Source organism: Pseudomonas sp. CBC3 (genome assembly GCF_037967085.1).
Classification (GTDB): Bacteria; Pseudomonadota; Gammaproteobacteria; order Pseudomonadales; family Pseudomonadaceae; genus Stutzerimonas.
Window position 1 is genome coordinate 1,144,984 of record NZ_JBANEO010000001.1, and the last position, 223,885, is coordinate 1,368,868.

Consider the following 223,885-nt stretch of genomic DNA (forward strand, 5'->3'; position numbering starts at 1 on the left):
TCGGCGATGGGAATCAGTGCCTCTTCCGGCAGATGCCCCGGCATCGAAGGGCTCCAGAGCCACTCGCCGGCCAGCTTGCCGTAGGTGTAGCGATGGATGGCGTCCAGCTCGGCCAGGGTCTGTTGCGGATCGGTTGCGGTGCCGGTGATGAACTCCAGCAGCGCCTCGGAATAATCGGTGGTGATCTTCGGATGCGTCAGCGCCGAACCCAGCGCGCGCGGGTGTGGCGTCAGGGCCAGCTCGCCGTGGCTGTCGATGCGCAGGCATTCGCGCTCGATCCCATGCAGGCATTGCGATAGCAGCGGAAGGTGGGAGGGCTCGGCCAGCAATGCCAGGCGGTGGGAGAGGAGGTCGCTCAAGTTCTGGTTCCTTCACGCATCAGTCGGCCCAATATGGGGCTGCGAGGGGCAAGCTTCAAGCCACAGCTGCAAGAGAAAGCAGGCGCGCCCTTGCAGCCTGAAGCTTGCCGCTTCTTACAAACAGGCGAAGGTCGATTGTGCCTTGGCGATCAGTTTGCCGCCTTGATGAACCTCGGCTTCGAGAACCTGGGTACGACGCCCGGCATGCACCACCCAGGCGCGGCAGGTCAGTTCGCCTTCGGTCACCGGGCGGATGTAGTTGAGCTTGCATTCCAGCGTCACGCTGTTCGGCACCCCGTCGTTGAGGCTGTGGCTGGCCTGACCCATGGCGGTGTCGATCAGCGAGAACAGCGCACCGCCATGCAGCTTGCCGTGGAGGTTGCGCAAGCCGTCGTGCATGCTCAGCCCGAGTACGGCCTCGCCATTTTCAGCCTTGTGAATCTCCAGGCCGAGCAGGCGGCCGAAGGCGCTGGAACTGCCCACCGCCTCGACTTGAATGCTCATATTATTTCCTCAGCTGCTTGGCATTGGCGAACAGCGACGCCATGGCCGCGTTAGCCGGCGCCGGCTTGTCCTGCTTGGTGTGGCGCTCGGTGCGCGGCGCGTTGCCGCGAGGCTTGCCGCCTCCACGTAGCCCCTCGGTTTTCTCGCCGGGGGTGTCGCTCATGCGCATGGACAGGCCGACGCGGTTGCGCGGAATGTCCACCTCCATGACCTTGACCTTGACGATGTCACCGGCTTTGACCACTTCGTAGGGGTCTTTGACGAATTTCTCCGACAGCGCGCTGATGTGCACCAAGCCATCCTGATGCACGCCGATGTCGACGAAGGCACCGAAGTTGGTCACGTTGGTCACCACGCCTTCGAGCACCATGCCGGGCGTCAGGTCGCTGAGCTTCTCGACGCCTTCCTGGAATTCGGCGGTCTTGAACTCGGGACGCGGGTCGCGGCCAGGCTTTTCGAGTTCCTGGAGGATGTCGCCGATGGTCACCAGGCCGAAGGTCTCATCGGTGAATTTCGCCGGGTCGAGCTTCTTGAGGAAGGTCGAGTCGCCGACGAGCGAGCGGATATCGCGGCCGGTATCGGCGGCGATGCGTTTGACCAGCGGATAGGTCTCCGGGTGAACTGCGGAGGCGTCCAGCGGATTATCGCCATTCATCACGCGGAGGAAGCCGGCGGCCTGTTCGAAGGTCTTGTCGCCCAGGCGCGGCACCTTCTTCAGCTCGCTGCGGGATTTGAACGCGCCGTTGGCGTCGCGATAGGCGACGATGTTCTGCGCCAGGGTGCCGTTGAGGCCGGAAATGCGTGCCAGCAGGGCGGCGGAGGCGGTGTTCACATCCACGCCGACAGCGTTCACGCAGTCCTCGACCACCGCATCCAGCGAGCGCGCCAGTTTCAGCTGTGAAACGTCGTGCTGGTACTGGCCAACGCCGATGGCCTTGGGCTCGATCTTCACCAGTTCGGCCAGCGGGTCCTGCAGACGACGGGCGATGGACACCGCCCCACGGATCGAAACGTCCAGATCGGGAAATTCCTTCGCTGCCAGCTCCGAGGCCGAATACACCGAGGCACCGGCTTCGCTGACCATGATCTTGGTGAGCTTCAGGCCTGGCACCTGCTTGATCAGCTCGCCGGCCAGCTTGTCGGTTTCGCGGCTGGCGGTGCCGTTGCCGATGGCGATCAGATCGACGCCGTGCTTGGCGCACAGCTTGGCCAGGATCGCAAGGGTGCCGTCCCAATCGTTGCGCGGTGCGTGCGGGTAGACGGTGGCGGTATCCAGCAGCTTGCCGGTGGCATCGACCACCGCGACCTTGCAGCCGGTGCGCAGGCCCGGATCGAGGCCCAGGGTCGCACGCGGGCCGGCGGGCGCGGCGAGCAGCAGGTCGTGCATGTTGCGGGCGAAGACGCCGATGGCGTCGTCCTCGGCCTTGTCGCGCAGCTCGCCGAGCAGGTCGGTTTCCAGGCTGGTGTAGAGCTTGACCTTCCAGGTCCAGCGCACCACCTCGGCCAGCCACTTGTCGGCGGCGCGGCCTTGGTTGGTGATACCGAAGCGCTCACCGATCATGCCTTCGCCCGGATGCATGGAGCCGGGGGCTTCGTCGCCGACCTTGAGCGTAATGCTGAGGATGCCTTCGTTGCGGCCGCGGAAGATCGCCAGGGCACGGTGCGACGGGGTGTTCTTCAGCACTTCGTCATGCTCGAAGTAGTCGCTGAACTTGGCGCCTTCGCTCTCCTTGCCGGGTACGACGCGGGCGCTGAGGGTGGCGTTGTGCTTGAGAAAATCACGGAGTTTCGCCAGCAGATCGGCGTCCTCGGCGAAGCGCTCCATGAGGATGTACTTGGCGCCTTCGAGTACGGCCTTGGTGTCGGCGAAGCCTTTTTCGGCATCGATGAAACGCTCGGCTTCGCTCTCCGGGGACAGGCTCGGGTCGGCGAACAGTGCGTCGGCCAGTTCGCCGAGGCCAGCTTCCAAGGCGATCTGGCCCTTGGTGCGACGCTTCTGCTTGTAGGGCAGGTAGAGGTCTTCGAGGCGGGTCTTGGTGTCGGCCAGGTTGATCTCGCGGGCCAGCTCGGGCGTCAGCTTGCCCTGTTCCTCGATGCTGGCGAGGATCGAGGCGCGTCGCTCGTCCAGCTCACGCATGTAGCGCAGGCGCTCTTCCAGATTGCGCAGCTGGGTGTCGTCGAGGCTGCCGGTGACTTCCTTGCGGTAACGGGCGATGAAGGGCACGGTGGAACCTTCGTCGAGCAGCGCCACGGCGGCGGCTACCTGTTGCGGGCGCACGCCCAGCTCGTTGGCGATGCGGGAATTGATGCTGTCCATGAACCTACCTGGGTCAGTCAAACCATGCAGGCCGTGCCTGCGCGAAAGGGCGGGATTATAAAGGCAGCGGGGAGCTTGAGGCTGGAAGCTGGAAGAAAAAGCATCGGGCGTTGTCCCTGGTAGTGGCGCATGGAGCGGGTTGCATCGCCCTGCGATTTTGGCCACTTCCAACTGCTTCTCTCGCAAAATCTGCTAACAATGGCTGTCAATTGCCTTGTCATCCGTAGGCGCATAATGCGCCGTCGATAAATTCAGGAGTTTCCATGAGCAGCACTGCGTCAGCCAGCGAAGGTGAAAAAATCCTGATCGTCGATGACGATGCCCGTCTGCGGCGTCTGCTCGAGCGGTTTCTCGACGAGCAGGGCTATCGCGTCCGTACCGTTGAAAGCGCCGAGCAGATGGACCGTCTGCTCAGCCGCGAACTGTTCCATCTGGTGGTTCTGGACCTGATGATGCCCGGCGAGGATGGCCTGTCGGCGTGCCATCGCCTGCGTGAAAGCGGCAATGGAATTCCGATCATCATGCTCACGGCCAAGGGTGACGAAGCCAGTCGCATCCAGGGTCTGGAGCAGGGTGCCGACGATTATCTGGCCAAACCCTTCAACCCGCGCGAACTGCTGGCACGGATTCGCGCCGTGCTGCGGCGCCAAGCACCCCAGGTGCCGGGTGCGCCGGGCAGCGAAGACGAGACGGTGACCTTCGGCGACTACGAGCTGTTTCTCGGCACACGCGAGCTGAAGAAGGGCGACCAGATACACATGCTCACCACCGGCGAGTTTGCCGTGCTCAAGGCGTTGGTCCAGCACGCCCGCGAGCCGTTGACCCGCGACAAGTTGATGAACCTCGCCCGTGGCCGCGAATGGGACGCCCTGGAGCGCTCCATCGACGTGCAGATCTCACGCCTGCGTCGCCTCATTGAGCCCGACCCGTCCAAGCCGCGCTATATCCAGACGGTCTGGGGCGTGGGTTACGTGTTCGTACCTGATGGCAACAAGGGCTGAAAAGCGCTAGAAGTGCCTAGCGCTGGAGGCTGGAGGCTGGAGAAGGGTCGCTTTATTCGTCCGGCCTACAGTGTCGTAGGGTGGGCTTCAGCCCACCACGCCCGGTCGATTTGGTGGTGAGCCCATAGCGCTGTGCATTTTCGTACCGCTTTCCAGCCTCCAGCGCTCTTATTCGGCTATTGATTTTATGAAGACTCCACTCTGGTTCCCGCAAAGCTTCTTCGCTCGCACCCTGTGGATGGTGCTGATCGTCGTGCTGTTCTCCAAGGTACTGATGCTGGTGTACCTGATGATGAACGACGACATGCTCGTCGATCGTCAGTACAGCCACGGCGCGGCCTTGACGCTGCGCGCCTATTGGGTCGCCGACGAGGCCAATCGCGAGCGCATCGGCGAGGCCGCAGGGGTGCACCGGGTGGCGGAGGCGGACGTGCCGCCGAGTGAATACCATTGGCCCTACACCGAAATCTTCCAGCAGCAGATGCGCGCCGAGCTGGGCCCCGAAACCGAGGTGCGGGTGCGCATCCAGCCGGAAACGGCGCTCTGGGTGCGCGCTCCGAGTCTGGGGCCGGATTGGCTGCAGGTGCCGCTCTATGCCTATCCATTGCGCGGGCAGCGGATCTGGAGCGTGCTGGGCTGGTTCCTCGGCATCGGGCTGCTTTCCACCGCCGCCGCGTGGGTTTTCGTCGGTCAGCTCAACCTGCCGCTCAAGCGCCTGGTCTACGCCGCCCGGCAGATCGGCAAGGGGCGCAGCGTGCGTTTGCCGATCAGCGACACGCCGAGCGAGATGACCGAGGTCTATCGCGCCTTTAATCAGATGGCGGAGGACGTCGAGCAGGCCGGGCGCGAGCGCGAGCTGATGCTCGCCGGGGTTTCACACGACCTGCGTACACCGCTGACTCGCCTACGTCTGTCGCTGGAGCTCATGTCCAGCGAGGCCGAGCTGACCGAGGACATGGTCCGCGACGTCGAAGACATGAACGCGATCCTCGATCAGTTCCTCGCTTTTGTCCGCGACGGCAGCGACGAACCGGTGGAAAGTATCGATCTGGGCGAGCTGGTGCGTGAAGTGGTGGCGCCCTACAACCAGTACGGCGAAACCGTGCGGCTGTGCGTCGAACCGATGCCACAGCTGACCCTGCGACGCGTGTCGATCAAACGTCTGTTGGTCAATCTCATCGAGAATGCCTTGCGCTACGGCGGCCACGGCGTCGAAGTTGCCGCCCATGTTTCTGGAGATGGCAGCGCGCCTTACGTGGTGCTCAGCGTGCTAGATCGAGGCGCTGGCATCGATCCGAAAGAGCTCGGCGAAATCTTCAATCCCTTCATCCGCGGCGACCGCGCGCGCGGCGGTCAGGGAGCCGGGCTGGGGTTGGCGATCGTCAAACGCATCGCTTCGCAGCACGGCGGTGTGGTCGAGTTGCGTAATCGCGAAGGCGGCGGGCTGGAAGCACGGGTCAGCCTGCCGTTGGGGTTGCTGCTGCCGAGGGATGCGATAAAGCACTGAGGCAGCTGCAAGCCTTAAGCGGCAAGAAAGAGCAGGGAATGCCCTGCCGTCGCGCTTTTACTTGCAGTTGCCTTTTAGCCCTTGCCCTTCGTCCTCGTCAGGTGCGGGCCGGCGTTCTTTTCCAGGTACTGGATGATCAGCCCGGCGACATCCTTGCCGGTGGTTTCCTCGATGCCGGCCAGGCCCGGCGAGGAGTTCACCTCCATCACCAGCGGACCATGATTGGAGCGCAGGATGTCGACGCCGGCGACGCTCAGACCCATGACCTTGGCCGCGCGGATGGCGGTCATGCGTTCCTCGGGAGTGATCTTGATCAGGCTGGCGGTACCGCCGCGGTGCAGGTTGGAGCGGAATTCGCCGGGTTTGGCCTGGCGCTTCATGGCAGCGATCACCTTGTCGCCGACGACGAAGCAGCGGATGTCGGCGCCGCCGGCTTCCTTGATGTATTCCTGCACCATGATGTCCTGCTTGAGGCTCATGAAAGCTTCGATCACCGATTCGGCGGCCTTTTCGGTCTCGCACAGCACCACGCCGATACCCTGGGTGCCTTCCAGGACCTTGATCACCAATGGCGCGCCGCCGACCATCTGAATCAGGTCGGCGATGTCGTCTGGGGAGTGGGCGAAACCGGTGACGGGCAGGCCGATCCCACGTCTGGCCAGCAATTGCAGCGAACGTAGCTTGTCGCGTGAACGGGCGATGGCCACCGACTCGTTGAGGGGGAACACGCCCTGCATCTCGAACTGGCGCAGCACCGCGCAGCCATAGAAGGTAACGGAGGCACCGATACGCGGAATTACCGCGTCGAAGCCTTCCAACGGGCGCCCGCGATAATGGATCTGCGGCTTGTGGCTGGCGATGTTCATGTACGCGCGCAGGGTGTCGATCACCACCACTTCATGGCCACGTTGCTGGCCGGCTTCTACCAGGCGGCGGGTCGAATACAAGCGTGGATTGCGCGACAGCACGGCGATTTTCATTGGGCACCGGAAGTAGTGAGAGTCTGGGGTTTTTCCTGCACATAGGTGCGCGCAGGATCGACCAGCCATTTGCCGTCCATCAGGGCTTTTGACCCCAACAGCAGGCGATAGCGCATGGTCTTGCGACAAGTCAGGGTGAATTCCACCGGCCACAGGTGATCGCCCAGCGCCAGCAACGTGCGCACCACGTAACGGGTTTGGGTATGGCCGTTGGAGCTCTTGATCAGCTTGCGGGTCACCAACGGCGCTTCGCAACGATGCCGGCGTTGCACCAACGTGCCCAGATGGGCAGTGAAGCGCACCCAGCGAGTGCCGTCACGTTCGAATTCGCTGATGTCCGTGGCGTGCAGTGCCGAGGTGCTCGCGCCTGTGTCGATCTTCGCGCGCAGGCCGACCACGCCGAGCTCGGGCAGGGCGATCCATTCGCGCAAACCGATGACTATCTGAGGGTCGGGATTGTTCAAGAAAGCGTATCCACTGGATTTCCGCGCATTCTAGTCGGGGTGCATGACAACCGCATCCACCTGTACGACTCTATGACAACACGACGATTGACCGAGTTGAGCGATGAGCGAAAAAGACGACGGTAAAGTCCGCCTGGATAAATGGTTATGGGCCGCGCGTTTCTACAAGACGCGCGCCTTGGCGAAGGCCGCCATCGAAGGCGGCAAGGTGCATTGCCGCGGCGAGCGCTGCAAGCCGAGCAAGGAGCCGAAAGTGGGCGAGGAACTGGTGATCCGCGCAGGCTTCGATGAACGCACCGTGGTGATCCGTGCACTTTCCGCTGTGCGTCGGGGCGCGCCGGAAGCACAGCTGCTCTATGAGGAAACGGCCGACAGTCTGGCCAAACGCGAAAATGCCGCGGCCATGCGCAAGGCAGGTGCCTTGGGTGTGGAAACCGATGGCAAGCCGAGCAAGAAACAGCGCCGTGCCTTGCAGCGCTTCCGCTCGGATGCCGAATGACTCGCCGGTTGGACGGTCGCCACTTTCGCCCTAGAATGCGGCCCTTCTCGCAGGGGCCATGCAGATTCCGAGATTCGATGAGTCGCGGTATCCCAGCCAACGGCCCCGGCCTTCAACCTGCTCTGGTCATGCCCATGCTCGATTCCGATTACACCCAGCGTTTCCTTTTCGATAACACCGACGTGCGGGGCGAGTGGGTCGGGCTCGAGCGCAGCTATGCCGAGGTGCTGGCCAAACACGCCTACCCGGAGCCGGTCGCCCAGCTGCTCGGCGAGCTGCTCGCGGCAGCCGCACTGCTGGTCGGTACGCTGAAATTTGACGGGCTGATGGTATTGCAGGCCCGTTCGGCCGGCGCGGTTCCGCTGCTGATGGTCGAATGCTCCAGCGATCGCGAGGTGCGCGGCATTGCCCGTTATCACGAAGAACAGCTGACGCCCGGTGCGACCCTGTCCGAGCTGATGCCCGAAGGCGTGCTGGCGATGACCATCGATCCGGCCAATGGGCAGCGTTATCAGGGGATCGTCGCCTTGGATGGTGTGACCTTGGCGGAAAGCCTGTCGAGCTATTTCGCGTCGTCCGAGCAGTTGCCGACGCGCTTCTGGCTTGCCGCCGATGGCCGCCGTGCATGCGGCATGTTGCTGCAACAGCTGCCGGTCGATCGGATCCGTAACGGTGAAGAACGCGAAGCCAGCTGGCAGCATTTGCGCACCCTGGCCGATACGCTGTCCGCCGAAGAGTTGCTCGGTCTCGACACCCAGACCGTGCTGCACCGGCTCTACCATGAAGAGCAGGTCCGCCTGTTCGAGCCCCGGCCGATTACCTTCCGCTGCAGCTGCTCGCGCGAGCGCTCGGCCAACGCGGTGATCAGCCTCGGCCAGCACGATGCCGAGCAGCTGCTCAGCGAGCAGGGCGGTGCGATCACCATCGATTGCCAGTTCTGCAATCACAGCTATCGCTTCGACGCAGCCGACATCGCCCAGCTGTTCGCAGGTGCGGGAACCGAGGGCCCTTCCGGCACGCGGCATTAAAAGGCGTGGGGCGTAGAACCTTTTGGCCATTACGCCCTCATACCCAGCGCAGCGTCATTTCTGTCATAATCGCGCGCACTTTTTTTCGATGTAGTTCGCTGTCTGGTGGGCTACAACAGCATGGAGGATTCGGCCCAGGGCCGACGGGAAACTCATGACGCAAGCTATTAACGCCGTGTACGTTGATATCAGCACCGCTCGATTGATCGAAGAAGCCGTCAAGCGTGGTGAAGGTGAATTGGCCGCCAATGGCGCGCTCGTTGTCAAAACTGGTCACCGCACCGGTCGTTCGCCAGCCGACCGCTATATCGTCGAAGAGCCGAGCACCAAGGATTCCATCGCCTGGGGCCCGATCAATCGTCCCTTCCCTGCCGACAAGTTCGATGCCCTGTGGGATCGCGTCGAGACCTTCAACAAGGCTCAGGAGCATTTCGTTTCCCACGTCCACGTAGGTTCCTCCGAAGCTCACTACCTGCCGGTCAAGATGACCACCGCGACGGCCTGGCAGAACCTCTTCGGTCGTCAACTGTTCATCAACCCGGCTCAGTACAACCCAGCAGGGAAGGACGAGTGGCAGGTTCTCAACGTTGCCAATTTCGAGTGCTCTCCTGAGCGCGACGGCACCAACTCCGACGGCTGCGTGATCATCAATTTTGCCGCGAAAAAGGTGCTGATTGCCGGCATGCGCTACGCCGGTGAGATGAAGAAGGCGATGTTCTCCGTGCAGAACTATCTGCTGCCGGAAGCCGATGTTCTGCCGATGCATTGCGCCGCCAACATCGGCGAAGAGGGTGACGTCACCCTGTTCTTCGGTCTGTCCGGTACCGGCAAGACCACCCTGTCCGCCGACGAATCGCGTTACCTGATCGGTGACGACGAGCACGGCTGGGGCACCGGCGTGGTGTTCAACATCGAAGGCGGCTGCTACGCCAAGTGCATCGACCTGTCCGAGAAGAACGAGCCGGTGATCTGGAAAGCCATCCAGTTCGGTACCGTGCTGGAAAACGTGGTGCTCGATGACGAGCGCGTCGCCGATTACACCGACGACAGCCTGACCCAGAACAGCCGCGCCGCCTACCCGCTGGAATACGTCGAGAAGCGTTCCGAGAAGAACCTCGGCGGCGAGCCGAACGCGGTGATCTTCCTGACCTGCGACCTGACCGGCGTGCTGCCGCCCGTGTCGATCCTGAACAACGAACAGGCCGCCTACCACTTCCTCTCCGGCTACACCGCACTGGTCGGTTCCACCGAGATGGGTTCGGGCAGCGGCATCAAGTCCACATTCTCCACCTGCTTCGGCGCGCCGTTCTTCCCGCGTCCGGCCGGCGTTTACGCCGAGCTGCTGATCAAGCGCATCCAAGCGTTCGGTTCCAAGGTCTACCTGGTCAACACCGGCTGGACCGGTGGCGGCTACGGCGTTGGCAAACGCTTCAATATTCCGACCACCCGTGCGGTGATCGCAGCGATCCAGAGCGGCGCGTTGATCGGTACGGAAACCGAGCACCTGCCGATCATCAACCTGGACGTGCCGACGGCCGTTCCGGGTGTCGAAACCCAACTGCTCAACCCACGCAACACCTGGGCTGACCAGAATGCCTACGACGAAGCGGCCAAAGAACTGGCGAACAAGTTCATCGACAACTTCAAGAAGTTCGAGGTCTCAGACGCCATCAAGGCCGCCGGCCCGCAGCTCTAAGCTGTAAGCCGTCGCGTCAGAACTAGCCGCCTTCGGGCGGCTTTTTCGTGGCTGGTCACCAGAAGATTTGTGTGAGGCTTTTTGTAGGGTGGGCCGGGCGGCGCTCCGCTTCAGCCCACCCTACGGCAGCATGTACTGAGCATGCGTCTAAAGGCCAACTGCATCGGATCGTAGGGTGGGCTTCAGCCCACCAATGGCGCAAGCGATCACCGTATGGTGTATTCAGCGCTATGCATCTCAAGCCACCTGCAGCGACTTTGCAGGGCTGACATATCGGTCCCGCTGATAAATACCATCAACCAAGGCGGATGGATTCGATGGTTTCCGGGGCATAGCATTAGCGGCCACGTTTACAGCCTAATGGAGCCATGCCATGCATATCGAAGAAGCCATCCAGACTCGTCGCGCCGTCAAGGTCTACGACAGCAACTTTCAATTGAGCCGCGAAGAAAAGGACGAATTGCTGCGACTGGCACTGCTCGCGCCATCGGCCTTTAACCTGCAGCATGTGCGTTTCGTCGAGGTCAGCGACCCGGCGCAGCGCGCGCAGATTCGTGAGGTGGGCTGGAACCAGGCGCAGATGACCGACGCCTCGATGCTGGTAGTGGTTTGCGCGCAGGTGGACAGTTGGGAAAAGAATGTCCGCCGCGTCTGGGAAGGTACACCGCCCGAGGTGCAGGACTACATGGCTGGCGCCATCGACAACTACTACCGCGACAAGCCGCAGGTACAGCGTGACGAAGCCATGCGCAGCTGCGGCCTGATGGCGCAGACGCTGATGCTCGCCGCGCGCGGCAAGGGCCTGGATTCCTGCCCTATGGACGGCTTCGACTTCGATGCAGTGGGCAAGTTGATCAACCTGCCGGATAACCACGTCATCGCCATGATGGTCGCGGTGGGCAAGCGTGTCGTGGAGCCCAAACCGCGTGTCGGCAAGCTGCCGTTCGACGAAGTGATCATTCGCGATCGGTTCTGACCGATCGTTTGCGTGCCGCATCCCTGGTGAACATGGAGCGTGGCTTCGATCAGTAATGGTCTTTCGGCCCGCTCCATGGGACGAGCTCTCGTAGGGTGGGGCGGGCGTCGCTCCGCTTCAGCCCACCGAATGGCAAAGTGCGCTACCTGTGGGCTGAAGCGGAACCCGCCGACCTATCTCCGGACGGCATCTTGCCTGCCGCAGGTAGGGAGATGGTGACGCCTCGCTCATCCACCCTGGTGCCGCTCGATAGATCGCAGAAGCGTTGATCCTACGAACGGCAGGCGTGTCGATGTCGCGATTAACGAGCGACAGGCTCAGTTCTGGTTCTTGCAGCTTTCGGCCAGGGTCCGATAGGAGAGCTTGCGGATCTCACCAGACGAATCCCGGTAAGTCATCACCGCATCGGTGACTTCGCAGTAGGGCGTCGGCTCGACTTTGATCGACAGGACCGAGGCGATATCGATCTTGGTGCCGTAGGTATAGGCCTCGGCTTCGGCGCCGTTGGCATGGGCGAGCGAGGCGGCGGATAGCAAAAGGGCAGTGGCAAATGCAAAGGTAGTGCGCATGGCAGGGCATCCTGTTTCTGGTTCGTGGATTCCTCCTGTTGGCAAGCCGCATCACCCGATCCGGCTTCGCTTGTGATTTTTCTCAGGAGCCCGGCGATGATGAGTTAGTAAGCTCACTAACGATAATTGCGGATTCCGATGAACGTGATTGAGCGAAATGCGTGGCCGCCTCGCTAGTTACTGGTTCAGGGCATCGATGAGCTACTTTCGCGTTCTTGCCGACCGCTGACCGCGCCTCGTGGACCGCTTTGCTTTACCGTCTCCCTCCTTTTGCTACTCTCCGGCTCCCAGTCAAAGGAGTGACTAAGATGATCGAACAAACTCTCGCCCAGACCTTCGGCTACGACGGCTTTCGCCCCGGCCAGGAACAAACCATCCGCGCTGTGGTGGCGGGCCGTTCGGCGGCGGCGATCTTTCCCACCGGTTCCGGCAAGTCGCTGTGCTACCAGCTGTCGGCGTTGCATTTGCCGCATCTGACGCTCGTGGTCTCGCCGCTGCTGGCGCTGATGCAGGATCAGCTGGCCTTTCTGCATCGGCACGGCATCGCCGCAGCCAGCATCGATTCGGCACAGGGTCGCGAGCAAATCAGCGACACCATGAGCCGCGCCAAATCCAGCGAACTGAAGATCCTGATGATCTCGGTGGAGCGCCTGAAGAACGAGCGCTTTCGCCATTTCATCAGCCAGGTGCCGATCTCGGTGTTGGTGGTGGACGAGGCGCATTGCATCTCCGAGTGGGGCCACAACTTCCGACCGGACTACCTCAAGCTCCCCGACTACCAGCGTCAGTTCAATATCCCTCAGGTGCTGCTGCTGACCGCGACGGCGACGCCGCCAGTGATCGCCGACATGCAGGCGAAATTCGCTATTGCCGCCGAGGATGTGGTGACCACCGGCTTCTACCGCGCCAACCTCAACCTGCTGGTCGAGCCGGTCGCGGGCGCCAACAAGCAGCGCCGGCTAGTGGAATGGCTGGCCGGAAAAGCCGCGCAGCCAACAATCGTCTACGTGACCCAGCAGAAGACTGCCGAGCAGGTTGCCGAACATTTGACGCAGCGTGGTTTCCCGGCCAGCGCCTATCACGCCGGGATGGCTCACGAACTGCGCGAGACCATCCAGCGGCGTTTCATGGCCGGCGAATTGAACTGCATCGTCGCCACCATCGCCTTCGGTATGGGCATCGACAAGTCCGACATCCGCAACGTGGTGCACTACGACCTGCCGAAATCGGTGGAGAACTACAGCCAGGAAATCGGTCGGGCCGGGCGCGACGGGCAACCGTCCAACTGTCTGGTATTGGCCAACCGCGACAGCCTCAACGTGCTACAGAATTTCGTTTACGGCGACACGCCGGAACGCGAGGGCATCCGCCATGTGCTCGATGAGCTGGCGAGCGTCGGTCCGGATGGCCAATGGGAGCTGATGCTCAATCGGCTTTCTGAACAGAGCAACATCCGCCAGCTGCCGTTGAAAACCCTGCTGGTACAGCTTGAGCTCAAAGGCATCATCGCGCCACGTTTCGCTTATTTCGCCGAGTATCGCTACAAATATTTGCTGGAACCCGAGGCATTGGTCGCCCGTTTCGAGGGTGAGCGTCGGCAGTTCGTCGAAGCCATCGTGCAAACCTCGGCGCGAGCGCGAACCTGGTGCACGCTGGACTTCGATGCGCTCTACCAACAGCACGGCGCCGACCGGGCGCGAGTGGTCAAGGCGCTGGATTACTTTCAGGAAAAGGGCTGGATCGAGCTAGAGAGCAAGCAGATGACCGAGGTCTATGCGCTGCTCGATCCGCACTTCGATGCCGCCGCGCTGAGTGCCGAGCTGCACGCCTACTTCAAACAGCACGAAACCAGTGAAATCACCCGTATCGACAGGATGCTCGCACTATTCGAGTCGCGCGAGTGCCTCAGCTGGCGGCTGGCCGATTATTTCGGTGATCGTCAGGCGCCGCAGCGTTGTGGCCATTGTTCGGTCTGCCAGGGCCGCACCGCGCAGCTGCCCGAGCCGCCCTCATTGCCGCCGGTGGCGCAGATCGACCTTGCTGCCCGCTGCGCCGATTTCAGCCAGCGCTATCGGCAGTTGAAAAACAGCGAGCCCAGTGCCGAGTGCCTGACGCGTTTTCTCTGCGGCATCAGCGTACCGCTTTTCACCAAGTTGAAAGCGCGTGGCATCCCGGGATTCGCCTCGCTGGAGGCTTACCCTTACGCAGATGTGCGCGAGCAGGTGGTGCGTTCGTAACTTACGCATAGAGAGCCGGACTCGAATGTGCTCAGGTGATCAATCACCGCGTGGAGCGAGACTCGGCATCCAGCTCCACAGCAGCTTGCCCAGGCCCGTATCGTCGGGCAGCAGCAAGAGACTGAGCGCAAACACCAGTAGCAGGCCCAGCCCATAAGCAAGATTGATCAGCCGATGATGTCGATGCCGCTGCGCCTTGATCTGCTGGGTCGGTTTCTCTGGCCTATCAGGCAGGGCGGCCGATGGTTGGCCAGGCGGTATGGGCGGGTGGCGGGGCATGGGCGTCTCGATTGTTGCGAGCCGGTGCGTGCAACGGCGGGCGCGGCGCAAGGAACAATAGCCATCAGGCGCGGCGAAGTAGAACCGAAATAAAGGCATATTGCCAGCATAGCGGTGCCTTATACCAGTTCAGCGGTGCTCGGTCAGCGGGCACCGGCGCGGCGTCGCGCCCCGTTGAAACAAACTGAAAAGCTCCCGTGCGTCGGCCCGATGATGCGCCCGCTGGTGTCGACCATACTCAAGCGTCGAAGCCGCTACCGACACGGAGAACCCACCGATGCAGACGCGCCGCCAGCTCCTCCACCGCTCCGCCGTGCTGACGGCTATCGCCGCACTGGGGCCGTTGCTGCCGTTCGTGGCACATGCCGCCGAACCACTACGGATGCGCCCGATTCCATCCACCGGCGAGAAGCTACCGGTGATCGGGCTCGGCACCTCGCGCACCCATGACGTGGGTCTCGATGATTCGCAGATGGACGCGCTGCTGGAGGTGTTGCGGATTTTCGTCGACGGCGGCGCTCGGCTGATCGATACCGCGCCGAGCTATGGCAACGCCGATCGTGTGGTTGGTGAGCTGGTGCAGCGGCAGAGCGCGCGTGAGCGCGTGTTTCTCGCCAGCAAGGTCTCCGCCACTGGCCGCGAGCGCGGGTTGGCGCAGATCGAGGCCAGTTTCGAGGCGCTGCAGAGCGACAGCATCGACCTGCTCCAAGTGCACAACCTGCAGGACACAAGCACCCAGCTCGGTCTGCTGCGCGAGCTGAAGGAGCAGGGCCGCATCCGTTATATCGGCGTGACGCACTATGTGGAGTGGGCCCACGACCGCCTGCTGGACGTGCTCAAGCAGGAAAAGGTCGATTTCGTCCAGTTCAACTACTCGGTCGGCGAGCGCAATGCCGAGAAGCGGCTGCTGCCGTACTGCGCCGACAACGGCATCGCCACGCTGATCAACCGGCCCTTTACTCGCGGCAACCTGCTCGGGCGCGTCAAGGACCGGCCGCTGCCAGACTGGGCGGCTGAACTCGATGCGACGTCCTGGGCGCAGCTTGCGCTTAAGTTCATCCTCGCCGAGCCGGCAGTGACCACGGTGATTCCGGCGACCTCGACCCCGCGCTATATGGCCGACAATCTGCTGGCCGGGCAGGGCCGCCTTCCGGATGCCAGCCAGCGGCAGATGATCGTCGATGCCTTTGGTTGATCCTGGCTGATGTCCATGGGCTCGAACCGGTTGCGCCTGGCCGGGCTGATCAACGCCCGGCCCGCTGAATTGCGCGCGGCGCTGGCCGGCTTCGGGCTGTTCTTCTGCCTGTTCAGCGGCTACTTCATGCTGCGACCGATCCGCGAGTCCATGGGCATCCAGGGCGGCGTGGAGAATCTGCAGTGGCTTTTCACCGCGACCTTCTGCGCCATGCTGGTGGCGGTGCCGCTGTTCGCCTGGCTCAACTCGCGGGTGGCGCGCGTCCATTACATCGACTGGGTGTACGGCTTCTTCTGCGTGAATCTGCTGGCGTTCGCCGGGCTGTTCTTCGTCGTGGACGAGAGCATCTGGCTGGCGCGAGTGTTCTACGTGTGGATCTCTGTCTACAACCTGTTCGTGGTGTCGGTGGCCTGGAGCCTGATGGCCGATGTGTTCGATGCGCCCCAGGCTCGCCGCCTGTTCGCCTTCATCGCCGCCGGTGCCAGCGTCGGCGGCCTGTTCGGCCCGGCCGCCAGTGCGCTGCTGGTGGGCGTGCTCGGGCAGTTCGGGCTGATGCTGCTGGCGGCGCTGCTGCTGGCGTTGGCAGTGGTGCTCAAGCATTACCTGATGGCGTGGCGCGAAGTGGCAGGCGCCGGGCGCCCCGGTGCTGAACAGGCGGAGAACCCGCGCCGTCCGGTGGCGGGCAACCCGTTCAGCGGGCTGACGCGGGTGCTGGGTTCGAGCTATCTGCTGGGAGTTGCCGCCTTCGTGCTGTTGCTGACCACGGCCAGCACCTTCCTGTATTTCGAGCAGGCGCGGCTGGTGGCCGAGCTGTTTCCTGATCGCGCCGAGCAGGTGCGAGTCTTCGGCGCCATCGACTTCGTGGTGCAGGCCGGCGCCTTGCTGTCGCAGCTGTTCATCACCGGGCGCGTTGCCCAGCGCCTTGGTGTGCGGGTGCTGCTGGCGGTGGTGCCGGCGCTGGTCTGCCTGGGTTTCATCGGGCTGGCGCTGGCGCCGGCCTTCGCCGTGCTGGCGGCGGTGATGATCGTGCGGCGCATCGGTGAGTACGCCTTCGTCCGTCCGGGCCGCGAAATGCTCTTTGCGCCGCTGGATGCGGAGAGCAAGTACAAGGCGAAGAACTTCATCGATACCGTGGTTTACCGCGGCGGTGACGCCTTGAGCGGCTGGGCCAAAACGCTGATGGATATGCTTGGCCAGGGCACGCTGCTGATTGCGCTGGTGGGCGCCGGCTGCGCAGCGGTCTGGGGCGTGCTGGGCTGGTACTTGGGCGGCCAGGCGGATCGGAAGGCGAGCGGGCGGGAGGCGGAATAAACGCACCTCTGCGCAAGCGAGTGGTGGCAAAATGCCTGTCTACTTTCAGACACGGAGGTCGCCATGCGCGCCGCATCGCTTTTTACGCTCATCGCTACCGTTGCCATCAGCGGCTGCAGCATCAAACAGAACGTTACTCCTGCGACCCTGTCCGCCGAACTGGCACCGGAGATCTGCATGATCCCGGCGTTGAACTTGCGTGCTGGCTTCACCAGTGCCTACCAGACCTCGTTGATGGAAAAAGGCTTCAGGACCCGCCTGATGGCGCCCGGCAGCAGCCCTGGCCGTTGTGCGCTTGCTACTACCTTCATTGGTCGTTGGGGCTGGGATCTGGCGTTGTACATGAAATATGCCGATATCCGCGTCTACGAGAATGGCCGTCAGGTCGGCCAGGCGGAATATGACGCACGCTGGGGCGGTGGGCGGCTGGACAAGTTCATCAGCGCCGAGGAGAAGATTGCCGAGCTGACCCATCAGCTGTTTCCCAACGGGTCGGTCGGTCTGGGCCGTGCTCCCGCTCCGGTGGTGGCTGGTGATAGGGCGCCGCTGAGCAGGGAGGCCTACCGGCAACAGCAATTGCAACGCTTGATGAATGAGGGCTTGTCCTACGACGAATACCAGCATCGCTATCGGCAGTTGATGGACGAGTAAGGTTGCTTGGCGATCAGTTTGTGGCAACAGCCCCTCACCCTAGCCCTCTCCCCGAAGGGAGAGGGGACTGGATGGTGCGGGGTTTACGCTTTGGGGAGTGCTCTTAAGACCAATCCTCAGCCTTCTGTTTCCCCACATCCGCCAGCTAGTAAGGCGGCAACGTAGTCAACATTCCGGGCCAACCGCCTCCCTCGTCTCTCTGGGTGAGGCTGGGGTTAAGTCAATCCACGCAAAAATCTCCAGCCCATCCGCCATCCTGTTGCACCACCTATCTACCCCATCATCACGCCCGGTCCGCCCCTTCAGAACGAATCCACCAGACGAAGCCGCTGAACCTCGGCGGTGTGGGCCCCTCGAACCTAACAGGTACGTCATCAAGAGGAGTTCTCTATGCAGGTCCAGGTGAGAAGCAACCATATCGAAGGCAGTGCCGAGCTCCACGAATGGGTCGGTGCCGCAGTACAGGAGCGGCTCGAGCGTTTCGAGGATTTTCTGATGCGAGTGGAAATCCACGTCGGCGACGAGAACGCGCAGAAGGCGGGGGCCGCCGACAAACGTTGCCAGATCGAGGTACGGCCCAAGGGCCACCAGCCGCTGTCCGTCACCCACAAGGCCGAGTCGCTGCAGCTGGCAGTTGACGGAGCCGCCGAGAAAATGCACAACGCCATCGGTCATCTGATGGGCAAGCTTGATTCGAAGGTGGTCGCCAGCGGCCATCTCGATGATCCGCTGTTGGATGAAGAACCGCAGCAGGTCACCGATGCCTTGTTACAGGAAGAATTCCTCGCCAAGCAGGAGGAACGAGGCAAGGATTAGTACGTCCGAAGCCCTTCACGGCCGCTCCGTTTCCGGGCGGCCTTTACTAGCGGGACGCGCCACTGGAACCCTTAGCGATGCGAAATCGATGGCAGCGGTTGATCGAGCCGCTGAAAGAACAGCTGCGCCTGTTGCTGACCATCAACCCCAGCGACCGGCGTTGGCAGATGCCCTTCGCCGCGGCGCTGGCCACCGGCCTGCCGCTGTTCGTCGGTGCCTGGTTCGACCGTCTCGATTACGGCCTGGTGTCATCACTGGGCGGACTGGTCTTTCTCTATCTGCCCGCCACGCCGCTGTCGCATCGCATGGTCACGTTGATGGCCTGCGCCTTCGGCATGATCGCCTGCTACACCCTGGGCCTGATGAGCCATTTCTTTCCCTGGACCATGGTGCCGGTGCTGGTATTCATCTCGGTGCTGGTGACCATGGTTTGCCGCTTCTACCGGATCGGCATGCCGAGCAGTCTGTTCATCATCATGGCCGCCGCCATCGGCATGTACACCCCGCTGGAGGTGCTGCAGGTGCCGCTGATGGTCGGCTTGATCAGCATGGGCACGCTGCTGGCAGCGTTGATCGCCTTCTTCTACAGCCTGTACGTGTTGCGGTTGCAGGCGCCTAAACCGGTGGAGCCGCTGCCGCCGGCAAGCTTCGATTACGTGGTATTCGACTCGGTGCTGATCGGCGTTTTTGTCGGCATCTCGCTGGCGCTCGCCCAGGCTCTGCAACTGGAAAAGGCCTACTGGGTGCCGGTCAGTTGCCTGGCGGTGATTCAGGGCGTCTCGCTGCGCGCGGTGTGGAACAAGCAGTTGCAGCGCATCCTCGGCACCGGGATCGGCCTGCTGGTCGCCTGGGGCATGCTGTTGTTGCCGCTGGACAAGTGGACCATCCCGCTGATGATGATGGTGCTGTGTTTCGTGGTGGAGACTGCGGTGGTCCGGCATTACGCCTTCGCGGCGATCTTCATCACGCCAATGACCATCCTGCTGGCCGAGGCGGCGACGCTGGGCCACGGCTCGGCCTCTACGCTGATCGAAGCACGCTTCTACGACACCGTATTGGGTTGCCTGGTCGGGCTGGTGGGTGCCGTCTGCCTGCATAGCCCACGCTTTCGCCAGATGTTTGGCGATCCGATGCGCCGTCTGATTCCGGCGCGTTTCGAACGGCGGTCGAACGCGACTAGCGAGGAATGATCGAAATCTTCCCGTCCTTTTCCAGGATCGCGAATTTGATCTGATCGATCCGTTCGAGGCCCTGCGAATGCCGGGCCGCTTCGAGAATGTCGTTTTCGTCGATCCGCGCCTTGCGCACCCGGCGTTCGAGCAGCTGACCATACTCGACGATGATCATCGGCTCCCCATCGATCAACTTGGCGAACCATTGCGACTTGTTCTTCAGCAGTGACAGGGCGATGTCGAAGGTCACCAGCGAAACGATCACCAGCGTTGCATTGGCGATCGAAAAATCGTCGCCCAACAAGGCCTGCTGCGTGGCCTCGCCGATGATTAGCAACAGCACGAAATCGAAGGTGGTCAGTTCCGAAAGCGTGCGCCGTCCGGCCAACCGAAACACCACCAGCACCACCAGATAAATCGCTGCGGCGCGAAGCACGGAGTCCATGGCATGTTCCTATGGGTAGATGAACTGTGTCAGCGTTACGGATTGTCCGTTCAGCTGGGCCACGCTTCGCGCCAGGCCTATCCCGTCGGGGCGTAGCGAGAGATAGACGATTGCCCAGCCTTGCGCATCGGGCTGAAGTTGCACTCGCATGCCGTTGCCGAAACTCTCCGCAGTGATCGGTTGCGGATGAATGCCCTCGATGGTGAAGCGCTCCAGGAGCGCACCGTCAACGCTCAGCCAGACTTGGCCGTCGGAGCCTGCTCTGGCTTCGATCTGCAATTGGCTGGCCGCTCCGTTGCGCTCGAAACGCTCGTACGTGATCAGCAGGTCGCCGTTGGCCGTTCGAGCTTCGGTCTGGCTCAACGGCCCGGCGCCGAACACGCCGAGCAGAGTGATCGCGACGAGGCCGCACAGGGCTATCCAGCCAAACCGCTCCAGCGTCCACAGCCGCGTCTGCAGGCGCATGTCTTCCTTGATGGGGTAGTCCCGATTGTGAAACTCATCTTGCTCAGACAATTCGGAAGACATAGGTGTATGCCTTGGATGGCGGGCGCTGAACGGTAGAGCCGGGCCCCACGGCGAAGTTCATCAGGCACGTTGCGAGCACGGCACCGCATTCGCCGAATAGGCGACATCTTGCGATGACGAGGTATTAATCGGGACTGGCTAGATCACGCGTAATACCCAGCTATAGCGAAAGGCTTACAAGCTGTCGCGCTTATTTCCGCTTCAGCCGACGCCCTGGTGGGCTTAATCTACGCACACCTCTGAAGCGCAGGACGCGCTCAGGATCAAGGATGATCGACCACGCTAGGAAGGCACTTCAAAGGATTTGAAATGGTCAGGAAAAACCCGCTTCGGCGGGTTTTTCGTTTGTCTGGCAGAAAATTTCGTAGCGTTATCCAACAGCAAAAAGCGTCGTGGCTGAATTCGCCATTTCCCCGTAGACGGAATCGCCCAGGCGCTTCCGTCATTTACCGCGAACCCGAATCAGCGATAAACATCACTGACGCGCCACCGCCACGATCTGCTCGATCAACCATTGCAACGCTGCATCCCGCTCCCGCTGGGCGACGCTGACGATGTCCAGCTGAAAGATGCCGAGATCGAACGGTAGGGCGAACAGTTGCAGCGGCAGCAGCTTGACGAAATGCCGTGCGAGCTGGGTCGGTAGCACTGCAGCCAGGTCGCTGCTGGCGACGATATGCGCGGCCTGCAGGTAGTTCGGCGTGGTGTACACCACTTCGCGGCTCAAACCCTGTTCTTCCAGCCACTGTTCGACCATGCCGCGCGTCTGCCCGCCATGCACCCAGAGATGGCGCAGGCGCAGGAAACTGTCCAGATCCAGCCCTTCACCCACTAGCGGATGATCCTTGCGCAGCGCGACCTGCAATGTCTCGCTGGCCCAGCGGCGGCGGTGAAAACGCGTCGGCACTTCGAGAAAACGGCCCAGCGCCAGATCCAATTCGCCGTTATCCAGCGCCTCGGCCGGCAGCGTCGGGCTCAGGTGCTCGATCGCCAGCTGAATTCCCGGCGCCACCCTGGCCAGATGAGCCATCAGTGGCGGCATGCAGATCAGCTCTACGTAGTCGGTGACGGCGATGGCGAAGCGTTGCTGGCTGGTCGCAGGGTCGAAGAAATCGCCGGCATTGAGTGTGTGCTCGATCTGCTGCAGCGCATCGCGGATCGGCGCTTCCAGGCTCAGCGCGCGTGGCGTGGGTTGCATGGCGCGTCCGACGCGTACCAGCAGCGGGTCGTCCAGCAGCTCGCGCAGACGATTGAGGGCATTGCTGACCGCCGGCTGGCTGAGCGACAGCCGCTGGGCGGCGCGGGAGACGTTGCGTTCGCGTAGCAGGGCGTCCAGCACGCGAAGCAGGTTGAGATCGAAGTTGTAGATATTCATCTGATGAATCTGAATCATCACAAGACTAAATTTCAAAAATAGTACCTTCTTCATCTAAGGTAGGTCTTCTGATTTTTCTGCTTGCGACGAGGACTGCTGCAATGAGCCAAACCCGCTTCGATATCCAAACCGCCGCGGTAATCGGTGCTGGCACCATGGGCCGTGGCATCGTCATGAGCCTGGCCAATGCCTGCGTGCAGGTGCTGTGGCTAGACAACAATCCCGAGATGCTCGAGCAGGCGCTAAGCGTGGTGGCCGACACCTACGCGCACAACGTGCGCCAGGGGCGTATCGACGAAGCTCAGGCCGCTGCCCGCCGTGCCTGCATCAGTAAGGCGGCCGACTATCAGGCACTGGCCGAGGTGGATCTGGTGATCGAGGCGGTCTACGAGAACCTCGAACTCAAGCAGAACATTTTCCGCGAGCTGGACGGCATCGTTAAGCCGAGCGGCATCCTCGCCAGCAACACCTCGGCGCTGGATATCGATGCCATCGCCGCCGTCACCGGGCGCCCCGAGCAAATCGTGGGCCTGCACTTTTTCAGCCCGGCGCACATCATGAAGTTGCTGGAAATCGTTCGCGGTGCCAAAACCAGCCAGGCGGTGCTGGAGGCTTCCACCGAGCTCGGTAAGCGCATGGGCAAGATCAGCGTGATCGCCGGCAACTGCCCGGGCTTCATCGGTAATCGCATGCTTAAGACCTATGTGCGCGAGGCGCGGGCGATGCTGCTCGAAGGCGCCTACCCGCACCAGGTGGACGGTGCGCTGCAGGGCTTCGGTTTTGCCATGGGTCCGTTCCGCATGTACGACGTGGTGGGCATTGACCTGGAATGGCGTGCACGCGAGCTGTCCGGCAAGGGCCAGGATGAGCCCGAGGTGCAGGTCGACAACCGCCTCTGCGAGCTGGGCCGCTTCGGCCAGAAGTCGCGGATGGGCTACTACCGCTACGCCGAAGGCAGCCGTCAGGCCGAGCATGATCCCGAAGTGGATGCGCTGGTGCAGCGCGAAGCCGAGCGTCTTGGCTATCAGCGGCGCGAGATTGGCGAGGCGGAAATCCTCGAGCGCTGCCTGCTGGCACTGGTCAACGAGGGAGCGAAGATCCTTCAGGAAGGCATGGCCGAATCCAGCACCGATATCGACACGGTTTACCTCAATGGCTACGGCTTCCCGGCGGCAGTCGGCGGGCCTATGACCTGGGCCGACCGCGAGGGCCTGCCAGCCATTCGTGATCGCCTCAACGCCCTGGCCGAGCGTCACGGCTCGCATTGGCAGCCGGCCGAACTGATCGATAGCCTGGCCACCCTCGGCGGCCGTTTCGTCGACTACAAGAAGGAGGCCTGAGCATGGAGTACAAGGCACCCCTGCGTGACATGCGCTTCGTACTGCATGAGCTATTCGACGCCACTGGCCATTGCGAACTGCTCGGCAACGGGCTGGATCGCGAACTGATCGACGGCGTGCTGGAAGAGGCGGCGCGCTACACCGGCGGCGAGATCGCCCCGCTCAATCGCAACAGCGATGAAGAAGGCGTGACCCTGGAAAACGGTGAAGTCAGGACGCCGCAAGGCTTTGTCGAGGCCTATCAGCAATACGTCGACAACGGCTGGGCGAGCATGACCGGGCCCACCGAGTATGGTGGCCAGGGCTTTCCGCAGCTGGTCGCCAGCAACTTCCACGAGATGTTGATGGGCGCTTCGCTGTCGTTTCGCATTTACTCGGGGCTGACCGAAGGCGCGGTGCTGGCGCTGTACAAGCACGGCAGCGAGGAGCTGAAGAACGCCTATCTGGAGAAATTGGTCAGCGGCCGCTGGAGCGGCACCATGTGCCTGACCGAGCCCCAGGCCGGGACCGACCTGGCGTTGCTGCGCACCCGCGCCGAGCCCCAGGCGGACGGCAGCTACAAGGTCAGCGGTAGCAAGATATTCATCTCCGGCGGCGAGCACGACATGAGCGAGAACATCGTGCACCTGGTGCTGGCGCGCCTGCCGGATGCGCCGGCCGGCGTGAAGGGCATCAGCCTGCTGCTGGTGCCCAAGTTCATCGCCAAGGCCGACGGTACGCCGGGCGAGCGCAACGCGCTGTCTTGCGGCGCAATCGAGCACAAGATGGGCATCAAGGGCGCAGCCACCTGCGTGATGAACTTCGACGGTGCCACCGGCTGGATCGTCGGTGAGCCGAATCAGGGGCTGGCATGCATGTTCACCATGATGAACGACGCGCGTTTCCAGGTCGGGCTGCAGGGCCTGGGCATTGCTGAGCAGGCGTATCAGGGCTCGCTGGCCTACGCCCGCGAACGTTTGCAGTCGCGTGGGCTGACTGGCGCGCAGTACCCGGACAAACCGGCCGATCCGATCATCGTTCACCCGGACGTGCGGCGCATGCTGCTGACGCAGAAGACCCTGGTCGAGGGCAGCCGCATGCTGGCGGCCTACTGTGCGCGGCAGCTGGATATGGAGCACGGCCATCCCGAGCCGAGCTACCGCAAGGCGGCCAGCAAGCGCGCGGCGCTGCTGATTCCCATCGTCAAGGCGTTCTTCACCGACATGGGCCAGGAAGTGGCCAGCCTCGGCGTGCAGATCTACGGCGGCCACGGCTATATCCGCGAATGGGGTATGGAGCAGCTGATGCGCGACAGCCGCATTACTCAGCTGTACGAAGGCACCAACGGTATCCAGGCGCTGGATTACATTCGCCGCAAGTTGCTGGGTGATGGCGGTGCGGAGCTGTCAGCATTGCAGGCCGAATTCAGCGAGATGTGCGATGGCCAGATTGATCGGCCGGCGTTGCACGAACTGGCGAGCAAGATTCAGGCGCGTATCGGCGAGTGGCGCGAGCTGACCGCCGAAGTGATTGCCGCGACCCAGCGTGATCCGCAGGAGATCGGCGCGGTCTCGGTGGATTTCCTCCAGTATTCGGCCTATGTATTGCTGGCCGGGCTCTGGTTGCAGGCGGCGGCGCGGGCGAAGGATGCGCTGGAGCAAGGCAGAGGTGAAGAGGCGTTCTATCAGGCCAAGCTGATTAGTGCGGATTTCTATACGCGGCGTGTATTGCCGCGTGCCAGTGCGCACCGTGAAGCGATCCAGGGCGGCGCGGATTGTTTGATGGCGTTGTCGGAGAGCGATTTCGCGTTTTGAGCGGGGCCTGTTGGCGATCGAGCGGGCGCCGCTGCCCCTCACCCCAGCCCTCTCCCCAGAGTGGAGAGGGGGCGGGACGGAGTGGGGTTGAGCTCGGGTTGGTAATCAGTGGCGCAGATGCGTTGAGTAGGTCGCCTGGATAGTTACCAACCATGATCAAGCGGGTTCCGAGTGCCTTCTCCCATAGTAAATGTTGATAGGGCGGAGTGGGGTTGAGCTTCGGCGCTCGGACATTGCACGGACATACCCCCTCTCCCCTTCGGGGAGAGGGTTGGGGTGAGGGGGCTTTTGATTTGCTCTCGCCGAACCCGAACCATAACGAAACCAGGAGGCACCGATGCATCCATTCAGCTTCTCCACAACCGCCCAGTTGATCTGCGAACCCGGCTCGTCGCGCCGCCTGGCCGGTCTCTGCAAGGAGCGCGGGGCGCGCTCGGTGCTGGTGGTGACCGATCCGGGCATCACCCGTTTCGGCCTGCTCGATGACGTGCTGCCAGGCTTCGAGAATGAAAGCTTGCAGGTCGCCGTCTACGACCAGGTGCTGGCCGACCCACCGGAAAATATCGTGCTGGCGGCTGTGGAGCAGGCGAAGTCGGCGAAGGCGGATCTGGTGATCGGCTTTGGCGGCGGCAGCTCGATGGACGTAGCCAAACTGGTGGCGTTGCTAGCGCACCCGGATTGCGCGCAATCGCTGGCGGACATCTACGGTGTGGGTAACGCCAGGGGGCAGCGGCTGCCGCTGATCCAGGTGCCGACCACCGCCGGCACCGGTTCAGAGGTGACGCAGATCGCCATCGTCACCACCGGCGAAACCACCAAGATGGGCGTGGTTTCGCCGTTGCTGCTGCCTGATCTGGCACTGCTCGACGCCGATCTCACCCTCGGCCTGCCGCCAGCGGTGACCGCCGCCACTGGCATCGACGCCATGGTGCACGCCATCGAGGCCTACACCAGCGCGCTAAAGAAAAACCCGCTGTCCGACCTGCTGGCCCGCGAGGCGCTGCGCCTTCTTTCGGCCAACCTGCACGAGGCGGTACACAACGGTGGCAACCGCGAGGCGCGCCAGGCGATGCTGCTCGGTGCCTGCCTCGCCGGCCAGGCCTTCGCCAACGCGCCGGTGGCCGCCGTGCATGCGCTGGCCTATCCCCTGGGCGGCAATTTCCATATTCCCCACGGATTGTCCAATGCGCTGGTGCTGCCGCACGTGCTGCGCTTCAACGTCAGCGCGGCGACCACTCATTACGGTGAGCTGGCGCCCATTGTGCTGGGCGACAGACTGCGCAGCGACGATCCGGCAACCTTCGCCGAGCAACTGATCGAGGAGCTCGGTGTGCTGAGTGGGCGCATGGGCCTGCCGACCCGTCTGCGCGACGCTGGCGTACCGGAAGACATGCTGCCGCAACTGGCGAAGGAGGCGATGCTCCAGCAGCGATTGCTGGTGAACAACCCGCGCGAAATCACCGAAGCCGATGCGCTGGCTATCTACCGAGCCGCCTACTGATCTTAATGGCGCACCGCGCTTACCGCGCCGCGTCGACTTGCCTTCAAGGAATGCCGAATGGCCGAACAACCGCAGCACCTGCGCGACGACTACCACCACTTCCAGCCGATCACCACGCGCTGGCACGACAACGATATCTACGGTCACGTAAATAACGTCGTTTACTACAGCTATTTCGACAGCGCGGTGAACGCTTACCTGATCGAGCGAGGCGGGTTGGACATCCACGAAGGCGAGGTAGTGGGTTTCGTGGTCAGCTCATCCTGTGATTACTTTGCATCCATTGCTTTTCCCGATGCTCTGGAAGTTGGCTTGCGGGTCAGCAAGCTCGGCAACAGTTCGGTGCAGTATGAGTTGGCGATCTTCAAGGCAGGGGAGGCACCGGCCTGTGCGGCAGGGCGCTTCGTCCATGTATTCGTGGACCGCGCCAGCAATCGGCCGACGCCAATCCCGAATGGCTTGCGCCAGGCACTGGAAGCGCTGTTGGTGGTGGCCGAATAATTTGGCCCTACGGCAATCTCTGCGGTTACTGTAGGGCCGAGCCTGTTCGGCCTCGGATCGCTGTACTGGGGTCGAATAAATTCGACGATACAACTTCCGACTGATGCGATTAGTCGTGATGTTTGTGTTTATGTTTGTGCTTGTAATGCCCTTTGGCTTTACCCGGATGGCTACGATATCGGCGGTCGTCACGGTAGCGGCGATCACTTCGATAGTCGTCATCATCATCGCCGTAGGCATTGCCGACCGCACCGCCAGCACCACCACCAACGGCCGCACCGATGAGTCCGCCCGTGCTGCCACCGACGCGTTGACCGATGACATTGCCACCTGCGGCACCCAGGCCACCACCTATGGCCGCTTCGGTACGGCTGCGTTTGTCAGCGCCGACCATGCCGCCTGCCGCGCCGCCCACACCAGCGCCGATAGCGGCGCCTGTCGAACCACCGAGGTGCTCGCCGACCACCGAACCCAGCGCTCCACCCAGGGCGCCACCAACAGCGGCTTCGGTGTTGCTACCCGCATAGGCCGCGCTGCTAAGCAGGCTCGCGGACAAGAGCAGAATCGAGGAATACTTCATGGTGAAACCTCTCAATGAATGGCGTCGCGATCCTCACGTCCTAGCCCCGCCCTTCGCAAGCTCTCACCGATGAAAGGTGTGATGCATGTCTATTTTTATAAGTATTTGATTTATAGGCGGAACTACCAACAAGCGAAACGGTCGAGAATCGTTTCGACAGGCGCCTCCAGGCGCTTTTTCTCTGCCTGAGTCATGCAGCAGCTTCTCAGTGACGGAGCGAATGGATTCGCCCCATGCGCGCGAACGGCTATGTCTGGGCGTTTGCCTGGAGTGGGCTAAATACCCGCGGTGGGCTGCGATGGGGAATGTGGATGAGGTTAAGGTTGTGGCGCTGCGCCCATTGTGCCGCCAGGCCGGTTGGCGAGGAAAAGCTGACTAGCGTGGGGATGCCCGCACGCTGCACCTTATGAATCAGCTCGAGACTACAGCGGCTGGTGACCACGGCAACGCCCCCGGAGACGTTCTGTTTCATGCGGCTCAATGCCCCGATCAGCTTGTCCAGCGCGTTGTGTCGGCCGATGTCTTCGCGTCCCAGGCGGATTTCACCCTGCGCGTCGATGAACAGAGCGGCGTGCACCGCGCCGCAGGTTTGAGCCAAAGGCTGAAATTCGGCGATGCGCTGACGCAGGTCATGCAGCCAATGCGCCGGCGGCAGGGGCGCGACCGGCATCACCGGTAGGTGTGGCAGCGCCTGTTCCAGTGCTTCGACGCCGCACAACCCGCAGCTGGCGTTGCCGGGTAGCTGTCGACGCTGCTCCTTGAGTTTCCAGAAGGCGCGACTGGCGATCTCGACATCGGCCTGGCGACCGCTGCCGGCGCCGCTGATTTGAATGTCGTAGATATCGCTGACGTCCTCGACGATACCGCTGCCAAGGCTGAAACCCATCACGAAATCCTCGAGGTCGGCCGGCGAGACCATCATCACCGCCTGGCTGATGCCGTTATAGGCGATCGCCAGGGCACACTCTTCGGCCAGATCCACAGGTTCGCGCTGGGTCTCTCCAAGCGCCTGAAAGTAATAGCGCTGGCTGGCCTCGGTTGGCGTGTTGCTATCCGAGGCGATGTTGAGGTGGCGTGGAGTGCTCATGGCAGGCTCGATATTGACTGCAGGTGTGTGCCGACCGGTCGACTGTGAAGGGCCTCGGGCGGATTTTCAATGCGTGCTGCGCCCGAGGCATGATGACCGCTATCCGCCGTATGCCAGCATGCCGCGAACCCGTGCTGCCAGATGGTCGATCTGGAACGGCTTGCTGATCATGTCCATGCCCGCTTCGAGAAAGCCGCTGCTGGCCGCCTGCTCGGCATAGCCGGTCATGAATAGTACGCTCAGGCCGGGGCGATGCTGGCGGGCGATGTCTGCCAATTGCCGGCCATTCATTCCCGGCAGACCGACGTCCGAAACCAGCAAATCGATGCGTTCGCCGCTTTCCAGAAATTCAATGGCGGCGTTGGCCTCAGCGGCCTCCAGCGCGCGGTAGCCGAGCATGCCCAACACATCCAGCACCAGTTGACGCACGGCCGGATCATCTTCGACCACCAGCACGGTTTCGCCTTGCAGCGCCTGCGGTGGCTGCTCCTTCGGGCTGCTGATCGTCGTTGGCATCGGCAGCGCGTGGTGCGCGGGAAGATACAGCGTGACCTCGGTGCCATTACCGGGCTCGCTGCGGATCTGCACGTGACCGCCGGCCTGACGGGCGAAGCCGTAGATCATCGACAGCCCGAGGCCGGTGCCTTGGCCGATCGGTTTGGTGGTGAAGAACGGTTCGAACGCGGCGGCCAACACCTTGGGCGTCATGCCGCAGCCGCTGTCGATCACGCTGAGGGTGACGTAGCGGCCCGGAGCCAGTTCACCCACTTCCGATTGGCTCGACAACTGCACGTTAGCGGTGGCGATATACAGGCTGCCTCCGTCGGGCATCGCATCGCGGGCGTTGATGACCAGATTGAGCAGGGCGCTCTCCAGTTGGTTCTCGTCGCTGTTGGCGGCCCACAGGTCCGGTTGCAACTGGGCATCGACCAGAATATGACCGCCCAGGGTGCGCACCATCAGGTCGCGCATCGATTCGACCATTGCATTCAGGTCGACGCGCTTGAGGTTCAGCGGTTGACGCCGGGCAAACGCGAGCAGGCGATGAGTGAGGGCCGCGGCGCGGTTGGCCGAGGTGACCGCGGCATCGATGAAGCGCTGGGTTTCGGCGTGACGGCCGGTCTGGTTGTAACGCTGGATCAGGTCCAGCCCGCCGATGATGCCGGTGAGCATGTTGTTGAAGTCGTGGGCGATGCCGCCGGTGAGCTGGCCGACCGCTTCCATCTTCTGCGCCTGGCGCAGGGCTTCCTGTGCCTGTTCGCGGCTGGCCATTTCCTTGAGCAGTCGCTCATAGACTTCGGCCAACGCGGTGGTGCGCTCCTGCACGCGGCTTTCCAGGGTTTCGTTGAGCTCGCGTAGCGCCTGTTCCGCCTGCCAGCGCTCGGTAACGTCCTGGCAGAGGACGAAGAAGCCCTGCACCTGCCCTTCGGCATCGCGGCGTGGCAGGTAGTGCATCAGCGCATGGCGCGGCTTGCCGTCGTGGTGCGGCATGTAGGCTTCGAAGACCATCGGCTCGCCGGCCAGCGCGGCGCTGATCTGCTCGCGCCGCTCGTTGTACGCGCGTTCGCCGACGACCTCTATCAGGCGCTTGCCGTACAACCACTCGGGCGACTGGCCGAACCAGTTCTGGTAGTGGCGGTTGTTGAAGCGATAGCGCTCGTCCTGGTCCACGTAACCGATGAGCACCGGCAACGCGTCGGTGATTGTCATGATTTCCGCTTCGCTGCGGCGCAGCGTTTCCTCCTCGCTGTGGCGCAGGCAAAGCAGACGACCGGCAACTTGCCGTCCATCGCGGACAGGGCTGAGGGCCAGATCGACCCAGACGCCACGTTGCGCGACTCCTTCCGGCAACCGGTAGTTGCGCAGCAGGCACGCCTGGCTGCGGTCGCCGCCGTTGCACGTGTCGATCAGTGCTGGCCATATTTCAGCCCAGGTTGAAGCGACCGGCGCACCGAGCGCGGCCGGATGGCAACCGCCAATCAGCGCCGCATGCGCGTCGTTGTATAGCTGCACGTCGCTGTCACCCCAGAGCACGCACATGGGCAATGGCGCTTCGAGCAAGGTGTCGAGCAGAACGCGCAGCGAGGCCGGCCAGTTATCGATCGGGCCCAGCGGCGTTGCGCTCCAGTCGTGGTTGCGGATGCGCCTGCTCATTTCGCTGTTACCGGCCGGCCAGGCTCCAGGATCTATTGGCATGGGTCTCCCATCGGATGTGCGGCGGGCCATTCGGCATCTTTCATTACAGGTAGGCGGCGTGGTCTGGCACCCACAGCATAGTTACCGAAGGCGCCGCCGTCCTCGGCATCTCCCTGACACGCGCCGTGGAAGAAAAGGCCGGCGGCGCGCACGCGTTCAGTCCGCATAACCCTGCAGGCTGCGAATCAGCTCCAGATAGTCATCGACGGCGGTGAATTCTTCGGTATCTTTCTGCCCGCGCCGGCTGTCCGGCTCACGGATGGCCAGCAGATGAGCGACGCCGTAGTCGCGGGCGCTGCGCAATACCGGCAGGCTGTCGTCGATGAACAGCGAAGTGGCCGGATCGAAATCCAGATCCGCTTTCAGCGCATCCCAGAACTGGGCCTGCTCCTTGGGAAAGCCATAGTCGTGGGAGCTGATCAGCCGGTCGAACCAGGGCGCCAGCTCGATGCGTTCGAGCTTCAGCGACAGGGAGTCGCGGTGCGCATTGGTGATTAGCACCACCCGCTTGCCGGCATCGCGCAGGGCCGCGAGAAATTCGTCCGCGGCCGGACGCAGGGCGATCAAGTCGGCGATCTCGCGCTTCATTTCGCGTATCGGCAGGTTCAGCTCGCGGGTCCAGAAATCCAGGCAGTACCAGGTGAGCTTGCCCTCGTGCTCATTGAACAACGGCGCCAGTTCCAGTTCGGCCATGGCCTGACTAATGCCGTGCAGCTGGGCGTAACGTTGGGGCAGGAATTCGAGCCAGAAGTGGTTATCGAAGTGCAAATCCAGCAGGGTACCGTCCATGTCCAGCAGGACGGTGTCGATTTCAGACCAGGGCAGCGAAGCGATCATGGCGGGCTCTTTTCGGCAATTGGCGCAATGGTGCGACAGCGGTCGGTTCGATGCAAAGTGGTCGGCACGGAAAGCCGGGTTACAGGCCGCATAACCGAGCGCAGTAGTTTCCACACTGCCTGTTATGATTGCGGTTCGCGTTTCAAAGGATCCTCCCATGCGCCAGAAACCTACAGTGCTTGCCCGTGAGATCGTCGCTACCAGCCGTCTGTTCCGTGTCGAGGAGCTGCAGTTGCGGTTTTCCAACGGCGTCGAGCGCACCTACGAACGGCTGGTCGGCAAGGGCGCCGGTTATGGTGCGGTGATGATCGTCGCGCTGGAAGACGACGGCAAGGCGCTGTTGGTCGAAGAGTACTGCGGTGGCACCGACACCTATGAGCTGTCTCTGCCCAAGGGGCTGATCGAGCCGGGTGAAGATGTGCTGGACGCCGCCAACCGCGAACTCAAGGAGGAAGCCGGCTTTGGCGCGCGCACGCTCGAATGGCTGACCGAGCTCTCGCTCTCGCCCGGTTACATGAGCCAAAAAATCCAGGTGGTGCTGGCCAGCGATCTCTATCCCGAACAACTGCCAGGCGACGAACCGGAGCCGATGCGCGTCGATCGGATCGACCTGCGTGAGCTGTCGAGCCTGATCCAGAATCCGCAATTCAGTGAAGGCCGTGCGTTGGCGGCGCTGTATCTGGCGCGTGATCTTTTGAGCCAGCGTGGGGAGTTCAACGAATGAGCCATCCGTATCTGGCACCTGTCATCGACCTGGTACGCGCTGCGGGCCAAGCCATCCTGCCGCATTGGCGCAGCGGCGTGCAGGTCCATGAAAAGGCTGATGCCTCGCCGGTTACCGCGGCCGACATGGCCGCTCATCATCTGCTGGCCGACGGCCTGCGCGCATTGGATCCCGACATCCCGGTGCTTTCGGAAGAGGATTGCAACCTGAGCCTGGCCGAACGGGCGGGTTGGACGCGCTGGTGGTTGGTCGATCCACTGGACGGCACCAAGGAATTCATCGCCGGCAGCGAGGAGTTCACCGTCAACGTGGCGCTGATAGAACAGGGGAAGGTGCTGTTCGGCGTGGTGGGCATTCCGGCCAATGGCCGCTGTTATTACGGCGGTGCCGAGTACGGTGCTTGGCGCGCTGAAGCCGACGGCGCGGCGCAGCCGTTGCAGGTGCGCCACGAGCCGGCCGAGAGTTTCACGGTGGTCGCCAGCCGCCGTCATTCGAGCCCGGCGCAGGAGCATTTGCTTGACGGGTTGCGCCAGCGCTTCGGGGAGCTGGTGCTGGCCAATGTCGGCAGCTCGCTGAAGCTGTGCCTGCTGGCCGAAGGCGCTGCGGATTGTTATCCGCGCCTGGCACCGACCTCGCAGTGGGACACTGCCGCTGCTCAGGGCGTGCTCGAGGGCGCGGGCGGAGAGGTGCTGGATGTCACGGGCGCGACGCTGACTTACGAAGCGCGGGAGAGCTATCTCAATCCATCCTTTCTGGCGTTGCCGCGCGCTGTGACGTGGCGTGCCGCGCTCATCGAACTGGCGAATCGCTGAATCGCTGAATCGTAGCCATCGGCGCAAGCCGTGTCCGGGCTGTTAGTGCTAACCCTTTACTTGAAGGCGACCACCATGACCAGCCAGGCGCTTGAGGGGAACGCTGGAGCCGTGTCGTGTCATTGAAAACGCCCATCGGGATACGTCAATGGATCTGGCGCGCCTTCGTCCGGAGTGCGTTGATTCCGCTAGTACTGGTCGAAGTGGTGCTGATCGCCGCCTACTTGCTGACCAACAATGCGATCCGGGACGCGCAGACAGAACATCTGCGCGAAACCGCGCTCGCTGAACTGCAGACCGCGGTTGCCCGCGAGGCACGGATCATCAGCCAGCAGCTGCAGCAGGTGGCCAGCGCCACCACCCTGTTCCGCAACTTCACCGCTCGGGCGTTGGAAGACGAAAGCACCGAACCGCTGCCGCAGCTGCGGCTCGACCCTCGAGGGGTGCGCTACAGCCCGCACGACGACGGCGGCGCGGCAAGCTTCTATTCCGCGGCCACCGCGCCCGAGCAGCAGGATCTGGAGAAAGTGGCGCGCCTACGCCGCCTCGATCCGCTGATGAAAGAGCTGCATGCCGGCAACCCACTGATCGCCAGCCTCTATTTCAATAGCTGGGACAGCTACAACCACATCTACCCTTGGTTCAACACGGCGGAGCAGTATCCGCCGGACATGGATATCCCCAGCTACAACTTTTATTACCTGGCCGGCTCCTGGCATAACCCGGCGCGTCGGGTGGTCTGGACGGATGTATATCTGGACCCGGCCGGGCACGGCTGGATGATGTCGGCCATCGCGCCGGTGTACCGCGACGATTATCTGGAAGGGGTCACCGGCATCGATATCACCGTCAACGGCATCCTGCAGCAGATCGCCGGCTTGCGGGTGCCTTGGGGCGGTTATGCGATGTTGATCAGCCGCGACCTCAACATCATGGCGCTGCCCGAAGCCGGCGAGCACCAGTTTGGCCTCGATGAGCTGACCGAACATTCCTACGAGGAAGCGATTCGCCGGGAAATATTCAAGCCTGAAGATTTCCACCTCGGGCGCCGCCCCGAAACCCGGCAGTTGGCACATGCCATCGCGGCACAGCCCGATGGCGTGCAGCGTGTGAGCCTCGATGGCCAGCAGCAGCTGGTGGCCTGGGGGACGGTGGAGCAGACCGGCTGGCACCTGCTGACGGTGGTGGACGAGGCCGAGGTGTTCAGCCAGACCAATACGCTCGCCAGCCACTATCGGCAGATCGGCTATCTGTTGATCGCTGGCCTGCTGCTGTTCTACGTGCTGTTTTTCGCCTACATGTGGCTGCGTGCGCGGCAACTCAGCCAGTCGCTGCTAGCGCCTATCGCCAGCATTTCGCAGATGATGGGGCAGATCGGGCAACGTCAGTGGCGATCGCAGCCGGTCGCCTCCGACATTCGTGAACTCGACGATCTGGCGCAGCATACCCATGCCATCGGTGGTCAGCTGGAGCTCAGCGAGGCGCAGCGCTCGCAGGCGCAGGAACGCCTCGAATTGGTGCTCGAAAGCGCGACCGAGAGCCTCTGGGAAAGCGATACGCGCAACGGCACGCTGCACGTTCGCGGGCGTCTGCCGGCCCGCTTCGGGCTCCCTTCGTCGCAGCTCAGCCAGGCGCAGTTTCTGCAACGCATTCATCCGCGCGACGTGCCCCGCGTGCGTGCCGAGATGACGCGCATGCTCATGGGGCACGCGCTGCACTACGAATGCGAGTTCCGCCTCGCCGACGCGCTCGGCGAGTATCACTGGTTGTTGAGTCGCGGCAGGGTGCTCGAGCGCGACCCGCAGACCGGTGAAGCCACGCTGCTGGCCGGCACTCATGTCGACATCGATGCGCTCAAGCGAGTCGAGGAAGACTTGCGCCACGCCACGCAGCAGGCCCTGGCGGCCAACGAGGCCAAGACCCATCTGATTTCCAGCATCAGCCACGAATTGCGTACGCCGCTGAACGCGATCCTCGGCTTCGCGCAGCTGATGCGCATGGACTGCTCGCCCGAAACCAGTCCGGAGGCGGCCGACTACCTCGATGAAATCCTGCTGGCCAGCCGCCATCTGAACCAGCTGCTCGGCGACATTCTCGATTGGTCGAGCCTTCAGGCCGAGCGCCCGCGACTGGCGCTCGAACGGGTCGAGGTCACCGCACTGATGCGCGAATGCGCCGAGCTAGTGGCGCTCGACGTCAAGCGCCACGGTTTGCAGTTGGCGTTCGATCTGCCGGCGGGGCCCATCGAGGTGCTGGCCGAACCGCGGCGTCTGCGTCAGGTAGTGCTTAACCTGCTGTCCAACGCGATCAAATACAACAGGCCGTCCGGGCAGATTCTGCTCAGCATCGAAACGGTGGCTGGCCAGGTGCGCCTGTTGGTCGAAGATACGGGTCTCGGAATAGACGAGGCGCTGCAGGCGCGAATGTTCGAGCCGTTCCAGCGCCTGGGTCGCGAGAACTCGAACATTCAGGGCGCCGGTATCGGGCTGTCCCTGTGCCTGGAATACGCCAAGTTGATGGGCGGCAGCATCGGTGTGAAGAGCGAGTTGGGTACCGGTAGCCTGTTCTGGATTGCACTGCCGATCATCGAGCCGCCGCCAAGTTTGCCGACTCATGAGCGGCCGCGGATCGTCTATGTCGAGGACGATCCGGCCAGCCAACTGCTGGTGCGCAAGGCGCTGGAAGACCTCGGTGAGGTCAGCGTGGTTAGCAATGGTCGGACGGCGTTGGAGCAGGTGCTGAGCGATCCACCGGACCTGCTGTTGCTGGACCTGAATCTTCCCGAACTGACGGGAGATGAGTTGCTGAGGCTGCTGCGCAAGGCTCCGGCCACACGGGAATTGCCGATTATCGTGCTCAGTGCGGCCATTGAAGAGGCGGGTGGTATCGATTGCCAGGGATGGCTGGGCAAGCCGCTGGACCTCGACGAGCTGCGCCGGCTGGTAAGTGGATCGCTCCAGTCCGTAGGGCCGAATTCATTCGGCCGCAGATTGTGAAAGCCGAACAAGTTCGGCCCTACGGGCTCTTTAAACCCTCCCGCCAGCCGGAAGGCCGGCTCCGTCGCGCCGCGACGGAGCGGTAACAGACTCTAGTCGGCGCGCTCGCCGCAGAGATCGAGCGCGAACCAGTGTTCGACCTCCGCTTGCGACAGCCCGGCGCCGAGCAACGCAAACAGCTTGCCCAGCGCTGCTTCGCGAGTCATCCCGCCGCCGGAAACCAGACCGCTGGCGGCCAGCTTGCTGCCGGCCGCGTAGATGCCGAACTCGACGTGACCCTGCGGGCACTGGCTGATCGCCGCGAGCACCACGCCACGCGCATGGGCTTCCTTCAATGCGGTCAGCAGCTCCTCATCATCCGAAGGCCCCGTGCCGCTGCCGTAGCATTCGAGCACTAGGCCCTGCACTTCACTTGCGAGTACCGCGCGCACCTGCGTGGCCTGGATGCCCGGATACAGCGGCAGCACAGCCAGGTTGACCGGCTGGCGCGGCTGACGGTAATCCAGCGCCGATTCGACGTCCGATGCGCCTTGACCCATGCGCGGGCGTGGCAGTACGGCGAAGGCATCGAACTCGGTGGCGCTCAGCTTGGTGAGCCGCGCGCCGTGCATCAGTTTGCCGTGAAAATAGACCTGCACACCGGGCCGGATGCCGTCGCGCAGCGCCTGTATCGCGCCGAACAGGTTCGCCCAGGCGTCGCTGTTCGGCGCGCCGGCCGGCAGCATCGAGCCCGTCAACACCACCGGCACGGGCAAGCCGAGCAGCAGGAAGCTCAGGGCGGCTGCGCTGTAGGCAAGCGTGTCGGTGCCGTGCAGCAGCAGGACGCCGTCGCAGTGCCCGGCGTCCACTTCCTCGGCAATGGTGGCGGCCATCACCAGCCAGTTGCGCTGGGTCATGGACGCGCTGTCGATGGGCGGCAGCAGCTCGCGGAAATACCAGTCCGGCCAGCCCTGGCCATCCGTGGTTTGCCGGTCGCGCAAACGTGCTTCGAAGCCGCTCGAGGGCGTCAGCCCTTGGTCGCTCATCTGCATGCCGATGGTCCCGCCGGTATAAAGAACCAACAGGCGTTTTTCGGGTCTGGTCACGGTGATTTTCCTGCCGGTTGCTTATCTGGCGTGATCGCTTCTGTACGTTCGGACTGTGCTGTTCGGCCGTCCGATCCGGACTGTCTCAAGGTTTTGCTGGCCTGGGCCAGCGCTCTCTCAATCTGCTGCGGTGATTCATGCAAAGCCTGCTCGAAGAAATTCTCGATGAAGTGCGTCCTCTGCTCGGCCAGGGCGCGGTGGCCAATTACATTCCGGCGCTGGCGGAGGTCGACCCGGTGCAATTGGGCATTGCCGTCTACGGTGTCAGCGGCAAGACCTGGCAGGCGGGCGACGCGCAGACGCCGTTCTCGATCCAGAGCATCTCCAAGGTTTTCAGTCTGGTCCAGGCGATCCAGCATTCCGGTGAGGGAATCTGGTCACGCCTGGGTTATGAGCCCTCCGGGCAACCGTTCAATTCGCTGGTGCAGCTGGAGTTCGAGGCTGGTCGGCCGCGCAATCCCTTCATCAACGCCGGGGCGCTGGTGATCTGCGATATCAATCAGTCGCGCTTCGCCGCGCCGACGCTTTCGTTGCGAGATTTCGCCCGGCGGCTTTGTGGTAATCCGTTGATCGTCTCCGATGCCAAGGTCGCCGCGTCCGAATACCAGCACCGTGCCCGCAATGCGGCCATGGCCTATCTGATGCAGGCGTTCGGCAATTTCCACAACGATGTCGAGGCGGTGCTGCACAGCTATTTCCATCATTGTGCGCTGCGCATGAGCTGCGTGGACCTGGCGCGCGCCTTCGCTTTTCTGGCACGTGAAGGGCACTGCCTGCACAGTGACGAGCAGGTGCTCAGCGCGCGTCAGGCCAAGCAGGTCAATTCGATCATGGCAACCAGCGGTCTCTACGACGAAGCGGGCAATTTCGCCTATCGGGTCGGCCTGCCGGGCAAGAGCGGCGTAGGCGGCGGCATCGTTGCGGTAGTGCCGGGGCGCTTCAGCGTCTGCGTCTGGTCACCCGAGCTGAACGCCGCCGGCAACTCACTGGCTGGCATCGCGGCGCTGGAAAAGCTCACCGAACGGATCGGCTGGTCGATCTTCTGACAGGTCTGTTGACGTTTCGTCGCCGCGAACGAAGCGTCAACAAACCCTGGCCGTGCATCGCGGCGCTACCGGCTCAACGTTGCAGCACGGTTCCGGCTACGGGCGCTTCGCTGGTTGGCGCGGGTGTGGCCGGCCAGGCGCTGTGGTCGATGTCCAAGTCAGCGTAATCCTTCGCATTGAGCACCGGCTGCTCGATGCCGGCGCGTACCTGCGCATCGTAGTCGTGCATCAGGCGCAGGCCGGTCTTGAACAGCAGTGCCACGGCGATCAGGTTGACGATCGCCAGCAGGCCCATGGTCAGGTCGGCGAAGGCGAACACGGTGCCCAGATCCTGCAGCGAACCCCAGAGCACCAGGGCAATCACCAGCGCACGGTAGCCCTGGATCAGGGCACGCTTGTCGCTGAAGAAGCCCAGTGCGTTCTCGCCCAGGTAGTAGTTGTAGATCAGGGTGGTGAACACGAAGAGCAGCAGCGCGATGCTGATGAATACCCGGCCCCACTCGCCGACGACCGCAGCCAACGCCGTTTGCGTCATGACTACGCCCGCGACGTCTGCGGTCTCGGGGCTGTAAACGCCCGACAGCAGGATGATCAGCGCCGTGCTGGTGCACACCAGCAGGGTGTCGATGAACACGCTGAGCGACTGCACGATGCCTTGCGTCGCCGGGTGCTTCACTTCGGCCACTGCCGCGACGTTCGGTGCGCTGCCCAGGCCGGCCTCGTTGGAGAACAGCCCCCGCTTGACACCCATGATGATCGCCGCGCCGATGCCTCCGGCGAATGCCGGTTCGAGACCGAATGCGCTGCGCACGATGAGCGTCAGTGCTTCGGGCACCATTTCGGCGTTCAGGCCGATCACCACCAGCGCCATGCCGATATAGGCGAAGGCCATGATCGGCACGAGAACGTCTGCGATGCTGGCGATACGACGGATGCCGCCGAAGATGATCATCGCCATGATGATCGCCAGCACTACGCCGCTGATGTAGGTCGGCACGCCGAAGGTGTCGTGCATCGAGCTGGCCACGGTGTAGGACTGCAGTGCGTTGAAACCGAAGCCGAAGGTAACCAGCAGCAAGACCGAGAACAGTACCGCCATCCAGCGCTGGCGCAGCCCGTGCAGCATGTAGAACGCCGGGCCGCCACGGTAGCTGCCGTCCGCCTGGCGGCGCTTGTAGAGTTGCGCCAGCAAGCATTCGAAATAACTGGTGGCCATACCGACCAGCGCCACCATCCACATCCAGAACACCGCACCCGGCCCGCCGAGCATGATGGCGACCGCGACGCCGGCGATGTTGCCCGCGCCGACACGACCGGCGACGCTGAGCATCAGCGCCTGGAACGAACTGAGCTGGCCGGGCTTGCGCTTGAAGGCCTCGCCGAAGATACGGAACATGCTGCCGAAGTAGCGGAACTGGACGAAGCCGGAGCGGATCGTGAAATACAGACCCAGGCCGACCAGCATGACGATCAGGAGCTTGCTCCAGATGAGGTCGTTGAGAATATCGAGCATGGCGTAGTGATCTCTTGTTGTTTTGGAAGTCAGGAACGCAGGGCGGAATGGTTGGCCAGACGCATTGGTCACACAATTACGCAGGTCGCGGCGAGTTGGCGCGAGTTGATGCTAGTATTGCGCCGCTCGCATCATCGGAACAGATCATGCACGACCATCTCGGCGCCAACCTCAAACTGCTTTGCAGTCACTACCGCTCGATCGCCGAGGTGTGCCGGAAGCTGTCCATCAACCGCGCCCAGTTCAACAAATACCTGAACGGCCAGAGCCGCCCGACCGCGCACAACCTCAAACGCATCTGTGATTTTTTCGGCGTCGAAGGCTATGAACTGGCCCTGCCCAGCGACCAGTTCGCCCAGCTGATTGGCATGCGCAGCCATGATCACGAACGCATCGCCGCCAGCGACCCGCTGCTCGAGCTGTTTCAGCCGCTACGCGACAACGCCAGCAGCCTTTCACGCTACTGCGGGTATTACTTCGAGTACGCCAACTGCATGTCAGTGCCGGGGAAGATCCTGCTCTCGCTGGTGCACCTGCGCGAGGATCGCGGCAGCTTCGTTTTCGAACGGCAGGAGCGACAGGAACAGTCGCGCGCTGACAATCCCAAGGCCGAGGATTGGGTAGTGCGTTGCCGTTATCTGGGCGCGGCGTTCTATCTGCAGGATCGCCTGTTCCTCATCGACTACGAGTCGCTGACGAGCAACGAGATGAGCCAGACCATTCTTATCCCCAGCTTCAAGAGCCGCATCAAACGTCTGAACGGACTCAAGACCGGCGTCTCCAGTGGCGATCGACGAACCCCGTTATGCACGCGCGTGGTGTGGGAATACCTGGGCAGCGAGATCAACCGGGTCAACGCCTATCGCCAGGTCATGCTCTACGACCTGGACGATCCGCGCATCGACCCGGAAATCCGTGAGCGGCTGGCATCGGCGTCCATGCGTGATGGCTTGTTCGAGATCGAGTAGCGGCGGGCTCGCGTTCGCCTTGGCTGGGGCCCGCGGTTGAGGTCAGGCGCCAATAGCGCCTTGCGCTCCATTGGCGTAGTGGGAGGTTCAGCAGAGCTCGGGATGTTTGACGCAGCTGCCGTAGCCTTCGGTCTTCATCTCATCCAGCGCCTTCTGCAGGCGCGTGACGACTTCATCGGGCGTGTCCTTGTTCAGGGCCAGGTACAGCGGGGCGGAGTTGAACACCAGCACGGTGTTGAAATCGCTCACGCCTTCCTGCCTGGCGTAGTGGCGCCAGACCGGGTCCGAGGTGGCCCAGAGATCAATCGTGCCACTGAGCAGTTTTTGCAGATTTTCCTGATCGCGCAGCGCATTGATCGGCGCCAGGCCCTGGGCTTCGACGCGCTGGCTGACGGCGCTGCTCTTGTACGCTCCAATCCGATAGCCTCTGGCCTGCTCGAGGCTGGTCAGCTTGAGGTCCGTACCCGGCGCCGAAAGCAGCACGCTTTCGTACTGGGCTATGGGGCCGACCCATTTGAATAGTGGTCGGCGCTCATCGGTCATGGACGTGGAGAACAGGCCGTGGTCGGGCAGATCGAGCGTCGACTGATAGATGCGATCCCAAGGAAAGCGCAGCGTCATCGAGTAGGCGATGCCGGCGCGCTTGAACATTTCCCGAACGGTGGTCGCGCTTATGCCTTGGATGTTCTGCTCGCGCGCGAAGTTTTTGCCGTCGTCGGCCATGTTGAAAGGCGGGAAGTTCTCGGTTTGCAGCACTACTTCGTAGCCCTGCGGAAGCTCCGCTTGAGCGAGCGGCGCGGCAACGAAAGAGCTGAGCAACATGGTAACGGCGAGTAGTTTGCGCATGGGGCCTCCGAAGAATCGGCGGATTCTACGCAAGGCCTGTAAGCGGTGATTTGTGCCGTATCACGGTTCTGGCTGTGGTTGGTGCATGATCATCTCTGCCGCTATGGGCAGAGCAAAAAAAGCCCGCGCTTTGAGTCAGCGCGGGCGTTATAGCCTTCATCCGATCCGGCATACCCGCTCGCGGAAGCCGTGGCGCAAGCAGCACGTAGGCGGTATGCCGTCAGCCCTTTAGCGGCACCAGCCGCGGCGCAATCATATTTTCCGGGCGCAGGATGTCGTCCAGGGTGGCGTCGTCCAGCAGTTGTTCCTCGCGCACCAGCTCCAGCACGCCGCGACCGCTGAGCAGCGCCTGGCCGGCGATGCGGGTGGCATTCTCGTAGCCGATGTAGGGGTTCAGCGCGGTGATCAGGCCGATGGAGTTCTCCATCAGCTCGCGGCAGCGATCCTCGTTCGCCGTGATGCCGACGATGCAATGCTCGCGCAGCATGTCCATGGCGCGCTGCAGCAGGCGGATCGAATCGAACAGTTTGAAGGCGATCAGCGGCTCCATGACGTTGAGCTGCAGCTGGCCGGCTTCGGCGGCGATGGTCAGCGACAGATCGTTGCCGATCACCTCGAAGGCGACTTGGTTGACCGCCTCCGGGATCACTGGGTTGACCTTGCCCGGCATGATCGAACTGCCCGGCTGGCGTGGCGGCAGGTTGATCTCGTTGATGCCGGTACGCGGGCCGCTGGAGAGCAAGCGCAGGTCGTTGCAGATCTTCGACAGCTTGACCGCCAGACGCTTGAGCATGCTCGAGAAGGTGACGAAGGCGCCCATGTCTGAGGTGGCTTCGATGAGGTCGGCAGCGGGTTTCAGCGGATGCCCACTGATGGTCGCCAGGCGTTGCACGGCCAGGGCCTGATAGTTCGGGTCAGCGTTGATGCCGGTACCGATGGCGGTGCCGCCGAGGTTCACTTCGACCAGCAGCTGCGGCGCGATCAGGCGCAGGTGCTCAAGGTCTTCACCAAGCGTGGTGGCGAAGGCGCGGAATTCCTGGCCGAGGGTCATCGGCACCGCGTCCTGCAGCTGGGTGCGGCCCATCTTGAGCACGTGGGCGAATTCCGCACCCTTGTCGGCGAAGGCTCCGACCAGGCTGTCGAGGCTGGCCAGCAGGGTGTCGTGGCCGAGCAGCAGGCCCAGGCGAATGGCCGTGGGGTAGGCGTCGTTGGTGGACTGCGCCATGTTCACGTCGTTGTTCGGGTGCAGGTGGCGGTACTCGCCCTTGGCATGGCCCATGTATTCCAGCGCCAGGTTGGCGATCACCTCGTTGGCGTTCATGTTGGTCGAGGTGCCGGCGCCGCCCTGGATCATGTCGACGACGAACTGGTCGTGAAAATCGCCGCGAATCAGCTGCGCGCAGGCCTGGCTGATGGCCAAGTGCTTAGCGTCGCTCAGATGGCCCAGCTCACGGTTGGCGTCCGCTGCCGCCTGCTTGACCATCGCCAGCGCGACCACCAATTTCGGGTAATGCGCCAGCGGCACGCCGGAGAGGCGGAAGTTATGAACGGCGCGCAGGGTCTGGATGCCGTAGTAGGCGTCAGCGGGTACTTCGAGGGAGCCGAGCAGGTCTTTTTCGAGGCGGAATGATGCAGCGGAGGACATGAGGGTTCTCATCCGAGAGAAAGCGGCAGTTGCCGCGAAGGCCGCCACCATAGGGCTTGAGGCCTGTTTCCGGCCAATGCCGTTAATCGCTGGGTCATGCATGATCGGCATAACGATGATGTGACGTCGTTTCGCTCTGGAGCGTTATTGCGAAGCACGATCGGAACTTTCCCACGCCTGCCAGGAGCCGGCATGAACATCGAAACGAAATGGCTGGAAGACTTCGTCACCCTGGCTGCGACCCGTAGCTTTTCCCAAGCGGCCGAGCGGCGCTTCGTCACCCAACCGGCGTTCAGTCGTCGCATTCGCAGCCTGGAAAACAGTCTCGGGATTACGCTGGTGAACCGCACGCGAACGCCGATCGAGTTGACCGAGGCCGGTCAGCTGTTTCTGATCACCGCACGTAGCCTGGTCGAACAGCTCGGCGAGGTGCTGCGTCATCTGCATCACCTGGAAGGCCAGCAGGGCGAGGTGCTGCAGGTTTCGGCGGCACACTCGCTGGCGCTTGGGTTTTTTCCACAATGGATTGCCGGCCTGCGTGAGCTGGGCCTGAGCCCCAGCACCCGCCTGATGGCGACAAATGTGGGCGAAGCGGTGCACGCCCTGCGCGAAGGCGCCTGTGACCTGATGCTGGCTTATCACGATCCCGACGCCGCGCTGCAGCTGGATGCGGACATCTTCCCCTCCCAGCACTTAGCCAACAGCGAAATGTTGCCGGTCTGCGCCGTCGATAAGCAGGGCAGCCCGCTATTCGACTTGAACAGCGGCCAGAGCGTCCCGCTACTGGCCTACAGTGCCGGCGCTTTTCTCGGCCGTTCGGTCAACGGCCTGCTGCGCCAACGCCGGCTGCGCTGCACCACGGTGTACGAAACCGCCATGGCCGACAGCCTGAAAAGCATGGCCTTGCAAGGCCTCGGCGTAGCCTGGGTGCCGCGCCTGAGCATCACCGCCGAACTGCAGCGCGGCGAACTGGTGGAGTGCGCCGACGAAACCTGGCGCCTGCCGCTGGAAATCCGCCTGTATCGCTGCGCGCTGGTGCGCAAGGCGGCGGTGCGGCTGCTGTGGCGCCGGCTGGAGGGTGGCGGGTAGCGACGAGATTTGTGTCGCAGTTCTGTCAGCGACCATTCATGCGGCATTGGCGAGCGCCTGGAGCGTGCAGTCAGGCCCGCCGCCATAGGCGTCGTTTTGGTAGCTCGGGCCAGTTCACCGACTTGTTCACACAGCGTACGATGCCCCCGGCACCCAGGCGCAGCGTCCAGCGCTGTGCCACGGTAGCTTCCTGTCCCGGCTGTCGATGCACCAGTAGCAGGTTGTAGTCGTGCTGCTTTTCGATGGTGTGCGCCTGGATGGCCACCGGCTGGTCCTCTGCTTCCTTCCACTCGAACAGCTGCTGATGGCTGGCCTGGATCATTGCGCACAGCGGCTCGCAATCGAGGATCAGGCGTTCCTGGAGCTCGTCCTGTACCAGCGCCGCCTTTTCCAGGTGCAGCCATGAGCGGTAGCAGACGATCTGCCGCTCCTCGTTGGTGGCCCACTTGCCGGAATGCTCGCGCACGGCCTTGCTCAGCTCGGACAGCTTGCGGTAGTCGAGCCAGACCAGCTGCTGGGCCATGGACGCCTGGGTATAGGGCATTAGCAGACGGATCTTCCAGCGCGGCTTGCCCTTGCGCAGCCAGCGCGTGACGGTGTCGATCAGGTCGTCGCGCAGCAGGTCGCGCACCGCGTAAACCAGCGCGATACCGACCAGCAGCGCCAGGGACATTTTCTGACTGGCGTCGCGCACGTTGAACAGGAAGTATGTGAACAGCGACATGATCAGCATGGTAGAGGCCGCCTTCACCAGCTTGCGGGTGCCGGCGCCCAGTGCGGTGAGCTTCTGGCGCAGCACCACCGGGTATTCCAGCAATCGTAGATAAAGGCTCATGCGGTTCCAGACGCGGGTCGGCGCCCCCTGGAAGTCGCTGAGATAGTCGCGTTCGGTGCGGTAGCGGCGTTCTTGGTGCAGGAATTCGTGCACCGCCTGTTGCAGCTCTTCGTCGAGGTCCGCGAAGCCTTCCAGGGTCATGCTTTCCAGCAGGAACTGCTCCGCAAGCCAGGAAAAATAGATATCCACCTGGCGAAAGTAGCGCGATTGCTTGCTTTGCTTCGGCTCGGCCTTGCGCAGGCGCTGGGCGTAGTTCTGGCTGAGCCGCAGGGCACGTGCCAGCGGCTCGGCTGTCGCCTTGCCCTGCAACTGCTGACGCAGGCGATCCAAAGACGCCTGGAACTGGAAGAACGAGGCCCCATGCATGATTTCGTAGTGCGGCGACAGCAGCGAATAGGAGGTATCCAGCTTGCTGGCCCGGTCCTGGGCCGGCAGGCCCAGCAGCCGAAAGCGGTGGGTCAGGGCGCTGTGAAAGAACTGCTCTTCGGTCAGGGCGCGGGTGGAAAAGGTGGTCTCATGGGGGGTGAACAGGTACAGCTCGACCTGATGACGCCCCGGCTTGGTCAGCGTACGGCTCAATTGCAGGCGAAAATCGCCCTGGCGCTTCAATGAGAACACGGCACCTCCGATACGATACGCGAGGAGCATACCAAGCCTGGCCGAAAGCAGCGCTGGCCGTCATGAGGGCTTGCCTGCCAGCGTTCGGAGCGGGGCTCGTCATTGTCGTGGCAGGCGTGCGGTGTTCCGCTTAGTGGCATTCGTTACGGCATCGAAGATGAGCGGCCTTCATGCAGCCGTCCGGCTGTCAAGCCGCAGGCGCGACATGCGCGGCTTTCCGGTATAATGCCGCGCCTTCGAACCAGCACCTTCGCTGGTTTGCCCTGCATGCAAGCCACGCCCCCAGTGCGTGGCTTGTCGTTTTTGTAGCGCTGCGCAGCGCACGACGAGAGGCACGACGATGACCGCACTGGTAGGCGTGATCATGGGCTCCAAGTCCGATTGGTCCACCCTCAGCCACACCGCCGAGATGCTGGAAAAACTCGGCATTCCGCATGAAGTCACCGTGGTGTCCGCACACCGCACGCCCGATCTACTGTTCCAGTACGCCGAGAAGGCGGAAGAACGGGGGCTACGGGTGATCATTGCCGGTGCCGGCGGCGCGGCGCATCTACCAGGCATGTGCGCGGCCAAGACTCATCTGCCGGTGCTGGGCGTACCGGTGCAGTCGTCGATGCTCTCGGGTGTCGACTCGCTGCTGTCCATCGTGCAGATGCCCGCGGGCGTGCCGGTCGCGACCCTGGCCATCGGCAAGGCGGGCGCGGTCAACGCCGCTTTATTGTCGGCCAGCATCATCGGTCACGAATTCCCTGAATATCACGTTGCGTTGAAGAAATTCCGCGACGAACAAACCCAGACCGTGCTCGATAATCCGGATCCGAGGAACGCATAAATGAAGATCGGCGTGATCGGTGGCGGCCAGCTCGGCCGCATGCTCGCCCTGGCAGGAACGCCGCTGGGCATGAACTTCGCCTTTCTCGATCCGGCGCCGGACGCCTGCGCCGCGGTGCTCGGCGAGCACCTGCGTGCCGACTATGGCGATCAGGATCACCTGCGGCAGCTGGCCGATGAAGTGGATCTGGTGACCTTCGAGTTCGAGAGCGTGCCCGCCGAGACCGTGGCCTTCCTCTCGCAGTTCGTGCCGGTCTATCCGAGCGCCGATGCGCTGCGTATCGCCCGTGATCGCTGGTTCGAGAAGTCGATGTTCAAGGACCTTGGCATCCCTACGCCGGCCTTCGCCGATATCCAGTCCCAAGCCGATCTCGATGCCGCCGTGGCCAGCATCGGCCTGCCGGCCGTGCTCAAGACGCGCACCCTGGGCTATGACGGCAAGGGCCAGAAGGTGCTGCGCAAGCAGTCCGACGTCAGCAGTGCTTTTGCCGAGCTGGGCAGCGTGCCGTGCATTCTGGAAGGCTTCGTGCCGTTCAGCGGTGAGGTGTCGTTGATTGCCGTGCGCGCTCGCGACGGCGAGACCTGTTTCTATCCGCTGGTCCACAACACTCACGAAGACGGCATCCTGCGGTTGTCGGTGGCCAGCAGCAATCATCCACTGCAGTCGCTGGCCGAGGATTACGTCGGGCGGGTGCTGACAGAGCTGGATTATGTCGGCGTGCTGGCCTTCGAGTTCTTCGAGGTGGACGGCGGCCTCAAGGCCAACGAGATCGCGCCGCGCGTGCACAACTCCGGTCACTGGACCATCGAAGGCGCCGAGTGCAGCCAGTTCGAGAATCACCTGCGTGCGGTGGCCGGCTTGCCGCTGGGCTCGACGGCGAAACTGGGCGAAAGCGCCATGCTCAACTTTATCGGCGAAGTGCCGCCAGTGGCTAAGGTCATCGCGGTCGAGGACTGCCACCTGCATCACTATGGCAAGGCGTTCAAGGTCGGACGCAAAGTCGGTCACGCAACGTTGCGCTGCCCGGACCGCGCCACGCTTGATCGGCAGATCACCGCGGTCGAGTCGCTGATCGACCGCGACTGATCACCGGCCGTCTGGCCTGGGGTATTCAGTGGCGAACTGCCTAGCCCCTCTCCGGTCCGAAGATACGTAACGCGTATTTTTCGGACCTGAGGGAGACTGCCAATGGGCATCATCGGAACCATCATCATCGGCCTGATCGTGGGCCTCATCGCACGCTTCCTGAAGCCCGGCAACGACAGCATGGGCTGGATCATGACCATCCTGCTGGGTATCGGCGGTTCGCTGCTCGCCACCTATGGCGGCCAAGCGCTCGGCCTGTACGAGGCTGGCGAAGGTGCCGGCTTTATCGGCGCGGTGGTCGGTGCGATCATCCTGCTGGTGATCTATGGCATGGTGACCAGCCGTAAACACTGATCCGTCCGGGGCCGCGCTTCGGGCGGCCCCGATCTCACTACCCCTCGGTTCTCATGCGCTCGATCATCCTGCCTCTTTTGCTGTGCGTCTCAACCCTCGTTCAAGCGGCTCCGGACGAACTCGACTGGCTCGAGTTGATGCCCGCCGAGGACCGCAAGGCATTGGAGGAGATGCCAGAGATCGAGCACGACTCTCCTGAGACCGATGGCTTCAGCGATCAGGGTGGGCTCAAGCAAGGGCGCGGCTTACCCGAGGTAATGTATTCAGCTAAGACAGTGCCATCACTGAACGGCCAGCAGATCCGCCTCGGCGGTTATCCAGTGCCGCTGGAAACCGACAGCAGGGGCCGCAGCACCGAGTTCTTTCTGGTGCCTTATCCGGGTGCATGCATTCACGTTCCGCCGCCGCCACCCAATCAGATCGTGTTGGTTCGCTATCCGGCCGGCATCATGCTGGAAGACATCTATGCGCCCCTTTGGGTGGACGGCATGCTGCAGATCGAGCCGGTCAGCAATGATCTGGCCGATGCGGCATACGCGCTGACTGCCGCAAACGTGGCGTTGGTGGACGAGAGCGACTTTTGAACGAGGCCAATGCCAGTGACTGTGAATCAGGGGCAACGCCAGGCTTTTCGCGAACTCGCCGCAGATACCGAGGGTATTGATGTCGAGGTGTACCAGCGCTTCGGTAAAGACCCGCTCGAACCCATCATCGGCCTGGGCGACGCCGATGCGCCGATCGCCTTCTTCGGTCGTGATCCGGGACGGGAGGAAGTTCGCCATGGTGAGCCGTTCATCGGTAGCGGCGGGCAACTGGTGCGCAAGGTGCTCTACCGGCATCTGCATGGTGAAGACATGCCGGACTTCGAAGCCGGGCGTACGCTTAGTGAAAAGTTCTTTTGGATCAACACCGTGCCGTACAAGCCGATCGGCAACAAGGCGTGGTCGATGAAGGTCAAGCGCCGCTTTCTTCCGCAGATGCGCCAGTTGCTCATCGAAAGCTGGCACGGCGAAGCGATCATCACGCTGGGCCGCGAGGCCTTCCTCTGGTTCGGTATCGATCAGCCCGCCGAGGTACGCCAGCGTATCGAGCAGTTCTGGCAGAGCGAGGACCGTTTCAGCGCCTCCATCGAGGTCGAGCTGCAGGCGGCGGACGGTGCGAAGCGCGCCTTCAGGCTCTATCCCTTGCCGCATCCGTCGCCGCTGAACCAGACGTGGTTCAAGCGGTTTCCTGCATTGCTCGAAGAGCGGCTGGTACTGCTGGATCCCGACCCGCGGCAGACGTAGGGTGCGCGCTCTGCGCACCGAGATATTGAGATCAAGAACGCGTTAGCTGAGCGGGGTTACCACTGAGCTCAGCTTTCGGTGCGCGGAGCGCACCCTACGAAGAGCGCCGGTAGTGAGCGCATCCAATGCTAAAGAAACGATAGAGCCTAGAGTGATTCGCTGCTGATGGTGACTGCGAGGGTGTGGCTGTCGCCTGCTTCGAGGCGTACCCGGTCGTCCATCGCATTGGCGGTTTCGATGCAGGCCATCCGCTGCCAGGCATCGTCGGCGAACTGTGACAGGCGCTGCGCCTTGGCGATCCAGGGATTCCACAGCACGGCCGAGCGCGAACCTTGGGTTTGTAGAGTAATCCGGCGATTCAGCAGCGGGTCGCCCAGGCTCAGCGTAGGCGGTAGGTCCAGGTAGATGCGGTCGGTCTCGCCCTTGTAGCGCAGCTCGCCCTGCTGCTGGCGCTGCTGCCAGTTGTCCAGGGTGTCGATATAGCGACAGCCATCCAGGCCTTCCACTGAGACCTGATGGATATCGCCGATGGCGAAGTAGGTGTGCAGCGCTTGGCTGAGGGCGACGGGCCGATCGCCCAGGTTGCGGCTGATCAGCGCGATGTGCAGGCGTTCGTCGAGGCGGATCTGCAGCGTCAGTTCTACCCTGTGGGGCCAGCCGGGCAGCGCTCCCTGGGCTTGCGGGCAAACGAATTCGAGGACGGCGGTGCCGCCTTCGCAGCGCTGTTGCTCCAGCTGCCAGTCCAGGTCGCGAACCAGTCCGTGGAAGGGTGCTTCGGCTTCGCCCTGATACATCGCTTGCACATCTTCGGGGTTGCGCCCCAGATCGCCGAACCAGGGCCAGCATATCGGCACGCCGCCGCGTACCGACTGGCCTTGCTGGAAGGCCGCTTCCTCGCTGAGCCAGATGATGGGCGGCGCATCGCCCTGGCGGTAGCTGAGTATCTGCGCGCCCTGTTCGGCGATCAGCAGTTCGTCGTCGCCACGGCGGATGCGCCAGCAGGCGAGCTGGTCCTTTTCGATGCGTTGAATATCGACTGACATGGGCGATCTCGTGGTTGGTTCAGGTGTCCGTCTGACCGCACGGATAGGGCAGGATTCAGCTGCGAAAGCCTCTTCGCTCCGTAGGCGAAGAGGCATGTATCGAGATCAGCGCCCCTGGCAGGCATCCACCCGCAGCCAGCGCTCGAGCAGCTTGAAGCCCTGCATCAGCACGAAGGCGATGACCAGATAGATCAGGCCGGCGGTGAGGAACATTTCCTCATGCATATAGGTGCGTGCGGCGATCTTGCGTGCCATGCCGGTCAGTTCCAGCAAGGTGATGGTGCTGGCCAGGGCGCTGGCCTTGAGCATCAGAATCACCTCGTTGCTGTAGGCCGGCAGGCCAATGCGTGCGGCGCGGGGCAGAATGATGTGCCAAAGGGCCTGGGGGCGAGACATGCCCAGCGCCCGCGCGGCTTCGACCTCGCCTGCCGGCACGTTCTGGATCGCGCCCCGCAGGATTTCGGCGATATAGGCGGCGGTATGCAGCGTCATGGTGATGATCGCGCACCAGTAAGGATCACGCAGATACGGCCAGAGCACACTCTGGCGCACGGCCTCGAACTGCGCCATGCCGTAATAGACGAGAAACAGCTGCACCAGCAACGGCGTGCCACGGAAGAAGAAGATGTACCCGTAAGGCAGTGCCCGCACCGCAAGCATGCGCGAGGACCGTGCGATGCCCAGCGGCAACGCGAGAATCAGCCCGGCGATGACCGAAACGCCGACCAGCTGCAGAGTAAGCCAGGCGCCTTCGAGAAAGTCTGGCAGCCACTTGATGAATAATTCCCAGCTCATGCCGCGCTCCTGACAAAGCCGCGTCCGGCACGTTTTTCGAGAAAGTACATGCCGGTCATGGCGATGACAGTCAAGCCGAGGTAGATGAAGGCGGCGACCACGAAGAAGGTAAAGGGCTCCTTGCTGGCGGTCACGGCGATCTGGGAGCTACGCATGATCTCTTCCAGGCCGATCACCGATACCAGCGCAGTGTCTTTCATCAGGATCATGAACAGGTTACCCAGGCCGGGCAGGGCCAGGCGCCACATCTGCGGCAGAATCAAGCGCATGAAGATCCGCCGCTTGCCCAGGCCCAGCGCCAGTCCCGCTTCGCGATGACCCTTGGGAATGGCCAGCAATGCGCCACGGAAGACCTCGGTGGCATAAGCGCCAAAGCAAAGGCCGAGGGCGATGGTGCCGGCGACGAAGGGACTGAGTGCGAGATTTTCGATACCAAAGATCTCACCGATGCCGCGTACCAAGCCGATGGTGCCGAAATAGATCAGCAGTACCCAGAGCAGTTCGGGGATGCCGCGTACGATGGTGGAGTAAGTGCCGCCAATCCAGCGCAGCGTCGCGAACGGAGAGGTCTTGGCGAGTGCACCAAGCAGCCCTAGCACAAGGCCGAGGGCCAGCGCCGCGAGGGCCAGCTGAATGGTCATCCAGGTGCCAGCGATCAGCGCCGGACCGAATCCATGAAGGTCGGGAATCATATGGGCTCAAACACCAAAGCCCGACCTACCAGATCTGGCGGTCGGGCTTCGGTTCAGACGGATCAGTAAATGTTGAAGGGGAAGTACTTGGCGTTGAGTTTCTCGTAAGTGCCGTCAGCGATGATTTCCGCCAGCGCCTTGTTCAGCTTCTCACGCAGTTCATCGTTGCCCTTGCGCACGGCCATGGCGATCTTGTCGTCATCGAATACCGGCTCGCCCTTGAATTCGAAGTCCTTGCCGGCATCGCTCTTGAGCCATTCCCACTGCACGAACGAGTCGGCGAGGATGCCGTCGACGCGGCCGGAAGCCAGATCGAGGTAGGCATTTTCCTGGGTGTCGTAGAGTTTGATGTCGACCACGTCGTCCATGTTGTCTTCGAGCCAAGTGCCGGCGATGGTGGCCCGCTGAGCGCCGATGGTCTTGCCTTCCAGATAGCTTTCGTCGGTCTTGAAGTCCACCGACTTGGGCGCCACGAACTGCAGCTTGTTGGTGTAGTAGTGGTCGGTGAAATCGACAGCGTTCTTGCGTTCCTCGGTGACCGACATGGAGGCGGCGAGGAAGTCGAATTTGCCGGCGTTCAGCGCGGGAATGATGCCATCCCAATCGGAGGTCACCACTTCGCACTCGACTTCCATCTTGGCGCAGAGCGCGTGGGCGATGTCCAGATCGAAGCCGACCACCTGGCCGCTGGCGTCGATCAGGTTGAAGGGCGGGTAGGCGCCTTCGGTGCCGATGCGTAGCTTGTCGGCGGCAAAGGCATTGGCGCCGAGCATCAGGGTGGCGGCGGCAGTCAGCAGAATCTTCTTATAGCTTTTCATGCGGTGTTGCTCCATTAGCGATGACTGGACATGAACTGTTTACAGCGTGCCGATTGGGGGTTGTCGAACACCTGCTCCGGCGTTCCTTGCTCTTCGACCAGGCCCTGATGGAGGAAGACCACCTCACTGGATACCTGTTTGGCGAAGTTCATTTCATGGGTGACCAGCAGCATGGTGCGACCCTCTTCGGCCAGCGACCGAATCACTGCAAGCACTTCTTGTACCATTTCCGGATCGAGTGCCGAGGTCGGCTCGTCGAATAGGATCACCTGCGGCTGCATCGCCAGGGTGCGCGCAATCGCAGCCCGCTGCTGCTGGCCGCCGGAAAGCTGGTTCGGATAAACGTGGCGTTTGTCGGCGATGCCGACCTTGGCCAGCAGCGCCTCAGCCACTTCGGTGGCTTCGGCCTTGCTCTGACCGAGCACCCGGCGCGGTGCCTCGATGATGTTGTCGAGCACGCTCATGTGCGGCCAGAGATTGAAGTTCTGGAACACGAAACCGAGTTTGCTGCGCATCCGGTTGATCTGTTTGGCGTCTGCCGCAACCAGGTCGCCGTCTTTGGCGCGCTTGAGGTGCAGCTGTTCCCCGGCGACGAGAATTTCGCCTTCGTTGGGGTTTTCCAGCAGGTTGATGCAGCGCAAGAACGTCGACTTTCCGGAGCCGGATGAGCCGAGGATAGAAATCACATCGCCGTCGCGCGCAGTCAACGAGATGCCCTTGAGTACTTCCAGATCGCCGTAACGCTTGTGCAGGTTGCGAATTTCCAGGGCGGGTATGGCCTCGGCCATTGAGCTTCCTCTTCTCGGACCAGCGCTGTGCCTGGTCTTTTCTGTGTAAATTGCGCTCCGGCCGACTGCTCGCCCTCCTGGCGAGGCGCAAACCTAGCATGGGCCGGGTCATGCGCCAAGCGTGGCGCCGTCGCCGGAACGGTGACCGTTTGGTCACCGTTCGGTCGCAGCCTTCCGGATGGCAAGGCGAATCGCCCTGTATCTATATAGATGAACTTCCCCTGTTTTGCCGCGTCACGGGGTGGGTTTCGGCGCGTCGGGCTCGTTGCTGAGCATCTCGTCGTGTTCGCCCATCTTCCAGGGCAGGCTGCCGGGCGAGATATGCAGGAAGTTCAGGTACTTCTCGAACTGGTCGAGGATGTCGCTGATGATGTCCTGCTGGTCGTAGCCGTAGATGTCGTAGGACTGACCGCCGCGACGCAAGAAGACCTCGGCGCGGTAGTACTGCTCGTCGGTGTCTGGATCCTCGGTGAGCACGAAGGACGGCATGGCATAGCCCACCAGGCGAATCTCATAGATGAAATCGACCTGATCCTCCTTGATGACCTCCAGATAGACCCGCGAATTGTGCTCGTCGGTATGTACCTCGGCGGGCCAGTCCTGTTCGGCCAGCGCGCGCTGCACCCGGCGCATACCCTTGAGCACGCTGGTGGCGATGAAGTTTTCCGCTTCCTCGCGGCTGGGGAAGTTGACCAGCCCGGCCAGACGCTTTTTCCACAAGCCCGGGCCGGCATTGCTAGCCAGCCGGCTGCCGTGCATGTGGTTTTGCAGGCTGACTTCGTGGTGGCCTTCGATTACCAGGGCGCGCCACATGCCCAGCGCCGCGATGATCATGATGATGGCGAACGGCAGCGCGCTGGTGATCGCCATGGTCTGCAAGGCGCTCAGACCACCGGCCATCAGTAGCGCGATGGCGACGAAGCCCGCCGTGGTCGCCCAGAACACCCTTTGCCAGACCGGCGTTTGCCCTACGCCGCCAGCGGCCAGCGAGTCGATCACCAGCGCGCCAGAGTCGGCCGAAGTGACGAAGAAGGTGGCAATCAGCACCACAGCGATGAACGAGGTGATGGCGCTTAGCGGCAGGCGTTCGAAGAGCTGGAACAAGGCGATAGAGTGGTCGCTCTGCACCTGGCCGATCAGCTCGGTGTAGCCTTCGACCATGATCAGGTGCAGCGCGGTGTCGCCGAAAATCGAGAACCAAAGGAAGGTAAAGATCGTCGGCACGAACATCACGCCGAAGACGAACTGGCGGATGGTCCGGCCGCGGCTGATCTTGGCGATGAACAGGCCTACGAACGGCGACCAGGCGATGGTCCAGCCGAAGATGAACAGTGTCCAGTTGCCGATCCAGTCGCTACGGCTGTAGGCCTGTAGGTTGAAGGTGCGCTCGATGATGTTGTTCAGGTAGCTGCCAGTGTTCTGCAGGAAGGTTTCCAGAATGAAGATGGTCGGACCCACGGCAAACACGAACAGCATCAGCGTGATCGCCAGGATCATGTTCAGCAGCGAGAGATTCTTGATGCCCTTGTCCATCCCAGCCACTACCGAGCAGGTGGCGAGCGCCGTGATCAACACGATGGCAATGACCTGCACCGTGGTACTGACAGGGATTTGTGGCCACAGGTAGTTCAGACCGGCATTGATCTGGGTGACCGACAGGCCGAGGGTGGTGGCGATGCCGAACAACGTGCCGAGAATTGCGAATACATCCACAACGTGCCCGATGGGGCCATGAATGCGTTCGCCGATGATCGGATACAGCGCCGATCGCATCGACAGCGGCAGGCCGTGGCGGAACGAGAAATAGGCCAGCACCAGCCCCGTCAGGCCGTAGATCGCCCAGATGTGAAAGCCCCAGTGAAAAAAAGCGATCTGCATCGCCTGCTTAGCGGCGTCCACCGTCTCCGGTGCGCCGGCCGGTGGCGTGGAAAAGTGCAGCACCGGCTCGGCGACGCCGAAGAACAGCAGTGCGATACCGTAGCCGGCGGAGAACAGCATGGCGAACCAGGCCGGGAAGCTGTACTGCGGCTCGGCATGATCCGGCCCAAGCTTGATGTTGCCCCATTTCGTCAGCGCGATGCCGACGACGAAGACCAGAAAGAAGGCCACCGCCAACATGTAGAACCAGCCGAACGAGCGGGTGATGAAGGCCAGCGTCGAGCTAAATACCTCACTTGCCAGTTCGGGGTTGCTGATCGTGCCGATCACCAGCAGCAGCGTTACGACAACGGCTGGGATGAACACCGGGAAAAGGATGACGGCTTTGGGAAGTTTCTTCTCTGCTTCCATATGTCCTTCTGTTCTTGGCTGATCGAGGGGAACGGAAACGCGCCGTGGCTCCGAAATGAAACTGCTGACTGAAGGGTAGACGGTGTTCGGCGGAGGATTGCTCACGCAAAAAACGAGATCGAGCCGAGTTTGTCCGGACGTATAACGTCCTGTGGCTACTCAGGCATCGTCAGGAGGCGGTTGCCGTCCGGGTTGTTTGAGCGCGTCGGGCGGCTCAGTAAGCCGGTTCCAGTTGATGGCGGCGCAGGATTTCCGACACGGTGCCGTCGGCAATAAGCGCGTCCAAGGCTCGCTCGAAGATTTGGAACTGCGCCTCGCTGATCCGCTTGCGCGACAGGCCAATGCCGTAGGAGACCGACGTCAGCTCGCCGGCTTCACGGAGCTCATCGAGCTGCTCCTCTTCGATCAGATGCCAGGCCACATCCTGGTTGAGAACAGCCAGGCCGCCTTCACCGAAGCGGCCTGACTTCAGCATGCGCAGCAGACGACGGTTACTGGCAGTCAGATGCACCTGCGCTCCGGCAACCGGTTCGAGGTGTTGAGAGAGGACATAAGACGTGCCGGATGGGCCGTAGACGCCGATCAACCGACCGGCTAGATCACCCGGCTGGCTGTATACGAAACCACTGTCCTTGCGAGCGAATACGGCGTAGCGCGAAGTGACCAGCATGCGGGTGATATGAAACGCGCGCTCGCGCTGGGGTGAACGAACCACGGTGAAAATACCTTCGACTTCCCCGTCTTCGGCCAAGTGCAGGGCGCGCTGCCATGGATGGAGCACGATCGGGCAATCCAGGTCCAGGCGCGCGCAGACCACCTGCACGATTTCCGCCAGCGGGCCGCCCGCTATTTGTACTTCATCGTTGGTCTGGGCCGAGGAACCCGCAGCGCGGCTGAAAGGCGGGAAATCCTCGGTGACGAATCGCCACTCTTCGGCGCTCGTCTGGGTGGCGAGTGTGCACAACCCTATCAGTAGAATCGAAGGAAACATCCGCACTGCTTATGCTCCTGCCTGGTCGGCCATCCATAGCGTTTCAACCTGCGTAGTCGAGAGTATCCGTAGTTCCGCTGGTTCGCCAGTTCACCCGGGCTCACGACGACAACGCGGGGTGCAACGGCTCGATGCCGGTTCGGTTGTTTCGGCGGGTGCATGTGAAATAGGGAAGCGGCGTCGGACAGGCGCAGAGCCACGCGCGCTTGCGCGAACATATGGAAACTCATATATTCGAACATCCATATATTCAGGTGATTCTTCCGTGACGCCTCCTGCGCTGTTCAAATGTCTGTCCGATGAAACCCGCGTGCGGGCCGCTTTGCTTGTTATTCAAGAGGGTGAGCTTTGCGTTTGCGAGCTGGTCTGCGCCCTAAATGACAGCCAGCCCAAAGTATCCCGGCATCTCGCACAGCTTCGCGCTTGCGGCCTGCTGGTGGATCGGCGCAAAGGGCAGTGGGTTTATTACAGTCTCAATCCGGACCTGCCGTCCTGGGTCCACAAAATTCTCCAGACGACCCTGCAAGCCAACACCGAGTGGCTGCAGCAGGATCAAGCTCGTCTCGACCAAATGGGCGATCGCCCAGTTCGTGTCGCTTCTTGTTGCTGAGCCGGGAGCGCCAGTCGTCATGCTTATCGCAGCCGCCATCTTCATCGTCACCATCGTTCTGGTCATCTGGCAGCCCCGTGGGCTCGGGGTCGGCTGGAGCGCGTCCCTGGGTGCGCTCGCCGCGCTGCTGGCCGGCGTCGTCACGCTGGCTGACATCCCCACCGTGTGGGGCATCGTCTGGAACGCCACGGCAACTTTCATCGCGATCATCGTCATCTGCCTGCTTCTCGATGAAGCCGGATTCTTCGAGTGGGCCGCGCTCCATGTCGCGCGCTGGGCCAAGGGGCAGGGGAGCCGCTTGTTTGCCTTTACGGTCCTTCTCGGCGCCGCCGTCTCGGCCGTATTCGCGAACGATGGCGCGGCGCTCATCCTGACGCCCATCGTGGTCTCGATGTTGGTCGCCTTGCGCTTTTCGGCGGCGTCCACGCTGGCCTTCGTCATGGCGGCCGGCTTCATCGCCGATACCGCCAGTTTGCCGCTGGTCGTCTCCAATCTGGTGAACATCGTGACGGCTGATTATTTCAATCTGGGCTTCAGCGAGTACGCGGCCGTCATGGTTCCCATCAATGCAGTCAGCGTGGCGGCGACGCTGGCCGTCCTCTGGTTGTTCTTTCGGCGTGATGTTCCGGTGACCTACGACCTGGCGCTGCTGAAGGCTCCCGACATGGCCATTCGTGACCGGGCTGCTTTCCGGGTCGGTTGGTGCGTGCTCGTCGCGCTTTTGGTCGGTCTGTTCGCGCTCGAGCCGCTGGGCATACCCATCAGTGCCGTTGCGGCGGCCTGCGCGGCCGTACTGTTTGTCGTCGCTGCCCGTGGACACGTGATTTCGACCCGACGGGTGCTGCGAGAGGCTCCTTGGCAGGTGGTCATTTTCTCGCTGGGCATGTACCTCGTCGTCTACGGACTGAAGAACGAAGGCCTTACCGACTACCTGACGGCCGCGCTGAATCATCTCGCCGGCTACGGCGTCTGGGGTGCTGCGCTGGGCACCGGATTCCTGACGGCGGGCCTGTCTTCGGTCATGAACAACATGCCCACCGTGCTGGTCGGCGCCCTGTCGATCCAGGCGACGGATACGAGCGGCGTGGTGCGTGAGGCGATGATCTACGCCAATGTCATAGGCTGCGATCTGGGGCCGAAAATCACCCCCATTGGCAGCCTGGCGACGCTCCTGTGGCTGCATGTTCTGAGTCGCAAAGGCATCCGCGTGACCTGGGGTTATTACTTCAAGGTCGGTGTCGTTCTGACCCTGCCGGTGCTGTTTATCACCCTGTCCGCCTTGGCCATCAGGCTGAGCATCTGAAACCGCCGCAGCGCGGAGGAGAAGTCGTGAAAGTTCTGTTCATGTGTACGGCCAATAGCTGCCGAAGCATCCTGTCCGAGGCCATGTTCAACCACCTCGCACCGAGCGGGTTCGAGGCGGTGAGCGCCGGGAGTATCCCCAGGGGGCAGGTTCTGCCACGCACATTGGTAACACTCCGCGAGGCCGGTCTCTCGACCGAGGGGCTGAGCAGCAAGGGCAACGACGCGTTCGAGGACAGCCCTCCGGACATCGTCGTCACCGTTTGCGACAAGGCCGCAGGCGAGCCTTGCCCGGTCTACTTCGGTCCGGCCCTGAAAGCCCATTGGGGTCTGGAAGATCCGTCCGACGTAAAGGGCGATGAAGCGGAAATCAGCGCAGCCTTTCATGCCACCCTGGCGCGTATCGAGGCCCGATGCCGCGCATTCCTGGCGCTGCCCTTCGAGCAGTTGGGCCGGGACGAGCTGAAGCAAGAACTCGACCGCATCGGCAATCTGCAGCCTGGAGAAGCGCCATGACCCATGACCTCCCTAATCTCGACGATGTTCTGGTGCGCAACGACGACACCGGAACACACAAGCCGCGCATTCTTCTCCTTTACGGATCGACCCGTCCCCGTTCCTTCAGTCGTTTGCTGGTCGAGGAAGCCGCCCGGCTGCTGGAGCGTTTCGGCGCCGAGACGCGCATCTTCAATCCGTCCGGGCTGCCGCTACCCGACGACGCACCGGTAGACCATCCCAAGGTGCAGGAGCTGTTGCAGCTCATGCTGTGGTCGGAAGGGCAGGTCTGGTGTTCGCCGGAGCGACACGGCGCGATGTCAGCGGTCTTCAAGGCGCAGATCGATTGGGTTCCGCTGGCGATGGGAGCGGTACGCCCTACGCAGGGCAAGACCCTGGCGGTCATGCAGGTCTGCGGCGGCTCGCAATCGTTCAATGCGGTCAACCAGCTCCGTGTTCTGGGGCGGTGGATGCGGATGTTCACCATCCCCAACCAGTCGTCCGTCGCCAAGGCTTATCTGGAATTCGACGGCCAGGACCGGATGAAGGCATCGCCCTACTACGATCGAGTCGTGGATGTGATGGAGGAGCTGATGAAATTCACCATCCTGCTGCGGGACCGACCGGATCTTGTCGATCGGTATTCGGAGCGAAAGGAATCGGCCGAACAGCTCTCCAAGCGGGTCAATCAGCGATCCATCTGAATATGAGTGCCCACCGGCAGCAAGCTCGCCCGGCTCAGGGAAGCATTGTCTTACGTCCTTTGGGGTCCGGTGGTAGATGTAATGGCGCTTCGTGGCGCCATAAACGCCGTCGTGAACCCGCACGTGTACTCAGTCGGGGCGGAAAGCCACTCCAAAACGACAAAACCCCTGAGACCTCGCGGAATCAGGGGTTTACAAGTCATGGTGCCCAGGGACGGAATCGAACCGCCGACACGGGGATTTTCAATCCCCTGCTCTACCGACTGAGCTACCTGGGCAACGGGGCGCTATTAGACGGATTTGGCTTTTGCCTGTCAAGCGCGACTGAGAAAATATTTAGTCAGAACGGGCGTTTAGCGTTGTGACTGAATTTTGAAGCAAGTTCCGATTGCGATCGAAGACTGCGGGCAGCAGGCCAACGGAGCGCGCTTCCCGCTAAGGTGATCACTGACTCGGCGGTACGTAGCCTTCGGCCTGGGCGTAATCCTCGCCGGAAAAGAACTTGTCCATTTCGGCCTGCAGGAACTTACGATCTTCGGTGTTCATCATGTTCAGCCGACGCTCGTTGATCAGCATGGTCTGGTGCTTCTGCCAATCGTCCCAGGCCTTCTTCGACACGTTGTTGTAGATGTCTTCGCCCTTCGGGCCTGGGTACGGCGGGCGGTCGAGACCTGGAAGTTCTTCTTTGTACTTGCGGCAGTTCACGGTGCGGGTCATGACATCTCTCCTGCGTTCAATTCTGCGGCGGCGCGCTTGAGCAGCGTCTTCACCGGGGCGGCGAGCCCCAGTCGCGGCGGGGTCGCGAGGTTATACCAGAGCCAGTCCGCCTCGGCCACGGCGTTGGCCTCGGGCTTGACTCTGATCAGCCAAGGTTCGATGGCAAGCTGAAAATGGCTGAAGGTGTGGGTCAGGCCGGGCAGTTCTTGGTGCTGTTGCAACTGCAGTGCATGACGTTCGGCGAGCGGACCGAGCGCGGCCAGGTCTTCCAGTTCCGGCAAACTCCACAGCCCGCCCCAAAGGCCGGTCGACGGGCGGCGATAGAGCAGGATGGCCCCTTCATGGTTGGCCAGTAACGGCATCAAGGTGCGCTTTTGTGGCAGCGCCTTGCGCGGCTTGGGCGCCGGAAAATCTGTTTCGCGGCCGAGCAGATGGGCGCGGCAGCCAGGTTTCAGCGGGCAAAGCAGGCAACTGGGTTTGCTGCGCGTGCAGAGCGTCGCGCCCAGATCCATCATCGCCTGGGTGTAATGGTTGACGCGGGCGTGCGGCGTCAGGCGCTCGGCCACGTCCCAGAGTTTTCTGGCCACTTTCGGCTCGCCCGGATAGCCATCCTGCGCGACGTAGCGGGCCAGTACGCGCTTGACGTTACCGTCGAGTATCGGCGCTCGCAGCCCCATGCTCAGGCTGGCGATGGCGCCGGCGGTCGATCGCCCGATACCGGGAAGTTCGGCGAGCTGATCAACCGACTTTGGAAACTCGCCGCCATGCTCGGCGACGATCAGCTTGGCGGTCTTGTGCAGGTTGCGTGCGCGGCTGTAGTAGCCGAGCCCGGTCCACAGGTGCAGCACTTCGTCTTCCGCTGCACTGGCCAGGGCCTGCACCGTCGGCAGCGCGTCCATGAATCGATCGAAATAGCCGAGCACGGTGCTGACCTGGGTCTGTTGCAGCATGATCTCCGACACCCAGACCCGGTACGGCGTGATGCTCTGTTGCCAGGGCAGATCCTTGCGGCCGTGGCGGTCGTACCAGTCGAGCACGGCCGCGCCGAAGTGTTCGTCACTCAACACGTGCGGGTTCATCGGTTGAACAGGCCTTTCAGTGCGTCTTTCAACTCAGGGCTGACCTTGTCACCGAGCCTCTCTTCGATGGTCTCGTTGAGTTTTTCTCCAGCGAGGCGGGCGGCGATCTTGCCGAGGCCGTCCTTGTCGAAGCGGCAGGCCTTGGCGCCAAGCTCCAGCGGCCCGCGGCAACGAAGCGGCCATTCGATACCGACGTAACGTTCGTTGACCGCGCAGGCCGGATCGGGCATGGCGCCCTTGTCACCCTCTATGATGATGCCGACGCGATAGTCCATGCCCAGAACGCGCAGGTCGACATCGCCGTTGCCGTTTACCGTCAGGCCGGGAATGCTGGCCTTCAGGTCCGGGTTACTGGCCACGCCGTTGCGCAGGGTCAGGTTGCCCTTGAGTTGGCGGAACGGCGTGTCCTTGCTGCGCGGGTCGCTGGTCAGAGGCTTGCGATTCAACGTGGAGATGGCGCGACAGAGTTGCTGTTCGAGATTGGCGTCGACCAGGATGCCATTATCGATGATGAAGCCGATCTTGCCGTTGAGGTTGTCGATCCAGGCCTTCTGGCTGTTGCCCTGACTGCGAATGTCGCTGTCCAGATTGAGCAGGCCCTTGACTACCACTTTTTCGCCTTGGCTTTCGAGCAGGCGCTCGACCGGGACGCGAGCGAAGCGGGTCTGAGCGGTTATCAACGGTATTTGTGGGCGTACATCGAGGCTGGCCGAGGCTTCCACGCGACCGTTGTAATAACCGCCGCGCATGTCTTCCAGGGTCAGCAAGCCGCCTGCGCTGCGTGCCCGGAGCGCGAAGCTGTCGAGTGGCAGTTTCATTGCGGTGAGGCTGCCGATATTCAGATTGATTCGGGCATCCAGACGGCGCAGCGTGGCAATCGGCAGGACCGAGGCTTCGCTCCAGGCTTGCTGGGTGGGCTTGTCCGGCAACGGTGTGGTGCCGCTGCCGATCACGGCGGCCTCGGTGGCCTCTACCTCGCTCTTGCGGGCGGCGCCGGATGCATCTTCCTGGCTTGGCGGTGGCAGATAGCGGTCCAGATTCAGCTGGTCGCCCTTGAGGTCGACGCGCAGCGCCTGTTTGGCGAAATCACTGATGCCGATCTGCCCGGTAAAGGTGCTGCCGTCCAGTTTCAGGTCGAGTTCTTCGAGGGTCAGGCTGGTCGGCGTCCCGGTCAGGCGGGTGACCAGTTCGGCCTTGCCCAAAGCCGTGTTGTCGGCCATGGGCGGGAGTTGTTGGCCGATGCCGTCGAGGAATTCGCGCAGATTGAACTCGGCGATGGACAGCGTACCGGCGAGCTTCGGCTGCTCCTGCAGATCGCGCACCTTCAATTCGCCAAGGCCGCGCAATTGGTTGGCGGTGAACTTGAGGCTGGTCCACTCGGCGATATCCGCCGCCCGGTCGACGAGCAATTGACCCTGTGCGCTGAAAGACAGCGTCTTGCCTTCCAGAGGTTCGCCCGAGGCTTCGCCGCTCAGGCGCAGGTTCTCGAACTGATAACGCTGCAGTTCGTTATCGAAGCGCAGGTCACCCTGCAGTTCGGTACGCGCCCGCATCACCGGCTGGTTGCTGCCGAAGAAGGCGTTGAGCTTGACCGGGATCGGGGTGGCTTCGCGGATGGCGCCCGTGCTGAGCTCGATACCTTCGGCGCTGAATTGCTGGCCGCTTTGAGCGTCGTGGTAGCTCACCCGGGCATCGCTGATGGTCAGGCTATCGATATCCAGCTGCAGCGGACGCCTTGGTTTTCCGGCTTGCGGCTCTTCATTCGCTGTCTCGGCCTGTTCCGCTGGGGCGGGTTCGCCGGGTTGCGCTTCGCCGCCGGCTGGCTGGCCTACGCCTTCCCAGTTGCTGCTGCCGTTTTCGTCGCGAGCCAGGGTCAGGTTGAGGCCATTGAGGGCGATGTCACTCATCTCCACTTCGCGGCTGAACAGCGGCAGCACCCGGACCGAGAGGCCGAGCATGCGCAGATCGGCGAACGGCTGCTCTGGCGTGCGCACGCTGGCCAGGGTGGTTTCGTGCAGTTCCAGGCCGAGCCACGGGAACAGGCTCCAGCCGATATCGCCGGCAATGTTCAGTTCCAGGCCGGCCTTGTCACGGGCAAGCGCGCGGATTTCATCCTTGTAATCGTTGGGGTCGAACAGATGAGTCAGGGCGAAGCCCAGTGCGACGAGGAGCAGCAGCAACCCGAGGATTACCAGGCCCAGGATCTTGCCGAGCGCTTTCATGACAGGTCCTTTGTTTTGGTATTTCAAAAGCAGCGAGTATAGCGCCACGAACGTCGGCTTTCGCCGCAGATGGCGTTGGAGTGGCTGTCTGCGCCTGGGTTCCTGTTATGGGGCGGAGCTAGATGGGATCCAGCGGCAGATGCGTCCTGGCGGCCAACGCCTGAGCTTCCAGATGCTCTCTCGGTGCGGCCAGGCGCAGGTCCGTTCCGGCTTCCAGGGCCAGACGCAGGCTTTCCTCGAGTATCCGTTTGCCGACGCCGCGGCGGCGGGTGATCTTGCGCACACAGAGATGCGACAAGCGCCAATGCGACGTGCCGCGCTGCAGCAGGGCGGCTCCGAGCAGGCGATCGTTGAAACGACCGGCGATCAGGCTGCGATCGGCCAGCCCTGCCTCGATCAGAGCCGTGGCATCCGCGTAGGGCGCCAACAGCCAGTCCGGGGCGTCGGCAAAGATCTTCGCAAGATCGATGCGATCCTGCGGGCTGGGCTCGGTGAGGGTTTCGACGAATACGGGCATGCTGACCTGACGCGCTGAATGGATGCCGGCAAGCATAACCGTGCCGGCTTTTCAGCGCACGACGGCTCGCGGTTCTGGCGATGGGCTGCTTCGTTGAGCGGTTGCGGGCGGTTTGCCGGGCGCGCGTGGTCGCTCCCCTGAACGCAAGACAGAGGCGCAGACCCGTTGGCGGCCGCCGAGCCGCCGCTCGCGTATCCCCGTAGGTTGGTTTGAGCCTATAATGCGGACCTTTTTAGCCCCACGATCAGCGGAGCTGTCGATGTCCGAACGTACGGCATGCGTAGAGCGCAACACCCTGGAAACACAGGTCAAGGCCACCATCAATCTGGACGGCACCGGCAAGAGCCGCTTCGCCATTGGCGTGCCCTTTCTCGAGCACATGCTCGATCAGATCGCCCGCCATGGCCTGATCGACCTGGACATCGAGTGCCAGGGCGATCTGCATATCGACGACCACCACACCGTAGAAGATGTCGGCATCACCCTCGGCCAGGCGTTTGCCAAGGCAGTTGGCGACAAGAAGGGCATGACCCGTTACGGGCATTCCTACGTGCCGCTGGACGAAGCGCTGTCGCGCGTGGTGATCGATTTTTCCGGTCGCCCGGGCCTGACCATGAACGTGCCCTATACCCGCGCCACCGTGGGCGGTTTCGACGTCGACCTGTTCCAGGAGTTCTTCCAAGGCTTCGTCAACCACGCGCTGGTCACCTTGCACATCGACACCCTGCGCGGCACCAATACTCATCACCAGATCGAAACCGTGTTCAAGGCCTTCGGCCGCGCGCTGCGTATGGCGCTGACGCTGGATGAGCGCATGGCTGGCCAGATGCCGTCGACCAAGGGTTGCCTGTAATGCAGACCGTAGCTGTCATCGATTACGGCATGGGCAACCTGCATTCGGTCGCTAAGGCGCTGGAGCACGTCGGCGCCGGCAAGGTGCTGGTGACCAGCGATGCGCAGGTCATCCGGGAAGCCGACCGCGTGGTATTTCCCGGCGTCGGCGCGATCCGTGATTGCATGGCCGAGATCCGCCGTCTGGGTTTCGACGAGCTGGTGCGCGAAGTCAGCGTCGACCGTCCCTTTCTTGGCATCTGTGTCGGCATGCAGGCGCTGATGGAGCGTAGCGAGGAGAATGGGGGAGTCGATTGCATCGGGCTGTTCCCGGGCCAGGTGCGCTTCTTCGGCAAGGATCTGCAGGAAGACGGCGGGCGCCTTAAAGTGCCGCATATGGGCTGGAACGAGGTCAAGCAGGCGGTCGATCACCCTCTCTGGCACAACATTCCGGACCAAGGCCGCTTCTATTTCGTGCACAGCTACTACATCGAGGCCAGTAACCCGCGCCACGTCGTCGGTCGCGGTCACTACGGCAAGGACTTTGCCGCGGCGCTGGCCGATGGCTCGCGCTTCGCCGTGCAGTTCCATCCCGAGAAGAGCCACACCCATGGCCTGCAGTTGCTGCAGAATTTCGCCGCCTGGGATGGCCGCTGGTAATGAGCCGGGCCAAGACGAAGGCACCGGTGCTGACGCTGGACCCCGCTCAGGAGCAGGCTGCGCAGCAGACCATCAAGCGTTTTCTCGAAGATCGTTTCGAGCTGGAGCTTGGCTCCTTCGAGGCGCAGGAAGTGCTTGATCTGTTTGCGCGTGAAATTGCTCCGCTCTACTACAACAAGGCGATTTTCGATGTGCAGACACACCTGAAAGACAGGTTCGAAAGCATCGAAAGCGACTTGTGGGCGCTCGAAAAGAGCTGACCTTTAACCGATTCCCGATTTGAACAGGTTCGAGCCATGCTGATTATCCCCGCAATCGATCTGAAAGACGGCGCCTGCGTGCGTCTGCGTCAGGGCCTGATGGACGACGCCACAGTGTTCTCCGACGACCCGGTGGCGATGGCTGCCAAGTGGGTCGAGGCCGGTTGCCGCCGTCTGCATCTGGTCGATCTCAACGGTGCTTTCGAGGGCCAGCCGGTCAATGGCGAGGTGGTCACGGCCATCGCCAAGCGCTACCCGAACCTGCCGATCCAGATCGGCGGTGGCATCCGCTCGCTGGAAACCATCGAGCATTACGTGCGCGCCGGCGTCAGCTACGTGATCATCGGTACCAAGGCGGTCAAGCAGCCGGAATTCGTCGGAGAGGCCTGCCGCGCCTTTCCGGGCAAGGTCATCGTCGGCCTGGATGCCAAAGACGGCTTCGTCGCCACCGATGGCTGGGCCGAAGTATCCAGCGTGCAGGCTGTGGATCTGGCGCGCCGCTTCGAGGCCGATGGCGTCTCGGCGATCGTCTACACCGACATCGCCAAGGACGGCATGATGCAGGGCTGCAACGTCGAAGCGACGGTGGCATTGGCTAATGCCAGCAAGATTCCAGTGATCGCCTCCGGCGGCATCCACAACATCGGCGACATCCAGAAGCTGCTCGACACCAATACCCCCGGCATCATCGGCGCCATCACTGGCCGCGCGATCTACGAGGGCACCCTCGACGTGGCCGAGGCGCAGGCGCTTTGTGATCTGAAGTTCAAGGACGAATAAACGTAGCGTGGGCGTAGCCCACCGTAATCGACGCACTCTTTGCACCCACCCTACGGGAACTCCGCTATGGCTTTGGCAAAACGCATCATCCCCTGCCTCGACGTGGACAATGGTCGAGTGGTCAAGGGCGTCCAGTTCGAGAACATCCGCGATGCCGGCGATCCGGTGGAGATCGCCCGCCGCTATGACGAGCAGGGCGCTGACGAGATCACGTTCCTCGACATCACCGCCAGCGTCGATAACCGCGACACCACGCTGCACACCGTCGAACGCATGGCCAGCCAGGTGTTCATTCCGCTGACCGTTGGTGGTGGCGTGCGCACCGTGCAAGACATCCGCAACCTGCTCAACGCCGGGGCCGACAAGGTCTCGATCAACACCGCCGCCGTCTTCACGCCCGAATTCGTTGGCGAGGGCGCTGATCGCTTCGGCTCGCAGTGCATCGTGGTCGCCATCGATGCGAAGAAAGTGTCCAAGCCGGGCGAAACGCCGCGCTGGGAAATCTTCACCCATGGTGGACGCAAGCCCACGGGGCTGGACGCGGTGCTCTGGGCGCAGAAGATGGAGGCGCTGGGTGCCGGTGAAATCCTGCTGACCAGCATGGATCAGGATGGCGTCAAGAACGGCTACGACCTCGGTGTCACCCGCGCCATCAGCGAGGCGCTGAGTATCCCGGTGATCGCCTCCGGTGGTGTAGGCAATCTGCAGCATCTGGCCGACGGCATCATCGAGGGCAAGGCCGACGCGGTATTAGCGGCCAGCATTTTTCACTTCGGCGAATACACCGTGCCGGAAGCAAAAGCCTATATGGCCAGTTGCGGCATTGTGATGCGTTGAGTCTGCTACCGATTCGATCGAGCAAACAACACTTAAAGGAACGCAACGGGCCATCCGTGCGGGAATAAAGGAATTAATGCCATGTTCAAATCCACGCTTCTTGCTTTAGCGACCTGTTTGATCTTGGGCACCACCGCCCAGGCCGCACCGGAGCAGATCGATCTGCTCACCGAAAATTTCCCGCCTTACAACATGGCCGTCGACGGCAAGAATTTCGCCCGTGACGAGAACATCAGGGGCATCGCTGCCGACATCATCCGCGAGATGTTCCAGCGCGCCGGCATCGATTACACCCTGACCTTGCGCTTCCCTTGGGAGCGGATCTACAAGATGGCTCTGGAAACGCCTGGCTATGGGGTGTTCGTGACAGCTCGGTTGCCCGAGCGCGAGGAGCTGTTCAAATGGGTAGGTCCTATCGGGCCGGATGACTGGGTGCTGCTGGCGCGCGGCGACAGCACCATCGAGGTCGACAGCCTCGAGCAGGCCCGGCAGTACCGGATCGGCGCTTACAAGGGCGATGCCATTGCCGAGCATCTCGTTGCACAGGGGCTGCAGCCGACCTTGGCGCTACGCGACCAGATCAACGTCGAGAAGCTGCAAAGCGGCGCGATCGACCTGTGGGCGACGGGCGATCCAGCGGGGCGCTTCCTGGCGAAGCAGCAGGGCGTGTCCGGTCTCAAGCGGGTGCTGCGCTTCGACAGCGCTGAGCTTTTCCTGGCGCTAAACCGGCAGGTTTCCGATGAGACGGTCGAGAAGCTACAGGCCGCTCTGGATCAAATGCGCGCCGACGGCACGATCAATACCATCACTGGCCGGTATTTCTGATCGGCGCCTCGCTAGCTGCGTGCATGCATCGCAGACCGGTGGGGCGCTCCAGAGGTGAGCGCCACGCCGTTTCCCCGCGACTGAACATCTCCTTCACTCCTTATTAAGCAAACCTCGTGCAGGTTGGCACCGCGGATGCGAATGATGGCCAAATGATATCTCAACTTGTGCGGTTCGTCCCAGTTCGGTGACAGTCTCCGTGCGTCCGGTTCTTTCGTTGCTACACATAAAAGGTGGCACGCATGACATCTGTTAGTAGGTGTCGGTGCGCCGCCTGGTATTAGCAGACGTAGGGGGAGGATCGATGAAACGAATTCTAGTGGCCGGCCTGCTGTTGCTCGTGGCCGCCTCGGCCAAAGCAGCGCTGCCGGACGACTACAGGGTGGTGATGCTGACGGAGAATTTCCCGCCGTTCAATATGGCGGCCGACGGCAAGAACTACGCAGCGGATCGCAACGTCAGCGGCATCAACGCCGACATCGTGCGCGAAATGTTCAAGCGTGCCGATATCGATTACAGCCTGACGTTGCGCTTCCCCTGGGAGCGCATCTATAACCAAGTACTGGAAAAGCCGGACCAAGGGTTGTTCTCCACCACCTATACGCCGGAGCGCGAGCCGTTATTCAAGTGGGTCGGACCGCTCGCCAGCACCGGCTGGGTGCTTCTCGCTCCGCCCGGCAGTCCGTTACGCCTGAGTTCGCTCGACCAGGCCCGGCAGTATCGGATTGGCGCCTATCAGGATGACGCGGTCAGCCAGCATCTTGAGAGCAATGGGTTCGAGCCGATCAACTCGCTGCGTGACCAGGCAAACATCGGAAAACTGCTCAAAGGACATATCGATCTGTGGGCGACCACCGATCCGGTCGGCCCTTATCTGGCCAAACAGGAAGGGGTAAACGGGCTGGTGACTGCGTTGCGGTTCAACGATGCGCAGCTGTTTCTCGCGCTGAACAAGCAGACGCCGGACGATGTCGTGGCGCGGCTGCAAAAGGCCTTGGACGAGATGCGGGGCGACGGTTCCATTGACGCCATCATGCGTCGTTATCTCTGATCCTGGACTGAGCGATAGATGCCGCCTGAGCCATGGGCAACCATCGCGCGGTTGCCACGGGTAGCGATCATCTGTCCGATGTCCACCCAATCGATCCCCTGAGCCTGCAGACGTGGCAATTCCCGCTCCAGAAGCGCCAGCGTGCTGGGGTGGGGGTGGCCGATGATCACCACTGAACCCTGCTTGCGCGCAAGCTTCAGGGCTGTGCGGAACTGCGCCGCAACGGCGTGAGGGCTGGGGTCGTCGTCGAGAAAAATATCCCGCGACAGGCTGGCCAATCCGATCCGTTGAGCGGCGGCGGCTGCAACCGTTCCGGCATGGGTGCGGCTGTCGAGAAAAAACAGATGGCGCTGCTGCAGCTCGTGCATCAAGGCCGCCATCGGCTGCGCTCGAGCGGTCATCAGGCTGCCCATGTGGTTGTTTACACCGCTGGCATGGGGAACCTTTGCCAGTGCGCTGTCCAGTCGGTTTGTCAGCTCCGTCGGCCCCAGCTGCGGCTGCCAGGCGTAAGGCCCATCGGCCGGAGCCATGGGCAGATGCAGTATGACCGTCTTGCCTGCCGCGTTGGCCCGTTCGGCCAGCGGCGTGGCGTGGCGGCTGTCCGGCAGGATCGCCATGGCCACCGGGCCGGGCAGTGCCAGAACACGACCGTCACGAGCATCGTTCTGACCGAGGTCATCCATTACCAGCGCTAACTTCGGCATTCGCGAAAGGGTAGTCAGGCGCTCCGAGTCGCCTGTTGCCTCCGCGCCCGGAGCGCCGATTACCAGCAGCGGTGTTAAGAGTCCTAGCAGCAGGACGGCAAGTCGGGACATCCTACTGGCCGCGGGTGAGGTTCAACCCCTTGAGCAGATTCAGTGCCTGGCCGAGCTGGAAGTCTTCGTCCTGCGGGCGTGGTGAGTCGCTGACGACCTGGGTGCTGGTGGGGCGTTCCGGGCCGCCGTTACCGTTGCCCAGATGTCCGGCCAGATCCGCCTCGCGTACGCCTTCGACCGCTTGCTCACGGGTAAACTTGGCGCGGGCCACCTGGATATCTGGCTCGATGCCCTGGGCCTGGATGGAGCGGCCGTTGGGGGTGTAATAAAGCGCCGTGGTGAGCTTCAGCGCGCGGTCGTTGTTCAGCGGTAGGACGGTCTGCACCGATCCTTTGCCAAAGCTGTCGGTACCCATTACGACGCCACGCTTCTGGTCCTGCAGGGCGCCGGCGACGATCTCCGAGGCCGAGGCGCTGCCGCCGTTGATCAGCACCACCAGCGAAACGCCTTCACTGGCATCGGCCGGATCGGCACTGAAACGCAGCTCGGAATTGGCGATGCGGCCTTTGGTGTAGACGATCAGGCCATCGGTGAGGAAGTGATCGGATACTTCCACCGCGGCCTGCAGCACGCCGCCCGGGTTGTTGCGCAGATCGAGCACCAAGCCGTTGAGCTTCTTGCCGTTTTCCTTGCGCAGGCGCGCCAGAGCCTTGCCAACTTCCTCGCCGGTATTGATCTGGAACTGGGTGACGCGCAGATAACCGTAGCCGGGCTCGAGCATCTGGCTCTTCACACTGGTGACCTTGATCACCGCGCGGGTGAGTTTGACCGTGAAGGGTTGGCCGCCCTCGCGTACCAGCGACAGCGAAATATCGCTGCCCGGCTTGCCGCGCATCATGCCAACGGCGTCCATCATCGACATGCCCTTGGTTGGCTTGTTATCGATCTTGACGATCAGATCGCCCGCCTCGATACCGGCCTTGGATGCCGGGGTGTCATCGATTGGCGATACCACCTTGATGAAACCGTCCTCCATCCCGACCTCGATCCCGAGACCACCGAACTCGCCGCTGGTGCTTTCCTGCAGCTCGGCAAAAGCTTCGGGTTCCAGATAGGCCGAATGCGGATCGAGGTTGCTGAGCATGCCTTTGATGGCGTTTTCCAACAGGGTCTTGTCGTCGACAGGCTCGACATAGGCGGCCTTGATCCGGTCCAGCACCTCGGCGAAGGTTCGCAACTCGTCCAGTGGCAGCGGCGCCTTGCTGGTCGAGCTTCCCAGTGAAATGGGTTCCGCCAGCTCCGCGGGCGGTTGCTGGGCCCAGGCGCTTCCGTAAGTCGCCAGCAGGAGGGCCAGGGACAGGGCGGATGGTTGGGCGAAACGGCGCAGGTGCAGCATGTCTGACTCCAGTGTGAGGGCGCGCTAGCCGGCTTATCCTTGCGCGCGGCACCATTGTGCCGGATCGCTTGGGCGACCCTGTTGACGAATGGCGAAATACAGTGCGGCAGATTCCTGCCCGCCACTGGTTCCTACGGTGGCGATCGGATCGCCGGCCTTGACGATTTCTCCGGCGTCGCGCAGCAGGCTCTGATTGTGACCGTACAGGGTCAGATAGCCGTTGCCGTGATCCAGAATCACCAGTAGGCCCGCGCCGCGCAGCCAATCGGCAAATACCACTCGGCCGCCATGCACGGCGCGCACTTGGCTACCCAGGCCTGCACCGATCAGCACGCCGTCCCACTTGGTTCGAGCGTCGCCGCCGCGTGGAGTGCCGTAGCGAGCGACCAATCTTCCATCCACCGGCCAGGGCAGCTTGCCCTTGGCGCTGGCGAAGGGTCCGCCAAAATTGCCGCCGGCACTTGAAACGGTGGGGCCGGTTGCTGCCGGAGCGGCGCTCCCGGCCTGCTGGCGTCGTGATTGTTCCTCGCGAGCCAGCGCAAGGGCGCGCTGACGCGCCTGTTCGGCTTCACGCGCCTGGCGCGCCAGGGTTTCCTCGATGGTCTTGAGTACGCGTTCGAGCTGCGCCTGCTCCTGTTTACGGGCCTTGAGCTTTTTATCACGGCTGGAATAGTCGCGGTCGAGTTTGGCCAGCGCCAGCTGACGCTCTTTGCTCACTTCGGCGAGTTGGGCGCGTCGTTCCTTTAGCCCGTCCTGCTGCTCGGCGAGGGTCGCCTGCTGCGCCTCGATGCCGGCTTCGACGTTGGCCAGCTGGCTGAGTGTTTCGTTGAAATTGGCGACCTGCTCGAAACGAGCTTTGCTGAGGTAGTCGTAATACGTCAGGGTGCGGCTGAATTTTTCCGGGTTCTGTTGGTTGAGCAGCAGCTTCAGGTATTCCTGACGACCGCTCTGATATGCAGCGCGCGCCTGAATGCCAATCAGGCGCTGCTGCTCGATGCGAGCGCCTTCGAGCGTGGCCTTCTCTTCGTTGAGCCGTTCCAGCTCCGCTTCGCTGCGGTCGATTTCCTGTTGCAGCGAGTCGACCTCCTTTTCCAGCTGGCCCATCTCGCTTTCGGTGGTTTGCAGCTGCTTCTGGACAGTGGATTTCTCCTGCTCGATCTGCTTGAGCAGCTTTTGCAGTTCGGCTACGTCCTCGCGGGCCGCTTCGATCTGTTTGCGAGCGTCGGCGCGCTCGTCCGCCATGGCCGAGCCGAGCAGGCAAAAAAACGCGAATGCGAGAAGAATACGAGGCATGAGAGGGTGTAACCGAGCGATCGACGACCGCCGTAGTATGCCTAAAAAAGCAGCCGGAAGCTTGAAGCCTAAGCTGGAAGCAAGAGCTTGGCTTCCAGCTTCCAGCCCTTCAGTCTTTCAGTTCGACGATCGAGCGCCCGGTCATCTCCGCTGGCACTGGCAGGCCGAGCAGCGTCAGCATGGTCGGGGCCACATCGGCGAGCACGCCGCCTTCGCGGATCGTCAGGTTGCGCTTGCCGTAATAAATGAACGGTACCGGTTCGCAGGTGTGGGCGGTGTGAGCCTGGCCGGTCATGGCGTCTTCCATCTGCTCGACGTTGCCGTGATCGGCCGTGATCAGCGCCTCGCCGCCCACCTTGTCCAGTGCTTCGACGATGCGTCCGATGCACTTGTCCAAACATTCGACAGCCTTCACCGCGGCATCGAACACGCCGGTATGGCCGACCATGTCGCCGTTGGCGTAGTTGACGATGATCACGTCGTGGCGCTGGTTCTCGATGGCATCAACGATGCGATCGGTCACCTCAGGTGCGCTCATTTCCGGTTGCAGGTCATAGGTGGCGACCTGTGGCGATGGAATGAGAATACGTTCTTCGCCGGAAAAGGGCTCTTCGCGGCCGCCGGAGAAGAAGAAGGTGACGTGCGCGTATTTCTCGGTCTCGGCGATGCGCAGCTGGGTCTTGCCGTTGTTCGCCAGGTATTCACCCAGCACATTGGTCAGCGCTTCCGGCGCGAAGGCAGCCGGTGCGGGAATGCTTGCGGCGTACTGGGTGAGCATGACGAAACCGGCCAGCTGCGGGGCTCGGGCACGCTGGAACTCGTCGAAGCCGGGCTCGACGAAGCAGCGGGTCAGTTCGCGGGCACGGTCGGCACGGAAGTTCATGAACACCACGGCATCGCCGTCTTCCACGCGTACCGGCTCGCCGATGCCGGTGGCTTTGACGAACTCGTCGCTTTCGCCGCGCTCGTAGGCGGCGATCAGGCCGTCCACCGCGTAATTGGAGCGATAAGCGGCGGCGCCCTCGACGATCAGGTTGTAGGCCTGCTCGACGCGATCCCAGCGGTTGTCCCGATCCATCGCGAAATAGCGGCCAATCAGGCTGGCGATGCGGCCTTTGCCCAGGCGGGTGAAGGTGCCCTGTAACAGTTCGATCGAGTGCTGTGCGCTTTTTGGCGGGGTGTCGCGACCGTCGAGGAACGCGTGCAGGTAGATATTCTCGGCGCCGCGCTTGGCCGCCAGCTCGGCCATGGCGACCAGATGATCCTGATGGCTATGGACGCCGCCGTCGGAGAGCAGGCCGAGGATATGCACCGCCTTGTTGGCGGCCACGGCCTTGTCGACCGCTGCGCAGATGTTCGGGTTTTCGAAGAAATCGCCATCGCGGATGGATTTGGTGACGCGGGTGAAATCCTGATACACCACGCGGCCCGCGCCCAGATTCATGTGGCCTACCTCGGAGTTGCCCATCTGGCCGTCCGGCAGACCGACGTCCATGCCGCTGCCAGAGATCAATCCGTGCGGCTGCGTCGCGCGCAAGCGGTCATAGACGGGCTTGTTAGCAGCGTGGATAGCGTTGAATTCCGGGCTGTCGCTATGTCCGAAGCCGTCGAGAATCATCAATACGAGAGGTTTGGGCGCGGCGGGCATCTACTTGGCTCCTTGTACGAGGGCGCAAAAATGGTGGCCAGTCTACTGATTGGCCGGTTTATGGTCACGATTGGCAGGCCGTTAAAGGATCACTGCGCTCGGCTACGCAGCGTCGAGTGAGCTCCGAACGCTCATGGCGACACTGCGCGTTTGACTCTCTACTCGCTAAAGCCAGCCCTTCGGGCCAGCCGGGAGCTGTCATTCAACGGTCGTTTCGCCCGGTCTAGCCACCGATTGCGACATTTTTCAGCGGCTTGCAGCAGGGTTCAGCCTGGGAGAGGGGCTGTGTATACTGGCCCGCATTTTATCCTCCGGGTACCCTTTTGATGGTCGCTAACCTGATTGAATTTGTCTCTAACCACTATGTTCTAGTCAGCATCTTTCTGGTGCTGCTGGTTCTCTTAGCTGTCACCGAAGCGCGTAAAGGCGGCAAAAGTCTGAGCAATCGCGAGCTGACCGCTCTGGTCAACCGCGACGAAGGCGTGGTGTTGGACGTGCGCGCTAAGAAGGAGTTCGATGCCGGCCACATCGTCGATTCATTGAACATTCCCTACGAGAAGCTGGTCAGCCGAGTAGGCGAGCTGGAAAAGCACAAGGCCAAGACGATCGTCGTCGTCGATGCCATGGGTCAGCACGCCGGAACGGCCTGCCGTGAGCTGCAGAAGGCAGGCTTCAATGCCGCCAAGCTGTCCGGAGGGATTTCCAGCTGGCGCGGCGAGAATCTGCCAGTGGTCAAGTAACTATGCCTAAAGTCGTCATCTATACCACCGCCTGGTGCCCGTTCTGCATTCGAGCCAAGGGTCTGCTCGATCGCAAGGGCGTCAGTTACGAGGAAATTGCCGTCGACGGCAAACCCGCATTGCGCTCGGAAATGGCAAGCAAGGCCGGACGTACCTCTGTACCGCAGATATGGATAGGCGATGCGCATGTCGGCGGCTGCGATGAACTGCACGCGCTGGAGCGGGCAGGGCGGCTGGATGCGATGCTGCAGGCATGATCCGATTTCAGGCCTGTCGGACGGCCGACGAGCGTCGGTGCTGACAGGGCGATTACCACACGACATGCACAACAAGAAGGTTTCACATGACTGAACAAGCAAACAACGGCGCGGCTGCTGGTCAGGAAGAGCAGGGCGCGCAGTTTTCCCTGCAGCGGATCTATGTCCGTGACCTCTCCTTCGAGGCGCCCAAAAGCCCGGAGATCTTCCGTCAGGAGTGGAATCCGAGCGTTGCGCTGGATCTGAACACCAAGCAGAAGTCGCTCGAAAACGACTTCCATGAGGTTGTGCTGACGCTGTCAGTGACCGTCAAGACCGGTGAGGAGGTGGCCTTCATCGCCGAGGTTCAGCAGGCCGGCATCTTCCTGATCAAGGGCCTCGAAGCCCAGGCCATGAGCCACACCTTGGGCGCCTTCTGCCCGAACATCCTGTTCCCCTATGCCCGCGAAGCAATGGACAGCCTGGTGACGCGTGGCTCGTTCCCGGCGCTGATGTTGGCACCGGTGAACTTCGACGCGCTCTACGCTCAGGAAATGGCTCGCATGCAACAGGGCGGTGACGCTCCGGTTACTGCCCACTGATAGCTCCCTCGCTTCACTCTGCAGCAGCCCGGGTGGATGTACACGACATCCACCCTACGCTTGTTTCCAATTCGCGTTAACGCACCTTCACGACCAGTTTGCCAACAGCTCGGCGCTGGGCCAGGGTATTGATCGCGTCAGCGGTTTGCTCCAGCGCGAAAGTCTGCGAGACCAGAGGCTTGAGCTTGCCTTCGGCATGCCAGGCGAACAGTTGACGGAAGTTGGCCGCGTTGTCATGCGGCTGGCGCTGCGCGAAGCTGCCCCAGAACACGCCTATCAGCGAAGCACCCTTGAGCAGCGGTAGATTCGCTGGCAGCGAGGGGATATCTCCTGCGGCAAAACCGACCACCAGCATGCGGCCGTTCCAGGCAATGCTGCGGAAAGCCTCTTCGAACAGCTTGCCGCCTACCGGGTCGTAGATCACGTCCACGCCCTGGCCGCCGGTGAGTTCTTTCAGACGATCCTTGAGGCTGGTCTCGGTGTAATTGATCAGCTCGTCGGCGCCTGCCTTTTTTGCGATTTCGAGTTTCTCGGCAGTGGAAGCGGCGGCGATGACCTTCGCCCCCATCGCCTTGCCGATCTCCACAGCCGCCAATCCGACGCCGCCCGATGCGCCCAGCACCAGAAGCGTCTCTCCGGGTTGCAGGTTGGCGCGCTGAGTCAGTGCGTGCATCGAGGTGCCGTAGGTCATGCTGAAGGCTGCCGCCGTCTCGAAATTCATCTCTGGAGGAATCGGCAATACGTTGTTACCCGGCACGGCAACCTGCTCGGCAAAGCTGCCCCAGCCTGTCAGGCCCATGACGCGGTCACCGACCTTCAGATGGGTGACCTTCTCGCCGACGGCGGCGACGACACCCGCAGCCTCGCCACCCGGTGAAAACGGAAACGGCGGCTTGAACTGATATTTGCCTTCGATCATCAGCGTGTCCGGGAAGTTGACGCCGGCGGCATGCACGTCGAGCAGTACCTCGCCTTTTTTGATCTGCGGGCTGGCGGCTTCTTCGATGACGAGGTTTTCGGCCGGGCCGAACTCTTTGCACAGGACAGCTTTCATCAGGTTTCCTTTTGTCGTTTGGATGAGCGTGGCCGTTTAGATGTGGGATCAGTCTAGAAGTCTGCACGCGTGGTGCAATGAGCATGGTCCGCCCTGATGGCGATACATAAGGCCAGGCTTGGGTCTGTGCCGGGCACTGGTTATGCTGGCGGCGTATCCCTTGGAGTAACCCCCGTGACGCGCATTCTTTCTGTAGTTCTCGCTCTTTGCATGGCGCTGCCGGCGCTTGCGGAAACATCCGAAGCCGACGCCGATGCGGCGGCGGTGAAAACCATTTATTACGCGCTGGTGCCTGCGTTGGTGGGTAACTACGGCTCTGATGGCAGGCTGAAGTATTACAAGGCCGATATTGCGTTGCGCGTCAGCGGCGCTGAGGCGGAAGCCAAGGTCAAGCATCACGAGCCATTGATCCGCAACCAGTTGGTGACGCTGTTTTCGCAGCAGACCGATGCCAGCCTCTCGACGGTCGAGGCCAAGGAGGCCCTTCGGCAGGAAGCGCTCAAGCAGGTGCAGGCGGTCCTCACGCAGGAAGAAGGCAAGCCGCTGGTGGACGATCTGCTGTTCAACAACCTGATCGTTCAATAGCCGCCGCAACGGGCCGTCTGGCTCAGCGCATCGCCAGGATGGTTTGCCACTCGCTCTCGCTGACGGGCATCACCGAGAGCCGACTGCCCTTCTGCACCAGCGGCATTTGCGCGAGCGCCGGTACCGCCTTCAGCCGAGGCAGCGTAAGCGTGGCGGCGAAGCATTCGACGAAGCCGACATCGACTGCGTTCCAGGGGTTCTTCGCCTCGTTGGCCTTGGCGTCGAAGTAAGGGCTTTGCGCGTCGAGCGCGGTCGGGTCTGGGTAGGCCGCGCGCGTGATGCTGCCGATTCCAGCGATGCCTGGCGTTGCGCAACTCGAGTGATAGAAGAAGAAACAGTCACCTTCGGCCATCTGGCGCAGGAAGTTGCGGGCCTGGTAGTTGCGAACGCCATCCCAGCGCCCCGTCCCTAGTTGCTGCAGATCCTGAATTGAAAACTCATCGGGTTCGGACTTCATCAGCCAGTACGGCATGGTCTTTGCTCATGTCAATTTCGTTCGGAAGGGTTCTTGACGCCATTCCCCGACAACCGGTCGCAGGGCTGTTTGCGCTGCGCCGGGGCTTGGCGGAGAATGCCGCGCTTGAGATGGGCATTGTCGAGTCTGGAAAACGAAAACGATACTGACTCGACGGCAACTATTCGCCTGGCAGGGGGAGGCGAAATACTATGAAACGCAAACCAGATATTCTTTGGGTCCTGGTGCTGATTTTCGGTCTCGGCGTCGTAACTACGGGCTATACCCAGGGATTATGGGAACGACCGGATGACAGTTCTTCGATGGTGCCGATCAGCCACTCGCAACAACTCCAGCGCTGATTCGATGGGCCGCATGGATGCGGCCGTTGCCCCAGTTTCAATGCCTTCCGTTTCACTTCGCATACCAGCCCTGGTCCGTCACTGTCGCTTGCAGCGGCACATCCCAGCGAGCAAGAGGAAGTCGGTCGACTTTCTGGCAATCATGGGCGAGCCCCAATAGTGTCGGTTTGTGACCATTTTTGCGCCTGCTGCGATACGCCAGGCTGCGATCGTAAAAACCGCCCCCCATCCCCAGGCGACCGCCGTGCTCGTCGAATCCCACCAATGGCATCAGAACCAGATCGAGCGTCCAGATCGGTCGCTGCCGTGCGGGCCGAAAACCCGGCTCGGCAATGCCGAAACGGTTCGGCTTCAGATGCTCGTTCGGCTTGATGCGCTGGAAGGCCATGCGGGTGCGCGGCCAGGCGTTCAGTACGGGTAGATAAGTCGCTTTGCCGCGGCGCTGCGCTTCCAGCAAAAGCGCACGAGGATCGATTTCGCCGTCGTTGGGCAAATAAAGCGCGATGTGGCGGGCGCGACGAAACAGTGGGTGCTGGGCCAGCTGCCGATAGAGATTCTTCGCAGCCTGGCGTTGTTGGATGGGAGAAAGCTTACGGCGCGCTTGCCGCAGTTGGCGTCGCAGCGCCGGGCGTGAAAGGCCGGCGGCTACGATCATGAAATAAGGCTCCCCAGCATGCCGCTGCCCGCGTAGGCCCTTGAACCCGAGAGTTCAAGGTGGCGACTACAGAGTACCTTAAGGCTTTCCGTCAGGCGGACATGCACACCGGCACTACATGTAGCCTCCATGGTGTTGCTTATCGGGAGAGGGTCATCGCCGACTGGCGAACATGCCAGGGAGTTGCCGGGATTATAACTCAATCTGCCTGCCGTTCATCGGTTACCGGAAGGGTTTGGATCGGCGGCCAATGCGCTGTCGACCCGCTCCAGCAAAACACGCACATGCTCACGCGCACTATTGGCTTCCGCATCGAGGCGATCGTGTTTGTGTAGCAGCTCGTGTGTGATGTTGAGCGCAGCCATTACGGCGACGCGGTCGGCGCCTATGACTTTGCCGCTGCTACGGATTTCACGCATCTTGCGGTCCAGGTAGTGGGCGGCGCCTTCGAGATTGCTGCGTTCTTCGGGCGGGCAGGAAATGCAATATTCCTTGTCCATGATGTGCACGGTAACGGTGTTCGGCTGGGTCATGAGTCCTGCTCCAGGGCTTTCAGGCGCGAAATCATCGCTTCGACCTTCACCCGCGCCATTTCGTTCTTCTCGATCAGATGAGCGCGCTCTTCGCGCCATGTCTGCTCGCTGTGAAGCAGCAAGCGATTCTGCGCCTTGAGTTGCTCGATGTGCTGAATCAGCTGTTCCAACTTGGCGGTCAGCAATTTCAGGTCGGCGTCTTCCATGGGATTCCCGGGGTAAATGGCGCGAGCGTTGGGCAGTCCGGCTTCGATGGTCTTGGCTCGCGTGCCGATGCTAGGATACGAGGCCTTCATTCTAGACATTAGCGCCGCCGCGCGCCTAGCCGCCATGCCCATTCAGAACTCGCCGTACGCTGCTTTCGCCACCTTGCTGGCCAGTAGTGCTCAATCTGTCACACCTGCCGAACTGCACGGCTTTCTGCTTGGGCGCAGCTGCGCCGGGGCTGGTTTCGATTCCGAATCCTGGCTGGCCGATGCCGCCGAGTTGCTCGGCTCCGCTCCCGAAGAATCGGTGCGCCAAGCGCTCATTGGCCTGCAGGAGATGGTCAAGGGTGAGCTCGCCGGCGATGACATCGCTATCGTTTTGCTGTTGCCGTCGGACGATGCGCCGCTCGCCGAGCGCGCGCTTGCCCTGGGCCAGTGGTGCCAGAGTTTCCTGGCTGGCTTCGGCCTGGTCGCCGGTGATCGCGCGCTGAGCGGCGAGGCCATGGAAGTCCTGCAGGATCTGGCCGCTATCGCGCAGATCCAGGATTCGCTGGACGAGTCCGAAGATGGTGAGAGCGATTACATGGAGGTCATGGAATACCTGCGCGTCGCGCCGTTGCTGTTGTTCACCGAGTGCGCCAAGCCAGTGCCGCCGGCACCCAAGCCTTCCCTGCATTGAGGACCGTCCGCCCATGACCCGCATCCCGAAATCGGAATACGCCCGCCGGCGCAAGGTGCTGATGGCGGAGATGGAACCCAACAGCATCGCGATCCTGCCGGCCGCGCCGATGTACATCCGCAACCGCGATGTCGAGCACATCTACCGCCAGGACAGTGATTTTCAGTACCTTTCCGGCTTTCCCGAGCCGGAAGCGGTGATTGCGCTGATTCCCGGTCGCGAGCATGGCGAGTACGTGTTGTTCTGTCGCGAGCGCGACCCGGCTCGCGAGTTGTGGGACGGTTTGCGGGCCGGCCAGGATGGCGCCATCGCCGAATACGGCGCGGACGATGCCTTCCCCATCGGCGATATCGACGAGATTCTGCCGGGCCTGATTGAGGGTCGTTCGCGCGTCTATTACGCCATTGGCAGCAACCAGGAGTTCGATCACCGCTTGATGGAGTGGATCAACACCATCCGTTCCAAGGCTCGCCAGGGTGCACAGCCGCCGAACGAGTTCGTCGCCCTCGATCATCTGTTGCACGACTTGCGTCTGTACAAGTCGGCCAACGAAGTGAAAGTGATGAAGCACGCCGCTGAAATCTCCGCCCGTGCCCATATCCGCGCCATGCAGGCCAGCCGTGCCGGCCTCTACGAATACCACCTGGAAGCGGAGCTGGATTACGAGTTCCGCAAGGGTGGGGCGAAGATGCCAGCGTACGGCTCGATCGTCGCGGCCGGAAAGAACGCCTGCATCCTGCATTATCGCGAGAACGATGCCGCGCTCAAGGATGGCGATCTGGTGCTGATCGATGCCGGCTGCGAAATCGATTGTTACGCCAGCGATATCACCCGGACGTTTCCAGTCAATGGCCGCTTCTCGCCCGAACAGAAGGCCATTTATGAGCTGGTACTGGCCGCCAACGAAGAAGCCTTCAAGCACATCGCGCCCGGCAAGCACTGGAACGAGGCGCACGAGGCGACCGTTCAAGTCATCACCGCCGGGCTGGTCGAGTTGGGGCTGCTGGAAGGTGATGTCGACGAGTTGATTGCTGCCGAAGCCTACAAGCCGTTCTACATGCACCGCGCCGGTCACTGGCTGGGCATGGACGTACACGATGTCGGCGACTACAAGGTCGGTGGCGAGTGGCGCGTGCTCGAACCCGGCATGGCGATGACCGTCGAGCCTGGCATCTATATCGCCGCCGACAATCAGGACGTGGCGAAGAAATGGCGCGGTATCGGCGTACGCATCGAAGATGATGTGGTGGTGACTCGCACCGGTTGCGAAATCCTCACCGGCGGCGTGCCCAAGGCCGTCGCCGAGATCGAGCAATTGATGGCGGCTGCCGCCGAGGTCGTGTGAGCATGAGCGCGCTGGCGATCATTGGCGGTGGACTGGTCGGTGCCAGCCTGGCGCTGGCGCTGCAGAAAGGTGCGAAGGCGCGTGGCTGGACGATTGAGCTGATCGAGCCGTTCGAACCGGGCAGCGAATATCAGCCGAGCTACGATGCGCGCTCGACTGCGCTGTCCTATGGCACCCGGCTGATCTACCAGCGTCTGGGCGTCTGGGAGCAGATTGCCCAGCGGGCCGAGCCCATCACCCAAATCCAGGTTTCCGATCGCGGCCGCGCTGGCGCTGCCCGGCTCGATGCCAAAACGGAGCATGTACCGGCGCTGGGATACGTAGTGGAAAACGCTTGGATCGGCCATTGCCTGTGGCAGGTGCTGGACGACGAGGTCGTGGTTCGCCGCTGCCCGGCCGAGGTCGAGCGCATGCAAGCGGTGGTCGATGGTTTTCGCCTGACTCTGACCGACGGCAAGCAGCTCGATTGCAACTTGGCCGTGTTGGCCGATGGCGGCCGCTCGGCGTTGCGCGAACAGCTCGGTATCGATATTAAGCGCACGCCCTATGGCCAGACCGCGCTGATCGCCAACGTGACGCCGGGCAAACCCCACGGCGGAAATGCATTCGAGCGCTTTACCGACGAAGGTCCGATGGCGCTGTTACCGTTGCCGGACAATCGCTGCGCCCTAGTCTGGACGCGCCCGGAACAGGACGCGGCACGCCTGGTTGCGCTCTCCGAAGCGGAATTTCTTGGCGAATTGCAGCAGGCGTTCGGCTATCGTCTGGGCAGCTTTCAGCAGGTTGGAGCGCGGCATCTCTACCCACTGGAATTGATCGAGGCCGAGGAGCAGGTTCGCTCCAGTTTGGTCGTATTAGGTAACGCCGCTCACAGCTTGCACCCGATCGCCGGGCAGGGTTACAACCTCTCGCTGCGGGACACCGAAGCGTTGGCGGCCGCGTTGTTGGCTAGCCCGGCACGTCTGGGCGATTTGGCCGTGCTGCAGGCTTATCACCGGCAGCAGCGTTCGGATCAGTGGCTAACCGTGGGCTTTTCCGATCGGGTGACCCAGTTGTTCGGTGATTCGGGAAATTTATCCGTTGCCGGGCGCAATCTCGGTCTGCTGGGGCTGGATCTGCTGCCGCCGGCCAAGACGTGGTTCGCGCGGCAGGCAATGGGATTGGGCGTGCGCGAACGCTGAGACTTGGCGAAGCCGCCAACGTCGGCAGGACGGACCCTTGCGAACCAGACGCCAGCGATGTGCGCGAACCGGCAAGCAGACCCACTAGACATGCCGCAAGCCACAGGCTCGGCGCGCAGGAGAGCAGTAATGCAAGCGGACATCATCATCGTTGGCGCTGGGATGATCGGCAGCACCCTGGCGCTGGCACTGCAAGACGCCGGTCTCACTATCAAGCTGGTCGATGCCGGTCCGCTGGACGTTCAGCCGTTCATTCCAACCGATCCCTTCGAGCCGCGTGTCAGTGCGCTGTCCGCCGCGAGCCAGCGGATCCTCGAACGCGTCGGTGCCTGGCCCGGAATTGTCGAGCGCCGCGTCAGCCCCTACCGCGACATGCATGTCTGGGATGGCTCTGGTACTGGCCAGATCCACTTTTCCGCGGCGTCGGTGCATGCCGAGGTGCTCGGCCACATCGTCGAGAATCGCGTGGTCCAGGATGCGTTGCTGGATGCCTTGAAAGGCTGCGATTCGATCGAACTGATTTCCGCACGTCTGGAGCAGCTGCGCCAGACCGAAAGCGGCTGGACCCTGACCCTCGATGATGGGCAGCAACTCAGCGCCGGCCTCGTGGTTGCGGCCGATGGCGCCAATTCAGCGGTTCGCCGTCTGGCTGGGTGCGAGACCCGTGAATGGGATTACCTGCATCACGCCATCGTGACCAGCGTGCGCTGTGTCGAGCCGAATCAGCAGACCGCCTGGCAGCGTTTCACCGACGACGGCCCGCTGGCATTCCTGCCGCTGCAGCGTGAAGGCGACGAGCATTGGTGCTCGATCGTCTGGTCGGTCACCGAAGGCGAGGCGCAGCGCCTGATGGCGCTGGATGACGAAGGGTTCCGTCAGGCGCTCGGGCGGGCTTTCGAATATCGCCTGGGCGAAGTGCTGGAAGTCGATCCACGGTTGTGCATTCCGCTGCGTCAGCGGCACGCTAAGCGGTATGCACAGCCTGGTCTGGCACTGATCGGCGACGCCGCGCACACCATCCACCCGCTGGCGGGGCAGGGCGTCAATCTCGGTTTGCTTGACGCGGCGGTGCTGGCTGAAGTGCTGCTCTCAGCAATCGGGCGCGGCGCGCCGCTGGGCGATCCGCGTGTACTGGCCCGTTTCGAGCGGCGCCGGATGCCGCACAACCTGAGCATGATGGCGGCGATGGAGGGCTTCGAACGACTCTTCCAAGCCGACAATCTGCCGCTGCGCTGGTTACGCAACGCGGGGTTGAAAGGCATTGAGGCGCTTCCTGAAGCGAAGGCGATGTTCGTGCGTCAGGCCCTGGGTTTGAGCGGTGATCTGCCGGACCTGGCGCGGTTGTGATCGACGGATCGCCTTGATCCCAAGTGAATGACGCGAATTGTCGCGTTGAGAAAGTAAATGACATTCACTACTATTTGGCCTCTTTCACGGATACAAGAGGCATGACCCATGCAGGCAAGCAAAGGTTTACTCGCCGCTCTGACGCTCACCGCGCTGTCAGGCGCTGTGCAAGCTGCCGATGAAGTAGTGGTTTACTCCTCGCGGATTGACGAGCTGATCAAGCCTGTTTTCGATGCGTACACGGCGAAAACAGGCGTCAACGTCAAATTCATCACCGACAAGGAAGCTCCGCTGATGGCCCGTATCAAGGCCGAAGGCGAGAATACTCCGGCAGATCTGCTGCTGACGGTGGACGGCGGCAACCTGTGGCAGGCCGAAGAAATGGGCATCCTGCAACCGCTCGATTCGCAGGTTATTAAAGACAATATTCCCGCTCAGTACCGCTCCTCTACCGATGCCTGGACAGGCCTGTCGCTGCGCGCGCGGACCATCGTCTATTCGCCGGAGCGGGTCGAAGAGGGCGAGCTGACCACTTACGAAGCGCTGGCGGACGAGCGCTGGGAAGGCCGTCTGTGCCTACGCACCAGCAAGAAGGTCTATAACCAGTCGTTGACGGCTACCCTGATCGAAACCCACGGTGCCGAGAAGACCGAAGAGATCATCAAGGGTTGGGTGAACAATCTCGCAACTGACGTCTTTGCCGATGACAACGCTGTGATTCAAGCGGTCGACGCGGGGCAGTGCGATGTGGGTATCGTCAATAGCTACTATTACGGCCGGCTGCATGCGCAGGATCCGAATCTGAAAGCCAAGCTGTTCTGGCCGAATCAGGAGGGCCGTGGCGTTCACGTCAATCTCTCCGGCATCGGGCTGACCAAGCACGCGCCTAACCCGGAAGCCGCGCAAAAGCTGGTGGAGTGGATGACGACCCCCGAGGCGCAGAGCATCTTTGCCGGCACTAACATGGAATTCCCGGCCAACCCGAATGTAGAGCCGTCGGCGGAAGTGGCCGCGTGGGGCGATTTCAAGGCAGACACCATCCCGGTCGAAGTCGCTGGCAAGCGTCAGGCTGAAGCCATCATGCTGATGGATCGTGCGGGCTGGAGATAAGCAGCCATAAGCCACAGGCTGCAAGTAGAAGAGCCTCTGGCTTTCGGCACCAGCCGCTAGCCTGATTCGCTTGCAGCTTGCAGCTTGCAGCTTGCAGCTTGCAGCTTGCAGCTTGCAGCTTGCAGCTTGCAGCTTGCAGCTTGCAGCTTGCAGCTTGCAGTCCCGATATACTCGACGCCCCCGCTTGCCGAGGGCGTTGTTTTTCTGCTTCCGAGGTCTGCGTGTCCCACCCCGTCGAGCGCCGTTGGTATCCCATTTCCTTTGCAGTCGCGGCACTGGTGCTGTTGCCGCTGAGTGTGCTGCTGTTCAGTTGGGGCGATATCGACACCAGTATCTGGTCGCATCTCTGGGAGACCCAGATACCGCGGCTGTTGAGCAACACGCTGACGCTGGTGCTGGGCGTCGGAATCGGGGTGACGGTGCTCGGGGTCAGTCTGGCCTGGTTGACATCGTTGTGTGAGTTCCCGGGGCGGCGCTGGTTGGATTGGGCGTTGATGCTGCCTTTCGCGATTCCCGCCTACGTGCTGGCATTTGTCTTCATCGGCTTGCTGGATTTCTCCGGCCCGGTGCAGACGCTGGCCCGCGAATGGTTCGGCACCGGGGTGCGGTTTCCTCGGGTCCGTTCCACGGGCGGTGTGATCATCGTGCTGGTGCTGGTGTTCTACCCTTACGTCTATCTGCTCGCCCGTTCGGCATTCCTCGCCCAAGGCAAAGGATTGATGGAGGCGGCGCGGGTGCTCGGACAGTCGCCCTGGAAAGCGTTCTGGAGTGTCGCGTTGCCCATGGCGCGACCGGCGATCGGCGCCGGCTTGGCACTGGCGCTGATGGAGACGCTGGCCGATTTCGGCGCTGTCGCGGTGTTCAACTTCGACACTTTCACCACCGCCATCTACAAGACCTGGTATGGCTTTTTCAGCCTCACCAGCGCGACTCAGCTGGCCAGCCTTTTGTTGTTGGCGGTGATGCTGGTGCTCTATGGCGAACGCCGCGCGCGCGGCGCAGCCCGGCCTGCCAACGACCGGGCCCGGTCTGCCGTGCTGTATCGCCTTCGCGGTTTCAAGGCCTTTGCAGCCTGCGCCTGGTGTGGCCTGGTGTTCCTCTGCGCGTTCGTCATTCCGGTGCTGCAATTGCTGGTCTGGCTCTGGCAGCGCGGGCGTTTCGACTTCGATGAGCGTTATACCGCGCTGATTCTGCACACGCTCTACCTAGGCGCGTTGGCCGCGTTCCTCACTGTCGCGGTGGCGCTGCTCCTGGCTTTCGCCAGGCGCCAGGCGCCGGTGCGCTCGGTTAAAGCAGCGGTCGGCCTGTCGAATCTGGGTTATGCGCTGCCCGGATCGGTGCTGGCCGTCTCGATCATGCTCGCGTTCAGCTATCTCGACCGTGAGCTGGTCATCCCGCTATCCGGTTGGCTTGGCGGTGCTGGAAAACCGATTCTGCTCGGCAGTCTCGGCGCCTTGCTGCTGGCCTATCTGATCCGCTTCATGGCGGTGGCGTTCGGGCCGCTGGAAAGCGCACTGGCCCGGATTCGACCTTCGCTGCCGCAGGCATCGCGCAGCCTCGGCGTGGGTGGGGCGGGGCTGTTTGTCCGGGTTTACCTGCCGTTGTTACTACCCGGCACGCTGAGTGCCGCGTTGCTGGTGTTCGTCGACGTACTGAAAGAAATGCCGGCTACGCTGTTGATGCGGCCGTTCGGCTGGGACACGCTGTCGGTAAGGATCTTCGAGATGACCAGCGAGGGTGAATGGGCGCGTGCTGCGCTGCCGGCATTGACGCTGGTGTTGGTCGGGCTGCTGCCGGTGATCCTGTTGATTCGCCGTTCGGCCCGCCGGATCGGCTGAGTTCGTTCCATCGCCTCACCGTGACCTGTCTCAACCTTGAAGCTACAATGCGCCATCCAAAAATCGTCGGGCTTGTCTGTCCGGCTCTAATGAGCTTCACCCACGCCGCTTCGGCGACCTGCCCGGAAGGAGAAACCCATGGGTCAGCGTACTCCCCTCTACGATCAGCACCTCGCACTTGGCGCCAAAATGGTTGATTTCGGCGGCTGGGATATGCCGCTGCATTACGGCTCCCAAGTGGAAGAACATCATCAGGTGCGGCGTGATTGTGGAGTGTTCGACGTCTCCCACATGACGGTCGTCGATGTCGCTGGTACTGACGCCAAGGCCTATCTCCAGCATCTGCTGGCCAACGATGTGAACCGCCTGGGGCAGGTGGGCAAAGCGCTGTATACGGCGATGCTCAATGAGCGCGGCGGGGTGATCGACGATCTGATCGTCTACCTAACCGATTGGGGCTATCGCCTGGTCGTCAACGCCAGCACTCGCGACAAGGATCTGGGCTGGATGCAGGCGCAGGCCGAGGGCTACTCGGTCGAGGTAAGCGAACGCCCGGAGCTGGCGATGCTGGCCATTCAGGGGCCCAATGCGCGAGCCAAAACAGCCGAGCTGGTCAGCCAACCTCGCGCTGCGCTGATTAACGAACTCAAACCTTTCCACGGCCGGGCCGTTGGTGAATGGTTCATCGGTCGCACCGGCTATACCGGTGAGGACGGTCTGGAAATCATCCTGCCGGCCGAACAGGCTCCGGATTTCCTGAGTGAACTGGTCGGAGCTGGCATTTCCCCGATTGGCCTGGGCGCGCGTGACACGCTGCGTCTGGAGGCCGGACTGAACCTCTACGGCCAGGACATGACCGAAGACGTGTCGCCGCTACAGGCCAATATGGGTTGGACCGTAGCCTGGGAGCCAGCCGAGCGCGAATTCGTCGGACGCGCAGCGCTGGAGGCGCAGAAAACCCAAAGCGACCTGCAGAAGCTGGTGGGACTGGTGCTCGAGGAGCGCGGCGTCCTGCGTGCGCACCAGACCGTGCGGGTCAATGGCTCTGGCGAAGGCGAGATTACCAGCGGCAGTTTTTCGCCTACGCTTGGCAAAGCCATCGCGCTGGCGCGTGTCCCTGCCGCAGCTCGCGACCGCGCCGAGGTAGAAATCCGCGGTAAATGGTATCCCGTGCGCGTGGTGCAGCCGACTTTCGTGCGTCACGGCAAAGTACTGGTGTAAATTCGGCCGACTGCTTCATTGCAGCGGGCCGTTAGAGCCTGCTTCGTGCCCGCAAACCGACAGTTTCTCGAGGACATAAGAATGAGCGACATCCCCAGCGATCTGCGTTACGCCGCCAGCCACGAGTGGGCCCGCCATGAAGCCGACGGCAGTGTGACTGTCGGAATCTCCGATCACGCCCAGGAAGCGCTGGGCGACGTCGTGTTTGTGGAGCTGCCGGAAGTCGGCCAGCAGCTCGCAGCCGGCCAGCAGGCGGGCGTGGTGGAATCGGTGAAGGCCGCTTCCGATATCTACGCTCCGGTTTCCGGGGAAGTGGTGGCCGTCAACGACCAGCTCACCGACTCGCCTGAAATGGTCAACAGCGAACCCTACGGTAGCTGGTTCTTCAGGCTCAAGCCGAACGATGCCGCGGAGCTGGACAAGTTGCTCGATGCAGAAGGTTACAAGGCCTCCTGCGACGCTGACGCTTAAGCGTTCCCTATCACGAAGCCCCGCTATGTCGGGGCTTTCCTTTTTTCGAGAGTAGCTGTCATGTCGCAAATGCCGCGCCTTTCCCAACTCCAGCAACCTGACGCCTTTCTGCGTCGTCATCTCGGTCCCGATGCGGCTGAGCAGCAAGCCATGCTCGACCTGCTCGGGCTGTCCAGCCGTGAGCAGTTGGTCGAGCAGACAGTGCCGCCGGCGATTCGTTTGAAGGGCGAGCTGGCGCTGCCACCGGCGCTGGACGAGCAGGGCGCGCTGGCACGGCTGCGTAGCTATGCCGAAAAGAACGAGCTCTGGACCAGCCTGATCGGTATGGGCTACCACGGCACCATCACGCCGCCGGTCATTCTGCGTAACGTGCTTGAGAATCCGGGCTGGTACACCGCCTATACGCCTTATCAGCCGGAAATCGCCCAGGGCCGTTTGGAGGCCCTGCTGAATTTCCAGCAGCTGACCATCGACCTTACTGGGCTGGACCTGGCCAACGCATCGCTGCTCGATGAGGCGACTGCCGCGGCCGAGGCGATGACCTTGGCGCGGCGCATGGCCAAGAGCAAGAGCAACCGCTTCTTCGTCGACGAGAATTGCCATCCGCAAACGCTATCGGTCATGCAGACTCGCGCCGAGGCTTTCGGCTTCGAGCTGGTAATCGGCGCGGTCGAAGAAATCGACGGGCAGGATCTGTTCGGCGGGCTGCTGCAGTATCCGGATACCCACGGCGAGATTCGCGATCTGCGTCCGGCCATCGAGCAACTGCACGCCAAGCAGGCGCTGGCGTGCGTCGCGGCCGATCTGCTCAGCCTGTTGCTCTTGACCCCGCCGGGTGAGCTTGGCGCAGACGTGGTGCTCGGCTCGACTCAGCGCTTCGGTGTGCCGATGGGCTATGGCGGTCCGCATGCGGCCTACTTCGCCACGCGTGATGCGTTCAAGCGGGCGATGCCGGGGCGGATCATCGGTGTGTCCAAGGATGCCCGCGGCAACACGGCGCTGCGCATGGCGCTGCAGACGCGCGAGCAACACATCCGGCGCGAGAAGGCCAACTCCAACATCTGTACTGCGCAGGTACTGCTGGCCAATATCGCCAGCTGCTACGCCGTGTATCACGGACCCGAGGGGCTCAAACGCATCGCCCAGCGTACCCATCGGCTGACCTCGATCCTGGCCAGCGCGCTGGAGAAGAACGGCATCAAGCGCGTCAATCAGCATTTCTTCGACACCCTGACCCTGGAAGTCGGCGGCGCGCAGACGGCGATTCTCGAAAGCGCGCGAGCGGCACGGATCAACCTGCGCATTCTTGGGCGTGGCAAGCTCGGCGTCAGTCTTGACGAGACCTGCAGCGAGGCGACGGTCGAGCAGTTGCTCGCTGTCTTTCTCGGCGCCGATCACGGGCTGGAAATCGCCAAGCTGGATGAGGGTGACATCCCCAGCGGCATCCCGTCCGAGCTGCAGCGCAGCAGCGCCTACCTGACGCACCCGGTCTTCAATACCCATCACAGCGAAACCGAGCTGCTGCGCTATCTCAAGCAGCTGGAGAACAAGGATCTGGCGCTGAACCAGGCGATGATCCCGCTCGGTTCCTGCACCATGAAGTTGAACGCCACCAGCGAGATGATCCCCATCACCTGGCCGGAGTTCGCCAACCTGCACCCCTTCGCGCCACGCGAGCAGGCGCAGGGTTACAAGTTGATGATCGACGAGCTGGAAGCCTGGCTCTGCGTTATTACCGGCTTCGATGCGATCTCGATGCAGCCGAACTCCGGTGCGCAGGGCGAGTACGCCGGACTGGTGGCGATCCGCAAATACCACGAGAGTCGTGGTGAAGGACAGCGCGATATCTGCCTGATCCCATCCTCCGCTCACGGCACCAACCCGGCCTCGGCGCAGATGGTCAGCATGCGCGTCGTCATCGTCGAGTGCGACAAGGCGGGCAACGTCGATCTCGAAGACCTCAAGCGCAAGGCTGCCGAGGCGGGTGACAAGCTCTCCTGCCTGATGATCACCTATCCGTCGACTCATGGCGTCTACGAAGAGGGCATCCGCGAGATCTGCGAAGCGATTCATGCCCAGGGCGGCCAGGTTTACATGGACGGCGCCAACCTCAACGCCCAGGTCGGTCTGGCGCGGCCAGCGGACATCGGTGCCGACGTCTCGCACATGAACCTGCACAAGACGTTCTGCATTCCGCATGGCGGTGGTGGCCCCGGCATGGGACCGATCGGCATCAAGGCGCATCTGCTGCCCTTCGTTTCCAACCATCCGGTGATCGAACTGCAAGGGCCGAATCCGGAGAATGGCGCGGTCAGCGCGGCGCCATGGGGCAGCGCGAGCATTTTGCCGATCAGTTGGATGTACATCGCGATGATGGGCCCGCAGCTGCGTGACGCCACGGAAATTGCGATCCTCAGCGCGAACTATCTAGCGGTGCGTCTCGATGAGGCATTCCCGGTGCTTTACAGCGGACGTAACGGTCGCGTGGCGCATGAGTGCATCATCGATTTGCGGCCGTTGAAAGCGCAAACCGGCATTACCGAAGAAGATGTCGCCAAGCGCCTCATCGACTATGGCTTCCACGCACCGACCATGTCCTTCCCCGTGCCCGGCACCTTGATGATCGAGCCTACCGAGAGCGAATCGAAGGTGGAGCTGGATCGCTTCGTCGAGGCGATGCTGAGCATTCGCGCCGAAATCGCCAAGGTCGAGAGCGGTGACTGGCCGGCTGAGGACAATCCGCTGGTGCATGCGCCGCACACCCTGGCAGATGTGACTGGCGTCTGGGGTCGTCCTTACAGCATCGCCGAGGGCGTGACGCCAAGCGCGCACGCTCAGGCGCACAAGTATTGGCCAGCGGTGAATCGTGTCGACAACGTCTTCGGCGATCGCAACCTGTTCTGCGCGTGCGTGCCGGTGGATGACTATCGGGAATGAGGCAGGGCTGATACCAGCACAAGCGTAGGGTGCGCTGCTCCGCGCACCAATGGGCGTATACGAGGCCTGCCGTGCGCGGAGCGCACCCTACGGCGCGTCGGCGGCCTGCCTCGACAGCGCCAGGTAGATCGGCGCTGTCGAGGCGCCGCGGCGTAGCGGTGGATGTCGCTATTCACGTCTTCCGTGGCTCACCCGCGGATCGGTAAAGTGTGTTTCGAGCCTGCGGTCTATTCCGCTTCGAGCATGCCCAGCAGCTCGGCCAGTTTGAGCTGTGCTTCTTCTACGCCCTGACGTTTCGGCGCCGAGAAAAGCTGCACGCTGACGCCGTCTCCCCAACCCTTGCGAATGTCTCGCTGGATTGCCAGCAAAGCATTCTTCGCCGCACCGAAGGCCAGCTTGTCGGACTTGGTCAGCAGGATGTGAAGCGGCATTTCGCTGGCGGTGGACCAGTCGAGCATCATTCGGTCGAATTCAGTCAGCGGATGGCGGATGTCCATCATCAGGAACACGCCGGCGAGACTCTCGCGACTGCTCAGATAGGCTTCCAGATGGCGCTGCCAGTGCTGTTTCAATGGAATCGGCACCTTGGCGTAACCGTAGCCAGGGAGATCGACCAGTCGGCGATCGTCATCGAGGCGGAAGAAATTGAGCAGCTGGGTGCGGCCCGGCGTCTTCGACGTACGGGCGAGGCTGGCGTGGGTGAGGGTGTTCAGCGCACTGGACTTACCCGCATTCGACCGGCCGGCGAAAGCGACTTCAAGGCCCTCGTCAGCCGGGCATTGGTCGACCTTGGCGGCGCTGGTCATGAACGTGGCTTGCTGGCAGAGGCCGAGAATCGGGTTTTTTGGGAGCATGGGCTTTCCGGTGGGCGCGCGGGGTGCGGCAATGGTTCATTTCCGTTTCAGGACCGCCAGTATATAATGCCGCAGATTTTGTGTGCGCTTTGGTCTCGAAAGAGCCTATACAACGGCTCGCTGGCTGCGGCGGGAGTTATCGCTAACGCGCTCGGTGCGAGACCGGATGCCACCTTCAAACGAGCATGCCATGGCTCAATAGCTGGCCTGCCGAATAAGATTCCTTTTTAACCCTTAGCCGTAGTTGGATGAGCTGATGAACAAAGTACTCGTGAGTCTGCTGTTGACCCTTGGCATCACCGGTATCGCCCACGCGGCTGGAAATGCCGAAGCCGGTCAGGAAAAGATTGCCGTCTGTGGCGCCTGCCACGGTGCCGATGGCAACAGTCCCGCACCGAACTTCCCCAAACTTGCAGGCCAGGGCGAGAGTTATCTGCTCAAGCAGCTACACGACATCAAGGCCGGCAGCAGTCCTACCGCCGAGCCAGGTGTGGGGCGCAAGGTGCTGGAAATGACCGGCATGCTCGACCCCTACAACGATCAGGATCTTGCCGACATCGCCGCTTATTTCGCCAGCCAGAAGATGACCGTTGGCATGGCCGATCCGGCGCTGGTCGAGCAAGGTGAACAACTGTTCCGCGGTGGTAAGCTGGACCTGGGCATGCCGGCCTGCACTGGCTGTCACGCGCCGAACGGCGTCGGTAACGACCTGGCGGGCTTCCCGCAGCTGGGTGGTCAGCACGCTGCTTACACGGCCAAGCAGCTGACCGATTTCCGCGAAGGCAACCGCACCAATGACGGTGACACCATGATCATGCGGACCATCGCTGCCAAGCTGAGCAACAAGGACATCGAAGCGCTGTCCAGCTACATCCAGGGTCTGCACTGATAGCATCAGCGCAACCGATACGGAGGGCGTTCAGGTGAGAGCCTGAGCGCCCTTTTTGTTTTGCGCCGCTACAATGATTGTCAAGATATTGAAAAGCGGCGAAAAGCGCTGGCGAGCACGAATGATTTGCTGCAGCCTGTGGCGCTATCGGTCAGCCGTCCAAGCCAAGGGAGTCACCATGCGTAAACTCGTTCTCAGTGCCGTTCTCGTAACCGCCAGCCTGTTCGGCTTGCCGGCCCACGCGACGGAATTCCAGGCGGGCAAGGAATATGTCGAACTCAAGACTCCGGTACCGGTAGCCGAACCGGACAAGATCGAGGTCGTCGAGCTGTTCTGGTACGGCTGCCCGCATTGCTACCAGTTCGAGCCGATCATCAACCCGTGGGTCGCAGAGCTGCCGGATGACGTGGATTTCAAGCGCATTCCGGCCATGTTCGGTGGGGTTTGGAACGTCCATGGCCAGATGTTCCTAGCGCTGGAATCCATGAACGTCGAGCAGAAGATTCACGACGCGGTATTCAATGCCTATCACCGCGACGGCAAGAAGCTGGACACGCCGGAAAAGATGGCCGAATTCCTTGCCGGGGAAGGCGTCGATCAGGAGGCGTTCCTTAAGGCCTATAACTCCTTCGGTGTGAAAAGCCGCGCCGAGCAGGCCAAAAAGCAGGCCATGGCTTATCAGATCACTGGCGTACCGGTCATGATCGTCAACGGTAAGTACCGTTTCGATATCGGCTCCGCAGGCGGCCCGGAGCGCGCGCTGAAAGTCGCCGACTTCCTGATCGAAAAAGAACGGGCAGCTCGGTAAGCGCCAAATGTTGCGCCGTTGGAGTTCACCACGCCTGGCCGGACCCTGTCAGGCGCGGGTCAACCCACTCTGCCTGGACTCCAGCGGGCTACCGTGCAATGGCCGGTTACGCCTGCTCAGCTTCAACATCCAGGTCGGCATCAGTACCGAGCGCTACCATCATTATCTGACTCGCAGCTGGCAGCACCTGCTGCCGCATCCGGGGCGAACCGGAAATCTACAGCGCATCGGCGAATTGCTCGGCAACTACGATCTGGTGGCGTTGCAGGAAGCAGACGGCGGCAGTATGCGCTCCGGCTATATCAATCAAGTGGAACACCTCGCGCAGCTCGGGTCCTTTCCTTACTGGTATCAGCAGCTGAACCGCAACCTGGGTCGTTTTGCCCAGCACAGTAACGGCGTGCTCAGCCGTCTTGAGCCGCAGGGCTTGGAAGATCACCCGTTGCCCGGCCCGTCCGGCCGCGGCGCTATCCTGCTACGTTTTGGTGAAGGCGAGGATGCGCTGGCGGTGGTCATCATGCATCTGGCGCTCGGCGGTAGCACCAGAACGCGCCAGCTGGCCTATATACGAGACCTGGTCGGGAGCTACCGTCATCAGGTATTGATGGGCGACATGAATACCCATGCCAGCGATCTGCTCGAAAACTCGCCGTTGCGTGACCTTGGGCTGCAGGCCCCGCAGATCGAGGCGACCTTTCCCAGCTGGCGTCCGCAGCGCTGCCTCGACCACATATTGCTGAGTCCGAGCCTGACACTGGAGCGCGTCGACGTGCTGGCGAAAATCAGTTCGGATCATCTGCCTGTAGCCGTAGAGATTCGCTTGCCCGACTCGCTGCATGGGGATGCCCTGCCGATGCCGGTAGGCACGCCGACATGAGCGACGACACGCAGCGCTGGAAGGAAAAGTACCTGCAATTAGTGGAGCAGCAGGAACAGCTCGAAGAGCGTTGGCGCTCGCATCTCGATTTGCTGCGGCGCAGCCTGGTGCGCAGCAGCTATGCCGTGGATGGCAGCGACCCGGTCGTCGAGCAGTGCATGCATGAGCTTCGCGAAGTTCTGCGCGACGATGTGCCGGAAGATCGCCTGGCGGCGCTGGTGCTGCGTCTGGAGCGCGCCGTGCTGGACACCGAGCGGCGCAAGAAGGAGCGTCTGGAGCATCTGAGCCGGTCGTTGCACCGTCTGGTAGCGCAGTTGCTGGCATTGCCGTTGCCCCGCGAGGTTCGCCAGCCATTGAAGCGTTTTGCGCGACAGCTCGATGATCGGGCCGCACAGCCGTTCGAGTTGCCGGCTTTGCTCGGTGAGCTGGGTGAGTTCCAGGATCGAGCGTTGACCCTGCAGCTAGCCGAGACAGGGGGCTCAGTGGGGCTACTCGGCAGGCTGTTCGGCCAACGGGCACGGAGTACGGAACGACGCCAGAATGCTGACGCCGTGGTTTCATCAGACATGATCGAAACCGCTCGGGAGGTCCAGCCGGAGCCCGACGAGACAGCGGCGACACGGCGAATCGAGCCGTTGACCGATAAAGGCGGCCAATTGTCGGTCGAAGCTGATCGTGTTGATGCGAACGAGGCGCTCTGTTTGGAGGCGGCCATCGCGCCGGTGACTTCTGCTGCTTCGGCGGCCGAGGTTCACGTCCTTCCTGCCTCGCCCGAGCAAGCCTACAGCGCCATCGCCGAGCGGGTGGAGTCTGCGTTGTATAACCTGCTCGATGGCCTGCAATTGCCAGAACACCAGCAGCCGCAGTCGGTGGCACTTCGAGAGCGAATCGAGCAAGGGCTGAACTGGTATGAATTGGTGCCGCTTCTGGACGATCTGGCGCAGCTGATAGTTGCGGCGGCTGATCAGGGGCAACGCGAGTTCGAGAGTTACCTGAAACTGCTCAATGAGCGCTTGGCGACCATGCAGGACAACCTTCGCGCCGCTCATGAAGGCCACGCGCAGAGCAGGGAAACCGCGCAAGCGCTGGATGAGCAACTGCGTTACCAGGTCGACGGCTTACAGCACAGCATGCTCAGCGCCAAGGACCTGCCGACCTTGAAACAGGCCGTTCAGGCCCGAATCGACCGCTTGCTCGAGACCGTCGACACCTATGAGCAACAGCGCGGCGAGCATGAGCAGACGGTGAGCGAACGGCTTAACTCCCTGGTCGGGCGGGTTGCAAGCCTTGAGCAGGCTGCCAGCACCATGCGTGATCGTCTCGAAGAACAGCGGCAAATCGCCTTGCGTGACCCGCTGACCGAACTTCCCAACCGCGCTGCATGGGATGAGCGCCTAGAGTTGGAAGTGGCGCGTCAGCAACGCTACGGCGGCCAGCTGCTGCTGGCCGTGCTGGACGTCGACCATTTCAAGCGCATCAATGACAGTTTTGGCCATCTCGCTGGCGATCGTGTGCTCAAGATCGTCGCCGGTGAGCTGCGCAAACGGCTGCGCAAGACTGATTTCATTGCCCGTTTCGGTGGAGAAGAGTTTGCGCTACTGCTGCCTGAGACACCGGCAGAGGCGGGCCTGAATTTGCTTGAAAGTCTGCGTACGGGCATTCAGAACTGCCCGTTCCACTTCAAGGGAGAGCGCATCCAGGTAACGCTATCGGGCGGGTTCGCAAGTTTCGCAGACGCCGATCAGCCCGAGCAGGTGTTCGAGCGCGCCGACCGCGCGCTCTATCGGGCCAAGGATGCCGGGCGCAACCGTATCGAAGCGGGCTGACCAGCCGCTCTGGGAGCGGTTCGGGCGCCTCGGTATAATCCCTTTCCCTTATTCCAGCACCAACTCGCGGTGCTGCGCCGAGGCCGCTGCGTACTGTCCGTCCAACGGCCGATGTCTGTGTCATTTCGCTGTCGACCAGAGGTACCGATGAAAGCCTTGATTTTTGCCGCGTTTGCCTTGCTGCTCGCAGGCTGCGCCAGTGGCCCGCGTATCGATACCAGCCATACGTCCATTGGCCAGGACAGCAGGGTGCAGTTCATCGTCCTGCATTACACATCAACCGATCTTCAGCACTCGCTCGATATCCTCAAGGGTGACGGCGTCAGCAGTCATTACCTGATCGCAGAGGCGCCAGCGACTATTTACCAGTTGGTCGACGAGGATCGCCGCGCCTGGCATGCCGGCGACAGCCAATGGAATGGCCGCACCTGGCTCAACTCCAGTTCCATTGGCATCGAGTTGGTCAACCGCGGTTATATCGAAAGCGAGAGGGGGCGGCTTTGGTATCCCTATTCCGAGCAACAGATCGACGCGCTGATCGTGCTGCTTAAGGACATGATGCTGCGCCATGGCCTGAAGCCGGGCGCCATCGTCGGCCACAGCGATATTGCCCCGCAGCGAAAGGTCGATCCCGGCCCGTTATTTCCCTGGAAGCGCCTGGCCGACGCCGGACTGGTGCCTTGGCCGGACGCCGCCGAAGTCGCACGTCAGCGCAGCCTGTTCGCCATGCAATTGCCGGATGTGGCCTGGTTCCAGGAGCAGCTCGTCGGGCAGGGTTATCAAGTGCCGAAGCACGGCCATCTCGATCTTGAAACACGCAACGTGATCGCGGCCTTTCAGATGAAGTATCGCCCGACACGCTTTGACGGCGAACCGGATGCCGAAACCGCCGCGATTCTCGCCGCGCTAGGTTCTCAGCGTTGAGCTGCACTCAGGCGCTTGGAGTGCAGCCGATTAGCCGCGAGTCGGCCAGCGCAGCGGTGCGATGGATGGCTGCCGCCTGGTATTCCTCATCCGCTAGCATTGCCAAGAAGGCTTCCGGCGAGGGATATCGCACCAGCAGCATTTGATCCCAGCGCTCTTGGTCCGGGGCTATCAACGCGAACTGAGCTCTGGCGGCTACCTGTACCTCACCCCCGGCCGCCCGCACCTTGCGTAGCGCAGTGCGGCTGTAGCGTGCATAGGCCTCCGTGCCGCTGCATGGTGCTTGTTCGCTGTCGACAGGATAGGCCGCCTCGTGGTTGAAGCGCAGCAGATTGAGCATAAGGATCGGCTCGCCGGTCGGCATCTGCTCGGCGAAGCGCTTCAGTTGTTCGACGCTGGGATTGAGGCTGGGCATGCGCGGCTCCTGATTGTCCTTCTAGGCCCTGCCTAGGTCTGTTGACGTTTCGTCGCGAGCCGCGTTGCTGCGCCAATGTCGCCAGGCCAGGCGCGGGACGCAGGTAATGGCCTGGGCCGGCCGCGTCGTTCCCCAGCCAAGTCCCGCAACGCCGCCTGGCGACATTGGCCGCGCAACCCTTCGGGCCGGGCTGTTTTTGCGCGAGGCGGCGTTTCTCGTCGCTCATTTGGAACAACCAAACTTCACTCCTCGTGCCTTGCCTCGCGCAAAAACAGACTCCGGCGCGGCCGAGAACGAAACGTCAACAGACCCTAGCTCAGATCGGCAGGGCGATGTAGAAGATGGTGCCGTGACCGATTCGCGAATGCACGCCGATACGACCACCATGCAGTTGGGCAATTTCCTTGCATAAGGCCAGCCCCAGTCCGGCACCACCGCGGCGGCGACCAATCTGCACGAACGGCTCGAAAATCCTCGCCTGCTGGCTGTAGGGAATCCCTTCGCCATTGTCTTCGACGCTGAGGATGACCCGCTCGCCGTGGTGCCGCGCCAGCAGGCGGATTTCGCCACCCTCGGGGGTGTGCCGCAGTGCGTTGCTGAGAAGATTGTCGAGCACCCGCTCCATCTGTTGTCGGTCCAGCAGCAGGTTGGGCAGCGGCTCCTGCAGTTCCAGCTCGATATCGATATCGCTCTGCGCCGCTGCGGCCTGGAAACGCTGGCGCGCTTGCTCGAGAAGCTCGGTCGGGTTGCATGGCTCGCGCTCGAGTTTTTGTTGGCCGCTCTGGTAACGCGAGAAATTCAGCAGATCGTTGATCAGCGTGACCAGACGCTGCATTTCTTCATGCACGGTGCTGAACAGGTCGGCCTCGCGGCTACTGTCCGGATAGTGCGTCCGCTCGCGCAGCAGGCTGAATGCCATCTGCATGCCGGTAACCGGAGTACGCAGCTCGTGCGAAGCGCGCAGGACGAACTCGTTGCGTACGCGCTCGAAGGTGCGCTGGTCGGTGACATCGTGGAGGACCATCACAGCACCGCTGATGCGTCCGTCGTGATGATTCACCGGGCTCAAGCGCCACGACAGCAGCCTGCGCTCGCCGTCCGCCTCGATCACCAGATCTTCCGGCGGGCCGGATAATGGCTTGTCATCCAGCACCTGTTGCGCGGCCTCGTCCAGCTCCGGATAACCGAGGGCCTGACCGAGTGTCGAACCCAGGTGCTCGTTTTCCCACGCCAGCTGCCATTGTGCGACCGGATTGGCATGCTCCAGCCGGCCCTGGCGATCGACGATCAGCAGGCCGTCATCGATGCTATCGAGCAAGGCTTGCAGGCGCTGTTGGCCATTGACCAGCGCCTCGACATTGGTTTGCTTGAATTGGTGCAGGGCCTGCGCCATCAGACCGAAGCGGCGTATCAGCGAGGACAGTTCGGCAATGGGCGAGGAGGGCAGGTCGATGCTGAAATCGCCGCGACCGATCTGGTCGGCCACACCGGACAGCTGTTCGATCGGATCGCCAAAGCGGCGGGCGAAGCTGTGCGCAGTGATGAAGCCGATCAGCAATACCGCAATCCCGGTCAGACCGAGCAGCCCGGCCAGCAGTTGCGCCCGTTCACGGCTGCGAATCTCGGTGTCGCGAATCTGGGCGTATGCACTGTGCTGCATCTCGACCATCAGTTCACGTACGCGATTGAAGGACTGGCTCAGGGCATTGTCTTCCAGCAGCGTCCAGTTCAGGCTCGCGGGCGTCTCCAGTTCGTTGATAAAGCTGGCGTATGCCTCTCCGATCGCCCGATACGCCTGTTGGTCGGTCGCCTTCGTTGCCTGGGATAACCCGCGTGACAATGCCGTCTGGAACACCTCGCGTGATTCTGCGAACGCGGCGCCGTCACGCTCCTCGCGCACCAACAGCAGCAGATGATTGCTCAGGGCCTGGCGTAATTGCTGGTTGACCTCGATCACGCCGAAGTTGTCGCGGATGAGCTTTTCCTGGCTCTGGGCCATCTGCACCACGCTGACCAGTGCCAGCACCAGCCCTAGTAGTGCCACGGTCATCAATGCCGAGAAGCCCAGGAAGAGACGGGTTCTCAGCTTCATCTGGATTTTCATAAGCCGTATTGCTTGCGCTTTCGGTAGAGCGTTGAGGCGTCGATGCCGAGAATTCGGGCGGCCTGTTCAAGGGTGTCGCTGGTGCTCAACACGCCAGAGATATGCGCTTTCTCCAGATCTTCCAGGCTGAGCGGCTCACCGATGCGCGGTGCGTTGTTGATGTTCTGATCAGCCAGCCCGAGATGGCTGACTTCGATCATCTCCTGCGGGCAAATGATGCTGGCGCGCTCGACCACGTTGCGCAGTTCGCGCACGTTGCCGGGCCAGCGATAGGTTCGCAGTGCCGCGATGGCACTGTCGCTGAAGCCACGCGCTGGGCGACCGTAGTTCTTGACGAAGAACGCGAGGAAGCGCTCGGCCAGCGCAATAACGTCTTCCGGACGCTCGCGCATCGGCGGCAGGTTCAAGGTGATGACGTTCAGGCGATAGAGCAGATCCTCGCGGAAGCGCCCTTCACGCACCATTTCCTCAAGATTCAGGTTGGTCGCGGCGAGGATGCGCACATCGGCACGCCGCGTGACCGGATCACCGACGCGTTCGTATTCCTTGTCCTGAATGAACCTGAGCAGCTTGGGTTGCAGGGCCAGAGGAAAGTCGCCGATTTCGTCGAGGAACAGCGTGCCGCCGTCAGCCTGGTTGACGCGCCCGAGAGTGCTTTCGGTCGCGCCGGTGAAGGCGCCGCGGTTGTGCCCGAACAGCTCGCTTTCCATCAGGTCCGCCGACAGCGATGGACAGTTGATGGTGATGAAGGCTTTCTTTGCACGGCGGCTCCAGTTGTGGATCGCCCGCGCCAGTTCCCCCTTGCCGGTACCGGATTCGCCGAGAATCAGGATGTTCGCATCGGTGTCGGCCACCTGTCGGCCGGTCTCCAGGACGCTCATCATCGCCGGGCTATAAGATCCCAGCGCGTCACTGCGCTTCTGCACCTCGCCTTCCAGCGCTTCCAGCCGCGCCGCCATCTGGCGGACCTCCAACTGCTTGGCGGCTGACAGGCGCAATTGCTCGGGGCTGCACGGCTTGACCAGATAGTCCGCAGCGCCGGCCTGCATGGCGTCCACCGCGGTATCCACGGCGGAATGAGCGGTGACGATCACGACGCGCATCCAGGGCGCGAGTACACGCATCTGTTGAAGGACGTCGAGGCCGTTGTCTTCGCCAAGGCGTAAATCGAGGAAGCACAGGTCGAACACCTGACGTTGCAGAATCGCTTCGGCCTGCGAGGCGCTGGCGGCCGTGACCACCGTGTAGCCCCGATCCTCGAGGCAGTAGCGGAAAGTACGCAGGATCGCGGCTTCGTCATCTACCAGGAGAATGCGCCCACCGCTGTCGGTCGTTTGGTCCATGGATGCTCCAGTCAGGCAAAGGCGGTCTTTGCTGGCGAATCGGGTGGATAGTCGTGTTGTCGAGTGCTCGGATCGCCGAGCCTATGTTGGCGCCTGCTTTAGTCTACGAAAAGGCTTGCAAGTTGCACGGTGTCATTGGGCCTTTCCTGCACCCTGCAATCAATCATCAAGCGGAACGCTTTCGCAAGTGTTTGATTATGAAGGGACCGGGCTTTGCGTTCGTCTGGCACGCAGCTTGCGGCCAAACCTTCGGAACGCGCTCGACCGGCTTCGGTTCGCGCATCGTAGCAGTCATCCCGGAGGCCATATGAACCAGAACATGAGTCAGCTCAACGAGCTTATCGAGATCACCCGCGACGGCCAGCATTTCTACCAACACGCGCTTGAGGTCGTAAAGGACGTCGAGTTGCAGCATCTGTTCCGTGACCTCGCGCAGGCCAAGACCCACATCATTCAGGCGCTGTCGGTGAAAGTCGCTGCCAACCAAGAGCAACCGGCCCAGGGCGGCACCACCGCCGGCAAATTACGCGAGATGTATGCCGACACCAAAGCGCGCCTCGGTGATGCCGATGCCGTGTACATCGATCAGCTAGATCAGACGGAGGAACGCATCCTCGCCGCGTTCGAGGATGCCTTGAAAACCGCCGAACCGGATGTGAGGGCGTTGCTGGCCATCGAGCTGCCGAAAATACGCGCCTGCCACGAGAAGATTCACAGACTCAACCACGGCTCGGCCCATTGAGCGTGAGGCCGGGATTAGTCCGTCATGCAAATCGCACGGTAATCAAAGCAGGCATCGTGCAATATAAGTTGACGATCGGACTAATAGGCAATCTAACTAATTGAAAACAAAGCAAAAATTAGATCTTTTAAGGCTGGCATGACGTCTGCACTGTAATAAGCAAGACAGAGGGTAAGACAGACATGCCCCGCATGCTTAGAAGGAGTTTGAGGATGAATCGTCAGGCGCGTTTCTCACTGGTTGGCAAAGGTTTTCTAACCGCAGCTGTAGTTACTCTCATCGTTGGTGCCGAGCGTCCGATGTCGCAACCGCTCAGCCAGGCACAGCATGAGTCAGCGGAACGAATCCGGATGTATGACGCTCAACCAGTAGGGATCGTGCAAACCGGCCCTGCACCGAAGACGATTGATTACATGCAGGTGCGGTCGGAGCAACGCTGGGTTTTTTAGTGGTAAACCGCGAGCTGATCCATTGCTGATATCGGTCCCGCAAAAGATGTCTTGAACCGAAGAGAGGTAACACCATGCTGAGCTGGGCTATTACATTTCTGATCATCGCCATCATCGCCGCGGTACTGGGCTTCGGTGGTATCGCTGGCACTGCAACGGGTATCGCCAAGATCCTGTTCGTGGTTTTCCTGGTGCTGTTCGTCGCTTCGCTGATCTTCGGCCGAGGTCGCGGTCCGCGTGTCTGATGCAGTGATGCCGCCCGCGAGGGCGGCTGCAACGCCAACGGATGTAGTAAAGGCGGGATGCCAGAATTCAGTGCCTTCGCACGGTGGTTGCGCGGGCCTACAAAGACTGAGGTGATTCGCCCAGCGAACACCAGTCAGCCCGCGTAGCGGGGGAGCCAAGGGGTCGGGACGCTCTGTTCGACGGAGTGACCTAAGGGTACATGGAGTGCCCTCTTCAGGGACCAGGCTCAGCAAAAGGCAACCGAAGGTGGAGTCACCACCTTCGGCTTGCAATCGCTTCAGCGTTCGCACTCCCTTTTCGAGATATCGGTTCAGGATCGACCGGCGTTCATGCCAGCCGATTGTTCGGGCGCAGCGTAGTTATCGTCATCTCCCTTGGCCTGTGCCGCAGCTTCCCCCTCGTTCCTCCGAACGTCTCAGACGTGTGCGCATGGCTGTTCACCAGCCGCACCGCTATCATCGCGTGCAGTCAAAATCGGAGACTCACATGCTCAACGGCCTCTGGCTGGGCTTTTTTCTGATCGCCACCGTTGCCGCGCTTGGACGCTGGCTGCTGGGCGGCGATCCGGCGGTATTCGCCGCACTGGTCGAGAGCCTGTTTGCCATGGCCAAGCTGGCCGTGGAAATCATGATCGTGCTGTTCGGCACCCTGACACTCTGGCTGGGTTTCCTGCGCATCGCCGAGAAGGCGGGTCTGATCGACGTGCTGGCGCGCATGCTAGGGCCGCTGTTTCGCCGGCTGATGCCCGAGGTGCCGGCCGGGCACCCGGCCTTGGGGCTGATCACGCTCAACTTCGCCGCCAATGGTCTTGGCCTGGACAACGCCGCGACGCCCATCGGCCTGCGCGCCATGCGTGCACTGCAGGAGCTTAATCCCAGCAAGACGGTCGCAAGCAACGCGCAGATCCTTTTTCTCGTACTCAACACCTCATCGCTGACGTTGCTGCCGGTTTCGATCTTCATGTACCGCGTGCAGCAGGGCGCCGAAGATCCGACTCTGGTGTTTCTGCCAATCCTGCTGGCAACCACCGCCTCCTCCCTGGCGGGTCTGCTGGCGGTGGCGTTGGTACAGCGACTGCGCATCTGGGACCCGGTGGTGCTCGCCTATTTCATTCCTGGTGCGCTGCTGCTTGGCGGCTTCATGGCGCTGCTCGCCGGGCTCTCGGCCACCGCGCTGGCATCGTTGTCATCGCTGCTGGGCAATCTCACGCTGTTCGGGCTGATCATCGGCTTTCTGGTTGTCGGGGCGCTGCGCAAGGTGCCGGTCTACGAGAGCTTCATCGAGGGCGCCCAGGAAGGTTTTGAGGTTTCCAAAAATCTGCTGCCCTATCTCATCGCCATGCTCTGCGCCATCGGCGTGCTGCGCGCTTCCGGCGCGCTGGATTACGGGCTGGATGGCATTCGCTGGCTGATCGAAGCACTGGGCTGGGATACCCGTTTCGTCGATGCGCTGCCCACGGCGCTGGTCAAACCCTTCTCCGGCAGCGCGGCGCGGGCGATGCTGATCGAGACCATGCAGAACCACGGCGTCGACAGCTTCCCGGCGCTGATCGCGGCGACGGTGCAAGGCAGCACCGAGACCACCTTCTATGTGCTTGCCGTGTATTTTGGTGCGGTCGGCATCCAGCGTGCGCGGCATGCGGTGGGGTGCGCGTTGGTGGCGGACTTCGCCGGGATTACGGCGGCAATCCTGGTCTGCTACTGGTTCTTTGGGTAAAGCGGTGCAGCGCGCCATCGCGCGCACGGCAGAGGCCAAGTGCCAATCGATAAAAAGAACCCGCCATCGGCGGGTTAAAGCGTGGTCCGCTGCCAAAGCCGAAACAGCGGCTCGGCTAGGAACATCACCAGAAACAATCTCAGCACCTGTAGCGCCGTCACCAGCGCCACTGATAATTGCAATGCTTCGGCCGTCAGGCACAGCTCGGTGATGCCGCCCGGCATCATCCCCAGCATCAGCGACGTCTGGTTCAGCGTCGCCGCCCAGCCCAGCGCCTCGGCCAGGCCCGCTGCGGCGAGCATCGCCAGCAGCGTGAACAACAGGATACGCAGCAGGAATCGAGGCGCGCTGCGAAAGAACGGTCGGTCGAAGTGACAACCCAGCGAGCATCCGATCAGCCATTGGCCGAACTGGCCGACCCCATCCGGCAGGCCTAAATGCAGATCGAAGCCAACGCTGGCTGCAGCGCAAGCGGTCAGAGGGCCAAGCATCCAGGGGTTGGGTTGACCGAACTTCTTCCATAGCAGAGCCAGCAGCGCGCCAGCTGGCAGCAACACCGCCAGCCACGGCCAGCTCACGGGCGCTGGTGGTGGGGCATCCACTGGCGGCAGGCTCCAGGTGAACAGCGCCGGGACGATCAGCACCACCAGCAGCAAGCGCAGGCTGTGGGCGGCGGCGACCATTGCCGGCTGTGCGGCATGGCGTCCGGCCAGATTGACCATCTCGCTGGCGCCGCCCGGCATGCTGGAGAAGAACGCGGTGGCGCGGTCGGTGCCGCTGCGCAGGAGAATGGCGAGGCCGATCAGGCTCAGCAGCAGGGTGCCCAGCGCGCCGGCGAGGATCACGCCGAAGTGCTCGATGACCTGCTGCATGACCTCGCTGGTGAAATGCAGGCCGATGGCGCTGGCGATCAACCATTGCCCGGTTTGCCGTCCATAGGGGACTTCCTTTACCAGCCAGCCACTGCAGCGCACCGCGATGACTGCCAACAGCGAACCGACCATCCAGGGCAACGGCCAGTTCGCCAGGCTTGCCAGCCAGCCGCCGAGGGCGCCGACCAGAGGCGTCGCCCACCAGGCTGGAAGCCTGAGCTGCGGCATGTCAGGCGTGCGCCTCGTTCAACTTGGCGCGGCTGCGTTGACGCCACCAGCGCAGGCCGGGCATTGCCAGCATCAGCGCGGCCATCGCCCACAGCACGAGGGTGATCGGGCTGCCCCAGAGGATGCCCAGATCGCCTGCGGAGATCGACAGTGCGCGGCGCAGGTTGTCTTCCATCATCTCGCCGAGGACGAAACCGAGGATCAGCGCCGACAGCGGAAACTCCAGCTTGCGCAGCAGATAGCCGAATACCCCGAGGCCGACCATCAGTACCAGGTCGAACGTCGTGCTGTGCACCGAATAGACGCCGACCACGCTGATGGCGGTGATTGCCGGCACCAGCACCCAGTTGGGCACGCTGAGCATCTTGGAGAACAGCCCGACCAGCGGAATGTTCATGACCAGCAGAATGACGTTGCCGATGAACAGCGAGGCGATCAGACCCCAGACCACGTCGGGCTGCTGTTCGAATAGCAGCGGGCCAGGCGTGATGTTGTACAGCGTCAACGCGCCGATCATCACCGCCGTGGTACCCGAGCCGGGCACGCCCAGGGTGAGCATCGGAATCAACGATCCGCAGGCGGAAGCGTTGTTGGCGGCTTCCGGGGCGGCCAGACCACGCAAGTCGCCATCACCGAACCGGCCCTTTTCACCGGCCATGCGCTTCTCGCTCATGTAGGTCATGGCACTGGCGATAGTGGCGCCGGCGCCGGGCAGGGTGCCGATGACGAAGCCGGCCAGGGCGCTGCGCACCATGGTCCAGAACGTCAGGCAGAACTCCTTGAAGTTGAACAGCAGGCGTCCGCTGGCCTTTACCGCTTTCTGCCCGCTGTGGGTCTTTTCCAGCATCAGCAGCACTTCGCTGACGCTGAAGAAGCCGATCACCACGATGACGAACTGAATGCCATCCGACAGGCTGACGCTGCCGAAAGTAAAGCGGTAGACACCGGTGGTCGAGTCCACGCCGACGGTGGCCAGGCCCAGGCCGATCAGCGCCGCCATCAGGGTTTTCACCGGCTTGTCACCGACCATGCCGCCAAGACAGGCGATGGCGAAGATCATCAGCACGAAGTATTCCGCCGGGCCGAAGGCCACCGCCCATTTCGCCAGCAGCGGCGCGAACAGCACCACGCCACAGGTGGCGATGGTGCTGCCGATGAACGAACTGACTGCCGACAGCGACAGCGCGATACCGGCTTTGCCCTGGCGTGCCAGCGGATAGCCGTCGAGGGTGGTCATCACTGCCGCGGCGTCGCCGGGGACGTTGAGCAGGATCGCCGAGATACGGCCGCCGTATTCGCAGCCCAGGTACACCGCAGCCAGCAGGATGAGCGCGGTTTCCGGTGGCAGGCCCAGGGCAAAGGCCAGGGGTAGCAGCAAGGCCACGCCATTGATCGGACCCAGCCCCGGCAGCAGACCGACAACGGTGCCGACGAAGGCGCCGAACAGCGCCACCAGCAGGTTCGTCGGCCGCGTGGCGACATCGAAGCCCTGCATCAAGAAGTTCAAGGTTTCCATTTTCAGCTCTCCAGCAAGCGCAGCACGCCCAGCGGCAGCGGCACATCAAGCAACAGGTCGAACAGGCCGTAGAGCAGCACGCCCATCAGTACGCCACTGATCAGGCAGGGCCACAGGCGTCCGTTGAACAGCAGGCCCAGGGCGAAGGTGGCCAGTGCCGTGGTAATGACGAAGCCGAGCGTCTCGAACAGCAGCGCGTAGCCCAGCAGGACCAACACGCAAAACAGGGCTCGCCGGGCCATCATCCAATCGAACGGAGGCGTCGGTTCCGCGTGTGGTTTGCAGAGCAGCCAGAGCGCGCCGCAGCCCATCAGAAACAGCAGCAGAAGCGGGTAGGCGCGCGGGCCGACCGGGTCGTAGGCGAAAGGCGCCTCGAAACTCCAGGCGAGCAGCGCTAGACCGGCGCAGGCGAGCAGCCACGCCGCGGCGAAGACACGAACGTACATGGGGGTTACCTCGAGAGGAGCCGGCAGCGGCTCCCATCCGGAAGCCACTGCAAGCGGGGTGTTACTTGACCAGGCCGAACTCGGCGGCGAGAGCCTTGTAATCAGTCACCTGCTTGTTGACCAGGGCGGTGAGCTCATCCCCGGTCATCGACAGCGGGAACAGGTCACGTTGCTCGCGCAGCTTGGCGAACCCTTCGGTGGCGAGCAGGCTGTCGAACTGCGTCTTCCACCAGTTGAAGTCTTCATCGCTGACTTCCGGGCCCATGTAGAAGCCGCGAATTACCGGCCAGCTGATGTCGTAGCCCTGTTCCTTGGCGGTCGGAATGTCCGACATCTTGCCTGGCAGACGGTCATCGGAAAGCACCGCGAGGATGCGAATCTTGCCGGCTTCGAGCTGTGGCGCGACCTCGGCCAAACCGCTGCTGGTGATCTGGACATGACCGCCGAGCATGGCGGTGAGGGTTTCGCCGCCGCCTTCGAACGCGACATAGCGCAGTTTCTTCGGATCGACGCCAGCGGCGCGGGCGATCAGCGCGGTCTGCATCCAGTCCTGGCCACCGATGGTGGCGCCGGCACCGAAGACTACACTGCTAGGGTCTTTCTTGACCGCAGCGATCAGGTCGTCGAGGTTCTGATAAGGCGCGTCGGCGCGTACCGAAATGGCGCCATAGTCGGTGCCGATACCGGCCAGCCAGCGCACGTTGGTTTCGTCATAGCGACCGAACTTGCCTTGTGCCAGGTTCAGCAGCGAGCCGCTGGAGAACGCGGTGATGGTCGCCGGATCGTCAGCGCGCTGGGCGATCACGGCGTTGTAGGCCACGGCACCGACACCGCCGGGCATGTAGGTAACGCGCATCGGTGATTCGAGCAGGCGTTCATCCTTCAGACCGCTCTGGGCCAGTTTGCAGGTCAGGTCGAAGGCGCCGCCGGGTTTGGCCGGGGCGATGCATTCGGGGCGCTTGGGCTCGGCGAACAACTGGCTGGACAGGACCAGGCAGGACGAGAGCAGGGCGATACGGCGGATAGCGGTTTTCATGGTGTCTCCTTTTGATTCTTATTGTGGGCGCTTTACCAGATCGGCAGGCTGTAGCTGACGATCAGACGGTTTTCATCGGCATCGCGGGCGAAATCGGAGCGGAACATGGCGTTACGCATGCGCACCGCGACATTCTTCAGCGGCCCGCTCTGCACCACGTACTTGAGTTCGATGTCGCGCTCCCACTCGCTGCCGTTGCTGCCGCCGGTGTACTCGGCGTTGTCGCCGGAGATGTAGCGGGTCAGGAAGGTCAGGCCAGGAATGCCAATGGAAGCGAAGTTGTAATCGTAACGGGCTTGCCAGGAGCGTTCTTCGGCATTGGCGAAGTCGTTGATCTGGACGAAGTTGACCAGGTACGGATCGCCGCCGTCGATGTAGGCGTAGCCGGTATCGCCGTTCATCTGCTGATAGGCGAGGCTGATCTTGTGGCCACCGAGGCTGTAGCCGACCATCCCGTTCCAGGCCTGGTTGTCGATCTTGCCGGCATTGGCCGCGCCGGTGTCGTCGCTGATCATCAGCCGCAGGTCGGCGGTCAGCGCGGAGGCCTCGCCCAGCGGCTGAACCATTTGTAGATTGAAGAAGTGCTGACGGTAGATGTCGTCCAGCTCCGCCGCGTAATAGGTGCCGGTGAACTGATCGCTGAAGGCGTACTTGGCGCCGACGAAAGTCAGATGATCGGCTTCGGCGGAGCTGTCGAAACGACCATTCTTGTTGTTCAGCTGCAGATCCTGGGAGTTGGTCGAGGCGCGATCGATGACCTTGTCCAGACGTCCACCGCTCAGGCTCAGGCCGGTCACGTCCTGAGACACCAGCATCGTGCCTTCGAACACCTGGGGCAGGGTGCGGCTGTCACTGGCCATCACCACCGGCGTTTCGGGGATATGGCTGCCGTAGCGCAGCTCCGTCTCGGAAATCTTCGCCTTGGCCGTCAGCCCGAGGCGGCTGAATTCGTCCGGGGTGCTGCCATCGTCATGCACCGGGAGCAGATCGGTGCCGGTGCGGCCGCCGCCGGAGTCCAGCTTGATGCCGAGCATGCCCATGGCATCGAGGCCGAAGCCCACGGTGCCTTCGGTGAAACCGGATTCGATATTGAGCAGAAAGCCCTGCGACCATTCCTCACGTTTGGACTGACCATCCCCTTCGCGAAAATCACGATTCAGGTAGATGTTGTGAGTCTGCAGCGTGGCGCTGCTGTCCTCGAGGAAATCGGCCTGCGCCAGGGTCGACAGCGAGGCGGCCGCGACGGCGAGGGTAAGGCGAGCGTATGCGGGTTTAGTTCTGACGGCAGTCAGCATCCTGTATCTCCATTCTTGTTTTTGTTGTGACGGCGATGTGCCGTAGCAGGTGGTTCGAGCCACCTGCATGCGATCCTAGGCGGCGAAACTTTCGCCAGGCTTTCAGTGAAAGCAGCGTGCAGCGTGCCTTGTCGCTACACTTGCGCTCCTTTCCGTGTGTGGCAGAGGACAGGCAATGCGGATTCTTCTGGTCGAGGACCATCCCCAACTGGCTGAAAGCGTCGCCCAGGCGTTACGCGCCGGCGGATGGACGGTGGACCTGCTCAATGATGGCGTGGCGGCCGATCTGGCCCTGGCGACTGAGGATTATGCGCTGGCGATTCTTGACGTCGGGCTGCCTCGGCTCGACGGCTTTCAGGTGCTGGCGAGGCTGCGTGAACGCGGCAAGACGCTACCCGTCCTCATGCTCACCGCGCGCGGCGAGGTCACTGATCGCGTGCACGGGCTCAATCTCGGCGCCGATGACTATCTGGCCAAGCCGTTCGAGCTGTCCGAACTCGAAGCGCGGGTCAAAGCGCTGTTGCGGCGCAGCGTCGGTGGCGGCGAACGCCAGCAGCGTTGCGGCGTGCTGGCTCATGATCTGGATGCCCGGCGCTTCACCTTGGCTGGCGAGCCGCTGGCGCTGACCTCGCGCGAGCAGGGTGTGCTCGAGGCGTTGATCGCCCGTCCTGGACGGGTGATGAGCAAGGATCAGCTCGCCGCGCAGGTCTTCGGTCTGGATGAGGACGCCAGCGCCGACGCCATTGAGATCTACATCCACCGTCTGCGCAAGAAGCTCGAGGGTCAGCCGGTGCGCATCGTCACCTTCCGGGGTCTCGGCTATCTGCTCGAGGCCACCGATGGCTGAGGTCGGCAGCCTGCGCGGACGACTGCTGCGCCGGCTGGCGGTGCTGCTGGCGCTGTTACTGCTGTTCAGCGGCTGGAGCGCTTACTGGAATGGCCGCGCCGCCGCCGATACCGCCTATGACCGCACGCTGCTGGCTTCGGCCCGCGCCATCGCCGACGGGCTAGTCACCAATGACGGCAAGCTGCGCGCCAACGTGCCTTATGTGGCGCTGGATACTTTTGCCTATGACAGCGCCGGGCGTATCTACTACCAAGTGCTAGATATCAGCGGCCGCCTGGTCAGCGGTTACGAAGATCTTCCAGCACCAGGCGCCGATATTCGGCGCACCGACGACTATCCTGCGTTGGCCCGGTTCTATGACGGTGAGTTCAAGGGCGAGGGTGTGCGTCTGGTCAGTCTGTTGCAGCCGGTCAGCGAGCCGGAGCTCAACGGCATCGCCGAAATTCGCGTAGCCGAAACCCTCGGTGCCCGTGAACGCATGGCGCGCAGTCTGCTCTCCGACACCCTATGGCGGGTCGGCTTGCTGGCGATCACGGCGCTGCTGCTGGTGTGGCTGGCGGTGAGCGCCGCGTTGCGTCCGCTGGGCAAGCTCAGCGAGGCGGTCGAACTGCGCCAGCCGGACGATTTGCGTCCGTTGCCGCTGGTCACGGTGCAGCGCGAACTCAAGCCGCTGGTGGCCGCGCTCAATCATTTCACCGAACGCCTGCGCGGCCAGTTCGAACGCCAGGCGCAGTTCATTGCCGATGCCTCGCACGAGCTACGCACGCCGCTGGCGGCGCTCAAGGCGCGCATCGAGCTGGGTCTGCGCGAACAGCAACCGCAGCGCTGGCTGGAAACGCTCGAAGAAGCCGAGGCGCATACCGACCGGGTCATTCATCTGGCCAACCAGCTGCTGTCTCTGGCGCGCATCGAAAGCGGCGCGCAGTCGATTGCCGAGGGTGGTGCGCAACGCCTCGACTTGAGCCAGCTGGCACGCGAGCTCGGGCTGGCGATGGCCGCGCTGGCGCACAAGCGTGGCGTCGCCATCGCTCTCGAAGCGGATCGCCCGGTGTGGATTCACGGCGAGCCGACGCTGCTCAGCGAGCTGCTGAGCAATCTGCTGGACAATGCTCTGGCACATACGCCCGTTGGCGGCAACGTGGTGCTACGGGTGAAGGAAGATGGCGTGCTGGAAGTCGAAGACGATGGTCCGGGAATCGCGCCCGAGGAGCGCGAGAAGGTCTTCGCGCGCTTCTACCGTGTGCAGCAAAAGGGTCAGGGCGCCGGGCTCGGGCTGGCCATCGTCGGCGAGATCAGCCGCGCCCATCGCGCCACCATCGAGTTGGGTCAGGGCACGCTGGGCGGTTTGCTGGTCAGGCTGCGCTTTGCGTCGACGCTCGACTGAGTCAGCTCGGCTCGTGCGGTTCGGCGACCGTCACCTGGTTACGGCCATTGCGTTTGGCTCGGTAGAGCGCGGCATCGGCTTCGGCCAGCAGCTGGACCGTCGAGCAAGGCGCCCGTGGATTCAGCGTGGCCACGCCGATGCTGATCGTCAGATCGATGCGGGTATCGCCGTAGGTCGGGTGCAGCTCCGCCACCGCCGCGCGGATGCGCTCGGCCTGCTCGCGGGCCTGGCAGCTGTTGACACCCGGTAGTGCAATGACGAACTCCTCGCCGCCGTAGCGCGCCACCACATCCCCGGCGCGCTGTCCGTGCTGTTTGAGAATGGCGGCCACCAGGCGCAGGCACTCGTCGCCGAAGGGGTGGCCATAGGTGTCATTGATCTGTTTGAAGTGGTCGATGTCCAGCAGTAGCACGGACAGTGGCGCGTCGATGCGCTGCGCGCGCCGAATCTCCTGTTCGAACATCAGATCGAAGTGGCCGCGGTTGGACAGCTGCGTCAGCGCGTCGGTAACGCTCATGCGGGTCAGTTGTGCGTTTACCTGCTCCAGTCCACGCTTGGCCTCTTCCAGCGCTTGGGTCCGTTCGAGTACGCGGGCTTCCAATGCCTCGTTGGCGCGCATTTGCAGGTCCAGCGTCTGTTGCTGCGCGCGCAAGCGGGACTCGCGTTCCTGGGCCAGGGCCTCGGAGGAACGCAGCGCGCTCTTCTGCGCCTCGATTCGATGTTCGCGCTCGTGATTGATGCGCTCGGCCAGCGCCATCGAGAGCAACACGAACTCGGTGAACATGCCGATCAGCTGACCGTTGAGGGTCAGGGCGTTCAGCGGCAGTACGCCTTCCAGGGCCAGTAGATGGGCGACGGTGAAGAACAACAGGGTCGACCAGGCGATGGTGAACTGACGGGCCGAGGCATTCCCGCGGATCCACAGCGTGATGGTCACCGCCATGCTGAGCGTGCAGTGGACCAGCGCCATCGTCCCGATCGCTAGATAGCGTGTCAGCGCCGGGGCGAAGACTATGGCCAGCAGTACTACGGCCCAATAGCCGATGAGGAATAGCGTTACGTGCCAGACCCAGCCGCCGTAGCGCCTGATGTCGAGAAAGCGAGTGGCGAAAAGCAGCGGCGTGAAGAAACTCAACGCCGCTGAAAGGCCATAGAACCGGTTAGAAAACGCCGACGTGTTCGGCCACAGAAAGAGCTGGCCGAAGCCCGTGATGCTCAGCACGTAGAACAGTGCGCTGAGCAGATAGGTGACGTAGAGCAGGTAGCTGATGTCCCGGGTGAATAGGAACAGGCTGCAGTTGTACAGCAGGATCACTAACATGCCGCCGAAGAACAGACTGGTCATCGCAACGTCGGCGATCTTCGCGGCAATGAAGCCCGTCTCATCAGCGATGGCCAACGGCAGGACGATCAGTTCGCCTGCCCGCACATGCAGATAAACCACGGCCGTTTCTTCGGCGCGCAGTTCGAATGGGTAGACGAAGTTGTGGTCGGCCTGGGGCCGCTCGCGCATCGGCACGGTGTCCCCGGCCCGCATTGGCGGACCCCATTGGTTGCGGGTCGGATAGAACAGGCGTACGCGCACCTCGTCCAGTACCGGCCATTTCAGGCTGAGATACCAGGTACCGGGCGGTGCGGTCGTGTTGTGCAGCATGAAGCGCAGCCATACGCCCTGCGGCTGCTTTTTCAGGTTGGGTCGTTGCAGCGGCTGCCAGTCCCAGGCCGCAACATGGGCGGTTTCGAAGTCCGCCTCGCTGTGGCCGACGACATATTCGACGGCACCTACCTGCAATTCATGAACGTTCTGGGCGATTTGCGTTGGCGTGACATCAGCCGTAGCCAAGCCACAGCAGCCTGCCAGCAGAACGAAAAGGGCAAAGGCCCGCAATGAATCACAACGCATTCGCTAAAGCCCTGTGAGTTGGCAAGTAGCGCGCAATGTGAGCCACGCTCCTGAGGAACACCATACGGCCGGTGCCGTCCCGGCGCCAGCGCCAGCACGCGCCGGGAGCAAGGGCTTCAACCTGAGCCGTCGTGGTGCATCAGTTCCGATTTGCTACGGCCTGTTCAGCGTCGTGCGGCATCGCCTGGCCGTGCAACTGTTCGACGCGCAGCTCATGCTGCGAACGGTTGCGTATCGCCACCCATTCCTCCAGCGCGGCTACCGAACGTGGCGGCGATATCAGATAGCCCTGGAACAGATCGCAGCCGGCCTGCAGCAGTGCGGACTGCTTTTCCATGGTGTCCACGCCCTCGGCATTGACCCGCTTGCCCTGCGCTTGGCAGAAGGCAATGAGCGCGGTCAGGCTTTCCCGTAGTTCCGGTTGCGTCAGGCGCTGCACGATGGCCATGTCCAGTTTGATGGTGTCGGCCGGGTACTCGAGCAACTGCTGGATCGAGGTGTAGCCGACGCCGAAATCGTCGATGGCCACGCGGAAGCCCGCCGCGCGGATTGCCCGCACCACCTCCATGGTGTTGCTGCTCAGTTCGGCGGCGTAGGTTTCGGTCAGCTCGATCTCGATGTTGCCGGGCGCGACGCCATGATGCGCGGCGCGTTCGATCAGGTAGCGGCAGATGTGATCGTCGGTCAGCTGCGCCGACGAGACGTTGATCGCCAGAATCATGCCTTCGCCGAACAGCCGGACCAGCTCCGGATAGCCGGCCAGGGCTCTGTCGATCACCCAGCTGTCGATCTTCGGGAACAACCCGGCGCGCTCGGCGATGGGAATGAACTCGCCCGGTGAAACCGTGCCGAGCAAGGGCGAATGCCAGCGCAGCAGCACCTCACAGCTGACCACGCTGCCGTCGCGTTCCACCGCCGGCATGTAAACCAGGCGCAACTGTTCATCGCCATCGAGCAGGCGCAGCTGTTCCTCGACCAGCCGGATGCGCTGGTTGCGTTGCTCCAGCTGGGCCGAGAAGGCCACCGCGACATTCTTGCCTTCGGCCTTGGCCTGATACATCGCCGTGTCGGCGCGGGTCAGCAGTTGCGTGATGGAATCGGCGTCGGCGGGGTAGCGGGCCGTGCCGATGCTGACACCGACCGGGTAGAGACGGTCCTCGAAACGGAAGCCGCTGCGGCACAGATCCAGCAAGGCATCGGTAAGCTCCGGCAAGCTGTCGTACTCGGTACCGGTCAGCAGCAGGATGGCGAACTCGTCGCCGGAGAGCCGGGCGAGCGCGGTCTCGGCGTCAGGGTGGGCCTGGCGGTGGCGCTCGAGCACGCCTTGCATGCGTTTGGCGAAGACGCGCAGCAGCGTATCGCCGGCATCGTGGCCGTGCTGGTCGTTCACCTGTTTGAAGTTGTCCAGATCGAGAAACAGCAGCGCCAGTTGTCGTCCGCCGCGTGCGCACTGGTCATACATGGCTGTGGCCAGCAGGCCGAAATGGGCGCGGTTGCTGATATGGGTCAGGCTGTCGGTCCAGGAGATTTCCTGAATACGCTGCAGCGCGGCCGTGTTGCGCTCGTGCAGGGTTTTCATATTCAGCGTCAGGCGACCGATCTCGCCGCCATCGCTGGGTTCGTCCAACGCGTGGCGCTTGCCCTGCAGCAGCTCGGTGAGCTGCTGGTCGAGCCAGCTGATCGGACCGGTGACATAGTGATGGATCAACACCAGCAACAGGCCGACGGAGATCAGGCAGATCAGCACGACGCCAAACAGAAATGCCAATCCCAGCGTTTGCAGGCGCGCGGCAATGTAGTCAGGTGACGGCGTCAGGCGTGCGGACAGCGAGCGTGACAGCTCGATATCGGCCGATAGCCCCCGTGGCGCCGGTTTGAGCTTGGGTGCAATCTCCACCGCCGCACCGTATTCGGCCTCCAGGCTGCGCTTGAGGCTGATGAAGCTTTCAGGGCGCACCGCCAGTTGCAGGGCAAAGGCTTCCGCTCGCTGGCTAGGCAAAGGGCGGCTACCCGCAGCCGGCAGGATGAAGTCGGTATCCAGCAGCAGGCCGCCCTCGGCTGTATCTATATAGGTCATCTGGCCGGTATGCGGAGTCTGCTTAGCCTCGCGGACGACCTGTTGCTGCGTGGCGCTCATGGTCGCGAACGGCGACAGGCTGCTTTCGTGATAGTAGGCCACCTCACCGCCAGGCTGGACGATGGCGAAGGACACGAACGACATGCGGGTCGTCGATAGCGAGCGAATGCTCTGCTGGATGCGCAGCCCCAGCGTTTCGTTACGGTAGGCGGTGTTCGACTCACGCAGGAACAGCAGCAACGCTTCGCTGTTGGCGATCGAGTGGAGCATGCTGCGGTTGAACGCCTCGTAGTCCAGATAAGCGGATTTGAGCGCTAGCAGCTGCTGCGCCAGACGCGCCTGTTCGAGGCCCACCAGCGAAGCGCGCTGGGTCAGGTAAGCGGTCGTTGCAGCCAGCAGCTGGATGATCAGGATGACCGGGAAGATCACCAGCAGCGTGCGTTTACCGAGCGTCATGGGCGTTGATCAGTGCGTTGATGATGCGCCGCCGTGTCTGCGTCGCATCCAGCGGACGTGGCTCATAGACCTGGCTGTTCTGCAGCACCGCCTCGGGTGGGTAGATGCTTCGATCCTGGCGGATCTCATCCGGCAGCAGCGCGATGGCCGCAGTGTTGGCCGTGGCGACACCCAGCTCGGCGGCATTCAGGGCCGCGATTTCGGGGGTATTGATAAAACTCAGGAAGCGGTAGGCCAGCGCCTTCTGCTGGCTGTTGACCGGCACAGACAGGCAATCGACCCAAAGCAGTGTGCCTTCCTCTGGAACCACGTAGTGCCAGGGTTCGCCTTCGACGCCTTCGATGGCGTTGAGCACCTGCTGATCGCCGCTGTAGGTCAGCGCCATGTCGGCCTTGTCGAGGTAGCGCTGGCTGCGTAGCGATGTGATCACGTATTCATAGGTCAGCACGGCGTGGGACTGCGCCATCAGCAGCTCGTAGGCGGCTTTCAATTCGTCGATGCTTGAGGTGTTGATCGAGCGCTGCTGGTAAAGCAGCGGGCCGGCGAGGATGTCTTCGTGGTCCTCCATCATGATGATGTGCGGCGCGTCGCGTTCGGCCGGTTGCAGCAAGTCGGCCCAGGAGCGGGGCGCGACGGGCAGGCGGTCGGAACGATAGGCGATGCCGAGCGTGCCCCAGAGATAGGGGATCGCGTGGGGTCCGCAGTGGTCGCGCCAGCGTTGCGGCGTGTGCTTCAGATTGGGCAGCGCCTTCTCATCGATCGGCTCTAGCAGCCCGCGTTCGCCGAAGCGGTTGGCGCTGATCAGCTCGGTCAGCGCGATGTCGATCCGATGATCCGGCTCGGCGAGCACTTGGTCGCGCTTGTCGCCGCTGTCGAAGTAGACCTGATGGATCTGCACGCCGGTCTCGGCCTGCCAGCGCTCGATCACCGCCTCGCTGAGAAAATCCTCCCAGTTCAGCAGATTCAAGGTCTCGGCTTGCGGGGCGGTGGAGGGGAATAAAAGGCTCGCAGCTACGAGAGTCGCGCCGCAGAGCCGTCGCAGTTGCGACGATGACATCAGAGTTGCTTTATTCATTTCATTGCTCCATCCCGCTATGGCAGCGCCGGGTCTGCACCTGCAGCGTTCGGCTAAGGCTTGGCAGTCTTCGGTATTAATGGCCGCAGCGAACGCTCGAATTGCTGGGGCATAGCGGTTTAGCGGCGCGCATAAGTGGCACTTTAATGGCGCCAGACAAACGGCAGCAATGTTTTTGTACGGATCTTTTCGCGGTGCCGATCAGCGGGCAACGACAGCCAGCCAACCGCGAGCGTTGTGACCGCTGCGCTTGAACACTCCGCATCGATCGTTCCTAATGCCGACCAAGCCGCTGCAGACAAGATGCAGGCCCAACGGCGGGTCACGCCGTATTGAGCGCGATAAAGGTTAGATAGCGGGATTTCCAGTTTTAACTCGGACAAACAATAGGTAGGGAGCGCCTAATGCAAGACAACCGCAGGCCCATCAAATCGCGATCTCAGCGTTGGGCAACGAAACTTGCCACGCTTTTAATCACCCATAACATCTCACCTAATCAGATTTCAGTTGCAAGTATCGGATTCGCGGTTGTGGCAGCTGCATGTCTGGCGGCTTCCACAGGCGTTTTCGGCTCTCTTGTCGCGGTCGTATTCATCCAGCTGAGGCTGGTTTGCAACCTGCTCGACGGTATGGTGGCTATTGAGGGCGGGAAACACTCAGCCCTTGGCAGCTTGTATAACGAATTTCCGGATCGCATCGCAGACAGTGTGTTGATCGTGGCGCTGGGATATGCGGTAGCCTGTCAGCCTCTCGGCTGGTTCGCCGCGCTTGCCGCTGCCTTGACTGCTTATGTGCGGGTGTTTGGCGGAGCCATAGGGCTCAAGCAAACCTTCGCTGGGCCCATGGCGAAGCAGCATCGCATGGCGGTCATGACGGCTGGGCTGGTGCTTAATATTCCAGAAACCATCTTGTTCTCCACACATCATTGCCTGCTTCTCGCGCTGGTCGTTATCGCGGCTGGTTCTGCCATTACCTGCGTAACTCGCACGCGAATAATCGCCAGTCAGCTGAAGGGCGCCCAGCGAGCTGGATCTCAAGGCTAACGTGCTGTTTAGTGACTTCTGTTGGCGCCGGCGCTGGCGTTAAAAAGCAAGCCGGTCCTTTCCGGGCGGTATATATTTTCGCCAGCCACGCAGTGATGTCGACACGCTGGCCATGATCGCGCCCACCAAAAGTGCCCTATCCCAATGGCAGGCGGCAGCGTTCTACTGCAGCCGCTCTCCAAATGCCTCGAGCGCGGTTTCGCCGACCACGTCTTCGGCCAGCAGGGGCAATTGCTGCAGCGGAAGGTTCGGTAGGGCCTGTTGCAGCGTGTCCAAATGACGCTGTTCTTGCGCGTGTCGCTCGGCGAGAAAGGCGCCGGCCTCGACAGGCGATCGTTTATTCACCACCAGCCCGGCCACTTCGATGCCGCTGCGCTGCAGCTGGGCCTGCAATTCGATGGTTTCCAGTACCGGCAGCCGCTCGGCGGCGAGGACGATGACGAACGCGCAACGCTGGCGGTCCTGTATCACGTCACGCAGTTGGCTGAAGCGCTCGCGGCGTCGGTAGAGCAGCTGTCGCACGCGTTGCTGGCGGTCGTTGCCGTAGCTGGTTTCGCGGCCGAGGATGCTTTCGCCTAAACCACCGTCGTCCTTGCCAAGATTTCGCAACACATCGCCGAAGCGCTTGCTGCGCTCCTGACGTTGCAACAACCCTTCGGTCCAGGCCGTCATCATTTCCGGCAGCGCCATGAGTCGCGAAGTATGGCCGGATGGCGCGGTGTCGAAGACCAGCAGGTCGTAGTCGTCCATGCCCTGGATAATGGTGTCTGCGATACGTTCGAGCAGCGCCGCTTCGTGCATGCCGGGTGCATCGCGAGAGAGCGACATGTGCTTGTCGACTTCGCCGGCCAGGTGCGGTGGCATCAACCGGCGCAAGGCGCTGCCGACCTCGTCCAGGTGTTGCCGCACCGTTTGATCAGGGTCGAGCTCCACGCCATCGAGACCGGCCGCCAGACGCACGGTATTCGAGCCGATCGAACGGTTCCAGAGATGACCGAGGTTGTGCGCCGGATCGGTGGAGACCAGCAGCACACGGCGTCCGGCACGCGCCTGTTGCAATGCCGTGGCGGCGGCGACGGTGGTCTTGCCGACGCCGCCTTTGCCGCCGATGAACAGCGCCCGGCTCCGTGCGGCCAGTGCTAGCAGCATCCGATGTGATCCAGCGGTGAGTGCTCCATGCCCATGCGGCGATGCCAGTCATGGAAGCGTTCATAGAGTTCCGGCATCAGCTCCAGGGTGTACCAGGCGGCGGGGTTGGGTACGCCCAGCGCCTCGGAAAACACCAGCAGCATGAACAGGTCGTCCTCGTCGCGCCGGGCGCGGGCGAAGGTGCGCCGGTAGGGCGCGACGTAGAATTCCTGCAGGCCGTCCGACAAACGCTGGAAGAACGGTCGCTGCGTCACGGCAGCGGCTCGTCGGTGGTCATCTCGGCAGCCGGATCGCGGCCCTTGCGCATGGCGATGATCGCTTCAAGGGTGACCCACAGCGCGGCGATCAGAATCACCACGTCCATGCCCAGCAGCAACCAGTTCTCGGCGCGGTAGAACTGGCCCATCTGCACCAGCAGCGCGTAGATCGACATCGCCAGCAGGAACACCAGCGGCACCAGGGTGTACATCGCCGGACGACCTTGCTTGATCAGCAGCACGGTGATGATCGACAGCGTCAATCCCGCCAGCAGCTGATTGGTGGTGCCGAACAGCGGCCAGATCGCCATGCCGCCGCTGCCCTCGGAGCCAGCGCCAAAGGCCAGGGCCATGCACACACCGACTGCGATCAGCGTGCCGACCAGAGTGTTCACCTTCATGCCGGCCAGCTCGCCGGCTTCCTGAATCACGAAGCGTTGCAGGCGCAGGCCGGTGTCCATGGTGGTGCCGGCGAAGAGAATCGCCATTACCGCAAGAATAGTGGCGCCGAGGTCCGCCGGCAGACCGAGGCCGTTGGCGAGCAGCGTGCCGCCGCCCTGGACGAAGGCATTCACGCCGCCCTGGCCGAAGGCGGTGTAGACCTGTTGCCAGTCGAGCAGCGTAGCGAAACCGGCAGTGCAGCAGATGATCGCCGCCAGCGAGAGCATGCCTTCACCCACCGCGCCGAAATAGCCGACGAAGCGGGCGTCGGTTTCCTTGTCCAGCTGCTTGGATGTCGTGCCAGACGCCACCAGCCCGTGGAAGCCAGAGATCGCTCCGCAGGCGATGGTCACGAACAGCAGCGGCACGATGCTCGGACTATCGGCAGGTAATTCGGTGTTGTACGCCGGCGCAACCAAATCTGGCGCACCAAACAGCACCGCCAGATAGAGCAAGCCGAGACCGACGAACAGTTGCAGGCCGTTGATGTAATCACGCGGTTGCAGCAGCACCCACACCGGTAGCAGCGAGGCGATGGCCGCGTAGGCGAACAGCAGCAGAATCCAGAACGACTTGGCACTCAGGCCCAGTACCGTATCCGGCAGGCTGATCGGGTAGGCGTTGCCCAGCAGGATCAGCAGGTAAAGCACGATCACGCCGCCCAGGGAGGGCCACAGCAATTTGACGTTGTAGCGGTAGATGAGCTGGCCGATTACCAGCGCGACGAGTATGGCGCCCCACACCGGAATTACCGAAGTCGGCGTCGACACCAGCAGGTTGGAGATCACCGCGGCAAAGGCGCCGTTGACCATCAGCAAGACAAGGAAGATCACGACCAGAAACAGACTGCGGCCACGCGAACCGATCAGCCGCCCACTGAGCATGCCCACCGATTGGCCCCGGTTGCGGGCGCTGGCCCAGAGCGCGCCGAAGTCATGGATGCCGGCGAAGAAGATGGTGCCCAGCACCACCCAGAGGAACGCCGGAACCCAGCCCCAGATCACTGCAATGGCCGGGCCGACAATGGGCGCCGCGCCCGCCACCGAGGTGAAGTGGTGCCCCCAGAGTACGAACCGGTTGGTCGGCACATAATCCACACCGTCGCGCATGGTATGGGCCGGGGTGCGGTAGTTCGGATCGAGGCGGTAGATCTTCTCGGCGATGAACTTCGAGTAGAACAGATACCCCAGCGACATCGCCGCCAGCCCCACAATCATCAACGCAATCGCACTCATTCGAAGGCTCCTCGCACGCGTGCCGATACAGGCATCACGCAGGCTTGGGCTGTTGCCCGACAGTAACTTGAACACCCTAACGGGTGCGGTGTTCGGTATCGCCAGCAAGCCCCGGCATGGATGCCTTGGCGCTGCGCCAGTGTTGGCGATTGAGGTTCGAGCGGCCGCGGCGCCAATGGGTTCCCGGCGATTGCCCCGCATCGGCAGGAGCCCCCTGCGCATTGAAGTGCGAAAGAAGCGGGGCGGGCGCTTCCCACGATGGATCAGAGCTGACCGATGAGGTAGCGAAACGCGAACCCTGGCCAGCCGTTCAGGTCCGTTAAAGGACGAGCTTGAACCACCGGAGCATGTTCATGGAGCGCCTAACGCTGTTGTCCCTGGGCAGCATCAATGCCGATTTTCAGGTGCGGGTCGACGAACCGCCCGGCGGTCGCGAGACCCTGCTGGCCCATGATCTGTGTCGCCTGTCCGGCGGCAAGGCCAGCAATACCGCCTACCTCGCTGCACGCTTCGGCCATCGCAGTATCTTGCTTGGGCAGGTGGGTGACGACGATCTGGCCGAGCAGGCGCTCGGGCCGTTGCGCGAGTCTGGGGTAGAGGTCGACGGCGTCGGTCGCGTGGCGGGTCAGGCAACTGGCGTTTCGATGATCATGGTCCCGCCGGATGCAAAGAAGCACATCGTGCTGGCATCCAATGCCAACGACTGCTGGGACCAGGCGGCCGCCGACGCCACCTATACACGTATCGAGGAATGCCAAACCCCGGCCGTTCTGGTGCTCGATTACGAAATTCCCGCTTGGGTCGTACGCCGCGCCATCGAGAGCGCGGCGCGCCAGGATATTCCGGTGGTGCTCGACCCCTCGTTTCCGGATCGCCTGGAGCGCAACATGCTGCCCATGCTGCGCGCGATCACGCCGAACGCCGACGAGGCCGAAGCGCTGGTCGGGCATCCGATCGACAACATCGAGGCCGCTGCCGATGCCGCGCGTGAGTTGCAGCGGGCCGGTACGGAGATCGTCTGCATCAAACTGAGTGATGGCGGTTGTGTCCTGGCCTGCGGTGAGGACGTTTCACATGTTCCGCCGGGGCAGGTGGAGCCGGTCGATACCACAGGCGCCGGCGATGCCTTTACCGGCGTCTTCGCCATCGCGCTGCTGGAAGGTCGGGCGCCACGCGAAGCCGCTGCCTGGGGCGTGGCTGCGGCCAACTTGGCCGTCACCGCCTATGGCTCGCAGCCGGCGTATCCCGATCGTGAACAGGTCGCCGCGATGGTGCAGCAGCTTTTGAGTGCTGCGAGGGTGTTGCATGACTGAGTCGAACGTTCCGAGCCAAGTGGTTTTCGATAGCTACGACCCGGATGACGAGCGCCGGCGTGAGGCGCTGCTAGCACTGGGCAATGGCCTGTTGGCCTGCCGTGTCTGTGCGCCGGAGGCAGCTGCCCTGCATTCGGCTGGCGGCGGTGACCATTACGCCGGCCTGTACCGTGCCGGCTGGTACGACGATGCGCCGCGTGAGGTCAATGGCAGCGCGGTGCGGATGGCCGCGCTGGTCAATCTGCCCGACCCGTTCGGTCTGAGCTTCGCGCTGGACGACGGCGGCGACTGGTACAGCCTCGACGGGGTCGAGCTGCGCGGGTATCGCCAGTGCCTGACGCTGGACAGCGGTCTGCTCGAACGCGAGCTTGATTTCGTCATGGCCGGGCATGAAGTGCAGCTGCACGAGACGCGCTTCGTCAGCATGGCCTCCCCACAGTTGGCGGTGCTGCGTTGGGAGCTCAAGGTACCGCGAGACGTCGCTCGCATCCGGCTTCGCGCGACCCTCGATGGCGGCGTGACCAATGCTGCGATTCCCCGCAATGACGCCTACGAAGGGCAACGTCTCGGCGCGCTGGACATCCAGCACGACGAGCAGGGGCGCGCGGCGCTGAGCGCCAGGGTTAACAATGATCGTCGCCGCCTGGCGATGGCCGTGGGCATCCGGACGCCGGGGCTGGGTCTGCGCTGGCGTGGCCAGCAGGTCGAACAGCGGCTCATTCAACAGACTGAATGCAAAGTGCCGGCGGATGGGCGGCTGGTCATCGAAAAGCGGGTGTTGGTGCAGGTCGATGACGAGCGGCCAGCCGACGATGGCCAAGCGTGCGAGCAAGTGCTCCAGCAGCTGCCACAGGCTGATTTCGACGACCTGCAACGCGCACACTGCGATGCCTGGGCACAGCTCTGGCGGCGCATGCCGGTCGCGTCGGATGACGCCCAGCTGCAGTTGGCGCTGCGCTTTCATGCCTTTCATCTGCTGCAAACGGTGTCGGCGAACAGTGTCGGCAAGGATCTCGGCTTTCCCCCGCGTGGCTGGATGGAGGGTTACTACGGTCAGGTGTTCTGGGACGAGTTGTTCGCCTTTCCGTTTCTCGTCACGCATTTCCCCGAGCTGGCGCGCAACCTGGTCGACTATCGCCATCGACGCCTGGATACGGCCCGTGAACGGGCGCGGCGCGCCGGTTTGCGCGGCGCCATGTTTCCCTGGCGCAGTGCCGACAGTGGCGAGGAGGAAACCCCTCCTTGGCAATTCAACCCAATGTCGGGTCGCTGGATGCCCGATCACACCCACCTGCAACGCCATATCGGCTCGGCGGTTGCGTTCGATGCATGGCAGCTTTATCTCGCGACCGGTGACGAGGCGCTGCTGGCTGGGCAAGTGGGCGAGCTGATCATCGAAGTGGCGCGCTTTTGGGCCAGCCTGGCGCGCTTCGACGAGTCTCGGCAGCGCTATCTGATCTGTGGCGTCATCGGCCCAGACGAGTATCACAACGGCTATCCCGGCGCGGCGCAGCCCGGCTTGGATGACAACGCCTATACCAATCTCATGGCGGTCTGGACGCTGTGTCGCGCACGACAGGTGCTCGAATTGCTCCCCAATGACAAGGCCGATGCGCTGCGTAACAGGCTGCAACTCGAAGCGGATGAGGTGGAAGGCTGGGAGCAGATCAGCCGGCGCATCTATCTCCCCTTCGTGGAGGACGACGTGCTCAGCCAGTTCGAGGGGTTCGAAAAGCTCGAACCGCCTCCGCAGGAGTGGCTGCACGGTGATCGTCCGCGGCTGGACTGGATGCTCGAAGCGCGACACGACAGCTGTGATCGCTACCAGCTGACCAAGCAGGCGGATGTGCTGATGGCGCATCATTTGTTGCCGCAACACCAATATCAGGCGCTGTTTCAATGGCTCGGCTATCGGCACGACGAGGACGCCCTGCATCGCACGCTGGCCTACCACCTGGCGCGCCTGACACACGAGTCTAGCCTGTCGAACGTCAGTTGCGCCGGCGCTTTGGCCGAGGTCGATAGCGAGGCGTCATGGGCCTATTTTCAGCAAACCCTGGATGTCGACCTGTGTACGCCGGGCGATGAAGGTACGCAGGAAGGCGTGCATCTGGGCGCCATGTCCGGGTCGCTGGATGTGCTGCAGCGCCGTTACCTTGGCGTGCGGCCAGAGCTCGATGGCCTGCATGTTTTCCCCATGCCTCCAGCTGAGCTGCGGCACGTGGCGCTGTCGCTGGTCTACCGTCAGGCGCGCCTGCATCTGCAGCTGGACGATGGCTGGCTGACGGTGACGGCTGACAGCGCCAACGACCGGTCGGTAACCGTGCATCACGCGGCGGGTCGCGAGCAGCTCGAACCGGGCCAGTCACTGCGAATGCCGTGTCGGGCAGCGGAGTGAGCGCCCGGCGCTCGAGCGCTCATTCACTGTGCAATGCCAGGAAACAAGCCCACCGCCAGCGCGACGGAACGCCATGGAGGATTTCGGATCGACACTTCGATCATCCGAAAGGAGACCTTGTGAGCAGAGAAACTGGATCGCGCCGCCGCTGGATCGATGGGCTGGGTTGGACGCTGCTCTATACCGCGATCTGGGCGCTGTTCGCTGACGGCAACGGTTGGGCCATCGGCGTGCCGAGCGTGCTGCTCGCCGTTGGGCTGTCGCTCTGGCTGGGTCTGCGGTCATGGCAACCCTCGCTGGTAAGCCTGCCGGGCTTTGTCTGGTTCGCCCTCAAACACATGACGCTGGGTGCCTGGGACGTGGCGCTGCGCGCGCTGCATCCAGGGCGGTCGCTGCAGCCGGCGTGGGTCGATTACCGCCTGCGCTGCGAATCGCCGCGGATACGGCTGCTGCTGTCGGCGCTGGTCGGATTGCTGCCGGGCACGCTGGCGTCGCGAATCGATGCCGACTGCATGCGCATACACGTGCTGGATGAGCGACAACCGTGGGAAGCGACGCTGATCGAGCTGGAGGCGCGGCTGACCCGGCTGCTCCCGGCGCGGGGCGAGCATTGATGGCGGTTTATTCGGCGCTGTTGCTGCTGACCATCGCGGTCGGCCTGGTGCGCGTCGTGCTGGGGCCGAAACGGGTGGACCGGCTGCTGGCGATCCAGTTGTTCGGCACCGCCGGCACGGCGTTGCTGCTGGTCATGGCGCAGTGGCAGGAACAGCCCGCGCTGCGTGACGTGGCGCTGCTGCTGGGTTTGCTGGCGGCGGTCGCCAGTGCCGCGCTGGTGCAACTGTTGCGGCAAAGCCACCATGATTGATCTTTTGCTCGACGTCTTGAGCTGGGCGCTATTGCTCGGCGGTCTGCTGTTCTTTGCCGCCGGCAGCATCGGCCTGCTGCGCTTTCCCGACGCGGTCAGCCGGCTGCACGCCCTCACCAAGGCCGATACCCTCGGTCTCGGGCTGGTGGTCGCCGGCTTGTCGGTCCGCGCCGAGAGTCTGCTCGAAGTGGGGCAGATGCTGCTGATCTGGCTGCTGTTGATGGCTTCCAGCGCCACCGCCTGCCAGTTGCTGGCACGCCAGGCCAGCGAGGATCCGGACGATGACTGACTGGCTGTTCGACGGCACGCTGGGTCTGCTGTTGCTCGCGCTCGCCCTGGGCGCGCTGCACGGGCGCAACCTCTATGCCAGCGTGCTGCTGTTCGTTGCCTTCGGCATGGTAATGGCGGTGATCTGGGCACGCCTGGGCGCGGCGGATCTCGCGCTGGCCGAGGCTGCCATCGGCGCCGGGCTGTCCGGCGTATTGCTGTTTGCCGCGCTGGCACGTCAGCCGGGTCGCCAAGAATTGCCGGACATTACCCCGACCCGTCAGCGGCTGGCGGCAGCGTTGGTGGTGTTGCCTTTGCTGTTCATGCTGCTGCAAGGCCTCGCCCCGCTGGCCGATGGCACGCCAACGCTGCCCGATGAGCTTGACCGGGTGATGCCGCGCACCGGTGTCAGCCATCCGGTGACGGCGGTGCTGCTGAACGTGCGGGCCTGGGACACGCTTCTCGAACTGGCGGTGCTGCTGCTGGCGCTGCTCGGTGCACGACAGCTCGGCCCGCGCCGCCTCGATCTGGCTGAACCCTGGCCGCTTTTGCGTGCCTGGGCACGGGTGCTGGCACCGTTGCTGGTGCTGGCGGCGGGCTACATCCTCTGGCGCGGCGCCAGCTCGCCAGGTGGGGCCTTCCAGGCGGGTTCGTTGCTCGCCGCGGGCGTGGTGCTGCTGCGCCTGTCGGCTCTGCTGCCGAGGTTGCGCTGGTCGTTCGCACCGCTGCGGCTGCTGGTACTGGGCGGACTGATGCTGTTCATCGGCGTAGCCATCACCACCGCCTGGCTGGGTGAGGGCTGGCTGAACTACCCGGACGATTCGGCCAAGCTCATCATCCTGCTGATCGAAGCCGTGGCGACCTTGTCGATCGCCGCCAGTCTGAGCCTGTTGGTCATCGGCGAAGGCGAGGATTCGTCATGAGCAGCGCACTGTTCTGGATGGGTGTCGGCGCCGCGCTCTGGTTGCTCGGGCTACACGGCCTGCTGACCCTGCGCCAGGCGTTGAGGCGGATCATCGCGTTCAATCTGATGGGTAGCGGTGTGTTTCTGGTGATGATCGCCCTGGCGACACGCAGCCAGCCGAGCGATCCGGTGCTGGTGGCGCTGGTGGTTACCGGCCTGGTGGTGGCGGTCAGCGCCACGGCCCTTGCCTTGCGGTTGGCGGGCGCGGTGCAGGATGGCCGGGAGCAGCGCCGATGACGCCGGCACTGACGCTTGCACTGGTGAGCCTGACTCTGCCGCTGCTGGGTGGTCTGCTTCTGCTAGGGATACAGCCGCGGCGTAAGGGTTTGTGGGTGATTGCGATCACCTTCGCCAGCCTGCTCGCCGCGGCTGCAGCCCTGCACCACGTCATGCAGGTGGGACCGCAGCTGCTGAACATTGGCGGCTGGGACACGCCGCTGGCGATCCGCTTCCAGCTCACGCCGCTGACCGCCTTGCTGATGCTCTTCACTGCTGGGCTGCACTTGCTGGTAGCGCTTTACGCCGCGCGCAGCCCGCACGCCACCGGCAATGAGGATTACTGGCCTTTATCCTGCCTGCTGCACGCCGCGCTGGTCGCGCTGTGGCTGTCGGCCGATCTGTTCAACCTCTACGTCACCCTCGAACTGCTCAGCCTCACGGCGGTTGCGCTGGTGGCGCTGGCCGGGCGCAAGGCTTACCGCCCGGCGTTCAACTACCTGATGCTGTCGCTGGCCGGATCGCTTGCCTATCTGTTCGGCGTCGCGCTGTTGTATGGCCGCTACGGTGTGCTCGACATTCTGCTGCTGGCGGAACTGGCCGAAGTGGATGCCAGCACCCGGCTGGCGCTGCTGTTGATGAGTGTTGGGTTGATGTTGAAAGCGGCGCTGTGGCCGCTGCACCTGTGGCTGCCGCCGGCGCATTCCGGCGCGCCGACGGCGGTCAGCGCGTTGCTCTCGGCGCTGGTGGTCAAGGGGCCGATCTACATTCTCTGGCTGGTCTGGACCCAGATCGCGCCGCCCGAACTGGGTCGCCAGGCCGGCGTACTGTTCGCTGCGGCGGGCATCCTGGCGTTGCTGTCTGGCGGCTGGTCGGCTCTGCGCGCGCCGCGCTTGAAGGTGCTGGTGGCCTATTCGACGGTCGCGCAACTGGGTTACGCCTTGTTGGCGCTGGGTCTGCTGCTGCACTGGCAGGAACCGCGCATGACCGCCGCGCTGTGGCTGTTCGTCATCGCCCATGGCCTGGCCAAGGTGTCGATGTTTCTCGCCGCTGGCGAATTGCAGCGGGTACTCGGCACGCGTCGGGTGCGTGCGTTGAAAGGCGCCAGCCAGAACATGCCGGTGGCGATGGCGGCCTTCGCGGTGGCCGGTGGCAGCCTGATCGGTTTGCCGCCCAGCGGTGGCTTTCTCGCCAAGTGGCTGTTGCTGCAGCCGCTGTTCGAGCAGCCGCAGCACTGGCCTTGGGCATTCGGCGTGCTGCTGGGCACGCTGATGTCCGCTGCCTACGTATTTCGTGTGGTGGCGCTGGGCTTCGATCGTGCCCGGCCGAATCCGCCCAGCGTCGTGCCGGACCGCCTCGCGCAGTGGCTGGCCATGCTGCCGGCGCTGCTGGCCCTGAGCCTGGCGTTGATCAGCGAACCCCTGCTGCTCTGGCTTGGCGGGGTGGGCCGATGACCTGGACCAGCTGGCTGCCGTTGGCCATCGTGCTCAGCTCATTGCTACCGGGGCTGATCATTTTCACGTTGCGCGAGGATCAGCAGCGCACCCGTGTGGCGCTCAACCTGCTGGGCGTGGGCGTCAAGCTGCTGTTGGTAGGAGCAATGATCTACGGCGTCAGCCGCGGCCTGGAGTTCCGCTTCAGCCTGCCGTTCCTGCCCGGCGCGCCCTTGGTGCTGCAGGGCGATGCGCTGTCGCTGCTGTTCGTCGCGCTGTCTTCGGTGCTGTGGATGGCGACGACCGTTTATGCCATCGGCTATCTGGAAAACTCGCCGCTGCGCTCGCGCTTCTTCGGCTACTTCAGCCTCTGCGTCAGCGCCACCGTGGGGCTGGCGCTGGCGGGCAATCTGGTCAGCTTCCTGCTGTTCTACGAGATGCTCACCCTGGCCACCTTCCCGCTGGTGGTACATCGCGGCACGCCCGAGGCGCTGCGTGCCGGGCGCGTCTATCTGGCCTATACCGTGGGCGGCGGAGCACTGGTGCTGATGGGCGTGGCGCTGCTGCACGGCCTGGCGGGCGGGCCGGATTTCCAGCCTGGCGGGTATCTACTGGAACAGGTCGGCGAGCAGGACCTGGCGCTGCGTGTGGCTTTCGTCCTGCTCATCGCCGGGCTCGGAGTCAAGGCGGCGCTGATTCCACTGCACGGCTGGTTGCCGAAGGCGATGGTGGCGCCGGCGCCGGTCAGTGCGCTGCTGCATGCGGTGGCAGTGGTCAAGGCCGGTGCCTTCGGCATCATTCGGGTGGTCTACGACGTGTTCGGCGCCGAGGCGCTGTCCCGGCTGGACATGGCCGGGCCGCTGCTGTGGCTTGCCGCGGCGACCATTCTCTACGGCTCGCTGCGTGCGCTGCAGCAACAGGAACTGAAGAAGCGCCTGGCCTACTCGACCATCAGTCAGGTGTCTTACGTGACCCTTGGCGTGGCGCTGCTCGGGCCGATCGCGGCGGTCGGTGGGCTGGCGCATCTGGTGCACCAAGGCCTGATGAAGGTCACGTTGTTCTATTGCGCTGGCAACTTTGCCGAAACCTTGGGCATTCATCGCATCCGCGAGATGAACGGCGTTGGTCGACGCATGCCCTTGACCATGACTGCATTCAGCATCGGAGCGCTGGGGATGATAGGGATCCCACCGATTGCCGGTTTCGTCAGCAAATGGGCGCTGGGCATGGGCGCGCTGGAAGTCGGCCAGGACTGGGTATTGCTGGTGCTGATGGGCTCGGCGCTGCTCAACGCCGGTTATTTTCTGCCGTTGTTGTGGCGCGGCTGGTTCGCCGAACCGGCCGACTGGCATGAAGACAACTGGCGCGAGGAGCGTTGGGAGACGCACTGGATGTTGCTGCTGCCGGCGTTGTTCACCGCGCTGCTGGCGTTGCTGGTCGGTTTGCTGGCCGGCACCGCGTTGAGCCCACTGGGCTGGGCGCAGCTGATCGTCGATAGGGAATTCGAAATATGAGTGGGCTCTGGCTGCTCGTCCCGCTGGCACCCTTGCTGGTCGGCTCGCTGCTGCTGTTCCGCGAGCGTGCAGCCGGCTGGCTTTGGCTCGGTTGCTTGCCGGCGTTGGCGATGGTCATCTGGCCGATGCCGGCACTGGATCTGCCGATGCTCTGGGAGGGCGTGCGCTGGGGTGCGGATGACGAATTGACCCGCGCCTGGCTGGGCTTCACCGCATTGCTTTGGGGTTGCGCCGGAGTGTTCGCCAGCAGCAGCCAGCGGGACGATCCCAAACGCCGGCACTTCTGGACGTTCTGGTCGCTGGCACTGTCCGGCAATCTGTTGCTGATCATCGCCACCGATGCGTTGAGTTTCTACCTTGGCTTCAGCGTCATGAGCCTTTCCGCCTACGGGCTGATCGTGCATCGGCGCGGCCCAGGCCCACGCCGCGCTGGGCGCCTGTATCTGCAACTGGCGATCTGTGGCGAGATGGCCCTGCTGGCTGCGCTGATGCTGCGCAGCCATGCCGCCGGCGGCGATTTCGCCTTTGCCGCCTGGCGAGCGTTGCCCATCGACGGCCTGACGCTGCTGCTATTGCTGATCGGCCTCGGCCTGAAAGCCGGGTTCTGGCCGCTGCACGTATGGCTGCCGCTGGCGCATCCGGCGGCACCGGCGCCCGCCAGCGCGGTGCTTTCCGGGGCGATGCTCAAGGCGGGCTTTCTCGGCCTGTGGCGCTGCCTGCCGGAGGGTGATCAGCTGCTGTCGAACTGGGCGGATGTGCTGCTTGCCATTGGCATCTTCGGCGCTCTTTATCCAGCGCTGCTGGGGCTGACCAGCGACAAGGCCAAGGCGGTGCTGGCTTATTCTTCGGTCAGTCAGATGGGTTACCTGCTGATGATTCTGGCACTGGCCTGGCGGCATCCGCAGCAAACGCAGGCGCTGACGGTCGTCCTGATGCTCTACGGCGTGCATCACGGGTTGGCCAAGGGGGCGCTGTTTCTTTCTGCAGGCTTGATCCACGCAGGACGCCTGCCGCGTATCGGCTGGCTGCTGCTGACATTACCGGCGCTGGCGATCATCGGCTTGCCATTGACCAGCGGTGGCGCGGTCAAGACGGCGCTGAAGGAGGTCTGGCACGGCGGGGCGTTCGAGTCCTGGCTGGTCTGGCTGAGCCTTGGCAGCCTGACCACCGCTCTGTTGCTGATCCGCGCGCTGTGGCTGCTGCGCCGTGATGCGCGTGATGCGCCGGCCTCACGCCCCCCTTTGCCCCAACTTCTGCCTTGGGCCTTGCTAAGCAGTCTGGCACTGCTGCTGCCCTGGCTCTGGCCTGCCTTGCGCGAACCCATGCTGCACGGCTTGTATTCGAGTGGCATCTGGGCTGCGTCATGGCCGTTGCTGCTGGCAATGGCCTTGGCCGGGGTGGCGCTGAAATTCGGTTGGAAGGTGCCGGCCCGGCTGACCGCGCTGCCGAATCCGGCGCTGGTGATTTCGCTTTGGCTCAAGCGACTGCTGCAGCGGCCACCGCTGAGGGTGCCAAATGTCGACCCTGACCAACCCCGTTGGCGGCAGCGGGAAAGACGCTGTAACCGTATCTGGAGTACCGGCACGCTCGCCGTAAGCACTTGGCTGCTGGTGGCTTTGCTGTGGTTGGGTTGGTTGTGGTGAGTCACGCTAAGTACGGAAGTGCTTGCCAACCACTTACAGTAAGAATTGCAACTTCCGTTTAAGGCTGCTGCTCGTTTCGGCGATTCGTCATGGCAAGGCTTTCTCAGCATAGGTGCGAGTCGGCAGACCCAGCTGAGAGCGAAAGCTCTCCATGTCGAACATAGTGCAGATACTGCGAATCTGCCCGCTAGGGGTCAGGGTCCAGAACGCCATGGCCGAAATGCTCAGAACCTTGTCGCTCGGCGGATAGCCGAGCGCCGGATTCTCGATGGTGCCGATCAGCGTGCTCCAGGTGACGACCTTGTCGCCCTCTGCGACGCATTCCTCGATCACCACTTCGAGATCGGGCATGGCTGCGCGAATCTGGGTGACTATATTCGCGAACTCGGCGCTGGCCATGGGGTGGCCAACGAAGGAGCTTTTGTAGAGAAAATCCTTGCTGTGCAGCTGCTCGGCCAGGGCCATGTGGCCGCGGTTCCAGGTCAGGTCTATGTGCTTGCGAACCAGTTTCTTACTGTCGTCCGGTGACATGTGAAGCGTCCGTAGATGGCGAAGCCGAACTTTAGCAGCAGCCACGGCAAGCGGGCAGCCATCGGGATGTCCTTCATCGGCTTATTCGAGTGGCAACCGCAGCCGGAACGCAGCGCCGCCAAGGCTGGAATCATCGAGCCTGAGCTCGCCGCCGTAGCTGTCGAGAATGTCCTTGACCACCGCCAGACCGATGCCCTGGCCGGGGTGCTGGGCGTCCAGCCGCTCGCCGCGACGGACGATGCGAGCGCGCTGGTCGACCGGAACGCCGGGGCCGTCGTCTTCGATGCTGAGCAACAGTCGATCGCCTTCTTCTTGCAGGCTGATGCGCACCTGATGCAGGCAGAGCCGGTAGGCGTTTTCCAGCAGATTGCCGAGCAGCTCCATGAGGGCGCCTTGCTCCAGCGGCAGGGTGGCGTTCGGTGGAATCTGGAGGTCGACCCACACGCGCTTGTCTTGATAAACCTTGTCCAGCGTGCTGCACAGGCGCACCAGCAGCGGCTGCAACGCAACCCGGTGACGCACCAGGCCGCTCTGACCCAGGCTCGCGCGTTGGAGTTGATAGCCGATCTGCTGGCTCATGCGTTCGATCTGCGCGTGCATGACGCGGGCCTGCTCGCGATTGTCCGGTTGCGCACTGATCACCTCGCCCACGCTTTGCAGCACGGTCAATGGCGTTTTCAGGCTGTGGGCCAGATCGCCCAGGGAGTTGCGGTACTGCTCGCGCTGGCGGCGTTCGCCATCGAGCAGCCGGTTTAGCGATCGCGTTAAACGCAGCAATTCGCGTGGGTGCTTATCGCTGAGCCGATCCAGCCGTCCAATCTCGACCTGGTCCAATTCATGGCTTAGGCGTTTCAACGAGCGAAAGCCCCAGGTCAGGCCCAGCCAAAGCAGCGTCAGTAGTACCAGCAAACCTCCGCCAAGCCAGAGGTAAAGCTGTTGACGGAATTCCTCGAAAAGGCTGCGGTATTCGCTGGTAGGTTGCATGGTGACGAAGCTGAACGCCTGGCGCTGATCATCGTTGGTCAAGCGCAGCTCGACGTCGTAGACGAAGTATTCAACGCCCTCGATGTCACGTACTCGCTGGAATTCTGTGACGTCGCCGTGCAGGCGCGGCCGGTAGTCGATGCTTTCATCTTCGGCCGAACGCGACTGCCATAGCCGGTTGCCCTGCGGGTCGTAGATATAGCCGAGCAGCTTGGCATCCGGCAGATCGAACTCCTCGTCCGGTAGCCGATCCGGCATGATCAGCTGTCCTTCTTCGATGCGCGAAGCGGTGATCAGCGTGTTGGCGTCAGCGGCCAGGCGTTCTTCGATGACGCGCTCGAAGGCGAGGCTGAACGCGGCCTGCAGCACCGGCAGCAGGGCCAGCATGAACAGGACTGCCAGGCAGGTTGCGCCCAGCATGAGGCGCAGGCGCAGCGACAAGCTACCGTTGCGCGAGGCTCGGAGCTCTACCAGCCAGCGGCGCCAGCGCCGGCTCATCGGCAGCGCTCGGTGAAGAGATATCCCAGGCCACGAACGGTATCGATGGGCTTCAGCCCGCCCTGAGCTTCGAGCTTGCGCCGCAAACGCCCGACCAACACTTCGATGACATTGGCATCGCGCTCGTTGTCGTCCGGGTACAGCTGCTCCATTAGGCGTTCCTTGGCCACCACCTGCTGCTGATGGCGCATCAGGTATTCAAGAATGCGGTATTCGAAGGCGGTCAATGCGAGTGGTTCGTCATTGACCAGGGCCTGCTTGCGGTTGAGGTCAAGCTTCAGCGGCCCAGCCTCGATGCTGGCCTGGGTGAAGCCGGACGAACGACGCAATAACGCATTGAGCCGCGCCTCCAACTCTTCGAACTGGAACGGCTTGACGACGTAATCGTCGGCGCCGGCCGCGAGTCCCTCGACCTTGTCCTGCCAGTTGCCGCGCGCAGTCAGGATGAGGATGGGAAAACGTTCGCCATTGCTGCGCAGCTGCCGGATCAGGTCCAGCCCACTGATACCCGGCAGGCCGAGGTCGACCACCGCCAGGTCATGATTAAATTCGCGAGACTGGTAGAGCGCCTCCTCGGCATTGGCCACCGCATCGACCACGTGACCGCTTTCGCTCAGGCGAGTCAGTAGGTGGTGGCGCAGCAGCGCCTCGTCTTCCACCACCAGCACTTTCATTTGCGGCTCCTGTCATGCAAACGGCCGGGACGATCCCGGCCGTGGTCCTGTTGAAGCAAGCTTAGAAGTGATAATTCACGCCGAGATAGGCCTGCTTGCTGCTGTGCAGGTCGATCGAGCCGACCTTACCGACGCCGCGCTCGGACACCTCGGTACCGGCGTTACTGCGCAGATAACGGTAGCCGGCTTCAATCGACGCGTTGTTGCCGACCTCCTGGATGACGCCGGCCTGCAAGCCGACCAGGTAACCGATGTCGCTGTCACGGCTGTAGCCGCTGGACTCGTTTTCAAGCTTGGTCAGACCGGCGCTGGCACCGCCGAACAGGCGGGTGGTATCACCGACCGGCAGAAACATGTCGTAGCTGCCGATCAGGTTCTGCTGGCGCAGCTTGAGTGCGCTGCCGTAGTCGTCGGAGACGTTTTCGTAGGTGGCATAGTAGCGCGCCTCGTCGGTCATCTGACCGGCACGGATACCCCAGGTGCCGCTGTTCTTGATGATGTCATCGAAGCGGTCTTGACCCATGTTCTGCTTCAGGGTGCTGGAGCGGTCAATGTTGACCGTGCTCTTGCCCCAGGTGAGGCCGGCGAAGTTCTCGGCGGCCTGAGCGCCCAAGGCGAAGAGGCTCAGGCTGGTGGCGATGGCCAAGGTATGCAGCGTGTTCATGTGTCGCTCCTTTGCAGGCGTTGGAAAGTGACGCCTGCATCCTGCATGCCGGCCGCTGAACCGCGCCTGAACCCTGGCTGAACCTGAGCTGAACGACTGTCAAGACGGCGCAGCATGGGGCCGCGCCGTCACATGCTAGCGTCCGCGACGTCCTAGCATCGCGGCCAGCACCGCTGCGCCCACTGCCACGGCCACCGTTGTGGCGACAGGATGTTGCGTGGCGCGGGTGTAGAGGCTGCGCGTCAGCACCATCCCCGGATAATCGCCGCTGGCCTTGCCGTCGCCGGCGCGGCCGACATCGCTGGCATGCAGCGCGCCCTGTGGATGGCGATCCGGACGCCCGCTCTGGAGGGCATCGTAGACAAAGGTGCGGTTGATCCAGTCGGCCAGCCGTGGCGCGTTCTGCGCAAGCTTGGAAAGCAGCTTGGCGTTACCGATGTAGACGTCGCGCTGCGGGTGCTCGGCGGCATGCAGAATCGCCTGCGCGACCACCTCCGGCGAGTAGACCGGCGGCGGAAACACCGGCGCGCTGGGCAGGTAGTTCTTCGAGTGGTCCATGAACTGGGTGTCTGTCGAAGAAGGACGAACCAGAGTGACCGACACTGGCGTGCGCGACTTCTGCAGCTCGACCCGCAGCACGTCGCTCATAGCCTTTATTGCATGCTTGCTAGCGCTGTAGCTGGCATGAAACGGCAGGGCATTGGCGGACTCCACGCTGCCGATGTTTATCAACGCTCCGCCTTTTTCGCGCAGATGTTTCACGGCGATGGACGACCCGTAGTGTGTGCCCCAGAAATTGGTCTGCATGACCTGATAGTGGTCTTCGTCGCTGACCTCGTCGAAGCGCCCCCAGACCGAGCTACCGGCGTTGTTGATCCAAGTATCGAAGCCGCCGAAATGTTCAATGGTCTGGCGGGCAACATGTTCGAGCTGCTCGCGTTCACCGACATCGGCCATCACATGCAGGACCCGGTCGCCCGCGTTCAGGTCGCGCTGGATATCCGCCAGGGCGAGTTCGTTGCGTGCCACCAGCACCACGCGAGCGCCTTTTTCGACGGCCATGCGGGCCGTGGCCAGGCCGATGCCACTCGACGCGCCCGTTATTACGATGACCTGGTCATGCAAGGGTTTCAGGGAAATTCGCACCGGACCTCCTGGTGCCGGCGGCGCCGGCGATAGTGGATTGGCTCGGTAGAAGCCACGGGCCCGCTTGCGGTTCCAGAGAGGCGATGGATGGCAGCGCCCGGCGATGTCTGTCAGTCGAGATTATTCGAGTCATCCCAGCTGATGGATGCCAGCAGACGATTGCCAGAGTGAAATCGAAGTGCGCCGCAATGGAAGCCGAATGAGACGTGCTTGTCGCTGCGGCTATTGCAGGTCTGAACGGTCGTCCATCGGGCGAGCGGATGCCACTTGTGCTTCGGTTTGGCCAGGAGCGGTACCGGGCGGCGTGGATTGCGGTTGCGGGCTGGCAGGTGCCGTCGTCGGGTAGCTGCGTTGTATCGGCGCTTGCGGCTGGCCATCGATCGACCAGTTCAACACCGCCTCCAGTCGGCCATTTTCGGAAACGCTGACTCGATTGCTCAGCGGGCACTGACGGTTGCTGCCGCTGACCAGTTCGCCTGCCTGTCGCGAACGGTTGGTCCCGGCGGTACCGGTGGACATCACTTCCAATTGATAGCGCAGCTGGTGGGGCTGTTGGCTGATGAAGCATAGCCGCAAGCTGACGCGGCCGCTGCCATCGGGGGTCAGCTCAAGTTGTGCGTCGACCGGGGAGGGTGCGGCTGCCAATATCCAGGTCGCCAGCGCGGCGCTCAACATAACGATGCCCTATCTGTTTTTGCCGCCCGATGACTACTGCTGGTTGATTGTCGCCATGTTGCCGCTGCCGGTCTGCTGGATAATCGCGCTCACGCCTTCGGCGCTCTGCATGATGAACGCCTGGTTCGACGCGCCCAGCTGCGAAATCGCCGCCTGGCTGTAGGCAGTGATCTGGTTGATCGAAGCGAGGTTGTCCGTGCCGTTCTGCAGTACCGCGGCTTCGTTGCCTTCGTAGGCCTGAGCGATATCGATGCGGTTACCGCTGCCCGCTGATGAGCCCTGGATGCTCTGCCCTCGGCCGCTCTGCTCGACGGTGAGCAGGTTGTCATCGCCGCTCTGGCTGAAGTCGAGTTCGTTGAAGTAGCCCAGCTGCTGGACTTGTGCGACGTTGAATGTGCCGGTCTGTATCAGCTGTAGGCCGTTACCATCGTCCTGCTGGATGTTGGCGAGGTTCTCATCGCCGACTTGATAGACGGCCAGCGACGAGCCGTGGAACGAGCCGTTCTGAACGAAGCTGAGCGAGTTGCCATTGCCGATCTGGCTGGCCTGCGCATTGGCGAAGCCGGTCTGGGTGGCGGAGACGTAGTTGTCGTTGCCGATGCTGCTGATCTGCAGCTCGTTGACTCGCCAGGTCTGCTCGACTTCGGCGCGGTTGCCGTTGCCCTGCTGATAGACGCTCGCGGTGGAGAAATGGCTTTCGAGTGCCTGGTAGATCGAGGCGCTGTTGCCGTCGCCGAGCTGTTCGATACCCGCCTGGTTCGACTCGGCGATATCACCCTGGTAGATGCTGGCGTCGTTGACGTTGCCGTGCTGGCTGATGACGGCCTGGTTGAGCAGCCCGGTCTGATCGACAGCGGCGCTGTTGGTATCGCCGATCTGTTCGAGCTCGGCGCTGTTGTCCGCGTAGAGATCGCTGGCGGCCGCAAGCAGCACGGCAAGCGCGATGGGGTGCAAGTAGCGCATGTTGCTTCCTTTCAATTGTTATTAGTGTTGGACGATCTGAACGCGCTGCCCGCTTCCGTATTGAATGACGCTACTGCTCAGGCCGCTGCCGAGCTGTTCGATGCTGGCATTGTTGTCGGAGCCCACCTGGGCGATCGCGGCCTGGTTGTCGCTGCCGATCTGGCTGATGTCAGCCATGTTGCCTTGGCCGATCTGAAGGATGGTGGCCAGCTGGTTTTCGCCCTGCTGGAGAATGAAGGCCTGCTGGTCGCTGCCTTGCTGAACGATGCTGGACAGCTGGCTCTCGCCGAGCTGGTTGAGATCGGCCAGGTTGTCGCTACCTTGCTGCAGCACGTGCGCGGTCTGGCCATCGATCAGCTGTGGAGCAAGCGCCGTCGGATTGCTCAGGCCCAACGAACCGACGGCCAAGTCGGCGTTGTCCATCAGATCGGCGGCGTGAAGGGGGATGTTGGCAGTCAGCAGGAGGGCGGCGAACAAGCCGCGACGAACAAGCGCTAGACGTTCCATGCAGGCACCTCGAAATAGTGCTCGGATTCTTGATTGGCGGAGCGGGGCTGAACATCCATCGAACGGTGCAAAAAGGGTCAGCGGCGACGTGCGGTGCGGATTAATCCCTTTCATAGTTCGTCCCGATCCATGTCGAAGGTGTCCTGCAGCAGGTTTTGCAGCTTGCTGCGGCTGATGTCCTCAAGGATTACCCGCGCAGCGTCCTCTGCAATCGCCTCGATTTCGGTCATGTTCGGTTGTAGAAATCGGCGATAGACGGTACGCGGCCCATATTCCACCCAGACCAGGCTGCCCCAGCGCGCCGAGGGGCGCTCCCGAACGACCAGGTCGTTTTCCAGCTCTTCGGCGTCCTGCAGCTGGAAACTCAGATACCGGTGAAAGTCATGGCCGAAGCGGGAGATGGTGTTGTCGATGATCAACCCGCTCAGTTCCGCCTCGCTCCTAGCTTGGGCCGCTTGCTGCTCCTCTGCCTGCAACGGGCCGAGCAGGCAGCACAGCAGCAGGCCGAGTGTCAGGCGTGACATGACTCGGACCAGTCCAGCCGGCCACGTAACAGGAATGCCGCCTCGGCACGGTTGGAGGCGCCAATCTTGCGCAACAGGTTGTGAATATGGCTCTTGATGGTATGTGGGCTCAGGCACAGCTGTTCGGCTATCTCGGCATTGGACAGCCCTTTGCCCGCCAGGCTGAGAATCTCGCGCTCGCGCAAGGTCAATGACGGTTTGCTACCGGCCATCTGGCGCATGCGTCGCCACTGGCTGAGCAGGCGCTCGGTCAGGACCCGCGGTAGCCAGTCGCCGCCATCGAGCAATACCTGGATGCCATCGAGCAGGTGCTCACGCGTGGCGTGGCTGTAGAACACGCCACGAATGCCGGGGTGCTTGTCGACGAGCTGTTCGGCCTGTTCCGCAGCGATGTTCACCAGCGCAACGGGGGTTTGCTCGTCGAGCTGATCGATGAGTGTCGAAAGTTGTTCGGTCTGGCTGTTGCCCGCGTCGACCAGATAGAGATCGCTGGCGCCTCTGGAAACCTCTTCGAGCCGGTTAAGCGATACGTCCAGCTGGGCCTGCTCACCGAGAAAATGCTTGAAAAACAATCCCAAAAGCTCATTGCCGGTAAGCAGGGTGACGGTAGGCTGATGGGCTTCCAGGTGGGTGAGGTCCGCGTCGTCCATGTTCGATCCTTGGTATGGGCCGTTATGCTGCCGATGAAAAGTTACTAAACGACCGGCCGAAAATGCCGAAGTTCAGCGTTCAGGTGGGGATTAGGCTGGCATCTGCGTCCGGATGACGACAACCCGACGGACGGTTAAGGAAACGGCCAATGGGTTGAATTGACTAAGGTGAGTCAATCACCCATAGGATGGAGTCGGCATGAGCGGACCCACACGTGAACTCACACTCCGCGCATTGCTCACCGGCTTGCTGCTAGGCGCCGTGCTGACGCCTTCGAATATCTATTCAGGATTGAAGATCGGCTGGTCGTTCAACATGTCGATCATCGCGTTGCTGGTTGGCTTCGCCTTCTGGCAGAGCCTGTCGAGGATGCTGGGTCGGCCCGCCTGGACATTGCACGAGAGCAATATCAACCAGACTACCGCGTCGTCCGCGGCCTCGATCATCTCCAGTGGCCTGGTGGCGCCGATCCCTGCTTATACCCTGATGACCGGCCAGCAATTCGAAACTCTGCCGCTGATGGCCTGGGTGTTCTCGGTCAGCTTTCTCGGTATCTGGGTCGCCTGGTATCTACGGCCGTCACTGATCGTCGAGGCACAGCTGCGCTTTCCCGAAGGCATGGCGACGCTGGCGACCATGCAGCAGATCTACAGCCATGGAGCCGAAGCGGCTCGGCGTCTGCTGGTGCTGGGTTCGGCGGCAGCGCTGGCGGCCGCGGTCAAGCTGCTGGACAGCCTGTTGTGGACCTTGCCGCGCTGGGCGCCGAGTGCACAGCTGGAGCGCCTGACATTCAGTCTGGAACCATCGCTGTTGCTGGTGGGGTTCGGCGGAATCATAGGGTTACGCGTCGGCCTGTCGTTGCTGCTCGGCGCGGTGATCGCCTGGGGAATGCTCGCGCCGTGGTTGGTCGCGGAAGGCTTGGTGGCGATGCCTGCGGATGCCAGCGGGCCGCAATTCGCGTTGCTGATCGAGTGGCTGTTGTGGCCGGGGGTCAGCCTGATGGTCTGCGCCACGCTGACCTCGCTCGGGCTGCGTCTGCTGCGCGCGCGCCGGGATTCGGAGCGCCGCCTGTGGCTACGTCGGCCGGCTGCGCTGCCGCTACTCGGGCTGGTAGTGGCGGCGGGGTTGGTCGTGGTCCTGCAGATATCACTGTTCGGTATCCATGTGCTCATGGCTGCATTGTCGATTCCCCTGGCGTTGCTGCTGGCAATGGTGGCGGCGCGGGTGGTCGGCGCCACCGGCATCCCGCCGATCGGCGCCATCGGGCAGCTGTCGCAGCTGAGCTTCGCTGTGATTGCGCCCGGCCAGGTGGCGATCAATCTGATGAGCGCCAACACCGCCGGCGGCGCGGCGGGGCAATGCACTGACCTGCTCAACGACTTCAAGGTGGGCCATGCCATCGGTGCGGCGCCGTCGCGGCAGGCGATCGCGCAGTGCCTGGGAATCCTGATGGGCAGCCTGGTGGGGGTGTTGGTCTATCAGGTGCTGATCCCCGATCCGCAGACGATGCTGATCACGGCTGAATGGCCCGCACCGGCCGTCGCCACCTGGAAGGCGGTAGCCGAGGCGCTGACGGCGGGATTGAGCTCAATCGGCAGCGACATTCGCTGGGCGATTTTATGCGGTGCGCTTGCCGGCGTGCTGCTGGGCACGCTGGAAGGATCGCTGCCGGCCTGGCGTCTGCGCTGGCTGCCGAGTTCCGCGGCGCTGGGTCTGGCATTCATCATCCCGGCTTCTATTTCGCTGATGATGACGCTTGGCGCGCTGCTGGCCTGGCTGTTCGCGGCACGCTGGGGGCGTCTCGCCGAACGGTTTGTCATCGTCGCGGCAGCCGGACTGGTGGCGGGCGAGAGCATGGCCGGAATCGGCATCTCCTTGGCGCAATTGCTGAGCTGACGCGGAGCTGCGTTTGCTGATGATGGTGTTATCGCAGCGTCGATCAACGGTGACGCCATTGAGTGACTGACGAACGGTTGCCAGCAGCGAGAGCACTAGCTCGCACCTTTGCGCCGCAGGAAAGAATTTGTAATGCGCCCGGCGCAACCCCTGTGCCTAGCGGGTGCCCGAATAGAGGTAACGCCTCAAAAAAGGAGAGTGCACATGCAAACGAAAAAATTAGCGGCCTTGACCCTGGCCGGTTTGATGTCCACGGCTGTTTTCGCAGCAGGTAATGCTGATCATGACGGCACCACCCGCGGCGAAAGCATGAATGAATCGATGGATGGAACAATGACTGATGACACCCGTCCTGGAATGACCACCGGTACGGGTACCGGCACCGGAATGGGCACTGACGGAGGAGCCGGCGCTGGCACTGGTACCGGCGTCGGTGATACCACAGGCACCGGTGGCGGTGCTGGAACTGGAACCGGCACAGGCACAGGCACAGGCGGTACCGGCGGTGCGGGTAACTGATTTGGCCGCAACCAGATGAAAGCCCCGGCCTCCGGCTGGGGCTTTTTTGTTTGAGCAGCGCTGACGCCTATGTTTCGTTGAACCGCTGTCGCGCGAGGCGCCGAGCTGCCATTTTCAGGAGCGAGCCATGGACCTGCGTATTCCATTGTTTCTAGCAACCCTGGGGTTGGCGTCCACAGCTGTGGCGACCGGCACCGGTCCGACGCTGCCGGAGAAAAGCCGCGAACACCCGTTGGATAATCGCGAACCTCGGCAGGATGTCATCGAGCGGCAAGATGAAAGTGAATCCCTGCCGCGACCGCCGACGCTCGAAGCGCCGCCGCAAATACAGCCGGTCGAACCAGTCGAACAGCGGCCCCAATCGGATCCCGAGCGCCGCGGCGCCGACACCGGTTCCGCACCGACGAGCTGAACGTTGCCCATGAAAAAGGGAGGCCGAAGCCTCCCTGATTACTCACCCGCTGACTTGTCCGCTTAGAACAGTACGCGGCTGCGGATGGTGCCGTTGACGTGCTGGAGTTTCTCCAGCGCGAGATCGGAATATTCCTTGTCTACATCGATTACGACGTAGCCGACCTTCGCGTTCGTCTGCAGGAACTGACCGCAGATGTTGATGCCGTTGTCGGCGAAAACCTTGTTGATCTCGCTCATCACGCCAGGGATGTTCCGGTGGATGTGCAGCAGGCGATGCTTGCCCGGATGCGACGGCAGGGCGACTTCCGGGAAGTTGACCGAGGAAACCGAGGTGCCGTTGTCGCTGTACTTGACCAGCTTCTCCGCCACTTCCAGACCGATATTCGCCTGGGCTTCGGCGGTGGAACCACCGATGTGCGGCGTGAGGATGACGCGGTCCAGGCCACGCAGCGGGCTTTCGAATTCTTCGTCGTTGGACTTGGGCTCGACCGGGAACACGTCAATGGCTGCGCCGATCAGGTGCTCGTCCTTGATCGCGGCGGCCAGGTGGTCCAGCTCGACCACGGTGCCGCGCGCGGCGTTGATCAGGATGCCGCCCTTCTTCATGGCGCGGATTTCCTTCTCGCCGATCATCCACTGGGTGGAGGGCAGTTCCGGCACGTGCAGCGAGACGATGTCGCACATGCCCAGCAGTTCGTACAGCGAGCCGATCTGGGTCGCGTTGCCCAGCGGCAGCTTGGTCACCACGTCATAGAAGTACACCTGCATGCCCAGGCTTTCGGCGAGCACCGACAGCTGCGTGCCGATGGATCCGTAACCGATGATGCCCAGCTTCTTGCCGCGGATTTCGAAGGAGTTGGCCGCCGACTTGATCCAACCGCCACGATGGCAGGAGGCGTTCTTCTCGGGAATGCCGCGCAGAAGCAGGATGGCCTGGGCCAGCACCAGTTCGGCCACCGAGCGGGTGTTGGAATAAGGTGCGTTGAACACCGCGATACCGCGCTCGCGGGCGGCATTGAGATCGACCTGGTTGGTGCCGATGCAGAAGCAGCCAACGGCAATCAGCTTCTTGGCGCAGTCGAAGACCTCTTCGGTGAGCTGGGTGCGCGAGCGGATGCCGATGAAGTGGGCGTCCGCGATCTTTTCCTTCAGCTCGCTCTCGGACAGCGCGGTCTTGAGGTACTCGATATTGGAGTAGCCTGCGGCCTTGAGAGTGTCGACAGCGTTCTGGTGCACGCCTTCGAGGAGAAGGAACTTGATCTTGCTCTTGTCGAGAGAGGTCTGGCTCATCTGCGTTAAAACCTTAAGGCCGAGGGATAACTGAAGTGTCCAGCGAGGGCTGGCCGACCCGGTATTGGCGGTGTCGGAAGTCTGCCGAGGCACGTCTTAAAGGGGCTCGTATGCTAGCATACGGCCCCCTCGAAACACCCATATCCTGAGCTGAAGCGTACTCAGGGTGACCATGAATCGAATGAGAGTTCACATGATGACCGATGCCGTCCTGATCGATGAGCTGAAGACCCTGGTCGAGCCCGGCAAGGTACTGATCGATGCCGATTCGCTTAGTACCTATGGCAAGGATTGGACCAAGCACTTCGCCCCGGCGCCCTCGGCCATCGTTTTTCCGAAGTCCATCGAGCAGGTGCAGGCCATCGTGCGCTGGGCCAACGAACGCAAGGTCGCGCTGGTGCCGTCGGGGGGGCGCACCGGGCTGTCCGCAGCGGCCGTGGCGGCCAACGGCGAGGTGGTGGTCTCCTTCGATTACATGAACCAGATCCTGTCGTTCGACGAAATGGACCGCACCGTGGTCTGCCAGCCGGGCGTGATCACCGCGCAGCTGCAGCAGTTTGCCGAGGACAAGGGCCTGTACTACCCGGTGGATTTCGCTTCGGCCGGCTCCAGCCAGATCGGCGGCAACATCGGCACCAACGCCGGCGGCATCAAGGTGATCCGCTACGGTATGACCCGCAACTGGGTGGCCGGGCTGAAGGTCGTTACCGGCAAGGGCGACCTGCTGGAACTGAACAAGGACCTGATCAAGAACGCCACCGGCTATGACCTGCGTCAGCTGTTCATCGGCGCCGAGGGTACGCTGGGCTTCGTGGTCGAGGCGACCATGCGCCTGGAGCGCCAGCCGACCAACCTCACCGCCATGGTGCTGGGCACGCCGGACTTCGATTCGATCATGCCGGTGCTGCATGCCTTCCAGGACAAGCTGGACCTGACCGCCTTCGAGTTCTTCTCCGACAAGTGCCTGGACAAGATTCTCGGCCGCGGCGATATCCCGGCTCCCTTCGAGACCCGCGCGCCCTTCTATGCGCTGCTGGAGTTCGAGGCCACCACCGAAGCGCGCGCCGAGCAGGCGCTGGCGACGTTCGAGCATTGCGTCAATGAGGGCTGGGTGCTCGACGGCGTGATGAGCCAGAGCGAACAGCAGCTGCAGAACCTTTGGAAGCTGCGCGAGTACATCTCCGAGACCATCAGCCACTGGACGCCGTACAAGAACGACATCTCGGTCACCGTTTCCAAAGTGCCGGCCTTCCTTGCCGACATCGATGCCATCGTTACCGGCAACTACCCGGATTTCGAAGTGCTCTGGTACGGTCACATCGGCGACGGCAACCTGCACCTGAACATCCTCAAGCCCGAAGCGCTGTCCAAGGACGAGTTTTTCGACAAGTGCGCTTCGGTCAACAAGTGGGTATTCGAGACGGTCGAGAAGTACAACGGTTCGATTTCCGCCGAACATGGCGTCGGCATGACCAAGCGCGACTACCTGGAATACAGCCGTTCGCCGGCAGAAATCGCTTATATGAAGGCGATCAAGGCGGCGTTCGATCCGAACGGCATCATGAACCCCGGCAAGATATTCGCGGTATGAAGTAGGGCGGGTGTAACCCGCCAAGGGCATCGGCGGGTAGCACCCGCCCTACGGATCAAAAAGGATCTCCCATGACCTACAAACACCAGTACACCGATGGCACGCCGATCCATTACCCCCTGGGCAAGGTGGTCTGCATCGGTCGCAATTACGCCGAGCATGCCAAGGAACTGAACAATCCGGTGCCCACCGAGCCACTGCTGTTCATCAAGGCTGGCAGTTGCACGGTGCCGCTGGACAGCGGTTTCAGCATCCCGAGCGACCGCGGCGCGGTGCATTACGAAGCGGAAATCGCGGTGCTGATCGGCAAGCCGCTGTCGCGCAAGCCCAACGAGGAAGAGGTCCGCGATGCCATCTCCGGCTTCGCTCCGGCGCTGGACCTGACCCTGCGCGACGTGCAGGCGAAGCTCAAGGAAAAGGGCCACCCGTGGGAGATCGCCAAAAGCTTCGACGGTGCCTGCGTGCTGGCGCCGTTCGTGCCGGGCGATGCGGTACAGGATCTGACCGACATTGGTATTCGCCTGAGCATCAACGGCGAAGTGCGCCAGGACGGTAGCAGCAGCCAGATGCTCAATGCCGTCCTGCCGCTGCTGCAACACATCGCCGGGCATTTCAGCCTGCAACCGGGCGACGTGGTGCTGACCGGCACACCGGCGGGCGTCGGCCCGCTGAACCAGGGCGATCAACTGGTGCTCGAGCTCGTCGGGTTGTCTCGCTTCGAGAGCCACGTGCTCTGATCCAGTCCGGCCGGATGCGTGCACAACGTCCGGCCACATTTTCCATATCGCCACCTTCCTGGCTCGTGCTGTAATCCGGCGCCTCGTTCTTGTGTCGGTCCGTTCATGCCAGCCAAATCCTCACGCCGTTCCCGTCTGCGCCTGTCTCTTTATCTGCTGCTGGGTTTCACTGTTTTCGGAATAGTCACCGCTGGCTTGCTACTGCACTGGGACGATCAGTTGAAGCTTTACTGGCAGGAACAAACTACGGATGCCGAGCAACGTGCGGCGAGCATCTGGCTGCCTGATTACGAGCTGGTGCTGGAAACCACCCTGGCCGGCCTGGAGCAAGACGAAACCTCGGGCCTGACCTGGAGTCCCGCGACCGGCACGCTGTTCACCGTTACCGGACAGAACCCGCAGCTGGTGGAATTCACAACCGGTGGTGTGGTGCTGCGACGCATCCGGCTGACAGGCTTTTCCGATCCCGAAGCGGTTGAAGCGCTGGACGACGGACGATTGGCTATCGTCGACGAGCGCCGCCGGCTGGTGGCGGTGTTCCGGTTGGCTCCGGGCGTTGAAAGCCTGGATCTGGACGATCTCGCGCTTTATGACCTGGGCTTCGACGACGCGGGAAACAAGGGCTTCGAGGGGCTGGCCTGGAACCCGCGTACCCGGCGCATGCTGCTCGCCAAAGAGCGCGACCCGCAGGGGCTGTTCGAACTGCCATTTCCCGGTGAAGACGGCGCTGCCGGCGTGCTCGAGGCGCTGCCTGCTCAGCCGCTGCTGGTTCGTGATATTTCCTCGGTGGCCATCGACCCTCGAACCGGTCACACCCTAATGCTCTCCGATGAATCTCGGCTGTTGGTCGAACTCGACCTGCAGGGGCGGCCTAGTAGCTTCATCAGTCTGTTAGGCGGCCTCAATGGCCTGGTGGAAGGTATCGATCAGGCCGAAGGCGTTGCCATGGACGAGCGCGGCGACATCTATGTCGTCGGCGAGCCCAACCGCTTCTATGTCTTCAGCCGTAAGCGGTGACACCACTGCGGGCATTGATTTCAAGTCACCTACCGTCCCGCCTGTTAAGGTTCGGCTCAGGAATGAAGGCGCACAATCGCGATCCTTTCGTCTGGTCGGGTAGCAACATGCGTAGGGTTCTCAAGATATTTCTGGCTGCGATCGCCGCACTGATCCTGCTGCTTTCGGTCGCGGCTGGCGTGCATTACCAACTATTCGAGCGAGCCTGGTTCACGATCTCGCAATGGCATCAGGCCAATGAGCGCCCGGTCGCTTCGTTGTGGCTGCCGGACTATCGTGCCGTGATACAGGCCAGGCCCGTGCTGGGTATCGAAGACGACCTTTCTGCGCTGACCTACGACCCGGATCGCAAAAGCCTGATCGCGGTGACTAACGGCAATCCGCAACTGCTCGAACTCAGCCTGGAAGGGGAGCTGCTGCGGGCGATTCCGCTGGTGGGTTTCGGTGATCCGGAGGCGATCGAATATATCTCGCGTGGTGTTTATGTGGTCAGCGACGAGCGCCTGCAGCGACTGCTGCGTGTCGAGGTCGACGAGCAGACTCAATCGGTCGACGCCGCGAACGTGCAACAGTTATCGCTAGGTATCGGGCGGAACGGCAACAAGGGCTTCGAGGGGTTGGCCTATGACGTGGTAGGCAATCGCTTGTTCGTGGCCAAGGAGCGCGACCCGGTGCGGATTTACGAAATCACCGGTTTTCCCTTTGCCGAGGATAATCGACCGCTCTCCGTACACGTCAGTGAGAACCGCGAGCGGGACGCCGATCTCTTCCTGCGGGACTTGTCCAGCCTGCAATACCACGCGCAGAGCGGCCACCTGCTGGCGCTGTCCGACGAATCGCGTCTGGTGGTGGAGCTGGACGTAGCGGGCAAGCCCATCAGCAGCCTGTCGCTGAGTGCCAGCAAGAATGGTCTGGAAAAGGATGTGCCGCAGGCCGAAGGCATCGCCATGGGGCTGGACGGCACACTCTATATGGTCAGCGAGCCAAACCTGTTCTACGTGTTTCGCACGGGCGGTTAGCCCGCTCTTTTGAGCGGCTGAGCGGACTTAACGCTTTATCGTCTTCACCCCATCCTTGGTCCCCAGCAACAGCACGTCCGCCGGGCGCGCGGCGAACAAGCCGTTGGTGACCACGCCGACGATGTTGTTGATCTGCGCCTCGACATCAGGCGCGAAGCCGATCATGAGGTTGTGCACGTCGAGGATGACGTTGCCGTTGTCGGTCACGACGCCATCACGATAGACCGGGTCGCCGCCCAGCTTGACCAGTTCGCGTGCCACATGGCTGCGCGCCATGGGGATGACTTCCACCGGCAGCGGGAATTCGCCGAGGCGCTCGACCCGCTTGCTGCCATCGGCGATGCAGATGAAGGTCCGCGCCACCGCCGCGACGATTTTCTCGCGAGTCAGGGCCGCACCGCCGCCCTTGATCAATTCCAAGTGGTCGTTGGCTTCATCGGCGCCGTCGACATAGAACTCCAGCTCGGCGACCGAGTTGAGGTCGTAGACCGGAATGCCGTGGCCTTTCAGGCGTTCGGCAGTCGCCTCCGAGCTGGCCACAGCGCCATCGAAGAAGCCCTTGTGTCTGGCCAGCAGGTCGATAAAAAAGTTGGCGGTCGAGCCGGTGCCGACGCCAATGATGCTGCGGTCGTTGAGCTGCGGAACGATGAGGTCGACGGCGGCCTGGGCGACGGCCTGCTTGAGTTGATCCTGGTTCATGGCGTATGCGTCCGGTCGGGAGGGGCGAGGCGCAAAAGTATAGCGAGGCCGTGACGGCGGGTCTTGTTCGGTGGGGTTGTAATGGTGTTTTGCGTGCCGATTGTCGGTGGTCGGCGGGTTTTGTGCGGGGTAGACTCGTTGGCCCCGCAATGCCCGCCAAGATGCCCATCATGCTCGAACAGTACGTCAAAAAGATCCTCACCTCGCGCGTTTATGACGTCGCGGTGGAAACCCCGCTACAGCCCGCACGCCAGCTCTCCGAGCGGCTCAGTAACCAGATTCTGCTCAAGCGCGAGGATCTGCAGCCGGTGTATTCCTTCAAGATTCGCGGCGCCTATAACAAGCTGGCGCAGCTGTCGCCCGAAGAGCTAGCGCGTGGCGTGGTCACCGCCTCGGCCGGCAATCATGCTCAGGGCTTGGCGCTGGCCGCGCGTGAACTGGGGATCAAGGCGACCATCGTCATGCCGCGCACTACGCCGGAGCTCAAGGTACAGGGCGTGCGCGCCCGTGGCGGCAAAGTGGTGCTGCATGGCGATGCGTTTCCCGAGGCGCTGGCCTACTCGCTGAAGCTGGTTGAAGAGAAGGGCTACGTCTATATCCATCCCTATGACGATCCGCACGTGATCGCCGGACAGGGCACCGTGGCGATGGAAATTCTCCGCCAGCATCAGGGCCCGCTCGATGCGGTGTTCGTACCGGTGGGTGGCGGCGGTCTGATCGCCGGCGTGGCGGCTTACATCAAATACCTGCGACCGGAAACCAAGGTCATCGGTGTCGAACCGGACGATTCCAATTGCTTGCAACAGGCGATGGCGGCGGGCGAGCGCGTGGTGCTGTCGCAGGTGGGGCTGTTCGCCGATGGTGTCGCGGTGGCCCAGATCGGCGAGCATTGCTTCGAGGTTTGCAAAGATTATGTCGACGAGGTGATTACCGTCAGCACCGATGAGATTTGCGCGGCGATCAAGGACATCTACGATGACACCCGCTCGATCACCGAGCCGGCGGGCGCCCTCGCGGTGGCTGGGATCAAAAAGTACGTCGAGCGCGATGGCGTAACCAAGCAGGTGCTGGTGGGTGTCGATTCGGGTGCCAACGTCAACTTCGACCGCTTGCGGCACGTCGCCGAACGCGCCGAGCTGGGCGAGAAGCGCGAGGCGATCATCGCCGTGACCATCCCCGAGCAGCCGGGCAGCTTCAAGGCGTTCTGCGAGGCCCTCGGCAAGCGTCAGATCACCGAATTCAATTACCGCTATCACCAGGATCGCGAGGCGCACATTTTCGTTGGCGTGCAGACGCATCCGGAACACGATCCGCGCGCGGCGCTGGTCGAAGGGCTGCGGGCCAAGGGCTTTCCGGTGCTCGATCTCACCGACAATGAACTGGCCAAGCTGCACACGCGTCATATGGTGGGCGGGCATGCGTCCGGCGTCAGCGACGAGGTGGTGTTTCGCTTCGAATTTCCGGAGCGGCCGGGTGCGCTGTTCAACTTCCTCAATAACCTGGGTGGGCGCTGGAATATTTCGATGTTCCATTACCGCAACCACGGCGCGGCGGATGGTCGCGTGGTGGCGGGTATGCAAGTGCCGGCCGACGAGCGCCACCTGCTGCCGGCCGCGCTGGACAAGATCGGCTATCGCTACTGGGACGAGACGGACAACCCGGCCTATCAGCTATTTCTCGGCTGACCAGCCGTACCGCGAGGATCCATGGAACATTATCAACTGCTGAATATCGTGCACGCCGCGCTGGCGATCATTCTGACGCTCGGTCTGATTGCCCACATCGCGATGCTGTGGAAGGCCTGGCGGCGTGCCGACTCGGCCGTGCTGCAGCAGAAGCTGCGAAGAACGCGCCTGATGTCGCTGCCGCTGCTTGCAGTAATGGCGTTGTCGTTGCCTGTGACCGGCTGGTGGCTGGCGCATTTGGCCGGCTTTCCGCTCGGTCAGCTGTGGTTGCTCGCCAGCTCGGTGCTGTTTTTGCTGCTGGTGCCGCTCGGGTTGTTGCTCAGCGGTCGTCTGCGGGCCTGGCAGGGGCTGGGTGATACGCCGGCACCAGCGTCGCTTCCGCGTTTTGCGCTGGTCTATGCCGGCCTGATTCTGCTGATTCTGATCGCCATCATGGGCCTGATGGGGGCCAAGCCGGTCTGATGCGCATCCTGCTGGTGGGTGCCGGGGGCTTCATTGGCCGGCATCTGCTGCGGGCGTTGCATGCCGAAGGCCATCAGCTGTTCGCGACTTCGCGTTCGGGGCAGGGCACCGAACTCCCCGGGGTGCGCTGGCTGCCGCTGGAGCTCGCCAATCTGCCCAGCCAGTCTGAACATTTCGACTGGCCGGGTGGTATTGATCTGCTCATCAATGCCAGCGGCGTACTCAGCGCTGACGCGCATCACCTTAGCGAAGTGCAGGATCGTGGCGTACGTGCGCTGTTCGATCTTGCGGTACGTAACGGCGCGCGCATTCTTCAGCTGTCCGCACTGGGTGCGGGAGAGCAGCGGGATGTGCCTTTTCTGGCCAGCAAGGCCGCTGCCGACGACTACCTTCTCTCATTGCGAGTGCCCGCCGTGGTGCTGCGTCCATCGCTGGTGCTTGGCGAGGGCGGGGCGAGCAGCGGCTGGCTGAGTCGTCTTTCGCCCTGGCCGCTGATTCCGTTGCTCGATACCCAGGCGCGGGCGCAGCCGCTACATATAGATGATCTTGTCGCGGCGGTGCTTGGATTGCTGCGCCAGTGGCCGGAGCAGCCTTGCATCGTGCCGCTGGTGGGCCCTGAAACGATGACCCTGCCGCAGTTGATCGATCGGCTGCGTGCCGCCCAGGGCTGGCATCCGGCGCGCTATGTCCAGGTGCCGGCAGTGGTTATCGGCTTGGGCGCACGGCTCGGTGATCGGCTGGGTTGGCGCGCGCTCAATTGCCAGACGTTGATACTGGCTCAACGCGACAACCTCGCTCCGTTGGATGCGATGAAAACTATCTGTGGCTGCGCAGCGGCGCCGTTGGCGAGCCGGCTGATCGACTGGCCTCGACGCGAACAGAGCGTGGCCATGGCGTTGCGTCCGTTGCTGCTCGCGACGCTAGTGTTGATCTGGCTGGGCACCGCGCTGGTCTGCCTCGGCCCGGGCTACGACTGGGGACTGCGCATCATGGCCGAGATCGGCGTGCAGGGCTGGCAGGCCGCCGCCGCGGTGATCGCCGGTGCGCTGGTCGACGCCGCGCTCGGGGTTGGCCTGCTGCTGCGGTGTTGGCGCCGTCACGCCCTGCGTGCGCAGCTGGCATTGATGCTTGGCTACATGCTGATCATCAGCCTATGGCTGCCACATTACTGGTTCGATCCGTTCGGCGCGGTGGCCAAGAATATGGTGCTGCTGGTCGCTACCTTGTGGCTGCTGTGGACCGAGCCAGTATCGGAGAAACGACGATGAGCCTGTATCTGTTGCTGAAGACGCTGCACATCTTGTCCTCGACGGTGCTGTTCGGCACCGGGCTGGGGTCGGCTTACTACAGTTGGCGCGCCTGGCGTAGTGGGAAGGTCGAGGTGATCGCCGTGACCTTTCGCCATCTGGTGTTCGCCGACTGGGCATTCACCGCGACCACGGCGGTCATCCAGCCGGTCAGCGGATTGGCATTGGTGCATCTTGCAGGCTTCGACCTGAGCCAGCCCTGGCTGATGTGGAGCATTGCGCTCTATGTACTGGCCGGTGCCTGCTGGCTGCCGGTGGTGTGGTTGCAGATCCGCGTGCACAAGCTGGCCGAACAGGCGCTGCGAGACGGCATGCCGTTGCCAGCCGAGGCGTTCCGTTACATGCGCTGGTGGTTCGCCCTCGGCTGGCCGGCGTTCATCTCGTTCGTCGTGATCTTCTACCTGATGGTGGGCAAGGGTGCCTAGCGCAGGCTGATGATGCCCCAGCCGCGCTGCTGCGCGATCTCACGCAGGGTCGGGTCGGGATCGACCGCAACCGGATGGCTGACCCGCTCGAGCAGCGGCAGGTCGTTGCGCGAGTCGCTATAGAAGTAAGCGTCATCCAGGCTCTGGTCGTTTTCCTCCAGCCAGCGCTCGATCCGCGTGACCTTGCCTTCCTGAAAACAGGGCACATCGGTGAGGCGACCGGTATAGCGACCGTCGGCCATCTCGCATTCGGTGGCCAGTAGCGTATCGACGCCCAGGCGCTTGGCGATCGGCCCGGTGATGAAGCGGTTGGTGGCGGTGATGATCACCACCCGATCGCCAGCCTCGTGATGCTGACGCACCAGTGCCTCGCCCTTGGCCAGCACGATGGGTTCGATATGGTCGCGCATGAACTCGCCGTGCCACTGCTCCAGCTGCGCCATCTCGCTGCGCCCCAGCAGCTCCTGGCAGAAGTTCTGATACGCCAGTACGTCCAGCTCGCCGGCCAGATAATCCTGATAGAAGGCATCGTTGCGGGCCCGATAATCGGTAGCGTCGACCAGGTTGCGCTGGCAGAGGAATTCGCCCCAGGCATGGTCGCTGTCACCGGCCAGCAGGGTGTTGTCGAGATCGAATAGAGCCAGGCGCACGCTGCGTTCCTCGGAGCGATGAAGGGACGCGAAGCATAGCGGGATTGCCCGGCGCATGGCACCTGCAAGGCGTCGAACGGACCCCGGAGACGGTTGATGATCGGCATGCTCAGCGCGCTTTCTGCTTATCGTCTTTTTGTGGAACAATGCCGCGACATGCGTTTGCGAGGTTGTATGCCGTGATCGACTCCGATGGTTTTCGCCCCAATGTCGGCATCATCCTGACCAATGATGACGGGCAGGTGTTGTGGGCCCGGCGGATTAATCAGGACGCCTGGCAATTTCCGCAGGGCGGTATCAATCCGCGCGAGACGCCGGAAGAGGCGCTTTACCGCGAACTTAACGAAGAAGTCGGGCTGGAACAGCAGGACGTGAAGATCCTCGCCTGCACGCGAGGCTGGCTGCGTTATCGTCTGCCGCAACGCCTGGTGCGTACTCATAGCCAGCCGCTGTGCATAGGACAAAAGCAGAAGTGGTTTCTGCTGCGCCTGACCGGCGCCGAGGACCGGGTGCGCATGGATCTGACCGGCAAACCCGAATTCGATGGCTGGCGCTGGGTTAGCTACTGGTACCCACTGGGCCAGGTCGTTACCTTCAAGCGCGAGGTTTATCGTCGCGCCTTAAAAGAACTCGCCCCGCGCCTGATGGCGCGGGACTGACGGGAGAAAGCCTCTGAGCATGCTCGGCACGCTGCGCAAGATTGTCCAGGAAGTGAATGCCGCCAAGGACCTCAAGGCGGCATTGGGCATTATCGTGCTGAGAGTTCGTGAGGCCATGGGCAGCCAGGTCTGCTCGGTCTATCTGCTCGACCCCGAGTCTGGCCGTTTCGTCCTGATGGCCACCGAGGGCCTGAACAAGAAAGCCATCGGCAAGGTCAGCATGGCCCCGAACGAGGGCCTGGTCGGTCTGGTCGGTACCCGTGAGGAACCGCTCAATCTCGAACACGCCTCCGAGCATCCCCGCTACCGCTATTTCGCCGAAACCGGAGAGGAGCGCTACGCCTCGTTCCTCGGTGCGCCGATCATCCACCATCGGCGGGTGATGGGCGTGCTAGTCATTCAGCAGAAGGAACGGCGCCTGTTCGACGAGGGCGAAGAAGCCTTCCTCGTGACCATGAGCGCGCAGCTTGCGGGCGTCATCGCCCATGCCGAGGCGACCGGCTCGATTCGTGGCCTCGGTCGGCAGGGCAAGGGCATTCAGGAAACCCGCTTCATCGGCATTCCAGGTGCGCCGGGCGCGGCCGTGGGAACAGCGGTGGTGGTGCTGCCACCGGCCGATCTGGACGTGGTGCCGGATAAGACGATCAATAACGTTCCGGCCGAGCTCGAACTGTTCGAAACCGCGCTCGAGGCGGTACGCGCCGATATGCGTGCGCTGTCGGAGAAACTCGCCACGCAGATGCGCAAAGAAGAGCGCGCGCTGTTCGACGTTTACCTGATGATGCTCGACGACTCCGCTCTCGGCGGCGAGGTAACCAAGGTCATCCGCACCGGCCAATGGGCTCAGGGGGCCTTGCGCCAGGTGGTCGGTGATCATGTCGCACGTTTCGAGATGATGGACGATGCCTATCTGCGCGAGCGTGCCTCGGACGTCAAGGATATCGGCCGGCGTCTGCTCAGCTATCTGCAGCAGGCACGCCAGCAGACCCTGACCTACCCGGACAAAACGATCCTGGTCAGCGAGGAGCTGTCCCCGGCCATGCTCGGCGAAGTGCCGGAAGGCAAGCTGGCGGGCATGGTGTCGGTGCTGGGTTCGAGCAACTCCCATGTCGCCATCCTGGCGCGTGCCATGGGCATTCCCACGGTGATGGGAGCGGTAGACCTGCCGTATTCGAAGGTCGATGGCATCGAGCTGATCATCGACGGTACGCGCGGCGAAATCATCACCAACCCGGCCAAGGTGCTGCGCGAACAATACCTCGTCCTCGCCGAGCAGGAGCGCCAGCTCTCCGAAGGTCTGGACATCCTGCGCGAGTTGCCCTGCGAAACCACCGATGGCGTGCGCATTCCGTTGTGGGTCAATACCGGTCTGCTGGCCGACGTGGTGCGTGCGCAAGAACGCGGCGCCGAAGGCGTCGGCCTGTATCGCACCGAAGTGCCCTTCATGATCAAGGAGCGCTTCCCCAGCGAAAAGGAGCAGATGGCGATCTATCGCGAGCAGCTGGAGGCCTTCCATCCGCTGCCGGTCACCATGCGCACCCTGGATATCGGGGGCGACAAAAGCCTGCCGTATTTCCCGATCAAAGAAGAGAATCCTTTCCTCGGCTGGCGCGGCATCCGCGTCACGCTGGATCACCCCGAGATCTTCCTGCTGCAGACCCGCGCGATGCTCAAGGCCAGTGCCGGGTTGAACAACCTGCGCATTCTGCTGCCGATGATTTCCGGCACTCACGAGCTGGAAGAAGCCCTGCACCTGATCCACCGTGCCTGGGGCGAGGTGCGGGATGAAGGCACGGACGTCGAGATGCCGCCGATAGGCGTGATGATCGAAGTGCCGGCGGCGGTCTATCTGACGCGCGAGCTGGCGCGCCAGGTGGACTTTCTTTCGGTGGGTTCGAATGACCTGACGCAGTATCTGCTGGCGGTCGACCGCAACAATCCGCGCGTCGCCGATCTCTACGATTATCTGCACCCGGCGGTACTCGAGGCGTTGCAGCGCATCGTTCGCGAGGCTCACGACGAGGGCAAGCCGGTGAGCATCTGTGGCGAGATGGCCGGTGATCCCGGTGCTGCCATCCTGCTGCTGGCGATGGGTTTCGACAGCCTGTCGATGAACGCCACCAACCTGCCGAAAGTGAAGTGGCTGCTGCGCCAGATCAGTTCATCCATGGCTCGCGAGCTGCTGGCCAAGGTGATGGTGATGGACAGCCCGCAGGTGATTCACGCCACGGTGCAGCTGACCCTGCGTAACCTTGGCCTGGATCGCATGGTCAACCCGTCGGCGGCGATCTAGGTCCTGAATCAGGGGCTTGGCTGTTTAATCTGCCGACGCCTTTACCGCCGGATTGCGTAACCGCGCCTCGCCTTAGTCCTGCTATGACTCGTCGCGGCGCCTGGCCCTTGTACGAAATTCATTCGCCAGCTCTTGAACGAACTTCAGACTCTAGCCCAGCAATGGCGGGAGACTGATGCGGCTCTCGCCTAGCGCACCGGCTGGGCCGAAGCGGCGCTCGATGATCTCCGCCGAGCCATCGGCGCGGCGAAGCAGTGCGGTGCTTGCGCGGGTTCCGTAATCGGCGCAGGCGATGAACACGCTGGACAGCCTCTTTTCCCATTCGTACGGCACGCCGGTGTTGGGCAGGTCGGCGTCTGCGGCAAGCTGCGCGTCGCTCAACAGCCGGAGCAGATCATCCGCTTTCGGTGCTCCCAGGCATTCATGTAGTGCCGAGCGGGCCCGCACCAGTTTCGGCCAGGGGGTGTTCAATGCCGCGTTGGATAATCCATAAACGCCGGCGGACAGCTGTTCCGGTATTCCGATGTGCGAATTGAGATACCAGAGTTGATGCGCGTCGCCTACCAACAGATTGAATCCGGAATAGTGCTGCAGGTTGCCGGCCAGCTCGATTAGATAAGCCTCTGGCGACAGCTGGCCGAGTAGAAAGCGCTCCGGCAACTCGCCCCGTGAGCGCGTTCCGAGAGGTGTTCCAGGCGCCCGAATATTCGTCAGCGCGGCGAAACGACCAGCAGGCCCTACGCCCATCCAGGTACCGCCGGCCTGCAGATCGCGCCCCGCGACGATGTGCGGCGCGTCGTCCCAATAGCCCAGAGGCTGGCTTGGGCGCGCATGAAACTCGTCACGGTTGGCCGCGACGATCAGCGGTAGCGCATGGGTCGGGCGCCAGGCGAATACGATCAGGCACATAGGCTTGCTCAGCTGAAAGCTTGAAGCCATAAGCTTGAAGCCAAGCAGCCCGGATCGGCAACCTGTTCCAGCTTTTCAGCTACCATGCCGCTTTGTTTTTTAGGACGGTCCGATGGAGTTCGTGCTTTATCTGCTGCTTGGCGGATTCGCTGGTGTGCTGGCCGGACTGTTCGGTGTTGGTGGCGGGATGATCATCGTCCCGGTGCTGGTGTTCAGCTTTACCCTGCAAGGTTTCGATCCGCAGATACTGACCCATCTGGCCGTCGGCACATCGCTGGCGACGATCATCTTCACTTCGCTGAACTCGATCCTAGCCCACCACCGCAAGGGCGCAGTGCAATGGCCGGTGGTGCTGTGGATGACCTTCGGCATCCTGCTCGGCGCTGCGTTGGGCAGCGTTACTGCCGCCTCGATTCAAGGGCCGATATTGCAAAAAATCATCGGCGTGTTCGCCATAGCCATGGCGATCCAGATGGCCTTCTCGTTGCAGCCCAAGGCCAGCGGTGGCGTGCCCGGCAAGCCTGGGCTGACGCTGGCGGGGGTGGTGGTTGGCTGGGCTTCGGCGATCTTCGGGATTGGCGGGGGCTCACTGACAGTGCCCTTCCTCAGCTGGCGCAGCGTGCCGATGCAGCAAGCCGTCGCGACGTCCGCGGCCTGCGGTTTACCCATCGCCCTCGTCGGCGCGTTGAGTTTTGTAGTGGTCGGCTGGCAGGATGCGCATCTACCGGAATGGAGCTTCGGTTTCGTCTATCTGCCGGCAATGGTGGGTATCGCGATAACCAGCATGTTCTTCGCCCGCATCGGTGCGCAGCTGGCGCATCGGCTGTCGGCGCCGATGCTCAGGCGCCTGTTTGCGCTGTTGCTGCTTTGCGTTGGTATCAACTTCTTGATCTGAGGAAACCCGGATGTTGCCTTATCCGCAGATAGACCCAGTAGCTGTCTCGCTCGGACCGCTGCAGATTCACTGGTACGGCCTGATGTACCTGATCGGCATTGGCGGCGCCTGGCTGCTCGCGTCGCGCCGGTTGCACCGCTTCGAACCCAGCTGGAACAAGGACAAGCTTTCCGATCTTGTCTTCTGGGTCGCCATGGGCGTGATCGTCGGCGGGCGGCTGGGCTACGTGCTGTTCTACGATCTGGCTGCCTACCTCAACGACCCGAGTTTGATCCTGCAGGTCTGGAAGGGCGGCATGTCGTTCCATGGCGGCCTGATCGGCGTGTTGCTGTGCACTTGGATCTTCGCGCGGCGTAACGGCAAGAGCTTCTTCGAACTGATGGATTTCATCGCGCCGTTCGTACCCATCGGCCTGGGCGCCGGACGCATCGGCAACTTCATCAATGCCGAGTTGTGGGGCAAGGCGACGGATGTGCCCTGGGCGATGGTGTTCCCCACCGATCCGCAGCAACTCGCGCGGCACCCCTCGCAGCTCTACCAATTCGTACTGGAAGGCGTGGCGCTGTTCGTCATTCTCTGGATTTATTCGAGCAAGCCGAGGCCAACCATGGCGGTGTCCGGGCTGTTCGCGGTGTGCTACGGCATCTTCCGCTTCATCGTCGAATTCGTACGAGTGCCCGATGCCCAACTCGGCTACCTGGCCTTCGGCTGGCTGACCATGGGGCAGGTATTGTGCGTGCCGATGGTGCTGATCGGCCTCGGCATGATCGCCTGGGGCTACCGCCACGAGCCGGCCAAGGCGTCGGCCTGACGCCATACGCCCGGCTTGTCGCCAAGCGCAAGACAAGCCGGGCGCCGGCTCTTACTATTCACAGGTTTCCTTTCACCGCGCCTCGGCGCCCGCTTCGAGCCCATCGATGAAACAGTATCTCGACCTGATGCGCCATGTGCGCGAGAACGGCACTTTCAAGAGCGATCGCACCGGCACCGGCACTTACAGCGTGTTCGGCCATCAGATGCGCTTTGACCTGGCCGACGGTTTCCCGCTGGTGACCACCAAGAAATGCCACCTCAAATCCATCATTCATGAGCTGCTGTGGTTCCTGCAGGGTGATACCAACGTGCGCTATCTGCAGGAAAACGGCGTGCGCATCTGGGACGAATGGGCCGACGAGAATGGCGAACTCGGTCCGGTCTACGGTTACCAGTGGCGCAACTGGCCGGCGCCCAATGGGGAGTCGGTCGACCAGATCGCCAAGCTGATTGACATGATCAAGAGCAATCCAGACTCCCGCCGGCTGATCGTATCGGCCTGGAACCCGGCGCTGGTCGACCAAATGGCACTGCCGCCGTGTCATGCGCTGTTCCAGTTCTATGTCGCCGACGGCAAGCTCAGCTGCCAGCTGTACCAGCGCTCGGCAGACATCTTCCTCGGCGTGCCCTTTAACATCGCCAGTTACGCACTGCTGACGCTGATGGTGGCGCAGGTCTGCAATCTGCAGCCGGGCGAGTTCATCTGGAGCGGCGGCGATTGCCATCTGTACGCCAATCATCTGGAGCAGGCCGATCTGCAGCTGACGCGTGAGCCGCTGCCGCTGCCGACGATGAAGCTCAATCCCGAGGTCAAAGACCTGTTCGCCTTCCGTTTCGAGGATTTCGAGCTGGTTGGCTATGAAGCGCATCCGCACATCAAGGCGCCCGTGGCGGTTTGATATCGGACTTTGGTCGGGTTCTTCCTGGGCGATAACCTGACTGTCACATTTGCGCTATAGACTCGACCGATTGTGTTTCGGGAGGTCGGGCATGCGCAGGGTAGTGTTCAATCAGAAAGGCGGTGTCGGTAAGTCCAGCATTGCCTGCAATCTCGCGGCGGTGAGCGCGGCCGAGGGCTATCGCACCTTGCTGGTGGACCTCGATGCCCAGGCCAACTCCAGTCATTACCTTAGCGGATTGGCAGGGGACGATCTGCCCACCGGCATCGCCGACTACTTCAAACAGATATTGGCCGGCGGCGCGGCGGGAAAGAAGGCGCGACCGCCGATCAGCGAGACCCGCTTCGATAATCTGCATCTGGTCGGCGCCACGGCCGAACTGGCGGATCTGCAACCGAAGCTCGAAGCCAAGCACAAGATCAACAAGCTGCGAAAGCTGCTCGAAAGCCTCTCCGAAGAATACGAGCGGATCTATATCGATACGCCGCCGGCCCTCAATTTTTTCACGGTATCGGCATTGATTGCGGCGGACCGTTGCCTGATTCCGTTCGACTGCGACAGCTTTTCCCGTCAGGCGCTGTACAGCTTGCTCGATGAAATCGAGGATTTACAGGAAGACCATAACGAAGGGTTGGAGGTCGAGGGGATCGTGGTCAATCAGTTTCAGCCGAGGGCGGCGCTGCCGCAGCAGATGATCGACGAGCTGCTGGCCGACGGTTTGCCCGTGCTACCGGTGCATCTGATGAGTTCGGTGCGGATGCGTGAGTCGCATCAGGTCTGCGTGCCGCTGATTCATTTCGATCCGCGGCACAAGCTGACCCAGCAGTTCGTCGCGCTGCACGCGCATCTGGAAGGCCACTGATTCACTCGTCGCGCGAGCCTTCGATCTTGCGCCCCAATCGAGAGGCATACAGCTCGCCGATGATGCCGCGGCGGAAGATCAGCACGCAGACCATGAAGATGATCCCGGTTACCAGCGTGACCGGCAGCTCCGAGGTGGCGAAGTAGTTGCCCAGCGTAGTCACCAGCGCGGCGCCGAACACCGGACCGACCAGCGTGCCAATGCCGCCAAGCAGCGTCATCAGCACCACTTCACCGGACATCTGCCAGCTGACGTCGGTCAGGGTGGCGAACTGGAACACCAGCGCCTTCAACCCGCCGGCCAGCCCCGCCAGCGCTGCCGACATGACGAAGGCGCCCAGCTTGTAGCGGGACACCGAATAGCCGAGGGAAATGGCGCGGTTTTCGTTCTCACGAATCGATTTGAGGATCATGCCGTAGGGCGAGTTGATGATGCGCCAGATCGCCAACAACCCGAGCAGAAACACCGTCAGCACGAAGAAGTACATGCTCAGCGGTTCTTTCAGGTCGATCAGCCCGAACAGGTGGCCGCGCGGAACGCCCTGGATGCCATCTTCGCCGTGGGTGAAGGGCGCCTGCAGGCAAAAGAAGAAAAACATCTGCGACAGCGCCAGCGTGATCATCGTCGAGTAGATGCCTTGCCTGCGGATCGCCAGAAAGCCGATCACCAAGCCCAGAAACGCGGCGCCGACCACGCCGACCAGAATGCCCAGTTCCGGCGTCAGGCCCCATTCCTTGACCGCGTGGGCGGTGAAATAGGCGGCGCCGCCGAAGAATGCGGCGTGGCCGAACGAGAGAATGCCGGTGTAGCCGAGCAGCAGGTTGAACGCGCAGGCGAACAGCGCGAAGCACATCACCTTCATCAGGAACACGGGGTAGAAATACAGGGGCGCCAGTACCAGCGCGACGATGCCGAGAAGAATCAGAATCCTCTCGGCATTCCAATGCTTTCGCTTTGCAGCGGACGTTGCGGTCGCTTGCATATCAGCCATCCCTTCCCATCAGGCCCGCAGGGCGCACGAGCAACACGATCGCCATGACCACGAAGATCACGATATTGGACGCCTCGGGATAGAACACCTTCGTCAGCCCCTCGAGGATGCCGAGCATATAGCCGGTGATGATCGCGCCGAGAATCGAGCCCATGCCGCCCACCACCACCACGGCGAACACCACGATGATGAGGTTCGAGCCCATCAGCGGACTGACCTGGTAGATCGGGGCCGCGAGAATCCCGGCCAGCCCCGCTAGTCCGGCGCCCAGTCCGTAGGTGAAGGTCAGCAGCAGCGGCACGTTGATGCCGAAGGTGCGCACCAGTGTCGGGTTCTCGGTCGCCGCACGCAGATAGGCGCCGAGTTTGGTCTTTTCGATCAGCAGCCAGGTACCCAGGCAGATAAGCAACGACGCCAGCACGACCCAGGCGCGGTACTTGGGCAGAAACATGAAGCCGAGGTTGTAGCCGCCCGACAGCAGGCTCGGCACCGCGTAGGGCTGGCCGGATGAGCCGTAGTAGTAGCGGAACGCACCTTCCAGCGCGAGGGCCAGGCCAAAGGTAAACAGCAGGCCGTAGAGATGATCGAGATTATACAGACGCGATAGCGCCAGCCGTTCGACCGCCGCGCCGACCAGGCCGACGATCAGCGGCGCCAGGATCAGCGCCGGCCAGTATCCGATGCCCAGTACCGCCAGCAGCAGATAACCGGCGAACGCGCCCATCATGTACTGCGCGCCGTGGGCGAAGTTGATCACCTTGATCAGGCCGAAGATGATTGCCAGGCCGAGGCTGAGCATGGCGTAGAAGGAGCCGTTGATCAGCCCGATCAGCAATTGCCCGAGAAAGGCCTGAATGGGTACACCGAAGATCTCCGTCATCAGACCCCCAGGGTTTCGTTGAGTATCGTCATGCGATCCGGTAGCTCGCTGACATGGAAGTCATCGACGATCTTTCCGTGATCGACCAGATAGAAGCGGTCGGCGACTTTGCTGGCGAAACGGAAGTTCTGCTCCACCAGCAGGATGGTCATGCCGCGCTGCTTGAGGGTCAGCAACACATCGCCGATGCGCTGTACGATCACCGGCGCCAGGCCTTCGGTGGGTTCGTCGAGCAGCAGCAACTTGGTTCCGGTACGCAGGATTCGCGCAATGGCCAGCATCTGTTGTTCTCCACCCGAAAGCTTGGTCCCGGCGCTGTGGCGGCGCTCCTTGAGATTGGGAAACAGCTCGTAGATTTCGCCGACGCTCATGCCGCCCTGGGCGATGATCGGCGGCAGGGTGAGGTTTTCCTCGACCGTCAGGGTGGCAAAGATGCCGCGTTCTTCCGGCACGAAGCCCATCCCGGTATGAGCGGTTCGGTGCAGCGGCACGCGCATCATGTCGCGCCCATCGAAGGTGATGGTCCCGCTGCGCTTGCGGATGATGCCCATGATCGAGCGCAGCGCCGTGGTCTTGCCGACGCCGTTGCGGCCAAGTAGCGTCACGGTCTCGCCCTGATGCACGTCCAGGTCGATGCCGTGCAGGGCATGGCTTTCGCCATACCAGGCGTTCAGTTCGCGAACGCTCAACAGTGGGGCCGCCTCACTCATCTTCCGTCCCCATATAGGCTTCGCGGACGCGCGGGTCCTGGCTCACGCTGCGGTAATCACCCGAGGTGAGAATCTCCCCGCGCTGCAGAACGGTGACCTGATCGCAGAGGTCGGCGACAACTTTCAGGTTGTGTTCGACCATCAGCACGGCGCGGTTGCGGGCGACCTCACGGATCAGGTCGGACACGGTGTGCACGTCCTCGTGGCCCATGCCGGCCATGGGTTCGTCGAGCAGTAGCACCTTCGGCTCCAGAGCGAGGGTGGTGGCGATTTCCAGCACGCGCTTGCGCCCGTAGGAAAGATCCGCGGCGGGTCTGTTGCAGGCATCTTGTAGGCCGACCGACTCGATCAGCGCCATGGCGCGCTCGTTCAGCCGGTTCAGCGAGCGCAGCGGCAGCCAGAATTGAGTGGCCAATCCGCCGGGCCGTTGCAGCGCCACGCGAACGTTCTCCAGCACGCTCAGATGTGGAAAAACGGCGGAAATCTGAAAGGACCGCACCAGCCCCATACGTGCAACCTTGGCCGGATCGGTGCGAGTAATGTCCTGGTCGAGCAGCCTAATGCTGCCGCTCGATGGCTGCAGAAACTTGGTCAACAGATTGAATACCGTCGTCTTGCCCGCGCCGTTGGGGCCGATCAACGCATGGACCCGGGCGTGATGGACGTCCAGATCGACGTTGTTCACTGCCACGAACCCACCGAAATCGCGGCGCAATCCACGCGCCGACAGCACGACGCGCGGTTGGCCGTCAGTGTCCGGGGAAGCCACGGCTTCCCCGGCTGCGTTGCCCATGCTGGCCGCCATGCTTATTGCTTGACCAGATCGCAGCCGCTCTCGGCTGGTTTGATGTACGCCTCGTCGCCCGGCACCGTGGCGAGGACCTTGTAGTAATCCCAGGGCTCCTTGCTTTCGTCCGGCTTTTTCACCTCCATCAGATAAACGTCGCTGATCAGGCGTCCGTTGGCACCGACCTTGGCATCGCGGGCGAAGAGGTCGTTAACCGGCATCTCGTGCATGGCCTTGGCGACCGCTTCGGTCTCATCGGTGCCGACCTTGTCGATTGCCTTGAGGTACTGCAGCACGCCCGAGTAGGTGCCAGCGTGGACCATGTTCGGCATGCGGCCGGTGCGTTCGAAAAAGCGCTTGCCGAATTCGCGGGACTGGTCGTCACGATCCCAGTAGAAGCTTTCGGTAAGGGTCAGGCCTTGTGCCGCTTCGAGGCCGAGCCCGTGCACTTCGGAAAGCGTGAAGAGCAGCGCCGCCAGCCGTTGGCCGCTGGCAACGATGCCGAACTCCGCCGCCTGCTTGATCGCGTTGGCGGTATCCATCCCGGCATTGGCCAGGCCGATGACTTCGGCGCCGGACGATTGCGCCTGCAGCAGGAAAGATGAGTAATCGTTGGTCGCCAGTGGGTGCCGCACCGCGCCCTTGATCTCGCCGCCTTTGGCTTTGACGAATGCGCTGGTTTGCTCTTCCAGCGAGTAGCCGAAGGCGTAGTCGGCGGTAAGGAAGTACCAGCTATCGCCGCCCTGGGATACCAGCGCGCCACCGGTGCCGACCGCCAGCGCGTGGGTATCGTAGGCCCAGTGGAAACCATAGGGCGAGCATTGCTTGCCGGTCAGTTCGGCGGTGGCGGCGCCTGTCACCAGGTTGATCTTCTTCTTTTCCTTGGAAATGCCCTGCACCGCGAGTGCGACGGAGGAGGTGGTCAGCTCCATGATGGAGTCGACCTGTTCGCGGTCGTACCACTGGCGGGAAATGTTCGAGGCGATGTCGGGTTTGTTCTGATGATCGGCGGTGACGATTTCGATGGGGGCGCCTTGCACCGTTCCGCCGAAATCCTCGGCTGCCATCTTCGCCGCCTCGTAGGACCATTTGCCGCCGAAGTCGGCGTAGACGCCGGATTGGTCGTTGAGGATGCCGATTTTCACTTTGCCATCGGATATCTCCGCAGCCGATGCGGGAATCACCGCCGCTGCGCTCAGTGCTGCCGTTGCAATTGCCAGAAGCTTCATCGCCTATCTCCTTGCAGGGGTTGACCGCTTACAGACGGCCCGTACGGGCTGCCACGACTGGACGGTTCGGTAAGTCAGGTGGTGGCAGTCGGGACTGCCGATCAACACGACGATCGGACGCCGATGAGCGCCGCAGTGACGGGCGCGATCCATGGGGCGTGTCGATGACAAAATGGATGGGGTTGCGGCGGGAATAGCGCCGGAAGTAGTGACCTGCCGCCGTGCCTGGCTGGCACGGCGAGGTCGAGGGGGTAGGGTCACTCGGTCCGACATATGACTCTTCTTGTTTTTTATTGTTTAGAGCTAAACGTAGCAGGGGAACGACCAGACGCAACTGGCCGCGGCGAAAGAATGGGCTGGGTGCGGCCACCTCATTCGTCGCAATACGCGAGGTTGACGCTTGCGTTAGGGTCTGTTCCCGTTTCGTCGCGGCCGCGACGGAGCCCGTTTTTGCGCGAGACAAGGCACGAGTTGCGCAGTTTGGTTGCTCCAAATAAGCGACGAGAAACGCCGTATCGCGCAAAAACGGGCCCGTCCCTTCGGGTTGCGCGGCAAATGACGCCATGCGGCGTTGCGGGACTTGCCAAGGGAGCGACCATTACCTGCGTCCCGCGCCTTGCCTGGCGTCATTTGGCGCAGCAACGCGGCTCGCAGCGAAATGGGAACAGACCCTAAGGTTCGGTGAATTAAAAATAACAGGCGCAACGCTGGCGTTATGCCTTGAGTCCATCCGTTCCGCGACACTTCGCCTCGCTTCAGAGCCGATTCGAACCCGGCCGAGCACGGCCGAAGCTCGACGCTGGTCGGCTGTGCTTTTTTCAAAAGCCGGCTGCCGCTATGCTGGCCACCATTCAAGCAGGAGCGATTGATGAGCAAGGTCAGTGTGCTGGTAGTGGACGACGCGCCCTTCATCCGGGATTTGGTGAAGAAAGGCTTGCGCAGCCAGTTTCCGGGTATCCGCATCGAGGAAGCGGTGAATGGTCGCAAGGCCCAGCAGATGCTCGATCGCGACCGCTTCGATCTGATTCTCTGCGACTGGGAAATGCCCGAGATGTCCGGGCTCGAACTGCTGACCTGGTGTCGTGCTCACGATAATCTCAAAACCACGCCGTTCATCATGGTCACCAGCCGTGGCGACAAGGAGAACGTTGTACAGGCGATCCAGTCCGGCGTATCCGATTTCATCGGCAAGCCTTTTTCCAATGAACAGCTGACCACCAAAGTCCGCAAGGCGCTGGGTCGCGCCGGCAAACTCGATGCGTTGGCTGCCAGCGCGCCGGTACGGCCAACGAACACCGGAATGGCCAACGACTCGCTGGCCGCGCTTACCGGCGGCAAGGCCGAGGTGGTCAAGCCCGCGGCCGCGCCAGCCAGCTCGCCGGCATTCGCCTCGCCGTTGATCCAGCCGAGCACGCCCAAACCCTCGGCGTCGATCGGCGGCCGCGGTCAGGGCCAGTTGCGCCTGGCATCCGGGACGCTCGCCTGCGTCATCAAGGCATTGAGCCTCAAGGAGGGTTTGCTGGTCATCAAGCGCAGCGAGAATCTGCCGCAGGTGCTGGAAAGCGCTGTGCTCGACCTGGAGCAGGGCGAAGGTGGCGAGGTGGCGCGCCTGAATGGCTATTTGCACGCCGTTGCGGCGCTGGAGCCGAAACCCGACACCGAGTGGTTGCAACTGACCTTTCGTTTTGTCGATCGCGACCCACAGAAGCTCGATTACCTGTCGCGACTGATTGCCCGCGGTACCGCGCAGCGGCATTTCGTACCGGGCGCTTGAACCGGCACAGCGGCGGCCCTTTGGAAACCGCTCGTCTGGAAACATTCGCGTTCATTGGAACGATTTCACAGCCCGACGGTCGGTGGCTCGCGCATGCCCCGTTGCGCTGCTAGTCTGCAGCGCTCTGAATACATAACCCTATGAAGTCTGCCGTTATGTTGGGGCGCATCCTTTTCTGTCTCGTGTCGTGCTGGCTGGCATCGCCCGCATCGGCCCTGACCATCTACAAATACACAGACGCCAACGGCGTGGTCACCTACAGCGACCAGGCCGCTCCTGGCGCGCGCGTGTTCACCTTCAACGACCGCATGGTCGAGACGCTCGATAACCAGGTGAAGCTGGAGACGCGCAAGCATGCCGCCGGGGAGACCTTGCTAGTGCGCAATGACCTCTTCGCGCCGGTGGATATCGAACTCCAGCTGACTGGTGTGCAGAACGCCGTCGGCGTGCCGGATGAACCGATCCGCTGGGTGCTGCCGCCACGCAGCCAGATCCGTCTGGCGACCCTTGCGCCGCTCGACCCTTCAAAGCCCCTGAAATACACCCCCAAACTGCGCCATGCGCTAGGCGATCCGCGTCTGCTACCCAAACCCTATCGTTATCCGCTGCCCTGGCGCGGGGGTCCGTTTCGCCTGACCCAGGGCGCCAATGGCAAATACAGCCATTTCACGCCCAAAGGCCGTTACGCCGCGGACATCGCCATGCCTGAAGGCACGCCGATTATCGCGGCGCGTGGCGGCATGGTGGTGAAGATCGAGAATAGCCAGAGCGGGCGCGGTAACAATCCCGCGGGCAACTTCGTGCGGATCATGCATGACGATGGCACCATGGGCGTCTATCTGCACCTGATGAAGGGTTCGGTGAGCGTCCGGGAAGGCCAGCGGATCGATACTGGAATGCTCATCGCCCGCTCCGGCAATACCGGTAACAGCACCGGCCCGCACCTGCATTTCGTGGTTCAGCGCAACGTTGGGCTGGCGGTCGAATCGATTCCCTTCGACTTCTCCCAGCCGGTCAACAGCCTGCCGAATTTTGCGGTGGGAGGGGAGTAGAAGCAGCTGGACGCTTCAAGCCACACGCTTCAAGTAACGGCCGAAACGCCGGCCGGCGTTTCGGCGCTGCCCCGACTCTAATTCGCTTGCAGCTTGCAGCTTGCAGCCGCTTATTCCTGCTTCAACACCTTAGCCAACACGATCTTCGGACCGCGCATCTTCTTGATGACGATTTGCAGGTCTTCGATGAGCAGCACTTCGTTCTCTTCCGGAACGCGTTTCAGGGTTTCGTAGATCAGGCCGGCAAGGGTATCCGCCTCGATGTGGTCGAGGTCGACGTTCAGCAGCCTTTCGACCTTGAACAGCGGCGTGTCGCCACGCACCAACAGTTTGCCGGGCTGATAAGCGAGGATGCCGCGCTCGGTCTTGCGATGTTCGTCCTGGATGTCGCCCACCAGAACCTCGAGCACGTCCTCCATGGTCAAGAAGCCCACCACCTTGTGGTCGCCCTCTTCCACCAGCACAAAATGCGCGCCGCCCTGGCGGAACTGATCCAGCAGCGCATTCAGCGGCAGGTGCCGGGGCACCCGTTCCAGCGGGCGCAGCAGCGCGGCGAGATCGAAGTGTTGTGCCAGCTCGGCGTCGCTGGCCAGCGCCAGGAGCAGATCCTTGATGTGCAGCAGACCGATGTAATCGCCCTGCTCGGTATCGAAGACCGGGTAACGGCTGTACTTGTGGCGACGAATCAGCTCAAGGATGTCCGGCAGCGATGCGTCGTGCTCCAGTTGCAGCAGATCTTCGCGCGAGTTGGACCAGTCGGCGACTTCCAGCTCGCTCATCTGCACGGCGGAAGCCAGCACCTTGATGTCCTGGTTGGCCGGGTCGAGCGCGCGGTTGGAGTGCAGGATCAGTTTCAGCTCGTCGCGGCTGTAGTGATGTTCATGATGGTCGCCCGGCTCACCTTGCCCGGCGACACGCAGTATCGCGTTGGCGCTGGCGTTGAGCAGGTAGATCGCCGGGTACATCGCCCAGTAGAACAGGTACAGCGGCGCAGCCGTCCATAGTGACAACAGTTCGGGCTTGCGGATCGCCCATGACTTGGGCGCTAGCTCGCCGACGACGATGTGCAGGTAGGAAATGATGAAGAACGCGGTGAAGAAGGCAATCCCGTGGATCACCGCTTCGTTGTCGATGCCGATTAACGCCAGCAACGGCTCGAGCAAATGAGCGAAAGCCGGTTCACCGACCCAGCCGAGGCCGAGTGAGGCCAGGGTGATACCCAACTGACAGGCCGACAGATAGGCATCCAGCTGATTGTGGACCTTGCGCAGGATGCGTCCGCGCCAGCCATGTTGCTTGGCGATGGCTTCGACCTTGGTGGCGCGCAGCTTGACCATGGCGAACTCTGCGGCAACGAAGAAGCCGTTGAGCAGAACCAGGAACAGGGCAAAGAGGATCAGACCGAAATCGGCGAAATAGGAGGGTGCAACGTAGTTGGTTGCGAAACTGGGGGAAGGGTCCATGAGGGGTTCGGGTAGTCGGTGACGGCACAAGAATGGGGCCGGTTACCAGTTATTTCAAGGAGCGCATCCGACCCTCCCTCGGCAGGTGACAGTTGGTATTCAGCGAACCGTCACCTGGGATAGCGGGAAGTGACAGGTAAAAATACTGCCTTTGCCTGGCGTGCTGTCCACATCCAGACGACCTTGGTGGCGCAGCAGCACATGCTTGACGATGGCCAGGCCCAATCCGGTACCGCCGGTGTTGCTGGCGCGGCTCGAGTCGACCCGGTAGAACCGTTCGGTCAGGCGCGGCAGGTGCTTGGCTTCGATGCCGATTCCCGAATCCTGAACGGCGAGATGCGCGCCGTACTCGTTACACCACCAGCGGATGCGGATTTCACCCTCGCTTGGGGTGTACTTCACCGCATTGAATATCAAATTGGAAAACGCACTGCGCAGTTCGGACTCGCTGCCCTTGAGCAGCAGGATGGGATCGGCTTCGAGGTGGATGTTATGGTTCTGATCGGCTGATAGAGCTTGTGCATCGCTTTTGATCGACTGCAGCAGGGCGGCGATATTGACCGGCTGGCTGTTGTTCGGCGGGTTGGTGGCTTCCAGCTTGGCAAGCAGCAGCAGGTCGTTGAGCAGGTGCTGCATGCGACCAGCCTGCTGATTCATCTGGTTCAGCGCTCGCGGCCAGCGCGATGGCATCTCGTCGGTATGCTCGAGCATGGTTTCCAGATAACCGGCAATCACCGTCAGCGGCGTGCGCAGTTCATGCGAAACGTTGGCGACGAAGTCCTTGCGCATCTGTTCCAGCAGGTGAAGGCGGGTGATGTCGCGCACCACCATCAGATGTTCGCTGTTGCCGTAGCGGGTGATGGTGATCTGCAGCCAGAGGCGGTCGTTGACGGGGGAGGCCAGCTCCAGCGGCTCATCGTGACGGCCGCTGTCGAAATACTCCTTGAAGCTCGGGTGGCGCACCAGGTTGCTGACCGGGTGGCCGGCATCCTGCGGCCGCTTCAAACCCAGCAGGCGCTCGGCGGCGGGGTTCCACCATTCCAGATTGCCTTCGCTGTCGAGCATGATCACGGCGTCCTTGAGCGCCGTGGTGGAACCCTGCACGCGATCGATCACCGATTGCAGCTGGCTGCGCAGCCGCTGGTCCCTGCGCTGCATCTGATAGAGATTGTCGAAGATATCCCCCCACGGGCCGTGGCCGTCCGGTGGTGGATCGTCAGGCTGGCTGCGTTTGAGCCATTGCTGCAGGCGGCGCATCTGGTGCAGCGTCCAACCGAGATACCCGGCCAGGCCTATGACCAGCGCCCAGGCATACTCGCCGGTGATCAGGCCGATCAGCAGGCATACGACCAACAGCACAAGCAGCTGGCGCACCAGTGCACCTTGCCAATCTTGGTTCACGCTAATGCTCCTTGAAGCCGCCTGGGGTCGGTCGGAAATCTTGCCACGCCGAACGCTCGGCGGCTCGGGTCGAGTGAAGGTAGTGCGCACTGGCGCAGCCTTCACACCCGCTCGGAATGCGGTTTCGTTCAGCTCTTGGTGGAGAAGCGATAACCCGTACCGCGCACCGTCTGCACGAGGTTTTCGTAGGTTTCGCCCAGCGCCTTGCGCAGGCGTCGGATATGCACGTCCACGGTGCGCTCCTCGACATACACATTGCCGCCCCAGACCTGATCGAGCAACTGCCCGCGCGTGTAGGCGCGCTCCTGGTGGGTCATGAAGAACTGCAGCAGACGGTACTCGGTCGGGCCCATGTCGGCCGGGGTGCCGTCGATGGTGACTCGGTGGCTGATGGGATCGAGCAGCAGGCCGCCGATCTCGATCGGCGTTTCGTTGTCGCTCGGCGCGGCGCGGCGCAGCACGGCTTTCAGGCGTGCCACCAATTCGCGCGGTGAGAAGGGCTTGGTGATGTAGTCGTCGGCGCCCACTTCCAGACCCTGGATCTTATTGTCCTCGGCGTCCTTGGCGGTGAGCATGATGATGGGCGTGTTGGCGGTCATCTCGTCCCGCTTGAGACGCCGCGCCAGCTCGATACCCGACGTGCCCGGCAGCATCCAGTCGAGCAGGATCAGGTCAGGCTGACGATCGATGATCAGCGCATGGGCCTGCTGCGTGTTTTCCGCCTCGAGGCATTCGTAGCCGGCCATTTCCAGCGCCACCACGATCATCTCGCGAATCGGCGCTTCGTCATCAACGATCAGTATGCATTTACCGTTCATGTCCGCTCTCGGTCCGTTTCTTGTCGCTCGGCATTAGATAACGGAAATGTTGCAGCGATATGACAAATTTATCCGCTCCAATCAGATCCCATATTTTGGGAGTGTAACTCGCATATTGAGATCTCCTGTTTTTGGTTCTAAGGTGCGCTTCGTAGGAGACGCTCATGACTCAAGACAACAACAAAGAAGCTCCCCTCGGCGCGCAGGCGTTGTTTCGGGGATTGGCGGTAATCGATGCGGTGTCGCAGGGTGCGGATTCGCTTGCAGCGATCGGCAGCGCCATCTGCTGCACGCGCAGCACGACACACCGTCTGGTCGCGGCGCTGGTACAGGCCGATTATCTGCGCAGCGAGGCGCAGGGTTATCGTCTCGGCCCGAGGCTGATCGAGCTGGGTTACAAGGCTCGCGCGGAAATGCCTTTGATCAAACTGGCGCGCCCTCATCTGCAGCGCCTGGCCGATCTGACGCAGGACACCATTCACCTCGGTGTTCGCGAAAGCGGCGACGTTCTCTACATCGATAAGTTGTCGAGCACCCGCGGTCTGGAGATGCGCTCGCGGATTGGATTGCGCATGCCCCTTGCTCTGACCGGAATTGGCAAATCGTTGATGCTCGACCTGCCCGCAGCCGACTGGCAGGCGCTCTACGAAGAAGGCCTTCAGCGGCGAGCGGGTCAGAGCGGACTGCGTGAGGAGTTCACGCCCTGGCAGGACTATCACGCACAGATGGCGGAATACGCGGCGGGTGGTTTCAGCTTCGATCTTGAGGAAAACGAACTCGGCGTGCGCTGCGTAGCGGCCCCGGTTCGCGACACGGGCGGGGAGATCATTGCAGCGCTGAGCGTCGCCAGCGCGATCCCCTACATGCCGGAAAGTCGTCTGGAAGAACTGCGACCTGTGGTCATACGGTGCGCGGCAGACGTATCCGCCGAGCTGGGATGGAGGGGGCGATGAACGAGCCCTGCCTGATCGGTATCGACTGGGGAACCTCATCCCTGCGCGCTTATTTGCTCGGCCCTGGCGGCTTGCTGCTGGATAGCCGGTCGCAGCCTTGGGGAATTCAGCACACACCCGATCGCGATTTTGCCCGCGCCTATCGACTTCTGCTGGAAGACTGGCTTGCACGCTGGCCCGGCTTGCCGGCCATCGCGTCCGGCATGATCGGGAGCCGCCAGGGTTGGCGTGAAGTGCCCTATGTCGACTGTCCGGCCGACGCGTCGGCCCTCGCTGGCGGTTTGGTCAGTATCGAAACCGGTGCTGGCGCGCTGCACCTGATTCCGGGTGTACGGCAGGTCGGTGAGCACCCCAACGTATTACGCGGCGAGGAAACCCAGGTAGTGGGAGCGCTGGCCCTCGATCCCGCCCTGGAGAAACAGGCGTTGTTGCTGCTGCCGGGCACCCACAGCAAGTGGGTCCAGGTTTGCGACGGTTCACTGCACACCTTCTCCACCTATATGACTGGCGAACTATTCGCCGTGCTGCGGGAGCATTCGATTCTCGGCCGGCCGGCGCTGGAAGCGGGTCCGGTCGCCAGTGCCGAGGCTTACCGGCGCGGGATTCAGACGGCGCGCGACAGCGGCCCGAGTGGCATTGCCGATCGACTGTTCAGCGTCCGCAGCCTGGTGCTTTGCGGTGAGCTGCCAGCGGCCCATAGCCTCGATTATCTGTCCGGCCTGCTGATCGGCGAGGAGTTGCGCAGCGCGCTGTGTGGCTTCGCATCATCACCTGTACCGACCCCGGTCCTGCTCGGCGAACCGGCGCTGTGCGAGCGCTATCGCGAAGCGCTGGCGCTGTTTGGCCTCGACCGTGTGCGGAGCCTGGACAACCCCGGCGTCGCCGGTCTCTGGCAGGTCGCACTGGCCGCCGGGCTGATCGGCAAAGAGGAGATGCAACGTGCTTGACTCATTCATGGCCCAGTTACCACTGGTGGCGATCCTGCGCGGCATCACACCGGAGTCGATTCTTTCAGTGGGCCGGGCGCTCTACGAGAGCGGCTTCCGCCTGATCGAAATCCCGATGAATTCACCGCAGGCACTGGTGAGTATCGAAATGCTCGCCGCGGATTTGGGCGACGACTGCCTGGTCGGCGCCGGCACGGTGCTCGATGTGGCCCAGGTACAGGCCGTTGCTGCAGCCGGCGGCCGTCTTATCGTCTCTCCGAATATGAATCCGGACGTCATCCGTGCCACGCGTGCTGCCGGACTAATCAGCGCACCGGGAGTGGCAACGCCGAGTGAAGGCTTCTCTGCGCTGGAAGCGGGCGCTCAAGTGCTCAAGCTGTTCCCCGCCGAACAGTGCGGTCCCGCCGTGGTGAAAGCTTGGCGAGCTGTATTCCCCCCCGACTGCCCGCTACTTCCGGTTGGTGGCATCACGCCTGAAAACATGGCCGCTTTCGTCGATGCCGGCGCGGCTGGTTTCGGCCTGGGTTCCGCCCTCTACAGGCCGGGCCAGAACGCCGCGGATGTGGCGCATAGCGCCGCTGCTTTCGTTGCCTCCTGGGAGCGACTGAAAACCCGAATGAGGTAACCCAACGCCCGTTTACGGGCCTGCAGCTGTACTCAAAAACAATAAAAGGAGAGCTGATATGCCCATGACTTCAACCCCTCGCTGGGTCCGCAAAGGCTGCCACGCGCTGGCCCTGCTATTTGGGCTGAGTGCTTTGCCAGCAGTGGCTGCCGAGTGGCCGACTCGTCCGGTCACCATCGTCGTTCCGGCCGGGGCTGGCGGAGGCACGGACGGCACCGCACGGATTCTTGCCAAGTACCTGAAGGAAGAGTTCGGCCAACAGTTCAACGTCCTCAACCTGGGGCAGGGCGGCGGTGTGGTCGGAATCAACCGCATCGTCAATGCCAAGCCGGACGGCTATACCCTCGGTGTCCTGTTCAACTATGCGCACTACAAGGAGATGGGACAGGCAGATTTCGAGCTGAACGACTTCACCCCCATCGCCCAGTTCAACTTCGACCCTGCGGGCTTCCAGGTCCGTGAAGATTCGCCGTTCAAGACGGTCAACCAGGCGCTCGACGCGATCAAGGCTGAGCCGGCGAAATACACCATCGCTTGTGCCGGCGGCTGCGGCGGCTCCTGGCCGGTCGCGGTGGCAACCCTGCTCGACCGCTGGGGTGTCGAAATGAGCAAGGTGCGCATGATTCCCGGCCAAGGCGCCGCGGCCGCCATGCAAGACCTCGCCGCCGGCGGAGTCGACTTCGTACCGAGTTCGTTACCCGAGGCCGACGCCATGCTCAAGACCGGTACGGTGCGCAGCCTGGCGGTGTTCGGTCCCGATCGGCAGGAAAACTTCCCGGAAGTACCCTCGCTGAAGGAGGCTACCGGACTCGAACTGGAGCTCGGCTCGTTCCGCGGATTGGTTGCGCCTGCCGGTTTGCCGCAGGACGTTCGCGAAAAGCTCGAGGCGGCAATGAAGGACATCTATGCCGACCCTGAGTGGCAGGCCGAGATGAAGGCACGCGGCTTCAACCCGCAGTGGCGCGATTCGGAGGCATTTGCCCGTTATCTCGAGCAGCACACCGGTGACGTCAAGGCGCTGTTCGCCAAGATGAACATGTGATCGCAGCCGGCACGGAGTCGCAGCCATGAAACTGTCCGACCTGACCTGGGGAATCCTCAGCCTAACGCTTGGTCTCGGCGTGCTTGTTGTAGCCAGCGGCATGGAAGCGTCGCCGTACTTCCAGTATGGCGCCGGTTTTTACCCGTCGATAATCGGGGCGATGTTGATGCTGGTGGGCCTTGTGCTCAGTAGCAAGGGCGTAGTGGCCGCGCGGGCCGGACGCGCCCCGATGTGGCTGGGTCTGTGTGACTGGTGTCGCGTGCCGGGTCACTGGCTCAGCCTCGGGCTGGTGACTGGAGGGCTGATTGCGTTCCTGCTGCTGGTCGAGCCGCTCGGCTTCCTGCCCACTGGCTGGCTGCTCGTCGCCGGGCTCGGTGCCCGTTTCACAGGGCGGCCGCTGCGCGCGATGGTTTGCGCGGTTGGCGTGGTCAGTTTTCTCTTTGTCTTTTTCCAGCAGGTGATGGGCGTGCCCTTGCCCCAAGGCCTGCTGGCCAACCTTGGAGGGCTGTAAATGGAAGCCATCCTCGACGCGCTCGGCCAAGTGTTCACCTTCAAGGTGCTCGGCATCATGGCGGTGAGCGCGCTCTACGGGCTGATGGTCGGCGCCATTCCCGGCCTCACAGCCACGCTAGCGGTAGCGCTGATGGTGCCGATCACCTTTTTCATGGACCCGGTACCTGCCATCGCTGCAATCGTGACAATGGCTGCGATGGCGATCTTCGCTGGCGATCTGCCTGCGGTATTGCTGCGCATGCCCGGCACACCCGCCTCGGCGGCCTACACCGATCAGGCCTACCGCTTCACTCAGGCCGGGCGGGGCGAGTACATCCTCGGCATCAGCGCCTGTACCTCGGCCATCGGCGGCAGCATCGGCGTGCTCGCGCTGATGTTCGGCGCGCCGCTGCTGGCGCGCTTCGCGCTCAACTTCAGTTCGTTCGAATACTTCTGGCTAGCCACGCTCGGGCTGACTGCCGCGATCATGGTCGGCGGTACGCAGGTGAGCCGCAGCGCAGTTTCCTTGCTGCTCGGCCTGCTGGTGGCCAGTGTCGGCATCGACCCGGTGTCCGGCGAGACGCGTTTTACCTTCGGTAGCGACGCGCTGCTCGGCGGCTTCGGCTTCATTCCGGTGATCATCGGCCTGTTCGCCGTCGCCGAAATCCTGCGCTTTTGCACCCGCAGCGCCAGCGAGCGGGAATTGCCGCACGTGCCGCAGCAGCCGCTTTACCTGCAAGCCCTGCGCGATGCGCTGCGGCACAAGCTCGGCATTCTCCGTGGCTCGGTGACCGGCACGCTGATCGGTGCTTTGCCCGGTGCCGGTGCCGACATCGCCGCCTATATCGCTTATGCGATGGGGCGCCGCCAGCGCGGTGCCGCTAACCACCCCGATGAAGGTGCGGTGGCGCAGATCGCACCGGCTACCGCGGCGAACAATGCGGCGGTCGGCGGTAGCTTCATTCCGGCCACGGTGTTCGGTATTCCGGGCGATTCGCTGACTGCCATCGTCATCGGTGTACTGCTGATGAAGGGACTGAATCCGGGGCCGACGATCTTCACCGACAACGCCAGCATGATCAACGCGGTGTTCCTCGCCTTTCTGCTGGCCAACCTGATGCTGATTCCGTTCGGCTTCCTCTCGGTGCGGCTGTTCAAACAGGTGCTACGGATTCCGCAGGGCATCCTGATGCCGTCGATCCTGCTGTTCGCCATGGTCGGTGCCTATGCGGTGGAAAACAGCCTGTTCGCGGTGGTGACCATCCTGGTCTTCGGTGTGCTCGGCTTTCTGCTCGAGGAGAACGACTTCCCGATGGCCCCGATGATTCTCGGCATCGTCCTCGGTCCGCTGCTGGAGGAAACCTTCGTCACCTCGATGATGCGTTCGAACGGCAGCTTCCTGGCCTTTTTCGAGCGCCCCGTATCCCTTGCGTTGGCCCTGATCACGCTCGCGGTCTGGCTGCTGCCGCCGCTCTTGCGCCTTTGGCGTGAGCACCGTACATCCCGTCCCGCCTTCACTGACTAAGGAGCAACCATGTATTTCAACGACCTCAAGGGCAAGCGCGTCCTCATTACCGGCGCCACCATGGGTATCGGGCTGGCGACCGCCAAGGCATTCGCTGCGCTCGGTGCGCAAGTTGGTATCACTGCGCGTAACCGACCTGCCAATCTTGATGGGCTGCTGACCGAGCTGTCGGCGTATGGCGCGGAGGCGGCGTTTTTCGCTGGTGACCTGAGCCGCAGCCAGGACTGCATCGACACCGTTACCGCCTTCGTCCAGCGCTTTGGCGGGCTTGATGTGCTGGTCAACAATGCCGGCGCGCTGCTGGAAAGGCGCGGGCTTGAGAAAATCGATGATGCTTTTTTCGATGCCATGGTCGACGTGAACCTACGCTCGGCACTGTTGATCACCCGTGAAGCCATCCCGCATTTGCGCGAATCGGCCAAGTCCAGCGGACAGAGCACATCGGTGATCACCACCGGCTCCATTGCGGCCTATAACGGCGGCGGCCCCGGCGCGAGCCTTTATGCTGCCGCCAAGGCCTGGTTGCATAACGTGCAGCGCAACTGGGTGCGCGAGTTCGCCGGTGACAACATCCGCTTCAATGTGGTGGCGCCGGGCACGGTGGATACGGCTTTCCATGCCGACAAGGATGACTCCGCACGCGCGCAGGTGAACACCACCATTCCTCTCGGACGATTCGGTACGTCCGAGGAAATGGCCCCGGCTTACCTGTTCCTCGCCTCGCACGCCTGCAGCGGCTATATCACGGGCCAGACGCTGGACGTGAACGGCGGCCAAGCGATGCCATGAGGAGCGTGCGATGAATACTCAGGTTGCGGCACCGCCGCTGGCTTACGGGCCGCCCATCAGTCTGGAAACGGCGAGCCGCGTCGTCGACGCCGCACGTGCACATGCGCAGGCCAACGGCTGGGCGATGGTTATCGCTGTGACCGACGCCGGTGGTCATCTGGTTCTGCTGCAGCGGATGGATCACGCCGCCCACGGCAGCGTCGAGGTGGCCCAGCGCAAGGCGTCCACCGCGGCGGCCTTCAAGCGCGCCACCAAGGGTTTCGAGGAAACGCTCGCCAGCGGTGGGGCGACCTTGCGGCTACTGTCGATGCATAACGCCATCCTCATGGATGGCGGCATTCCGTTGATCGAAGACGGCCGGGTGATTGGCGCGATCGGCGTGTCGGGTATGCACCCGAGCGAGGACGGTCAGGTCGCCGAGGCCGGTGCGCGCGTGCTGAACGGCTGAGTGCTGCGATGTGAAAAGCCCGTCCCGGCAGCGCCGCGACGGGCTTTCTTAGGTGCGCGTCGCGTAGTTGAGGATGATTCCCGCGAGGATGGCCAGCCCGGCCCAGTGATTGTGCAAAAAGGCCTTGAAGCAGACCTGAGGTTTTCGAGAGCGGGTTTTCCAGAATTCCCAGGCGAAGCAGCAGGCGGCTATCACCAGGCCGAGATGGAACCACTGGCCGAGTTCGAAGCGCACGCCGGCTAGGACTAGGCAGAACAGGGCGAGGCCCTGAAGGGTAGCGATGATGATTCGGTCAGCCTCGCCGAAGAGGATGGCGGTGGACTTGATGCCGATCTTCAGGTCGTCCTCGCGGTCGGCCATGGCGTAATAGGTGTCGTAGCCCACGGTCCAGACCACGTTGGCGATGAACAGCAGCCAGGCTTCGGGTGGCAGCTCGCCGCGCTCGGCGGTGAAGGCCATCAGCATGCCCCACGAAAACGCAGCGCCCAGCACGACCTGCGGATAATAGGTGTAGCGCTTCATAAAGGGGTAGAGCGCCGCAACACCGAGCGCGCCGAATGACAGCCAGATGGTGGCGGCGTTGGTCAGCAGTACCAGGGCGAAGCTCAGGGCGACGAGGATGGCGAAAAGGATCCAGGCTTCCTTCGGTGTGACCTTGCCGGTGGCCAACGGTCGACCTTTGGTGCGGCTGACGTGGCCGTCGAAGTTGCGATCAGCGAAGTCGTTGATCACGCAGCCGGCGGCGCGCATGAGGATCACGCCGAGTACGAAGATCACCACATTTTTCACGCTGGGCGAGCCTTCACCGGCGATCCACAACGCCCAGAGCGTCGGCCAGAGTAGCAGGTAGGTGCCGATGGGCCGCTCCAGGCGCATCAGCTGGATGAAGTCCCAGGCGCGCGGATGCAGGCGATTGCTCGATTGCAGAAGCTTTTGATACATCGGCGGTCTCCTAACGAAATGGCGGTTTTGGCTGCCGCTGTTCAACGATCTTGCTGCGCCGCCAGCCACAGGGCAGGCAGAAACACTTCGGCGACGAGCACGCTCAGCTGGCCCCGGCTGAAACTCGAACGCCGCGCCCAAAGCTGCGTCTGGCGACAGCCTTCAGGCAGCCAGGCTTCGGGATAGCGCATGGTTTCCAGCGGGCCTCGGGCGAAAGCCTGGTCGCTGAACAGCAGTTCACCCAATGAGCGGCTGCCCAGCTGCTGCAGGTCGAAGCCGGAATCTTCCAGCGCACTGCGCGCCGCCACGCTGCGGGCAAACACCCAGGGCTCGCCGTGCCCGCGCAAGTACACCTCGCGCACCCAACCCGAACTACCCAGCGCCACGCCCAGCGCCGCGCATTCGTCATCGCGCAGCACCTGCCAACCCTCGCGCAATGGCGTCACGCTGAACGCGCCTTCGGCCAGAAGTGTGAGGCGACGGGTCAGCGAACCCTTGTCGACATAGAGCCAGTCATGATGCAGCGGATTGAGCGGTGCGGGGAGTCGGTCGGCGGTCAGCCAGTCATGAAGTTCGGGCACAGGCGGTAGCGGGGTAACGGAAAGAGGCGGGAGTCTAGCAAGAAAGGAACGCTGGAAGGCTGGCGTGGTGTTCGTGGGTGTGGCCGTTATGAGCTTGCTCGTTGGGTTACGCCTTCGGAAACCCGGATTACGCCTTCGGCTAATTCAGGCTACGGTCCTGTAGGTCGGGTCACGCTTCACCGACCCGACGATCGGACGTAAAGCCAGCCGAACCGATACGTGGCCCGGCATACAGCCACTGCTTTTAGGTCCACCCCTCCAGCCGCATCGTCGCCCGCACCAGCCGCTGCTCTTCCTGCTCGATTTCCTTGAGGTTGTCGCGAATGCTGTGGATGTGGTCGCGGGCGGCGCGTTGGGCCTGGTCCGGCAGACGTTCGGTGATGGCATGAAACAGCCGCGAATGCTGCCGGTCGATCTGCCGCTTCTGCATGGGGCGATGGTAGAGGTTGTTCACCGAGGCGAAGACGGTGGACAGCATCAGGTCGGTCAACGACTGCAGCGTATGCACCAGCACCGGATTGTGCGAGGCCTCGCTGACCGCCAGATGGAAGGCGTGATCGAGGCGCGCATGCTCGCGGGGATCGGCGGCCTCTTCGGTGTGTGCGGCGAGCATTTCCTCGTAACGGCGGCGTAGCAGGATGAAATCGGCGTCGGTGCCGCGCAGCGCCGCCAGCCGTGCCGACTCGCCTTCCAGCAGCGCGCGTACTTCGAGCAGGTCGAACAGCGTTCGCGGTTGTGAGTTGAACAGGTGCATCAGCGGGCTGGCATCCTGTTCGCCGGACAGTTTGGCGACGTGCGAACCACGGCCCTGTGCGGTCTCGATGATGCCGCGGCCACGCAGCACGCGTAGCCCTTCGCGCAGAGCCGAGCGCGAGATGCCGAGCTTTTCGCACAGGCGGCGCTCGGACGGCAGCGCCTGGCCGACCTTGAGCACGCCATCGACGATCAAGCGTTCGATCCGCTCGGCGACCACGTCAGCCAGTTGACGACGTTCCTGAGTATTTTCGATCAGCATGGAGTTCCTCATCTGGTAGGACCAGTTTGGCCAAAGTCTAACCCCGATCTCGGGAAAAAAGCGCAAGCCGCCGATATCCGGGTGTTTTGGCTAGAAAGATCGAGAGCCTATCGAAAGAAACTGGTAGGACCAGTGGTTTTGTCGATGGACGAAGGAGCGGGGCGGGCCGATGATGCGGCAAACCACCGCAGCTGGCCGTGCTGGCGGTGAACAATGAAGAGCACCGACTGCATGAATATTCTCTACGACGAACGCGTCGATGGTGAACTGCCCAAAGTCGACAAGGCGGCATTGCTCGCCGAGTTGCAGGCGCAGCTGCCCGACATGGACATTCTCCATCGCGGCGAAGACCTGAAGCCCTACGAGTGCGATGGCTTGTCCGCCTACCGCACGACGCCGATGCTGGTGGTGTTGCCCGAGCGCATCGAGCAGGTCGAGACATTACTGAAGATCGCCCACAAGCGAGGCGTACCGGTCGTCGCCCGCGGTGCCGGTACTGGTCTTTCCGGCGGCGCGCTGCCGTTGGAGCAGGGCATCCTGCTGGTGATGGCGCGTTTCAACAAGATTCTTGAAGTCGACCCGGCCGGTCGCTTCGCCCGCGTCCAGCCCGGCGTGCGCAATCTGGCCATTTCCCAGGCTGCGGCGCCCTTCGACCTTTATTACGCGCCCGATCCGTCCTCGCAGATCGCCTGCTCCATCGGCGGCAACGTTGCCGAGAACGCGGGTGGCGTGCACTGCCTGAAATACGGTTTGACCGTGCACAACCTGCTCAAGGTGGAAATTCTCACCGTCGAGGGCGAGCGCATGGTGCTCGGCTCCGATGCGCTGGATTCGCCCGGCTTCGACCTGCTGGCGCTGTTCACCGGCTCCGAGGGCATGCTCGGGATCGTTACCGAGGTGACCGTCAAGCTGCTGCCCAAGCCGCAAGTGGCCAAGGTCCTGCTGGCTGCGTTCGACTCGGTGGAGAAGGCCGGGCGTGCGGTAGGCGACATCATCGCTGCCGGCATCATCCCCGGCGGCTTGGAGATGATGGACAACCTCTCGATCCGCGCGGCCGAAGACTTCATCTGCGCTGGTTACCCGGTGGATGCCGAGGCGATCCTGCTCTGCGAACTGGACGGTGTAGAGGCTGACGTCGTTGACGACTGCGCGCGCGTCAGCGAAGTCCTCAAGCTGGCCGGCGCCACCGAAGTGCGGCTGGCCAAGGACGAAGCTGAGCGAGTCAAGTTCTGGGCCGGGCGCAAGAATGCCTTCCCGGCGGTCGGGCGTATCTCGCCGGACTATTACTGCATGGATGGCACCATTCCACGTCGCGAGCTGCCGGGCGTGCTTAAGGGTATTTCCGATCTGTCGGACGAATACGGTCTGCGCGTAGCCAACGTGTTTCACGCTGGTGACGGCAATATGCACCCGCTGATCCTCTTCGATGCCAATACAGAAGGCGAGGTGGAACGCGCCGAAGCATTGGGCGGCAAAATCCTTGAACTCTGCGTCAAGGTCGGCGGCTCGATCACCGGTGAGCACGGTGTCGGCCGCGAGAAGATCAATCAGATGTGCGCCCAGTTCAACGCCGACGAGCTGACCCTGTTCCACGCGGTAAAAGCTGCATTCGATCCCAGTGGCCTACTCAACCCCGGCAAGAACATTCCGACCCTGCACCGCTGCGCCGAATTCGGCGGCATGCATGTGCACGGCGGGCAGTTGCCCTTCCCCGAATTGGAGCGCTTCTGATGACCGTTTCCTTCGACGACAGCCAGCAGCTGCTCGATCAGGTCAACCAGGCGTTGGCCAGTAATACTCCGCTGCGTATTCAGGGTGGCGGTAGCAAAGCGTTTCTCGGTCGCCCCGTCGAGGGCGAGTTGCTTGATACCCGCACGCACCGCGGCATTGTCAGCTATGACCCGACCGAGCTGGTGATCACGGCTCGTGCCGGCACGCCGCTGGCGGAGCTGGAAGCGGCCCTGGACGAAGCTGGGCAGATGCTGCCTTGCGAGCCGCCGCATTTCACCGACGGCGCCACGGTCGGCGGCATGATCGCTGCCGGTCTGTCAGGTCCGCGTCGGCCCTGGTCCGGCTCGGTGCGCGATTTCGTGCTGGGTTCGCGGGTGATTACCGGCCACGGCAAGCATTTGCGCTTCGGTGGCGAGGTGATGAAAAACGTCGCCGGCTATGACCTGTCGCGCCTGATGGCCGGCAGCTTTGGCTGCCTTGGCGTGCTTACCGAGGTGTCGCTGAAAGTGCTGCCCAAGCCACGCCTGTGCCGCAACCTGCGGGTCGAGATGTCGGCCGACCACGCGCTCCTCAAGCTTGCCGAATGGGGCCAGCAACCGGTGCCCATTACCGCCGCGAGCTATGACGGCCAAGCGCTGCATCTACGCCTTGAAGGCGGTGAAGGATCGGTGAATGCCGCCTGCGATCGTATCGGTGGCGAGCCTCTGGACGCCAGCTACTGGAACGATCTGCGCGAACAACGGCTGAGCTTTTTCGCCGATGCGCGGTCGCTGTGGCGCCTGTCGCTGCCAACCAATACGCCTGTATTGGCGCTCCCTGGCGAGCAGCTGATCGACTGGGCGGGCGCTCAGCGTTGGCTGAAATCCGATGCCGATGCGCAGAGCATCCGCGCAATCGCAGGCGAAGTTGGCGGTCATGCCATCTGCTTCACTGCCGGCGCCGCCAGCAGTCCGTTCCAGCCGTTGGGTGAGCCGCTACTGCGTTACCACCGCCAGCTCAAGACGGCGCTTGACCCGCAGGGGATCTTCAACCCCGGCCGTATGTATTCCGAGGTCTGATATGCAAACCAATCTCAGCGAAGCCGCGAAGAAGCTGCCGCGTGCCGAGGAAGCCGAGAGCATTCTGCGTTCTTGCGTGCACTGTGGTTTCTGCAACGCCACTTGCCCAACCTACCAGCTGCTGGGTGATGAGCTCGATGGCCCGCGCGGGCGCATCTACCTGATGAAGCAGATGTTCGAAGGCGGCGAAGTCACCGAAAGCACCCAGACCCACCTGGACCGTTGCCTGACCTGCCGCAACTGCGAGACCACCTGCCCGTCCGGCGTGCAATACCACAACCTGCTGGATATCGGCCGTGACTTCATGGAGCAGCAGGTGCGGCGCTCAACGGGTGAACGCTTGCTACGCACCGGTCTGCGCAACGTGATACCGCGTCCGGGCCTGTTCAAGGCGCTGCTTGGCGCCGGCAATGCGCTGCGTCCGCTGATGCCAGCCACGCTGCGCTCGCACATGCCGCGCCAGGTCACTCCGGCCAAGCCGCGCCCGCAGGTCATGCATGCACGGCGCGTGCTGATGCTCGAAGGCTGCGTACAGCCGAGCCTGTCGCCGAACACCAATGCCGCTACCGCGCGGGTATTGGATCGTCTCGGTATCAGCGTCAGCACGGCACGCGAAGCCGGTTGCTGCGGCGCCGTTGACTATCACCTCAACGCCCAGGAAGCCGGCCTCGACCGTGCCCGCCGCAACATCGACGCCTGGTGGCCCGCCATCGAAGGCGGCGCCGAAGCCATCGTGCAGACGGCGAGTGGTTGCGGTGCCTTCATCAAGGATTACGGCCATCTGCTGCGGGATGACCCGGCTTACGCGGTCAAGGCTGCTCGAGTCAGTGCGTTGGCCAAGGACCTGGTGGAGGTCATGCGCAGCGCCGAACTCGAGCGGCTGAACGTCAAGGCCGACAAGCGCATGGCGTTCCATTGCCCCTGCACCTTGCAACATGCACAAAAGCTGAATGGCGCGGTCGAAGACGTGCTCACCCGGCTGGGCTTCCAGCTCACCGCGGTGCCAGATGCGCATCTGTGCTGCGGTTCGGCCGGCAGCTACTCGATCACCCAGCCTGAGCTATCCAAGCAGTTGCGCGACAACAAGCTGACCGCGTTGGAAAGTGGCAAACCGGAAGTGATCGTCACCGCCAATATCGGCTGTCAGACCCACCTCGACGGTGCCGGTCGCACACCGGTGCGGCACTGGATCGAGATCGTCGAAGAGGCGATGAGCTAAAGCAGGCCCACCCTACGCCGACCGGTTTCCGGATAGCGCAGTGAATAAACGAATTACGAAGACAGGAGAATCGAGATGAAAACCAAAGCCGTACTGACCCAGACCGAAGTCACCGCCATCCTCGCCGCCGCGCGTAGCGAAGCGCAGAACAATGGCTGGGCCGTGACCATTGTGGTTGCCGATGACGGCGGCCACCCGCTGGCCCTGGAGCGTCTCGATGGTTGTGCGCCGATCGCCGCCTACATCGCCACCGAGAAGGCGCGCAGCGCCGCCGTTGGCCGCCGCGAAACTAAGGGCTATGAGGACATGGTCAACGGCGGCCGCAACGCCTTCCTGTCCGCCCCGGTAGTTTGCTCGCTGGAAGGCGGCGTGCCGGTGATCGTCGATGGTCAGGTGATCGGTTCGGTCGGCGTCTCCGGCGTCACCGCCACGCAGGATGCGCAGGTCGCTAAAGCGGGCGTCGCCGCCGTCAACAACTGATTCAGGGAAAAGGAGAACATCTAATGACCGAGCGTGTAACCCTGGGCCGCCTGCAAGTTGCGGCCAACCTGCAGCGTTTCATCGAAGACGAAGTGCTGGCCGGCACTGGTGTAGAAGCCTCCGCCTTCTGGAGCGGCTTCGATCAGCTGGTCCACGACCTGGCACCGAAGAACCGCGCACTGCTGGCAGAGCGCGACCGCCTGCAGGTGGAGCTGGACAACTGGCACCGCAGCAACCCCGGCCCGATCAGCGACATGCCGGCTTACCGCGCCTTCCTCGAATCCATTGGCTACCTGCAGCCCGAGCCGGGCGAGGTGAAGATCAGCACCAGCAACGTCGACAGCGAGATCGCCACCCAGGCCGGCCCGCAGCTGGTGGTGCCCATCGGCAACGCCCGCTACGCGCTGAACGCCGCTAACGCCCGCTGGGGCTCGCTGTATGACGCGCTCTACGGCACCGACGCCATCAGCGAAGAGAACGGCGCGCAGAAAGGCCCGGGCTACAACGAAGTTCGCGGCGCCAAGGTCATCGCCTTCGCCCGCAACGTGCTCGACCAGGCCGCACCGCTGGCCGAAGGCAGCCACGCCGATGCGACCAACTACCGTGTGCAGGATGGCCAGCTCAAGGTCACCCTGGAAAACGGCAGCGTCACCGGCCTCGAGCAGCCGGAGAAGTTTCTCGGCTATCAGGGCGAGGCCGTCGAGCCCACCGCCGTGCTGCTGAAGAACAATGGCCTGCACATCGAGATCCAGATCGACCCGAACAGCCCCATCGGCCAGACCGATGCCGCCGGCGTCAAGGACCTGCTGATCGAAGCCGCCGTGACCACCATCATGGACTGCGAAGATTCCACCGCCGCCGTCGATGCCGACGACAAGGTGCTGGTCTACCGCAACTGGCTGGGCCTGATGAAGGGCGACCTGACCGACACCTTCCAGAAGGGCGGCCGGGCGATGACCCGCCAGCTCAATCCTGATCGCGAATACACCGCCGTCGATGGTTCCAGCCTGAAGCTGCACGGCCGTTCGCTGCTGTTCATCCGTAACGTCGGTCACCTGATGACCAACCCGGCGATCATCGACGGCGAAGGCCACGAGATCCCGGAAGGCATCCTCGACGGCGTGGTCACCAGTCTGATCGCCAAGCATGACCTGCAACGTAAAGGTAACTCGCGCACCGGTAGCGTCTACATCGTCAAACCGAAAATGCACGGCCCGTCCGAAGTGGCCTTCGCCGACGAGCTCTTCGGTCGTGTCGAAGACCTGATCGGCCTGCCGCGCCATGCGCTCAAGGTCGGCATCATGGACGAGGAGCGCCGCACCAGCGTCAACCTCAAGGCCTGCATCGGCGCTGCGCAGAACCGCGTGGCGTTCATCAACACGGGCTTTCTCGACCGCACCGGCGACGAGATGCACAGCATCATGGAAGCCGGCGCCGTGCTGCGCAAAGGCGACATGAAGGGCACCGCCTGGATCCAGGCCTACGAGCGCAACAACGTGCTGGTCGGCCTGAACTGCGGCCTGCGTGGCAAGGCGCAGATCGGCAAGGGCATGTGGGCCATGCCGGACCTGATGGCCGCCATGCTGGAGCAGAAGATCGCTCACCCGAAAGCCGGCGCTAACACCGCCTGGGTTCCGTCGCCGACCGGCGCCACCCTGCACGCACTGCACTACCACCAAGTAGACGTGCAGGCGGTACAGGCCGAGCTGGAGAAGATCGACTTGGCCAGCGAGCGCGAGCAGCTGACCAATGATCTGCTGACCATTCCGGTGGCAACGGACCGTAACTGGAGCACTGAGGCGATCCAGCAGGAACTGGACAATAACTGCCAGGGCATCCTCGGCTACGTGGTGCGCTGGGTCGAGCAGGGCGTCGGTTGCTCCAAGGTGCCCGACATCCACGATGTCGGCCTGATGGAAGACCGCGCCACCCTGCGCATCTCTAGCCAGCACCTGGCCAACTGGCTGCACCACGGAGTGGTCGGCGAGGCCCAGGTTCGCGAAACCCTGGAGCGCATGGCCAAGGTGGTCGATCAGCAGAACGCAGGCGATCCGCTCTACCGTCCGATGGCTGCCGACTATGCACAATCCGCTGCATTCCAGGCGGCCTGTGACCTAGTCTTCAAGGGTCGCGAGCAGCCCAGCGGCTATACCGAACCGCTGTTGCATGCCTGGCGCCAGCGCTTCAAGCAGCAGAGCTGAGTTTGAGGATATTCAGGAGATTGCTGATGGCTGGCTTAAGCCGGCCATTGGCGTAATTTGTAAGCCCCGGACGCTGAAAGGCATCCGGGGCTTTCGAGCATGGGGGGCGGGTCGACTTACCGGTCGGCCAGCACCTTTGGATGACATGAGGCTATGACATCCATGCGGGGCGCCGGGGTTTCCCGGAGAAAGAAGTGGTTCACAACAAAAAACAAGGAACCCAACAATGAGTCAGACACTGCTGTCCATACTGGCCTTCGTGCCATTGGTGTTGGCGGGCGTACTGTTGATCGGCTTTCGCTGGCCGGCCAAGTACGCGATGCCGCTGGTATTCGTGCTTACCGCGCTGATCGGCCTGCTGGCCTGGGACATGACCTTCAACCGGGTCTTGGCTTCCACGCTGCAAGGCCTGATTCTCACTGCCGCGATCCTCTGGATCATCTTCGGCGCCATCCTTCTCCTCAACACCCTCAAGCATTCCGGTGGTATCGCCGCGATTCGCCGGGGCTTTTCCAACATCAGCCCTGACCGGCGCGTACAGGCGCTGATCGTGGCCTGGCTGTTCGGTTGCTTCATCGAGGGCGCCTCGGGCTTCGGTACGCCAGCTGCGGTGGCTGCGCCGCTGATGGTTGCGCTGGGCTTCCCGGCACTGGCCGCGGTGGTGATGGGCATGATGGTGCAGTCCACGCCGGTTTCCTTCGGTGCTGTCGGTACACCGATCATTGTCGGGGTCGGTGGCGGCCTCGATCAGACTGGTATCGGCGCGCAGCTGGCGGCGGTGGGCAGTAACTGGGAGGTCTTCTTCCACCTGATATTCTCGCGCGTCGCGATCATCCACGCGCTGTGCGGCATCCTCATGCCGCTGATCATGCTGTGCATCCTGACCCGCTATTTCGGGCGCAAAAAATCCTGGTCCGAAGGGCTGGCGATGGCGCCGTTCGCGATCTTCACTGGCTTGGCGTTCGTCATTCCCTACGCTGCCGCCGGCGTCTTCCTCGGCCCGGAATTCCCCTCGATGATCGGCGCCCTGGTGGGGCTGGCCATCGTTGTGCCGGCTGCCAAGGCTGGCTTCCTGCTGCCGAAGGAAACCTGGGACTTCGCCCCGGCCAGCGAGTGGCCTGCCGACTGGATGGGCAAGATCGAGATGAAGATCGAGGATGTGGCTGGCAAGACGCCCATCTCCGTGCCTATGGCCTGGGCCCCGTACCTGCTGCTCGCCGCCTTCCTGGTGATCTCGCGAGTCTTCCCAGACGTCAAGGCGGCGCTGATGTCGGTCAGCTTCGGCTGGCGGGACATCCTCGGTGAAACCGGCGTGTCCGGCACCTTGGAGCCGCTGTTCCTGCCGGGCGGTATTCTCTGCATGGTGGTGCTGGTCACCTTCTTCCTGCACCGGATGAAGGCCGGCGAACTAGGCGCGGCGATTTCCGAATCGAGCAAGACGCTGCTCGGTGCCGGTTTCGTGCTGATCTTCACCATTCCCATGGTGCGGATCCTGATCAACTCCGGCGTCAACGGCTCGGACCTGGTTTCCATGCCAGTGGCCATGGCGCAGCTGGTGGCCAGCAGTGTGGGCGATGTGTATCCGTTCTTCGCCCCAGCGGTTGGCGCCCTGGGCGCCTTCATCGCCGGCTCCAATACCGTGTCCAACCTGATGCTGTCGCAGTTCCAGTTCAACACCGCGGGCCTGTTGGGCCTCTCCGGTGCGCTGATGGTGGCACTGCAGTCGGTCGGTGCGGCGGCGGGCAACATGATCGCCATCCACAACGTGGTAGCGGCTTCGGCAACCGTGGGCCTGCTGGGGCGCGAAGGCGTGACCCTGCGCAAGACCATGCTGCCGACCCTGTATTACCTCATCCTGGCCGGCACCATCGGTCTCATTGGCTTCTATGTGATGGGTATCACTGATCCGCTGTCGGGAATCGCTAGCGCCAGTTAAAGGCGTACAGGGACCCGAACGGGCGGCTTAGGCCGCCCGTTTTGTTTCGTGCTGAGATCCTTAGCCGGCCGATGGTCTATCGACGGGACTCCAGGGTTTGGTGGATCGCAGCGTTCTGGTATAGCGTGCAGCGCAAACGAAAATGATCGAGGTGAACGATGAGAAAGTGGCAATGCGTGGTATGCGGATTCATCTATGACGAAGCCGAAGGCTGGCCGGACGAAGGCATCGCACCCGGGACCGCCTGGGAAGATGTGCCTGAAGACTGGCTGTGCCCCGATTGCGGCGTGGGCAAGATGGATTTCGAAATGATCGCGATTGGCTGATATGAACGAATCGAACACTAAAGGCATGCCGGACGCGCCGCTGGTCATCATCGGCACCGGCCTGGCGGGCTACAACCTGGCGCGGGAGTTCCGCAAGCACGACAGCGAGACGCCGCTGCTGCTGATCACCGCCGATGACGGTCGGTCCTATTCCAAGCCAATGCTGTCCACCGGTTTCGCCATGAACAAGGACGCCGATGCCCTCGGCATGTTGAGCGCCGGGCAGATGGCCATCCAGCTCAACGCCGAGATCCGCACCCATACGCGGGTAACACGCCTCGACCCCGACAATCGCCGCGTGTGGATTGGCAACGAGCCGGTGCCCTATCGCGATTTGGTACTCGCCTGGGGCGCGCAGACGATTCAGGTGCCGATCGCAGGCGATGCACAGGACGCCATCTTCCCGATCAACGATCTGCTCGACTACGGCCGCTTCCGTGAGGCTGCCAGAGGCAAGCAACGTGTACTGATCGTCGGCGCCGGGCTGATCGGCTGTGAATTTGCCAATGACCTGCTGCACGGTGGGTACGAGGTGGAATTGGTCGCACCCTGCGAACAGATCATGCCGTCGTTGCTTCCGGTGGACGTTGCGGCGGCCGTGCAGCGAGGGCTGGAGTCGCTGGGCGCGCGCTTTCACCTTGGCCCGGTGCTGGAACGTCTGGACCGGAGCGGCGATGCCCTCGAAGCGCAGCTGTCGGACGGCCAGCGGTTGAGCTGCGATCTGGTGGTGAGCGCCGTTGGCCTGCGCCCACGCACCGAACTCGCGGCTGCTGCAGGGCTCGAGGTCAATCGCGGTATTACCGTTGACCGGATGCTGCAGACCTCTACCAACCACGTCTACGCGCTGGGGGATTGCGCTGAGGTCGGTGGGCTCAATCTGCTGTACGTGATGCCCTTGATGAGCGGCGTGCGCGCGCTTGCACAAACGCTTTCCGGCAAGCCGACCTCGGTGGCTTACGGACCGATGCCGATTACGGTGAAAACTCCGGTTTGTCCTCTGGTGGTATCACCGCCGGCGGCTGGCAGCGACGGGCATTGGAGTGTGGAAGGCGAGGGCAGCGACCTCAAGGCTCTATTCCGCGGCATCGATGGCAATCTGTTGGGTTACGCGCTGACCGGGGCGGCCGTGCGGGAGCGTCTGGACTTGAATAAGCAGCTGCCGCCGGTCTTGGCGGAAGTGCCTCAGCTTCTGTCGTTAAAGTCTTCTGAATGACTCGGTAAAGCGCTGGCGGGGGCTGGCGCGAGTGCTAGCAGCGTGCCATGCTCCCAGTGGCACTGCCGCAGCGTAGAGCTGTTGCAGTGCTCGGAACGCTGTTTGGAAACAGCGAATACAAAAACAAAAAAGTCAGAGGCTACCCATGCGTAAACCGGAACTCGCTGCCGCTATCGCAGATAAAGCCGATCTCACCAAGGATCAGGCCAATCGTGTACTCAACGCCGTACTTGATGAAATCACCAACGCGCTCAACCGCAAGGACAGCGTGACCTTGGTTGGTTTCGGTACTTTTGTGCAACGCCACCGAGGCGCCCGCACGGGCAAGAACCCGCAAACGGGCGAGCCCGTCACCATCAGGGCCAGCAATACCGTGGCGTTCAAGCCGGGAAAGATGCTGAAAGACGCGATCAACTGATACGCGCTGCCCGGGGCCCGAGCGGCTCCGGGTCAGCCTGACCCGCCGGTCCGCTCCGGACCCAGCTGTTCCCGCACTTCCGCTGCTCCGATCAGTCGCTACAATGCGACACCTTTCGCTAACGCTCGGCAAATTCATGAAATTTCGTTTTCTTCTCTGGATGCTGGGCCGCCTGATGGTCAAGGCCAGCCGTACCAATCCCGATTTCCAGCAGCAGCTGGGCGACAAGGACCTGACCTTCCAATTGCATACTCTGGACGGCAAGGTAGCGCGGCGTTACGTTGTCAAGAATCAGCGCATCACCAGCAAGGGCGGTCCCGCCGCGGAGCCGGCTTTTGCCATCGGCTTCAAGGACAGTGCCTATGGCTTCGCCACCATGAATGCCAAGAACAAGCAGCTGGCCTTCATGCAGGGCATCCAGAACAAAGACATCCAGATCCAAGGCAACCCAGCGTTGGTGATGTGGTTTCAGGGGCTGACCAAGTATTTGAAACCCCGCAAGAAGAAGTAGTCATAGGGACGGCGTTGCCGCGACTGAACTAGGCATTTGGTTGCCTGCATACACGTCGCGCTTTCTTCGGTGCGGACTACAGATTGCGCCTCGCACGGCGTCTTACTTTTCTTTGTTTGCGGATCGCCGCCCGGCGCAAAGAAAAGTAAGCAAAAGAAATCGCCCCCCTACATCCGGGTTTTGCTTCGCAAAAGTCCCATGCTGGCGTCGCTCCGGAGGTCGAGCTAGGCGCCCCTCGCGAAGGGCATCCATCACTCCTCGCTCGGCGTCTTGCCTCGCAACCCCCTGCGCAACGCCTGCGATCGGCCTCCTGAAGGGGAAGGGAGTCCGAGTCGTGTGAAAGGCCATATTTGCTCTTTTGCTCTTTTGCTCTTTTGCTCTTTTGCTCTTTCTTTGCACGAACTAACAGGCGACACCAAACGCCCCTTTCAGGAGGCCGTATGCAGGGGCAAGCGTTTTTGGTTACTTTTTCCGCGTTTGGAAAAAGTGACTCGCCCAGCGGGGCGAAACCCAATTCCCAGCTAGCTCCGAAATCAGCCCCTTGCGCCGCCGGCCCAAACCCGTGCCTCACCCACTAACCAATCCCGAAACGCCACCAACCCCGCCGCCTCCACCTTCCGCTCCGGAATCATCAGGTAATACCCCTGCATCCCACTGCGATACGCATGCGGGTGCGCCATCACCAACCGCCCTTCAGCCAACTCCCGCTGGATCAGAAACGGCGGAATCAGCGCCACTCCCATCCCATGCTCCGCCGCCTGGGCCAGCATCGAGAACAACTCCAATCGCGGCCCGGTCATGTCGCGGGCGACTTTCATCCCCAGCGAATCGAACCACTGCCGCCAGGCATAGGGCCGGGTGCTCTGCTGCAGCAGTGGCATCCTGGCCAGGGCTTCGGCGTCAAGCGGCTCACCGCCGTGAAGCAGCGCAGGGCTGCAGACCGGCTGTAAATCCTCAGGCATGAGGAAGTGTGCCTCGGTGCCGGACCAATCGGCATCGCCGAAATAGATGGCGGCGTCGAAATCGGTATCGGCGAAAAGGAACGGCCGGGTGCGGTTGGTCAGGTTGAGGCTGATCTGCGGATGCCGCGCCTGGAAATCTTTCAATCGGGGCACCAGCCACTGAGTGCCGAAGGTGGGCACCACGGCGAGTTCGAGGCTCATCGCGCCCTGCTGACCCATCACCGAGAGAGTGTCGCGTTCCACCGCATCCAGTTGCGCCGCGATGCGCCGCGCATAGGACTGCCCTGCCTCGGTCAGTTGCACGCCGCGCCGCGAGCGGCGAAACAGCGCCAGCCCGAGAAATTCCTCCAGTCCACCGATCTGGCGGCAGATGGCGCTCTGGGTCAAGGCCAGCTCTTCGGCGGCACGGGTGAAGCTTTGATGACGCGCGGCCGCTTCGAAAGCGACCAGGGCTGCGGTACTAGGAATCTTGCGACGCATGCGGAAATATCATGTATTCGTGCATCTGAGGGCAAGAATAATACTCTGAAGTGAGTAACACGCACAGGTCGGTGCGAAATCGTCGGTTGCCCGACGGCGACTACCGGCCTAGCCTCTCTGACATTCGTTCCCCGTAGGAGCACAGCAGCTTCTACCGGAACACAATAAAAACGTCCGAGGATTCGCTCATGACCGCCAAGGCAACCTTCAACTGGATCGACCCGCTATTGCTCGACCAGCAATTGACGGAAGAGGAGCGCATGGTGCGTGACAGCGCCCAGCAGTTCGCGGCAGACAAGCTGGCGCCGCGGGTGTTGGAGGCCTTCCGCCACGAGCGGACCGACGCGGCGATCTTCCGCGAGATGGGCGAAACTGGTTTGCTCGGCGCGACTATTCCCGAAGCCTACGGCGGCAGCGGCCTGAACTACGTCTGCTACGGCCTGATCGCCCGCGAGGTGGAACGCATCGATTCGGGCTACCGCTCGATGATGAGCGTGCAGTCTTCGCTGGTGATGGTGCCGATCAACGAGTTCGGCAACGAGGAAACCAAGCAGAAGTACTTGCCCAAGCTGGCAAGCGGCGAATACATCGGCTGCTTCGGCCTGACCGAGCCGAACCACGGCTCCGATCCGGGTTCGATGGTGACCCGGGCGAAGAAGGTCGAGGGCGGTTATCGCCTGTCCGGGGCCAAGATGTGGATCACCAACAGCCCGATCGCCGACGTCTTCGTGGTCTGGGCTAAAGACGACGAGAGCGCTATTCGCGGCTTCGTGCTGGAGAAGGGCTGGGAAGGCCTGAGCGCCCCGGCGATTCATGGCAAGGTTGGTCTGCGCGCGTCGATCACCGGCGAGATCGTAATGGACAACGTGTTTTGCCCGGAAGAGAACGCCTTCCCCGACGTGCGCGGCCTGCGTGGTCCCTTCACCTGCCTGGATTCAGCCCGTTACGGCATCAGCTGGGGCGCGTTAGGCGCTGCCGAGTTTTGCTGGCACACCGCTCGCCAATACACGTTGGACCGCCAGCAGTTCGGCCGTCCATTGGCCGCCAATCAGCTGATCCAGAAGAAGCTCGCCGACATGCAGACCGAGATCACCTTGGCCTTGCAAGGCTGCCTGCGCCTCGGCCGGATGAAGGACGAGGGCACTGCTGCCGTGGAAATCACCTCGATCATGAAGCGCAACAGCTGTGGCAAGGCGTTGGACGTGGCGCGCCTGGCCCGCGACATGCTCGGCGGTAACGGCATCAGCGACGAGTTCGGCGTGGCCCGGCATCTGGTCAACCTGGAAGTGGTCAATACCTACGAAGGCACCCATGACGTGCACGCGCTGATTCTCGGGCGGGCGCAAACGGGGATTCAGGCGTTCTTTTAAGCAGCGAGAAGCTTGGGCCGGAAGCTGAAAGTAAAAGTCTGCACCGCTTCTAGCTCCAGCTTTCGAAGAGGTTTTTCCATGACCGGCGCATTAGCCAACCTCCGCGTTCTGGACTTGTCCCGCGTGCTTGCTGGCCCCTGGTGCGGGCAGATTCTCGGCGATCTCGGCGCTGAGGTGATCAAGGTCGAGCGGCCTGGTACGGGCGACGATACCCGTCACTGGGGGCCTCCGTATCTGAGAGACCAACAGGGCGAGAACACCTCGGAGGCTGCATATTACCTGTCGGCCAACCGCAACAAGGAGTCGCTGACCCTGGATTTCACCCAGCCAGAAGGCCAGCGGATCATTCGTGAGCTGGTGGTTGGGTGCGATGTGTTGCTGGAGAACTTCAAGGTCGGCGGGCTGGCTGCTTACGGGCTGGACTATGAAAGCCTCAAGGCGATCAATCCGCGACTGATTTACTGCTCGATTACCGGCTTTGGCAGCGACGGTCCTTATGCCCAGCGCGCGGGCTATGACTTCATGATCCAGGGCCTCGGCGGACTGATGAGCCTGACCGGCCGCAGCGATGCCGAGGAGGGCGCCGGGCCGGTCAAGGTCGGCGTGGCGCTGACAGATATCCTCACCGGCCTCTATGCCACCGTCGGGGTGCTGGCCGCGCTCAACCGTCGCGAGCAGAGCGGCGTCGGTCAGCATGTCGAGTTGGCGCTGCTGGACGTGCAGGTCGCCTGCCTGGCCAATCAGGCGATGAACTACCTGACTACCGGCGTCGCGCCCAAGCGCATGGGCAATGCGCATCCGAACATCGTGCCGTATCAGGATTTTCCCACCGCCGATGGCGACATCATTCTCACCATCGGCAACGACGGGCAGTTCCGCAAGTTCGCAGACGTGGCCGGGTGTCCCGAGTGGGCCGATGACCCGCGTTTCGCCAGCAACAAGGCGCGGGTTGCGAACCGTGCCGAGCTGATTCCAATGATTCGCCAGGTCACGGTGTTCCGCACCACTGCCGAGTGGGTGGCGGAGCTGGAGCGCGCTGGCGTGCCCTGTGGGCCGATCAACGACGTCGCTCAGGTGTTCGCCGACCCGCATGTTCAGGCGCGCGGTTTGCGCGTGGAGATACCGCATCCGCTGGCGGGCAGCGTGCCCCAGGTGGCGAGCCCGATCCGCCTGTCCGAGTCGCCTGTGGACTATCGAAAGGCACCGCCATTGTTGGGTGAACACAGCGAGGCGCTGCTGCAACGGCTGCTGGGTCTGGCTCCGGAGCAGGTTGCATCTCTGCGGCGGGACGGAGTGATCTAAGCCCATCTAACAAGCCGAACCTCACGCTCGCTGAACTCTCCCGCCGTCTGACTATCCCTATTTAGGTACTCAAATCTTGAGCGGACGAGCGAATCATGCAGATGCAGCGCTATCGAATCACCGGGCAACTGTTGGTTGTCCTGTTCATGTCCTGGCTGCTGGCCGGCTGCGGCATCAACAATATTCCCCAGTATGACGAGCAGGTGAAATCGGCTTGGGCCCAGGTGGAAAACCAGTACCAACGCCGTGCCGACCTGATCCCGAACCTGGTCGAGACGGTGAAGGGCTTCGCCCGTCAGGAGCAGGAAACCCTGACCGCTGTGGTCGAGGCGCGGGCCAAGGCGACGTCGATACAGGTGGACGCCAACACGCTGAACAATCCCGAACAGCTGCAGCAGTTCCAGCAGGCGCAGAACCAGCTGACCGGCGCCCTGAGCCGGCTGATGATGGTGTCCGAGCGCTACCCGGAACTGAAGTCGAACCAGAACTTCCTTGCCTTACAGTCGCAGCTCGAAGGTACGGAAAACCGCATCGCCGTGGCGAGGCGCGACTTCATCGCGGCGGTCGAACGCTACAACACCGAGATTCGTACCTTCCCCGGTCGTATCTGGCACACCCTGATGTACAGCGACATGCCGATTCGCGAGAACTTCGAGGCCACCGCCGAGAACGCCGATCAGGCGCCGCAAGTGCAGTTTGAATGAGCATCAGGCTGCTGCTATTCCCGCTGCTGCTGATCTGCGGCAGTGTCTTTGCGCAGGACGCGGAGCTGCCGACGCTGACCGGCAGGGTAGTGGACCAGGCCGAGCTGCTCGACCCCCAGACCGAAGCTAGCCTGACCAGCATGCTTGCCGCCCATGAACAGGCCACCAGCGAGCAGGTGGTGGTGGTCACGGTGCCGGACCTGCAAGGGCGCAGCATCGAGGATTTCGGCGTGCAGCTCGGCCGTGCGTGGGGCATCGGCCAGCAGGGCGAGGACAACGGTGCGCTGCTGATCGTCGCGCGTGATGACCGCCGGATCCGCATCGAAGTTGGCTACGGCCTCGAAGGCAGGCTGACCGACGCGCAATCCTCGATGATCATCAACGGCATCATCGCACCGGCCTTCCAGCAGGGCGATTTCGCCCGCGGCATCAGCGAAGGCGCCGCCGCGATGGTGCAGGTGCTCGGTGGCGACCCGCTGCAGAGTGCGGCCATGCGCCCAGCGATGCCCATGGGCGCGCAAGAACCCGGCGGGCTCGGCATCCTCGGCTTCTTCCTGATGCTGGTGGCCATCTTCGTCATCGGCGGCGGCCGGGGCGGTCGTGGCGGTGGTCGCAAGGCTTTGCTGCTCGGCGCCTTGCTAGGCGGTATGGGGCGCGGCGGTGGCTTCGGCGGTGGCGGTTTTGGTGGAGGTGGTTTTGGCGGCGGAGGTGGCGGCTTCGGTGGCGGCGGCGCCTCGGGTGGCTGGTGACTGAAAATCTGGCCCTAGATCAACACAACGAGAACCTACCTCGACGATGAACGAGCAATGACCCTACTGACCGAAAGCGAGCTGCAACAAGTAACCGAGGCGATCGAGCGCGTGGAGCGTGGCACCGACGCCGAGCTGGTGACGGTGCTGGCGGCGCAGGCTGATGACTATCGCTACATCCCGCTGTTGTGGGCCAGCCTGATCGCGTTGCTGTTGCCCGGCGCGTTGCTGTTCTTCACTGGCTGGTTGTCAGCCTGGCAGCTACTGCTGGTGCAGTGGCTGACGTTCATCGTGCTGGCGGTGATCTTTCGGATTCCCAGCCTAACCACACGGCTGATTCCACGCTCGGTTCGCCATTGGCGGGCCTGCAACCTGGCGCGTCGGCAATTCATAGAGCTGAATCTGCACCACACCGAGGGCGGCACCGGCATGCTGATCTTTGTCTGCGAAGCCGAGCGTTATGTCGAGATTCTTGTGGATCGTGGAATTTCCAGCCGAATCGACAACAGCGCCTGGCAATCGATCGTCGAGAATTTTACTGACGATGTGCGCAATGGGCAGGTGCTTCAGGGGTTTCTGAACTGTATCGAGGCGTGCGGCTCGTTGCTCGAACAGCACGTGCCGGCCACTCATGAGCGCAACGAGTTGCCGAACCGTCTGGTGGTTATCGATTGAAAAGCGATGACAGCTGAACGCGAAGCGGGGCAGACGTAACCCGCGTTTTTTCGGAGACGAAAAAGCTGGGCAGTTTTCACAGTGCGTGAACCCTGCCCAGCCTTCTTCAGACCATTCCCGGACCGTCGTCCTCGGGCTGTTCCACCGGCGCCAATTCGAGGAATTGGGCGTCCGCCATTGCACTGGCCGCGACGCGGTCGATGCTGCTCATGGCGTGGCCGATGATAGAACTGACGCTGGCCTCGTGGTGATGCTCGGGCAGGCGCTCGATGGCCGCCAGCACCTCTTCACCGGGCACCGTTTCCTCGGCCAGCAGGCGTTCGGCGACCTCGTCCAGCGCCGGCTTGAGCCGCTGCAAAAGCGCCATGCAGTCGCGGTCCAGCTGCTTGAGCAGGTTGTCCGCGGCGCGAATGGACTCGCCGGAATCGAATTCGATATGCGCGTCGCGCACCGCCTGCAGGCTTAGCAGCGAACCGTTCGGACCCATACCCAACGCACCGACCATGGACAGGGCGATCTTCGAGGCTTCCTGTAGATCCTGGCCGGCGCCCGATGACACCTCATGGAAATACAGCTGCTCGGCGCCACGGCCGGCCAGCAGCATCTGAATGCGGTTGCGTAGTTCGGATTCCATGTGCAGGCGCTTGTCTTCCACTGGCGTCACCAGCGTCACGCCCAGCGCCTGGCCGCGCGGCAGAATGGTGACCTTCTCCACCCGACCCACTTTCAACGCCGCGGCGACCAATGCGTGACCGGCTTCATGCACGGCGATGCGCTTGCGGTCGTTCGGCGACATGGGCGTGACGCCCGATGGCTGTTCGCCGATGCGGCAGGTTTCCACGGCGTCGACGAAGTGCTCCATGGTTACTGTCTTCGCTGCGCCACGCGCGGCTAGCAGGGCGGCATGGTTGGCGATATAGGCGATGGCGGCGGGCGTCAGGCCGACGGTGTTGCGCGCCAGTTGAGCGAAATCCAGATCCTGCGCAGCCCGGATCTTGCCGGCGTACAGGCGGAACAGCGCTTCCCGATCGGCGAGTCCCGGCAGGCCAACGGCAATCGAGCGGTCGAAGCGGCCTTCGCGCACCAGCGCCGGATCAAGCGAGTTGGGAAAGTTGGTCGCGCCCAGCACCAGCACGCCACTGGCGCCGTCGAAGCCGTCCATCTCGGCGAGGAACTGGTTAATGATGCGGTTGCTCTCGGCGTCGCTGGAACGCTGTTGTTCGGCGCGCTTGCCGATGCCGTCGATCTCATCGATGAAGATGATGCAGGGCGCCTGCTTGCGCGCGGTGCGGAACAGCGCCTTGACCTTCTGGATGCCGACCCCGAAGTACATCGAGGAAAAATCGCTGCCGGTGACCTGAATGAAGCTGGCGTTAGACTCGGTCGCCAGCGCCTTGGCCAGCTGAGTCTTGCCGGTGCCGGGTTCGCCGGTCAGTAGCACGCCCTTGGGCGGACGGGCGCCCAGCGCGGCATAGGCGGCAGGGTCGCGGAGGTAAGCGGTGACGTCGGAGAGTGCCTGCTTGGCTTCACTGGCGCCGATCACGTCGGCAAAGCCGATGCCGCTGCCCTTGCGCTGCACGCGGAAGCCTTGGCTCTTGATCGCCAGATAAGCGAGCGCACCGACCAACAGAAGTATGAAGGGTGCGTAGGGCACCAGCGCCTTGTACCAGGGCGCTTCACCGTCCGTTTCGAACAGCGTCAGCGGGAACAGCTGGCCTTCGCTACTGGCGTAGTGATCGAGCAGCAATTGGGCCACGCGGCCGGATTGATCCGGTATCCAGTAGCGCAGCCCGTCGTTCAGGCTGATATAGACCGCATCCTGGCCAAGTGCCGCGCTGGCGATGGTGGCACCACGCAGGTCATTCATCAGTACCGAAAGATCCTGGCGGTTGGCTTCCCAGGGCTTGGTGGATTCCTGCAGGGCTTCGAGCATGCTGGCTGCGGCGCCGGTGGATGGCGTGGCCGGAACGCTGGGCTTGAATTGCCAGTAGGCCAGGCCGGCAACGAGCGCCAGCATTAGCAGAATGGAGAGCACAGGGCCGCGGCGGCCTTGTAGCAGACGTGGTGTTTTCATTTCACATCCAATCGGGAAGCCCGACGTTTGACAAACAACCGCCATCGAGGCGGACCACAGTTGTACGCGGGGAAAGCCCCCGCAAGCGCCAATTAGGTGGCGCTGAGCAGTACGGGCTCGTTGGATGCGATTTATATGCCGAACTGCGGGTCGGGCTCTTCGGCTCCGATAGCCGGCGAGGATACGTCAAGTGCCATCATGCGCGAGGCAACACGACGAATGGCGCCTGGGTTTGCGACGAATGACCGTTAGGTCGCGGAACAATAGCCGTAGGTAAAGTACGCGTACCGTTTGCTTCAATGCTGCCCCTGACGTTCGGCGAGGGGCCCCTGGCGCTCAGCGCTTCGGTCGGCGCCGAAATGGCCGAGCATGAAGCTGTCCGAGACCGAGACTTCGGGGCGCCTGAAGCGGCTCAGATGATGGCGTGGGGCCGGTGCCGCGCATCAGTTCCCACCCAAACGCAACCAGATTTACGGAAGGAGAAAGGCTGGATCAGGCCTCGACCACCTGCAGCAGCTCAGCTGCAGTCTGGTGCGAGCGTAGCGACAGCCGTGCCGTGGCCCGGCGGGCAATGTTCCGGTAGCTCTGTGCCAGCGCACCTTGCGGCTCGGCAGTGACGATCGGCAACCCATCGTCTGCGCCAATGCGGATACGCATGTCCAGCGGCAATTCGCCAAGCAGCTCGCTGCCGTACTGCTCAGCCATGCGCTGTGCGCCGCCGCTGCCGAAGATGTGCTCTTCATGCCCGCACTGGCTGCAGACATGCAGGCTCATATTCTCGATGATGCCCAACACCGGCACGTTGACCTTCTCGAACATGCGTAATCCCTTGCGGGCATCTAGCAGGGCGAGGTCCTGCGGCGTGGTGACGATCAGCGCAGCCGATACGGGCATCTTTTGCGCCAGGGTCAGGTGGATGTCGCCCGTGCCAGGCGGCAGATCGACGATCAGGTAGTCGAGCTCCTGCCAGTGGGTTTCTTGCAGCAGCCGGGTCAGCGCCTGGGTGATCATCGGGCCGCGCCAGATTACCGGGGCTTCTTCATCCACGAGAAAGCCGATGGACATACATTGCAGTCCGTGGCCGAGCATCGGTTCCAGCTTGCCGTCGCGGCTTTCCGGGATGCCGGAAAGCCCCAGCAAGCGTGGCTGGCTGGGACCATAGAGATCGGCATCGAGCATGCCGACCCGCGCGCCATCGGCGGCCAGGGCCAGTGCCAGATTCGTCGCGGTGGTGGATTTTCCCACTCCGCCTTTGCCCGAAGCGACCGCGATTAGATGCTTCACGCCAGGCACTGCCTGAGCCGTTGCCGGCGCTGCGGTAATGGTCCAGTTGATCTCCACCTCCACTGTGGTGGCCTGGGTGTGGGCCAACAGCAATGCTTTCAGAGCCCGGCTCAGGTCATGCCGATATCCATCGGCGGGAAAGCCCAGTGCGAGGCTAAGGTGCAGCCGCGAGCCGTCGACGCGCAGCTCGCGCACCGCACCGGCGGTGAATAAGTCGCAGCCGAGACAAGGCTCGATCCACTGGGACAGGGATTGCTCAGCCTGCTGACGCAGCCCGACGACAGGTGTCGCGAAACGGTGAAGGTTCATGGCGTGCTCCAAGGCTAGATCCACATGGCTTCATAGGAGCGCGCGTGTTCGCGATGGGACTTGCAACCTCGCGAGCATGCGCGCTGTCACGGCTCGGCTATTTCTCGACGAAGGCGCGTTCGATCACGTAGTCGCCGGGCTCACCCTGCTGCGCCGAGGCTTCGAAACCCATTTCGTCGAGCATTCCGGTCAGCTCGTCGAGCATCGCGGGGCTGCCGCAGAGCATCACGCGGTCATCGTCCTTGTTCAGTTGCGGCAGGCCAATGTCGGCGGCGAGCTTGCCGGTTTCCACCAAGGTGGTGATGCGGCCCTGGTTGCGGAATGGCTCACGGGTGACGGTGGGGTAGTAGATGAGCTTCTCGCGAACCTCTTCACCGAGAAACTCGTGCTCCGGCAGTTCATGCGTCAAGTAGTCGTGGTAGGCCAGCTCACTGACCTGACGCACGCAATGCACCAGCACGATTTTGTCGAAGCGCTCATAGGCCTCCGGGTCGCGGACGATGCTCATGAAGGGCGCAAGACCGGTGCCGGTGCCAAACAGGTAGAGATACTTGCCGGGCCGTAGATCGTGCATCACCAGCGTACCCACAGGTTTACGGCTGATCAGGATCGGGTCGCCCTCTTTGAGATGCTGTAGGCGCGAGGTGAGCGGGCCGTCCGGCACCTTGATGCTGAGAAACTCAAGATGCTCATCGTGATTCGCGCTGACGATGCTGTAGGCGCGCATCAGCGGCTTGCCCTCGACGCCAAGGCCGATCATCACGAAGTGACCGTTCTCGAAGCGCAGGCCCGGATCGCGGGTAGTGGTGAAGCTGAACAGGGTGTCGTTCCAGTGACGGACGCTGAGAACGCTTTCGGTACCGATTGCAGCCATGGACAAATCCTCCAACAGTGGATACAGAAACGAGGCAGTAGAAATCGTTAGGGCGAGCCCATCGCCAGCATCGTCATCGCACTCAGCAGCAGGCCGACGCTGAGCACTACGAGCAGCAGCATCGGTCGCCAGCCTTGGGCAAAAAGCTCGCTCAAAGTGGTGCGCATGCCGAGCGCCGCCATGGTTACCAGCAGGCACGCATTGGATGCAGCGACGAGCCCTTCGCGCAAACCGGTCGGCAGCCAGCCGAGGCTGTTAAGTCCGAACAGGGCGAGAAAACCGAGCAGAAACAGAGGGAATTCGGCGCGGCCGGAATCGCCGCGGCGTAGTAGCCAGCCAAGCAGCAGCACCAGCGGTGCCAGCAGGGCGACGCGCAACAGCTTGGTCAGGGTGGCGACATCGCCTGCTGTCTCCGACACCAGGTAGCCAGCGCCGGCCGCTTGGGCCACGTCGTGGATGCTGGCGCCGAGCAGCAGCCCGCTTTCGACATCGTCATAGCCCAGGGTGGCGAGCAAAGGCGGGTAGACGAGCATCGACAGGGTGCCCAGCGCGGTGACGCCAACCACCACACCGAGCAGCCGTCGATCCTCCAGCCGGCCAGCGGGAATCACCGCCGCCACGGCGATCGCTGCCGATACACCGCAGATCGCCACCGCCGTGCCGGCAACCAGGCTGTGCAGGGTCGGCAGGCCCAGCCAGCGGCCAAGCAGTAACGCGGCGCCGATGGTCAGCGGCACGCTGGTCGCCACCATCAGCAGCGGAAGACTGCCAACGGTCAGCAGTTGCTCGACTCCGATCCGCGCGCCGAGCAAGGCCACGCCGATGCGCAGGATCTGTCGGCTGCAGAAGGTCACGCCGGGCTGCATGCGTACATCGGCGGCCTGGCTGGCGAAACCGAACCCCAGCAGCAGGACCAGCATGAGGGCGGGCGCGGCGTAGTGTTCGGCCAGAAAACTGCCGGCCAGGGCCAGCACCATGCATAGTGCCGCGCCGGGATACAGCCGACAGACGACAGCGAAGGGCGGCGCGAGCAGTTGCTGGGCGCGTGTATTCATTGCAGGCGCTCGCCCAGTTCGCGCAGGTAGGCCCAGGGATACAGGCCGCGGTAGTGGCCATCGCTGAAATGGAATTGCACGCCGCTGACACCGGACACCTCCAGCCGATCGACGCCGACGTCGGCATCGATCAGTGTCAGCGTGCCGCGTTGCTGTGCCTGGGCGCACATCGAGCAGGCGCAGGACTTGCGCAGCGCCAGGCAGCTGAGCTGGCTGCGCACGCCGTCGGACCAGAGCACTTCGAGCATCTTTTGCGCCTTGCGTAGGCGGATTTCCTGGGGAGGGGCAATCAGGGTCTGGGTGGTCATGGGCAATTCCTCAAGCGATCTTGGAAAAAGTGCGTAACAGGCGCGGCGGATACCCGTCCGGCATCATCAGGGCAGGGGTTTCGGGGGCCCTGACGGAGCGGCTCTGGTCTTCGACTGGCCGTGCACTACCGGTCAGGGCCGCGCTGCCGATTACCAGCGTCAGCAGCACACAGCGAAACCAACTCGTCATGACAAGTTCGGGCACAGCTCAGCGCTCCAGGAACTGCAGCTTGTCGCCCTGATCGACCCAGGTATCGGCCTCGGCCAGCGGACTGTTGGTCTGGGTGATCACGGGCCAGACTTCGGCAAGCTCGGCGTTGAGTTCGATGAAGTGGCTCTGGTCGGCCGGCAGCGCGTTGTCGGCAAAGATCGCGTCGGCCGGGCATTCCGGCGCGCAGAGGCTGCAGTCGATGCAGGTCTCGGGGTTGATCACAAGGAAGTTCGGCCCCTCGTGAAAGCAGTCTGCGGGGCAGACCTCGACGCAGTCGGTGTATTTGCAGCGAATGCAGTTTTCGGTAACGACATAAGTCATCTCATAGGCTCCTCTGGTGCGCCCAGCCCCTCACCCCAGCCCTCTCCCCAAAGGGAGAGGGGGCAAGAGCGGCGTGGATCTCAGCGGCGGTGCAGGGCGGCCCTTTGATAAGCCCTGCATCGACGCGTCAAATATGTAAATCGCTCAACACGCCAAACTTGTAGGGCGGGTTTCAATCCGCCGAACGTGCTTGGTGACAACATCAATCGATGCGTCCCCCTCACCCCAGCTCTCTCTCTCTCCAAGAAAGAAGGGGGCGGAGCTGCGCGGATCTCGGTGCCGGTGTAGTGCGACTTTTGGTAAGCCCCGTACAGCCGCGTCGAGTCTGTTAATCGTTCGATGCGCCACCCGTAGGGCGGGCTTCAGCCTGCCGAAACCGCTCGGTGGCAGCATCGGTCGGTGGATCACAACGCATTACGGGTCCCGAATAATCACGCTGCCGCGTCGAGTTTCGACATGGCCCAGCGCGCCAGCTTGCGGACGTCCGGATCCGGGTCGTCCATCGCGGCCTCGACGAAGGCCCGGCCATCGTGATGACCGATCGTCCCCAGCGCGCCGATGGCGGCCTTGCGCAGGTTGCTCATCGGGTCGCGAGCGCAGACGCCGAGCGCCGGGATGGCGCCGATCGCACCGAGTTTGCCGAGCGCGTCCACGGCCTTTTCGCGGACCTGCCAGAAGCTGTCGTGCGTGGCCTCGACCAGGGGCTGTAAGGCCGCCTGGTAATTGAGCTTGCCGATGCTGACCGCCGCTTCGACACGCACTTGCCAGTGCGCGTCATGCAGCAGGCCGACCAGCGTCGGGCCGACCTGCTCGGGCGTGGCGTAGACCAGGGCGCCGGTGGCGGCGCGGCGCACTTCGGCGTCCTCGTCGTGCCCGGCGCGCTCCATCAGCGCGGGAAGGTTTTCGGTCTGCTTCAGCCAACCGATCACCGCCACCGCCTCGCGGCGCACGCCGGCATCGGCTGCCTGCATGCGCTGCAGCGCCGGGGCTTGGGCGGCCGGGTTGCGCAGCGGTTTGACCGCCCGCAGGATTCCAGCCACGACAAAAGGGTCATCCGTGCCTTCCAGCGCTTCGAGCAGCGGCATCGCCGCGGCCGGGTCCTTGAGATCGGCCAGCGCATGGGCGGCGGAGTTGCGCACCACCTCGTTGCTGTCTTGCAGGGCAGCGATCAGCGCGTCGGCGATGTCCACCGCATCGAATTCGTCGACCACCTTGGCGGCCTCCTGGCGCACCGCGGGGTCTTCGTCGTTAAGTGCCAGGATCAGCAGCTCGGCGGCTTCCGGCTCGCCGCAGTCGACCAACTCCAGCACAGCGACGCGGCGAATGCCGGGGTCTTCGGAGGCCAGGTTGTCGGCAATCTGCTGCAACATGGGATCGTCATAAGTCTTCATCAGCGGCTCCTCAGCGCAGCAGGTAGGGAATGTTCACCTTGACCGCATCGGTCGGGCAGTCGGTCTCGCACGGCATGCAGTACCAGCATTCGTCGTATTTCATGTGCGCCTTGCCGGTGTCTGGATTGATCCACAGGACGTCCAGCGGGCAGACGTCGATGCAGACGCGGCAGCCCTTTTCGGCAATGCATTTCTCTTCGTCGACGATGACCGGGACGGCAGAGCGGTGGGTGGCTACGGGCATGGTTTATCTCCTCGGTTCCAGTCGAGCGGGCACTGTCGACCCGCTTCGCTGTGGGGCGAATTCATTCGCCCGTTGGCATCAGGGATCACTGGGCGTCGCCCCTACAGTCAGGCATTGGCGGCCTTTTTCACCCGCAGCTTGCTGTAGGCGTCTTTCTCTTCGCCCAGCGGAACGACGTAGTCGGCGACCGGGCGTTTGCCGTGGGCCATCTGGCCGTTGGCGTCTTTGAACAGGCGGCTGTGGTAGAACCACTCGGCGTTGTCCTGCTCGGGAAAATCGACGCGGTAGTGGTACAGGCCCCAGCGTGATTCGGTGCGATACAGCGAGGCGCGCGCAGCCATCTCGGCGCAGTCGATGATCGATTGCACTTCCAGCGCCCGGAGCAATTCGTGGGGATCGGCGGCGGCGAGTTTCGGTACGTCTTCGCGCACGGCGAGGATGCGCTCCAGGCCGATCTCCATCTTCTTGGTCACTTTCGGCGGCTGCAGGTAGTCGTTCACCAGGCGGCGCACCTTGTATTCCATCTGTTCGGGCGGGATGCCGTCCTTGACCATGAGCGGCGCCTGGATGCGTGCCAGCTCGGCGGCGATGAAGGCTTCGTCGAGTACAGGCTCGCTGCGGTCCTTGACGAACGTCGCGGCGCTCTCACCGCAGATCTGCCCGTAGACGAAGGCGCCGAGCATGTAGTTGTGCGCCACCGAGGCCATGTCGCCGGCACCGTAGAGGCCAGGCACCGTGGTGGCGCCGGTCTCGTCGGTCCATACGCCGGAGGCCGAGTGGCCGGAGCAGAAACCGATCTCGGAGATGTGCATCTCGACCATGCGCTGGCGATAGTCGATGTGGCGACCTTCGTGGAAGCGGCCGCGGGTCGGACGTTCATTGGTGTGCAGGACGGTCTCGATTTCCTGGATGGTTTCCTCGGCCAGGTGATCGAGCTTAAGGAACACCGGTCCCGTGCCCGATTCCAGTTCCTTGAAAAACTCCAGCATCATCTGCCCGGACCAGTAGTCGCATTCGATGAAGCGCTCGCCGTAGGCATTGGCGGTAAAGCCACCGAGCGGGCCGGTGACGTAGGCGCAGGCCGGGCCGTTGTAGTCCTTGAGCAATGGGTTGACCTGGAAGCACTCCAGGTTCACCAGGTCGGCGCCGACGTGGTACGCCATGGCGTGGCCGTCACCGCAGTTGGCCGGATTTTCGTAGGTGCCGAACAGATAGCCGGAGTTCGGTAGGCCGATGCGGCCGGCGGCACCGGTGGCCATGATTACCGCCTTGGCGCGGATGATGATCGGCTCGGCGGTACGGGTGTTCACCCCGATCATGCCGGCAATTTTGCCGTCCGGGTCCTTGAGCAGGCGGGTGGCCTGGAAGCGGTTCTCGATCTCCACCCGCACGCGGCGCAGGCGGCGGTAGAGAATCTTCTTGACGTTGTGCCCCTCGGGCATCGGCAGAACGTAGGTGCCCAGGTGGTGCACCTTCTTCATGTCGTAGTCGCCGGTTTCGTCTTTCTGGAAGTGCACGCCCCAGGAGTCGAGTTTCTCGATCATCGAGAACGAGCGAGTCGCGTAGGCCATCAGCGCCGGCTGGTGGACGATGCCGTCGTTGGCGATGGTGATTTCCTTGACGTACTGCTCGGGCGTGGCGTGACCGGGGACCACCGCGTTATTGAGGCCGTCCATGCCCATGGAAATGGCGCCGGAGCGTTTGACGTTAGCCTTTTCCAGCAGGATGACCTTGAGGTTCGGGTCCTGCTCCTTAACGGTTACAGCAGCCATCGGGCCGGCGGTGCCGCCGCCGATGACCAGCACGTCGGTATCGATCACTGGGATGTCGTTGATAGTGGTCATGTTGCCTCCTATTTCCGATCCACTCGGAACTGGTATTTGAATGCGTCGCCGCGGTAGCAGAGGTATTCGAAGTCGATGGGACGGCCAGCGCGGTCATGGGTCAGCCGCTCGACGCGCAGGATGGGTTCGCCGGGCTTGAGAGCCAGGTAGTGCTGGTGTTCTTCGTCGGCCAGGGTGGCGTCGAGGCTGATGTCGGCACGCCCAAGGGCAATGCCGAAGGCGTTTTCGAGCAGCGGAAAGATGTCGCCAGAGAGATCCAGGCCGAACATCCGCCGGCCGATTTCGAGTGGGAAGTAGCTGTTCTCGACGCAGACGGCCTCACGGTTCAGATAACGCACGCGCTTGACCTCGACCACCTCCTCGCCTGCCAGCAGGTGCAGCGCGGCGACCACGGCTTTGGGTGGCTTGCGTTCCTGAATCGAGAGCAGTCGCGCAGTCGCTTCGTAGCCTTGGGCTGCCATCGCTTCGCCGAAGCCCTGCAGGCGCTGCACGTTCTGCACCGCTTTCGGCTTGCTGACGTAGGTGCCCTTGCCCTGGGCGCTGAACACCAGGCCCTCGTTGTGCAGGTCGCGCAGCGCTTGGCGGATGGTGATGCGGCTGACACCGAAGGCGTTCATCAGCTCGTTTTCCGAGGGCAGGCGCTCATGGACCACGTAGCTGCCTTCGAGAATCTTGCGGCGCAGGTCATCACGGATCTGCACATACAGCGGCAGCGGCGACTGGCCAGGGGCGAGTTGCTGGGTTCCTTTCATTGGGTTAGCTCCAACCTGTCATGACAGGTCATGTCGAGCGTTGGCGAAAAACGTCGGGATTCGCGCATGGCTCAGCCTCCGTTCTGCTGCTGGAAAGCGCGCAGGGTTTCCTGACGGATCAGGTCCAGGCACTGGCGCTTGTAGTCCATGAACTCGGTGCTGGTGAGCAGGCTCTGCTCGCGCGGCCGAGGCAGCGAGACTTTGATGTCGGCGATGATCCGGCCGGGGCTGGCGCTCATTACCACGATGCGATCGGAGAGAAACACGGCCTCGTCGATGTCGTGGGTGACGAACACCACGGTGTTCTTGAACTCGCGCCAGATCTCCAGCAGGTTCTCCTGCATCATGATTCGCGTCTGTGCATCCAGCGCACCGAAGGGCTCATCCATCAGCAGCACGCTGGGGTAGTTGGCCAGCGCGCGGGCGATGCCGACGCGTTGCTGCATGCCACCGGATAGTGTCGAGGGATAGGCGTCCTCGAACGCGGCGAGCCCCACTAGCGACAGAAAGGTGCGCGCCACGCTGGACGCTTCCTTGCGTGAAGCGCCTGCCATCAGCGGGCCGAAGGCGACGTTGTCGCGCACGGTTTTCCAGGGGAACAGCGAATGCTGCTGGAACACCATGCCGCGATCCGGACTGGGTGAATCGACCGCCTTGCCATCGATGCTCAGCTCGCCTCGAGTCGGATTGACGAAGCCGGCCATGGCGTTGAGTAGCGTTGATTTGCCACAGCCGGACGGCCCAAGCAGGCAGACGAACTCGCCGGGGCGGATATCCAGCTGCGCGTCCTGCACCGCGGCGCGTTTGCCGCCCTGATGGTCGAATTCGATGTGCAGGTTGCGCACGCTGATGTGGCCGCGACCGTCGCCCTTGGCGTTGGCCTTCGCCCGTAGCCGGCTGTGGTCGAGCACGGCGAGGCGGTTGTCTTGTACGGCGCTGTTCATGGCCGACCTCCCTTGGCCTGCCAGTGCAGCAGCGGGTTGCAGGCCTTGCGAACGAGCAGGGTACAAAGGGTGCCGAGGCCACCGATGGTCAGCATGCCGATGATGATTTCCGGGTACTTGACCAGGGTGTAGGAGGTCCAGGTGAAATAGCCGATGCCGTACTGGCCACTGATGATTTCGCCAGCCAGCAAAGAGAACCAGGCCACGCCCATCCCGATCGCCAGGCCGGCAACAATGCTCGGCATGGCGCCTGGGATCACCACGTGCCAGAGGATCGCTTTCTTGCTGGCGCCGAGGCTGCGCGCGGCGCGGACTAATACGCCCGGCGTCTGCTCCACGCCGTGCACGGTATTCAGCACGATGGGAAAGAAGGCGCCGAGAAAGGTGATGAAAACGATGCTCGACTGTTCCGTTGGCAGCATCAGGATCGCCAGCGGGATCCAGGCCACTGCCGGAATCGGCCGGAACAGCTCGATATACGGCAGGATGATGTCTTCGGCCCAGCGCGAGCGGCCCATCATTACACCGGTCAGCACGCCCAGCACCACGGCGTAGGCATACGCGATGGCGATCCGCTCCATGCTGTGGGCGATGTGCAGGTAGAACTCCGAGCTGGACAGCTGAGTGACCAGTGCCTCACCCACCAGAAGCGGGGTCGGCACGTTCTCGAAGTTGATGAAGAAGTTGAAGCCGCTGCTGGCGGCGAAATGCCAGATCACCAACGCCATCAGCAGCGCGGCGATGCGCACCAGATAGCGACCGGTCATGGCTGGCAGGCGCCGGCGCGGCAGGCCATTGGCGGATGCGCTCGGCGCAGCGGACGGGCTGGGCGCTGCTGCAACTTCCAGCGCAGGCGCCGCTACCGCTGCGGGCACCGCCGTGGCTGAATCGAACACGGGGTTCGGCTTGACACTCATGGCTACGCTCCTCGGCTCAGGTTGATGTGCGCTCTACGGCGCATACGAGCGGATCAGGGCAACATCGCGACCGGTTGCGCGGCGGTCAGCGGCACGCCGCCGCTTTCGGCGATATGTCGCTCGGAGTCGCTTTTCTTCATGAAGGCGAGCACTTCGCCGCTCGGGTCCTTGATCAGGTAGGCCGCCTTGCCGAACAGCTTCAGCCCGGTGAGGTTGTCGTAGACGTAAGTGGCGTTGATGGCGGTGCCGTCGCCCTTGGCCGCTTCTTCTGCGGCGAGCATCGCGGCGGTGTCGTCGTAGGCAACGACGCCTTTTTCAGCGAACCAGATTTCCGCGGGCTTGCGCCCTGGCGCACGTGGGGTGGGGCTGACCACGTTCTGCACCATCGCGTCGTAATCGAGGTCTGACGCGGCATAGGCCTTCTTTAGGTAGGAGTCATCGATCCAGGTGGCGAAATCGAGGTCGGGAATCTGCATTTCCTTTTGCAGCAGGCCATGGTCGTACTTCATGGCATCGACCCATTGCGGCTTGATGCTCGCTTCCATGGTCGAGATGCCGCCGTGACTGAAGTAGAGGTAGAGCACTTCCTTGTCGACGCCGGTCCACTCGGCCACTTGCGTGGCGGCACGCATCGGGTCTTCACTGATCCACTTCTGTGCGGCGATCGTCGCCTTGAGCACGCCCTCGACCACCTCGGGATATTTTTCGGCGAATTCCTCGCGAACCACGATGCCGTGGAATGTCGGAATGCCTGCCTCGCTGCCGTCGTAGATCTTCCGGCCAGTACCGCGGAACTCCATGATTTCCGACCAGGGACAGAAGTCGGCATGGGCGTCGATCTTGCCCGCGGCGATGTTGGCTGCACCTACGGGTGGCGACTGATTGACCAGGGTGACCTTATCCGACAGGCCGGCGTCGCGAAGGACCTTGAGCGTCATGCCCCAGGCGGCACTGCCGACCGGCGTGGACAGGCTTTTGCCGGCCAGATCCTGGAGGCTCTGCACGGAGGAGGCTGCTGGCACCACGATGCCGTTGCCGGTGCCCTTGAGGTTGTATCCGGTCACGGCGATGAACCGGGTCTGCTGTTTGCCGGTTTCCTGGAATTTGGCGCCGTTGACGATCAGTGGGTAATCGCCCATGACGCCGAAGTCGAGCTTGCCGGCAAGCATCTGATTGGTAATCGGCGGGCCCGAATCGTAATCGCGAAATTCGATCTGGTAGTCCGCATCCTTGTATTTGCCCGTCTTGGGCAAGTACTGGTCCAGCAGGCCGAGCTTTTCCAGCACAACGCCGCCGGAGACGGTGTTGGTGACCATGCTCTGGTGGCCGATGCCGACGCGGATGGTTTCCGCTGCCGCAGGGCCGCTCAGCACCATGAGTGTTCCGAGAAACGAGGTTGCAAGCAGGCTGTTCCGGTTGTCCATTTGTCTTCACCTTAGCGGTTGAGCAACTTGTACTAACAGGGCATGACGCCTGTGTTTGAAGGTGCACCGGTTGTGCCAGAACGCATCAGGTCCGAATTAACTTCCTGTTTTGCGAGCGGATTTTTTCGGTTGCTGACTTATCAATCAGTCTGTGGCTCAAGCGCGGCGCGCCCGCCTATGGTGCGAATCCGGTACGGCCGTCCCAACGCGGCGCAGCGCGTGAGGCAGTGCTTAGAACAAGTGGAGCAAGTCGCGGACGGCGCTGACTCAATCGGCCGCCTGAAGGTAGGGCGCATGGTGAAAAACAGGCGTGGGTGGGTTTTCAGTCCTCAAGACAAGCCGTTCCGATGAGCGGCCTGCTAGACGTCGGCTGCGCCGCGCAATTGGGCGTGATCCGTAGTAAATAGGCTGGCTTTTCGTACCCAGAGCAGTACCCGCACCATGTCCACCCTGACCGAACTGGCGCAGCAGATCGCTGCCCTCTATCCCTTGCAAGACAAGACCGTCGGCAAGCGCTACCGCATCGTCAATCAGCTCGCCGGCATGACCGAGCTGGAAGAGATCAACGGCGCGCCGCGCTATGTCGATACCCATCAGCTAGCCGATCGGAATCTGTGGGATGGCGGTCCTGGGCGGTCGATCGAACGTTTCGCCTCGGCTTAGTCGATTCGCCCCGCTCAACCGTGAGGCTTCTGCTGGCCGTTGCGCTTGTAATTGCCAACCGCCATCCGGCATTCTCCGACGCTGGCCTGGCGCTTACGTCGGCGTGATCGTGGTGCTGCGTAAGGGGCCCCGGACGAAGGCCTGACAATCGGCGATCCGCTAGGGAGACTGAGATGATGATGTGCGATAGCAGCCGCGCCATGACAAGCCGCATCCGGCCTTTGCTGATCGTGGGCCTGCTGGCGCTAGCACCGCTGGCGCAGGCGCAGGCGCAGGCGCTGGTCGAGCCGGTCGGCTACATCATGACGGTGCAAGGCGAGGCGACCGTCACCAGTCGCGACCAGACCATCGACGCGGCCGTTGGCCAGGCGGTGATCCTCGGCGCGGTGTTACGCACCGGTGCCAACGGCGCGATGGGCGTGACGCTTAGCGACAACACGGTCATGTCCTTCGGTCCCAACAGCGAATTTACGCTGGATGAGTATGCTTTCGAGCCCAGCCGCGAAGAGCTGCGCCTGAGCGGCCATATCAGCCGCGGCACCTTGAACTTCATTTCAGGGGTCATTGCCAAGCTCAAGCCCGAGGCCGTCGAGCTGAAAACGCCAACTGGCACCATTGGCGTGCGCGGTACGCATTTCCTGGTGAAGGTCGCTCAGTGAAGATGCTGCGATATACGGTTGCGCTGCTGTGTCTCGCGTTGCTGTCGGGCTGCATGACGGGCAACTATGTGGTACTGCTGGAAAGCCCTGACGGCACCACTGGCGCTGTGGTGATCGATGATGCCAAAGGCCAGACACGGCTGGATCAGGCGCATCAAGGCGTCACCATCGGCGGCGCCTCGGCCGCCAGGCCGTTCAACGTCGGTCAGCTGCGGATCGCACACGATTTCTCGGCGGCGTTGGCGGCTCAACCGGCACTGCCGCAGCGCTTCCAGCTTTATTTCAAGATCGGTAGCGCGGAGCTGACCGAGGAATCGGAGCGAGCCGTCGAGCAGGTTTTCGAGGCGATCCGCCTGCGTGGTCCGTCAGCCGTCTCGGTCATTGGCCACACCGATACCCTCAGCGGCCCGTACTGGAACGAGCAGCTGGGCTTAATTCGGGCTCAGGCGGTTGCGGACATGCTGCGCAGCCGAGCCATTGAAGTGATCGATCTACGTGTTTCCTCACATGGCGAGCGCAACCTGCTGATCGATACGCCCGATGGGGTGTCCGAGCCTCGCAATCGCCGGGTCGAAATCAGCGTTCGCTGAAGCGCCTCACTTCTCCGTCAACGTAATGCACTCGCCGCGCTGGCCGGCCCGCAAACGCTGCAGCTGATAACGCACCAGCAGGTCATTCGGTCGCTCGGCAGACAGCTGTTCGAAGGCATCGGCAGCATGTTCGTGCTCACCGGCCAATAACCTGTATGCCGCATCGTAGTCGTGATCGACGGCTGTTTCGCAGGGCTCGTAAAGGCGGATCGGCTGCGTCTTGCCCTTGAGCAATACATCGCCGATGGCGCGCATCGGCACGTCCGGATTGGCGATACGGATGGCCTCCGAAACACATAGATCGGTGCCCAGATAACGATTGAGGCTTTCCAGACGAGCCGCGACGTTGACCGCATCGCCCAATGCCCGGTAGTCGAACAGGGTGGCACCACCGAAATTGCCGACGACGACTTCGCCGCTGTGTGCACTGATGCGCGTGCGGCCGAGCGGGATGCCGGCGGCATGTTGAACGGCTGCGTGGGCGCGGGTGAAGTTGCGGATTTCCAGTGCGCAGGCCAAGGCACGGGCCTGGTGGTCGGCCTGGGTCAGGGGCGCCGAGAACAGAATGGCCATGCCGTCGCCGACGATGCGCTCGAGCGTGCCCTGGTGGCGGAAGGCAATCTGGATGAGCCCTTCGAGGTACTCGTTGAGCATGCCGACCACTCGCTCTGGCGAGTGGCTCTCCATCAGCGTGGTGAAATCGGTGATGTCGGTGAAGACGAAGCTGCAATAGCGGCGCTCGCCGCTGAGCTGGAGCTGATCGGGATGGCGCACCAGATGCCTGACCAGATTCGGCGAGATATAGCGCGAGAAGGCAGTACGTATCCAGCGCTGCTGATATTCGCTGGCGCGGTGCCGTGCAAGGCTGGCGCCGAGATAGACCAGCAGCAGACCGATCGAGGGCGTCAGGGCGTCAAGCAGCAGCCCATGGCGCGAAAAAGCCCACCAGGCCGCGATGTTCAGTGACGCGATCGCTACGGCTGCGATCCAGGCGGCGGTGAGCGCGCCGCTGGTAAGAATCAGGACGCAGAGCAGCGATCCGGCGAGCAACAGGATCAGCGCTTCCAGCGGACTGGCCCAGAACGGGCGTTGCAGCGGAGAGCCGGTCAATGCCTGTTCGATCGCTTGGGCATGCACCTGAACGCCCGGAAGCATCCCGCCAAGAGGGCTGAAGCGCAGATCCTGCAGACCCTGAGCCGAGCTGCCGATCAGCACGATGCTGCCGTCGAGCGGGGCGGTGGACGTGCTATCCAGAATGCGCCACGCAGGCAGGCTCTGCGTGCTCATGTCGCTGCGATAATGCAGCCAGAGCTCGCCACGGCGGTTGGTCGGGAGCGCTAGCGGGCCTATTGCAACCTGTTCGACCGCTCCATTGCTCGCGGTCTCGATGTGGTACAGCTGTTGGTCGAGATAGATCCGCAGCGCTTCGGCGATGAGTGAGGGGAACAGCTGATCACCGACGCGGATCATCACCGGTACGCGGCGCACGACGCCGTCCGCGTCAGGGTGAAAGGTCATGGCGCCGCTGCCGGCCGCGGCGGTTTCGAGCAGCGGCAATGCGCTGATGGTACCGGCGTAGGTGGTGAAACGCGGCAACTTGGTATCGGCACGTTGCCGCACGCCGAAACGGCTGAGTGGACGGGTTTGAGACTGTGAGTGCGCGGTGGCGAAGCCAAGGATGCTGGGCTGTCGTTCGAGCGCCTCGGCGAACAAGTGATCGTGGTCGGGCAGGGCGTTCAGCGTGCCGGCCAAGGCGGGCGGGAGGTCCAGCTGCTTCAGCAGATAGCGTGGCGAGCTGCGGTCGGCCTCGGCGAAGAGCACATCAAAGACCACCACGGCGGCGCCTGACTGCTGCAGGCGCTCCAGCAACTGCGCCAGTAGATCGCGCGGCCAGGGCCATTGGCCGTGGCGCGCAAGGCTGGCTTCATCGATGTCGACCACCCGAACCGGTGTTCGCGCCGGCGCTGGCCGCGGATGCCAGCGCTGGTACTGGTCGAACAAACCGTTGCGCAGGCTCTGCAGCATCAGCGGTTCCGCCAGGTACAGAACGCAGGCGGCGAGCAATCCGGCCAACGCGAGCAGCAGGCGAGGCGTAAGTCGGGGTACTGCCATCAGTCGCGCTCCCTGCGTCCGCTCGGGTCAGGGGTTCAGTCGAGTACCAGAATGGCGTCCATTTCAACCTGCGCGGCTTTCGGCAGCGCGGCGATGCCGATGGCAGCACGAGCCGGGTAGGGTTGCTGAAAGTAGCGGCTCATGATCTCGTTGACCGTGGCGAAGTTGCCCAGGTCGGTGAGGAAGATATTCAGTTTGACGATGTCCTTCAGCGAGCCGCCGGCCGCTTCGGCTACCGCCTTGAGGTTCTCGAATACCTGCACGGTCTGCGCTTCGAAGCCTTCCACCAACTCCATGGTCTCAGGGTCCAATGGAATTTGGCCGGACAGATACACGGTGTTGCCGGCCTTGATCGCCTGGGAGTAGGTGCCGATGGCGGCGGGGGCTTTGTCGGTGTTGATCACGGTGCGGGGCATGGGGGATCCTCGTCGAGAGCTTCAAGCAGGAAGCCTGAAGCGGGAAGTAGAGGCGCGATGCTAGACGAAGCCCAGTGGATGTGGCCACCCTTTCCAGCTGGTTACGCTTTAACCCGCGTAATCCGCATTACACCCTTGATGGTGCGCAGCTTCCGGATGACCCGGGCCAGATGAACCCGGTCATGCACGCTGACTACCAGCTGGACCACGCTGATGCGGCCGTCGCGCTCGTCCATGCCGATCTTCTCGATATTGCCGTCGGCGGCGTTGACGCTGCCTGCGAGCAGGGCGATCAGGCCGCGCTGGTGTTCCAGCTCGACGCGCAGCTCGACATTGAATTCGCCTGTGACGTCCTTGGACCAAGACAGCTGGATGCACTTGTCCGGGTTGTGGCGGACTTCGGCGATGTTGCGGCAGGTATCCAGGTGCACCACCATGCCCTTGCCAGCGGACAGGTGACCGACGATGGGGTCGCCGGGAATCGGCGTGCAGCATTTGGCGTAGTTGAGCACCAGGCCTTCGGTGCCGCGAATGGCCAGCGGCCCTTCGGCGCTCGGTGCCTGCTCGCCGTCACTGGACAGCAGCCGGCGGGCGATGACGTAGGCCATGCGGTTGCCTAGTCCGATATCTTCGAGCAGGTCTTCGATGACCTCCATCTGATACTCGTTGAGCACGGCCCTGATGCGCTCAGGCGAAATGCTTTCCAGACTGGTTTCGAAACCGGTGAGCACCTTGTTCAACAGGCGCTCGCCCAGATTGATCGACTCCGAACGGCGTTGCAGCTTGAGCGCGTGGCGGATATGCGTGCGCGCCTTGCCGGTGACGACGAAATTCAGCCACGCCGGATTGGGGCGTGCGCCGGGAGCGGTGACGATCTCTACCGTGCTGCCACTCTCCAGCGCCTGAGAAAGAGGCGCCAGGCGTCGATTGACGCGGCATGCGATGCAGGTGTTGCCGACATCGGTATGCACCGCATAGGCGAAATCCACTGCGGTCGAGCCCTTGGGCAACTCCATGATGCTGCCCTTGGGGGTGAAGACGTAGACCTCGTCGGGGAACAGGTCGATCTTGACGCTCTCGATGAATTCCAGCGAATTGCCGGCGCGTTCCTGCAACTCCAGCACGCCCTTGACCCACTGCCGCGCGCGGGCATGGGTGCCTTTCGGGGTTTCGTCCTCGTTGGACTTGTACAGCCAGTGCGCGGCGATGCCGTTGTTGGCCATCTCTTCCATTTCCCGGGTGCGGATCTGGATCTCGATGGGCACGCCATGCATGCCGAACAGCGTGGTATGCAGCGACTGATAGCCGTTGGCCTTGGGGATCGCGATGTAGTCCTTGAAACGGCCGGGCAGCGGCTTGTACAGGCTGTGTACCGCGCCGAGCACGCGATAGCAGGTGTCGACCTTGTCGACCACGATGCGGAAGGCATAGACGTCCATGATTTCATTGAACGCTTTGCGCTTGCCGCGCATCTTCTTGTAGATGCTGAACAGGTGTTTCTCGCGGCCCACCACCTCGCCTTCCAGGCCTTCGCGCGCGAGGCAGTGGATCAGCGATTGTTCTATCTTCTCGACAATCTCGTTGCGGTTGCCGCGCGCTCGGCGGACGGCGGCGCGAATACGCTCGGAGCGCATCGGGTGCATGGCCTTGAAGCCGAGGTCTTCGAACTCCACGCGCATCGAATGCATGCCCAGGCGGTTGGCGATGGGCGCGTAGATTTCCAGCGTTTCCTTGGCGATGCGGCGGCGTTTCTCGCTGGCCAGCACTTCCAGGGTGCGCATGTTGTGCAGGCGGTCGGCGAGCTTGACCAGGATCACGCGGATGTCGCGGGCCATGGCCATGGCCATCTTCTGGAAGTTCTCGGCCTGGGCCTCGGCCTTGGTCTCGAAGTTCATCTGGGTCAGCTTGCTGACCCCGTCGACCAGTTCGGCCACGGTCTCGCCGAACTGCGCGGTGAGCGCTTCCTTGGCGATGCCGGTGTCCTCGATGACGTCGTGCAGCATCGCGGCCATTAGGCTCTGATGGTCCATGTGCATGTCAGCGAGGATGTTGGCTACCGCGAGGGGATGGGTGACGTAGGCTTCACCGCTGCGCCGACGCTGGCCGTCGTGGGCCTGCTCGGCGTAGAAGTAAGCGCGGCGGACCAGATTGACCTGGTCTGCGCCGAGGTAGGTCGACAGGCGATCGGCAAGAGCGTCTATGGCTAGCAAGGGATTGCTCCTCGCCGGCAGGGCGGCTCCGTATTGGCGGCTCGACTTCGACCTGGCATTTAATCAGATGGCCTCGTTGGGCTCTTCCTCGTACTGCACGAACAACGGCTCGTCGTCGACGATGTCGTCTTGGGCGATGACGTCGTAATCCACCAGACCGGAGGCGATTTCACGCAGCGCAACCACCGTCGGCTTGTCATTTTCCCAGGCCACTTTAGGCTCCTTGCCGCCGGTTGCCAGCTGGCGCGAGCGTTTGGTAGCGAGCATGACCAGCTCGAAGCGGTTATCTACGTTGTCCAGGCAGTCTTCAACGGTAACGCGGGCCATGGTGTTCCTCATCAAATTCGTAAAGCGTGCCCGAGTGGGCGAGCGGACGGGATAGTCTAAAAAATCACCAGCTGTTAGGGAAGCGGTAAAAGCGAAAAGCAGCTTTCAGCCCTAAGCCAGCAACTCCTTGAGCAAACCCTCGAAGCGCTTTTGTTGCGCGCTTTGCAGCAACTGATTGGCGCGGAAGATCGCCTGTAAATCGATCAATGCATGAGCGAAGTCATCATTGATCACGAGGTAATCGTATTCAACGTAGTGAGCCATCTCGCTGACAGCCTCGCGCATGCGCTTGTCGATCACCTCGTCGCTGTCCTGGCCGCGGTTGGTCAGGCGCTGGCGGAGCGCTTCCTGAGTAGGGGGCAGGATGAAGATCGATTTGGCCTGTGGCATCAGCCGGCGGACCTGCTGGGCACCTTGCCAGTCGATTTCCAGAATCAGGTCGTAACCCTCGTCGAGGGTCTGTTCGACCCAGCGCTGGGAGGTGCCGTAGAGGTTGCCGAAGACTTCCGCGTGCTCGAGGAATTCATCGTGCTGCAGCCGTTCGAGAAACTCTTCTCGGCTGACGAAGTGGTAGTTGACACCATCCACCTCGCCCGGACGCATGGGGCGAGTGGTGTGCGAAACCGAGACTCGAACCTGTGGTTGCGCGTCGAGCAGCGCTTTTACCAGGCTGGTCTTGCCGGCCCCGGAAGGCGCGGAAACGATGTAGAGCGTACCGGTTGAGGCTGACATGAATTTCTCTGGGGCTGTTGCCTGATGAAGCCCGGCGGAACGGATATGCGACGGTCGCATCCTGCGCCAGGCGTGGTTGCTATTCGATATTCTGAACCTGCTCGCGCATCTGTTCGATGAGCACCTTGAGGTTGACCGCTGCCTGGGTGCTGCGCGTGTCGAACGCCTTGGAGCCGAGCGTATTGGCTTCGCGGTTGAGTTCCTGCATCAGGAAGTCCAGACGCCGACCAGCGGCGCCCCCGGCTTTCAGCACTCGCCGCACTTCGCTGACATGGGTGCCGAGACGATCCAGTTCCTCGGCCACGTCGCTTTTTTGCGCAAGCAGCACCATTTCCTGCTCGATGCGTTGAGGGTCTAGTTCGGTACGCATTTCGGCGCAGCGGTCGAGGATTTTTTGCCGCTGCGCGGCAAGCATCTGCGGGACCTGCGAGCGCAGCGTGGCGGTTTCCTCGGTGATGGCGTCGAGGCGCTCGTTGATCAGGCGGGCAAGCTCTTCGCCCTCGCGCTGGCGGCCATTCTTCAGCTCCGTCAGGGTGGCGTTAAAGAGCTTCAGGGCCGCGTTGTTCAGCACCTGAGGGTCGGCTGAATCACCGACAAGCACGCCCGGCCAGGACAGCACTTCCAAAGGATTGATCGGTGCCGGCTGTTTGATCAGTGCCGCGACGCTTTCCGCTGCGGCGATCAGCTGGCTGGCACGATGGCTGTCCACCTGCATCGAGCGGTTCGTGGCGTCCTCGGCAAAGCGCAGCGTGCATTCGACCTTGCCGCGAGAGAGTCCCTTGCGCAGTGCCTCACGGACAGAGCCCTCCAAATCACGAAAGGTGTCGGGCAGGCGCAGGTGCGGCTCTAAATAGCGATGGTTTACCGACCGGATCTCCCAGATGAGGGTGCCGTGAGCGCCGGCCTGCTCGGCACGTGCGAAGGCGGTCATGCTGTGAATCATTGCGGTAGCCCTCGGTACGATGCGAAAGGCGAAGGATTGTAAATCAAAACGGCGCGAAGACGCATGAGGCGCGATATGGGCCAGCGCGACGACCCCGCGTGGCGCTGGTTGTTGGTCAGTCAACTCCAGCGCTTTGGCCGATCAGCCGACTGGCCGCGTAACTCCGCATCAAAGGCGCCTATAATGCCGGGCACCCGAATCCATGAAGTAGGAATTGTCCCATGAAGCGTCCCAGTGGCCGCGCCGCCGACCAGCTGCGTTCGATCCGCATCACCCGCAACTACACCAAGCATGCCGAGGGATCGGTGTTGGTGGAGTTTGGTGATACCAAGGTGATCTGCACCGCCAGCATCGAGAACGGCGTACCGCGCTTCCTCAAGGGCCAGGGGCAGGGCTGGCTGACTGCCGAATACGGCATGTTGCCGCGAGCCACTGGCGAGCGTAATCAGCGCGAGGCGAGTCGGGGCAAGCAGGGCGGACGCACCTTGGAAATTCAGCGACTCATTGGCCGCTCGCTGCGGGCCTCGCTGGACATGAGCAAGCTGGGCGAGAACACCATCTACATCGATTGCGATGTGATTCAGGCTGACGGCGGCACTCGTACAGCTTCGATCACCGGTGCGATGGTTGCGCTGGTCGATGCCCTGAAGCTGCTGAAAAAGCGCGGCGGGTTGAAAGGTGGTGATCCGCTCAAGCAAATGGTCGCTGCGGTTTCGGTCGGCATCTACCAGGGCGAGCCGGTGCTAGACCTCGATTATCTGGAGGACTCGGCGGCCGAAACCGACCTGAACGTCGTGATGACCAGTGCCGGTGGCTTCATCGAGGTGCAGGGGACGGCCGAAGGTGCACCGTTCCAGCCGGCGGAGCTCAACGCCATGCTGGCGCTGGCGCAAGACGGTATGAAAGAGCTATTTGCATTGCAGTCGGCGGCACTCGCCGACTGAGTAGATGGAGAACGCCATGTCTGATCAAGAGCTGATTCCACGGCCCTCGCCGAAAGCGCGGCAATGGGCAATGTTCTGTCATTACTCGGCGTTCTTCTGGTTTCTGGTGCCGATGATTGGCAACGTGCTGGGGCCGCTGATCGTTTGGCAACTCAAAAAAGACCTGGACCCCTTCGTCGAC

221 protein-coding genes, 1 tRNA gene and 1 other RNA gene (2 of these 223 running past the window's edge) are annotated in these 223,885 nt (G+C 62.6%); 121 read left to right on the forward strand and 102 right to left on the reverse strand.

Annotation, left to right across the window (positions count from 1 at the left end; genetic code table 11):
* The 3 genes from gshA to V6943_RS05200 form a co-directional block, all read right to left on the reverse strand.
* On the reverse strand, positions 1 to 359 hold the beginning of the coding sequence (gene gshA / locus V6943_RS05190; RefSeq protein WP_340552798.1) for a glutamate--cysteine ligase. Its footprint begins 1,228 nt before the window's first position; only the first 359 of its 1,587 coding nucleotides appear in the window; the start codon lies at positions 357 to 359; its stop codon lies beyond the left edge, outside the window.
* 114 nt (positions 360 to 473) lie between these two features.
* A complete protein-coding gene (locus V6943_RS05195) occupies positions 474 to 863 on the reverse strand; it encodes a PaaI family thioesterase (protein WP_197445331.1) in 390 nt (129 codons plus the stop codon).
* 1 nt (position 864) lies between these two features.
* Positions 865 to 3,180 carry a Tex family protein gene (locus V6943_RS05200; RefSeq protein ID WP_340552799.1) on the reverse strand — a complete coding sequence of 772 codons (2,316 nt, stop codon included), beginning with the start codon at positions 3,178 to 3,180 and terminating at the stop codon, positions 865 to 867.
* 263 nt (positions 3,181 to 3,443) lie between these two features.
* Between V6943_RS05200 and ompR the strand changes: the two genes are divergently transcribed.
* Complete coding sequence (gene ompR, locus V6943_RS05205) at positions 3,444 to 4,181, forward strand: osmolarity response regulator transcription factor OmpR (protein WP_131649016.1); 738 nt, start codon at positions 3,444 to 3,446, stop codon at positions 4,179 to 4,181.
* A 187-nt stretch (positions 4,182 to 4,368) separates the two neighbouring features.
* Positions 4,369 to 5,688: an ATP-binding protein gene (locus tag V6943_RS05210; RefSeq protein ID WP_131649015.1), complete on the forward strand. Its 1,320-nt coding sequence runs from the start codon at positions 4,369 to 4,371 to the stop codon at positions 5,686 to 5,688.
* A 74-nt stretch (positions 5,689 to 5,762) separates the two neighbouring features.
* On the opposite strand, the gene rimK is transcribed toward V6943_RS05210, so the two are convergent.
* Both rimK and rimB read right to left on the reverse strand, forming a co-directional pair.
* A complete protein-coding gene (gene rimK / locus V6943_RS05215; protein WP_131649014.1) occupies positions 5,763 to 6,668 on the reverse strand; it encodes a 30S ribosomal protein S6--L-glutamate ligase in 906 nt (301 codons plus the stop codon).
* Positions 6,665 to 7,132: a retropepsin-like aspartic endopeptidase RimB gene (gene rimB, locus V6943_RS05220; RefSeq protein WP_256048864.1), complete on the reverse strand. Its 468-nt coding sequence runs from the start codon at positions 7,130 to 7,132 to the stop codon at positions 6,665 to 6,667. Before rimB ends, rimK begins: the two co-directional genes overlap by 4 nt.
* A gap of 103 nt (positions 7,133 to 7,235) precedes the next feature.
* Here rimB and V6943_RS05225 point away from each other — a divergent pair, with 103 nt between their 5' ends.
* The 4 genes from V6943_RS05225 to V6943_RS05240 all read left to right on the forward strand — a co-directional run bounded on the left by V6943_RS05225 (position 7,236) and on the right by V6943_RS05240 (position 11,331).
* Complete coding sequence (locus tag V6943_RS05225; protein ID WP_131649012.1) at positions 7,236 to 7,631, forward strand: RNA-binding S4 domain-containing protein; 396 nt, start codon at positions 7,236 to 7,238, stop codon at positions 7,629 to 7,631.
* Positions 7,632 to 7,765: 134 nt separating this feature from the next.
* Positions 7,766 to 8,659 (forward strand): Hsp33 family molecular chaperone HslO, encoded by an 894-nt coding sequence (gene hslO / locus V6943_RS05230; protein WP_340553034.1) that lies wholly within the window; start codon positions 7,766 to 7,768, stop codon positions 8,657 to 8,659.
* 154 nt (positions 8,660 to 8,813) lie between these two features.
* Positions 8,814 to 10,355 (forward strand): phosphoenolpyruvate carboxykinase, encoded by a 1,542-nt coding sequence (locus V6943_RS05235; RefSeq protein WP_340552800.1) that lies wholly within the window; start codon positions 8,814 to 8,816, stop codon positions 10,353 to 10,355.
* Between the two features lie 373 nt (positions 10,356 to 10,728).
* On the forward strand, positions 10,729 to 11,331 hold the full coding sequence (locus V6943_RS05240; RefSeq protein WP_340552801.1) for a nitroreductase family protein: 603 nt from the start codon (positions 10,729 to 10,731) through the stop codon (positions 11,329 to 11,331).
* Between the two features lie 317 nt (positions 11,332 to 11,648).
* Here V6943_RS05240 and V6943_RS05245 read toward each other — a convergent pair whose 3' ends face one another.
* Positions 11,649 to 11,900, reverse strand: a complete 252-nt coding sequence (locus V6943_RS05245) for a DUF2790 domain-containing protein (protein ID WP_340552802.1) — start codon at positions 11,898 to 11,900, stop codon at positions 11,649 to 11,651.
* 308 nt (positions 11,901 to 12,208) lie between these two features.
* On the opposite strand from V6943_RS05245, the gene V6943_RS05250 reads away from it, so the two are divergent.
* Positions 12,209 to 14,137 carry a RecQ family ATP-dependent DNA helicase gene (locus V6943_RS05250; RefSeq protein WP_340552803.1) on the forward strand — a complete coding sequence of 643 codons (1,929 nt, stop codon included), beginning with the start codon at positions 12,209 to 12,211 and terminating at the stop codon, positions 14,135 to 14,137.
* 39 nt (positions 14,138 to 14,176) lie between these two features.
* Here the strand turns inward: V6943_RS05250 and V6943_RS05255 are convergent, their stop codons facing one another.
* Positions 14,177 to 14,416 carry a hypothetical protein gene (locus V6943_RS05255; RefSeq protein WP_340552804.1) on the reverse strand — a complete coding sequence of 80 codons (240 nt, stop codon included), beginning with the start codon at positions 14,414 to 14,416 and terminating at the stop codon, positions 14,177 to 14,179.
* Between the two features lie 277 nt (positions 14,417 to 14,693).
* On the opposite strand from V6943_RS05255, the gene V6943_RS05260 reads away from it, so the two are divergent.
* The 5 genes from V6943_RS05260 to V6943_RS05280 all read left to right on the forward strand — a co-directional run bounded on the left by V6943_RS05260 (position 14,694) and on the right by V6943_RS05280 (position 19,579).
* Positions 14,694 to 15,611, forward strand: coding sequence for an aldo/keto reductase (locus V6943_RS05260; protein WP_340552805.1), 918 nt, complete (start codon positions 14,694 to 14,696; stop codon positions 15,609 to 15,611).
* Positions 15,612 to 15,626: 15 nt separating this feature from the next.
* The gene (locus V6943_RS05265) at positions 15,627 to 16,922 is read left to right on the forward strand and encodes an NTP/NDP exchange transporter (RefSeq protein WP_340553035.1); all 1,296 of its coding nucleotides are present in this window, start codon (positions 15,627 to 15,629) and stop codon (positions 16,920 to 16,922) included.
* Positions 16,923 to 16,985: 63 nt separating this feature from the next.
* Positions 16,986 to 17,573 (forward strand): Sbal_3080 family lipoprotein, encoded by a 588-nt coding sequence (locus tag V6943_RS05270; RefSeq protein WP_340552806.1) that lies wholly within the window; start codon positions 16,986 to 16,988, stop codon positions 17,571 to 17,573.
* A gap of 390 nt (positions 17,574 to 17,963) precedes the next feature.
* Positions 17,964 to 18,389, forward strand: coding sequence for an HPF/RaiA family ribosome-associated protein (locus V6943_RS05275; protein ID WP_131649004.1), 426 nt, complete (start codon positions 17,964 to 17,966; stop codon positions 18,387 to 18,389).
* A gap of 77 nt (positions 18,390 to 18,466) precedes the next feature.
* Positions 18,467 to 19,579 (forward strand): FUSC family protein, encoded by a 1,113-nt coding sequence (locus V6943_RS05280; RefSeq protein WP_340552807.1) that lies wholly within the window; start codon positions 18,467 to 18,469, stop codon positions 19,577 to 19,579.
* Here V6943_RS05280 and V6943_RS05285 read toward each other — a convergent pair.
* From V6943_RS05285 to V6943_RS05295, 3 genes are all read right to left on the reverse strand, one after another.
* Positions 19,566 to 20,006, reverse strand: a complete 441-nt coding sequence (locus tag V6943_RS05285) for a DUF421 domain-containing protein (RefSeq protein ID WP_131649002.1) — start codon at positions 20,004 to 20,006, stop codon at positions 19,566 to 19,568. The genes V6943_RS05280 and V6943_RS05285 overlap by 14 nt on opposite strands.
* A 9-nt stretch (positions 20,007 to 20,015) precedes the next feature.
* Positions 20,016 to 20,534 (reverse strand): hypothetical protein, encoded by a 519-nt coding sequence (locus tag V6943_RS05290; RefSeq protein WP_340552808.1) that lies wholly within the window; start codon positions 20,532 to 20,534, stop codon positions 20,016 to 20,018.
* A 475-nt stretch (positions 20,535 to 21,009) separates the two neighbouring features.
* The gene (locus tag V6943_RS05295; protein WP_340553036.1) at positions 21,010 to 21,909 is read right to left on the reverse strand and encodes a LysR substrate-binding domain-containing protein; all 900 of its coding nucleotides are present in this window, start codon (positions 21,907 to 21,909) and stop codon (positions 21,010 to 21,012) included.
* 101 nt (positions 21,910 to 22,010) lie between these two features.
* Here V6943_RS05295 and V6943_RS05300 point away from each other — a divergent pair, with 101 nt between their 5' ends.
* From V6943_RS05300 to V6943_RS05315, 4 genes are all read left to right on the forward strand, one after another.
* Positions 22,011 to 23,249: a 3-hydroxyacyl-CoA dehydrogenase gene (locus V6943_RS05300; RefSeq protein ID WP_340552809.1), complete on the forward strand. Its 1,239-nt coding sequence runs from the start codon at positions 22,011 to 22,013 to the stop codon at positions 23,247 to 23,249.
* 2 nt (positions 23,250 to 23,251) lie between these two features.
* On the forward strand, positions 23,252 to 25,042 hold the full coding sequence (locus V6943_RS05305) for an acyl-CoA dehydrogenase C-terminal domain-containing protein (RefSeq protein ID WP_340552810.1): 1,791 nt from the start codon (positions 23,252 to 23,254) through the stop codon (positions 25,040 to 25,042).
* Between the two features lie 337 nt (positions 25,043 to 25,379).
* Positions 25,380 to 26,543 carry an iron-containing alcohol dehydrogenase gene (locus V6943_RS05310; protein ID WP_340552811.1) on the forward strand — a complete coding sequence of 388 codons (1,164 nt, stop codon included), beginning with the start codon at positions 25,380 to 25,382 and terminating at the stop codon, positions 26,541 to 26,543.
* 57 nt (positions 26,544 to 26,600) lie between these two features.
* On the forward strand, positions 26,601 to 27,044 hold the full coding sequence (locus tag V6943_RS05315) for an acyl-CoA thioesterase (protein WP_131651271.1): 444 nt from the start codon (positions 26,601 to 26,603) through the stop codon (positions 27,042 to 27,044).
* Positions 27,045 to 27,153: 109 nt separating this feature from the next.
* On the opposite strand, the gene V6943_RS05320 is transcribed toward V6943_RS05315, so the two are convergent.
* The 4 genes from V6943_RS05320 to yrfG form a co-directional block, all read right to left on the reverse strand.
* A complete protein-coding gene (locus V6943_RS05320) occupies positions 27,154 to 27,624 on the reverse strand; it encodes a glycine zipper domain-containing protein (protein WP_131651272.1) in 471 nt (156 codons plus the stop codon).
* Between the two features lie 247 nt (positions 27,625 to 27,871).
* Positions 27,872 to 28,711 (reverse strand): formate dehydrogenase accessory sulfurtransferase FdhD, encoded by an 840-nt coding sequence (fdhD, locus tag V6943_RS05325; RefSeq protein ID WP_340552812.1) that lies wholly within the window; start codon positions 28,709 to 28,711, stop codon positions 27,872 to 27,874.
* A 99-nt stretch (positions 28,712 to 28,810) separates the two neighbouring features.
* Positions 28,811 to 30,907, reverse strand: a complete 2,097-nt coding sequence (locus V6943_RS05330; protein ID WP_445324109.1) for a PAS domain-containing protein — start codon at positions 30,905 to 30,907, stop codon at positions 28,811 to 28,813.
* A gap of 156 nt (positions 30,908 to 31,063) precedes the next feature.
* On the reverse strand, positions 31,064 to 31,744 hold the full coding sequence (gene yrfG, locus V6943_RS05335) for a GMP/IMP nucleotidase (protein WP_131651275.1): 681 nt from the start codon (positions 31,742 to 31,744) through the stop codon (positions 31,064 to 31,066).
* A 157-nt stretch (positions 31,745 to 31,901) separates the two neighbouring features.
* On the opposite strand from yrfG, the gene nudE reads away from it, so the two are divergent.
* The 3 genes from nudE to V6943_RS05350 all read left to right on the forward strand — a co-directional run bounded on the left by nudE (position 31,902) and on the right by V6943_RS05350 (position 36,276).
* Positions 31,902 to 32,468 (forward strand): ADP compounds hydrolase NudE, encoded by a 567-nt coding sequence (gene nudE, locus V6943_RS05340; protein WP_340552814.1) that lies wholly within the window; start codon positions 31,902 to 31,904, stop codon positions 32,466 to 32,468.
* Positions 32,465 to 33,280, forward strand: coding sequence for a 3'(2'),5'-bisphosphate nucleotidase CysQ (gene cysQ / locus V6943_RS05345; RefSeq protein ID WP_181103155.1), 816 nt, complete (start codon positions 32,465 to 32,467; stop codon positions 33,278 to 33,280). Before nudE ends, cysQ begins: the two co-directional genes overlap by 4 nt.
* A gap of 116 nt (positions 33,281 to 33,396) precedes the next feature.
* A complete protein-coding gene (locus V6943_RS05350) occupies positions 33,397 to 36,276 on the forward strand; it encodes a hybrid sensor histidine kinase/response regulator (RefSeq protein ID WP_340552815.1) in 2,880 nt (959 codons plus the stop codon).
* A gap of 92 nt (positions 36,277 to 36,368) precedes the next feature.
* On the opposite strand, the gene V6943_RS05355 is transcribed toward V6943_RS05350, so the two are convergent.
* The gene (locus tag V6943_RS05355; RefSeq protein ID WP_340552816.1) at positions 36,369 to 37,361 is read right to left on the reverse strand and encodes an asparaginase; all 993 of its coding nucleotides are present in this window, start codon (positions 37,359 to 37,361) and stop codon (positions 36,369 to 36,371) included.
* 137 nt (positions 37,362 to 37,498) lie between these two features.
* Between V6943_RS05355 and glsB the strand changes: the two genes are divergently transcribed.
* A complete protein-coding gene (gene glsB / locus V6943_RS05360) occupies positions 37,499 to 38,407 on the forward strand; it encodes a glutaminase B (RefSeq protein ID WP_340552817.1) in 909 nt (302 codons plus the stop codon).
* 73 nt (positions 38,408 to 38,480) lie between these two features.
* Here glsB and V6943_RS05365 read toward each other — a convergent pair whose 3' ends face one another.
* On the reverse strand, positions 38,481 to 39,920 hold the full coding sequence (locus V6943_RS05365) for an alanine/glycine:cation symporter family protein (RefSeq protein WP_340552818.1): 1,440 nt from the start codon (positions 39,918 to 39,920) through the stop codon (positions 38,481 to 38,483).
* A gap of 146 nt (positions 39,921 to 40,066) precedes the next feature.
* On the opposite strand from V6943_RS05365, the gene V6943_RS05370 reads away from it, so the two are divergent.
* A complete protein-coding gene (locus V6943_RS05370) occupies positions 40,067 to 40,888 on the forward strand; it encodes a helix-turn-helix domain-containing protein (protein WP_131651281.1) in 822 nt (273 codons plus the stop codon).
* A gap of 87 nt (positions 40,889 to 40,975) precedes the next feature.
* Here the strand turns inward: V6943_RS05370 and V6943_RS05375 are convergent, their stop codons facing one another.
* Both V6943_RS05375 and V6943_RS05380 read right to left on the reverse strand, forming a co-directional pair.
* Complete coding sequence (locus V6943_RS05375) at positions 40,976 to 41,734, reverse strand: substrate-binding periplasmic protein (RefSeq protein ID WP_340552819.1); 759 nt, start codon at positions 41,732 to 41,734, stop codon at positions 40,976 to 40,978.
* A 220-nt stretch (positions 41,735 to 41,954) separates the two neighbouring features.
* Positions 41,955 to 43,379 (reverse strand): aspartate ammonia-lyase, encoded by a 1,425-nt coding sequence (locus V6943_RS05380; RefSeq protein WP_197445315.1) that lies wholly within the window; start codon positions 43,377 to 43,379, stop codon positions 41,955 to 41,957.
* A gap of 192 nt (positions 43,380 to 43,571) precedes the next feature.
* On the opposite strand from V6943_RS05380, the gene V6943_RS05385 reads away from it, so the two are divergent.
* Positions 43,572 to 44,468 carry a LysR substrate-binding domain-containing protein gene (locus V6943_RS05385; RefSeq protein WP_340552820.1) on the forward strand — a complete coding sequence of 299 codons (897 nt, stop codon included), beginning with the start codon at positions 43,572 to 43,574 and terminating at the stop codon, positions 44,466 to 44,468.
* 70 nt (positions 44,469 to 44,538) lie between these two features.
* Here V6943_RS05385 and V6943_RS05390 read toward each other — a convergent pair whose 3' ends face one another.
* The gene (locus V6943_RS05390; protein WP_340552821.1) at positions 44,539 to 45,921 is read right to left on the reverse strand and encodes a hypothetical protein; all 1,383 of its coding nucleotides are present in this window, start codon (positions 45,919 to 45,921) and stop codon (positions 44,539 to 44,541) included.
* 340 nt (positions 45,922 to 46,261) lie between these two features.
* On the opposite strand from V6943_RS05390, the gene purE reads away from it, so the two are divergent.
* From purE to V6943_RS05415, 5 genes are all read left to right on the forward strand, one after another.
* Positions 46,262 to 46,753, forward strand: coding sequence for a 5-(carboxyamino)imidazole ribonucleotide mutase (purE, locus tag V6943_RS05395; protein WP_340552822.1), 492 nt, complete (start codon positions 46,262 to 46,264; stop codon positions 46,751 to 46,753).
* Complete coding sequence (locus V6943_RS05400; protein WP_340552823.1) at positions 46,754 to 47,839, forward strand: 5-(carboxyamino)imidazole ribonucleotide synthase; 1,086 nt, start codon at positions 46,754 to 46,756, stop codon at positions 47,837 to 47,839. It begins immediately after the preceding gene.
* A gap of 102 nt (positions 47,840 to 47,941) precedes the next feature.
* Positions 47,942 to 48,193 (forward strand): GlsB/YeaQ/YmgE family stress response membrane protein, encoded by a 252-nt coding sequence (locus tag V6943_RS05405; protein ID WP_025243550.1) that lies wholly within the window; start codon positions 47,942 to 47,944, stop codon positions 48,191 to 48,193.
* Positions 48,194 to 48,246: 53 nt separating this feature from the next.
* Positions 48,247 to 48,777: a DUF3299 domain-containing protein gene (locus V6943_RS05410; RefSeq protein WP_131651288.1), complete on the forward strand. Its 531-nt coding sequence runs from the start codon at positions 48,247 to 48,249 to the stop codon at positions 48,775 to 48,777.
* 15 nt (positions 48,778 to 48,792) lie between these two features.
* Positions 48,793 to 49,479 carry a uracil-DNA glycosylase family protein gene (locus tag V6943_RS05415; RefSeq protein WP_445324110.1) on the forward strand — a complete coding sequence of 229 codons (687 nt, stop codon included), beginning with the start codon at positions 48,793 to 48,795 and terminating at the stop codon, positions 49,477 to 49,479.
* A 146-nt stretch (positions 49,480 to 49,625) separates the two neighbouring features.
* Here the strand turns inward: V6943_RS05415 and V6943_RS05420 are convergent, their stop codons facing one another.
* The 7 genes from V6943_RS05420 to V6943_RS05450 all read right to left on the reverse strand — a co-directional run bounded on the left by V6943_RS05420 (position 49,626) and on the right by V6943_RS05450 (position 56,895).
* Positions 49,626 to 50,522 carry a D-hexose-6-phosphate mutarotase gene (locus V6943_RS05420; RefSeq protein ID WP_340552825.1) on the reverse strand — a complete coding sequence of 299 codons (897 nt, stop codon included), beginning with the start codon at positions 50,520 to 50,522 and terminating at the stop codon, positions 49,626 to 49,628.
* Positions 50,523 to 50,627: 105 nt separating this feature from the next.
* A complete protein-coding gene (locus V6943_RS05425; RefSeq protein ID WP_131651291.1) occupies positions 50,628 to 51,317 on the reverse strand; it encodes an ABC transporter permease in 690 nt (229 codons plus the stop codon).
* Positions 51,314 to 52,009, reverse strand: a complete 696-nt coding sequence (locus V6943_RS05430; RefSeq protein WP_131651292.1) for an ABC transporter permease — start codon at positions 52,007 to 52,009, stop codon at positions 51,314 to 51,316. The genes V6943_RS05425 and V6943_RS05430 overlap by 4 nt, the downstream gene beginning before the upstream one ends.
* A 62-nt stretch (positions 52,010 to 52,071) precedes the next feature.
* Entirely contained in the window at positions 52,072 to 52,827 is a 756-nt protein-coding gene (locus tag V6943_RS05435; RefSeq protein ID WP_340552826.1) for an ABC transporter substrate-binding protein, read from the reverse strand.
* Positions 52,828 to 52,841: 14 nt separating this feature from the next.
* Positions 52,842 to 53,615: an ABC transporter ATP-binding protein gene (locus tag V6943_RS05440; protein WP_131651294.1), complete on the reverse strand. Its 774-nt coding sequence runs from the start codon at positions 53,613 to 53,615 to the stop codon at positions 52,842 to 52,844.
* Between the two features lie 234 nt (positions 53,616 to 53,849).
* On the reverse strand, positions 53,850 to 55,904 hold the full coding sequence (locus tag V6943_RS05445) for a BCCT family transporter (RefSeq protein WP_340552827.1): 2,055 nt from the start codon (positions 55,902 to 55,904) through the stop codon (positions 53,850 to 53,852).
* A gap of 214 nt (positions 55,905 to 56,118) precedes the next feature.
* Entirely contained in the window at positions 56,119 to 56,895 is a 777-nt protein-coding gene (locus tag V6943_RS05450) for a substrate-binding periplasmic protein (RefSeq protein WP_197445309.1), read from the reverse strand.
* Positions 56,896 to 57,160: 265 nt separating this feature from the next.
* Here V6943_RS05450 and V6943_RS05455 point away from each other — a divergent pair, with 265 nt between their 5' ends.
* The 4 genes from V6943_RS05455 to arsH are packed head-to-tail and all read left to right on the forward strand — an operon-like array spanning position 57,161 to position 60,006.
* Positions 57,161 to 57,505: a metalloregulator ArsR/SmtB family transcription factor gene (locus tag V6943_RS05455; RefSeq protein ID WP_340552828.1), complete on the forward strand. Its 345-nt coding sequence runs from the start codon at positions 57,161 to 57,163 to the stop codon at positions 57,503 to 57,505.
* Between the two features lie 19 nt (positions 57,506 to 57,524).
* Positions 57,525 to 58,808, forward strand: coding sequence for an arsenic transporter (locus tag V6943_RS05460; protein ID WP_340552829.1), 1,284 nt, complete (start codon positions 57,525 to 57,527; stop codon positions 58,806 to 58,808).
* Positions 58,809 to 58,834: 26 nt separating this feature from the next.
* The gene (locus V6943_RS05465; protein WP_340552830.1) at positions 58,835 to 59,323 is read left to right on the forward strand and encodes an arsenate reductase ArsC; all 489 of its coding nucleotides are present in this window, start codon (positions 58,835 to 58,837) and stop codon (positions 59,321 to 59,323) included.
* Positions 59,320 to 60,006 (forward strand): arsenical resistance protein ArsH, encoded by a 687-nt coding sequence (gene arsH / locus V6943_RS05470; protein ID WP_340552831.1) that lies wholly within the window; start codon positions 59,320 to 59,322, stop codon positions 60,004 to 60,006. Before V6943_RS05465 ends, arsH begins: the two co-directional genes overlap by 4 nt.
* Before the next feature lie 202 nt (positions 60,007 to 60,208).
* On the opposite strand, the gene V6943_RS05475 is transcribed toward arsH, so the two are convergent.
* From V6943_RS05475 to panM, 5 genes are all read right to left on the reverse strand, one after another.
* Positions 60,209 to 60,284 (reverse strand) — tRNA-Phe (locus tag V6943_RS05475).
* A gap of 166 nt (positions 60,285 to 60,450) precedes the next feature.
* Positions 60,451 to 60,723, reverse strand: a complete 273-nt coding sequence (locus V6943_RS05480) for an oxidative damage protection protein (RefSeq protein WP_131651300.1) — start codon at positions 60,721 to 60,723, stop codon at positions 60,451 to 60,453.
* A complete protein-coding gene (mutY, locus tag V6943_RS05485; RefSeq protein WP_340553037.1) occupies positions 60,720 to 61,787 on the reverse strand; it encodes an A/G-specific adenine glycosylase in 1,068 nt (355 codons plus the stop codon). The genes V6943_RS05480 and mutY overlap by 4 nt, the downstream gene beginning before the upstream one ends.
* An 11-nt stretch (positions 61,788 to 61,798) precedes the next feature.
* Positions 61,799 to 64,024, reverse strand: a complete 2,226-nt coding sequence (locus V6943_RS05490) for an AsmA family protein (protein ID WP_340552832.1) — start codon at positions 64,022 to 64,024, stop codon at positions 61,799 to 61,801.
* 118 nt (positions 64,025 to 64,142) lie between these two features.
* Positions 64,143 to 64,541, reverse strand: a complete 399-nt coding sequence (gene panM, locus V6943_RS05495) for an aspartate 1-decarboxylase autocleavage activator PanM (RefSeq protein ID WP_197445376.1) — start codon at positions 64,539 to 64,541, stop codon at positions 64,143 to 64,145.
* 259 nt (positions 64,542 to 64,800) lie between these two features.
* On the opposite strand from panM, the gene hisB reads away from it, so the two are divergent.
* The 7 genes from hisB to V6943_RS05530 all read left to right on the forward strand — a co-directional run bounded on the left by hisB (position 64,801) and on the right by V6943_RS05530 (position 69,785).
* Positions 64,801 to 65,394 carry an imidazoleglycerol-phosphate dehydratase HisB gene (gene hisB, locus V6943_RS05500; protein WP_256056513.1) on the forward strand — a complete coding sequence of 198 codons (594 nt, stop codon included), beginning with the start codon at positions 64,801 to 64,803 and terminating at the stop codon, positions 65,392 to 65,394.
* Positions 65,394 to 66,032, forward strand: a complete 639-nt coding sequence (hisH, locus tag V6943_RS05505; RefSeq protein ID WP_181103120.1) for an imidazole glycerol phosphate synthase subunit HisH — start codon at positions 65,394 to 65,396, stop codon at positions 66,030 to 66,032. The genes hisB and hisH overlap by 1 nt, the downstream gene beginning before the upstream one ends.
* Entirely contained in the window at positions 66,032 to 66,292 is a 261-nt protein-coding gene (locus V6943_RS05510; protein ID WP_181103118.1) for a DUF2164 domain-containing protein, read from the forward strand. Before hisH ends, V6943_RS05510 begins: the two co-directional genes overlap by 1 nt.
* Before the next feature lie 36 nt (positions 66,293 to 66,328).
* Complete coding sequence (hisA, locus tag V6943_RS05515) at positions 66,329 to 67,072, forward strand: 1-(5-phosphoribosyl)-5-[(5-phosphoribosylamino)methylideneamino]imidazole-4-carboxamide isomerase (protein WP_131651305.1); 744 nt, start codon at positions 66,329 to 66,331, stop codon at positions 67,070 to 67,072.
* A gap of 66 nt (positions 67,073 to 67,138) precedes the next feature.
* The gene (gene hisF / locus V6943_RS05520) at positions 67,139 to 67,909 is read left to right on the forward strand and encodes an imidazole glycerol phosphate synthase subunit HisF (RefSeq protein ID WP_340552833.1); all 771 of its coding nucleotides are present in this window, start codon (positions 67,139 to 67,141) and stop codon (positions 67,907 to 67,909) included.
* 81 nt (positions 67,910 to 67,990) lie between these two features.
* Positions 67,991 to 68,734, forward strand: a complete 744-nt coding sequence (locus V6943_RS05525) for a substrate-binding periplasmic protein (RefSeq protein WP_197445305.1) — start codon at positions 67,991 to 67,993, stop codon at positions 68,732 to 68,734.
* A 304-nt stretch (positions 68,735 to 69,038) separates the two neighbouring features.
* The gene (locus V6943_RS05530) at positions 69,039 to 69,785 is read left to right on the forward strand and encodes a substrate-binding periplasmic protein (RefSeq protein WP_340552834.1); all 747 of its coding nucleotides are present in this window, start codon (positions 69,039 to 69,041) and stop codon (positions 69,783 to 69,785) included.
* Here the strand turns inward: V6943_RS05530 and V6943_RS05535 are convergent.
* The 4 genes from V6943_RS05535 to gpmI form a co-directional block, all read right to left on the reverse strand.
* On the reverse strand, positions 69,776 to 70,600 hold the full coding sequence (locus V6943_RS05535; protein WP_340552835.1) for a divergent polysaccharide deacetylase family protein: 825 nt from the start codon (positions 70,598 to 70,600) through the stop codon (positions 69,776 to 69,778). The two genes, V6943_RS05530 and V6943_RS05535, sit on opposite strands and share 10 nt — an antisense overlap.
* Position 70,601: 1 nt before the next feature.
* Complete coding sequence (locus tag V6943_RS05540) at positions 70,602 to 71,936, reverse strand: S41 family peptidase (protein WP_131651310.1); 1,335 nt, start codon at positions 71,934 to 71,936, stop codon at positions 70,602 to 70,604.
* A 33-nt stretch (positions 71,937 to 71,969) separates the two neighbouring features.
* Positions 71,970 to 73,229: a murein hydrolase activator EnvC family protein gene (locus V6943_RS05545; protein WP_340552836.1), complete on the reverse strand. Its 1,260-nt coding sequence runs from the start codon at positions 73,227 to 73,229 to the stop codon at positions 71,970 to 71,972.
* A gap of 109 nt (positions 73,230 to 73,338) precedes the next feature.
* Positions 73,339 to 74,877, reverse strand: coding sequence for a 2,3-bisphosphoglycerate-independent phosphoglycerate mutase (gpmI, locus tag V6943_RS05550; RefSeq protein ID WP_340552837.1), 1,539 nt, complete (start codon positions 74,875 to 74,877; stop codon positions 73,339 to 73,341).
* A gap of 326 nt (positions 74,878 to 75,203) precedes the next feature.
* On the opposite strand from gpmI, the gene V6943_RS05555 reads away from it, so the two are divergent.
* From V6943_RS05555 to secB, 3 genes are all read left to right on the forward strand, one after another.
* On the forward strand, positions 75,204 to 75,617 hold the full coding sequence (locus V6943_RS05555) for a rhodanese-like domain-containing protein (protein ID WP_181103102.1): 414 nt from the start codon (positions 75,204 to 75,206) through the stop codon (positions 75,615 to 75,617).
* Between the two features lie 2 nt (positions 75,618 to 75,619).
* Positions 75,620 to 75,874, forward strand: a complete 255-nt coding sequence (grxC, locus tag V6943_RS05560) for a glutaredoxin 3 (RefSeq protein ID WP_131651314.1) — start codon at positions 75,620 to 75,622, stop codon at positions 75,872 to 75,874.
* An 86-nt stretch (positions 75,875 to 75,960) separates the two neighbouring features.
* Positions 75,961 to 76,455, forward strand: coding sequence for a protein-export chaperone SecB (gene secB, locus V6943_RS05565; protein ID WP_181103100.1), 495 nt, complete (start codon positions 75,961 to 75,963; stop codon positions 76,453 to 76,455).
* Positions 76,456 to 76,531: 76 nt separating this feature from the next.
* Here secB and V6943_RS05570 read toward each other — a convergent pair whose 3' ends face one another.
* A complete protein-coding gene (locus tag V6943_RS05570) occupies positions 76,532 to 77,509 on the reverse strand; it encodes an NADPH:quinone oxidoreductase family protein (protein ID WP_181103098.1) in 978 nt (325 codons plus the stop codon).
* A gap of 210 nt (positions 77,510 to 77,719) precedes the next feature.
* On the opposite strand from V6943_RS05570, the gene V6943_RS05575 reads away from it, so the two are divergent.
* The gene (locus tag V6943_RS05575) at positions 77,720 to 78,094 is read left to right on the forward strand and encodes a flagellar basal body-associated protein FliL (protein WP_256681259.1); all 375 of its coding nucleotides are present in this window, start codon (positions 77,720 to 77,722) and stop codon (positions 78,092 to 78,094) included.
* 22 nt (positions 78,095 to 78,116) lie between these two features.
* Here V6943_RS05575 and V6943_RS05580 read toward each other — a convergent pair whose 3' ends face one another.
* Entirely contained in the window at positions 78,117 to 78,566 is a 450-nt protein-coding gene (locus V6943_RS05580) for an EVE domain-containing protein (RefSeq protein WP_131651318.1), read from the reverse strand.
* A gap of 194 nt (positions 78,567 to 78,760) precedes the next feature.
* On the opposite strand from V6943_RS05580, the gene V6943_RS05585 reads away from it, so the two are divergent.
* Complete coding sequence (locus tag V6943_RS05585; protein ID WP_165914258.1) at positions 78,761 to 78,910, forward strand: hypothetical protein; 150 nt, start codon at positions 78,761 to 78,763, stop codon at positions 78,908 to 78,910.
* Between the two features lie 52 nt (positions 78,911 to 78,962).
* Here the strand turns inward: V6943_RS05585 and V6943_RS05590 are convergent, their stop codons facing one another.
* The 4 genes from V6943_RS05590 to V6943_RS05605 all read right to left on the reverse strand — a co-directional run bounded on the left by V6943_RS05590 (position 78,963) and on the right by V6943_RS05605 (position 80,304).
* Complete coding sequence (locus V6943_RS05590; RefSeq protein ID WP_340552838.1) at positions 78,963 to 79,565, reverse strand: 5-formyltetrahydrofolate cyclo-ligase; 603 nt, start codon at positions 79,563 to 79,565, stop codon at positions 78,963 to 78,965.
* Between the two features lie 6 nt (positions 79,566 to 79,571).
* A non-coding RNA gene (ssrS, locus tag V6943_RS05595) (6S RNA) lies at positions 79,572 to 79,750 on the reverse strand.
* Between the two features lie 30 nt (positions 79,751 to 79,780).
* Positions 79,781 to 80,098 (reverse strand): cell division protein ZapA, encoded by a 318-nt coding sequence (locus V6943_RS05600; RefSeq protein ID WP_131651320.1) that lies wholly within the window; start codon positions 80,096 to 80,098, stop codon positions 79,781 to 79,783.
* Positions 80,095 to 80,304, reverse strand: coding sequence for a TIGR02449 family protein (locus V6943_RS05605; RefSeq protein WP_131651321.1), 210 nt, complete (start codon positions 80,302 to 80,304; stop codon positions 80,095 to 80,097). The genes V6943_RS05600 and V6943_RS05605 overlap by 4 nt, the downstream gene beginning before the upstream one ends.
* Before the next feature lie 124 nt (positions 80,305 to 80,428).
* Between V6943_RS05605 and V6943_RS05610 the strand changes: the two genes are divergently transcribed.
* The 9 genes from V6943_RS05610 (at position 80,429) to gcvP (ending at position 92,433) form a co-directional block, all read left to right on the forward strand.
* Positions 80,429 to 80,983: a YecA/YgfB family protein gene (locus V6943_RS05610; protein ID WP_340552839.1), complete on the forward strand. Its 555-nt coding sequence runs from the start codon at positions 80,429 to 80,431 to the stop codon at positions 80,981 to 80,983.
* 13 nt (positions 80,984 to 80,996) lie between these two features.
* Positions 80,997 to 82,328, forward strand: a complete 1,332-nt coding sequence (gene pepP / locus V6943_RS05615; RefSeq protein ID WP_181103090.1) for a Xaa-Pro aminopeptidase — start codon at positions 80,997 to 80,999, stop codon at positions 82,326 to 82,328.
* 2 nt (positions 82,329 to 82,330) lie between these two features.
* Positions 82,331 to 83,509 (forward strand): 2-octaprenyl-6-methoxyphenyl hydroxylase, encoded by a 1,179-nt coding sequence (gene ubiH, locus V6943_RS05620; protein ID WP_340552840.1) that lies wholly within the window; start codon positions 82,331 to 82,333, stop codon positions 83,507 to 83,509.
* A 129-nt stretch (positions 83,510 to 83,638) separates the two neighbouring features.
* Positions 83,639 to 84,856: a 2-octaprenyl-3-methyl-6-methoxy-1,4-benzoquinol hydroxylase gene (locus V6943_RS05625; RefSeq protein WP_340552841.1), complete on the forward strand. Its 1,218-nt coding sequence runs from the start codon at positions 83,639 to 83,641 to the stop codon at positions 84,854 to 84,856.
* A gap of 108 nt (positions 84,857 to 84,964) precedes the next feature.
* Positions 84,965 to 85,966: an extracellular solute-binding protein gene (locus V6943_RS05630; protein WP_131651326.1), complete on the forward strand. Its 1,002-nt coding sequence runs from the start codon at positions 84,965 to 84,967 to the stop codon at positions 85,964 to 85,966.
* 221 nt (positions 85,967 to 86,187) lie between these two features.
* On the forward strand, positions 86,188 to 87,804 hold the full coding sequence (locus tag V6943_RS05635) for an ABC transporter permease (protein ID WP_340552842.1): 1,617 nt from the start codon (positions 86,188 to 86,190) through the stop codon (positions 87,802 to 87,804).
* A 138-nt stretch (positions 87,805 to 87,942) separates the two neighbouring features.
* On the forward strand, positions 87,943 to 89,025 hold the full coding sequence (gene gcvT, locus V6943_RS05640; RefSeq protein WP_340552843.1) for a glycine cleavage system aminomethyltransferase GcvT: 1,083 nt from the start codon (positions 87,943 to 87,945) through the stop codon (positions 89,023 to 89,025).
* Between the two features lie 81 nt (positions 89,026 to 89,106).
* Entirely contained in the window at positions 89,107 to 89,496 is a 390-nt protein-coding gene (gene gcvH, locus V6943_RS05645) for a glycine cleavage system protein GcvH (RefSeq protein ID WP_256047607.1), read from the forward strand.
* A 60-nt stretch (positions 89,497 to 89,556) separates the two neighbouring features.
* On the forward strand, positions 89,557 to 92,433 hold the full coding sequence (gene gcvP, locus V6943_RS05650) for an aminomethyl-transferring glycine dehydrogenase (RefSeq protein ID WP_340552844.1): 2,877 nt from the start codon (positions 89,557 to 89,559) through the stop codon (positions 92,431 to 92,433).
* 227 nt (positions 92,434 to 92,660) lie between these two features.
* Here the strand turns inward: gcvP and yihA are convergent, their stop codons facing one another.
* Positions 92,661 to 93,287 (reverse strand): ribosome biogenesis GTP-binding protein YihA/YsxC, encoded by a 627-nt coding sequence (gene yihA, locus V6943_RS05655; RefSeq protein WP_131651331.1) that lies wholly within the window; start codon positions 93,285 to 93,287, stop codon positions 92,661 to 92,663.
* A gap of 256 nt (positions 93,288 to 93,543) precedes the next feature.
* On the opposite strand from yihA, the gene V6943_RS05660 reads away from it, so the two are divergent.
* The 5 genes from V6943_RS05660 (at position 93,544) to V6943_RS05680 (ending at position 98,611) form a co-directional block, all read left to right on the forward strand.
* Positions 93,544 to 94,176 carry a c-type cytochrome gene (locus V6943_RS05660; protein WP_181103076.1) on the forward strand — a complete coding sequence of 211 codons (633 nt, stop codon included), beginning with the start codon at positions 93,544 to 93,546 and terminating at the stop codon, positions 94,174 to 94,176.
* Positions 94,177 to 94,354: 178 nt separating this feature from the next.
* Positions 94,355 to 94,984, forward strand: coding sequence for a thiol:disulfide interchange protein DsbA/DsbL (locus tag V6943_RS05665; RefSeq protein WP_340552845.1), 630 nt, complete (start codon positions 94,355 to 94,357; stop codon positions 94,982 to 94,984).
* Positions 94,985 to 94,991: 7 nt separating this feature from the next.
* Positions 94,992 to 95,861 (forward strand): endonuclease/exonuclease/phosphatase family protein, encoded by an 870-nt coding sequence (locus V6943_RS05670; protein WP_340552846.1) that lies wholly within the window; start codon positions 94,992 to 94,994, stop codon positions 95,859 to 95,861.
* On the forward strand, positions 95,858 to 97,687 hold the full coding sequence (locus V6943_RS05675; protein ID WP_340552847.1) for a GGDEF domain-containing protein: 1,830 nt from the start codon (positions 95,858 to 95,860) through the stop codon (positions 97,685 to 97,687). The genes V6943_RS05670 and V6943_RS05675 overlap by 4 nt, the downstream gene beginning before the upstream one ends.
* 147 nt (positions 97,688 to 97,834) lie before the next feature.
* Positions 97,835 to 98,611: an N-acetylmuramoyl-L-alanine amidase gene (locus V6943_RS05680; protein WP_131651336.1), complete on the forward strand. Its 777-nt coding sequence runs from the start codon at positions 97,835 to 97,837 to the stop codon at positions 98,609 to 98,611.
* 7 nt (positions 98,612 to 98,618) lie between these two features.
* On the opposite strand, the gene V6943_RS05685 is transcribed toward V6943_RS05680, so the two are convergent.
* From V6943_RS05685 to algB, 3 genes are all read right to left on the reverse strand, one after another.
* Positions 98,619 to 99,026, reverse strand: coding sequence for a DUF1330 domain-containing protein (locus tag V6943_RS05685; protein ID WP_340552848.1), 408 nt, complete (start codon positions 99,024 to 99,026; stop codon positions 98,619 to 98,621).
* 316 nt (positions 99,027 to 99,342) lie between these two features.
* Complete coding sequence (locus V6943_RS05690; RefSeq protein WP_340552849.1) at positions 99,343 to 101,130, reverse strand: KinB sensor domain-containing domain; 1,788 nt, start codon at positions 101,128 to 101,130, stop codon at positions 99,343 to 99,345.
* A complete protein-coding gene (algB, locus tag V6943_RS05695) occupies positions 101,127 to 102,473 on the reverse strand; it encodes a sigma-54-dependent response regulator transcription factor AlgB (RefSeq protein WP_131651339.1) in 1,347 nt (448 codons plus the stop codon). Before algB ends, V6943_RS05690 begins: the two co-directional genes overlap by 4 nt.
* A gap of 307 nt (positions 102,474 to 102,780) precedes the next feature.
* Here algB and V6943_RS05700 point away from each other — a divergent pair, with 307 nt between their 5' ends.
* The 4 genes from V6943_RS05700 to V6943_RS05715 all read left to right on the forward strand — a co-directional run bounded on the left by V6943_RS05700 (position 102,781) and on the right by V6943_RS05715 (position 105,626).
* The gene (locus V6943_RS05700; protein WP_181103059.1) at positions 102,781 to 103,215 is read left to right on the forward strand and encodes a PA2169 family four-helix-bundle protein; all 435 of its coding nucleotides are present in this window, start codon (positions 102,781 to 102,783) and stop codon (positions 103,213 to 103,215) included.
* 212 nt (positions 103,216 to 103,427) lie between these two features.
* Positions 103,428 to 103,664, forward strand: a complete 237-nt coding sequence (locus V6943_RS05705) for a hypothetical protein (protein WP_131651341.1) — start codon at positions 103,428 to 103,430, stop codon at positions 103,662 to 103,664.
* A gap of 74 nt (positions 103,665 to 103,738) precedes the next feature.
* Entirely contained in the window at positions 103,739 to 103,909 is a 171-nt protein-coding gene (locus V6943_RS05710; protein ID WP_003282841.1) for a DUF1328 domain-containing protein, read from the forward strand.
* A gap of 487 nt (positions 103,910 to 104,396) precedes the next feature.
* On the forward strand, positions 104,397 to 105,626 hold the full coding sequence (locus V6943_RS05715) for a nucleoside recognition domain-containing protein (protein ID WP_131651342.1): 1,230 nt from the start codon (positions 104,397 to 104,399) through the stop codon (positions 105,624 to 105,626).
* A 74-nt stretch (positions 105,627 to 105,700) separates the two neighbouring features.
* Here V6943_RS05715 and V6943_RS05720 read toward each other — a convergent pair whose 3' ends face one another.
* The 5 genes from V6943_RS05720 to V6943_RS05740 all read right to left on the reverse strand — a co-directional run bounded on the left by V6943_RS05720 (position 105,701) and on the right by V6943_RS05740 (position 111,019).
* Positions 105,701 to 106,726, reverse strand: a complete 1,026-nt coding sequence (locus V6943_RS05720; RefSeq protein ID WP_340552850.1) for an AbrB family transcriptional regulator — start codon at positions 106,724 to 106,726, stop codon at positions 105,701 to 105,703.
* Position 106,727: 1 nt separating this feature from the next.
* Entirely contained in the window at positions 106,728 to 108,242 is a 1,515-nt protein-coding gene (locus V6943_RS05725) for a tripartite tricarboxylate transporter permease (RefSeq protein WP_131651344.1), read from the reverse strand.
* 2 nt (positions 108,243 to 108,244) lie between these two features.
* Positions 108,245 to 108,688: a tripartite tricarboxylate transporter TctB family protein gene (locus V6943_RS05730; RefSeq protein ID WP_340552851.1), complete on the reverse strand. Its 444-nt coding sequence runs from the start codon at positions 108,686 to 108,688 to the stop codon at positions 108,245 to 108,247.
* Positions 108,689 to 108,749: 61 nt separating this feature from the next.
* The gene (locus V6943_RS05735) at positions 108,750 to 109,724 is read right to left on the reverse strand and encodes a Bug family tripartite tricarboxylate transporter substrate binding protein (protein ID WP_340552852.1); all 975 of its coding nucleotides are present in this window, start codon (positions 109,722 to 109,724) and stop codon (positions 108,750 to 108,752) included.
* A 32-nt stretch (positions 109,725 to 109,756) separates the two neighbouring features.
* Positions 109,757 to 111,019 carry an OprD family porin gene (locus tag V6943_RS05740; protein WP_340552853.1) on the reverse strand — a complete coding sequence of 421 codons (1,263 nt, stop codon included), beginning with the start codon at positions 111,017 to 111,019 and terminating at the stop codon, positions 109,757 to 109,759.
* Positions 111,020 to 111,194: 175 nt separating this feature from the next.
* Between V6943_RS05740 and V6943_RS05745 the strand changes: the two genes are divergently transcribed.
* Both V6943_RS05745 and V6943_RS05750 read left to right on the forward strand, forming a co-directional pair.
* Positions 111,195 to 111,866 (forward strand): response regulator, encoded by a 672-nt coding sequence (locus V6943_RS05745; RefSeq protein WP_131651348.1) that lies wholly within the window; start codon positions 111,195 to 111,197, stop codon positions 111,864 to 111,866.
* Positions 111,859 to 113,250, forward strand: a complete 1,392-nt coding sequence (locus tag V6943_RS05750; RefSeq protein WP_340552854.1) for a sensor histidine kinase — start codon at positions 111,859 to 111,861, stop codon at positions 113,248 to 113,250. The genes V6943_RS05745 and V6943_RS05750 overlap by 8 nt, the downstream gene beginning before the upstream one ends.
* Before the next feature lies 1 nt (position 113,251).
* Here V6943_RS05750 and V6943_RS05755 read toward each other — a convergent pair whose 3' ends face one another.
* From V6943_RS05755 to V6943_RS05765, 3 genes are all read right to left on the reverse strand, one after another.
* A complete protein-coding gene (locus V6943_RS05755; RefSeq protein ID WP_445324111.1) occupies positions 113,252 to 115,153 on the reverse strand; it encodes a sensor domain-containing diguanylate cyclase in 1,902 nt (633 codons plus the stop codon).
* A 139-nt stretch (positions 115,154 to 115,292) separates the two neighbouring features.
* A complete protein-coding gene (locus tag V6943_RS05760; RefSeq protein ID WP_340552856.1) occupies positions 115,293 to 117,686 on the reverse strand; it encodes a putative bifunctional diguanylate cyclase/phosphodiesterase in 2,394 nt (797 codons plus the stop codon).
* Positions 117,673 to 118,743, reverse strand: a complete 1,071-nt coding sequence (locus V6943_RS05765) for an ABC transporter substrate-binding protein (RefSeq protein WP_340553038.1) — start codon at positions 118,741 to 118,743, stop codon at positions 117,673 to 117,675. The genes V6943_RS05760 and V6943_RS05765 overlap by 14 nt, the downstream gene beginning before the upstream one ends.
* 422 nt (positions 118,744 to 119,165) lie before the next feature.
* Between V6943_RS05765 and V6943_RS05770 the strand changes: the two genes are divergently transcribed.
* Positions 119,166 to 119,804 carry a CDP-alcohol phosphatidyltransferase family protein gene (locus V6943_RS05770; RefSeq protein ID WP_340552857.1) on the forward strand — a complete coding sequence of 213 codons (639 nt, stop codon included), beginning with the start codon at positions 119,166 to 119,168 and terminating at the stop codon, positions 119,802 to 119,804.
* 162 nt (positions 119,805 to 119,966) lie between these two features.
* Here V6943_RS05770 and V6943_RS05775 read toward each other — a convergent pair whose 3' ends face one another.
* Genes V6943_RS05775 through V6943_RS05785 form a run of 3 tightly spaced genes read right to left on the reverse strand, consistent with a single transcriptional unit; the run spans position 119,967 to position 122,886 of the window.
* On the reverse strand, positions 119,967 to 120,953 hold the full coding sequence (locus tag V6943_RS05775; protein WP_340552858.1) for an ArsA family ATPase: 987 nt from the start codon (positions 120,951 to 120,953) through the stop codon (positions 119,967 to 119,969).
* Positions 120,944 to 121,207, reverse strand: a complete 264-nt coding sequence (locus V6943_RS05780; protein ID WP_131651355.1) for a cory-CC-star protein — start codon at positions 121,205 to 121,207, stop codon at positions 120,944 to 120,946. Before V6943_RS05780 ends, V6943_RS05775 begins: the two co-directional genes overlap by 10 nt.
* A complete protein-coding gene (locus V6943_RS05785) occupies positions 121,204 to 122,886 on the reverse strand; it encodes a carbon starvation CstA family protein (RefSeq protein ID WP_181103034.1) in 1,683 nt (560 codons plus the stop codon). Before V6943_RS05785 ends, V6943_RS05780 begins: the two co-directional genes overlap by 4 nt.
* Positions 122,887 to 123,239: 353 nt before the next feature.
* Here V6943_RS05785 and V6943_RS05790 point away from each other — a divergent pair, with 353 nt between their 5' ends.
* The 10 genes from V6943_RS05790 (at position 123,240) to V6943_RS05835 (ending at position 133,499) form a co-directional block, all read left to right on the forward strand.
* Positions 123,240 to 124,199 (forward strand): ribokinase, encoded by a 960-nt coding sequence (locus V6943_RS05790; RefSeq protein ID WP_340552859.1) that lies wholly within the window; start codon positions 123,240 to 123,242, stop codon positions 124,197 to 124,199.
* Positions 124,192 to 126,597, forward strand: a complete 2,406-nt coding sequence (locus V6943_RS05795) for a glycoside hydrolase family 65 protein (RefSeq protein WP_340552860.1) — start codon at positions 124,192 to 124,194, stop codon at positions 126,595 to 126,597. The genes V6943_RS05790 and V6943_RS05795 overlap by 8 nt, the downstream gene beginning before the upstream one ends.
* Before the next feature lie 119 nt (positions 126,598 to 126,716).
* Positions 126,717 to 127,211, forward strand: coding sequence for a Na+/H+ antiporter subunit E (locus V6943_RS05800; RefSeq protein ID WP_340552861.1), 495 nt, complete (start codon positions 126,717 to 126,719; stop codon positions 127,209 to 127,211).
* Positions 127,211 to 127,462 (forward strand): monovalent cation/H+ antiporter complex subunit F, encoded by a 252-nt coding sequence (locus tag V6943_RS05805; RefSeq protein WP_131651359.1) that lies wholly within the window; start codon positions 127,211 to 127,213, stop codon positions 127,460 to 127,462. The genes V6943_RS05800 and V6943_RS05805 overlap by 1 nt, the downstream gene beginning before the upstream one ends.
* A complete protein-coding gene (locus tag V6943_RS05810) occupies positions 127,458 to 127,751 on the forward strand; it encodes a cation:proton antiporter (RefSeq protein WP_131651493.1) in 294 nt (97 codons plus the stop codon). The genes V6943_RS05805 and V6943_RS05810 overlap by 5 nt, the downstream gene beginning before the upstream one ends.
* Complete coding sequence (locus V6943_RS05815) at positions 127,744 to 128,652, forward strand: hydrogenase subunit MbhD domain-containing protein (RefSeq protein ID WP_340552862.1); 909 nt, start codon at positions 127,744 to 127,746, stop codon at positions 128,650 to 128,652. Before V6943_RS05810 ends, V6943_RS05815 begins: the two co-directional genes overlap by 8 nt.
* Positions 128,649 to 128,930, forward strand: a complete 282-nt coding sequence (locus V6943_RS05820) for an NADH-quinone oxidoreductase subunit K (RefSeq protein WP_340552863.1) — start codon at positions 128,649 to 128,651, stop codon at positions 128,928 to 128,930. The genes V6943_RS05815 and V6943_RS05820 overlap by 4 nt, the downstream gene beginning before the upstream one ends.
* Positions 128,927 to 130,363, forward strand: a complete 1,437-nt coding sequence (locus V6943_RS05825; RefSeq protein ID WP_340552864.1) for a complex I subunit 5 family protein — start codon at positions 128,927 to 128,929, stop codon at positions 130,361 to 130,363. Before V6943_RS05820 ends, V6943_RS05825 begins: the two co-directional genes overlap by 4 nt.
* Positions 130,360 to 131,856, forward strand: a complete 1,497-nt coding sequence (locus V6943_RS05830; protein ID WP_197445283.1) for a complex I subunit 5 family protein — start codon at positions 130,360 to 130,362, stop codon at positions 131,854 to 131,856. The genes V6943_RS05825 and V6943_RS05830 overlap by 4 nt, the downstream gene beginning before the upstream one ends.
* A complete protein-coding gene (locus tag V6943_RS05835) occupies positions 131,853 to 133,499 on the forward strand; it encodes a complex I subunit 5 family protein (protein WP_340552865.1) in 1,647 nt (548 codons plus the stop codon). Before V6943_RS05830 ends, V6943_RS05835 begins: the two co-directional genes overlap by 4 nt.
* A gap of 87 nt (positions 133,500 to 133,586) precedes the next feature.
* Here V6943_RS05835 and V6943_RS05840 read toward each other — a convergent pair whose 3' ends face one another.
* From V6943_RS05840 to V6943_RS05885, 10 genes are all read right to left on the reverse strand, one after another.
* Positions 133,587 to 134,030: a ketosteroid isomerase-related protein gene (locus V6943_RS05840; protein WP_340552866.1), complete on the reverse strand. Its 444-nt coding sequence runs from the start codon at positions 134,028 to 134,030 to the stop codon at positions 133,587 to 133,589.
* Between the two features lie 81 nt (positions 134,031 to 134,111).
* Positions 134,112 to 135,512 carry an ATP-binding protein gene (locus V6943_RS05845; protein WP_340552867.1) on the reverse strand — a complete coding sequence of 467 codons (1,401 nt, stop codon included), beginning with the start codon at positions 135,510 to 135,512 and terminating at the stop codon, positions 134,112 to 134,114.
* Positions 135,509 to 136,186: a response regulator gene (locus tag V6943_RS05850; protein WP_131651365.1), complete on the reverse strand. Its 678-nt coding sequence runs from the start codon at positions 136,184 to 136,186 to the stop codon at positions 135,509 to 135,511. Before V6943_RS05850 ends, V6943_RS05845 begins: the two co-directional genes overlap by 4 nt.
* A 61-nt stretch (positions 136,187 to 136,247) precedes the next feature.
* Positions 136,248 to 136,850: a hypothetical protein gene (locus V6943_RS05855; RefSeq protein ID WP_340552868.1), complete on the reverse strand. Its 603-nt coding sequence runs from the start codon at positions 136,848 to 136,850 to the stop codon at positions 136,248 to 136,250.
* A gap of 135 nt (positions 136,851 to 136,985) precedes the next feature.
* Positions 136,986 to 137,996, reverse strand: a complete 1,011-nt coding sequence (locus V6943_RS05860; protein ID WP_340552869.1) for an SDR family oxidoreductase — start codon at positions 137,994 to 137,996, stop codon at positions 136,986 to 136,988.
* Positions 137,997 to 138,218: 222 nt separating this feature from the next.
* Entirely contained in the window at positions 138,219 to 138,671 is a 453-nt protein-coding gene (locus tag V6943_RS05865) for a hypothetical protein (protein ID WP_340552870.1), read from the reverse strand.
* Positions 138,672 to 138,704: 33 nt separating this feature from the next.
* Positions 138,705 to 139,634: a hypothetical protein gene (locus V6943_RS05870; protein ID WP_340552871.1), complete on the reverse strand. Its 930-nt coding sequence runs from the start codon at positions 139,632 to 139,634 to the stop codon at positions 138,705 to 138,707.
* A 21-nt stretch (positions 139,635 to 139,655) separates the two neighbouring features.
* Entirely contained in the window at positions 139,656 to 140,141 is a 486-nt protein-coding gene (locus V6943_RS05875; RefSeq protein WP_131651370.1) for a curli production assembly protein CsgB, read from the reverse strand.
* Positions 140,142 to 140,251: 110 nt separating this feature from the next.
* Entirely contained in the window at positions 140,252 to 140,665 is a 414-nt protein-coding gene (locus tag V6943_RS05880; RefSeq protein WP_131651371.1) for a CsgE family curli-type amyloid fiber assembly protein, read from the reverse strand.
* A complete protein-coding gene (locus V6943_RS05885; protein WP_131651496.1) occupies positions 140,653 to 141,237 on the reverse strand; it encodes a helix-turn-helix transcriptional regulator in 585 nt (194 codons plus the stop codon). The genes V6943_RS05880 and V6943_RS05885 overlap by 13 nt, the downstream gene beginning before the upstream one ends.
* Positions 141,238 to 141,514: 277 nt before the next feature.
* On the opposite strand from V6943_RS05885, the gene V6943_RS05890 reads away from it, so the two are divergent.
* From V6943_RS05890 to V6943_RS05900, 3 genes are all read left to right on the forward strand, one after another.
* Entirely contained in the window at positions 141,515 to 143,212 is a 1,698-nt protein-coding gene (locus V6943_RS05890) for an OPT family oligopeptide transporter (RefSeq protein ID WP_340552872.1), read from the forward strand.
* 204 nt (positions 143,213 to 143,416) lie between these two features.
* A complete protein-coding gene (locus V6943_RS05895) occupies positions 143,417 to 143,731 on the forward strand; it encodes a hypothetical protein (protein WP_177493066.1) in 315 nt (104 codons plus the stop codon).
* A 127-nt stretch (positions 143,732 to 143,858) separates the two neighbouring features.
* Complete coding sequence (locus V6943_RS05900; protein WP_340552873.1) at positions 143,859 to 144,143, forward strand: hypothetical protein; 285 nt, start codon at positions 143,859 to 143,861, stop codon at positions 144,141 to 144,143.
* Between the two features lie 62 nt (positions 144,144 to 144,205).
* On the opposite strand, the gene serA is transcribed toward V6943_RS05900, so the two are convergent.
* Positions 144,206 to 145,435 (reverse strand): phosphoglycerate dehydrogenase, encoded by a 1,230-nt coding sequence (gene serA / locus V6943_RS05905; RefSeq protein WP_181102998.1) that lies wholly within the window; start codon positions 145,433 to 145,435, stop codon positions 144,206 to 144,208.
* Positions 145,436 to 145,631: 196 nt separating this feature from the next.
* On the opposite strand from serA, the gene V6943_RS05910 reads away from it, so the two are divergent.
* From V6943_RS05910 to V6943_RS05925, 4 genes are all read left to right on the forward strand, one after another.
* Positions 145,632 to 147,026: an FAD-binding oxidoreductase gene (locus tag V6943_RS05910; protein ID WP_340553039.1), complete on the forward strand. Its 1,395-nt coding sequence runs from the start codon at positions 145,632 to 145,634 to the stop codon at positions 147,024 to 147,026.
* Positions 147,027 to 147,097: 71 nt separating this feature from the next.
* Positions 147,098 to 147,763, forward strand: a complete 666-nt coding sequence (locus V6943_RS05915) for a fumarylacetoacetate hydrolase family protein (protein ID WP_340552874.1) — start codon at positions 147,098 to 147,100, stop codon at positions 147,761 to 147,763.
* A 105-nt stretch (positions 147,764 to 147,868) separates the two neighbouring features.
* Positions 147,869 to 148,780, forward strand: a complete 912-nt coding sequence (locus V6943_RS05920; protein WP_340552875.1) for an SdiA-regulated domain-containing protein — start codon at positions 147,869 to 147,871, stop codon at positions 148,778 to 148,780.
* A gap of 107 nt (positions 148,781 to 148,887) precedes the next feature.
* Entirely contained in the window at positions 148,888 to 149,799 is a 912-nt protein-coding gene (locus V6943_RS05925; RefSeq protein WP_340552876.1) for an SdiA-regulated domain-containing protein, read from the forward strand.
* Positions 149,800 to 149,826: 27 nt separating this feature from the next.
* Here the strand turns inward: V6943_RS05925 and rpiA are convergent, their stop codons facing one another.
* Positions 149,827 to 150,498, reverse strand: coding sequence for a ribose-5-phosphate isomerase RpiA (gene rpiA / locus V6943_RS05930; RefSeq protein ID WP_340552877.1), 672 nt, complete (start codon positions 150,496 to 150,498; stop codon positions 149,827 to 149,829).
* 170 nt (positions 150,499 to 150,668) lie between these two features.
* On the opposite strand from rpiA, the gene ilvA reads away from it, so the two are divergent.
* The 4 genes from ilvA to V6943_RS05950 are packed head-to-tail and all read left to right on the forward strand — an operon-like array spanning position 150,669 to position 154,377.
* Positions 150,669 to 152,183, forward strand: a complete 1,515-nt coding sequence (gene ilvA / locus V6943_RS05935; RefSeq protein ID WP_445324112.1) for a threonine ammonia-lyase, biosynthetic — start codon at positions 150,669 to 150,671, stop codon at positions 152,181 to 152,183.
* A gap of 21 nt (positions 152,184 to 152,204) precedes the next feature.
* The gene (locus V6943_RS05940) at positions 152,205 to 152,645 is read left to right on the forward strand and encodes a DUF2269 family protein (RefSeq protein ID WP_340552878.1); all 441 of its coding nucleotides are present in this window, start codon (positions 152,205 to 152,207) and stop codon (positions 152,643 to 152,645) included.
* A complete protein-coding gene (locus V6943_RS05945) occupies positions 152,645 to 153,913 on the forward strand; it encodes an SDR family oxidoreductase (RefSeq protein WP_340552879.1) in 1,269 nt (422 codons plus the stop codon). Before V6943_RS05940 ends, V6943_RS05945 begins: the two co-directional genes overlap by 1 nt.
* The gene (locus tag V6943_RS05950; RefSeq protein ID WP_340552880.1) at positions 153,910 to 154,377 is read left to right on the forward strand and encodes a DUF2269 family protein; all 468 of its coding nucleotides are present in this window, start codon (positions 153,910 to 153,912) and stop codon (positions 154,375 to 154,377) included. The genes V6943_RS05945 and V6943_RS05950 overlap by 4 nt, the downstream gene beginning before the upstream one ends.
* Here the strand turns inward: V6943_RS05950 and V6943_RS05955 are convergent.
* On the reverse strand, positions 154,374 to 155,027 hold the full coding sequence (locus V6943_RS05955; RefSeq protein WP_131651382.1) for a histidinol-phosphatase: 654 nt from the start codon (positions 155,025 to 155,027) through the stop codon (positions 154,374 to 154,376). The genes V6943_RS05950 and V6943_RS05955 overlap by 4 nt on opposite strands.
* A 179-nt stretch (positions 155,028 to 155,206) precedes the next feature.
* On the opposite strand from V6943_RS05955, the gene V6943_RS05960 reads away from it, so the two are divergent.
* Together V6943_RS05960 and ptsP are read left to right on the forward strand one after the other, a co-directional pair.
* Positions 155,207 to 155,686, forward strand: coding sequence for an RNA pyrophosphohydrolase (locus tag V6943_RS05960; RefSeq protein WP_131651383.1), 480 nt, complete (start codon positions 155,207 to 155,209; stop codon positions 155,684 to 155,686).
* 19 nt (positions 155,687 to 155,705) lie between these two features.
* Positions 155,706 to 157,979, forward strand: a complete 2,274-nt coding sequence (ptsP, locus tag V6943_RS05965; protein WP_197445268.1) for a phosphoenolpyruvate--protein phosphotransferase — start codon at positions 155,706 to 155,708, stop codon at positions 157,977 to 157,979.
* A 150-nt stretch (positions 157,980 to 158,129) separates the two neighbouring features.
* Here ptsP and V6943_RS05970 read toward each other — a convergent pair whose 3' ends face one another.
* Complete coding sequence (locus tag V6943_RS05970; protein WP_340552881.1) at positions 158,130 to 158,888, reverse strand: NRDE family protein; 759 nt, start codon at positions 158,886 to 158,888, stop codon at positions 158,130 to 158,132.
* A 112-nt stretch (positions 158,889 to 159,000) separates the two neighbouring features.
* On the opposite strand from V6943_RS05970, the gene V6943_RS05975 reads away from it, so the two are divergent.
* The 4 genes from V6943_RS05975 (at position 159,001) to V6943_RS05990 (ending at position 162,357) form a co-directional block, all read left to right on the forward strand.
* A complete protein-coding gene (locus tag V6943_RS05975) occupies positions 159,001 to 159,783 on the forward strand; it encodes a sulfite exporter TauE/SafE family protein (protein WP_340552882.1) in 783 nt (260 codons plus the stop codon).
* A gap of 10 nt (positions 159,784 to 159,793) precedes the next feature.
* Positions 159,794 to 160,594, forward strand: coding sequence for a prolipoprotein diacylglyceryl transferase (lgt, locus tag V6943_RS05980; protein WP_131651387.1), 801 nt, complete (start codon positions 159,794 to 159,796; stop codon positions 160,592 to 160,594).
* 106 nt (positions 160,595 to 160,700) lie between these two features.
* Positions 160,701 to 161,495 carry a thymidylate synthase gene (locus tag V6943_RS05985; RefSeq protein ID WP_131651388.1) on the forward strand — a complete coding sequence of 265 codons (795 nt, stop codon included), beginning with the start codon at positions 160,701 to 160,703 and terminating at the stop codon, positions 161,493 to 161,495.
* Positions 161,496 to 161,586: 91 nt separating this feature from the next.
* Complete coding sequence (locus V6943_RS05990; protein ID WP_131651389.1) at positions 161,587 to 162,357, forward strand: ParA family protein; 771 nt, start codon at positions 161,587 to 161,589, stop codon at positions 162,355 to 162,357.
* Position 162,358: 1 nt separating this feature from the next.
* Here the strand turns inward: V6943_RS05990 and V6943_RS05995 are convergent, their stop codons facing one another.
* Genes V6943_RS05995 through V6943_RS06015 form a run of 5 tightly spaced genes read right to left on the reverse strand, consistent with a single transcriptional unit; the run spans position 162,359 to position 166,954 of the window.
* Positions 162,359 to 163,339, reverse strand: coding sequence for a branched-chain amino acid ABC transporter permease (locus V6943_RS05995; protein ID WP_131651390.1), 981 nt, complete (start codon positions 163,337 to 163,339; stop codon positions 162,359 to 162,361).
* 1 nt (position 163,340) lies between these two features.
* A complete protein-coding gene (locus V6943_RS06000) occupies positions 163,341 to 164,228 on the reverse strand; it encodes a branched-chain amino acid ABC transporter permease (RefSeq protein ID WP_131651391.1) in 888 nt (295 codons plus the stop codon).
* Complete coding sequence (locus V6943_RS06005) at positions 164,228 to 164,938, reverse strand: ABC transporter ATP-binding protein (protein WP_340552883.1); 711 nt, start codon at positions 164,936 to 164,938, stop codon at positions 164,228 to 164,230. The genes V6943_RS06000 and V6943_RS06005 overlap by 1 nt, the downstream gene beginning before the upstream one ends.
* Positions 164,931 to 165,731, reverse strand: a complete 801-nt coding sequence (locus tag V6943_RS06010; RefSeq protein WP_131651393.1) for an ABC transporter ATP-binding protein — start codon at positions 165,729 to 165,731, stop codon at positions 164,931 to 164,933. The genes V6943_RS06005 and V6943_RS06010 overlap by 8 nt, the downstream gene beginning before the upstream one ends.
* Before the next feature lie 14 nt (positions 165,732 to 165,745).
* Complete coding sequence (locus V6943_RS06015; protein ID WP_131651394.1) at positions 165,746 to 166,954, reverse strand: ABC transporter substrate-binding protein; 1,209 nt, start codon at positions 166,952 to 166,954, stop codon at positions 165,746 to 165,748.
* Between the two features lie 868 nt (positions 166,955 to 167,822).
* On the opposite strand from V6943_RS06015, the gene V6943_RS06020 reads away from it, so the two are divergent.
* Together V6943_RS06020 and V6943_RS06025 are read left to right on the forward strand one after the other, a co-directional pair.
* Entirely contained in the window at positions 167,823 to 168,728 is a 906-nt protein-coding gene (locus tag V6943_RS06020) for a response regulator (RefSeq protein WP_340552884.1), read from the forward strand.
* Between the two features lie 155 nt (positions 168,729 to 168,883).
* The gene (locus V6943_RS06025) at positions 168,884 to 169,780 is read left to right on the forward strand and encodes a peptidoglycan DD-metalloendopeptidase family protein (protein WP_197445371.1); all 897 of its coding nucleotides are present in this window, start codon (positions 168,884 to 168,886) and stop codon (positions 169,778 to 169,780) included.
* 110 nt (positions 169,781 to 169,890) lie between these two features.
* Here V6943_RS06025 and V6943_RS06030 read toward each other — a convergent pair whose 3' ends face one another.
* From V6943_RS06030 to phoB, 3 genes are all read right to left on the reverse strand, one after another.
* Positions 169,891 to 171,243 (reverse strand): hemolysin family protein, encoded by a 1,353-nt coding sequence (locus V6943_RS06030; RefSeq protein WP_340552885.1) that lies wholly within the window; start codon positions 171,241 to 171,243, stop codon positions 169,891 to 169,893.
* A 99-nt stretch (positions 171,244 to 171,342) separates the two neighbouring features.
* Positions 171,343 to 172,644, reverse strand: a complete 1,302-nt coding sequence (gene phoR, locus V6943_RS06035) for a phosphate regulon sensor histidine kinase PhoR (protein WP_340552886.1) — start codon at positions 172,642 to 172,644, stop codon at positions 171,343 to 171,345.
* A gap of 128 nt (positions 172,645 to 172,772) precedes the next feature.
* Complete coding sequence (gene phoB / locus V6943_RS06040) at positions 172,773 to 173,462, reverse strand: phosphate regulon transcriptional regulator PhoB (protein ID WP_021207221.1); 690 nt, start codon at positions 173,460 to 173,462, stop codon at positions 172,773 to 172,775.
* 164 nt (positions 173,463 to 173,626) lie between these two features.
* Here phoB and V6943_RS06045 point away from each other — a divergent pair, with 164 nt between their 5' ends.
* Genes V6943_RS06045 through V6943_RS06080 form a run of 8 tightly spaced genes read left to right on the forward strand, consistent with a single transcriptional unit; the run spans position 173,627 to position 180,283 of the window.
* Positions 173,627 to 174,415: an IclR family transcriptional regulator gene (locus V6943_RS06045; protein ID WP_340552887.1), complete on the forward strand. Its 789-nt coding sequence runs from the start codon at positions 173,627 to 173,629 to the stop codon at positions 174,413 to 174,415.
* On the forward strand, positions 174,412 to 175,362 hold the full coding sequence (locus V6943_RS06050; protein ID WP_340552888.1) for a 2-dehydro-3-deoxygalactonokinase: 951 nt from the start codon (positions 174,412 to 174,414) through the stop codon (positions 175,360 to 175,362). The genes V6943_RS06045 and V6943_RS06050 overlap by 4 nt, the downstream gene beginning before the upstream one ends.
* Entirely contained in the window at positions 175,355 to 175,987 is a 633-nt protein-coding gene (locus tag V6943_RS06055) for a 2-dehydro-3-deoxy-6-phosphogalactonate aldolase (RefSeq protein ID WP_340552889.1), read from the forward strand. The genes V6943_RS06050 and V6943_RS06055 overlap by 8 nt, the downstream gene beginning before the upstream one ends.
* A gap of 58 nt (positions 175,988 to 176,045) precedes the next feature.
* Positions 176,046 to 177,029 carry a Bug family tripartite tricarboxylate transporter substrate binding protein gene (locus V6943_RS06060; RefSeq protein WP_340552890.1) on the forward strand — a complete coding sequence of 328 codons (984 nt, stop codon included), beginning with the start codon at positions 176,046 to 176,048 and terminating at the stop codon, positions 177,027 to 177,029.
* 25 nt (positions 177,030 to 177,054) lie between these two features.
* Positions 177,055 to 177,540: a tripartite tricarboxylate transporter TctB family protein gene (locus V6943_RS06065; RefSeq protein ID WP_340552891.1), complete on the forward strand. Its 486-nt coding sequence runs from the start codon at positions 177,055 to 177,057 to the stop codon at positions 177,538 to 177,540.
* On the forward strand, positions 177,541 to 179,046 hold the full coding sequence (locus V6943_RS06070; RefSeq protein WP_340552892.1) for a tripartite tricarboxylate transporter permease: 1,506 nt from the start codon (positions 177,541 to 177,543) through the stop codon (positions 179,044 to 179,046).
* A 9-nt stretch (positions 179,047 to 179,055) separates the two neighbouring features.
* Entirely contained in the window at positions 179,056 to 179,835 is a 780-nt protein-coding gene (locus tag V6943_RS06075) for an SDR family NAD(P)-dependent oxidoreductase (protein ID WP_340552893.1), read from the forward strand.
* A gap of 10 nt (positions 179,836 to 179,845) precedes the next feature.
* A complete protein-coding gene (locus tag V6943_RS06080) occupies positions 179,846 to 180,283 on the forward strand; it encodes a GlcG/HbpS family heme-binding protein (protein ID WP_340552894.1) in 438 nt (145 codons plus the stop codon).
* A 48-nt stretch (positions 180,284 to 180,331) separates the two neighbouring features.
* On the opposite strand, the gene ubiA is transcribed toward V6943_RS06080, so the two are convergent.
* The 3 genes from ubiA to glcC form a co-directional block, all read right to left on the reverse strand.
* On the reverse strand, positions 180,332 to 181,225 hold the full coding sequence (gene ubiA / locus V6943_RS06085; protein ID WP_340552895.1) for a 4-hydroxybenzoate octaprenyltransferase: 894 nt from the start codon (positions 181,223 to 181,225) through the stop codon (positions 180,332 to 180,334).
* Between the two features lie 41 nt (positions 181,226 to 181,266).
* Positions 181,267 to 181,806 (reverse strand): chorismate--pyruvate lyase family protein, encoded by a 540-nt coding sequence (locus V6943_RS06090; RefSeq protein ID WP_340552896.1) that lies wholly within the window; start codon positions 181,804 to 181,806, stop codon positions 181,267 to 181,269.
* Between the two features lie 244 nt (positions 181,807 to 182,050).
* On the reverse strand, positions 182,051 to 182,821 hold the full coding sequence (gene glcC / locus V6943_RS06095) for a transcriptional regulator GlcC (protein WP_131651408.1): 771 nt from the start codon (positions 182,819 to 182,821) through the stop codon (positions 182,051 to 182,053).
* Between the two features lie 231 nt (positions 182,822 to 183,052).
* Here glcC and glcD point away from each other — a divergent pair, with 231 nt between their 5' ends.
* The 10 genes from glcD to V6943_RS06145 all read left to right on the forward strand — a co-directional run bounded on the left by glcD (position 183,053) and on the right by V6943_RS06145 (position 193,914).
* On the forward strand, positions 183,053 to 184,552 hold the full coding sequence (glcD, locus tag V6943_RS06100; RefSeq protein ID WP_340553041.1) for a glycolate oxidase subunit GlcD: 1,500 nt from the start codon (positions 183,053 to 183,055) through the stop codon (positions 184,550 to 184,552).
* A complete protein-coding gene (glcE, locus tag V6943_RS06105) occupies positions 184,552 to 185,610 on the forward strand; it encodes a glycolate oxidase subunit GlcE (protein WP_340552897.1) in 1,059 nt (352 codons plus the stop codon). Before glcD ends, glcE begins: the two co-directional genes overlap by 1 nt.
* Position 185,611: 1 nt before the next feature.
* Positions 185,612 to 186,829 (forward strand): glycolate oxidase subunit GlcF, encoded by a 1,218-nt coding sequence (gene glcF, locus V6943_RS06110; RefSeq protein ID WP_340552898.1) that lies wholly within the window; start codon positions 185,612 to 185,614, stop codon positions 186,827 to 186,829.
* 75 nt (positions 186,830 to 186,904) lie between these two features.
* A complete protein-coding gene (locus V6943_RS06115) occupies positions 186,905 to 187,309 on the forward strand; it encodes a heme-binding protein (RefSeq protein WP_131651411.1) in 405 nt (134 codons plus the stop codon).
* A gap of 23 nt (positions 187,310 to 187,332) precedes the next feature.
* Positions 187,333 to 189,510, forward strand: a complete 2,178-nt coding sequence (locus tag V6943_RS06120; RefSeq protein WP_340552899.1) for a malate synthase G — start codon at positions 187,333 to 187,335, stop codon at positions 189,508 to 189,510.
* Between the two features lie 226 nt (positions 189,511 to 189,736).
* Positions 189,737 to 191,446 carry an L-lactate permease gene (locus tag V6943_RS06125; protein ID WP_131651413.1) on the forward strand — a complete coding sequence of 570 codons (1,710 nt, stop codon included), beginning with the start codon at positions 189,737 to 189,739 and terminating at the stop codon, positions 191,444 to 191,446.
* Positions 191,447 to 191,604: 158 nt separating this feature from the next.
* The gene (locus tag V6943_RS06130) at positions 191,605 to 191,772 is read left to right on the forward strand and encodes a rubredoxin (protein WP_131651414.1); all 168 of its coding nucleotides are present in this window, start codon (positions 191,605 to 191,607) and stop codon (positions 191,770 to 191,772) included.
* A gap of 25 nt (positions 191,773 to 191,797) precedes the next feature.
* The gene (locus V6943_RS06135; RefSeq protein ID WP_340553042.1) at positions 191,798 to 192,985 is read left to right on the forward strand and encodes an NAD(P)/FAD-dependent oxidoreductase; all 1,188 of its coding nucleotides are present in this window, start codon (positions 191,798 to 191,800) and stop codon (positions 192,983 to 192,985) included.
* A 145-nt stretch (positions 192,986 to 193,130) separates the two neighbouring features.
* Complete coding sequence (locus tag V6943_RS06140; protein WP_131651415.1) at positions 193,131 to 193,403, forward strand: HU family DNA-binding protein; 273 nt, start codon at positions 193,131 to 193,133, stop codon at positions 193,401 to 193,403.
* A gap of 136 nt (positions 193,404 to 193,539) precedes the next feature.
* Positions 193,540 to 193,914 (forward strand): helicase, encoded by a 375-nt coding sequence (locus tag V6943_RS06145; RefSeq protein ID WP_340552900.1) that lies wholly within the window; start codon positions 193,540 to 193,542, stop codon positions 193,912 to 193,914.
* A 533-nt stretch (positions 193,915 to 194,447) separates the two neighbouring features.
* On the opposite strand, the gene V6943_RS06150 is transcribed toward V6943_RS06145, so the two are convergent.
* On the reverse strand, positions 194,448 to 195,356 hold the full coding sequence (locus V6943_RS06150; RefSeq protein WP_340552901.1) for a LysR family transcriptional regulator: 909 nt from the start codon (positions 195,354 to 195,356) through the stop codon (positions 194,448 to 194,450).
* A gap of 188 nt (positions 195,357 to 195,544) precedes the next feature.
* Here V6943_RS06150 and V6943_RS06155 point away from each other — a divergent pair, with 188 nt between their 5' ends.
* The 5 genes from V6943_RS06155 (at position 195,545) to V6943_RS06175 (ending at position 200,156) form a co-directional block, all read left to right on the forward strand.
* Positions 195,545 to 196,726, forward strand: a complete 1,182-nt coding sequence (locus V6943_RS06155; RefSeq protein ID WP_340552902.1) for an acyl-CoA dehydrogenase — start codon at positions 195,545 to 195,547, stop codon at positions 196,724 to 196,726.
* A 78-nt stretch (positions 196,727 to 196,804) separates the two neighbouring features.
* Positions 196,805 to 198,028: a CaiB/BaiF CoA transferase family protein gene (locus V6943_RS06160; protein ID WP_340552903.1), complete on the forward strand. Its 1,224-nt coding sequence runs from the start codon at positions 196,805 to 196,807 to the stop codon at positions 198,026 to 198,028.
* Positions 198,029 to 198,123: 95 nt separating this feature from the next.
* Entirely contained in the window at positions 198,124 to 198,732 is a 609-nt protein-coding gene (locus tag V6943_RS06165) for a LemA family protein (protein WP_131651420.1), read from the forward strand.
* Positions 198,729 to 199,481, forward strand: coding sequence for a TPM domain-containing protein (locus tag V6943_RS06170; protein WP_181104736.1), 753 nt, complete (start codon positions 198,729 to 198,731; stop codon positions 199,479 to 199,481). Before V6943_RS06165 ends, V6943_RS06170 begins: the two co-directional genes overlap by 4 nt.
* A gap of 57 nt (positions 199,482 to 199,538) precedes the next feature.
* Entirely contained in the window at positions 199,539 to 200,156 is a 618-nt protein-coding gene (locus V6943_RS06175; RefSeq protein ID WP_131651422.1) for a TPM domain-containing protein, read from the forward strand.
* Positions 200,157 to 200,262: 106 nt separating this feature from the next.
* Here V6943_RS06175 and V6943_RS06180 read toward each other — a convergent pair whose 3' ends face one another.
* From V6943_RS06180 to V6943_RS06245, 14 genes are all read right to left on the reverse strand, one after another.
* Positions 200,263 to 202,230 carry an AAA family ATPase gene (locus V6943_RS06180; protein ID WP_340552904.1) on the reverse strand — a complete coding sequence of 656 codons (1,968 nt, stop codon included), beginning with the start codon at positions 202,228 to 202,230 and terminating at the stop codon, positions 200,263 to 200,265.
* A 492-nt stretch (positions 202,231 to 202,722) separates the two neighbouring features.
* Positions 202,723 to 203,823 carry an iron-sulfur cluster carrier protein ApbC gene (gene apbC / locus V6943_RS06185; protein ID WP_340552905.1) on the reverse strand — a complete coding sequence of 367 codons (1,101 nt, stop codon included), beginning with the start codon at positions 203,821 to 203,823 and terminating at the stop codon, positions 202,723 to 202,725.
* Between the two features lie 97 nt (positions 203,824 to 203,920).
* Entirely contained in the window at positions 203,921 to 204,697 is a 777-nt protein-coding gene (locus V6943_RS06190; RefSeq protein WP_131651425.1) for a ferredoxin--NADP reductase, read from the reverse strand.
* Positions 204,698 to 204,744: 47 nt separating this feature from the next.
* Positions 204,745 to 205,752 (reverse strand): YeiH family protein, encoded by a 1,008-nt coding sequence (locus V6943_RS06195; protein WP_340552906.1) that lies wholly within the window; start codon positions 205,750 to 205,752, stop codon positions 204,745 to 204,747.
* Positions 205,749 to 206,060, reverse strand: a complete 312-nt coding sequence (locus V6943_RS06200) for a gamma-butyrobetaine hydroxylase-like domain-containing protein (protein WP_131651427.1) — start codon at positions 206,058 to 206,060, stop codon at positions 205,749 to 205,751. The genes V6943_RS06195 and V6943_RS06200 overlap by 4 nt, the downstream gene beginning before the upstream one ends.
* A gap of 10 nt (positions 206,061 to 206,070) precedes the next feature.
* Positions 206,071 to 206,250, reverse strand: coding sequence for a hypothetical protein (locus V6943_RS06205; protein WP_219853168.1), 180 nt, complete (start codon positions 206,248 to 206,250; stop codon positions 206,071 to 206,073).
* Positions 206,251 to 206,268: 18 nt separating this feature from the next.
* A complete protein-coding gene (fdxA, locus tag V6943_RS06210) occupies positions 206,269 to 206,592 on the reverse strand; it encodes a ferredoxin FdxA (RefSeq protein WP_131651429.1) in 324 nt (107 codons plus the stop codon).
* Positions 206,593 to 207,023: 431 nt separating this feature from the next.
* Positions 207,024 to 207,983: a HEAT repeat domain-containing protein gene (locus V6943_RS06215; protein ID WP_131651430.1), complete on the reverse strand. Its 960-nt coding sequence runs from the start codon at positions 207,981 to 207,983 to the stop codon at positions 207,024 to 207,026.
* Between the two features lie 10 nt (positions 207,984 to 207,993).
* Positions 207,994 to 208,227 carry a 4Fe-4S dicluster domain-containing protein gene (locus V6943_RS06220; RefSeq protein ID WP_131651431.1) on the reverse strand — a complete coding sequence of 78 codons (234 nt, stop codon included), beginning with the start codon at positions 208,225 to 208,227 and terminating at the stop codon, positions 207,994 to 207,996.
* A gap of 107 nt (positions 208,228 to 208,334) precedes the next feature.
* Entirely contained in the window at positions 208,335 to 210,071 is a 1,737-nt protein-coding gene (locus tag V6943_RS06225) for a fumarate reductase/succinate dehydrogenase flavoprotein subunit (RefSeq protein WP_181104728.1), read from the reverse strand.
* Positions 210,072 to 210,079: 8 nt separating this feature from the next.
* On the reverse strand, positions 210,080 to 210,823 hold the full coding sequence (locus V6943_RS06230) for a GntR family transcriptional regulator (protein WP_181104726.1): 744 nt from the start codon (positions 210,821 to 210,823) through the stop codon (positions 210,080 to 210,082).
* Positions 210,824 to 210,894: 71 nt separating this feature from the next.
* A complete protein-coding gene (locus V6943_RS06235) occupies positions 210,895 to 211,767 on the reverse strand; it encodes an ABC transporter ATP-binding protein (RefSeq protein ID WP_181104724.1) in 873 nt (290 codons plus the stop codon).
* A complete protein-coding gene (locus tag V6943_RS06240; RefSeq protein ID WP_231752186.1) occupies positions 211,764 to 212,684 on the reverse strand; it encodes an ABC transporter permease in 921 nt (306 codons plus the stop codon). The genes V6943_RS06235 and V6943_RS06240 overlap by 4 nt, the downstream gene beginning before the upstream one ends.
* A 53-nt stretch (positions 212,685 to 212,737) precedes the next feature.
* The gene (locus tag V6943_RS06245) at positions 212,738 to 214,108 is read right to left on the reverse strand and encodes an ABC transporter substrate-binding protein (protein WP_340552907.1); all 1,371 of its coding nucleotides are present in this window, start codon (positions 214,106 to 214,108) and stop codon (positions 212,738 to 212,740) included.
* Between the two features lie 441 nt (positions 214,109 to 214,549).
* Between V6943_RS06245 and V6943_RS06250 the strand changes: the two genes are divergently transcribed.
* The 3 genes from V6943_RS06250 to V6943_RS06260 all read left to right on the forward strand — a co-directional run bounded on the left by V6943_RS06250 (position 214,550) and on the right by V6943_RS06260 (position 216,020).
* Positions 214,550 to 214,771 (forward strand): hypothetical protein, encoded by a 222-nt coding sequence (locus V6943_RS06250; RefSeq protein ID WP_131651437.1) that lies wholly within the window; start codon positions 214,550 to 214,552, stop codon positions 214,769 to 214,771.
* A 200-nt stretch (positions 214,772 to 214,971) separates the two neighbouring features.
* Positions 214,972 to 215,430, forward strand: coding sequence for a FecR family protein (locus V6943_RS06255; RefSeq protein WP_340552908.1), 459 nt, complete (start codon positions 214,972 to 214,974; stop codon positions 215,428 to 215,430).
* Positions 215,431 to 215,432: 2 nt separating this feature from the next.
* Positions 215,433 to 216,020, forward strand: coding sequence for an OmpA family protein (locus V6943_RS06260; protein ID WP_340553043.1), 588 nt, complete (start codon positions 215,433 to 215,435; stop codon positions 216,018 to 216,020).
* Positions 216,021 to 216,026: 6 nt separating this feature from the next.
* On the opposite strand, the gene V6943_RS06265 is transcribed toward V6943_RS06260, so the two are convergent.
* The 6 genes from V6943_RS06265 to V6943_RS06290 all read right to left on the reverse strand — a co-directional run bounded on the left by V6943_RS06265 (position 216,027) and on the right by V6943_RS06290 (position 222,760).
* A complete protein-coding gene (locus tag V6943_RS06265) occupies positions 216,027 to 218,132 on the reverse strand; it encodes a CHASE2 domain-containing protein (protein WP_340552909.1) in 2,106 nt (701 codons plus the stop codon).
* 35 nt (positions 218,133 to 218,167) lie between these two features.
* Positions 218,168 to 218,548 (reverse strand): RidA family protein, encoded by a 381-nt coding sequence (locus V6943_RS06270; protein WP_340552910.1) that lies wholly within the window; start codon positions 218,546 to 218,548, stop codon positions 218,168 to 218,170.
* Between the two features lie 101 nt (positions 218,549 to 218,649).
* Entirely contained in the window at positions 218,650 to 220,758 is a 2,109-nt protein-coding gene (gene spoT / locus V6943_RS06275) for a bifunctional GTP diphosphokinase/guanosine-3',5'-bis pyrophosphate 3'-pyrophosphohydrolase (protein WP_131651440.1), read from the reverse strand.
* Positions 220,759 to 220,821: 63 nt separating this feature from the next.
* Positions 220,822 to 221,085 carry a DNA-directed RNA polymerase subunit omega gene (gene rpoZ / locus V6943_RS06280; protein ID WP_131651441.1) on the reverse strand — a complete coding sequence of 88 codons (264 nt, stop codon included), beginning with the start codon at positions 221,083 to 221,085 and terminating at the stop codon, positions 220,822 to 220,824.
* A gap of 111 nt (positions 221,086 to 221,196) precedes the next feature.
* A complete protein-coding gene (gmk, locus tag V6943_RS06285; protein ID WP_181104712.1) occupies positions 221,197 to 221,817 on the reverse strand; it encodes a guanylate kinase in 621 nt (206 codons plus the stop codon).
* Positions 221,818 to 221,896: 79 nt separating this feature from the next.
* On the reverse strand, positions 221,897 to 222,760 hold the full coding sequence (locus V6943_RS06290) for a YicC/YloC family endoribonuclease (RefSeq protein WP_181104710.1): 864 nt from the start codon (positions 222,758 to 222,760) through the stop codon (positions 221,897 to 221,899).
* A 221-nt stretch (positions 222,761 to 222,981) separates the two neighbouring features.
* On the opposite strand from V6943_RS06290, the gene rph reads away from it, so the two are divergent.
* Together rph and V6943_RS06300 are read left to right on the forward strand one after the other, a co-directional pair.
* Complete coding sequence (gene rph, locus V6943_RS06295; protein ID WP_131651444.1) at positions 222,982 to 223,704, forward strand: ribonuclease PH; 723 nt, start codon at positions 222,982 to 222,984, stop codon at positions 223,702 to 223,704.
* 16 nt (positions 223,705 to 223,720) lie between these two features.
* Positions 223,721 to 223,885 carry the start of a DUF4870 domain-containing protein gene (locus V6943_RS06300; RefSeq protein ID WP_340552911.1) on the forward strand. It continues 204 nt past the right edge of the window, so only the first 165 of its 369 coding nucleotides appear in the window; the start codon lies at positions 223,721 to 223,723; its stop codon lies beyond the right edge, outside the window.

Coding starts and splice junctions, on each gene's coding strand:
- V6943_RS05195 (WP_197445331.1), bottom strand. CDS start 863: ATGAGCATTCAAGTCGAGGCGGTGGGCAGTTCCAGCGCCTTCGGCCGC.
- V6943_RS05200 (WP_340552799.1), bottom strand. CDS start 3,180: ATGGACAGCATCAATTCCCGCATCGCCAACGAGCTGGGCGTGCGCCCG.
- ompR (WP_131649016.1), top strand. CDS start 3,444: ATGAGCAGCACTGCGTCAGCCAGCGAAGGTGAAAAAATCCTGATCGTC.
- V6943_RS05210 (WP_131649015.1), top strand. CDS start 4,369: ATGAAGACTCCACTCTGGTTCCCGCAAAGCTTCTTCGCTCGCACCCTG.
- rimK (WP_131649014.1), bottom strand. CDS start 6,668: ATGAAAATCGCCGTGCTGTCGCGCAATCCACGCTTGTATTCGACCCGC.
- V6943_RS05225 (WP_131649012.1), top strand. CDS start 7,236: ATGAGCGAAAAAGACGACGGTAAAGTCCGCCTGGATAAATGGTTATGG.
- hslO (WP_340553034.1), top strand. CDS start 7,766: ATGCTCGATTCCGATTACACCCAGCGTTTCCTTTTCGATAACACCGAC.
- V6943_RS05235 (WP_340552800.1), top strand. CDS start 8,814: ATGACGCAAGCTATTAACGCCGTGTACGTTGATATCAGCACCGCTCGA.
- V6943_RS05240 (WP_340552801.1), top strand. CDS start 10,729: ATGCATATCGAAGAAGCCATCCAGACTCGTCGCGCCGTCAAGGTCTAC.
- V6943_RS05245 (WP_340552802.1), bottom strand. CDS start 11,900: ATGCGCACTACCTTTGCATTTGCCACTGCCCTTTTGCTATCCGCCGCC.
- V6943_RS05250 (WP_340552803.1), top strand. CDS start 12,209: ATGATCGAACAAACTCTCGCCCAGACCTTCGGCTACGACGGCTTTCGC.
- V6943_RS05255 (WP_340552804.1), bottom strand. CDS start 14,416: ATGCCCCGCCACCCGCCCATACCGCCTGGCCAACCATCGGCCGCCCTG.
- V6943_RS05260 (WP_340552805.1), top strand. CDS start 14,694: ATGCAGACGCGCCGCCAGCTCCTCCACCGCTCCGCCGTGCTGACGGCT.
- V6943_RS05265 (WP_340553035.1), top strand. CDS start 15,627: ATGGGCTCGAACCGGTTGCGCCTGGCCGGGCTGATCAACGCCCGGCCC.
- V6943_RS05270 (WP_340552806.1), top strand. CDS start 16,986: ATGCGCGCCGCATCGCTTTTTACGCTCATCGCTACCGTTGCCATCAGC.
- V6943_RS05275 (WP_131649004.1), top strand. CDS start 17,964: ATGCAGGTCCAGGTGAGAAGCAACCATATCGAAGGCAGTGCCGAGCTC.
- V6943_RS05280 (WP_340552807.1), top strand. CDS start 18,467: ATGCGAAATCGATGGCAGCGGTTGATCGAGCCGCTGAAAGAACAGCTG.
- V6943_RS05285 (WP_131649002.1), bottom strand. CDS start 20,006: ATGGACTCCGTGCTTCGCGCCGCAGCGATTTATCTGGTGGTGCTGGTG.
- V6943_RS05290 (WP_340552808.1), bottom strand. CDS start 20,534: ATGTCTTCCGAATTGTCTGAGCAAGATGAGTTTCACAATCGGGACTAC.
- V6943_RS05295 (WP_340553036.1), bottom strand. CDS start 21,909: ATGAATATCTACAACTTCGATCTCAACCTGCTTCGCGTGCTGGACGCC.
- V6943_RS05300 (WP_340552809.1), top strand. CDS start 22,011: ATGAGCCAAACCCGCTTCGATATCCAAACCGCCGCGGTAATCGGTGCT.
- V6943_RS05305 (WP_340552810.1), top strand. CDS start 23,252: ATGGAGTACAAGGCACCCCTGCGTGACATGCGCTTCGTACTGCATGAG.
- V6943_RS05310 (WP_340552811.1), top strand. CDS start 25,380: ATGCATCCATTCAGCTTCTCCACAACCGCCCAGTTGATCTGCGAACCC.
- V6943_RS05315 (WP_131651271.1), top strand. CDS start 26,601: ATGGCCGAACAACCGCAGCACCTGCGCGACGACTACCACCACTTCCAG.
- V6943_RS05320 (WP_131651272.1), bottom strand. CDS start 27,624: ATGAAGTATTCCTCGATTCTGCTCTTGTCCGCGAGCCTGCTTAGCAGC.
- fdhD (WP_340552812.1), bottom strand. CDS start 28,711: ATGAGCACTCCACGCCACCTCAACATCGCCTCGGATAGCAACACGCCA.
- V6943_RS05330 (WP_445324109.1), bottom strand. CDS start 30,907: ATGCCAATAGATCCTGGAGCCTGGCCGGCCGGTAACAGCGAAATGAGC.
- yrfG (WP_131651275.1), bottom strand. CDS start 31,744: ATGATCGCTTCGCTGCCCTGGTCTGAAATCGACACCGTCCTGCTGGAC.
- nudE (WP_340552814.1), top strand. CDS start 31,902: ATGCGCCAGAAACCTACAGTGCTTGCCCGTGAGATCGTCGCTACCAGC.
- cysQ (WP_181103155.1), top strand. CDS start 32,465: ATGAGCCATCCGTATCTGGCACCTGTCATCGACCTGGTACGCGCTGCG.
- glsB (WP_340552817.1), top strand. CDS start 37,499: ATGCAAAGCCTGCTCGAAGAAATTCTCGATGAAGTGCGTCCTCTGCTC.
- V6943_RS05365 (WP_340552818.1), bottom strand. CDS start 39,920: ATGCTCGATATTCTCAACGACCTCATCTGGAGCAAGCTCCTGATCGTC.
- V6943_RS05370 (WP_131651281.1), top strand. CDS start 40,067: ATGCACGACCATCTCGGCGCCAACCTCAAACTGCTTTGCAGTCACTAC.
- V6943_RS05375 (WP_340552819.1), bottom strand. CDS start 41,734: ATGCGCAAACTACTCGCCGTTACCATGTTGCTCAGCTCTTTCGTTGCC.
- V6943_RS05380 (WP_197445315.1), bottom strand. CDS start 43,379: ATGTCCTCCGCTGCATCATTCCGCCTCGAAAAAGACCTGCTCGGCTCC.
- V6943_RS05385 (WP_340552820.1), top strand. CDS start 43,572: ATGAACATCGAAACGAAATGGCTGGAAGACTTCGTCACCCTGGCTGCG.
- purE (WP_340552822.1), top strand. CDS start 46,262: ATGACCGCACTGGTAGGCGTGATCATGGGCTCCAAGTCCGATTGGTCC.
- V6943_RS05400 (WP_340552823.1), top strand. CDS start 46,754: ATGAAGATCGGCGTGATCGGTGGCGGCCAGCTCGGCCGCATGCTCGCC.
- V6943_RS05405 (WP_025243550.1), top strand. CDS start 47,942: ATGGGCATCATCGGAACCATCATCATCGGCCTGATCGTGGGCCTCATC.
- V6943_RS05410 (WP_131651288.1), top strand. CDS start 48,247: ATGCGCTCGATCATCCTGCCTCTTTTGCTGTGCGTCTCAACCCTCGTT.
- V6943_RS05420 (WP_340552825.1), bottom strand. CDS start 50,522: ATGTCAGTCGATATTCAACGCATCGAAAAGGACCAGCTCGCCTGCTGG.
- V6943_RS05425 (WP_131651291.1), bottom strand. CDS start 51,317: ATGAGCTGGGAATTATTCATCAAGTGGCTGCCAGACTTTCTCGAAGGC.
- V6943_RS05430 (WP_131651292.1), bottom strand. CDS start 52,009: ATGATTCCCGACCTTCATGGATTCGGTCCGGCGCTGATCGCTGGCACC.
- V6943_RS05435 (WP_340552826.1), bottom strand. CDS start 52,827: ATGAAAAGCTATAAGAAGATTCTGCTGACTGCCGCCGCCACCCTGATG.
- V6943_RS05440 (WP_131651294.1), bottom strand. CDS start 53,615: ATGGCCGAGGCCATACCCGCCCTGGAAATTCGCAACCTGCACAAGCGT.
- V6943_RS05445 (WP_340552827.1), bottom strand. CDS start 55,904: ATGGAAGCAGAGAAGAAACTTCCCAAAGCCGTCATCCTTTTCCCGGTG.
- V6943_RS05450 (WP_197445309.1), bottom strand. CDS start 56,895: ATGTTTCCTTCGATTCTACTGATAGGGTTGTGCACACTCGCCACCCAG.
- V6943_RS05460 (WP_340552829.1), top strand. CDS start 57,525: ATGCTTATCGCAGCCGCCATCTTCATCGTCACCATCGTTCTGGTCATC.
- arsH (WP_340552831.1), top strand. CDS start 59,320: ATGACCCATGACCTCCCTAATCTCGACGATGTTCTGGTGCGCAACGAC.
- V6943_RS05480 (WP_131651300.1), bottom strand. CDS start 60,723: ATGACCCGCACCGTGAACTGCCGCAAGTACAAAGAAGAACTTCCAGGT.
- V6943_RS05490 (WP_340552832.1), bottom strand. CDS start 64,024: ATGAAAGCGCTCGGCAAGATCCTGGGCCTGGTAATCCTCGGGTTGCTG.
- panM (WP_197445376.1), bottom strand. CDS start 64,541: ATGCCCGTATTCGTCGAAACCCTCACCGAGCCCAGCCCGCAGGATCGC.
- hisB (WP_256056513.1), top strand. CDS start 64,801: ATGTCCGAACGTACGGCATGCGTAGAGCGCAACACCCTGGAAACACAG.
- hisH (WP_181103120.1), top strand. CDS start 65,394: ATGCAGACCGTAGCTGTCATCGATTACGGCATGGGCAACCTGCATTCG.
- V6943_RS05510 (WP_181103118.1), top strand. CDS start 66,032: ATGAGCCGGGCCAAGACGAAGGCACCGGTGCTGACGCTGGACCCCGCT.
- hisA (WP_131651305.1), top strand. CDS start 66,329: ATGCTGATTATCCCCGCAATCGATCTGAAAGACGGCGCCTGCGTGCGT.
- hisF (WP_340552833.1), top strand. CDS start 67,139: ATGGCTTTGGCAAAACGCATCATCCCCTGCCTCGACGTGGACAATGGT.
- V6943_RS05525 (WP_197445305.1), top strand. CDS start 67,991: ATGTTCAAATCCACGCTTCTTGCTTTAGCGACCTGTTTGATCTTGGGC.
- V6943_RS05530 (WP_340552834.1), top strand. CDS start 69,039: ATGAAACGAATTCTAGTGGCCGGCCTGCTGTTGCTCGTGGCCGCCTCG.
- V6943_RS05535 (WP_340552835.1), bottom strand. CDS start 70,600: ATGTCCCGACTTGCCGTCCTGCTGCTAGGACTCTTAACACCGCTGCTG.
- V6943_RS05540 (WP_131651310.1), bottom strand. CDS start 71,936: ATGCTGCACCTGCGCCGTTTCGCCCAACCATCCGCCCTGTCCCTGGCC.
- V6943_RS05545 (WP_340552836.1), bottom strand. CDS start 73,229: ATGCCTCGTATTCTTCTCGCATTCGCGTTTTTTTGCCTGCTCGGCTCG.
- gpmI (WP_340552837.1), bottom strand. CDS start 74,877: ATGCCCGCCGCGCCCAAACCTCTCGTATTGATGATTCTCGACGGCTTC.
- V6943_RS05555 (WP_181103102.1), top strand. CDS start 75,204: ATGGTCGCTAACCTGATTGAATTTGTCTCTAACCACTATGTTCTAGTC.
- grxC (WP_131651314.1), top strand. CDS start 75,620: ATGCCTAAAGTCGTCATCTATACCACCGCCTGGTGCCCGTTCTGCATT.
- secB (WP_181103100.1), top strand. CDS start 75,961: ATGACTGAACAAGCAAACAACGGCGCGGCTGCTGGTCAGGAAGAGCAG.
- V6943_RS05570 (WP_181103098.1), bottom strand. CDS start 77,509: ATGAAAGCTGTCCTGTGCAAAGAGTTCGGCCCGGCCGAAAACCTCGTC.
- V6943_RS05575 (WP_256681259.1), top strand. CDS start 77,720: ATGGCGCTGCCGGCGCTTGCGGAAACATCCGAAGCCGACGCCGATGCG.
- V6943_RS05580 (WP_131651318.1), bottom strand. CDS start 78,566: ATGCCGTACTGGCTGATGAAGTCCGAACCCGATGAGTTTTCAATTCAG.
- V6943_RS05585 (WP_165914258.1), top strand. CDS start 78,761: ATGAAACGCAAACCAGATATTCTTTGGGTCCTGGTGCTGATTTTCGGT.
- V6943_RS05590 (WP_340552838.1), bottom strand. CDS start 79,565: ATGATCGTAGCCGCCGGCCTTTCACGCCCGGCGCTGCGACGCCAACTG.
- V6943_RS05600 (WP_131651320.1), bottom strand. CDS start 80,098: ATGACCCAGCCGAACACCGTTACCGTGCACATCATGGACAAGGAATAT.
- V6943_RS05605 (WP_131651321.1), bottom strand. CDS start 80,304: ATGGAAGACGCCGACCTGAAATTGCTGACCGCCAAGTTGGAACAGCTG.
- V6943_RS05610 (WP_340552839.1), top strand. CDS start 80,429: ATGCCCATTCAGAACTCGCCGTACGCTGCTTTCGCCACCTTGCTGGCC.
- pepP (WP_181103090.1), top strand. CDS start 80,997: ATGACCCGCATCCCGAAATCGGAATACGCCCGCCGGCGCAAGGTGCTG.
- ubiH (WP_340552840.1), top strand. CDS start 82,331: ATGAGCGCGCTGGCGATCATTGGCGGTGGACTGGTCGGTGCCAGCCTG.
- V6943_RS05625 (WP_340552841.1), top strand. CDS start 83,639: ATGCAAGCGGACATCATCATCGTTGGCGCTGGGATGATCGGCAGCACC.
- V6943_RS05630 (WP_131651326.1), top strand. CDS start 84,965: ATGCAGGCAAGCAAAGGTTTACTCGCCGCTCTGACGCTCACCGCGCTG.
- gcvT (WP_340552843.1), top strand. CDS start 87,943: ATGGGTCAGCGTACTCCCCTCTACGATCAGCACCTCGCACTTGGCGCC.
- gcvH (WP_256047607.1), top strand. CDS start 89,107: ATGAGCGACATCCCCAGCGATCTGCGTTACGCCGCCAGCCACGAGTGG.
- gcvP (WP_340552844.1), top strand. CDS start 89,557: ATGTCGCAAATGCCGCGCCTTTCCCAACTCCAGCAACCTGACGCCTTT.
- yihA (WP_131651331.1), bottom strand. CDS start 93,287: ATGCTCCCAAAAAACCCGATTCTCGGCCTCTGCCAGCAAGCCACGTTC.
- V6943_RS05660 (WP_181103076.1), top strand. CDS start 93,544: ATGAACAAAGTACTCGTGAGTCTGCTGTTGACCCTTGGCATCACCGGT.
- V6943_RS05665 (WP_340552845.1), top strand. CDS start 94,355: ATGCGTAAACTCGTTCTCAGTGCCGTTCTCGTAACCGCCAGCCTGTTC.
- V6943_RS05670 (WP_340552846.1), top strand. CDS start 94,992: ATGTTGCGCCGTTGGAGTTCACCACGCCTGGCCGGACCCTGTCAGGCG.
- V6943_RS05675 (WP_340552847.1), top strand. CDS start 95,858: ATGAGCGACGACACGCAGCGCTGGAAGGAAAAGTACCTGCAATTAGTG.
- V6943_RS05680 (WP_131651336.1), top strand. CDS start 97,835: ATGAAAGCCTTGATTTTTGCCGCGTTTGCCTTGCTGCTCGCAGGCTGC.
- V6943_RS05685 (WP_340552848.1), bottom strand. CDS start 99,026: ATGCCCAGCCTCAATCCCAGCGTCGAACAACTGAAGCGCTTCGCCGAG.
- V6943_RS05690 (WP_340552849.1), bottom strand. CDS start 101,130: ATGAAAATCCAGATGAAGCTGAGAACCCGTCTCTTCCTGGGCTTCTCG.
- algB (WP_131651339.1), bottom strand. CDS start 102,473: ATGGACCAAACGACCGACAGCGGTGGGCGCATTCTCCTGGTAGATGAC.
- V6943_RS05700 (WP_181103059.1), top strand. CDS start 102,781: ATGAACCAGAACATGAGTCAGCTCAACGAGCTTATCGAGATCACCCGC.
- V6943_RS05705 (WP_131651341.1), top strand. CDS start 103,428: ATGAATCGTCAGGCGCGTTTCTCACTGGTTGGCAAAGGTTTTCTAACC.
- V6943_RS05710 (WP_003282841.1), top strand. CDS start 103,739: ATGCTGAGCTGGGCTATTACATTTCTGATCATCGCCATCATCGCCGCG.
- V6943_RS05715 (WP_131651342.1), top strand. CDS start 104,397: ATGCTCAACGGCCTCTGGCTGGGCTTTTTTCTGATCGCCACCGTTGCC.
- V6943_RS05720 (WP_340552850.1), bottom strand. CDS start 106,726: ATGCCGCAGCTCAGGCTTCCAGCCTGGTGGGCGACGCCTCTGGTCGGC.
- V6943_RS05725 (WP_131651344.1), bottom strand. CDS start 108,242: ATGGAAACCTTGAACTTCTTGATGCAGGGCTTCGATGTCGCCACGCGG.
- V6943_RS05730 (WP_340552851.1), bottom strand. CDS start 108,688: ATGTACGTTCGTGTCTTCGCCGCGGCGTGGCTGCTCGCCTGCGCCGGT.
- V6943_RS05735 (WP_340552852.1), bottom strand. CDS start 109,724: ATGAAAACCGCTATCCGCCGTATCGCCCTGCTCTCGTCCTGCCTGGTC.
- V6943_RS05740 (WP_340552853.1), bottom strand. CDS start 111,019: ATGCTGACTGCCGTCAGAACTAAACCCGCATACGCTCGCCTTACCCTC.
- V6943_RS05745 (WP_131651348.1), top strand. CDS start 111,195: ATGCGGATTCTTCTGGTCGAGGACCATCCCCAACTGGCTGAAAGCGTC.
- V6943_RS05750 (WP_340552854.1), top strand. CDS start 111,859: ATGGCTGAGGTCGGCAGCCTGCGCGGACGACTGCTGCGCCGGCTGGCG.
- V6943_RS05755 (WP_445324111.1), bottom strand. CDS start 115,153: ATGCGTTGTGATTCATTGCGGGCCTTTGCCCTTTTCGTTCTGCTGGCA.
- V6943_RS05760 (WP_340552856.1), bottom strand. CDS start 117,686: ATGACGCTCGGTAAACGCACGCTGCTGGTGATCTTCCCGGTCATCCTG.
- V6943_RS05765 (WP_340553038.1), bottom strand. CDS start 118,743: ATGTCATCGTCGCAACTGCGACGGCTCTGCGGCGCGACTCTCGTAGCT.
- V6943_RS05770 (WP_340552857.1), top strand. CDS start 119,166: ATGCAAGACAACCGCAGGCCCATCAAATCGCGATCTCAGCGTTGGGCA.
- V6943_RS05775 (WP_340552858.1), bottom strand. CDS start 120,953: ATGCTGCTAGCACTGGCCGCACGGAGCCGGGCGCTGTTCATCGGCGGC.
- V6943_RS05785 (WP_181103034.1), bottom strand. CDS start 122,886: ATGAGTGCGATTGCGTTGATGATTGTGGGGCTGGCGGCGATGTCGCTG.
- V6943_RS05790 (WP_340552859.1), top strand. CDS start 123,240: ATGGAGCGCCTAACGCTGTTGTCCCTGGGCAGCATCAATGCCGATTTT.
- V6943_RS05795 (WP_340552860.1), top strand. CDS start 124,192: ATGACTGAGTCGAACGTTCCGAGCCAAGTGGTTTTCGATAGCTACGAC.
- V6943_RS05805 (WP_131651359.1), top strand. CDS start 127,211: ATGGCGGTTTATTCGGCGCTGTTGCTGCTGACCATCGCGGTCGGCCTG.
- V6943_RS05815 (WP_340552862.1), top strand. CDS start 127,744: ATGACTGACTGGCTGTTCGACGGCACGCTGGGTCTGCTGTTGCTCGCG.
- V6943_RS05820 (WP_340552863.1), top strand. CDS start 128,649: ATGAGCAGCGCACTGTTCTGGATGGGTGTCGGCGCCGCGCTCTGGTTG.
- V6943_RS05825 (WP_340552864.1), top strand. CDS start 128,927: ATGACGCCGGCACTGACGCTTGCACTGGTGAGCCTGACTCTGCCGCTG.
- V6943_RS05830 (WP_197445283.1), top strand. CDS start 130,360: ATGACCTGGACCAGCTGGCTGCCGTTGGCCATCGTGCTCAGCTCATTG.
- V6943_RS05835 (WP_340552865.1), top strand. CDS start 131,853: ATGAGTGGGCTCTGGCTGCTCGTCCCGCTGGCACCCTTGCTGGTCGGC.
- V6943_RS05840 (WP_340552866.1), bottom strand. CDS start 134,030: ATGTCACCGGACGACAGTAAGAAACTGGTTCGCAAGCACATAGACCTG.
- V6943_RS05845 (WP_340552867.1), bottom strand. CDS start 135,512: ATGAGCCGGCGCTGGCGCCGCTGGCTGGTAGAGCTCCGAGCCTCGCGC.
- V6943_RS05850 (WP_131651365.1), bottom strand. CDS start 136,186: ATGAAAGTGCTGGTGGTGGAAGACGAGGCGCTGCTGCGCCACCACCTA.
- V6943_RS05855 (WP_340552868.1), bottom strand. CDS start 136,850: ATGAACACGCTGCATACCTTGGCCATCGCCACCAGCCTGAGCCTCTTC.
- V6943_RS05865 (WP_340552870.1), bottom strand. CDS start 138,671: ATGTTGAGCGCCGCGCTGGCGACCTGGATATTGGCAGCCGCACCCTCC.
- V6943_RS05870 (WP_340552871.1), bottom strand. CDS start 139,634: ATGCGCTACTTGCACCCCATCGCGCTTGCCGTGCTGCTTGCGGCCGCC.
- V6943_RS05875 (WP_131651370.1), bottom strand. CDS start 140,141: ATGGAACGTCTAGCGCTTGTTCGTCGCGGCTTGTTCGCCGCCCTCCTG.
- V6943_RS05880 (WP_131651371.1), bottom strand. CDS start 140,665: ATGTCACGCCTGACACTCGGCCTGCTGCTGTGCTGCCTGCTCGGCCCG.
- V6943_RS05890 (WP_340552872.1), top strand. CDS start 141,515: ATGAGCGGACCCACACGTGAACTCACACTCCGCGCATTGCTCACCGGC.
- V6943_RS05895 (WP_177493066.1), top strand. CDS start 143,417: ATGCAAACGAAAAAATTAGCGGCCTTGACCCTGGCCGGTTTGATGTCC.
- V6943_RS05900 (WP_340552873.1), top strand. CDS start 143,859: ATGGACCTGCGTATTCCATTGTTTCTAGCAACCCTGGGGTTGGCGTCC.
- serA (WP_181102998.1), bottom strand. CDS start 145,435: ATGAGCCAGACCTCTCTCGACAAGAGCAAGATCAAGTTCCTTCTCCTC.
- V6943_RS05910 (WP_340553039.1), top strand. CDS start 145,632: ATGACCGATGCCGTCCTGATCGATGAGCTGAAGACCCTGGTCGAGCCC.
- V6943_RS05915 (WP_340552874.1), top strand. CDS start 147,098: ATGACCTACAAACACCAGTACACCGATGGCACGCCGATCCATTACCCC.
- V6943_RS05920 (WP_340552875.1), top strand. CDS start 147,869: ATGCCAGCCAAATCCTCACGCCGTTCCCGTCTGCGCCTGTCTCTTTAT.
- V6943_RS05925 (WP_340552876.1), top strand. CDS start 148,888: ATGCGTAGGGTTCTCAAGATATTTCTGGCTGCGATCGCCGCACTGATC.
- rpiA (WP_340552877.1), bottom strand. CDS start 150,498: ATGAACCAGGATCAACTCAAGCAGGCCGTCGCCCAGGCCGCCGTCGAC.
- ilvA (WP_445324112.1), top strand. CDS start 150,669: ATGCTCGAACAGTACGTCAAAAAGATCCTCACCTCGCGCGTTTATGAC.
- V6943_RS05940 (WP_340552878.1), top strand. CDS start 152,205: ATGGAACATTATCAACTGCTGAATATCGTGCACGCCGCGCTGGCGATC.
- V6943_RS05945 (WP_340552879.1), top strand. CDS start 152,645: ATGCGCATCCTGCTGGTGGGTGCCGGGGGCTTCATTGGCCGGCATCTG.
- V6943_RS05950 (WP_340552880.1), top strand. CDS start 153,910: ATGAGCCTGTATCTGTTGCTGAAGACGCTGCACATCTTGTCCTCGACG.
- ptsP (WP_197445268.1), top strand. CDS start 155,706: ATGCTCGGCACGCTGCGCAAGATTGTCCAGGAAGTGAATGCCGCCAAG.
- V6943_RS05970 (WP_340552881.1), bottom strand. CDS start 158,888: ATGTGCCTGATCGTATTCGCCTGGCGCCCGACCCATGCGCTACCGCTG.
- V6943_RS05975 (WP_340552882.1), top strand. CDS start 159,001: ATGGAGTTCGTGCTTTATCTGCTGCTTGGCGGATTCGCTGGTGTGCTG.
- lgt (WP_131651387.1), top strand. CDS start 159,794: ATGTTGCCTTATCCGCAGATAGACCCAGTAGCTGTCTCGCTCGGACCG.
- V6943_RS05985 (WP_131651388.1), top strand. CDS start 160,701: ATGAAACAGTATCTCGACCTGATGCGCCATGTGCGCGAGAACGGCACT.
- V6943_RS05990 (WP_131651389.1), top strand. CDS start 161,587: ATGCGCAGGGTAGTGTTCAATCAGAAAGGCGGTGTCGGTAAGTCCAGC.
- V6943_RS05995 (WP_131651390.1), bottom strand. CDS start 163,339: ATGCAAGCGACCGCAACGTCCGCTGCAAAGCGAAAGCATTGGAATGCC.
- V6943_RS06000 (WP_131651391.1), bottom strand. CDS start 164,228: ATGACGGAGATCTTCGGTGTACCCATTCAGGCCTTTCTCGGGCAATTG.
- V6943_RS06005 (WP_340552883.1), bottom strand. CDS start 164,938: ATGAGTGAGGCGGCCCCACTGTTGAGCGTTCGCGAACTGAACGCCTGG.
- V6943_RS06010 (WP_131651393.1), bottom strand. CDS start 165,731: ATGGGCAACGCAGCCGGGGAAGCCGTGGCTTCCCCGGACACTGACGGC.
- V6943_RS06015 (WP_131651394.1), bottom strand. CDS start 166,954: ATGAAGCTTCTGGCAATTGCAACGGCAGCACTGAGCGCAGCGGCGGTG.
- V6943_RS06020 (WP_340552884.1), top strand. CDS start 167,823: ATGAGCAAGGTCAGTGTGCTGGTAGTGGACGACGCGCCCTTCATCCGG.
- V6943_RS06025 (WP_197445371.1), top strand. CDS start 168,884: ATGTTGGGGCGCATCCTTTTCTGTCTCGTGTCGTGCTGGCTGGCATCG.
- V6943_RS06030 (WP_340552885.1), bottom strand. CDS start 171,243: ATGGACCCTTCCCCCAGTTTCGCAACCAACTACGTTGCACCCTCCTAT.
- phoB (WP_021207221.1), bottom strand. CDS start 173,462: ATGAACGGTAAATGCATACTGATCGTTGATGACGAAGCGCCGATTCGC.
- V6943_RS06045 (WP_340552887.1), top strand. CDS start 173,627: ATGACTCAAGACAACAACAAAGAAGCTCCCCTCGGCGCGCAGGCGTTG.
- V6943_RS06050 (WP_340552888.1), top strand. CDS start 174,412: ATGAACGAGCCCTGCCTGATCGGTATCGACTGGGGAACCTCATCCCTG.
- V6943_RS06060 (WP_340552890.1), top strand. CDS start 176,046: ATGCCCATGACTTCAACCCCTCGCTGGGTCCGCAAAGGCTGCCACGCG.
- V6943_RS06065 (WP_340552891.1), top strand. CDS start 177,055: ATGAAACTGTCCGACCTGACCTGGGGAATCCTCAGCCTAACGCTTGGT.
- V6943_RS06070 (WP_340552892.1), top strand. CDS start 177,541: ATGGAAGCCATCCTCGACGCGCTCGGCCAAGTGTTCACCTTCAAGGTG.
- V6943_RS06075 (WP_340552893.1), top strand. CDS start 179,056: ATGTATTTCAACGACCTCAAGGGCAAGCGCGTCCTCATTACCGGCGCC.
- V6943_RS06080 (WP_340552894.1), top strand. CDS start 179,846: ATGAATACTCAGGTTGCGGCACCGCCGCTGGCTTACGGGCCGCCCATC.
- ubiA (WP_340552895.1), bottom strand. CDS start 181,225: ATGTATCAAAAGCTTCTGCAATCGAGCAATCGCCTGCATCCGCGCGCC.
- glcC (WP_131651408.1), bottom strand. CDS start 182,821: ATGCTGATCGAAAATACTCAGGAACGTCGTCAACTGGCTGACGTGGTC.
- glcD (WP_340553041.1), top strand. CDS start 183,053: ATGAATATTCTCTACGACGAACGCGTCGATGGTGAACTGCCCAAAGTC.
- glcE (WP_340552897.1), top strand. CDS start 184,552: ATGACCGTTTCCTTCGACGACAGCCAGCAGCTGCTCGATCAGGTCAAC.
- glcF (WP_340552898.1), top strand. CDS start 185,612: ATGCAAACCAATCTCAGCGAAGCCGCGAAGAAGCTGCCGCGTGCCGAG.
- V6943_RS06115 (WP_131651411.1), top strand. CDS start 186,905: ATGAAAACCAAAGCCGTACTGACCCAGACCGAAGTCACCGCCATCCTC.
- V6943_RS06120 (WP_340552899.1), top strand. CDS start 187,333: ATGACCGAGCGTGTAACCCTGGGCCGCCTGCAAGTTGCGGCCAACCTG.
- V6943_RS06125 (WP_131651413.1), top strand. CDS start 189,737: ATGAGTCAGACACTGCTGTCCATACTGGCCTTCGTGCCATTGGTGTTG.
- V6943_RS06130 (WP_131651414.1), top strand. CDS start 191,605: ATGAGAAAGTGGCAATGCGTGGTATGCGGATTCATCTATGACGAAGCC.
- V6943_RS06135 (WP_340553042.1), top strand. CDS start 191,798: ATGCCGGACGCGCCGCTGGTCATCATCGGCACCGGCCTGGCGGGCTAC.
- V6943_RS06140 (WP_131651415.1), top strand. CDS start 193,131: ATGCGTAAACCGGAACTCGCTGCCGCTATCGCAGATAAAGCCGATCTC.
- V6943_RS06145 (WP_340552900.1), top strand. CDS start 193,540: ATGAAATTTCGTTTTCTTCTCTGGATGCTGGGCCGCCTGATGGTCAAG.
- V6943_RS06150 (WP_340552901.1), bottom strand. CDS start 195,356: ATGCGTCGCAAGATTCCTAGTACCGCAGCCCTGGTCGCTTTCGAAGCG.
- V6943_RS06155 (WP_340552902.1), top strand. CDS start 195,545: ATGACCGCCAAGGCAACCTTCAACTGGATCGACCCGCTATTGCTCGAC.
- V6943_RS06160 (WP_340552903.1), top strand. CDS start 196,805: ATGACCGGCGCATTAGCCAACCTCCGCGTTCTGGACTTGTCCCGCGTG.
- V6943_RS06165 (WP_131651420.1), top strand. CDS start 198,124: ATGCAGATGCAGCGCTATCGAATCACCGGGCAACTGTTGGTTGTCCTG.
- V6943_RS06170 (WP_181104736.1), top strand. CDS start 198,729: ATGAGCATCAGGCTGCTGCTATTCCCGCTGCTGCTGATCTGCGGCAGT.
- V6943_RS06175 (WP_131651422.1), top strand. CDS start 199,539: ATGACCCTACTGACCGAAAGCGAGCTGCAACAAGTAACCGAGGCGATC.
- V6943_RS06180 (WP_340552904.1), bottom strand. CDS start 202,230: ATGAAAACACCACGTCTGCTACAAGGCCGCCGCGGCCCTGTGCTCTCC.
- apbC (WP_340552905.1), bottom strand. CDS start 203,823: ATGAACCTTCACCGTTTCGCGACACCTGTCGTCGGGCTGCGTCAGCAG.
- V6943_RS06190 (WP_131651425.1), bottom strand. CDS start 204,697: ATGGCTGCAATCGGTACCGAAAGCGTTCTCAGCGTCCGTCACTGGAAC.
- V6943_RS06195 (WP_340552906.1), bottom strand. CDS start 205,752: ATGAATACACGCGCCCAGCAACTGCTCGCGCCGCCCTTCGCTGTCGTC.
- V6943_RS06200 (WP_131651427.1), bottom strand. CDS start 206,060: ATGACCACCCAGACCCTGATTGCCCCTCCCCAGGAAATCCGCCTACGC.
- V6943_RS06205 (WP_219853168.1), bottom strand. CDS start 206,250: ATGACGAGTTGGTTTCGCTGTGTGCTGCTGACGCTGGTAATCGGCAGC.
- fdxA (WP_131651429.1), bottom strand. CDS start 206,592: ATGACTTATGTCGTTACCGAAAACTGCATTCGCTGCAAATACACCGAC.
- V6943_RS06215 (WP_131651430.1), bottom strand. CDS start 207,983: ATGAAGACTTATGACGATCCCATGTTGCAGCAGATTGCCGACAACCTG.
- V6943_RS06220 (WP_131651431.1), bottom strand. CDS start 208,227: ATGCCCGTAGCCACCCACCGCTCTGCCGTCCCGGTCATCGTCGACGAA.
- V6943_RS06225 (WP_181104728.1), bottom strand. CDS start 210,071: ATGACCACTATCAACGACATCCCAGTGATCGATACCGACGTGCTGGTC.
- V6943_RS06230 (WP_181104726.1), bottom strand. CDS start 210,823: ATGAAAGGAACCCAGCAACTCGCCCCTGGCCAGTCGCCGCTGCCGCTG.
- V6943_RS06235 (WP_181104724.1), bottom strand. CDS start 211,767: ATGAACAGCGCCGTACAAGACAACCGCCTCGCCGTGCTCGACCACAGC.
- V6943_RS06240 (WP_231752186.1), bottom strand. CDS start 212,684: ATGAGTGTCAAGCCGAACCCCGTGTTCGATTCAGCCACGGCGGTGCCC.
- V6943_RS06245 (WP_340552907.1), bottom strand. CDS start 214,108: ATGGACAACCGGAACAGCCTGCTTGCAACCTCGTTTCTCGGAACACTC.
- V6943_RS06250 (WP_131651437.1), top strand. CDS start 214,550: ATGTCCACCCTGACCGAACTGGCGCAGCAGATCGCTGCCCTCTATCCC.
- V6943_RS06255 (WP_340552908.1), top strand. CDS start 214,972: ATGACAAGCCGCATCCGGCCTTTGCTGATCGTGGGCCTGCTGGCGCTA.
- V6943_RS06260 (WP_340553043.1), top strand. CDS start 215,433: ATGCTGCGATATACGGTTGCGCTGCTGTGTCTCGCGTTGCTGTCGGGC.
- V6943_RS06265 (WP_340552909.1), bottom strand. CDS start 218,132: ATGGCAGTACCCCGACTTACGCCTCGCCTGCTGCTCGCGTTGGCCGGA.
- V6943_RS06270 (WP_340552910.1), bottom strand. CDS start 218,548: ATGCCCCGCACCGTGATCAACACCGACAAAGCCCCCGCCGCCATCGGC.
- rpoZ (WP_131651441.1), bottom strand. CDS start 221,085: ATGGCCCGCGTTACCGTTGAAGACTGCCTGGACAACGTAGATAACCGC.
- gmk (WP_181104712.1), bottom strand. CDS start 221,817: ATGTCAGCCTCAACCGGTACGCTCTACATCGTTTCCGCGCCTTCCGGG.
- V6943_RS06290 (WP_181104710.1), bottom strand. CDS start 222,760: ATGATTCACAGCATGACCGCCTTCGCACGTGCCGAGCAGGCCGGCGCT.
- rph (WP_131651444.1), top strand. CDS start 222,982: ATGAAGCGTCCCAGTGGCCGCGCCGCCGACCAGCTGCGTTCGATCCGC.